General features: G+C 69.1%; 210 protein-coding genes, 3 tRNA genes and 2 pseudogenes (1 of these 215 only partly in view). 115 read left to right on the forward strand and 100 right to left on the reverse strand.

Annotated features, from left to right (window positions below; genetic code table 11):
• The 4 genes from FHS44_RS01350 to FHS44_RS01365 form a co-directional block, all read left to right on the forward strand.
• Window positions 1-619: the 3' portion of a polyprenyl synthetase family protein gene (locus FHS44_RS01350; RefSeq protein WP_184712009.1), read on the forward strand. The gene continues 377 nt to the left of window position 1, outside the view; only the last 619 of its 996 coding nucleotides appear in the window; the start codon falls outside the window, past its left edge; the stop codon is at window positions 617-619.
• 231 nt (window positions 620-850) lie between these two features.
• Complete coding sequence (locus FHS44_RS01355) at window positions 851-1,519, forward strand: DUF1989 domain-containing protein (RefSeq protein ID WP_184712010.1); 669 nt, start codon at window positions 851-853, stop codon at window positions 1,517-1,519.
• Window positions 1,516-2,619 carry an oxidoreductase gene (locus FHS44_RS01360; RefSeq protein WP_184712011.1) on the forward strand — a complete coding sequence of 368 codons (1,104 nt, stop codon included), beginning with the start codon at window positions 1,516-1,518 and terminating at the stop codon, window positions 2,617-2,619. Before FHS44_RS01355 ends, FHS44_RS01360 begins: the two co-directional genes overlap by 4 nt.
• A gap of 23 nt (window positions 2,620-2,642) precedes the next feature.
• A complete protein-coding gene (locus FHS44_RS01365; protein WP_184712012.1) occupies window positions 2,643-3,512 on the forward strand; it encodes a polysaccharide deacetylase family protein in 870 nt (289 codons plus the stop codon).
• Between the two features lie 82 nt (window positions 3,513-3,594).
• Here FHS44_RS01365 and FHS44_RS01370 read toward each other — a convergent pair whose 3' ends face one another.
• Complete coding sequence (locus tag FHS44_RS01370) at window positions 3,595-5,157, reverse strand: PucR family transcriptional regulator (protein WP_184712013.1); 1,563 nt, start codon at window positions 5,155-5,157, stop codon at window positions 3,595-3,597.
• A gap of 124 nt (window positions 5,158-5,281) precedes the next feature.
• Between FHS44_RS01370 and FHS44_RS01375 the strand changes: the two genes are divergently transcribed.
• Window positions 5,282-6,709 carry a cytosine permease gene (locus tag FHS44_RS01375; protein WP_184712014.1) on the forward strand — a complete coding sequence of 476 codons (1,428 nt, stop codon included), beginning with the start codon at window positions 5,282-5,284 and terminating at the stop codon, window positions 6,707-6,709.
• On the forward strand, window positions 6,706-7,626 hold the full coding sequence (locus FHS44_RS01380; RefSeq protein ID WP_184712015.1) for an asparaginase: 921 nt from the start codon (window positions 6,706-6,708) through the stop codon (window positions 7,624-7,626). The genes FHS44_RS01375 and FHS44_RS01380 overlap by 4 nt, the downstream gene beginning before the upstream one ends.
• On the opposite strand, the gene rarD is transcribed toward FHS44_RS01380, so the two are convergent.
• Window positions 7,623-8,537: an EamA family transporter RarD gene (gene rarD / locus FHS44_RS01385; protein WP_184712016.1), complete on the reverse strand. Its 915-nt coding sequence runs from the start codon at window positions 8,535-8,537 to the stop codon at window positions 7,623-7,625. The genes FHS44_RS01380 and rarD overlap by 4 nt on opposite strands.
• Window positions 8,538-8,675: 138 nt before the next feature.
• On the opposite strand from rarD, the gene msrA reads away from it, so the two are divergent.
• Window positions 8,676-9,338, forward strand: a complete 663-nt coding sequence (gene msrA / locus FHS44_RS01390; RefSeq protein ID WP_184712017.1) for a peptide-methionine (S)-S-oxide reductase MsrA — start codon at window positions 8,676-8,678, stop codon at window positions 9,336-9,338.
• 156 nt (window positions 9,339-9,494) lie between these two features.
• Here the strand turns inward: msrA and FHS44_RS01395 are convergent, their stop codons facing one another.
• Window positions 9,495-10,241, reverse strand: coding sequence for a hypothetical protein (locus tag FHS44_RS01395; RefSeq protein ID WP_312863497.1), 747 nt, complete (start codon window positions 10,239-10,241; stop codon window positions 9,495-9,497).
• A 73-nt stretch (window positions 10,242-10,314) separates the two neighbouring features.
• On the reverse strand, window positions 10,315-11,394 hold the full coding sequence (locus tag FHS44_RS01400; RefSeq protein WP_184712019.1) for a hypothetical protein: 1,080 nt from the start codon (window positions 11,392-11,394) through the stop codon (window positions 10,315-10,317).
• A gap of 81 nt (window positions 11,395-11,475) precedes the next feature.
• On the opposite strand from FHS44_RS01400, the gene FHS44_RS42815 reads away from it, so the two are divergent.
• Together FHS44_RS42815 and FHS44_RS42855 are read left to right on the forward strand one after the other, a co-directional pair.
• Window positions 11,476-11,799 (forward strand): excisionase family DNA-binding protein, encoded by a 324-nt coding sequence (locus FHS44_RS42815; protein ID WP_184712020.1) that lies wholly within the window; start codon window positions 11,476-11,478, stop codon window positions 11,797-11,799.
• A gap of 190 nt (window positions 11,800-11,989) precedes the next feature.
• A complete protein-coding gene (locus FHS44_RS42855) occupies window positions 11,990-12,184 on the forward strand; it encodes a VapC50 family PIN domain-containing toxin (protein WP_513762732.1) in 195 nt (64 codons plus the stop codon).
• Here the strand turns inward: FHS44_RS42855 and FHS44_RS01410 are convergent.
• Complete coding sequence (locus FHS44_RS01410; RefSeq protein WP_184712021.1) at window positions 12,113-12,970, reverse strand: alpha/beta fold hydrolase; 858 nt, start codon at window positions 12,968-12,970, stop codon at window positions 12,113-12,115. The genes FHS44_RS42855 and FHS44_RS01410 overlap by 72 nt on opposite strands.
• A gap of 91 nt (window positions 12,971-13,061) precedes the next feature.
• Here FHS44_RS01410 and FHS44_RS01415 point away from each other — a divergent pair, with 91 nt between their 5' ends.
• The 4 genes from FHS44_RS01415 to FHS44_RS01430 all read left to right on the forward strand — a co-directional run bounded on the left by FHS44_RS01415 (window position 13,062) and on the right by FHS44_RS01430 (window position 15,550).
• The gene (locus FHS44_RS01415; protein ID WP_221460276.1) at window positions 13,062-13,508 is read left to right on the forward strand and encodes a MarR family winged helix-turn-helix transcriptional regulator; all 447 of its coding nucleotides are present in this window, start codon (window positions 13,062-13,064) and stop codon (window positions 13,506-13,508) included.
• 219 nt (window positions 13,509-13,727) lie between these two features.
• Window positions 13,728-14,132: a DUF3592 domain-containing protein gene (locus FHS44_RS01420; RefSeq protein WP_184712022.1), complete on the forward strand. Its 405-nt coding sequence runs from the start codon at window positions 13,728-13,730 to the stop codon at window positions 14,130-14,132.
• 444 nt (window positions 14,133-14,576) lie between these two features.
• Window positions 14,577-14,993: a helix-turn-helix domain-containing protein gene (locus FHS44_RS01425; RefSeq protein ID WP_246435045.1), complete on the forward strand. Its 417-nt coding sequence runs from the start codon at window positions 14,577-14,579 to the stop codon at window positions 14,991-14,993.
• A gap of 2 nt (window positions 14,994-14,995) precedes the next feature.
• Window positions 14,996-15,550 (forward strand): PIN domain-containing protein, encoded by a 555-nt coding sequence (locus FHS44_RS01430; protein ID WP_184712024.1) that lies wholly within the window; start codon window positions 14,996-14,998, stop codon window positions 15,548-15,550.
• Window positions 15,551-15,593: 43 nt separating this feature from the next.
• Here the strand turns inward: FHS44_RS01430 and FHS44_RS01435 are convergent, their stop codons facing one another.
• Together FHS44_RS01435 and FHS44_RS01440 are read right to left on the reverse strand one after the other, a co-directional pair.
• A complete protein-coding gene (locus tag FHS44_RS01435; protein ID WP_184712025.1) occupies window positions 15,594-16,727 on the reverse strand; it encodes a cellulose binding domain-containing protein in 1,134 nt (377 codons plus the stop codon).
• 113 nt (window positions 16,728-16,840) lie between these two features.
• A complete protein-coding gene (locus FHS44_RS01440; RefSeq protein WP_184712026.1) occupies window positions 16,841-17,221 on the reverse strand; it encodes a TraR/DksA family transcriptional regulator in 381 nt (126 codons plus the stop codon).
• Between the two features lie 95 nt (window positions 17,222-17,316).
• Between FHS44_RS01440 and FHS44_RS01445 the strand changes: the two genes are divergently transcribed.
• The 3 genes from FHS44_RS01445 to FHS44_RS01455 all read left to right on the forward strand — a co-directional run bounded on the left by FHS44_RS01445 (window position 17,317) and on the right by FHS44_RS01455 (window position 19,784).
• On the forward strand, window positions 17,317-18,435 hold the full coding sequence (locus FHS44_RS01445) for an NAD(P)/FAD-dependent oxidoreductase (RefSeq protein WP_184712027.1): 1,119 nt from the start codon (window positions 17,317-17,319) through the stop codon (window positions 18,433-18,435).
• A 170-nt stretch (window positions 18,436-18,605) separates the two neighbouring features.
• Window positions 18,606-19,175, forward strand: coding sequence for a hypothetical protein (locus FHS44_RS01450; RefSeq protein ID WP_184712028.1), 570 nt, complete (start codon window positions 18,606-18,608; stop codon window positions 19,173-19,175).
• Between the two features lie 36 nt (window positions 19,176-19,211).
• On the forward strand, window positions 19,212-19,784 hold the full coding sequence (locus tag FHS44_RS01455) for a hypothetical protein (RefSeq protein WP_184712029.1): 573 nt from the start codon (window positions 19,212-19,214) through the stop codon (window positions 19,782-19,784).
• 104 nt (window positions 19,785-19,888) lie between these two features.
• Here FHS44_RS01455 and FHS44_RS01460 read toward each other — a convergent pair whose 3' ends face one another.
• The 3 genes from FHS44_RS01460 to FHS44_RS01470 form a co-directional block, all read right to left on the reverse strand.
• Window positions 19,889-20,431 carry a PIN domain-containing protein gene (locus tag FHS44_RS01460; protein WP_184712030.1) on the reverse strand — a complete coding sequence of 181 codons (543 nt, stop codon included), beginning with the start codon at window positions 20,429-20,431 and terminating at the stop codon, window positions 19,889-19,891.
• Window positions 20,432-20,433: 2 nt separating this feature from the next.
• Window positions 20,434-21,528 carry a helix-turn-helix domain-containing protein gene (locus tag FHS44_RS01465; protein WP_184712031.1) on the reverse strand — a complete coding sequence of 365 codons (1,095 nt, stop codon included), beginning with the start codon at window positions 21,526-21,528 and terminating at the stop codon, window positions 20,434-20,436.
• A gap of 119 nt (window positions 21,529-21,647) precedes the next feature.
• Complete coding sequence (locus FHS44_RS01470; RefSeq protein ID WP_184712032.1) at window positions 21,648-22,019, reverse strand: nuclear transport factor 2 family protein; 372 nt, start codon at window positions 22,017-22,019, stop codon at window positions 21,648-21,650.
• A gap of 105 nt (window positions 22,020-22,124) precedes the next feature.
• On the opposite strand from FHS44_RS01470, the gene FHS44_RS01475 reads away from it, so the two are divergent.
• Both FHS44_RS01475 and FHS44_RS01480 read left to right on the forward strand, forming a co-directional pair.
• Window positions 22,125-22,700: an HD domain-containing protein gene (locus FHS44_RS01475; RefSeq protein ID WP_184712033.1), complete on the forward strand. Its 576-nt coding sequence runs from the start codon at window positions 22,125-22,127 to the stop codon at window positions 22,698-22,700.
• A gap of 457 nt (window positions 22,701-23,157) precedes the next feature.
• Window positions 23,158-23,298, forward strand: a complete 141-nt coding sequence (locus FHS44_RS01480; RefSeq protein ID WP_184712034.1) for a hypothetical protein — start codon at window positions 23,158-23,160, stop codon at window positions 23,296-23,298.
• Window positions 23,299-23,326: 28 nt separating this feature from the next.
• On the opposite strand, the gene FHS44_RS01485 is transcribed toward FHS44_RS01480, so the two are convergent.
• A complete protein-coding gene (locus FHS44_RS01485; protein WP_184712035.1) occupies window positions 23,327-24,088 on the reverse strand; it encodes a class I SAM-dependent methyltransferase in 762 nt (253 codons plus the stop codon).
• A gap of 72 nt (window positions 24,089-24,160) precedes the next feature.
• On the opposite strand from FHS44_RS01485, the gene FHS44_RS01490 reads away from it, so the two are divergent.
• Entirely contained in the window at window positions 24,161-24,745 is a 585-nt protein-coding gene (locus FHS44_RS01490) for a CGNR zinc finger domain-containing protein (RefSeq protein ID WP_184712036.1), read from the forward strand.
• Here the strand turns inward: FHS44_RS01490 and FHS44_RS01495 are convergent.
• From FHS44_RS01495 to FHS44_RS01505, 3 genes are read right to left on the reverse strand one after another with little or no spacing between them, the layout of a single operon-like run.
• Window positions 24,735-25,388: a response regulator gene (locus FHS44_RS01495; RefSeq protein ID WP_184713383.1), complete on the reverse strand. Its 654-nt coding sequence runs from the start codon at window positions 25,386-25,388 to the stop codon at window positions 24,735-24,737. The genes FHS44_RS01490 and FHS44_RS01495 overlap by 11 nt on opposite strands.
• A gap of 32 nt (window positions 25,389-25,420) precedes the next feature.
• Window positions 25,421-26,491 (reverse strand): sensor histidine kinase, encoded by a 1,071-nt coding sequence (locus tag FHS44_RS01500; protein ID WP_221460278.1) that lies wholly within the window; start codon window positions 26,489-26,491, stop codon window positions 25,421-25,423.
• On the reverse strand, window positions 26,488-27,933 hold the full coding sequence (locus FHS44_RS01505; RefSeq protein WP_221460279.1) for a serine hydrolase domain-containing protein: 1,446 nt from the start codon (window positions 27,931-27,933) through the stop codon (window positions 26,488-26,490). Before FHS44_RS01505 ends, FHS44_RS01500 begins: the two co-directional genes overlap by 4 nt.
• A gap of 203 nt (window positions 27,934-28,136) precedes the next feature.
• On the opposite strand from FHS44_RS01505, the gene FHS44_RS01510 reads away from it, so the two are divergent.
• A complete protein-coding gene (locus FHS44_RS01510) occupies window positions 28,137-30,356 on the forward strand; it encodes a transglycosylase domain-containing protein (protein ID WP_184712038.1) in 2,220 nt (739 codons plus the stop codon).
• 504 nt (window positions 30,357-30,860) lie between these two features.
• Here the strand turns inward: FHS44_RS01510 and FHS44_RS01515 are convergent.
• A complete protein-coding gene (locus FHS44_RS01515; RefSeq protein WP_221460280.1) occupies window positions 30,861-31,757 on the reverse strand; it encodes an NAD(P)-dependent oxidoreductase in 897 nt (298 codons plus the stop codon).
• A gap of 223 nt (window positions 31,758-31,980) precedes the next feature.
• Here FHS44_RS01515 and FHS44_RS40055 point away from each other — a divergent pair, with 223 nt between their 5' ends.
• The 4 genes from FHS44_RS40055 to FHS44_RS01530 all read left to right on the forward strand — a co-directional run bounded on the left by FHS44_RS40055 (window position 31,981) and on the right by FHS44_RS01530 (window position 34,847).
• Window positions 31,981-32,247, forward strand: a complete 267-nt coding sequence (locus FHS44_RS40055; RefSeq protein ID WP_221460281.1) for a hypothetical protein — start codon at window positions 31,981-31,983, stop codon at window positions 32,245-32,247.
• 49 nt (window positions 32,248-32,296) lie between these two features.
• The gene (locus FHS44_RS01520) at window positions 32,297-33,121 is read left to right on the forward strand and encodes an alpha/beta hydrolase family protein (protein ID WP_221460282.1); all 825 of its coding nucleotides are present in this window, start codon (window positions 32,297-32,299) and stop codon (window positions 33,119-33,121) included.
• Window positions 33,122-33,212: 91 nt separating this feature from the next.
• Complete coding sequence (locus tag FHS44_RS01525) at window positions 33,213-33,587, forward strand: YciI family protein (RefSeq protein WP_184712039.1); 375 nt, start codon at window positions 33,213-33,215, stop codon at window positions 33,585-33,587.
• Between the two features lie 3 nt (window positions 33,588-33,590).
• A complete protein-coding gene (locus tag FHS44_RS01530; protein ID WP_184712040.1) occupies window positions 33,591-34,847 on the forward strand; it encodes an RNA polymerase sigma factor in 1,257 nt (418 codons plus the stop codon).
• On the opposite strand, the gene FHS44_RS01535 is transcribed toward FHS44_RS01530, so the two are convergent.
• Window positions 34,818-35,387: a dihydrofolate reductase family protein gene (locus FHS44_RS01535; protein WP_184712041.1), complete on the reverse strand. Its 570-nt coding sequence runs from the start codon at window positions 35,385-35,387 to the stop codon at window positions 34,818-34,820. The genes FHS44_RS01530 and FHS44_RS01535 overlap by 30 nt on opposite strands.
• Window positions 35,388-35,462: 75 nt before the next feature.
• Here FHS44_RS01535 and FHS44_RS01540 point away from each other — a divergent pair, with 75 nt between their 5' ends.
• On the forward strand, window positions 35,463-36,038 hold the full coding sequence (locus tag FHS44_RS01540; RefSeq protein WP_184712042.1) for a TetR/AcrR family transcriptional regulator: 576 nt from the start codon (window positions 35,463-35,465) through the stop codon (window positions 36,036-36,038).
• 124 nt (window positions 36,039-36,162) lie between these two features.
• Window positions 36,163-36,915 carry a hypothetical protein gene (locus FHS44_RS01545; RefSeq protein WP_184712043.1) on the forward strand — a complete coding sequence of 251 codons (753 nt, stop codon included), beginning with the start codon at window positions 36,163-36,165 and terminating at the stop codon, window positions 36,913-36,915.
• A gap of 11 nt (window positions 36,916-36,926) precedes the next feature.
• On the opposite strand, the gene FHS44_RS01550 is transcribed toward FHS44_RS01545, so the two are convergent.
• Entirely contained in the window at window positions 36,927-37,235 is a 309-nt protein-coding gene (locus FHS44_RS01550) for a protein kinase family protein (RefSeq protein WP_184712044.1), read from the reverse strand.
• A gap of 100 nt (window positions 37,236-37,335) precedes the next feature.
• Between FHS44_RS01550 and FHS44_RS01555 the strand changes: the two genes are divergently transcribed.
• From FHS44_RS01555 to FHS44_RS01570, 4 genes are all read left to right on the forward strand, one after another.
• Window positions 37,336-37,827 (forward strand): GNAT family N-acetyltransferase, encoded by a 492-nt coding sequence (locus tag FHS44_RS01555; protein ID WP_184712045.1) that lies wholly within the window; start codon window positions 37,336-37,338, stop codon window positions 37,825-37,827.
• 310 nt (window positions 37,828-38,137) lie between these two features.
• Window positions 38,138-38,446, forward strand: coding sequence for a hypothetical protein (locus FHS44_RS01560; protein ID WP_184712046.1), 309 nt, complete (start codon window positions 38,138-38,140; stop codon window positions 38,444-38,446).
• 592 nt (window positions 38,447-39,038) lie between these two features.
• Window positions 39,039-39,407 carry a DUF6879 family protein gene (locus FHS44_RS01565; protein ID WP_184712047.1) on the forward strand — a complete coding sequence of 123 codons (369 nt, stop codon included), beginning with the start codon at window positions 39,039-39,041 and terminating at the stop codon, window positions 39,405-39,407.
• A 12-nt stretch (window positions 39,408-39,419) separates the two neighbouring features.
• Window positions 39,420-40,268: a helix-turn-helix domain-containing protein gene (locus FHS44_RS01570; RefSeq protein WP_184712048.1), complete on the forward strand. Its 849-nt coding sequence runs from the start codon at window positions 39,420-39,422 to the stop codon at window positions 40,266-40,268.
• Between the two features lie 104 nt (window positions 40,269-40,372).
• Here FHS44_RS01570 and FHS44_RS01575 read toward each other — a convergent pair whose 3' ends face one another.
• Window positions 40,373-40,846 (reverse strand): GNAT family N-acetyltransferase, encoded by a 474-nt coding sequence (locus tag FHS44_RS01575; protein ID WP_184712049.1) that lies wholly within the window; start codon window positions 40,844-40,846, stop codon window positions 40,373-40,375.
• Window positions 40,847-41,162: 316 nt separating this feature from the next.
• Here FHS44_RS01575 and FHS44_RS42860 point away from each other — a divergent pair, with 316 nt between their 5' ends.
• From FHS44_RS42860 to FHS44_RS01610, 7 genes are all read left to right on the forward strand, one after another.
• The gene (locus FHS44_RS42860; protein WP_184712050.1) at window positions 41,163-42,374 is read left to right on the forward strand and encodes a helix-turn-helix domain-containing protein; all 1,212 of its coding nucleotides are present in this window, start codon (window positions 41,163-41,165) and stop codon (window positions 42,372-42,374) included.
• A 74-nt stretch (window positions 42,375-42,448) separates the two neighbouring features.
• The gene (locus tag FHS44_RS01585) at window positions 42,449-42,706 is read left to right on the forward strand and encodes a hypothetical protein (RefSeq protein ID WP_184712051.1); all 258 of its coding nucleotides are present in this window, start codon (window positions 42,449-42,451) and stop codon (window positions 42,704-42,706) included.
• A gap of 65 nt (window positions 42,707-42,771) precedes the next feature.
• A complete protein-coding gene (locus FHS44_RS01590; protein WP_184712052.1) occupies window positions 42,772-42,996 on the forward strand; it encodes a hypothetical protein in 225 nt (74 codons plus the stop codon).
• A 98-nt stretch (window positions 42,997-43,094) separates the two neighbouring features.
• Window positions 43,095-43,301, forward strand: coding sequence for a hypothetical protein (locus tag FHS44_RS01595; protein WP_221460283.1), 207 nt, complete (start codon window positions 43,095-43,097; stop codon window positions 43,299-43,301).
• A gap of 59 nt (window positions 43,302-43,360) precedes the next feature.
• A complete protein-coding gene (locus tag FHS44_RS01600; protein WP_184712054.1) occupies window positions 43,361-43,660 on the forward strand; it encodes a hypothetical protein in 300 nt (99 codons plus the stop codon).
• A 315-nt stretch (window positions 43,661-43,975) separates the two neighbouring features.
• On the forward strand, window positions 43,976-44,215 hold the full coding sequence (locus FHS44_RS01605) for a hypothetical protein (RefSeq protein ID WP_184712055.1): 240 nt from the start codon (window positions 43,976-43,978) through the stop codon (window positions 44,213-44,215).
• A 9-nt stretch (window positions 44,216-44,224) separates the two neighbouring features.
• Window positions 44,225-44,476 (forward strand): BldC family transcriptional regulator, encoded by a 252-nt coding sequence (locus FHS44_RS01610; RefSeq protein ID WP_184712056.1) that lies wholly within the window; start codon window positions 44,225-44,227, stop codon window positions 44,474-44,476.
• On the opposite strand, the gene FHS44_RS40060 is transcribed toward FHS44_RS01610, so the two are convergent.
• Entirely contained in the window at window positions 44,446-44,949 is a 504-nt protein-coding gene (locus FHS44_RS40060; RefSeq protein ID WP_221460284.1) for a barstar family protein, read from the reverse strand. The genes FHS44_RS01610 and FHS44_RS40060 overlap by 31 nt on opposite strands.
• Window positions 44,950-44,955: 6 nt before the next feature.
• On the reverse strand, window positions 44,956-45,399 hold the full coding sequence (locus tag FHS44_RS01620) for a guanyl-specific ribonuclease (RefSeq protein ID WP_312863498.1): 444 nt from the start codon (window positions 45,397-45,399) through the stop codon (window positions 44,956-44,958).
• 101 nt (window positions 45,400-45,500) lie between these two features.
• Between FHS44_RS01620 and FHS44_RS01625 the strand changes: the two genes are divergently transcribed.
• The 7 genes from FHS44_RS01625 (at window position 45,501) to rfbD (ending at window position 51,996) form a co-directional block, all read left to right on the forward strand.
• Window positions 45,501-46,352, forward strand: coding sequence for a DMT family transporter (locus FHS44_RS01625; RefSeq protein WP_184712057.1), 852 nt, complete (start codon window positions 45,501-45,503; stop codon window positions 46,350-46,352).
• Entirely contained in the window at window positions 46,349-46,969 is a 621-nt protein-coding gene (locus tag FHS44_RS01630; RefSeq protein ID WP_184712058.1) for a GntR family transcriptional regulator, read from the forward strand. The genes FHS44_RS01625 and FHS44_RS01630 overlap by 4 nt, the downstream gene beginning before the upstream one ends.
• Before the next feature lie 40 nt (window positions 46,970-47,009).
• The gene (locus tag FHS44_RS01635; RefSeq protein ID WP_184712059.1) at window positions 47,010-47,366 is read left to right on the forward strand and encodes a hypothetical protein; all 357 of its coding nucleotides are present in this window, start codon (window positions 47,010-47,012) and stop codon (window positions 47,364-47,366) included.
• Between the two features lie 253 nt (window positions 47,367-47,619).
• Window positions 47,620-49,074: a sugar transferase gene (locus tag FHS44_RS01640; protein WP_184712060.1), complete on the forward strand. Its 1,455-nt coding sequence runs from the start codon at window positions 47,620-47,622 to the stop codon at window positions 49,072-49,074.
• A gap of 2 nt (window positions 49,075-49,076) precedes the next feature.
• Window positions 49,077-50,144 carry a glucose-1-phosphate thymidylyltransferase gene (locus FHS44_RS01645; RefSeq protein WP_184712061.1) on the forward strand — a complete coding sequence of 356 codons (1,068 nt, stop codon included), beginning with the start codon at window positions 49,077-49,079 and terminating at the stop codon, window positions 50,142-50,144.
• Window positions 50,141-51,142, forward strand: a complete 1,002-nt coding sequence (rfbB, locus tag FHS44_RS01650; protein ID WP_184712062.1) for a dTDP-glucose 4,6-dehydratase — start codon at window positions 50,141-50,143, stop codon at window positions 51,140-51,142. The genes FHS44_RS01645 and rfbB overlap by 4 nt, the downstream gene beginning before the upstream one ends.
• A complete protein-coding gene (gene rfbD / locus FHS44_RS01655) occupies window positions 51,139-51,996 on the forward strand; it encodes a dTDP-4-dehydrorhamnose reductase (RefSeq protein ID WP_184712063.1) in 858 nt (285 codons plus the stop codon). The genes rfbB and rfbD overlap by 4 nt, the downstream gene beginning before the upstream one ends.
• 184 nt (window positions 51,997-52,180) lie before the next feature.
• Here the strand turns inward: rfbD and rfbC are convergent, their stop codons facing one another.
• On the reverse strand, window positions 52,181-52,780 hold the full coding sequence (gene rfbC, locus FHS44_RS01660; protein ID WP_184712064.1) for a dTDP-4-dehydrorhamnose 3,5-epimerase: 600 nt from the start codon (window positions 52,778-52,780) through the stop codon (window positions 52,181-52,183).
• A gap of 131 nt (window positions 52,781-52,911) precedes the next feature.
• Between rfbC and FHS44_RS01665 the strand changes: the two genes are divergently transcribed.
• The 8 genes from FHS44_RS01665 to FHS44_RS01700 are packed head-to-tail and all read left to right on the forward strand — an operon-like array spanning window position 52,912 to window position 61,492.
• Complete coding sequence (locus FHS44_RS01665) at window positions 52,912-54,147, forward strand: class I SAM-dependent methyltransferase (RefSeq protein WP_184712065.1); 1,236 nt, start codon at window positions 52,912-52,914, stop codon at window positions 54,145-54,147.
• Window positions 54,144-54,938, forward strand: coding sequence for a sugar phosphate nucleotidyltransferase (locus FHS44_RS01670; protein ID WP_184712066.1), 795 nt, complete (start codon window positions 54,144-54,146; stop codon window positions 54,936-54,938). Before FHS44_RS01665 ends, FHS44_RS01670 begins: the two co-directional genes overlap by 4 nt.
• Entirely contained in the window at window positions 54,935-55,585 is a 651-nt protein-coding gene (locus FHS44_RS01675) for a PIG-L deacetylase family protein (protein WP_184712067.1), read from the forward strand. Before FHS44_RS01670 ends, FHS44_RS01675 begins: the two co-directional genes overlap by 4 nt.
• Before the next feature lie 5 nt (window positions 55,586-55,590).
• Window positions 55,591-56,634 carry an NAD-dependent epimerase/dehydratase family protein gene (locus tag FHS44_RS01680; RefSeq protein WP_184712068.1) on the forward strand — a complete coding sequence of 348 codons (1,044 nt, stop codon included), beginning with the start codon at window positions 55,591-55,593 and terminating at the stop codon, window positions 56,632-56,634.
• Complete coding sequence (locus FHS44_RS01685; protein WP_312863499.1) at window positions 56,624-57,937, forward strand: DUF4910 domain-containing protein; 1,314 nt, start codon at window positions 56,624-56,626, stop codon at window positions 57,935-57,937. Before FHS44_RS01680 ends, FHS44_RS01685 begins: the two co-directional genes overlap by 11 nt.
• A gap of 5 nt (window positions 57,938-57,942) precedes the next feature.
• Window positions 57,943-58,974 (forward strand): hypothetical protein, encoded by a 1,032-nt coding sequence (locus FHS44_RS01690; protein WP_184712069.1) that lies wholly within the window; start codon window positions 57,943-57,945, stop codon window positions 58,972-58,974.
• Between the two features lie 57 nt (window positions 58,975-59,031).
• A complete protein-coding gene (locus FHS44_RS01695) occupies window positions 59,032-60,558 on the forward strand; it encodes an oligosaccharide flippase family protein (protein WP_184712070.1) in 1,527 nt (508 codons plus the stop codon).
• Window positions 60,559-60,595: 37 nt separating this feature from the next.
• Entirely contained in the window at window positions 60,596-61,492 is an 897-nt protein-coding gene (locus tag FHS44_RS01700; RefSeq protein ID WP_184712071.1) for a glycosyltransferase family 2 protein, read from the forward strand.
• 12 nt (window positions 61,493-61,504) lie between these two features.
• Here the strand turns inward: FHS44_RS01700 and FHS44_RS01705 are convergent, their stop codons facing one another.
• Window positions 61,505-62,719: an acyltransferase family protein gene (locus FHS44_RS01705; protein WP_184712072.1), complete on the reverse strand. Its 1,215-nt coding sequence runs from the start codon at window positions 62,717-62,719 to the stop codon at window positions 61,505-61,507.
• Between the two features lie 223 nt (window positions 62,720-62,942).
• Between FHS44_RS01705 and FHS44_RS01710 the strand changes: the two genes are divergently transcribed.
• The 3 genes from FHS44_RS01710 to FHS44_RS01720 all read left to right on the forward strand — a co-directional run bounded on the left by FHS44_RS01710 (window position 62,943) and on the right by FHS44_RS01720 (window position 66,174).
• Window positions 62,943-63,881: a hypothetical protein gene (locus FHS44_RS01710; RefSeq protein ID WP_184712073.1), complete on the forward strand. Its 939-nt coding sequence runs from the start codon at window positions 62,943-62,945 to the stop codon at window positions 63,879-63,881.
• Between the two features lie 118 nt (window positions 63,882-63,999).
• Entirely contained in the window at window positions 64,000-64,758 is a 759-nt protein-coding gene (locus FHS44_RS01715; protein WP_184712074.1) for a hypothetical protein, read from the forward strand.
• Window positions 64,759-64,761: 3 nt separating this feature from the next.
• Complete coding sequence (locus FHS44_RS01720) at window positions 64,762-66,174, forward strand: O-antigen ligase family protein (RefSeq protein ID WP_184712075.1); 1,413 nt, start codon at window positions 64,762-64,764, stop codon at window positions 66,172-66,174.
• A 9-nt stretch (window positions 66,175-66,183) separates the two neighbouring features.
• On the opposite strand, the gene FHS44_RS01725 is transcribed toward FHS44_RS01720, so the two are convergent.
• Window positions 66,184-67,074, reverse strand: coding sequence for a LysR family transcriptional regulator (locus FHS44_RS01725; RefSeq protein ID WP_184712076.1), 891 nt, complete (start codon window positions 67,072-67,074; stop codon window positions 66,184-66,186).
• Window positions 67,075-67,189: 115 nt separating this feature from the next.
• Between FHS44_RS01725 and FHS44_RS01730 the strand changes: the two genes are divergently transcribed.
• The gene (locus tag FHS44_RS01730) at window positions 67,190-68,242 is read left to right on the forward strand and encodes an FAD-dependent monooxygenase (protein ID WP_221460285.1); all 1,053 of its coding nucleotides are present in this window, start codon (window positions 67,190-67,192) and stop codon (window positions 68,240-68,242) included.
• A gap of 115 nt (window positions 68,243-68,357) precedes the next feature.
• Here FHS44_RS01730 and FHS44_RS41585 read toward each other — a convergent pair whose 3' ends face one another.
• The 3 genes from FHS44_RS41585 to FHS44_RS01745 form a co-directional block, all read right to left on the reverse strand.
• A complete protein-coding gene (locus tag FHS44_RS41585; RefSeq protein WP_184712078.1) occupies window positions 68,358-70,313 on the reverse strand; it encodes a DUF4082 domain-containing protein in 1,956 nt (651 codons plus the stop codon).
• Between the two features lie 223 nt (window positions 70,314-70,536).
• Entirely contained in the window at window positions 70,537-71,412 is an 876-nt protein-coding gene (locus FHS44_RS01740; protein WP_184712079.1) for a hypothetical protein, read from the reverse strand.
• A 2-nt stretch (window positions 71,413-71,414) separates the two neighbouring features.
• The gene (locus FHS44_RS01745; protein WP_184712080.1) at window positions 71,415-71,978 is read right to left on the reverse strand and encodes a dTDP-4-dehydrorhamnose 3,5-epimerase family protein; all 564 of its coding nucleotides are present in this window, start codon (window positions 71,976-71,978) and stop codon (window positions 71,415-71,417) included.
• 35 nt (window positions 71,979-72,013) lie between these two features.
• Here FHS44_RS01745 and FHS44_RS01750 point away from each other — a divergent pair, with 35 nt between their 5' ends.
• Window positions 72,014-72,874 (forward strand): glycosyltransferase family 2 protein, encoded by an 861-nt coding sequence (locus FHS44_RS01750; protein ID WP_184712081.1) that lies wholly within the window; start codon window positions 72,014-72,016, stop codon window positions 72,872-72,874.
• A 34-nt stretch (window positions 72,875-72,908) separates the two neighbouring features.
• On the opposite strand, the gene FHS44_RS01755 is transcribed toward FHS44_RS01750, so the two are convergent.
• From FHS44_RS01755 to FHS44_RS42200, 11 genes are all read right to left on the reverse strand, one after another.
• Window positions 72,909-73,676: a methyltransferase domain-containing protein gene (locus FHS44_RS01755; protein WP_184712082.1), complete on the reverse strand. Its 768-nt coding sequence runs from the start codon at window positions 73,674-73,676 to the stop codon at window positions 72,909-72,911.
• 27 nt (window positions 73,677-73,703) lie between these two features.
• Window positions 73,704-74,882 (reverse strand): glycosyltransferase family 4 protein, encoded by a 1,179-nt coding sequence (locus FHS44_RS01760; protein WP_184712083.1) that lies wholly within the window; start codon window positions 74,880-74,882, stop codon window positions 73,704-73,706.
• Window positions 74,872-76,188 carry a nucleotide sugar dehydrogenase gene (locus FHS44_RS01765; RefSeq protein ID WP_184712084.1) on the reverse strand — a complete coding sequence of 439 codons (1,317 nt, stop codon included), beginning with the start codon at window positions 76,186-76,188 and terminating at the stop codon, window positions 74,872-74,874. The genes FHS44_RS01760 and FHS44_RS01765 overlap by 11 nt, the downstream gene beginning before the upstream one ends.
• A gap of 150 nt (window positions 76,189-76,338) precedes the next feature.
• Window positions 76,339-77,454, reverse strand: a complete 1,116-nt coding sequence (locus tag FHS44_RS01770; protein ID WP_246435049.1) for a GNAT family N-acetyltransferase — start codon at window positions 77,452-77,454, stop codon at window positions 76,339-76,341.
• A gap of 28 nt (window positions 77,455-77,482) precedes the next feature.
• On the reverse strand, window positions 77,483-78,406 hold the full coding sequence (locus tag FHS44_RS01775; RefSeq protein ID WP_184712085.1) for a glycosyltransferase family 2 protein: 924 nt from the start codon (window positions 78,404-78,406) through the stop codon (window positions 77,483-77,485).
• A 123-nt stretch (window positions 78,407-78,529) separates the two neighbouring features.
• Window positions 78,530-79,195 carry a polysaccharide deacetylase family protein gene (locus FHS44_RS01780; RefSeq protein WP_184712086.1) on the reverse strand — a complete coding sequence of 222 codons (666 nt, stop codon included), beginning with the start codon at window positions 79,193-79,195 and terminating at the stop codon, window positions 78,530-78,532.
• Window positions 79,196-79,289: 94 nt separating this feature from the next.
• Window positions 79,290-80,168 carry an NAD-dependent epimerase/dehydratase family protein gene (locus FHS44_RS01785; protein ID WP_184712087.1) on the reverse strand — a complete coding sequence of 293 codons (879 nt, stop codon included), beginning with the start codon at window positions 80,166-80,168 and terminating at the stop codon, window positions 79,290-79,292.
• A gap of 325 nt (window positions 80,169-80,493) precedes the next feature.
• Complete coding sequence (locus tag FHS44_RS01790; RefSeq protein ID WP_184712088.1) at window positions 80,494-81,540, reverse strand: 2-oxoacid:ferredoxin oxidoreductase subunit beta; 1,047 nt, start codon at window positions 81,538-81,540, stop codon at window positions 80,494-80,496.
• On the reverse strand, window positions 81,533-83,386 hold the full coding sequence (locus FHS44_RS01795) for a 2-oxoacid:acceptor oxidoreductase subunit alpha (protein WP_184712089.1): 1,854 nt from the start codon (window positions 83,384-83,386) through the stop codon (window positions 81,533-81,535). The genes FHS44_RS01790 and FHS44_RS01795 overlap by 8 nt, the downstream gene beginning before the upstream one ends.
• Before the next feature lie 207 nt (window positions 83,387-83,593).
• Complete coding sequence (locus FHS44_RS42655) at window positions 83,594-83,683, reverse strand: putative leader peptide (RefSeq protein WP_352001834.1); 90 nt, start codon at window positions 83,681-83,683, stop codon at window positions 83,594-83,596.
• Window positions 83,684-83,833: 150 nt separating this feature from the next.
• Window positions 83,834-85,198, reverse strand: coding sequence for a polysaccharide deacetylase family protein (locus FHS44_RS42200; protein WP_184712090.1), 1,365 nt, complete (start codon window positions 85,196-85,198; stop codon window positions 83,834-83,836).
• Window positions 85,199-85,495: 297 nt separating this feature from the next.
• On the opposite strand from FHS44_RS42200, the gene FHS44_RS01805 reads away from it, so the two are divergent.
• From FHS44_RS01805 to nuoH, 4 genes are read left to right on the forward strand one after another with little or no spacing between them, the layout of a single operon-like run.
• Entirely contained in the window at window positions 85,496-85,867 is a 372-nt protein-coding gene (locus tag FHS44_RS01805; RefSeq protein WP_184712091.1) for an NADH-quinone oxidoreductase subunit A, read from the forward strand.
• 17 nt (window positions 85,868-85,884) lie between these two features.
• Entirely contained in the window at window positions 85,885-86,394 is a 510-nt protein-coding gene (locus FHS44_RS01810; RefSeq protein WP_184712092.1) for an NADH-quinone oxidoreductase subunit B, read from the forward strand.
• On the forward strand, window positions 86,387-86,923 hold the full coding sequence (locus FHS44_RS01815) for an NADH-quinone oxidoreductase subunit C (protein WP_184712093.1): 537 nt from the start codon (window positions 86,387-86,389) through the stop codon (window positions 86,921-86,923). The genes FHS44_RS01810 and FHS44_RS01815 overlap by 8 nt, the downstream gene beginning before the upstream one ends.
• Window positions 86,916-87,872, forward strand: coding sequence for an NADH-quinone oxidoreductase subunit NuoH (gene nuoH, locus FHS44_RS01820; RefSeq protein WP_184712094.1), 957 nt, complete (start codon window positions 86,916-86,918; stop codon window positions 87,870-87,872). The genes FHS44_RS01815 and nuoH overlap by 8 nt, the downstream gene beginning before the upstream one ends.
• Before the next feature lie 30 nt (window positions 87,873-87,902).
• Here the strand turns inward: nuoH and FHS44_RS01825 are convergent, their stop codons facing one another.
• Complete coding sequence (locus FHS44_RS01825; protein WP_312863500.1) at window positions 87,903-89,876, reverse strand: ABC1 kinase family protein; 1,974 nt, start codon at window positions 89,874-89,876, stop codon at window positions 87,903-87,905.
• 81 nt (window positions 89,877-89,957) lie between these two features.
• Window positions 89,958-91,247 carry a serine/threonine-protein kinase gene (locus FHS44_RS01830; protein WP_184712095.1) on the reverse strand — a complete coding sequence of 430 codons (1,290 nt, stop codon included), beginning with the start codon at window positions 91,245-91,247 and terminating at the stop codon, window positions 89,958-89,960.
• Window positions 91,248-91,631: 384 nt separating this feature from the next.
• On the opposite strand from FHS44_RS01830, the gene FHS44_RS40570 reads away from it, so the two are divergent.
• The 7 genes and pseudogenes from FHS44_RS40570 to htpX all read left to right on the forward strand — a co-directional run bounded on the left by FHS44_RS40570 (window position 91,632) and on the right by htpX (window position 100,657).
• Complete coding sequence (locus FHS44_RS40570; protein WP_246435181.1) at window positions 91,632-92,729, forward strand: 4Fe-4S binding protein; 1,098 nt, start codon at window positions 91,632-91,634, stop codon at window positions 92,727-92,729.
• An 8-nt stretch (window positions 92,730-92,737) separates the two neighbouring features.
• Complete coding sequence (locus FHS44_RS01840; RefSeq protein WP_184712096.1) at window positions 92,738-93,274, forward strand: NADH-quinone oxidoreductase subunit J family protein; 537 nt, start codon at window positions 92,738-92,740, stop codon at window positions 93,272-93,274.
• Between the two features lies 1 nt (window position 93,275).
• Window positions 93,276-93,557: pseudogene (nuoK, locus tag FHS44_RS42205) on the forward strand (NADH-quinone oxidoreductase subunit NuoK); the annotation flags it as partial.
• 164 nt (window positions 93,558-93,721) lie between these two features.
• Window positions 93,722-95,809, forward strand: coding sequence for an NADH-quinone oxidoreductase subunit L (locus FHS44_RS01850; RefSeq protein ID WP_184712097.1), 2,088 nt, complete (start codon window positions 93,722-93,724; stop codon window positions 95,807-95,809).
• Between the two features lie 100 nt (window positions 95,810-95,909).
• A complete protein-coding gene (locus tag FHS44_RS01855; RefSeq protein ID WP_184712098.1) occupies window positions 95,910-97,682 on the forward strand; it encodes a complex I subunit 4 family protein in 1,773 nt (590 codons plus the stop codon).
• Window positions 97,679-99,730, forward strand: coding sequence for an NADH-quinone oxidoreductase subunit N (locus FHS44_RS01860; protein WP_184712099.1), 2,052 nt, complete (start codon window positions 97,679-97,681; stop codon window positions 99,728-99,730). Before FHS44_RS01855 ends, FHS44_RS01860 begins: the two co-directional genes overlap by 4 nt.
• 75 nt (window positions 99,731-99,805) lie before the next feature.
• Window positions 99,806-100,657, forward strand: coding sequence for a zinc metalloprotease HtpX (gene htpX / locus FHS44_RS01865; protein ID WP_184712100.1), 852 nt, complete (start codon window positions 99,806-99,808; stop codon window positions 100,655-100,657).
• A 22-nt stretch (window positions 100,658-100,679) separates the two neighbouring features.
• On the opposite strand, the gene FHS44_RS01870 is transcribed toward htpX, so the two are convergent.
• Both FHS44_RS01870 and FHS44_RS01875 read right to left on the reverse strand, forming a co-directional pair.
• Window positions 100,680-101,909, reverse strand: coding sequence for an MFS transporter (locus FHS44_RS01870; protein WP_184712101.1), 1,230 nt, complete (start codon window positions 101,907-101,909; stop codon window positions 100,680-100,682).
• A gap of 73 nt (window positions 101,910-101,982) precedes the next feature.
• Window positions 101,983-102,792, reverse strand: a complete 810-nt coding sequence (locus FHS44_RS01875; protein WP_184712102.1) for a tyrosine-protein phosphatase — start codon at window positions 102,790-102,792, stop codon at window positions 101,983-101,985.
• Between the two features lie 123 nt (window positions 102,793-102,915).
• On the opposite strand from FHS44_RS01875, the gene FHS44_RS01880 reads away from it, so the two are divergent.
• Window positions 102,916-103,635: a GntR family transcriptional regulator gene (locus FHS44_RS01880; protein ID WP_184712103.1), complete on the forward strand. Its 720-nt coding sequence runs from the start codon at window positions 102,916-102,918 to the stop codon at window positions 103,633-103,635.
• Here the strand turns inward: FHS44_RS01880 and FHS44_RS01885 are convergent.
• The 4 genes from FHS44_RS01885 to FHS44_RS01900 all read right to left on the reverse strand — a co-directional run bounded on the left by FHS44_RS01885 (window position 103,607) and on the right by FHS44_RS01900 (window position 107,559).
• Complete coding sequence (locus FHS44_RS01885; RefSeq protein WP_184712104.1) at window positions 103,607-104,443, reverse strand: metallophosphoesterase; 837 nt, start codon at window positions 104,441-104,443, stop codon at window positions 103,607-103,609. The two genes, FHS44_RS01880 and FHS44_RS01885, sit on opposite strands and share 29 nt — an antisense overlap.
• Window positions 104,444-104,522: 79 nt before the next feature.
• The gene (locus FHS44_RS01890; protein ID WP_184712105.1) at window positions 104,523-105,098 is read right to left on the reverse strand and encodes a pyridoxamine 5'-phosphate oxidase family protein; all 576 of its coding nucleotides are present in this window, start codon (window positions 105,096-105,098) and stop codon (window positions 104,523-104,525) included.
• Between the two features lie 423 nt (window positions 105,099-105,521).
• The gene (locus FHS44_RS01895) at window positions 105,522-106,517 is read right to left on the reverse strand and encodes a hypothetical protein (RefSeq protein ID WP_184712106.1); all 996 of its coding nucleotides are present in this window, start codon (window positions 106,515-106,517) and stop codon (window positions 105,522-105,524) included.
• A 49-nt stretch (window positions 106,518-106,566) separates the two neighbouring features.
• A complete protein-coding gene (locus FHS44_RS01900; RefSeq protein WP_184712107.1) occupies window positions 106,567-107,559 on the reverse strand; it encodes a GlxA family transcriptional regulator in 993 nt (330 codons plus the stop codon).
• Between the two features lie 270 nt (window positions 107,560-107,829).
• Between FHS44_RS01900 and FHS44_RS01905 the strand changes: the two genes are divergently transcribed.
• Window positions 107,830-108,225 carry a cupin domain-containing protein gene (locus tag FHS44_RS01905; protein ID WP_184712108.1) on the forward strand — a complete coding sequence of 132 codons (396 nt, stop codon included), beginning with the start codon at window positions 107,830-107,832 and terminating at the stop codon, window positions 108,223-108,225.
• A 381-nt stretch (window positions 108,226-108,606) separates the two neighbouring features.
• Here FHS44_RS01905 and FHS44_RS01910 read toward each other — a convergent pair whose 3' ends face one another.
• Window positions 108,607-109,101, reverse strand: a complete 495-nt coding sequence (locus tag FHS44_RS01910) for a YajQ family cyclic di-GMP-binding protein (protein WP_184712109.1) — start codon at window positions 109,099-109,101, stop codon at window positions 108,607-108,609.
• A 290-nt stretch (window positions 109,102-109,391) separates the two neighbouring features.
• Here FHS44_RS01910 and FHS44_RS01915 point away from each other — a divergent pair.
• Window positions 109,392-109,476: transfer RNA gene (locus FHS44_RS01915), tRNA-Tyr, on the forward strand.
• Window positions 109,477-109,597: 121 nt separating this feature from the next.
• Here the strand turns inward: FHS44_RS01915 and FHS44_RS01920 are convergent.
• The 18 genes from FHS44_RS01920 to FHS44_RS02005 form a co-directional block, all read right to left on the reverse strand.
• Window positions 109,598-110,731, reverse strand: a complete 1,134-nt coding sequence (locus FHS44_RS01920; RefSeq protein ID WP_312863503.1) for a tyrosine-type recombinase/integrase — start codon at window positions 110,729-110,731, stop codon at window positions 109,598-109,600.
• Window positions 110,732-111,009: 278 nt separating this feature from the next.
• Entirely contained in the window at window positions 111,010-111,207 is a 198-nt protein-coding gene (locus tag FHS44_RS01925) for a helix-turn-helix transcriptional regulator (RefSeq protein WP_184712111.1), read from the reverse strand.
• Window positions 111,208-111,217: 10 nt separating this feature from the next.
• A complete protein-coding gene (locus FHS44_RS01930; RefSeq protein ID WP_184712112.1) occupies window positions 111,218-112,747 on the reverse strand; it encodes a YfjI family protein in 1,530 nt (509 codons plus the stop codon).
• 94 nt (window positions 112,748-112,841) lie between these two features.
• A complete protein-coding gene (locus FHS44_RS01935) occupies window positions 112,842-113,168 on the reverse strand; it encodes a hypothetical protein (RefSeq protein ID WP_184712113.1) in 327 nt (108 codons plus the stop codon).
• Window positions 113,165-113,572, reverse strand: coding sequence for a hypothetical protein (locus tag FHS44_RS01940; protein WP_184712114.1), 408 nt, complete (start codon window positions 113,570-113,572; stop codon window positions 113,165-113,167). Before FHS44_RS01940 ends, FHS44_RS01935 begins: the two co-directional genes overlap by 4 nt.
• The gene (locus FHS44_RS01945; RefSeq protein WP_184712115.1) at window positions 113,559-113,804 is read right to left on the reverse strand and encodes a hypothetical protein; all 246 of its coding nucleotides are present in this window, start codon (window positions 113,802-113,804) and stop codon (window positions 113,559-113,561) included. Before FHS44_RS01945 ends, FHS44_RS01940 begins: the two co-directional genes overlap by 14 nt.
• A gap of 157 nt (window positions 113,805-113,961) precedes the next feature.
• Window positions 113,962-114,906: a phosphoadenosine phosphosulfate reductase family protein gene (locus tag FHS44_RS01950; RefSeq protein WP_184712116.1), complete on the reverse strand. Its 945-nt coding sequence runs from the start codon at window positions 114,904-114,906 to the stop codon at window positions 113,962-113,964.
• 100 nt (window positions 114,907-115,006) lie between these two features.
• On the reverse strand, window positions 115,007-115,411 hold the full coding sequence (locus FHS44_RS01955) for a DUF7736 domain-containing protein (RefSeq protein WP_184712117.1): 405 nt from the start codon (window positions 115,409-115,411) through the stop codon (window positions 115,007-115,009).
• A 43-nt stretch (window positions 115,412-115,454) separates the two neighbouring features.
• Window positions 115,455-115,607: a DUF3970 family protein gene (locus tag FHS44_RS01960; protein WP_184712118.1), complete on the reverse strand. Its 153-nt coding sequence runs from the start codon at window positions 115,605-115,607 to the stop codon at window positions 115,455-115,457.
• Window positions 115,608-115,618: 11 nt separating this feature from the next.
• Window positions 115,619-116,179, reverse strand: coding sequence for a hypothetical protein (locus FHS44_RS01965; RefSeq protein WP_184712119.1), 561 nt, complete (start codon window positions 116,177-116,179; stop codon window positions 115,619-115,621).
• Window positions 116,180-116,275: 96 nt separating this feature from the next.
• The gene (locus FHS44_RS01970; RefSeq protein ID WP_184712120.1) at window positions 116,276-116,644 is read right to left on the reverse strand and encodes an HU family DNA-binding protein; all 369 of its coding nucleotides are present in this window, start codon (window positions 116,642-116,644) and stop codon (window positions 116,276-116,278) included.
• Between the two features lie 287 nt (window positions 116,645-116,931).
• Window positions 116,932-119,259, reverse strand: coding sequence for a hypothetical protein (locus tag FHS44_RS01975; RefSeq protein ID WP_184712121.1), 2,328 nt, complete (start codon window positions 119,257-119,259; stop codon window positions 116,932-116,934).
• Window positions 119,259-119,639, reverse strand: coding sequence for a hypothetical protein (locus tag FHS44_RS01980; protein WP_184712122.1), 381 nt, complete (start codon window positions 119,637-119,639; stop codon window positions 119,259-119,261). Before FHS44_RS01980 ends, FHS44_RS01975 begins: the two co-directional genes overlap by 1 nt.
• Window positions 119,640-119,657: 18 nt before the next feature.
• Window positions 119,658-120,005 carry a hypothetical protein gene (locus FHS44_RS01985; protein WP_184712123.1) on the reverse strand — a complete coding sequence of 116 codons (348 nt, stop codon included), beginning with the start codon at window positions 120,003-120,005 and terminating at the stop codon, window positions 119,658-119,660.
• On the reverse strand, window positions 120,002-120,307 hold the full coding sequence (locus FHS44_RS01990) for a hypothetical protein (RefSeq protein ID WP_184712124.1): 306 nt from the start codon (window positions 120,305-120,307) through the stop codon (window positions 120,002-120,004). The genes FHS44_RS01985 and FHS44_RS01990 overlap by 4 nt, the downstream gene beginning before the upstream one ends.
• Complete coding sequence (locus FHS44_RS01995) at window positions 120,307-121,236, reverse strand: hypothetical protein (RefSeq protein WP_184712125.1); 930 nt, start codon at window positions 121,234-121,236, stop codon at window positions 120,307-120,309. Before FHS44_RS01995 ends, FHS44_RS01990 begins: the two co-directional genes overlap by 1 nt.
• On the reverse strand, window positions 121,233-121,943 hold the full coding sequence (locus tag FHS44_RS02000) for a M48 family metalloprotease (protein ID WP_184712126.1): 711 nt from the start codon (window positions 121,941-121,943) through the stop codon (window positions 121,233-121,235). The genes FHS44_RS01995 and FHS44_RS02000 overlap by 4 nt, the downstream gene beginning before the upstream one ends.
• A gap of 15 nt (window positions 121,944-121,958) precedes the next feature.
• On the reverse strand, window positions 121,959-122,462 hold the full coding sequence (locus FHS44_RS02005) for a Pycsar system effector family protein (protein ID WP_184712127.1): 504 nt from the start codon (window positions 122,460-122,462) through the stop codon (window positions 121,959-121,961).
• Between FHS44_RS02005 and FHS44_RS02010 the strand changes: the two genes are divergently transcribed.
• Complete coding sequence (locus FHS44_RS02010; RefSeq protein ID WP_184712128.1) at window positions 122,454-122,600, forward strand: hypothetical protein; 147 nt, start codon at window positions 122,454-122,456, stop codon at window positions 122,598-122,600. The two genes, FHS44_RS02005 and FHS44_RS02010, sit on opposite strands and share 9 nt — an antisense overlap.
• Before the next feature lie 36 nt (window positions 122,601-122,636).
• On the opposite strand, the gene FHS44_RS02015 is transcribed toward FHS44_RS02010, so the two are convergent.
• The 6 genes from FHS44_RS02015 to FHS44_RS02040 all read right to left on the reverse strand — a co-directional run bounded on the left by FHS44_RS02015 (window position 122,637) and on the right by FHS44_RS02040 (window position 124,951).
• Window positions 122,637-123,206: a WhiB family transcriptional regulator gene (locus FHS44_RS02015; protein WP_184712129.1), complete on the reverse strand. Its 570-nt coding sequence runs from the start codon at window positions 123,204-123,206 to the stop codon at window positions 122,637-122,639.
• 105 nt (window positions 123,207-123,311) lie between these two features.
• The gene (locus FHS44_RS02020; RefSeq protein ID WP_184712130.1) at window positions 123,312-123,482 is read right to left on the reverse strand and encodes a hypothetical protein; all 171 of its coding nucleotides are present in this window, start codon (window positions 123,480-123,482) and stop codon (window positions 123,312-123,314) included.
• Window positions 123,483-123,500: 18 nt separating this feature from the next.
• A complete protein-coding gene (locus FHS44_RS02025; protein WP_184712131.1) occupies window positions 123,501-124,088 on the reverse strand; it encodes a hypothetical protein in 588 nt (195 codons plus the stop codon).
• Window positions 124,085-124,225 carry a hypothetical protein gene (locus FHS44_RS02030; protein WP_184712132.1) on the reverse strand — a complete coding sequence of 47 codons (141 nt, stop codon included), beginning with the start codon at window positions 124,223-124,225 and terminating at the stop codon, window positions 124,085-124,087. The genes FHS44_RS02025 and FHS44_RS02030 overlap by 4 nt, the downstream gene beginning before the upstream one ends.
• Before the next feature lie 147 nt (window positions 124,226-124,372).
• Window positions 124,373-124,768 (reverse strand): RapZ C-terminal domain-containing protein, encoded by a 396-nt coding sequence (locus tag FHS44_RS02035; protein ID WP_184712133.1) that lies wholly within the window; start codon window positions 124,766-124,768, stop codon window positions 124,373-124,375.
• A 12-nt stretch (window positions 124,769-124,780) separates the two neighbouring features.
• Complete coding sequence (locus tag FHS44_RS02040; RefSeq protein ID WP_184712134.1) at window positions 124,781-124,951, reverse strand: hypothetical protein; 171 nt, start codon at window positions 124,949-124,951, stop codon at window positions 124,781-124,783.
• A 146-nt stretch (window positions 124,952-125,097) separates the two neighbouring features.
• Here FHS44_RS02040 and FHS44_RS02045 point away from each other — a divergent pair, with 146 nt between their 5' ends.
• Together FHS44_RS02045 and FHS44_RS02050 are read left to right on the forward strand one after the other, a co-directional pair.
• The gene (locus FHS44_RS02045; protein WP_184712135.1) at window positions 125,098-125,445 is read left to right on the forward strand and encodes a GntR family transcriptional regulator; all 348 of its coding nucleotides are present in this window, start codon (window positions 125,098-125,100) and stop codon (window positions 125,443-125,445) included.
• Window positions 125,446-125,599: 154 nt separating this feature from the next.
• Window positions 125,600-126,985, forward strand: coding sequence for an NsdA family TPR-like regulatory protein (locus FHS44_RS02050; RefSeq protein WP_184712136.1), 1,386 nt, complete (start codon window positions 125,600-125,602; stop codon window positions 126,983-126,985).
• Here FHS44_RS02050 and FHS44_RS02055 read toward each other — a convergent pair.
• Complete coding sequence (locus FHS44_RS02055; protein ID WP_184712137.1) at window positions 126,979-127,908, reverse strand: phosphotransferase enzyme family protein; 930 nt, start codon at window positions 127,906-127,908, stop codon at window positions 126,979-126,981. The two genes, FHS44_RS02050 and FHS44_RS02055, sit on opposite strands and share 7 nt — an antisense overlap.
• 44 nt (window positions 127,909-127,952) lie before the next feature.
• Between FHS44_RS02055 and FHS44_RS42820 the strand changes: the two are divergent.
• Window positions 127,953-128,242, forward strand: a pseudogene (locus tag FHS44_RS42820) (IS630 family transposase); the annotation flags it as partial.
• A gap of 679 nt (window positions 128,243-128,921) precedes the next feature.
• Here FHS44_RS42820 and FHS44_RS02060 read toward each other — a convergent pair.
• Together FHS44_RS02060 and FHS44_RS02065 are read right to left on the reverse strand one after the other, a co-directional pair.
• A complete protein-coding gene (locus tag FHS44_RS02060) occupies window positions 128,922-129,764 on the reverse strand; it encodes a hypothetical protein (RefSeq protein ID WP_221460288.1) in 843 nt (280 codons plus the stop codon).
• A gap of 1,684 nt (window positions 129,765-131,448) precedes the next feature.
• A complete protein-coding gene (locus FHS44_RS02065; protein ID WP_184712138.1) occupies window positions 131,449-131,946 on the reverse strand; it encodes a DUF6188 family protein in 498 nt (165 codons plus the stop codon).
• Between the two features lie 189 nt (window positions 131,947-132,135).
• On the opposite strand from FHS44_RS02065, the gene FHS44_RS02070 reads away from it, so the two are divergent.
• Window positions 132,136-133,179, forward strand: coding sequence for a hypothetical protein (locus FHS44_RS02070; RefSeq protein WP_184712139.1), 1,044 nt, complete (start codon window positions 132,136-132,138; stop codon window positions 133,177-133,179).
• Between the two features lie 289 nt (window positions 133,180-133,468).
• Here the strand turns inward: FHS44_RS02070 and FHS44_RS02075 are convergent, their stop codons facing one another.
• Together FHS44_RS02075 and FHS44_RS02080 are read right to left on the reverse strand one after the other, a co-directional pair.
• On the reverse strand, window positions 133,469-134,107 hold the full coding sequence (locus FHS44_RS02075) for a hypothetical protein (protein ID WP_184712140.1): 639 nt from the start codon (window positions 134,105-134,107) through the stop codon (window positions 133,469-133,471).
• 158 nt (window positions 134,108-134,265) lie between these two features.
• Complete coding sequence (locus tag FHS44_RS02080) at window positions 134,266-135,171, reverse strand: hypothetical protein (RefSeq protein WP_184712141.1); 906 nt, start codon at window positions 135,169-135,171, stop codon at window positions 134,266-134,268.
• 259 nt (window positions 135,172-135,430) lie between these two features.
• Between FHS44_RS02080 and FHS44_RS02085 the strand changes: the two genes are divergently transcribed.
• The 4 genes from FHS44_RS02085 (at window position 135,431) to FHS44_RS02100 (ending at window position 138,862) form a co-directional block, all read left to right on the forward strand.
• Window positions 135,431-135,913: a hypothetical protein gene (locus FHS44_RS02085; RefSeq protein ID WP_184712142.1), complete on the forward strand. Its 483-nt coding sequence runs from the start codon at window positions 135,431-135,433 to the stop codon at window positions 135,911-135,913.
• Window positions 135,914-136,034: 121 nt separating this feature from the next.
• Window positions 136,035-136,346, forward strand: a complete 312-nt coding sequence (locus FHS44_RS41590; RefSeq protein ID WP_184712143.1) for a heavy-metal-associated domain-containing protein — start codon at window positions 136,035-136,037, stop codon at window positions 136,344-136,346.
• A 313-nt stretch (window positions 136,347-136,659) separates the two neighbouring features.
• A complete protein-coding gene (locus FHS44_RS02095) occupies window positions 136,660-138,084 on the forward strand; it encodes an MFS transporter (protein WP_184712144.1) in 1,425 nt (474 codons plus the stop codon).
• Window positions 138,085-138,256: 172 nt separating this feature from the next.
• On the forward strand, window positions 138,257-138,862 hold the full coding sequence (locus FHS44_RS02100; protein WP_184712145.1) for a hypothetical protein: 606 nt from the start codon (window positions 138,257-138,259) through the stop codon (window positions 138,860-138,862).
• An 18-nt stretch (window positions 138,863-138,880) separates the two neighbouring features.
• Here FHS44_RS02100 and FHS44_RS02105 read toward each other — a convergent pair whose 3' ends face one another.
• Window positions 138,881-139,666, reverse strand: coding sequence for an alpha/beta fold hydrolase (locus FHS44_RS02105; protein ID WP_184712146.1), 786 nt, complete (start codon window positions 139,664-139,666; stop codon window positions 138,881-138,883).
• A gap of 183 nt (window positions 139,667-139,849) precedes the next feature.
• Here FHS44_RS02105 and FHS44_RS02110 point away from each other — a divergent pair, with 183 nt between their 5' ends.
• Entirely contained in the window at window positions 139,850-140,794 is a 945-nt protein-coding gene (locus FHS44_RS02110; RefSeq protein ID WP_184712147.1) for a ribose-phosphate diphosphokinase, read from the forward strand.
• A gap of 180 nt (window positions 140,795-140,974) precedes the next feature.
• The gene (locus FHS44_RS02115; protein WP_184712148.1) at window positions 140,975-141,589 is read left to right on the forward strand and encodes a YceI family protein; all 615 of its coding nucleotides are present in this window, start codon (window positions 140,975-140,977) and stop codon (window positions 141,587-141,589) included.
• 7 nt (window positions 141,590-141,596) lie between these two features.
• On the opposite strand, the gene FHS44_RS02120 is transcribed toward FHS44_RS02115, so the two are convergent.
• Complete coding sequence (locus tag FHS44_RS02120) at window positions 141,597-141,914, reverse strand: hypothetical protein (protein WP_184712149.1); 318 nt, start codon at window positions 141,912-141,914, stop codon at window positions 141,597-141,599.
• 40 nt (window positions 141,915-141,954) lie between these two features.
• On the opposite strand from FHS44_RS02120, the gene FHS44_RS02125 reads away from it, so the two are divergent.
• On the forward strand, window positions 141,955-145,239 hold the full coding sequence (locus FHS44_RS02125; RefSeq protein WP_184712150.1) for an ATP-binding protein: 3,285 nt from the start codon (window positions 141,955-141,957) through the stop codon (window positions 145,237-145,239).
• On the opposite strand, the gene FHS44_RS02130 is transcribed toward FHS44_RS02125, so the two are convergent.
• A complete protein-coding gene (locus FHS44_RS02130) occupies window positions 145,215-145,859 on the reverse strand; it encodes a hemerythrin domain-containing protein (RefSeq protein ID WP_312863504.1) in 645 nt (214 codons plus the stop codon). The genes FHS44_RS02125 and FHS44_RS02130 overlap by 25 nt on opposite strands.
• Window positions 145,860-146,031: 172 nt before the next feature.
• Between FHS44_RS02130 and FHS44_RS02135 the strand changes: the two genes are divergently transcribed.
• From FHS44_RS02135 to FHS44_RS02155, 5 genes are all read left to right on the forward strand, one after another.
• A tRNA-Thr gene (locus tag FHS44_RS02135) sits at window positions 146,032-146,104 on the forward strand.
• 200 nt (window positions 146,105-146,304) lie between these two features.
• Window positions 146,305-146,378, forward strand: a tRNA-Met gene (locus FHS44_RS02140).
• A gap of 73 nt (window positions 146,379-146,451) precedes the next feature.
• Window positions 146,452-146,616: a 50S ribosomal protein L33 gene (rpmG, locus tag FHS44_RS02145; RefSeq protein ID WP_036325591.1), complete on the forward strand. Its 165-nt coding sequence runs from the start codon at window positions 146,452-146,454 to the stop codon at window positions 146,614-146,616.
• A 225-nt stretch (window positions 146,617-146,841) separates the two neighbouring features.
• Entirely contained in the window at window positions 146,842-147,288 is a 447-nt protein-coding gene (locus tag FHS44_RS02150; protein ID WP_184712151.1) for a MaoC family dehydratase N-terminal domain-containing protein, read from the forward strand.
• On the forward strand, window positions 147,288-147,716 hold the full coding sequence (locus FHS44_RS02155) for a MaoC family dehydratase (RefSeq protein WP_184712152.1): 429 nt from the start codon (window positions 147,288-147,290) through the stop codon (window positions 147,714-147,716). Before FHS44_RS02150 ends, FHS44_RS02155 begins: the two co-directional genes overlap by 1 nt.
• Before the next feature lie 27 nt (window positions 147,717-147,743).
• Here the strand turns inward: FHS44_RS02155 and FHS44_RS02160 are convergent, their stop codons facing one another.
• Window positions 147,744-148,373, reverse strand: coding sequence for a TetR/AcrR family transcriptional regulator (locus FHS44_RS02160; RefSeq protein WP_184712153.1), 630 nt, complete (start codon window positions 148,371-148,373; stop codon window positions 147,744-147,746).
• Window positions 148,374-148,444: 71 nt separating this feature from the next.
• On the opposite strand from FHS44_RS02160, the gene FHS44_RS02165 reads away from it, so the two are divergent.
• The 3 genes from FHS44_RS02165 (at window position 148,445) to FHS44_RS02175 (ending at window position 151,550) form a co-directional block, all read left to right on the forward strand.
• Complete coding sequence (locus FHS44_RS02165) at window positions 148,445-149,653, forward strand: glycosyltransferase family 2 protein (RefSeq protein ID WP_184712154.1); 1,209 nt, start codon at window positions 148,445-148,447, stop codon at window positions 149,651-149,653.
• A gap of 53 nt (window positions 149,654-149,706) precedes the next feature.
• The gene (locus FHS44_RS02170; protein WP_184712155.1) at window positions 149,707-150,756 is read left to right on the forward strand and encodes a UDP-N-acetylmuramate dehydrogenase; all 1,050 of its coding nucleotides are present in this window, start codon (window positions 149,707-149,709) and stop codon (window positions 150,754-150,756) included.
• Between the two features lie 224 nt (window positions 150,757-150,980).
• The gene (locus FHS44_RS02175) at window positions 150,981-151,550 is read left to right on the forward strand and encodes a TMEM165/GDT1 family protein (RefSeq protein ID WP_184712156.1); all 570 of its coding nucleotides are present in this window, start codon (window positions 150,981-150,983) and stop codon (window positions 151,548-151,550) included.
• Here the strand turns inward: FHS44_RS02175 and FHS44_RS02180 are convergent.
• Window positions 151,539-151,784: a glutaredoxin domain-containing protein gene (locus FHS44_RS02180; RefSeq protein WP_184712157.1), complete on the reverse strand. Its 246-nt coding sequence runs from the start codon at window positions 151,782-151,784 to the stop codon at window positions 151,539-151,541. The genes FHS44_RS02175 and FHS44_RS02180 overlap by 12 nt on opposite strands.
• Before the next feature lie 128 nt (window positions 151,785-151,912).
• Here FHS44_RS02180 and FHS44_RS02185 point away from each other — a divergent pair, with 128 nt between their 5' ends.
• From FHS44_RS02185 to FHS44_RS02210, 6 genes are all read left to right on the forward strand, one after another.
• Complete coding sequence (locus FHS44_RS02185; protein WP_184712158.1) at window positions 151,913-153,535, forward strand: ABC transporter substrate-binding protein; 1,623 nt, start codon at window positions 151,913-151,915, stop codon at window positions 153,533-153,535.
• Window positions 153,536-153,582: 47 nt separating this feature from the next.
• Window positions 153,583-155,508, forward strand: coding sequence for an alpha/beta hydrolase family protein (locus FHS44_RS02190; RefSeq protein ID WP_184712159.1), 1,926 nt, complete (start codon window positions 153,583-153,585; stop codon window positions 155,506-155,508).
• 224 nt (window positions 155,509-155,732) lie between these two features.
• Complete coding sequence (locus FHS44_RS02195) at window positions 155,733-156,668, forward strand: ABC transporter permease (protein WP_184713393.1); 936 nt, start codon at window positions 155,733-155,735, stop codon at window positions 156,666-156,668.
• Window positions 156,665-157,489: an ABC transporter permease gene (locus FHS44_RS02200; protein WP_184712160.1), complete on the forward strand. Its 825-nt coding sequence runs from the start codon at window positions 156,665-156,667 to the stop codon at window positions 157,487-157,489. The genes FHS44_RS02195 and FHS44_RS02200 overlap by 4 nt, the downstream gene beginning before the upstream one ends.
• Window position 157,490: 1 nt before the next feature.
• Window positions 157,491-159,257 carry an ABC transporter ATP-binding protein gene (locus FHS44_RS40585; protein WP_184712161.1) on the forward strand — a complete coding sequence of 589 codons (1,767 nt, stop codon included), beginning with the start codon at window positions 157,491-157,493 and terminating at the stop codon, window positions 159,255-159,257.
• A gap of 62 nt (window positions 159,258-159,319) precedes the next feature.
• Window positions 159,320-159,814, forward strand: a complete 495-nt coding sequence (locus tag FHS44_RS02210; protein ID WP_184712162.1) for an SRPBCC family protein — start codon at window positions 159,320-159,322, stop codon at window positions 159,812-159,814.
• 7 nt (window positions 159,815-159,821) lie between these two features.
• On the opposite strand, the gene FHS44_RS02215 is transcribed toward FHS44_RS02210, so the two are convergent.
• The 3 genes from FHS44_RS02215 to FHS44_RS02225 all read right to left on the reverse strand — a co-directional run bounded on the left by FHS44_RS02215 (window position 159,822) and on the right by FHS44_RS02225 (window position 161,919).
• Window positions 159,822-160,385, reverse strand: a complete 564-nt coding sequence (locus tag FHS44_RS02215; protein WP_184712163.1) for a YwqG family protein — start codon at window positions 160,383-160,385, stop codon at window positions 159,822-159,824.
• Window positions 160,386-160,519: 134 nt separating this feature from the next.
• A complete protein-coding gene (locus tag FHS44_RS02220) occupies window positions 160,520-161,152 on the reverse strand; it encodes a hypothetical protein (RefSeq protein ID WP_184712164.1) in 633 nt (210 codons plus the stop codon).
• Between the two features lie 152 nt (window positions 161,153-161,304).
• Window positions 161,305-161,919: a hypothetical protein gene (locus tag FHS44_RS02225; RefSeq protein ID WP_184712165.1), complete on the reverse strand. Its 615-nt coding sequence runs from the start codon at window positions 161,917-161,919 to the stop codon at window positions 161,305-161,307.
• Window positions 161,920-162,100: 181 nt separating this feature from the next.
• Here FHS44_RS02225 and FHS44_RS02230 point away from each other — a divergent pair, with 181 nt between their 5' ends.
• Complete coding sequence (locus FHS44_RS02230; RefSeq protein ID WP_184712166.1) at window positions 162,101-162,496, forward strand: RidA family protein; 396 nt, start codon at window positions 162,101-162,103, stop codon at window positions 162,494-162,496.
• A 7-nt stretch (window positions 162,497-162,503) separates the two neighbouring features.
• On the opposite strand, the gene relB is transcribed toward FHS44_RS02230, so the two are convergent.
• The 3 genes from relB to FHS44_RS02245 form a co-directional block, all read right to left on the reverse strand.
• Window positions 162,504-163,112: a type II toxin-antitoxin system RelB family anti-toxin gene (gene relB, locus FHS44_RS02235; RefSeq protein WP_184712167.1), complete on the reverse strand. Its 609-nt coding sequence runs from the start codon at window positions 163,110-163,112 to the stop codon at window positions 162,504-162,506.
• Window positions 163,113-163,160: 48 nt separating this feature from the next.
• Entirely contained in the window at window positions 163,161-166,046 is a 2,886-nt protein-coding gene (locus tag FHS44_RS41595) for a helix-turn-helix transcriptional regulator (RefSeq protein WP_184712168.1), read from the reverse strand.
• A gap of 109 nt (window positions 166,047-166,155) precedes the next feature.
• A complete protein-coding gene (locus FHS44_RS02245) occupies window positions 166,156-166,329 on the reverse strand; it encodes a hypothetical protein (RefSeq protein ID WP_184712169.1) in 174 nt (57 codons plus the stop codon).
• A 384-nt stretch (window positions 166,330-166,713) separates the two neighbouring features.
• Here FHS44_RS02245 and FHS44_RS02250 point away from each other — a divergent pair, with 384 nt between their 5' ends.
• The 5 genes from FHS44_RS02250 (at window position 166,714) to FHS44_RS02270 (ending at window position 171,291) form a co-directional block, all read left to right on the forward strand.
• Window positions 166,714-167,721 carry a M4 family metallopeptidase gene (locus FHS44_RS02250; RefSeq protein ID WP_246435052.1) on the forward strand — a complete coding sequence of 336 codons (1,008 nt, stop codon included), beginning with the start codon at window positions 166,714-166,716 and terminating at the stop codon, window positions 167,719-167,721.
• A gap of 144 nt (window positions 167,722-167,865) precedes the next feature.
• Window positions 167,866-168,804 (forward strand): deoxyribose-phosphate aldolase, encoded by a 939-nt coding sequence (gene deoC, locus FHS44_RS02255; protein WP_184712171.1) that lies wholly within the window; start codon window positions 167,866-167,868, stop codon window positions 168,802-168,804.
• Window positions 168,805-168,808: 4 nt separating this feature from the next.
• Window positions 168,809-170,236, forward strand: a complete 1,428-nt coding sequence (locus FHS44_RS02260) for an aldehyde dehydrogenase family protein (protein WP_184712172.1) — start codon at window positions 168,809-168,811, stop codon at window positions 170,234-170,236.
• Window positions 170,229-170,426, forward strand: coding sequence for a hypothetical protein (locus tag FHS44_RS02265; protein WP_184712173.1), 198 nt, complete (start codon window positions 170,229-170,231; stop codon window positions 170,424-170,426). The genes FHS44_RS02260 and FHS44_RS02265 overlap by 8 nt, the downstream gene beginning before the upstream one ends.
• Complete coding sequence (locus FHS44_RS02270; RefSeq protein ID WP_184712174.1) at window positions 170,419-171,291, forward strand: aldehyde dehydrogenase family protein; 873 nt, start codon at window positions 170,419-170,421, stop codon at window positions 171,289-171,291. Before FHS44_RS02265 ends, FHS44_RS02270 begins: the two co-directional genes overlap by 8 nt.
• Before the next feature lie 269 nt (window positions 171,292-171,560).
• On the opposite strand, the gene FHS44_RS02275 is transcribed toward FHS44_RS02270, so the two are convergent.
• The 7 genes from FHS44_RS02275 to FHS44_RS02305 all read right to left on the reverse strand — a co-directional run bounded on the left by FHS44_RS02275 (window position 171,561) and on the right by FHS44_RS02305 (window position 178,935).
• On the reverse strand, window positions 171,561-171,998 hold the full coding sequence (locus FHS44_RS02275) for a DUF6941 family protein (protein ID WP_184712175.1): 438 nt from the start codon (window positions 171,996-171,998) through the stop codon (window positions 171,561-171,563).
• A 20-nt stretch (window positions 171,999-172,018) separates the two neighbouring features.
• Window positions 172,019-172,333, reverse strand: a complete 315-nt coding sequence (locus tag FHS44_RS02280; protein ID WP_184712176.1) for a type II toxin-antitoxin system HicB family antitoxin — start codon at window positions 172,331-172,333, stop codon at window positions 172,019-172,021.
• Window positions 172,334-172,867: 534 nt separating this feature from the next.
• Window positions 172,868-174,283 carry an amidase gene (locus tag FHS44_RS02285; RefSeq protein WP_184712177.1) on the reverse strand — a complete coding sequence of 472 codons (1,416 nt, stop codon included), beginning with the start codon at window positions 174,281-174,283 and terminating at the stop codon, window positions 172,868-172,870.
• A 47-nt stretch (window positions 174,284-174,330) separates the two neighbouring features.
• Window positions 174,331-174,534, reverse strand: a complete 204-nt coding sequence (locus FHS44_RS02290) for a type II toxin-antitoxin system antitoxin (protein ID WP_184712178.1) — start codon at window positions 174,532-174,534, stop codon at window positions 174,331-174,333.
• The gene (locus FHS44_RS02295) at window positions 174,527-175,378 is read right to left on the reverse strand and encodes an SPFH domain-containing protein (RefSeq protein ID WP_184712179.1); all 852 of its coding nucleotides are present in this window, start codon (window positions 175,376-175,378) and stop codon (window positions 174,527-174,529) included. The genes FHS44_RS02290 and FHS44_RS02295 overlap by 8 nt, the downstream gene beginning before the upstream one ends.
• A 168-nt stretch (window positions 175,379-175,546) precedes the next feature.
• Window positions 175,547-178,081 carry an ATP-dependent helicase HrpB gene (gene hrpB, locus FHS44_RS02300; RefSeq protein ID WP_184712180.1) on the reverse strand — a complete coding sequence of 845 codons (2,535 nt, stop codon included), beginning with the start codon at window positions 178,079-178,081 and terminating at the stop codon, window positions 175,547-175,549.
• Between the two features lie 14 nt (window positions 178,082-178,095).
• Window positions 178,096-178,935: an undecaprenyl-diphosphate phosphatase gene (locus FHS44_RS02305; protein ID WP_312863505.1), complete on the reverse strand. Its 840-nt coding sequence runs from the start codon at window positions 178,933-178,935 to the stop codon at window positions 178,096-178,098.
• Between the two features lie 149 nt (window positions 178,936-179,084).
• On the opposite strand from FHS44_RS02305, the gene FHS44_RS02310 reads away from it, so the two are divergent.
• The 7 genes from FHS44_RS02310 to FHS44_RS02340 all read left to right on the forward strand — a co-directional run bounded on the left by FHS44_RS02310 (window position 179,085) and on the right by FHS44_RS02340 (window position 184,609).
• Complete coding sequence (locus FHS44_RS02310; RefSeq protein WP_184712181.1) at window positions 179,085-179,576, forward strand: SigE family RNA polymerase sigma factor; 492 nt, start codon at window positions 179,085-179,087, stop codon at window positions 179,574-179,576.
• On the forward strand, window positions 179,573-180,664 hold the full coding sequence (locus FHS44_RS02315) for a hypothetical protein (RefSeq protein WP_184712182.1): 1,092 nt from the start codon (window positions 179,573-179,575) through the stop codon (window positions 180,662-180,664). Before FHS44_RS02310 ends, FHS44_RS02315 begins: the two co-directional genes overlap by 4 nt.
• A 116-nt stretch (window positions 180,665-180,780) precedes the next feature.
• Complete coding sequence (locus FHS44_RS02320; protein WP_184712183.1) at window positions 180,781-181,755, forward strand: alpha/beta hydrolase; 975 nt, start codon at window positions 180,781-180,783, stop codon at window positions 181,753-181,755.
• A 139-nt stretch (window positions 181,756-181,894) separates the two neighbouring features.
• Window positions 181,895-182,080 (forward strand): PspC domain-containing protein, encoded by a 186-nt coding sequence (locus tag FHS44_RS02325; RefSeq protein WP_184712184.1) that lies wholly within the window; start codon window positions 181,895-181,897, stop codon window positions 182,078-182,080.
• Between the two features lie 17 nt (window positions 182,081-182,097).
• Window positions 182,098-182,739, forward strand: a complete 642-nt coding sequence (gene lipB, locus FHS44_RS02330; protein ID WP_184712185.1) for a lipoyl(octanoyl) transferase LipB — start codon at window positions 182,098-182,100, stop codon at window positions 182,737-182,739.
• A 113-nt stretch (window positions 182,740-182,852) separates the two neighbouring features.
• Window positions 182,853-183,659 (forward strand): MEDS domain-containing protein, encoded by an 807-nt coding sequence (locus FHS44_RS02335; RefSeq protein ID WP_184712186.1) that lies wholly within the window; start codon window positions 182,853-182,855, stop codon window positions 183,657-183,659.
• Complete coding sequence (locus tag FHS44_RS02340; RefSeq protein ID WP_184712187.1) at window positions 183,656-184,609, forward strand: anti-sigma factor RsbA family regulatory protein; 954 nt, start codon at window positions 183,656-183,658, stop codon at window positions 184,607-184,609. The genes FHS44_RS02335 and FHS44_RS02340 overlap by 4 nt, the downstream gene beginning before the upstream one ends.
• Before the next feature lie 19 nt (window positions 184,610-184,628).
• Here the strand turns inward: FHS44_RS02340 and FHS44_RS02345 are convergent, their stop codons facing one another.
• The 5 genes from FHS44_RS02345 to FHS44_RS02365 form a co-directional block, all read right to left on the reverse strand.
• Window positions 184,629-185,330: an STAS domain-containing protein gene (locus FHS44_RS02345; protein WP_184712188.1), complete on the reverse strand. Its 702-nt coding sequence runs from the start codon at window positions 185,328-185,330 to the stop codon at window positions 184,629-184,631.
• A gap of 843 nt (window positions 185,331-186,173) precedes the next feature.
• Window positions 186,174-187,163 (reverse strand): hypothetical protein, encoded by a 990-nt coding sequence (locus tag FHS44_RS02350; protein WP_184712189.1) that lies wholly within the window; start codon window positions 187,161-187,163, stop codon window positions 186,174-186,176.
• 393 nt (window positions 187,164-187,556) lie between these two features.
• A complete protein-coding gene (locus tag FHS44_RS02355; RefSeq protein ID WP_184712190.1) occupies window positions 187,557-187,760 on the reverse strand; it encodes a DUF397 domain-containing protein in 204 nt (67 codons plus the stop codon).
• Window positions 187,753-188,589: a helix-turn-helix domain-containing protein gene (locus FHS44_RS02360; RefSeq protein ID WP_184712191.1), complete on the reverse strand. Its 837-nt coding sequence runs from the start codon at window positions 188,587-188,589 to the stop codon at window positions 187,753-187,755. Before FHS44_RS02360 ends, FHS44_RS02355 begins: the two co-directional genes overlap by 8 nt.
• Window positions 188,590-188,756: 167 nt before the next feature.
• Window positions 188,757-189,158, reverse strand: coding sequence for a GntR family transcriptional regulator (locus FHS44_RS02365; RefSeq protein WP_184712192.1), 402 nt, complete (start codon window positions 189,156-189,158; stop codon window positions 188,757-188,759).
• Between the two features lie 142 nt (window positions 189,159-189,300).
• On the opposite strand from FHS44_RS02365, the gene FHS44_RS02370 reads away from it, so the two are divergent.
• The 5 genes from FHS44_RS02370 to FHS44_RS02390 all read left to right on the forward strand — a co-directional run bounded on the left by FHS44_RS02370 (window position 189,301) and on the right by FHS44_RS02390 (window position 190,993).
• Window positions 189,301-189,528 (forward strand): hypothetical protein, encoded by a 228-nt coding sequence (locus FHS44_RS02370; protein ID WP_184712193.1) that lies wholly within the window; start codon window positions 189,301-189,303, stop codon window positions 189,526-189,528.
• Window positions 189,525-189,794 carry a hypothetical protein gene (locus FHS44_RS02375; protein WP_184712194.1) on the forward strand — a complete coding sequence of 90 codons (270 nt, stop codon included), beginning with the start codon at window positions 189,525-189,527 and terminating at the stop codon, window positions 189,792-189,794. The genes FHS44_RS02370 and FHS44_RS02375 overlap by 4 nt, the downstream gene beginning before the upstream one ends.
• 59 nt (window positions 189,795-189,853) lie before the next feature.
• Entirely contained in the window at window positions 189,854-190,102 is a 249-nt protein-coding gene (locus FHS44_RS02380) for a hypothetical protein (RefSeq protein WP_184712195.1), read from the forward strand.
• A 401-nt stretch (window positions 190,103-190,503) separates the two neighbouring features.
• Window positions 190,504-190,749, forward strand: a complete 246-nt coding sequence (locus tag FHS44_RS02385) for a hypothetical protein (protein ID WP_184712196.1) — start codon at window positions 190,504-190,506, stop codon at window positions 190,747-190,749.
• Between the two features lie 16 nt (window positions 190,750-190,765).
• Window positions 190,766-190,993 (forward strand): helix-turn-helix domain-containing protein, encoded by a 228-nt coding sequence (locus FHS44_RS02390; RefSeq protein ID WP_184712197.1) that lies wholly within the window; start codon window positions 190,766-190,768, stop codon window positions 190,991-190,993.
• A gap of 143 nt (window positions 190,994-191,136) precedes the next feature.
• Here the strand turns inward: FHS44_RS02390 and FHS44_RS02395 are convergent, their stop codons facing one another.
• Together FHS44_RS02395 and FHS44_RS02400 are read right to left on the reverse strand one after the other, a co-directional pair.
• The gene (locus tag FHS44_RS02395; RefSeq protein WP_184712198.1) at window positions 191,137-192,294 is read right to left on the reverse strand and encodes a sensor histidine kinase; all 1,158 of its coding nucleotides are present in this window, start codon (window positions 192,292-192,294) and stop codon (window positions 191,137-191,139) included.
• Window positions 192,291-192,947 (reverse strand): response regulator transcription factor, encoded by a 657-nt coding sequence (locus FHS44_RS02400; RefSeq protein WP_184712199.1) that lies wholly within the window; start codon window positions 192,945-192,947, stop codon window positions 192,291-192,293. The genes FHS44_RS02395 and FHS44_RS02400 overlap by 4 nt, the downstream gene beginning before the upstream one ends.
• Between the last annotated feature and the right edge of the window lie 779 nt (window positions 192,948-193,726).

Here is a 193,726-nt window from a genome sequence, read left to right on the forward strand (position 1 = left end):
CGCCCAGGCCTCGGAGATCCTCGCCGATCTCGGCCCCGACGTCATCCGCATCCAGGCGCAGACGTTCTCCCGCCTGGTGCGCGGGCAGATCCGCGAGACCATCGGTCCCCGCGACGACGAGGACCCGATCGCCCACTACATCGAGGTGCTGGCCGACAAGACCGGCTCCCTGATCGCGACCTCTGGGCGGTTCGGCGCCATGCTGAGCGGTGCCTCTCCGGAGATCGTCGATCGGCTGACCAGGGCCTGCGAGGCGATCGGGGTCGGCTGGCAGCTCGGTGACGACCTGCTGGACGTGGCCTCGGAGTCGGTCGAGTCGGGCAAGACGCCGGGAACCGACCTGCGCGAGGGCATCCGCACGCTGCCCGTGCTGTACGTCCTGGCCTCGGGGGCGCCGGAGGACGCCCGGCTGCGCGAGCTGCTGGCCGGGCCGGTGGCCGAGGAGGACGTCGAGGAGACGCTGCGCCTGCTGCGCGCGCACCCGGCGATGGACCGGGCCCGTGCGGAACTGGTCTCCTGGGTCGACCGGGCCCGCAAGGACCTTTCCGGTCTTCCCGACATACCCGCCAGGGCGGCCTATCTTGCCCTGTGCGACTACGTCATCGAGCGCTCGGGCTGATCCTCTTCCCGGGAGCCTCGGGGCTTCTGCGGCCTTTCCAGGGGCCTTTCTGGGGTATGGCGATTTTTCAGGATTTTTCGTCTTTTCGGGCTGAGTGGGGTCGGCGTCTGTTCTGTACGGCGTCGGCGTGAGCCGTAAGCCCCGATGGGGTGGATGATCCTCCATTGTGGGCGCCGAGCGGTGGGTTTTCCTCCATCGCCTTGCCGTACGCCCCGGTGCTTTGATCGAGGCATGTCAGCCAGTCCAACTCTTCAGCCTTCTCAGCGAACCGTCGTCCCCGCCCGCGAGGGCCGCGCCGTACACGTGGCGGCCGGGCAGGGGATCCGGGTGGTGGACCTGGAAGGCGGCCAGGTGGGAGACGTGTTCGCCTTCGCCGTGGACGACCTGTCCGAGCACCACAGCGCCTCGCACACCCGGACCCAGATCGACCGCCTGTTCCCCAGGGTGGGCGAGCAGTTCTTCACCAACCGGCGCAGGCCCATCCTGACCCTGGTCGAGGACACCTCCGTCGGACGGCACGACATGCTCATCGCCGCGTGCGACCCGGAGCGTTACGCCACACTCGGCGTCACCGGCTGGCACGCCTCGTGCGCCGACAACCTCCGCACGGCGCTGGCCCCCTTCGCCGGGGCCCCGACGTTCGTGCCCCAGCCGATCAACGTCTTCATGCGCGTCCCCGTCGACGAGCACGACGACCTGAGCTGGCTGCCCGCAGCCTCCCGCGCGGGCGACAGCATCACCTTCCGCGCGGAGCTGGACTGCCTCGTGGTCGTCTCCTCCTGTCCACAGGACGTCTCCGTGGTCAACGGCGGGGTGCCCACCTCGCTGGCGATCGAAGTCCTGGACCCCCAGGAAACAGCCGTCCTCGTCCCGTCGTCAGGAAAGCAGGCCCACTCATGAACCATCCGGCACTCACCTCCGTCGAACTGGGGGGCCTGCGGCTTCCCAACCGCCTGGCCGTGGCACCCATGACCAGGGTCTCGGCCACACCAGAAGGCGTCCCGACGTCCGAGATGGCCGACTACTACGCCGGGTTCGCCCGTGGCGGGTTCGGCCTGGTCATCACCGAGGGCACCTACACCGACACCGTCTTCAGCCAGGGCTACTTCAACCAGCCGGGCCTCGCCCTCCCCGAGCACGTGGCCGGGTGGCGGCCCGTCACCGCCGCGGTGCACGCCGAGGGCGCCACGATGATCGCCCAGCTCATGCACGCGGGGGCGCTCTCCCAGGGCAGCCACTACCGCTCGAACACGGCCGGCCCCTCCGCACTGCGCCCTGGTGGAGTCCAGATGCCCGAGTACGGCGGAGGCGGCACCTGGCCCGTCCCCAAGGAGATGACCGAGGAGGACATCGCCGAGGCCGTCCAGGGCTTCGTCACCTCGGCGAAGAACGCGCGGGCCGCCGGATTCGACGGGGTGGAGATCCACGGCGCCAACGGCTACCTGCTGGACCAGTTCCTCACCGACTACACCAACCAGCGCGCCGACGGGTACGGGGGTCCCATCGACAACCGGGTCCGCCTGGCCGCCGAGGTGGTCGCCGCGGTGCGGGCCGAGGTCGGACCGGAGTTCGGCGTCGGAATCCGCCTGTCGCAGACCAAGGTCAACGACTTCACCTACCGCTGGCCCGGTGGCGCGAAGGACGCCGAGATCATCTTCACCCGGCTGGCCGAGGCGGGAGCCACCTACCTGCACGTGGCCAGCGAGGGACGCGACTGGATCGAGACCGCGCGCCTCGACGGCGGACGGACCCTCACCGCGCTGGCCCGCGAGGTCACCGGCCTGCCGGTGATCGCCAACGGCAACATGCACAACCTCGACCAGGCCGCCCGCGTCATCGCCGAGGGACACGCCGACCTGCTCTCGATCGGCCGTGGCGCGCTGGCCAACCCCGACCTGCCCAGGCGTCTGGCCGCGGGTGCCGAGCTGGACGCCTTCGATCCGGCGATACTTCACCCCATGGCCAACCTCGCCAACGCCCGGCAGTGGGCTCGGGGTTAGTCGGCCAGGAGAGGAGACCGCCCGTGACCGGGACCTGGCGCGGCCGAGCCGCCGCCGTCGCGACGCTGACGTTCGACGTCGACGCCGAGACGCCCGTCCTCGCCCATGGCAGACGCTACGCGCGGCACGCCATGACGATGTCCCACCAGGCCTACGGCCCCGAGGTCGGTGTGCCGAGGCTGCTGGACATGCTGGACGAACTCGGGGTGCCCGCGACGTTCTTCGTGCCCGGCTGGGTCGCCGAGCAGCGGCCGGGCCTGGCGGCGCGCATCGCGGAACGCGGTCACGAGGTGGCCCACCACTCCTACAGCCACCGCGCGCCGACCTCGATGGGCGAGGGGGAGGAGCGGGCCGACTTCGAACGCGGCCTGGAGGTCTTCGCCCGGCAGGGGGTGGAGATCTCCGGGCACCGGGCGGCGATGTGGGAGGCGACCTGGCTCACCTCCGAACTCGTCGCCGAACACGGCCTGCTGTACGACTCCTCCCTCATGGCCGACGACCGGCCCTACCGGATCTCCACCGGGGCCGGGGAGATCGTCGAGCTTCCCGTGCACTGGTCACTCGACGACTGGGAGCAGTACGCCTTCCTGCCCCAGCCGCACGTCGGCTCGGTGATCGAGGAGCCGGAGAAGGCCGAGCGCATGTGGCGTGCCGAACTCGACGCGATGCGCCACTACGGCTGCCTGTTCAACCTCACCAGCCACCCGTTCCTGACGGGACGCCCGGCCCGCTCCCTGGCCCTGCGGCGCCTGGTGGAGTACGCCCTGAACTGCGGCGACGTCGAGTTCCTCCGCTGTCGCGACGTCGCGACCAGGGCGGCGGGGGATGCCACGCTCGTCCCCCGTGAGCTGGAACCGCCCTCCGTCGATCCTGGGACCTACCCCCGGGAGTGACACGCCTGCCCTGCCGGATCATGGCTCCCGGTTGGCTTTGCCGTACGGCAAGGCGAGCGGCCTCGCCGTACAGGAAGACAGGTCATGCGCCGCGGTCGGCCTGGAGGGCGAGGAACAGGTCCACCCTGCCCGGGGTCGTGCCCACGTCGCGGCCGGTCAGTTCGGTCACCCGGGTCAGCCGGTTGCGCAGGGTGTTGACGTGGACGTACAGCGCGGCGGCCGTCTTCGCCCAGTGGCCGTCGTGGTCGAGGAAGGCCCGCAGCGTCGTCTCCAACTGCCCGCCCTGGGCGCGGTCGTGGGCCCTGAGCGGGTCGAGGACGGCGGCGGACAGCCGTCGCAGCGCCTCCTCGTCCTGCGTCCCCAGCAGCAGCCGGTGGGTGCCCAGCTCGCCGAAGAGCGCGACGTCCCGGCCCGGGGAGCGGCGCAGCACCCGGCACGCCTCCCGCGACTCCGTCAGCGGGGCGCGCAGCGCGGCCCAGCCGTTCGCGACGCCGCCGAGACCCGCGACGACCCGCCGCCCGTCGAACCCGCGCGACAGCCAGGCCGTCAGTCGTTCGACCGTCGCGGGAAGCTCCTCAAGCGGGTGCCGCCACGGGTGGACGGCGACCACGTCCTGACTGCCCCCGGCCACGACGACCTGCACGGCCTCGGCGGTGAAGAACTCAACGACGGCCTCGGCCATCCCGGGCAGCGTCGCGACCCCCTCTCCCGAGTCGGCGAAGGCCAGGGCCGTCACCGCGAGCGGCCCCGACGGATCGACGCCGAAGGCCTCAAGCCGCGCCGGGACCTCGGCCGCCCGTGAGGAACCGGACAAGACCATGTCCAGCAGCTCCGTGGCGAAGCGCATCTCGATCGCCTGCACCGCCTGCCGCCGCGCCACCTCCAGGCTGAGGAAGTGGGCCGCCTGCACGAGCGCGTCCTGCTCGGTCCTGCTCAGCGACCTGGCCGGGCGCAGGCACACCAGGCCCGCGTCGGCCTCACCGAGCGCCCCGACGAGGAACAGCGTCGCCGTACCTGACTCTCCGACGGCGAGTTCCAACGGCGGCGGGCGGCGGGCGAGCCCCTCGGCGACGGTCCGCAGCTCGTCCTCGGGCAGGGAGCCTCCCGCGGTCGCCAGCAGCCGTCCCATGCGGTCGACGACGACGAGGGGCAGGTCGTGGTCACGCCGCAGCACCCGGAGCACGCCGGAGGCGCCCGCCCCCTGGGAGATCGCGTCCGCCAGCGCGTTGCCCCGCCGTACCATCGACACCAGCGTCCGCTGCCGCTGCTCGGCCAGTGTCGTGGCGGCGGCTCGCGAGACGGCGGTGAAGGGCACCTCGGACACCAGCTCGACCAGGGGAAGGTCGGCCTGACGGCACGCCTCGACGAGTTCGGCAGGGGTCGCGGGCATCTCCTCGCGGAGCCCGAACACGATGCCCGCCGCGCCGGAGCGGACGACATTCGCGACGAACTTCCCGGGCGTGGTGGTCCGCAGCCACAGGCCGTTGGTCAGCACCAGCTCCCTGTCCCGCAGATACGGGGAGGGATCGGGCAACTCGGTGTTGTGGACCCAGAGGGCCTCGGCGTCGAGCGCCCCCTCGGGACCCGCGACGAGCACCTTCAGCCCCAGCGAGTCGTCGTCAACCAGGGATCGCAGACTAAGCACGGTGTCAGAATATCCATCGACTTCCTGGGTTAACTAGAGATTCACCCATGGGCCATTCGCCGCCCTCGGTGGTTGAGTGAGTCAGATCACAAGCACAACGCCTCGACCACACCGGAGGCCAGCGATGCAGGACACCCGACCCCATGCCGAGGGAACGGCGGAGGCGGCGTTCGACGCCCACGGGATCGCCCCCATTCCCGAGAGAGCCCGCGACTCCACCCCCTGGGAGCAGTTCTGGATCTGGGCGGGCGCCAACATCGCGCCCATCAACTGGGTGCTCGGCGCCCTCGGCGTCACCCTCGGCCTGAGCTTCCTTGAAACCCTGGTCGTCGTGGTCCTCGGCAACCTCGTCGGATGCGCGGCCTTCGGCCTGTTCAACCTGATGGGGCACCGTACCGGCGTCAACCAGATGCTCCTGGCCCGCTCGCCCTTCGGCCGCAGGGGCGCCGTGGTGCCCGGCGTGATCCAGGGCCTGCTCGCCATGGGCTGGGTCGGCGTCAACACCTGGGTCGTGCTGGACCTGGTGCTCGCGGTCCTCGCCCGGATGGGGGTCGAGGGAGGCCCGGTCCTCAGGTATCTCGTCGCGGGCCTCATCATGGCCGTCCAACTCGGCCTTGCCGTCTACGGGTTCTACGCGATCCGGACCTTCGAGAAGTACACGGTCCCGCTGACCGTGGTCGTCATGGTGATCATGACCGTGGTCGCGCTCACCCAGACGAAGATCAACTGGACGCACGCGACCGCGCCCGACACGGGAAGCAGGATCACCGCGATCACCCAGTTGCTCACCGCGATCGGGGTCGGCTGGGGCGTGTCCTGGCTGCCGTACTCGGCGGACTACAGCAGGTTCGTCCGTCCCGGCTCCTCCGGCAGGTCGGTCTTCTGGGCCACGGCCCTCGGGATCTACGTCCCCACGGTGTGGCTCGCCGCGCTGGGGGCGGCGCTGGCCAGCGCGGGCAGCGGCGGAGACCCGTCCGACCTGGTCATCCAGGCGTTCGGCGGCCTGGCGCTGCCGGTGCTCCTGCTGCTCATGCACGGGCCGGTCGCGACCAACATCCTCAACCTCTACTCGTGTTCGCTGGCCGCGCTGACCGTGGGCATCCGCCTCGCCCGCTGGAAGGTCACCCTGGTCGCCGGGGCCGTGGCCTCCGTCGTCCTTGTCGTCTTCATCCAGGCGGGCAGCTTCGCCCATGCCTTCGACAACTGGATGACCTCCATCCTGGTGTGGATCAGCCCCTGGGCAGGGATCATGCTCGTCGCCTTCTTCGTCAAGCACCGGGGTTCCCCCGACGTCGCCGCGCTGTACGCCCCCGGCCGTGGCGTCAACGTCCGGGCGCTCACCGCCCTCGGCCTGGGCGTGCTCGCCGGGTGGTCCTGGCAGTACGGCCTCGTCCCCGCCATGCAGGGACCGGTCGCCCGCGCGCTCGGCGGCACCGACTTCTCCTGGCTGTCCGGCGCCCTGGTCGCCGCGCTCCTGTACTACTTCCTGTGCGACCGCTCCCCGGCCCCCGTCGCCGCCGCGCCGCGGCCCAGGGTCACGGAGGCGTCATGAGCCGCGTGATCGTCCTCACCACCGGCGGAACGATCGCCTCCCGGCACGGCAAGGACGCCGTGACGGCCGGGACCACCCCCGCCGACCTGCTGGAGGGCCTCGACGTCGAGCACCGCGAGATCTTCGACCGGGGAAGCTACGGCTTCGGGGAGGCCGAGCTGCGGCTGATCGCCCGCACCGCCCTCGCCGCCGCGGACGAGGCCGACGGCGTCGTCGTCACCCACGGCACCGACACCATGGAGGAGACCGCCTTCCTGACGGCGCTGACCCACACCGGCGACCGGCCGATCGTCTTCTGCGGCGCGCAGCGTCCCGCCGACGACCCCGACCGCGACGGCCCCCGCAACCTCCGCGACGCCGTACGGCTGGCCGCCCACCCCGAGGCGGCCGGGCTGGGTGTGATGATCGCCATGGGCGGGCGGGCGTGGTCGGCCAGGCACGCGACCAAGACCCACACCCTCGACCTTGAGGCCTTCTCCGCCCCCGATATGGGCCCGCTCGCGACCCTCATGGCCGACGACGTCCAGGTGGTCGCCCGTCCGGTACGGCACGGCGGCCTTCCCCTTGCCGTGCTTGACGAGCCCCTGCCGCGGGTCGATCTCGTCACCGCCCACGCCGGGGCTGATGGGGCGCTGATCAGAGCCGCGGCGGCCAGTGGGGCGCGCGGCGTGGTCGTGGCGGCCCTCGGGACAGGGAACGTGCCCCCCGACATGGCGACGGCGATCGGCGAGGTCATGGCGTCCGGCGTGACCGTGGTCGTCGTCTCCCGCTGCGCCGGTGGCCCCGTCGTCCCCCGCTACGGAGGACCCGGCGGCGGCGCGAGCCTGGCCGCCTCCGGCGTCACCTTCGGCGGCTCCCTGCGGCCCTCGCACGCCCGTCTCCTGCTGGCGGTGTCCCTGGCTGCCCCGGGTTTTTAGGCCGTCACGCTCTCCGGCTCCGGTACGGCGCGGCGGGACTGCCGGGCCGTACGGAGACCGTCCCAGGTGAAGACCGAGAGGGCAAGCCAGACGATCGCGAACCCGAGCCAGCGGCTGGCGGGCATGACCTCGTGGACGATGAAGACGCCGACGAGGAACTGCAGGACCGGGGCGATGTACTGCAGCAGCCCGAGCGTGGTGAGCGGCACCCGCAGGGCCGCGGCGGTGAAGCACAGCAGCGGGATGGCGGTGATGACGCCCGCCCCGACGAGCAGCAGGGCGTGCCCGGCGCCCTCGGTCCCGAAGGTGCCCTGGCCCTGCCCCTGCAGGAAGGCCAGGTAGCCGAGGGCGGGAAGCAGCAGCACCAGGGTCTCGACGGCCATGCTCTCCGCTGCGCCCACCTGCGCGATCTTCTTGACCAGGCCGTAGGTGCCGAAGCTGACGGCGAGCGTGAGCGCGACCCACGGCGGCCTGCCGTAGTCGAAGGCGAGCAGCAGGACCGCCAGGGCGCCGAGCCCCACGGCGGCCCACTGCCACGGCCGCAGGCGCTCCTTGAGCAGCACGACGCCGAACAGCACGCTCACCAGCGGGTTGATGAAGTAGCCGAGCGCGCTCTCGACCACGTGCCCGGCGTTCACCGCGTAGATGTAGACGCCCCAGTTGACCGTGATGATCGCGGCGGCGAGGGCGAGGAGGGCGAGCTTCTTCGGGGTGCGCAGCAGGTCGCGGAACCATGACCAGTGGCGTCGCACGGCCAGGATCACGACGACGGCCGCGAGGGACCACACCATCCGGTGGGCGAGGATCTCCAGGGCTCCCGAGGGCTTCAGGAGCGGCCAGTACAGGGGGAACAGGCCCCACATGCCGTAGGCGGCGATGCCGTAGAGGACCCCACGTCGTGATTCAGGCATGACCCCCATTTTCACTGCTTACGCGATTTAACACAAATTAGTAATACTTGTCCGATAGTTAAGGCCTGCTTAGGGGAACAGGAGGGTGGCGCCGGTGGTTGCTAGCTGGTGAGAACGTGTCAGAAGGAGGTTCGCAGCATGGGCTGGCTGTTCGGCAAGGACAAGACGACCATGGTCGCCCCGGAGAACGCGCTGCCGGGCCGTACCACCCCGATCCCGGTGCCCGAGCGCCACGCGGTCCTCGACGCTCCGCTGGCTCCGCCGTACCCCGAGGGGACGGAGATCGCGGACTTCGGCCTCGGCTGTTTCTGGGGCGCCGAGCGCAAGTTCTGGCAGACCCCGGGGGTGGTCTCCACCTCGGTCGGCTACGAGGGCGGCTACACGCCCAACCCGACCTACGAGGAGGTGTGCACCGGCCAGACCGGCCACACCGAGGCCGTCCGCGTGGTCTTCGACCCGTCCCGCGTCTCCTACGAGGAACTGCTCCGCGTCTTCTGGGAGGCCCACGACCCGACCCAGGGCATGCGCCAGGGCAACGACGTCGGCACGCAGTACCGCTCGGCGATCTACTACCACTCACCCCAACAGGAGAAGTCAGCCTTCGCCTCCCGCGACGCCTACCAGAAGGTCCTGGACGAGGCGGGCTACGGCAAAATCACCACCGAAATAGCCCCGGCCGGCGACTACTTCTACGCCGAGGACTACCACCAGCAGTACCTGTACAAGGTCCCCAACGGCTACTGCGGGATCGGGGGGACGGGCGTCTCCTGCCCGGTGGGCATCGCGCCCGCTGGTGAGTGAATCAGGACTTCAAGGTACGAGGGGTTCCTCTCCTGCGGGATCCGGTGATGGCCGCCGGTTGTGAGCGGCACCGGTTCTGCAGGAGGGAGGACTTTGACGCACGGAGCCCGATCCCTGCGACAGGTCGGGTTCTCTGCGGAGGACGCCTCGAAAGGCCTAGTTCTGCTCCAGAGCCCGTACGAGATCGGCCGCGAGGAACGATGTCGCCAGGGCGACCGTTTCGGGCTCGCCGATTCCCTCTTCCGCACGTCCGGCCATCTTTGCGCCGGGCGCGTCCGGTCCTAGGGCGAACAGGGCGGCCAGATGCTCGACGGCCTCGTTCGTGACCTCGTCGCTAATGGGTTCATGACGTAGGACGTCGAAGGTCGTGGCCAGTTCGGTTGTGTCGGTGTCAATCAGTATCCGATATATGTCGTGTGCGTCCTTGTCGTTCAGCCGATGTGGAGCGGAAACACGTTCAGCGATCTTGTGAAGCTTGGCCACCAGCAAAGCAGCAGCTCCAGCGACCCTGACTTGGTACGTGCGAGTGTCGTCCGGGTCGAGAGCGACGACATCCATGATGTCGTTGTCGATGACAGCGGCTTCGAGGCCTCGGGCGCGCCGGGTGGCGCGGCGGTCATGAGGCGGAATGCGGGCTCCCCGCGTGTTCTTCGAACCCGACCCCGCGAGAGCTTCGGGCACCATCAGATCGACAGGAATGCCTTCCGGACTCAACCATGCACCCGGCTGTCCTCCGATGGGGTCGCGGTAGAACCCTGCGCGACTCATGGAAGCCTCCAGAAGTGGTTCGTCCTCCAACACCCTTGGGTCGAGGGCGAGATCACTGTCTTTGGTTGTTTCGGCGAGTGCGACAGGGCTGCGTGCGGTACGTAGATATATGGCCTGTGCGCCGATCACGATCACCGCGTCCCGATGGGCGTCCAGTGCGGCCAGAGCATCAAGAAGCGCGGATCGGGATCGGACGAGAAGGTCGTCCCTATCTACGCCAGGAGGCTTCATTTCGGGTCATCCATTCGATGAGTTCTTCGGCTTCGGCAGGACCGCGCCCAGGGCCTGTCAGCAAGTCGACGGCGACCTGGGACGGTGCGGCGATTGAGAGACCGGCAGCGTTAGTGATGGTGCGAGTGAAAACGATATCGATTTCGGGTTCGGCCAACATCACATTTGCTCCGGCATCAGCAGGACGAAGGCCCCAAACCTGGGCGGATTGCTCAGCATCCGCTGTGTAAACCATTGCGGAACGGGCCGGAGCATAGGGGGCCCACACGGCAGCCGCCAAGGTTCCGGTCACGGCGTACTGAACGGAACTCTCCGCCGCTCGCTGTTCGAGGCTTGACAGCCCTCTGGGAGCTATCCAACGTGTAACGCGGCTGTTCCGCACAAATCCGTAGTCCTCGCTCCATCGTCTCAAGAGTGGGACCCAATCGGGTACGACGACTGCACCCGAACTGCCCCGTGCCACCAGGTTCTCGTTCTCAAGGAAATCGATCACCCGATAGGCCGACCCGGTGGAAACGCCGGAGGTATCGACCAGTTCGCGGATCGTCCATATTCTGTCGTGGTCCAATAATGTGCGCACGACCTTTGCCGCAGGAGCACCCTTCAGCGTTCCACGTGGTCTTCCGGGGCCGCGCCACGGATCACGGTCGGCTCCATGAACCAATACGTACAAGCCTGGGCGGGGAACGTTCAGGTATATGTTCCCTGTCGCGTCTGCGTAGGAGAGTCCAGCGTCGGAGAGTATTTTTCGTACAGGAGGCGACAGGTATCTGGAAACGACAACCCCATGACTTCCTGGATTCTCTTTCGTGTATGCGCCTAGTTGCTGGATCAGCATAGCGATGTCGCGTCTTTCCACTGTGCGCTTGGCCTCCACCACCAGTACGGCCGTTGTTCCGTCCGGTGCGGTCACCTCCCAGAGCGCGTCGAGACGAGCATCGGGGACACCGTGACTCAGTGATCGAGTCTTCCAACCCGTGGGCAGTTGGCTGCTCAAGGCAGCTGCTCCGGCTTTCAGAATCTCGGCTTCGTTCTGAGGTCGTGCCTTTGTTCCCATGAGCTCCCAGCCCCTCGTGTTCGGGAAAAACCCTACCTCCGCTGGAGGCGGAAAGCTGGTATTTCCCGAACGTCGTGCCGTATGGGTCCGTTCCGACGCCGGCCACGTTCATGGTCAGGCGGTCCACGTTGCCGTCGTGTTCGCCAGCATCGATGTCATGGTCTCGGTGGCGTGCGGTGGGACGTCCATCGCGGGCGAGGGGTGACGGTTGTTCCCTCTCATGCCGAGCTGACGACCCAGCAGGCGGCGGACATGCTGAATGTTTCGCGCCCCTATCTGATCAAGCTTCTTGAGGAGGGGGAGATTCCCTTCCGCCTGGTCGGCAAGCACGGGCGTCGCGATGATGTCAGGCGCCGTACGGCTGCCGATCAACTCGCCGCGCTGGGCCAGGAGTTGGGCGTCTGAGCATGGGCTTTGTGGGGTCTATGACGCGAACGTGCTCTACGGCAACGCACTTCGCGATCTGCTCATCCGCGGCCATGACGGGGCGGATCCAGGCCATGTGGACCGGCAGGATCCTTGACGAGATGTCGCCGCCAATCGTCCGGAACACCTGGCGCCCTGGGAGATCGAGGCCAAGTCTCCCGATGCCTTCGTGCTGGACCAGACTGACCTCGACGGACGAGTGGTCTGGGCGTGCGTCCAGCAGATCGCGGACTCGCGGGTCAGCCCGCCGGAGACCGTGGACGACGTGCTCGGCGTTCGTAGCGGCGGCAACTCACGACGCTGTCCTGTTGAGGAAGTCGATAACGTGGGCGTTGAGGGAGGCGGCATCGTGCCATGGCATTGAGTGGTGGGACTGGCCGGGCAGTACCGTGACCTCCGCGTGGGGCAGAAGGTGTGTGGCGGCGGACGCGACGCGGTGCGGGGAGTGGGCCTTGCCGCGTCCTGCGAGGAGTACCAGGGTCGGCGTTGTGAGCGCGCGCAGCGATTCGGGCCTGGGGCGCCTCCCGGTTATGACCTTCGTGTCGGGGAACTCCGCGGCCAGGCCGTAGAGCCGTGACCAGGCGGGGTCGGCGTGCGCGCCGCCGGTCTCCCATGCCAGGAAGGCCCGTGCGCGCGAGGCCGTCGGCCGGATGAGGGACGGCAGCGCGCGTGCCAGGTATCCCGCCCGGAACCCTCCGAAGCACTGCGTCGGATCGAGCAGGACGAGGCGCCGGACCCGCCGGGGCGCGTGCAGGCCGTAGGTCAGGGCGATCCAGGCCCCGTAGGAGTGCCCGCACACCGCGGCGTTCTCGACCCCGAGCCCGTCGAGCACCCCGTCCAGCCAGCCGAGCAGATCGTGGACATCGCGAGGGGGGCGTCCGCCCCGGACGCTCCGTCCCGGCTCGCCGATGCGATCCACGGCGTACACCCGATGGCGATGCGCGAACTCGGCGACGTTGGCGAACCACATCGCCGCCGTGGTCCCACCGCCGTGCAGCAGCACCAACGGCGGGCCGTCCACGGGGCCGCACGCGTTCACCCGTGTCGTGCCGTACATCGACGGCAGATCGATCGGCTCGACCCGAACAGGCCAGCGCGCGAGGACCGCGTCGTAGGCGGACAGGAAGACCGTACTCGCGTCGCCGGACATGCCTCACCCCGATAAGTAGCTCGCTCAGCAATAATCTCGCTGAGCGAGATAATGCCATACTGTGGCGAGGGCACGAGAAAGTGGTGGAAAAGTGGACGAACAGGACGCCGGGATGCGGGTGGTGCATCTGCTGCGTGCCATCACCGTGGAACTCGACCGCATGGGGGAGAGGTTCGCCGCCGGGCACGCTCTTCATCCGACCGATGTGCGCGCGCTCATCTGCCTGCTGGACGCCGACCGCACGGGCACACCCGCCACCCCGGGGACGCTGGGGGCGCAGCTCGGCCTGAACTCCGCGGGCACCACGGCGGTGGTCGACCGTCTGGAGAGACTCGGTCACGTGCGCCGGGAGCGCGACACCCGGGATCGTCGGCGGGTGCTGCTGAAGGTGGAGGAGAACGCCATCGCGCTCGGATGGGGCTTCTTCGGCCCGCTCATCCGCGAGATCGTCACCGTCATGGACCGGTTCGACGCCGCGGAGCAGGCGACCATCGAGCGCTTCCTCGGCGATGTGCACGAGGCGGTCACCAGGTCATAACGGGCCGGAGATCTGCCGGGGTGAAACCGTCGTGCTCCTGCAGCAAGGTCCAAGCCGTTTGCAAACGCGGCCCGGAATCCTGACGCCGTGAATCACACCGGCCTGTCACGGAGAAGTGCGACGCGCGGAGACCGGCCGGTGTGGTTCGTGCAGGGAGACCACAAGGGCTTTAGGCCGGCGGTGCCGACCCTCGAACGGGACAAGAAGGAGACGGTGGACATGAGCACTGTGCCGTTGTTCGGAATCGTTTTCGGAGCGGTGTTCACCGGGATCGGCATCCGTGTCCTCACCGTCGGGCAGCGGCTGCGGCGGCACGGGACGCGAGTGCCGGGCATCGTCGCAGGACTGCGCTGGTCCGGCGGCGACGACGGCGTGTACTACCCCACACTGCGGTTCCAGACGGTGCAGGGCTCCATGGTGGAGACCGAGTCGGATCTGGGCTCCAACCCGTCACCGGTCCGTCCGGGCCAGCAGGTCACGGTGGTCTACGACCCCGAGCGACCCCAGCGCGCCCGGTTGGACGGTGCGAACGGCGGAGGCGTGCTCCACGGCGTACTGTTCCTGATCTTCGGAGCGGTCGTCCTGGTGGTCTCCCTGATCTTCGCGGTCGGCTCCTGGCTGTGAGGCCGGGGATGGACACCGCTGGCGGTGACTCATCCTTCGGCCGCGCCATCCGCGACCCGGTCATCGCCCCCCGGTGTTTCCGTGGAGGTCCCTCGCTCGTGGATTTCGTCCGTTCCCGATGGGGACCACTCAACCGCTCGCAAGGCGGTACGGCCTGAGGGCTGTCCTGAGGGGAGGAGCGGGCGACGAAGCAGGTTGTGCCGCGACTCAGAGCGGCACCCGGGACCGGAGCGTCGTCGTTTCCCAACCGCTTCTGCAGTGGTTGATACGGGTGCCAAGCAGATCGTCCGGTCCGGGCTCGGACTGGTTCCGATCAGAGGCTGGCTCCACTGTGCTTCACCGTACAGGACCTGGTGCTTGCGTTTATTTCGTCTGTTGCGGATACTGCGGTAAGGAGGTGTGAAGATGACAGATGTACAGGCCAGGCGGGTGCAGCCTGGAAGCATGGACGCCGAGATGGCCGGTCGTGCCGTGCGTCGCATCAAGGATTACCTCATGCGGTCTCCTGGGCAGGAGACCATCCGCGTTGTCGGGGAGCATGGTGCGGAGGATCCGTTGGTCCTGCCTCGGGAGGCCGTGAGCCTGTTGGCTTTCATCCTCGCCCAGGCGGCCGGGGGGCGAGGGGTGACGGTTGTTCCCTCCCATGCCGAGCTGACGACCCAGCAGGCGGCGGACATGCTGAACGTCTCGCGCCCATACCTGATCAAGCTTCTTGAGGAGGGGGAGATTCCCTTCCGCCTGGTCGGCAAGCACAGGCGTGTCACGTACGAGGACCTTCAGGAGTACAAGCGTCGCGATGACGCCAAGCGCCGTACGGCTGCCGATGAACTAGCCGCATTGGGCCAGGGGCTGGGCATCTGAGAATGGGCTTTGTGGTGGTCTATGACGCGAACGTGCTCTACGGCAAAACGCTTCGCGATCTGCTCATCCGCCTGGCCATGACGGGACGGCTCCAGGCCAAGTGGACCGGCAAGATCCTTGACGAGATGCAGCGCAACCTCGCCGCCAATCGTCCGGACATTCCAGAGGAGAAACTGGACAAGCTTCGCCTGCTTATGAACTCCGCGGTCCGAGATTGCCTGGTTGAGGGGTACGAAACTCTTGTCGAGGGGCTGAAACTGCCTGATCCAGATGACCGACATGTGCTTGCTGCGGCGATCAAAGCAGGAGCGCAGGTCATCGTCACGTCGAACCTCGGAGATTTTCCTCCGGAGTACCTGGCGCCCTGGGAGATCGAGGCCAAGTCTCCCGATGACTTCGTGCTGGACCAGATCGACCTCGACGGACGAGTGGTCTGGGCCTGCGTCCAGCAGATCGCGGACTCGCGGGTCAACCCACCGGAGGCCGTGGACGACGTACTCGACGCCCTGGAGAAAGCGGGTCTGGTCGAGTCGGTCGCCGCCCTTCGCGCCGGCTAGCGGCTCACGCCCGTCACCCAGGCGTGAGCCGTACGGCCAAGCGTCAGGCGGCGGTGCAGAGTCTCCCGTTGAGGGCGAAGTTCACGGGAGCGGGCTGGGAGCCGGTGTAGGAGGCGGTGAAGCCTATTTGGGTGGTTGAGCCGACGGGGATGACCTTGTTCCACTGTCTGTTTTTGCCGGTGAGGCGGGTGCCGGTCTGGGTCCAGTCCGCGGACCAGCCCGAGGTGAGCTGTACGGACGACGCCGGGTAGTCGACCGTCAGGGTCCAGCCGTCGATGGGGGTCGTGCCGATGTTGCGGACGGTGATCTCCGCGTTCAGCAGGGAGCTCCACGTCGCCGCGCGGTACGACACCGAGCACGTCGGGGTCGGAGTGGGGAAGCCCTCCCTGGCCAGGGCGGACAGGGGGGCGGAGGGCACGCTGACGTTGCCGGCCGCGTCCCTGGCGACCACGAAGTAGGTGTAGCGCTGCCCGACGACCACGTCGGCGGACTCGGCGAAGTTCAGGAATCCGGAGGGCAGGACCGTGCCGACCTTGGCGTAGGTCGTGGCGGTCTCGCGGTAGACGTCGTACGCGGTCACGGCCACGTTGTCGGTCGAGGGCTGCCAGCAGAACGTGACGCCCCGGTAGTCCTGCAGGCAGGCGTCACGCAGGTCGGTCGGCTGGCTCGGCGGCGTGTGGTCGCCCGGCTCGGGGGTCGGCGAGGCGGTCGGGGTCATGCCGAGCGTGGCGGTCACCGTGATCAGGGCGGAGGGCGGGCTGACGTGCCCTTCTGCGTCCCTGGCCACGACGTACATCGTGTACCGGCGGTTCAGGACGCCGGAGAAGCCGCCGATCGTGGCGGTCGTGGTGTTGGCGAGGACGAAGCCGTCGGCGTCCAGGCGGTACAGGTCGTAGCCGGCGACCCCGGTGGCGTCCGAGGAGGGGTCCCAGCAGATGGAGGCGTAGCCGTACTCGGTGAGGGGAGCCAGCGGGACCGGGCAGGGCCGCAGGTTGCTGGGGCGCGTCGGGGAACCGGGGTTGGTCGCCGTCTCCGTGGGAGAGGGAGCGGCCGCGTATGCGACGTCGCTCAGCGGGGCTGCGGCCATGCTGATCGCCAGCATGGCGGTCAGTAACGCGACCGTGAGGAATCCGAGGGTGAGGAGGACCGTCCCGGAGGATCGTCTGCCAAGTTGCATGATGTCCCTGTCGAATCGTTTCTGGCGTGTGTCCCCCCGCGGTGATTGTGGAGTGTTTCTGACATTTCGTAAAGTCGCGGTTTTGCAAACAAGCAAAAGCGCTACGACATCGGTCAGCGCTTGGCGCAGCCGACGCAGGTCGTCGCGACCGGGCGCGCCCGCAGGCGTTCGACGGGGATGGGGTTTCCACAGCGTTCGCAGACGCCGTAGCGGTCGTGCCTCAGCCGTTCCACGGCCTCCTCCAGATTGTCGAGGTGGCCTTTCGCCTGGTCGATCAGGGCCTGGATGTGGGCGCGTTCGAACGCGATGGTGGCGCCCTCGGGGTCGTGCTCGTCGTCGACGGCCACGAGTGCGGAGGATCCGACGATGTCGTCCCAGGCGCGCGTCAGCGTCGCGATCCGCGTCACCGTGCTCGCGCGTTCGGCGGTGAGCAGATCTCGCAGGGCCGCCTTCTCCGCGGCGGAGAGGGCGCGAGGCGACCGTTCGGTCATCATTCGTCCAGGTTACGCGCAGCTCAGGCGGTGTGACGCAGCTCACGTCACGTTTCGAGTCCCTGGCCGGTTCTCAGCGGCGAGGAAGGGAGAGACGGATGACGCATCACATCGTGGTTCTCGGGGCGGGGTACGCGGGACTGGTCGCCGCCAAGCTCGCGGCGCGACAGGCGGGAACCAAGGTCACCCTGGTCAACCAGCGGGACCACTTCGTGGAACGGGTACGGCTGCACCAACTCGCCACCGGCCAGCGCCTCCGCGACCTGCCGCTGACCGAGCTGCTCGCGGGCACCGGGATCGAACTGGTCGTCGACACGGTGACCGGGATCGACGCGGATGCCCGGACTGTACGGCTGGCGCACGCGGAGCGGATCGGCTACGACACGCTGGTCTACGCGCTGGGGAGCCAGGCCGACCTGGGCCTGGTGCCCGGGGCCGCCGAGCACGCCCACACCGTCGCCTCCCTCGACCAGGCCGAGCGGCTCAGGGCGCGGCTGCGCGACGGCGGCACCGCGGTCGTCGTCGGGGGCGGCCTCACCGGCATCGAGGCGGCGGCCGAACTGGCGGAGTGCCTGCCGGAGGTGAAGGTACGGCTGGTCACCGAGGGCGCGCTGGGCGGAGCGTTGTCACGGAAGGCCCAACGGCACCTGAACGCCGTCTTCGCCCGGCTCGGTGTCGAGGTGCACGAGCACGCGCGGGTGGCCGAGGTGCGCGACGACCACGTCACGTTGGAGGGCGGCGACCGCCTCAGCGCCGACGTCACGATCTGGACGACCGGCTTCCGGGTCCCCGAACTGGCGCGCGAGGCCGGGTTCTCCGTCGATGACAGCGGGCGCCTGCTGGTCGACCCGACGCTCCGCTCGGTCTCGCATCCGGAGGTGTACGGCATCGGCGACGCGGCGGCCGTGCGAACGGCCGACGGCATGGAGCTGCGGATGGCCTGCGCGACGGGACTTCCCGTGGCCCAGCAGGCCGTACGGGCGATCACCGCGCGGAGGGCGGGCCGTACGCCGAAACCGGTGCGTTTCCGGTACGCCAACCAGTGCGTCAGCCTCGGCCGCCACGACGGTCTGATCCAGTTCGTCCGCGGGAACGACAGCCCGGTCGAGATGGTGCTCACCGGGCGGGTGGCCGCCGCCTACAAGGAGGCGATCGTGCGGGGCACCGTCATCGCGCTGCGTCACCCGGGGATGCCGACCCAGATGCCGGGACGCTGACGGCCTCCGGCGCCGTCGTCAACAGCCAGGGGGATCCTCGGTAGGCCGCGAGCGGGACCACCGGATCACCTCCCAGGGGGACGATCTTCGCCATGCCCCACGACCACACTTTGATCTTCAGCGCGCCGCCTCTCTGAATGTGATCCACACGCGGAAGGGAACCGATGGAGATGAAGATGAGGACGTACGGCAAGGCCATGTCCGTGGCGGTGGCGGCCGCCGCGGTTGCGGCGATGACCGTGGCCTCTCCCGCCTCGGCGGCGGTGACGATCAGGGTCGAGCGGGCCTACTCCGAGATCGTGCCGGAGTGGAACACGCAGTTCACCTGCCCGACGAACCAGGTGCTCACCGGCCGCACGCACAACGGCGACGAGAACGCCTGGACCACGTACCACTGCAGCTGGATCTTCATCAACGGCGAGCAGGTCCGGGTGTCCATCGGCGACTGGAGCCCCGGTCAGAAGGAGAGCAGGTCCAGCTACAGCGCCCCGGCGGACCAGGCGCTCGTCGGCCGTTCGCACACCGGCGACGAGAACGGTACGACGAGATACCGCGCCGCCACGCTGTCCTGGCAGGGCCGCCCGGTACGGCTGACCGCCACCACCTGGAGCGGTGACCACAAGGAGAGCAAGCACACCTTCCAGGCGGACTACAACCGGGTCCTCGTCGGCCGTTCGCACAGTGGTGACGAGAACGGCAAGACCCGCTACCAGCACGCCCTCGTGACCTTCGAGGGCTGACCACCTTTGGACGTACGCGGAAGGGAACCGAAGAAGATGAAGACGAGGACGTACGGCAAGGCCGTACCCCTGGTGGCGGCCGTTGCCGCGGTGGCGGCGATGACCGTGGCCTCTCCCGCCTCGGCCGCGGCGGTGACGATCAAGGTCGAGCGCATCTACCAGGAGACGGTGCTGGAGCGGGCGGACGCCTTCACCTGTCCGGCGAACCAGGTGCTCACCGGCCGGTCGCACAACGGTGACGAGAACGCCTGGACCACGTACTACTGCAGCTGGATCTTCATCAACGGCGAGCAGGTCGAGGTGCACTCAGGCGACTGGACCTCCACCCAGCGGGAGAGCAAGTCCAACTACAGCGCTCCGACGGACCAGGCGCTCGTCGGCAGGTGGCACACCGGCGACGAGAACGGTATGACGCGCTACCGCACCGGCGCCCTGTACTGGCAGGGCCGTCAGGTACGGCTGACCAACCTGTCCTGGAGCGGTGAGTACAAGGAGAGCAACCACAACGCGCAGGCGGGCTACAACCGGGTCCTCGTCGGCCGCTCCCACAACGGCGACGAGAACGGCAAGACCCGCTACCAGTACGGCACGGTGACCTTCACCGGCTGACGCTTCCCAATCCCCTGATCGCCGCCGCCACCCCCACGGCGGCGATCAGCGGTTTCGCCCACCGACCTGGGGCGGGGGCCGATCGCCGGATGCTCGGCAACGCCCTACAGGAGTCCGCGCCTTGACGCCCAGTCCGGGAGCTCGTTTCCGGTGCAGGGGAGGCGCATTCCTGTGGATCTGAGGGTGTCCACATGGCCGCAGATCTCCACGAGCGTCATTTTGCCGAGCCGGTGCAGCCGGGTCAGGAACCACACCGTTCCGTGTATCTCCAGCCCCTGCGCTCGGCCCACTCTGGTCGCGTCACGATCATCCGTGATGGCGACAAGACCATGAATCTCGGCGGCGGTGAAGACGCTGGCCTCTCCCACGTTGTGCTCGTCGGCACCCAGCAGGTTGGCCCACTGCCCGAAGGCGATCAGTTCCTCGTCGGTGTCCTGCGGGAGAACCCGTAGCCATTCCAGGTCGGCGGTCGATCTCAGTGACGGGTACTGGTCGCTGTACTTGTCGACCTCCTTCGCCACGATGTGTGTGGTGGTCAGCGTGGAGACGCAGGCGCCGAGAACGTCGAGGCGGTCGGCTTTGGCGAAGTGGTGAATGACCATGGCGTCCGCGACGAGCGGGGGTAGTGGCCCGTCCGCTCCGGTCACGCTCATGGAGCATCATCCTCTTCGGGCCTGGGTGGCAGATCCGCCGCGCTTTCAAGCTGCCCGTGCATCAGTTCCAGAGCCCGTTCACCGGTGATCCGGCCCTTCCGGTACGCCGTCATCACGGCGTGCGCGAAACTCGGGGGGACGCGAATGGTGTTGAGGTCCGGCTGAGGTGACCAACCCAGGGAGTCTCTGAACTCCGCGAGGGTCGGTAGGCAGGATCGAAGGCCTTTTTCCTCGGTTGGAGTGATCAGTTTGGCGGTCCGGGCCTGCCGTAGCGCGAGACTCCAGGAGGTTCGATATTCCGCCGCGAGCCCTACCAGGGCTGATCGGGTTGATTCCTTCACCCTGAAGGCTTGGCGGACAGCCTCGACAGGCAGGAGGAGTTCTGCCGCGAAGGCGTCTATCACCGCTTCGCGTTCCATCCTGGAGGCGCTGATCCCTATGTCCGTTGAGTACTCGTCGCCAAGTATCAGATGACCGAGTTCGTGAGCCGCGGTGCTGCGCCGTCGACCGGGATCACCGTTGAGGCTCACCACCGCCGCCGCCACGTCGCCGTCCACCGCCGATGCTCCGTCTCCTGGCAGATCCGTCACCAGGATGTACTGACCACATCGCTCGCACAGATCAGCCAGGGACTCGATGGCGGCGGTTCCCAGGTGGAGATCGTTTCTGAGCCACCTGGCGGCCTCCACCGCGGCGGCAGGCCTGTCAACTCTGCCGGTATACCGCTTGATCGGCTTCGGACTGAGCACGCCTAACGACATGAGCATGCGGATCTCACGGATCCACGCGGCCAGCGCGCTGTCGATGCGATAGGAGGCCTTGGTGGCGTCCGACACCGTGTCCTCGGCCAGAGGCGTGCGGTGGGACATAACCGTCGGCGGCGCGTTCAGGAAGTGCCCGATGGGCATGTCGAGCGCACGGGCCAGCCGGGCGAGTTCCAGTGCGTCGAGCCGCCTTGAACCGGCTTCGATCTTGCTGACCATGGTTCTGTCAAGATCAATTTCCAGGGCAAGCTGTTCCTGTGACAGTCGCATGGCCAGTCGCGCCTCGCGGACTCGCTCTCCGATCTCGCTCCAGTCAAGGGTGCTCATGGTGCGATAATCGCACACCGCATGGTAGGTGGAGCAGACGTCGTGGATATCAGGGAAACAACTTTGCTGAAGCGATGAGATGGGATGTCGGACCCGGTGCTCTCTTCTTGGAGGCCGAATCAGGTCAGGGTGCCGGCGAAGATGATTATTTGGTCTATGTCGCCGTTGGGCGTCAGGTGGACGACGTCTGTGCCGGACAGGATGGGTTCGCCGGTGGGTGACTCGTAGCGCCAGCCGAATCTCGCCCATTCTCCTGGGGCGTCCACGTCGGTTGTTCTGATGAGGCGGCCCGGGCCTTCGGGGTGGCCGTGGACGACCTCGGTGATGAAGTCGTTGACGGCTTCGCGGCCGACGCCGCGGCCCAGGGGGTTCCAGAAGACGACGTCGGCGGAGAGCGCGCGGCTCAGGAGGGTGGTGCGACGCTCGGGGTCAACGGTGTTGGCCGCCTCGACGAAGTCGTCGACGACCCGCGCGTAGAGGTCTTCTTCCATCGCTCCACGGTCCTTTCGACGGGCGCCATCTGTTCCTACCCTTCGTCGTGGTTTCCGAGGGTTGGGGAGGAGGGCGTCTACGATCCTGAGAAGGGGGTGGGGTCCATGGCGGAGGAAATGACGGGGCTGGCGGGGCTGCTGTACGAGATGGGGTTGCTCAAGCGGTACCGGCGCACAGGATGGCTGGTCGCCGGGGTGCGTGATCCCGAGAGTATCGCGGACCACTCGTTCAGGGCGGCGGTCATCGCGAGCGTGATCGCGGCGCTGGAGGGCGCGAATCCCGAGCGGGCCGCGTTCATGAGCCTGTTCCACGACACCCAGGAGACGCGGATCACCGACATCCCCTACCTCGGCAAGCGCTACCTGAAGCCGGCGTCGAACGAGGAGGTCACGGCCGACCAGGTGAGCGGGGTGCCCGAGGTCGTGGCGGAGGTGGTGAGCGGTGCCGTCGCCGAGTACGAGGAGAAGACGAGCCTTGAGGCCGTCTGCGCCCGCGACGCCGACAAGCTCGAATGCCTGGTCCAGGCGGTCGAGTACCGCGAGCAGGGATACCAGAACGTCCAACCGTGGATCGACAGCTCGCTCGCCGCGCTGCGGACGCCCTCGGCCAAGCGACTGGCGGACGAGGTGCTCGACACGGGATCGCTGGAGTGGGTGACCCAGGTCCTCAACGGGGACTGAGCCCATGTCCCCGGCGGGGAAACGGGGCCTGAGCAGGAAGGACAAGTCCGGTCGTGTGGGGCTGGACCCACGGCCCATGCAGGACTGGGTCGCGCTGCCGATGGGGGACAAGCTCGGTCGTGTGGGGCTAGGTCGCGCTGCCGGATAGGGGGCAAGCCTGGTCGTGCGGGGCTGAGTTCACGCCCTTGACAGGGGAAACGGAGAGACTGGATCGCGCCGCCGATGGGGGCAAGCTCGGTCGTGTGGGGCTGAATCCGAAAGCGGCCACGGTCCAGGTGGGGTTGGACAGGGCGATTTCGGTTGTACGGCTCTCGCGGGGGTGGGAGAGCGAATCGGCAGGTCAGGGGACTGTCAAGGGTGGGTATTGTGGGGATATTCGTGTTGTTTATCCCCTTTGTCCTTGTTTGGGAATCTGCTTGAGGATCTCTGGGGGACCTGAAGACCCGAGGTGAGTCCCATGAGCATTCACGTTCACGTCCGTGTCAGCGGCGGCCTGGCCGTCACCGAGAGTGGGGAACTGGTCGAGGACTACCGCTGCGGGTGCGGTGCCACCTGGACGGATGTCCACCGGGTCGACGAGGGGCAGCCCGAGATCTGAGCCCCTCGCCGCCTGGCGGAGGGGAAGGTCAGCCGCGGATGCCGCACAGCAGGCGGTTGTTGCCGCGCTGCCACAGGCAGCCGACCTCGACGAAGCCCGCGTCCAGGAGCGCGTTGACGTGCGTGGACAGCAGCGGGGACTCCGAGCCGTGGTGGTCGGCGCCCGCGGTGGCGCGGGTGGCGTTGAGTTCGGTGAAGGCGGGGGCGGCGGCGACCGCGTCCCACCACTGACGCCAGTCCTCGGGGTGGTTCCCGGCGAACCTGCGCGCGGCCTCCCGGTCGTGCACGGCGAGTTCGAGACGCGACAGGGCCGGGGTGGTGTCCTCGGTCTCCATGTGGTCGCCGTTGAGCAGGAGCCCACCGGGGCAGAGGACGGTCGCCACCTCGGCATACACCTTCGCGATGTCCTGCGGGGAGATCCAGTGCAGCGCCGTGGTGCTCACCGCGGCGTCGGCGGGGCCGTCCAGGCCGAGTTGGTCGCTCCAGCCGGGGACGCGCAGGTCGAGAGAGACGAACCTGAGGCGCGGGTCGGGGTAGGCGGCCCTGCCGAGGCCGAGCAGCAGCGGGTCGGCGTCGATTGCGACCACCCTCGCCTCGGGAAGGCGTTCCAGGAGCCGGGCGGCCAGTGAACCCGGTCCGCAGCCGAGGTCGATGACGAGCGGATCCGGGCGGCCCGCCGCCTCCACGGCGTCGATCAGCGCGGTGAAACGCTCCTCACGGTCGGGTAGGTAGCCCTCCTGCTGACGGTCCCAGCGCGTGATCCACTCATGTGCGACATCGTGGGTGAGCACACCGGCCTCCTTGTGACTGTCGTCTATGCTTTCAACAGTTACAAGCTAGAACGCGAGGATGTAACTGGTCAAGTGGATTTCAACAGTCACACCGATGGGGTCGTCCGCGTCGCGGTCGCACTGGTCAACGCGCTGTCCCCGGGGGAGCGGCGGGGCCGTCCCTTCCCGCGCCCCCGTGACCTCGCCGTCGCGGGGACCGAGGCGCTGCGGGGTGCCGGATACCCGGACCAGGCGAAACTCACCGAGAACGAGGCCGCCGAACTGGCCGGGATCGCGGCCAGGCTGCGCGAGGTGTTCGAGGCCGTCGCGGCCGAGGACATCGACGCCGCCGCCCTGAAGGTCAACGACCTGCTCACCGAGACGCGCGCCCGGCCCTCACTCCAGCGGCACGACGGCGAACCCTGGCACCTGCACTTCCACGGCCCCGACGGGACTATGGCTGCCGACTGGGGGGCTAGCTGTGCCACCGGTCTGGCGATCGTGCTGGGCGGCGACTTCCGCGACCGCCTCGGGGTCTGTACGGCACCGCACTGCGACCGCGTCTACGTGGACGTCTCCCGCAACGGCACCCGCCGCTTCTGCGGCACCGCGTGCCAGAACCGCGTCAAGACCGCGGCCTTCCGCGCCAGGGAGGCGAAGGGGAAGGTCACTCCGTGACCAGGCCCGCCTCGTGGGCGAGGACGGCCGCCTGGACCCGGTTGCGCAGGTCGAGACGGGTGAGGATCGCGCTGACGTGCCCCTTGACCGTGCCCTCGACGAGGCCGAGCCGCCTGGCGATCTGGGCGTTCGACAGCCCGGCGCCGAGCAGGGCGAGCACGTCGCGCTCCCGCTCGGTGAGCGCCTCGACCCTGCCACGGGCCGTCACCGCGCGGCCGAGCCGGGGCGAGCGGAGCTCCCCGATCACCCGCGCGGCCATCCTCGGCGACAGGTAGGCGCCGCCCCCGGCGACCGCGTGGACCCCGGCGATCAGCTCGCGGGGGTTGCCCGACTTGAGCAGGAAGCCGCGTACACCGTCGTCGAGCGCCCTGGTCAGGTAGGCGTCCTCGCCGAAGGTCGTGAGGATGGCCACGGCGACCGCGGGAGCCGTACGGATGATCTCGATGGCGGCGGCGAGACCGTCGAGGCGGGGCATGCGGATGTCGAGCAGGGCGACGTCGGGCCGGTGCGTGAGGGCCAGCTCGACGGCCTCCCGCCCGTCTCCGGCCTCGGCCACCACCTTGATGCCCGGGTCCGTGGCGAGGATGGCGCCGACCCCGGCCCTGACCATCTCGTCATCGTCGGCCAGCAGCACTCTGATCATGGTTCTCCCGCGTAGGGCCGCGACGGCTTCGGTCACGATTGCTCCGCGTGTGGCAGTGTGGCCACGACCTCGAACTCCCGGCCCCGGGGTCCGGCCTGGAAGGTGCCGCCGTGCTGGGGGACGTGTTCCCGGAGCGTGGGCAGGCCCGAACCCGCCCCGGTGCCTCGCCGTACGCGATGGGGGAGGGGGTTGACGACGGTGACCACCGTCGTGTCGTCGGAGGTGGCCAGGCGGACCCGCACGGGTTCGCCCGGGGCGTGTTTGGCGGCGTTGGTGAGGGCCTCCTGGACGACGCGGTGGGCGAGCTCGCTCGTCGGGGGCGGCAGGTGCCGTACGCCGTGCCATTCGAGGGAGACCGGCAGGCCCGCGCCCGCGGCCCGCTCGACGAGGGCCTCCACGCTGCCTGCGGGGAGGAGCGGCGCGGGGCCGCCGTCGCGCAGCAGGGTGAGGACCTCGGCCAGGCGCTCGGTCGCGAGCCCGGCGCTCTCGCGCAGCTTCGCGGCGGCCTCACGGTGGCGTTCGTCCAGGTCGGGAGCCATCTCCAGGGCTCCGGCGCGTAACGCGAGCAGGCTCAGTTCGTGGCCGAGCGTGTCGTGCATGTCGTGGGCGATCCGGGCGCGCTCCTGGAGCCTGGCCCGTTCCGCGGTGACCGTGACCAGCTCGGCCTGCTGGTACGTGGAGCGGCCGAGCATCCACGGCAGCGCGACCGTCAGGCCGAGCAGCAGCACCCCCACCCCCCACACCTCACCCAGGGCCACGCCGAACACGACGTCGAGCGCCACCCCGGCCGCGCACGCGCCCAGCGCGGGAGCCACCTTCGGCGCCCTCCGCCCCGCCAGCAGGCTGATCACGAAGAGGGACGCGCAGAGCGCGCTGCTCCACACCGGGACGCTGTCGGTCATGCTCAGCGCCACGGTGACGCTCGCCACCGCGCATATCCAGAGCGCGACCGTCGGGTACGGCCCCAGCGACACGGCACCGGCGACGGGGACGAGCAGGGCGGCGGCCAGCGTCCACCCGGACAGTTCACCGGACAGGGCGATGACGGCCAGCAACCCCACGAGCAGCACCGACGCCCACGGAGGGACGGGCAGGCGGGTCATGGCACCGACACTATCCGGGCCGGGGAAGTACGGCGGAGCCGGACAAGGGTGACGATCCTGGAGGTCAGCACGGCGAGGTTCACCAGGGCCGCGACCGCCGTCCAGACGACCAGCGGGGCCGAGTAGTAGAGAAGCTGCAGATAGGTGATGTCCCGCCCACCCCCCGCGAGCGTGCCCAGCAGCCGGGGCAGGAAGACCAGCAGGACCAGGGGAAACACCCTGGGCAGCAGCCTCGGGACGAGCCGCCACCGGGGCCGGGAGGCGAACCGCTCCGCCCAGCGCCGGACGTGCCGCAGGTTGCGTACGCCGAGGACCAGGCTCAACAGGGTGAGGCAGGCCAGCGCCAGGTCGATGATCAGCCGCAGCGGGGGATCCGTTTCCGCCGTGCCACCGGTCACCAGGGCGGCCAGTTCGTCCGCCAGCGCGCCGATGCCCTCGTTGCCGAGTCCGATGCCGCTGTTGCCCATGACCGCGATGCCGTACCCGCCGGGAAGCAGCAGTTGGTGGGCGGTGTAGGTGAACCAGACGCCGCTGTGGCCGATCCGTCCCTTCGTGTCAGTGTCCCAGCCGAGGCCGTACGTCCAGCGCCGGTCTGAGGAGGTGTGCGTGGCCCGCACGCCCGCCGCGGACAGCAGCCGGGTGCCGTTGGGGGCCATGCCCCCGTTGTTCTGTGTGATGAGCCAGGTGGCCATGTCCTCGGCGGTGGTGATCACGCCGTCGGAGCCGCCGACGAACCGCTTGGGCTCGGCGGCCGGAAGCGAGAGCCCGTAGGCGTAGAGGTGTCCCTCGCGCACGCCGGAGGGCAGGTCACGCGGGGTCTGGGCGATCGTGGTCGTCGAACGCATGCCGATGGGACCGAACACGTGCCGCCGCAGGTGCTCGGAGAACGGCTCACCCGTGACGACCTCGACCAGCCGGGCGGCGAGGTGGTAGTTGGTGTTCGTGTAGCGGTGCCGGGTGCCCGGTTCGGTGGCCAGCGTCGCCGTCCCGGCCCGGACCACGGCCTCCTCGGGGGAGCCGGGCTGCGGCAGGCTCTTCTCGGGGAAGGTGGCGTCGCTGAGCCCGGAGGTCTGGTTCAGCAGTTGCCGTACGGTGATCCGCGTCCCCCGGAGGTCGGCGAGGTGGAAGCCGGGCAGATAGTCCCGAACCGGGGCGTCCAGCACCACCTTGCCCTCCTCGGCCAGCCGTACCACGGCGAGCGCGGTGAAGGACTTGCTGACCGAGGCGACCGGCATCGGCGTCGTCGCGGTCACCGGGGCGCCCGAGGAGTCGTGGCCGTAGCCTCCCGTGTAGAGCACCCGGTCACCCCGCGTGATCGCCACGGCGACGCCCGGATAGCCGGACCTGGCGGCGAAGCCGGACACGACCCGCTGGACCGCCGTGCCGTACGGCTCCGCCTGGGCGGGCAGCGGGGCGGCGACCGTCATGGTCAGGAGGACCATGGCCGTGAGAAGTGCCGTTTTCCAGGTTGGGGTTCTGTTACACGACATGGCGTGCTCCGATCGTCTCGTTGGCGAAGGTCACGTTAGGCACCGCGAAATCCCAGGTCAGGAGCCCGAAGTCAGGGGACGTCCCTGTCTTTCGTCAGGGGTGGGTTTTCTTTTGGTGGCCGAGGAGGTTCGTGAGGCGCCATAGGCTTGGGGGCATGCAGGAACCGGGTGAGAAGCAGTCGAGCGTCCTGTCGAAGATCGCCATGCTGGCCGGGGTCGGGGTGGCGGCGGGCGCGGTGGTCGCGGGACTCGCGTTACCGGCGGTAGGCGGCGCGGGCTTCGGACTCATCTCGGCGACCAACGAGATCAACCTCGCGCCCGAGGAGCTCGTCGAGCCGCCCCCGGCCGAGGTCACGGTCGTCGAGGACGCCAAGGGCAAGCCGATCGCCCGGTTCTACGAGCAGTACCGCGAGGTCGTCGAGCTCGACCAGATCGCTCCGATCATGAAGACTGCCATCATCTCGATCGAGGACTACCGCTTCTACGAGCACGGTCCGATCGACATCGAGGGCACGATCCGGGCGCTCGCCAGGAACCTGCAGGCGGGCGGGGTCGCCCAGGGTGGTTCCAGCATCACCCAGCAGTACGTCAAGCAGGTGCTGCTCAACGCGGCCGACACCGAGGCCGACAAGAACAAGGCGCTTGAGGCCAGCTACGCGCGCAAGCTCAAGGAGCTGCGCTACGCCATGGCGGTCGAGAAGAAGTACACCAAGGACCAGATCCTGGCGAAGTATCTGAACATCGCCTACTTCGGCGCGGGCGCCTACGGCGTCGAGGCGGCGGCCAAGCGGTTCTTCGGCGTCAGGGCGGACGCGCTCTCCCTGGCTCAGGCGGCGACGCTGGCCGGTGCCGTACAGGACCCCAACGCCACCGACCCCAACCTGGGCAAGAAGCAGCGCGAGCGGCTGCTGAAGCGGCGCAACGTCGTGCTCGACCGGATGGCCGAGCTCGGCAAGGTCTCCAAGGAGGACGCCGACAAGGCGAAGGCCACCGGGCTCGGTTACAAGGGCACGAAGCTCCCCGGCGGCTGTGAGTCCAGCAAGTATCCGTACTTCTGCATCTACGTCCGCAACGAAATCCTGAAAAATCCGGACTTCGGGAAGAAGGCCGCAGACCGGGTGAAGTTCCTCAACCGGGGCGGCCTGACGATCAAGACCACGCTCGACGCCGGGATGCAGGCCGCCGCGGACAAGGCGATCAAGAAGTGGGTCTACGCCTCGGACAACCCGGTCGCCGCGGAGGCGCTGGTCCAGCCGGGCACCGGAGCCATCAAGGCCATGGCCGCCAGCAGACCGTACGGCGGGGACGCCGACAAGCACGAGATGGCCTACAACGTCGTCGCCGACGCCGCGCACGGCGGCGGCATCGGCTTCCAGGCCGGATCGACCTTCAAGACCTTCACCCTGATCACCGCGCTGAGCAAGGGCATGAAGGTCAACGACGGCTTCAACGTCGGCGCGGGCTACACGGCCCCCGGCTACGCGTCGTTCAAGAACTGCGCGGGCGAGAGCATCGGGGACCCGAACCACACCGTCACCAACGACGAGGGCGCCCCCGGCTGGCGGACCCTGCAGACGGGCACCTGGGGCTCGGTCAACACCTTCTTCATGACGCTCGAACAGCGCGTCGGTCTCTGCGACGTGGTCAAGACCGCCAAGTCGCTCGGCATCCACCGCTCCGACGGGAACAAGCTCCAGGAGTACGAGACCTTCACCCTCGGCATCAACGAGATGGACCCGGTGACCGTGGCCAACGCCTACGCCGCGATCGGCGCCAGGGGGAAGTACTGCGCGCCGATGGCGATCTCCCAGATCACCGACCGCGACGGCAAGGTCACCACCTACAAGCCCAAGTGCCGTCAGGTTCTCGACCCCGAGGTCGCCGACGCGGCAGCCGACGTGCTTTCCGGCGTGTTCACCAAGGGCACCATGCGGGGGGTCGGCGGCATCGGCCGTGACGCGGCGGGCAAGACCGGCACCACCGACAGCTACGCCACGGCCTGGTTCGCCGGGTTCACCCCCGACCTGGCGGGCGCCGTCAGCATCGGTGACCCGCGCGGCTCGCAGAGCCACAAGCTGAACGGTGTCACCATCGGCGGCCAGTACTACGGCTCGGTCGTCGGTGCCAGCATCTCCGGGCCGATCTGGAAGGACACGATGCTGGCGGCGCTGAAGGGCATCCCGCCGACCAAGTTCACCCCGATCAACACCTCGCGGTTCGGCGGTTGTGGCCAGAGCTGCCAGCCCGCGCCGCCGCCGGACGAGGACGACGACGGTCCCGGCGACGTCTGGCAGGACGACAACGGCCGAGGCGGTTGGGGCAACCACGGCCGCGAGAACGACACGGGCCGCAACGGCCGAGGACCTTTCGGCTGACGGGTACGGCACGCGCGACCGGGCCGGTCAGGCGGGAGCAGGTCGTCCCCGCGTGACCGGCCTCGCCCGTTCTGGCTGGTATGGCGCGCTCAGGGTAGAGATCGGCTTTGGCCGTACGGCAACCGGCTGGATCCGTCAGGTGGGAGAGCTGTCCGCGTGACCGGCCTCGCCAGTTCTGGCTGGTACGGCGCGCTCAGGGTAGAGGTCGGCTTTGGCCGTTCGGTGACCGGCTGGATCCGTCAGGTGGGAGAGCTGTCCGCGTGACTGGCCTTGACCGTCCTGGTCGGTACGGCTCGCTCAGGGCAGGGACCGGCTTCGACTGCTCTGGCCGTACGGCGTGCTCAGCCGGGCCGGTTGGGCGGCAGATCCCCGCGACCGGCTTTGCCCGTTCTGGTCGGTACGGCTCGCCCAGGTAGGGCTGGTTGGGGGCTTGTTCCCATGACCAGCCCTGGCCGTACGGCGTGCTGGTTGGATCGGGTGGGATCCGCGGGCCGTACGGGCTGCTCAGGCGGGGGAGGTGGGGGCGGCGATGGTTTCGGTGAGGCGGGAGAAGGAGTCGGCGCCGTGACCGGCTTCGACGGCCCTTCGGGCTACCGCCCTGGCCGCGTCGATCACCCCCGTGTCCAGTCCCCTGGCGCGGGAGGCGTGGGCGATGTGGTCCATTCCCGCCAGGGCCGACACCAGCGCCGAGGTGTCGGCGGCGTGGTCGCCCTTGTCGACGTTGCGGGCGAAGTCGTCGATGACGATGGGCAGCAGTGAGCCGATCCCCCTGGCGAACGGGGCCAGGTCCCTCGCCGGGACGCCCTCGGCCGAGGCCAGCGCGAAGGCGTGGACCAGACCGCTCATCGACGTCCAGAACAGGTCGAGCAGGGCGACGTCGTAGGAGGCCGCCCGTCCCGGTTCCTCGCCCAGGTAGACACCGCCCGCGCCCAGCGCCTCCAGCGTCGCGCGATGCTCCAGATAGGCGTCCTCGCGCCCGCTGTACAGGACGACGGCCTCGGGGCCCCCGATGGTCTCCGTGGGGGTCATGATGGCGCCGTCGAGGTAGCGCACGCCGTTCTCCTCGGCCCAGGCGGCGGTCCCGCGGGCGCGCTCCGGCGTGTCCGCGGTGAGGTTGACCAGGGTCCTGCCCCTGAGCGCCCCCGCGGCGGGTTCGACGATCGCGTGCACGGCGTCGTAGTCGATCACGCAGACGACCGTCAGCGGGGCGGCCTCGACCGCCAGCGCGGGGGTGTCCGCCCTGGTCGCGCCCCTGGCGACCAGGTCATCCGCCTTGCCTGCCGTACGGTTCCACACGGTTGTGGGGTGGCCGTTGTCGAGGAAGGCGCCCGCCAGCGCCTGGCCCATCGGCCCCAGGCCGAGAACCGTCACCGGGACGCGGTGGTCGTGAGTCATCGTCATCCGTTCCAGGAGATCGAGAAGTGAGAGGCGTCCTGCCGGCGGGGACGTGTTCGATGCTGGTCCCGGGCGGGGGATTCCTCAAGTACCCACTCTCATGTCAGTTGCTCACCTCCCGGTAAGCACGCGTGCGACTCCCGCCGTACCGCCAGCTCTGGAAGTCGCACGTGACGAGCCGACTTTCGGGCGATGTGGGGTACGGCGGGGCGTCACGAGGATGCCTCGTATGAGCGAACCGATCAGCGGACCAGTCATCCGCGGCGCCCTGACCGCCGCAGTCCTGCTCGCCCTCGCCACCCCGGCCACGGCCATGGCGACCCCGGCGGAGACACCCGCGCTCGCCCTGCCCGCGCCGACCGGGCCGTACGGCGTCGGCACGACCGCCCTGCACCTGGAGGACGCCACCCGCCCCGATCCCTGGGTGGCCGAGCAGAGGACCCGGCACTCTGGTATCCCACCCGGACGCACCGGGGGAGCACGGCACCGTACATGACGACCTCCAGGAGGCGGCGCTGCTGCTTGAGGAGCAGGGCGCCAAGGGGGTGCCCCCCGAGGCGCTGAGCGGGACGCGGACCAACGCGGTCCTCAACGCCCCCGTGGCGGGGCACGGCCTTCCCCTCGTGGTGCTCTCGCCCGGTTTCAGCCTGCCCCGCAGTTCGCTGACAGCCCTGGCCGAGGACCTGGCCAGCAGGGGATACGTGGTCGCGGGCATCGACCACACGCACGAGACGGCGACGACCTTCCCCGACGGCCACACCGAGACCTGCACCGTCTACAAGGCCAAGCCCGATGCCGCGTTCGGCGAGAAGTCGACCAGGACCAGGGCGGCGGACGTCTCGTTCGTGCTCGACCGGCTGACCGGCCCGCGTCCCGCGTGGAAGGACGCCCGGGTGATCGACAGTTCCCGGATCGGGATGGCGGGTCACTCCGTCGGCGGCGCCGCCACCACCTGGACGATGCTCGAAGACCGCAGGATCGACGCCGGGGTCAACATGGACGGCACCTTCTGGGCGCCGATCCCCGCCCGTGGGCTCTCCCGGCCGTTCCTCCTGGTTGGCGAGGACAAGAACGGTCCCGACGGCGGCGACCCCACGTGGGCGCGGGAGTGGCGGCGGATGACCGGGGGGAAGCGCTGGATCACCGTCGACAGGGCGACCCACGGCACCTACACCGACCACACCCTCCTCATGGAGCAGCTCGGCGGCGACATCGACAGGGGGATCACCGGAGCCCGCGCGCTGGAGATCACCCGTAGGTACGTGGGAGCCTTCTTCGACCTCCACCTCCGTGGGCGGGCGCGGCCGCTGCTCGACGGCCCCTCGAAGCGCCACCCGGAGGTCAGGTTCTGGGACACGAAAAAATCCTGAAAAATCATAAAAAGGGTGTCGAAAGCGGTTCGGCTCGTTCGAAGCATGGTCAGAAGGCCGGATGAGCGGCCCGGATCGAAGGAGACACACCATGCGGTACCTGATCGTCCTCAGGCTGAACGAGCAGCCGCAGACCCCGCCGCCCGCCGAGCTGATGGAGGCCATCGCCAAACTGGGCGAGGAGGCCACCGGCGCGGGCGTCCTGCTCGACACTGCGGGGCTGGCGCCGAGCGCGCAGGGGACGCGGGTCGAGCTGGCCGGTGGGCGGCTGAGCGTCACCGACGGCCCGTTCGCCGAGACGAAGGAGTTGATCAGCTATGCCCTCTACCAGGTCGGCTCGAAGGAGGAGGCCGTCGAGTGGGCCGCCCGCTTCCTGCGGCTCCACCGGGACCTGTGGGCCGGTTGGGAGGGGGAGGCGGACGTCCTGCGTGTCCTCGGCCCCGAGGACTTCGCCGCCCTGGCCTGAGTCATGACGGGCGGTGATGTTCGCCGGGTGGTCGAGGCGGTCTGGCGGATGGAGTCCGCCAGGGTCGTCGCAGGGCTCGCCCGGATGGTCGGCGACGTCGGCCTCGCCGAGGAGCTGGCGCAGGACGCCCTGGTCATCGCGCTCGAACGGTGGCCGGAGACCGGCGTTCCCGACAATCCCGGCGCCTGGATCACGCTCACCGCCAAGCACCGGGCGATCGACCTGCTGCGCCGCAGGACCCGCTACGACCGCAAGCTCGAAGAGGTCGCCCGGGACCTGGAGGCCCGCCAGGAGCGGGACGTCGTCCTCGACGACCCCATCGGGGACGACGTCCTGCGGCTGCTCTTCACCGCCTGCCACCCCGTGCTGCCCACCGAGGGACGGCTCGCGCTCACCCTGCGCCTGCTCGGCGGGCTGACGACGCGGGAGATCGCGCGGGCCTTCCTGGTGCCCGAGCCGACCGTCGGGCAGCGCGTCTCCCGGGCCAAGCGGACCCTCACCGAACGGCGGGTGCGGATCGAGATGCCCGAGCCCGCCGAGATGGCCGAGCGGCTCTCGTCGGTCCTTGAGGTGATCTATCTGATCTTCAACGAGGGCTACGCGGCGACCGGAGGCGGCGACTGGACGCGTCCGGCGCTGTGTGAGGAGGCGCTGCGCCTGGGCAGGCTCGCGGCCGGTCTCATGCCGGGGGAGCCGGAGGCGCACGGCCTGGTCGCGCTCATGGAGATCCAGGCGTCCCGTCTCGGCGCGCGGACGGGGCCCGACGGTGAGCCGGTGCTCCTGCTGGACCAGGACAGACGGCTGTGGGACCGGCTGCTCATCCGTCGTGGCCTGGAGGCGCTCGGCCGGGCCGAGGCGCTCGGCACCCTCGGTCCGTACGGCCTGCAGGCGGCCATCGCCGCCTGTCACGCCCGTGCCCTCCGTGCCGAGGACACCGACTGGGAGCGGATCGCCGCGCTCTACCGGGTGCTGGCCCACGTGGCGCCCTCCCCGGTCGTCGAGCTGAACCGCGCGGTCGCGGTCTCCATGGCGTACGGCCCGGCCAGGGGCCTGGAGATCGTGGACGGGCTGGCCGGGGAACGCGCGCTCAGGGACTATCCGCAGCTGCCCGCCGTACGGGGAGATCTGCTTGGGCGGCTCGGCCGCGCCGAGGAGGCGCGGGCGGAGTTCGGGCGGGCCGCCGCGCTGACCCGCAACGAGCGGGAGCGGGCTCTCTTCCTGGCCCGCGCGTCAGGCCCTGCCGTACCACGTGACGGTTGAGCCGTTGCTGAAGGAGCGGCTGGTGGTCCGGGTGAAGAGGGTGGGGGAGAACGCGCCGGTGAAGGCGGAGATGCCCACGCCCGCGACCACGGGGTAGCTCTTGACGACCAGTTCGTCGATCTCCGGGAGCAGGGTGCCCGCCAGCTTTCCGCCCCCGCACAGCCAGATGTCCAGGCCGTCCTCCTTCTTCAGCGCGCGCACCAGCGACAGGGGGTCGCCGGGGACGAGATTGACCTCGGGGTCGGCGATCTCCGGGATGGTGGTCGAGACGACGTACTGCTCCAGATGCGGGTAGGGGCTGGCGACACCGGCGTCGAGACCGGGCTGATAGGCGCCGCGTCCCATCAGGACCGTGCCGAAATGCCTGTTCGGCGTGTCGAGGCCGAGCTGCGTGCGGCTGTGGACGAAGAAGGTCTCCGGATAGTCGGTGGCCATCCACGTCACCATGTCGTCGGGCACGGGGTAGAAGTCGAACTCGCCGCCGGGGCCCGCGATGTAGCCGTCGATGCTGACGCCGACGTAGTAGACGAGCTTTCGCATATGTTCACTCCGATTGAAGTACTATGACTGAAGTGGTTTGAACGTAGTACTACATCTGGAGTGGTGTCAACCGAGATGCGACAGAACCAGGCAAGACGGGCCGCGTTGCTCGACGCCGCCATCGACGTGCTGGCCCGCGAGGGCGCGCGTGGGCTGACCTTCCGCGCCGTGGACGCCCAGGCGGGGGTGCCCGGGGGGACGGCCTCCAACTACTTCGCCAACCGCGACGACCTGCTCACCCAGGCGGGCACACACGTCTACGAGCGCCTCACGCCGGACCCCGAGACCATGGCCAGGAGCCTTGAGGGGCCTCGTGACCGTGAGAAGGTGCTCCAGCTCATGCACGAGGTGGTCGGGCGGGTCAGCGCCTACCGCGCCGGTTATCTGGCCCTGCTCGAACTGCGCCTTGAGGCGACCCGCAGGCCCGGGTTGCGCGCCGTACTCACCCCGAGGATCAGGAAGGACGTCGACGACAACGTCGACTATCACCTGAGCTCGGGGCTGCCGGGTGACGCGACGGCGGTGACCCTGCTCTATCTGGCCATGAACTGGCTGATCGTGGAACGGCTCACGCTGCCCGACGTCTTCGGCGAGGAACAGGCGCGTGAGCTGGTCGAACGCGCCGTCGAACGCCTCATTCCTGAGGTCTAACCGGTTTGGCAAAAAAGCGCTACAAAGCGTGATATAAGTGGCGGGAATTGTCGTTTTGTGAAACCTCGATGAACAGAACATTCGTGGTGATATGAGAATTTTCGCGCTGATTGCCGGTGGCGCCGTGGCAGTTCTGGCGGCCTTCGGGATGCTCGCCGAGTCAAGCGGATCGGCGAGTCCGGACACGGGCGTGCGGGTGGCGAGCGTGCGGACGGCCGCCGCGGCTCCGGGCAAGGTGACGGTGAAGACCTCGCTGCTGAAGGTGGGCGGGAAGTCCTACCTGTCGGCCCGGGTGACCAGCGCGTACGGCACCGCCAGGCGGTTCACCGTGAAGCAGCGCGTCTGCGCGGCGAGCACATGCCGTACGGTCCCCGTCGCCCTGACCGTGGGCGCGGGGATGACTGGGTGGCAGGAGCGGTATCTCGGCACCGGCTCCTACCGCAAAAGCGGCGCCCCCGGCGTCTCGGCGACCACCCCGCCCGCCGTACCCGCCGCTCCCGTGCCCGCGCCTGTCCCGGTTCCGACGGTGACCGTGACGGTCAGGGAGACGGTTCGGGAAACGGTCACCGTCACGGCGACCGTCACAGCCACGGTCACGGCTCCCGCGCCCGTGGCGGGTCCCGCGCCGGGGACCGAGGACACGCTGTGCGGGGCGCCCGCCAACGCCTACGGCTTCACCTTCTGCGCCACGGGCGCCAGGGTGTACGCCCCCGCCACGGAGGCCTGCCTGGTGTTCGACTGCATCGACAACTTCCCCAAAGGTGAGGGTTACCTGGTGATGTGCAATGACGGGAAGGTCAGCATGTCCGGCGGCCTGCCGGGGGTCTGCTCCTACCACAACGGCTGGTCCAGGGACATCTACCGCTTCGCCACCTGATGCCCCCCGGGTCAGTGGTCGGTCCGTCTGCCGGGAGTACGGCGGTCGGCCTCGTCGGCCAACTGATCCTCGACGACCGCGCACCATCGGTGCCACTGGGCCAGGTCGAGGTGTTCGGCCACGTCGCCGACCCCCTCCCTGGCCATCAGTTCGTGGTTGGAGGCCGCGGTCTCGTGCGCGTTGACCAGGGCATGGTGACCGTGGCTGGCGAGCGCCTCGCTCACCGCCAGGTTCACCGCTATCTCCCCCATGGTCCTGGGCCGGCCGAGAACCTCGTCCTCGGAGCCATCGGACGCGTAGCTCTCAGACTCGTCGCTCATAGGAGCCTGAGTGCCCAGCCTTCGGTAGATCTACCTCCTGACACGCGAGCTTCGAAAGGCACCCTTTCGGGGGAGGCCGGGGAGAAATACCCTGCACGGCATGATTGAGGTGGAGTTGCGCGGCTGGGGCCCGGGTGACGTGGGGGTCGTGATCGACGCGTTCGGGGCGCCGGACATGGCCGACCAGGCGGCGCGGCCGATCGACACGCACAGGGCGGCGCTCGAATGGATGGGGACGTGGGGCTTCCGTGACGACGCCCACGCGTTCGCGGTCGTGTCCGGCGGCCAGGTGGTCGGCAACGTCGCGGTGAGCAACATCGACGCGCACGACACCGGCTGGGTGTCCTACTGGACGGTTCCACGGGCCAGGGGCAGGGGCGTCGCGGTCGCGGCCCTCACCAAACTGGCGCGCTGGGCGTTCGCCGAGCGGGGGCTGTTCCGCCTCGAACTCGGGCATCGGATGAACAACCCGGCCTCGTGCGCGGTGGCGACGCGGGCGGGCTTCCCGTCCGAGGGGGTCGAGCGGGCCAAGCTGAACTACGGGGGCGTACGGCACGACGTGGAACGGCACGCCCGGCTGGCCACGGACTGATCGGGTGGGTCGTGCGACTGGCCGTGCGACTGATCGGGTGGGTCGGGTGAAGTGCGGTGGCGGGTGGGGGTAGCCTGTGCGGCAGGAAATTTCGCGCTTTAGCGGGTTTTGTCGATAGCTGTAATATCCGTCCTTGACAACCTGGGCGGGGCGGAGGCGCGGGTGCCGGGGTGGGCGCCATACCAACACTTGATGAACAGCGCCGAAGGCGAAAGTTAACCGTATTTCGGGAAATATAGAGTTTTCTCCGAAACGGGAACCTCTGGCTTCTCGGGCACGTCCACATTGGCAAAGGGGGAGGCGATCCACGGTGGATGACATCGCGAGACTGATCGGCTTCGAAGCGAAGATCGCGTCACAGGAGGCGCTGGCTCGCGGCGGTGACCTGGAGAGGGCCGACGCGGTCCAGCTCGTCAGGTTCTGCCCGACGCTGATCACCGCGGAGGTCGACGACGACGCCGCGTGCGTACGGTTCCAGATCGTCGACGAGGACCTACGCTGGCACTGCACCTGCGAACCAGGCAGAAACGGCGACTTCTGCGCCCACTGCGTGGCGACCGCCAAATCGGTCGCCAGAGCCGTCCGCCGAACAGAAGCCGCCCTGATCCCCAACGCCTGACGCCCCCACGGGCGCCCCTCTGACACCCGGCCCCTCACACGAACTTCCCAGGCGCCGGATCTCACCCACCTGCCGCGTGATCACCGTCGGCAGGACGAATACCAGCGCCCAGGCCGGGAGCGTCCATCTCGCCTTCGGCGTCTTCCGCACACGGCGGCTATTGGGGCTGTGTCCAGGTGCTTGATCGTGATCTTCCAAGTGCGATGAGCGCCTCCGACCTCATCGACCTGACCGACGCGCCGGAGGTCACGTTGCGAACCCTTCAGGGTGATGAGCGACCTACGGTCAAAGGGGCTTGACCTGATGGGCAGGGCGGGTGGCGCTGGGAAACCCCAGGCAATCCACGTTCTGGAGGCCGCAATCTCATGCAATCTCCTGACGACACCTTGCCTCTCACTCCTACCTTCATCCTCAAGGATCCTGATTCCGTCCAGGAAGACCAGTGCCCGAAGCTTGTACCCGCACGAGTAGGCGCACGTGGATCATTCAGGCCTGAGGTCACAGGCCCGAGCGCTGGCCCCGCACGAAGGACTCGGCGAGACAACCGATGACTTCATGGACGTGATCGCCCGAACCTACGTGAGGGAGAGGTATGGACTTGGTATCCCTGGCTGAACGCCGAGCGTTGATTCCCGGCGTCAGCCGTGAGGCGCTCCACCTTGAGGCCAGGGACAACTACGGCGTTGACGCCGAGCTGTTCGCACGGTGGCGTGCCGGTGATCGCGAAGAGGTGTCCAGGTTTCTCAAGCCGTGGTGCGACGAGGTGAGGGTGGGAGTCGCGGCAGGCAAGGTCTACCGCCGTGCGTGCGTCGTCTCCGAGCCGCTCTCCGAGCATCAGTGCTTCATGCGCGAGGTGACGATTCAGGCTTCGTCGGAGCCGAATGTGGTGAAGTTCTGCGCCGACATCTTCGCCGGGCTCTGGCCTTTGGCGATCCCGCACGGCGAGTACCGGTCGACCTGATCGCTGCCACACATGTCAGGACAAGCAGCGCGCAAGGCATTCGCCCTTCGCTTGAGGGATCTACGCCTGGACGCTCGACTCAGCGGGCGTCAGCTTGCCGCAGCGACGGGTATGCACCCGTCCAAGGTCTCTCGTATCGAGCACGCCCGGCAGAACCCCACAGAGGGTGACATACGCGCATGGTGCCGGGCGTGCTCGGCGGAGGCACAGATACCCGAGCTGATCGCGGCTCATCGTGAAGTTGGGCAGACGTGGCTGGAGCACCGCCGAGTACTGCGCGCGGGCTTCAGGCACCAGTCCGAGCGCAACCGACCGCTGTACGAGCAGAGCACGTTGATCCAGGTATATGAGCCGATGGCCATCCCTGGCTTCCTCCAGGCTCATCACTACATCCGAGCCTTACTCGATCCCATCGCGCGGTTCCACGGAATGCGGGACGACCTGGACACAGCCGTTGAAGGTCGGCTGAATCGGCTTAGGGTCCTGACGTCAGGAATCACGCGGTTCTCGTTCGTCGTCGAAGCGACAGCGCTGTACACGGTGTTTGGCGACCAGGAGACCATGAAGGCCCAGTACGACTTCCTCGTGACGGCCACGCGCCTGCCCAATGTCTCGTTTGGCGTCATCCCGCTGGGCCAGACCAGGAAGGACATGTGGCCAGGCGGTGGCTTCTACATCTATGACGACCGCCTGGTCCGGTGCGAGCAGTGGACCGGGCTGTACCAGACCGAGCGCCCGGAAGAGATCGCCACCTTCCTGAAGATCTTCAGGTTGCTGCGTGAGCAGGCCGTTCACGGAGATGCGGCACGAACCGAAATCGACGCCGCACGCACACATCTGCAATCTCGGGAAACTTCTTAGCCGTGGTCAGTTCCAGGAGTCCGGGCCGCCTGTCAGGTAGCGATGTAGGGCGCTGGCTGTGGGGGCCGAGCGCACCTGGGTGTGCCGATCCCTTCGTCAAGGTGTCAGAGGGAAGCCGCTCCTCCTGGCTGTTGTACGCGGTAGAAGATCTTCCCGTTGTGCGGTTGGGCACCCAACGCGGCGTAGAACGCCAGAGCGGCAGGGTTGTCATGATCGGCGGTCCACTCCACGCGCGAACACCCCGTCTCTGCGGCGGCCTGCCCGAGTGCATCCATCAGCGCACGTCCCACACCCCGCTTGCGGGCATCGGGCCGGACGAACAGTTCTTTCAGATACAGCGACGCCTCGGCTCCGGCCGCAGGCCACAGAAACGAGTAGGAGGCCATTCCGAGCACCTGGCGGTCCTCTGCCCGTGCCAACAGGACATGAGCGACCGGATGCGTCCCGAAGAGCAGTGCGGTGATCTGGTCGGCGTACTCATCATTCGAAGGGGTGCCGCCGTAATACGCCTCGATCTCACCGATCAGCTCAGCAAGGATCGGCACATCAGCACGTACGGCTCGCTCTACGCTAATCATCTGACCGTTTTTCTCCTCAGTAACCAGCACAAGCTAACAACGAGGAACAACCTTCAGAGATATATGTTGGCCTGGGCGTTGACGATGTGCGGGGCGTCGTCCACGTCGACGACCACGGCTCCGATCTCACGGGGGCGATGAGGACTTTGGACCACGCAGGTGGCACCATCCACGATGAGGACGTTTCTCTCTGGCCGGATTGTCCAGAGTGTGGTCTCTCCTGAGCGGTTTCCTTGGTCGAGAAGGCATTGTCGCCCCGTGGTGAAGGGTGTGGGCCGTAGCCTGAGGGAGGTGTTGACACTCCCGGAGGTGCTGGGTGTATGACGATCAAGCCACCATCGGAGCCCGGCTGAGGGCGCTGCGCCGCTGGCGGAGGATGAGCCTGGAGCAGCTCGCCGGACAGGCCGGGCTGAGTAAGAGTTTTCTGTCGATGGCTGAGCGCGGACAGCGCATTCTCGACCGCCGTTCTCATATCGCCGCGCTGGCCTCGGCCCTGCGGGTCTCGGAAACCGAACTCGTGGGCGCCCCCCACCTTGGCAGGGATCCTGAGCAGTCCGGTCCGCACAGGGTTGTGCCCGTCCTGCGCGCGGCCCTGACCGGTAACACTCTTGACGACCCGGCCACGGATCAGGCGCGCCCTCTCGATGCCCTGCATAACGTCCTTTTTGGCGAAATAGCCGATATGCGGGACTCCGCAGATTACGTGAGCCGCGCGCAACTCGTGGCTCCTGTCATCGACGAGTTGCACTGGCACGTGGCCACAGGAGGCGAGGCGGATCGTCGTCGCGCGCTGAGGTTGTTGGTTGAGGCGTGCCACGAAACCGGGGTGACGACCCTGAAGGCGCTCGGACATCCGGACCTGGCCTATCTCGCGGCGGCAAGGGCGAACGAGGCGGCCACGCTGCTGGATGAGCCCCTGACGACCGCCTACGCGGCCTACCTGCGGGCGAGGGCCATGCCGAAGGGCGACTGGGATCGGCCTCTGCGGATCGCCTCGGCCGCCGCCGACCGCCTTGAGCCGCACAGCAGGTCGAGGGACGCGGGCGAGCTGTACGGCATGCTGCACCTGACGGCGGCGCTGTCGGCGGCGGCCATCAGCAGGCCCACTCTCGCCGCAGACCACCTGGCCGAGGCGCGGAGTGTGGCGGTACGGCTGGGCGAGCGTCAGAACGCGTTCGGCACCTTCGGCCCCACCAACGTGGCCCTGTGGGGCATCGCCATCGCCATGGAGCACGGTGACTACGGTCAGGCCGTCCAGGTCTCGTCCGGGGTGGTGCTCGGGTCGATGCCGAACAAGGAGCGGCGCGCGGTCTTCCACGCCGACCGTGGGCGGGCGTTCGCCCATCTGAAGGGTGAGCTTCCAGGCGCGGTCACCGAGTTGAGGAAGGCTGAGCACATCGCTCCTCAGATCATCCGCAACAACCCTGTCGTGCAGGAGACGGTGCTTCATCTTCTTGGCCGTCCGCTGTCCGCCGCTCTGGGGCGGGAGGTTCGGGGCATGGCCGCCCGTATGGGCATCCCGCACTGACCGCATCCGGCCAATCCAGCCGGAGTTCACACCTGTGAACTCCGGCTGTTCTCGTCTGGCTACGTTCCGTGTCCATGGGGACCGACGCCACCTTCCACCTTGAGCGGCTACGCGCCGAACTCATCGGCCGCTCATGGGCCGCCGACGTTCTCGGCACCGCGCAACAGCCGGTTCTGCGCGTGCGCAACCCCGCCGAGGCGGAGATGCACGACGAGGTCGTGTGCCAGGACAGTGCCTTCCTGTGGGCGTGGGGCGGACTCATCGGGCCAGTCACCAATCTCATCGACGTGACCGACCGAATCATGTTCGTGCTGCGAGAGGTCGCTCCCTGATGCGCGTTGACCACCCGGCACCCGTGGCGCCTGGACGGGTCCCTGATCACAAAGGAGTGAGCCCCATGGAGAACGCCAGATCTGCGAACCAGGCGATCCCGGGATGGCGCCTGATCGTCAGTGACACCGGGCGGTACTGGGCCATCCGCAACCGGGCCTTTCCGCGTACGGCACTGCGGGCCGGGGTGGAACCGGCGGTGGACGCCGACACCTTCGAGGAGGTTCAGGCCGCCGTCGCCACGCAGGAGGAGAAGGCCCGTGACGCGGTGGCCAAGGAGGTGACGACGTGATCGGGCGCTCCCGGCCCGGTGGGCGCCACCGTGATGGGCAGGCTCACATCCCGGTGTATCGGCGGGTGTGGGATGGCCCTGCTCGGGCTGAGGCTGAGGTGCTCGACCAGGCGTGCTCTGGGTGGGCGGTGCTCTACAGCCTGAGTGAGCGGCGGTTCTTCGGTCTGTGTGCCTGGCCTTCCCCGCAACCGGTGATCCTCAGTGACGACACCGCCGAAGGGTTGGAGCAGCGGATGCGGGAGGCCGAGACGCTGCTGATCCTCCACATGCCGCCCGCCGAAGATCAGTTGGGGAGGGCGGCATGATGCCACGCCTCACGTCACCGGGTCCAGCGTTCGGTGTCGCACGTCGAAGTTGCGACGCCGTGCAACAGGCCCACCCCGACTGGCTCGTGTTCCACAACTCGGCGACCGGGCTGTGGAGCGCCTACCGCAGCAGGCCGGAGCCCAAGAAGGTGCTGCTGGTGCGGGCTGAGTCGGTTGAGGAGTTGGACCGCAAGCTGGCCGCCCAGACGTCCCCGGTGGTGCCGCCGAGTATCCGGGCCGTGGCCGTTGCCCGTGCTCTTCAGGCTCGGACCGCCCATGGTCTCCAGGCTGCCGCCACCGCCCGGACCGTTCGAGCTGGTCAGCGGCCTGTCGGACTGCGCAGGTTGCTGCGCTCTTGAAGCCCGTACGGCGGGCGGCGGAACTCATGCCTGCCGTACCTCATGAACGTGCGGCTCAGTCTGGAGGGGTCTGAGCCGCACACCCTCGCAAGGCGGCTCCCACACACGTCGGGACATGACAGGACGTGTTGGGGAAGGGGGAGCCGTCTCGCGCACCGGCCCCGGGACACGGGGCCGGTCCTCCTCCAGGGTGCCCGGCCCGTGCTCCCCGGCTCGGGGCCGGGCACCCGCTCTTGACTCCCACCCCTGGAACACGCCCGGAACACGCCCGGACGTGCTGGAACACCCCCGAACACGCCCGGAACAGGGACGACCATGACCGAGGACGAATACGAGCAACGCGTGATCAACGTGCTTATCAGCACCCACCCCGGCTGGCGCTACGAACAGCACGACCTGCCCGGCCTTCCCCGATGGTGGGCCATCCGCTACTACCCACTCCGCCCCGACCAGCGAAAGGCCGGAGCCCGGGACGTGCTGGGCCGTACCAGCCTGCGCCGGTTGGTCAGCGCCCTGGCACACCACGACAAGATCCTCCACAACCTCCGCTACTGAAGGCCACGCATGCCGTACAAGACAAAGAAGGCCGTCAGCCCCGACGGGACCTTCGCCACAGGAGAGACCACCGACCGGCTGCTCACCCCCGGTGAAGTCGCCCATATCTTCGGTGTGGACCCCAAGACCGTCAACAGGTGGTCCCTCACCGGGAAGATTCCCTCGATCAGGACGCCGAGCGGGCAGCGCCGCTACCGACAGACCGACATCGACGCCCTCATAGCTCCCGGTCAGGAGTCCGGGAGCAGGACCGAGAGGTAGGCGGGAGAGGGGGTGTCGTCGGCGACGGCGTCGACGAGGACGGACCGGATGCCCTCGAAGGCGGCGGGGTCGGCTTCGCGGAGGACCGAGGAGCGGGTCCAGACCAGCAGGTGTTCACCCGCGGGCAGCCACTCCAGGTCGGTGAGGGAGTCGTAGAGCGCGTCGAGATTGTGGCCGAAGTAGTCGGGGAACGACAGGGCGTCGGCGATGGCCGACATGGCCTCGGCGGAGGTGGTGATCCCCGAGCCGTCGACCCGGTGCGCGAAGGCGTCGCCGTGTTCGGTCTCCACCTCTTCGGCGACGCCGGGCACCTCGGGGACCTCGGTGATCCTGGAGACCTTCGGCGCTCCCGAGGGTGTCTCGACGATCTCCGTCGCCCGCGCGACCCCCGGGTCCTGCTCGCCACGGATGGCCCGCAGGGTGCGCAGGGTCTCCTGGGCGGCCGGTCCCTCCTCGAACGTTCCCCTGGGCAACGTCGGTCACCTCCGTACGTCGACGATGACGAAAGTCCGGTAATGGTCGCCGGTGTAGTAGAGCTCCCGGGTTCCGTCGCCGCTGATCAGGCGTCGGGCTCCCCGGTCGCGGCTGCCCGGGGTCGGGACGGTGTACTCGTGGTAGTAGCCGCGCTCCCTGATGGGCAGGCGGCGTTCCCGGTTCTGGAAGACCACGCCGTCACGGGGGTAGGGGAAGGGGCCGCCCCGCTGGATGAGCCGCCAGGTGGCGGCGGCCTCTGGGGGCAGCGCCGCGAGTGCCCTGGTGGGCAGCGTGCCCTGGGCCTGCGGGCTTGGGCGCTTGGTCGGGGTCGTGGCGGCGGGGGCGCTGCGGGCACCGGCGGTCTGCTCGACGGCGGTGCATCCGGACAGCGACATCACCAAGGACAGCGCTGCGGACGCGATGAGTGCGGCGGTTCCCCGAGGTGTCACCTGCCCAAGCTACCCGTGAGCACGTCAGGAAAAACGGTCGGGGGCGTGTGGTGGGCGGCAAGGATTCGACAGACATTGTCTAGTTGTCAGACAATGTCCGAATGAAGTTCGCCGTCGTCGCCGCAGCCATGCTCTGGGGGACCGCGGGCACCGTGGGGATGCTCGCCGCCGGGGTCGATCCCGTGTCCCTGGCCGCCGCCCGCCTGGTCATCGGGGGGCTGGTGCTGGTGGTCGCCGCCCGCAGGCTCCTGCCCCGGCTGCCCCGGGGAGGTCAGCTTCCGCTCGCCGCCCTGGCCGTGGCCGCCTACCAGCTCTGTTTCTTCGCCGCGGTCGACAGGACCGGGGTTGCCGTGGGAACCGTGGTCGCCATCGGCAGCGGACCCGTCTTCACCGGCCTGCTGACCTGGCTGCTCGACGGGCGTGCGCCGTCGGGGCGCTGGGCGGCGGCGACCGCGGCGGCGGTGGCGGGCTGTGCCGTACTGACCGGTGGGGGTGGGCAGGTGCGGCTCGACGGGGTGCTGATCGCGCTGCTCGGCGGGTTCCTGTACGCGTTCTACGCGGTGAGCGCGGCCAGGGTGATCGCCACCGGGGTCCCGTCTGACGTGGTGATGGCCGCGATGTTCGGCGGGGCGGCCCTGGTGATGCTGCCCGTGCTGCTGTGGACGGGGACGGCCTGGCTGGCGGAGCCGCGCGGGCTGGTCACCGCCGTCTACCTCGGCTGCGTCTCCACCGCGTTCGCCTACGTCCTGTACGGCAGGGGCCTGCGGGTGACGCCGGTGGCCACCGCGGCGACCCTCTCCCTGGCCGAGCCCGCGGTGGCCGCGCTGCTCGGCGTCGTGGTGCTCGGGGAGCGGCTCACGTTCCTGTCGGCCTGCGGCCTGGCCCTGCTGGGCGTGAGCCTGGTGGTGGTCGCCCTTCCCGAGCGCGGGGCGGCGTTAGGGTCGTCGGCGTGACCGTTCCCCTGCGCCCCGTCTCCGCCGTGAACGCCCTCGCCGACGCCCTGCGCGGGCGGGTGCTCTCCGGGGAGATCTCCCCGGGCACCTCGCTGCCCGAGCAGGAACTCTCCGCGCTGTACGGCGTCGCCCGGCCAACGGTCAGGGAGGCGCTCGCCGTACTCGTGCACGAGGGGTTGCTCAGGCGGGAGCGGCACCGCAGCGCGCAGGTCGTCGAGGTGACCGTGGCCGACCTGGACGACCTGATGTTCGTGAGGCGTCCGCTTGAGGACCTGATGGCGAGCACGCTCGCCGGACGCAGGGTCGCGGAGGCGGACGCGGCGCTGGGCAGGATGGCCGCGCTGCCCGCCGAGGCTCCCTGGTCGGAGATGGTCGCCGAGCACATGGCGCTGCACCAGGCGCTGGTCGTGGCGGTCGGCAGTCCGCGTCTCGAACGCCTGTACGGCTCGCTCGCCGCGGAGACGCGCCTTGGTCTGGTACGGCTGCGCGCGGTCTATCCCGACCGGGAGGTGCTGGTGGCCGAGCACCGGGAGCTGCTCGACGCGATTGGTAAAGGTTCTCCGGAGGAGGCGAGGCGGGCGGTGGCCGCGCACCTCGATCACGGCTGGGGCGAATGAGGCTTGCACCGGGCGCCCGGTAGTCGTCACAATCGCGGCCATGCACGGCAATTCAGTGCCGGACTCCTACGTGTACGTCACCGAGGAGGGCGTGGCCCGTCACTACGCTGACGGCAGCGTTGACGCCCTCGCCTGGGAAGACGTCGTCGAAGTTCGTGTGGAGGGGGACTCGGAAACCGAGTCGGACATACTGTACATTTTGCTTGACCGAGGTGGTCAGGGGTGTGTGGTGCCCAAGTCGGCGACTGACACCACCTTCCTTGCGCGCCTGCGGTACCTGCCTGACTTCGACGTGGAGCGGCTCGGTGAGGCTGTCGAAGGCCTCGGTGAGGGTCACGTGGTGGTTTGGCGTAGTCCCGATCCTCCCAGCCCGTTGCCCGACTTCGAGTACGACTGACCGTCGTACGGGTCCGGCACGCCCCAAGCCAACCAGGTGGTAATCGTGCACGTATGGACCGTTCCGTCAAGGTGCTCTCTCTGTCCCTCTTCGGCCAGTAGTGGACAGTAAGGCTGTATTCCCCTGCCCAGGGATGATCACTAGGATTTCAGTGGGTTTCCACGCTCCTGGTGCATTCGGGAAAGCTGTCAACCAATGAAATGAGATGCGCGTCCCGTTACCTGGTAACGATGGGGCATCTGGGTGGGGTGGTATGAGAGTGGGGACAGAGGAGCCCGCTGCTACGCTCCTCGAAAATTCGGTGCGGACCGCTCCAAGCATCTGGACGCGATCCTACGCACGGATCTTGCTGGCCGGTGATCTCGCGTGCGCGGTTGTCGCATGTGAGGCGGTCCTCGGGGTCCGACTGTGGTTCGGCGCTTTCATCCCCAGGACGGAGGCGCTGTTCGGGCTCGGTCTGGCCTTGGTATGGCCCCTGTTCCTGGCGATCGGCGGCGCCTACCGTAAGCGTGCGCACGGCGAGGGGACAGAGGAGTTCCGGGCGGTTTTCGACGGCGGGGTCGGACTGACGGCCGCCGTCGCGATCGGTGCGTACGCCACGCAGACCACGATCGCCAGAAGTTTCGTGATGGCCATGCTCCCCCTGGCGCTGGTGCTCACGATCGCCTTCCGCTACTGGATGCGCAAGCGGCTCCACCGCAGGCGCGCCCACGGCGAATACATGCGCCAGGTGGTGGCCGTCGGCCACCGCGAGTCGGTGCTCGACCTGGTGATGCAACTGCGCAGGCAGCCCCACCACGGCATGACCGTGGCGGCCGCGTGCCTGCCTTCAGGACCCGAGGACATGGACGTGGACGGGATTCCCGTGCTCGGCGGCTTCAGCGACGTCCCCGCGGTCGTCGCCAAGGTGGACGCCGACGCCGTGGCCATCCTGGCCTGTCCCGAGTTGGACGGCGTCGCGCTGCGCCGGATCGCCTGGGGCCTTGAGGACGCGCGGACCGACCTGTTCGTCGCGCCCGCCCTCATGGAGGTCGCGGGACCACGCATCAGCATCCGTCCCGTCGCCGGGATGCCGCTGCTGCACGTGGAGCATCCCGAGTTCGACGGCGCCAAGCAGCTCGCCAAGAGCCTGTTCGACAAGGCCGCGGCGGGCTTCGCACTGCTGCTGCTCGCCGTACCGATGCTGACCATCGCGCTGCTGATCAGGGTGACCAGCCCTGGGCCGGCACTGTTCCGGCAGGTCAGGGTGGGTCGGGGCGGCAGGGAGTTCGACGTCGTGAAGTTCCGCACGATGGTCAACGACGCCGAACGCCGCAAGGTCGAACTCCAGCAGAGCAACGAGTTCGACGGGGTGCTCTTCAAGATGAGGAACGATCCAAGGATCACCCGCGTGGGGGCGTTCCTGCGGCGTTACTCCCTTGACGAGCTGCCCCAACTGCTCAACGTGGTCCGCGGGGAGATGTCCCTCGTCGGCCCGCGCCCGCCGCTGCCGAGCGAGGTCGCCCAGTACGGTGCCGACGTGCGCCGCCGCCTGGTCGTCAAGCCCGGCATGACCGGCCTGTGGCAGGTCAGCGGCCGCTCCGACCTGAGCTGGGAGGAGTCGGTCCGGCTGGACCTTCGCTACGTCGAGAACTGGTCGCTCTTCCTTGACCTGCAGATCCTGTGGAAGACCTGGAGCGCCGTCATCGGCGGAGAAGGGGCCTACTAGCAGTGAAAGCTCTCGTGCTCGCCGGGGGGTCGGGCACCCGGCTCCGGCCCATCACCCACACCTCGGCCAAACAGCTCGTCCCGGTGGCCAACAAGCCCGTGCTCTTCTACGGGCTCGAAGCCATCGCGGCGGCCGGGATCACGGAGATCGGCATCGTCGTCGGTGACACGCAGGCGGAGATCGAGGCGGCAGTCGGTGACGGCTCAGATCTCGGCCTGCAGGTCACCTACCTGCGGCAACAGGCGCCACTCGGACTCGCGCACGCGGTGTTGATCGCCCGTGACTATCTCGGCGAGGACGACTTCGTCATGTATCTCGGCGACAACTTCATCGTCGGCGGCATCGGCGACGTCGTCGGCAGGTTCACCAGCGACAGGCCGGACGCGCAGATCATGCTCACCCAGGTCGGCGACCCCAGGCAGTTCGGCGTCGCCGAGCTCGACGCGGACGGCAGGGTCGTCGGACTTGAGGAGAAGCCCGCCGAACCGAAGAGCGACCTCGCGCTCGTCGGCGTCTACCTGTTCACCCCGCTGGTCCACCGGGCCGTGGCCGAGCTGAAGCCGTCGTGGCGTGGCGAACTGGAGATCACCGACGCGATCCAGTGGCTCATCGAACGGGGTCACCGGGTCGAGTCGTCCGTGATCTCCGGCTACTGGAAGGACACCGGCAACGTCACCGACATGCTGGAGGTCAACCGGCTGGTGCTCGAATCCCTCGAAACCCGCCTCGAAGGCCGCGTTGACGACGTCAGCGAACTGATCGGCCGGGTGGTCGTCGAACCGGGGGCCGTGGTCGAACGCTCCCGCATCGTCGGCCCCGCGATCATCGGCGCCGGAGCGCGGATCGTGGACAGCTACGTCGGCCCCTTCACCTCCATCGCCGCCGACTGCGTGGTGGACGGCAGCGAGATCGAGTACTCGATCGTGCTGCCCAGGTCGTCGATCTCCGGGGTCTCCCGGATCGAGGCCTCGCTCATCGGTCACGACGTCGAGGTGACCCCCGCCCCCAACACCCCCAGAGCCCACCGCCTCGTGCTGGGCGATCACAGCAAGGTGCAGATCAGCTCATGAAGGTTCTGGTCGTCGGGGGGGCCGGATTCATCGGCTCCCACTACGTTCGCACGCTCGTGGCGGACGGTGTCTCGGTGACGGTGCTCGACAAGCTCACCTACGCGGGCAACCCCGCGAACCTGCGGGGCGTCCCGCACACGTTCGTGCTCGGCGACATCTGTGACGCCGAACTGCTCGCCGAGGTGGTCCCCGGGCACGACGTCGTCGTCAACTTCGCCGCGGAATCACATGTGGACCGGTCCATATCGGGGGCCGGGGAGTTCGTCAGGACGAACGTGCTGGGCACGCAGACCCTGATGCAGGCGTGTCTGGAAGCCTCGACCCCCAGGGTCGTGCAGGTCTCGACAGACGAGGTCTACGGCTCGATCGACGTCGGCTCCTGGGCCGAGGACGCGCCGCTACGGCCCCGCTCGCCGTACTCGGCGGCGAAGGCGGGGGGCGACATGATCGCCCAGGCCTACGCGATCACCCACGGGCTGCCGGTCTCGATCACGCGCTGCGGCAACAACTACGGGCCCAACCAGTATCCGGAGAAGGTCATCCCGCTGTTCGTCACCAACCTCCTGCAGGGGCGCAAGGTGCCGCTGTACGGCGACGGCGGCAACGTCAGGGACTGGATCCACGTCGCCGACCACTGCGCGGGCATCAGGCTGGTCGCCGAGCGCGGCGAACCCGGGCAGGTCTACCACATCGCCGGTACGGCGGAGCTGACCAACGTCCAGCTCACCACCCTGCTGCTTGAGGCGTGCGACGCCGACTGGGACATGGTCGAGCGCGTCGAGGACCGCAAGGGCCACGACCGCCGCTACTCGCTGGACGACTCCCGGCTGCGGGCCCTCGGCTACCGGCCCTCGGTGCCGTTCGAGCGGGGTCTGGCCGCGACCGTCCGGTGGTACGCCGACAACCCCGACTGGTGGAAGGCCGCCGCCGAGGCCCAGGACCTGACCGCCGAGGAGAAGATCGCCCAGGAACGGGCAGTCGCCGGGGAAACCAGATGAGCCGATGGCTGGTCACCGGCGCCTCCGGCATGCTCGCGGCCGAACTGCTCGGCCTGCTGCGCGCGCGGGGGGAGTCGGTCATCGCCCTCACCAGGGACGATCTCGACCTGCGTGACGGGCGGGCCGTACGGGACGTGGTCGCCGGGCACGGACCGGACGTCGTGGTCAACTGCGCGGCCTGGACGGCGGTTGACGACGCCGAGACGCACGAGCGGGAGGCGCTGGCCGTCAACGGGCACGGCGTGCGGGCGCTGGCCGAGGCGTGCAAGCACGTGGGCGCGCTCATGATCCAGCCCTCGACCGACTACGTCTTCGACGGCACCGCGGTCGAGCCGTATCCCGAGGACGCGCCGACCTGCCCGGTCAACGCCTACGGCAGGACCAAGCTCGCCGGGGAGCGCGCCGTACTCGAAACGCTGCCGGAGACCGGCTACGTCCTGCGAACCGCCTGGCTGTACGGCGCGGCGGGCGGCAACTTCGTCAGCACGATCGCGGGCCTGGAGAGGACCAGACCGGCCTTGGACGTCGTGGACGACCAGCTCGGCCAGCCGACCTGGGCGGGCGACCTGGCCACCAGGATCGTCGAGCTTGTCGGGATCACCCCGGAACCCGGCGTCTACCACGCCACCTGCTCGGGCCAGGCGAGCTGGTACGAACTGGCCAGGGAGATCTTCACGCTCCTCGGCGCCGACCCCGAGCGGATCAGGCCGGTCTCCTCGACGGAGTTCCCCCGCCCGGCGCCGCGTCCCGCCTACAGCGTCCTGGGCCACGACCGCTGGACCACCGCGGGCCTGCCACCGATGCGCGACTGGCGAGAGGCCCTGAGAAGCTCAAAGGTCCTGATCAGTGGTTGAGTTGTTTTTGCGTCGCCTTCGGCGCCGCGAGGGCTTGGGCGCTGCGGGCCTGTGCTTTCCCTCGTCGCTCATCCGCTGGCGCTCCTTCGCTCCTCAGTCCAAGCACAGGCGCGCCCAAGCCAAACTCCTCACGCACGGCACCGGTAAAGCCAAACACTTCACGCTCGGCGTCGCGAGTACCGGGTCAGGCGCGGGCGGCGAGCTTTTGGTAGTACGCCACACACGCCTCGTAGGTCGGGAGCAGGCCGGTCTCCAGGGCCTCCTTGAGGGTGGGGGCGGCGGCGTCCTTTTCGGACAGGAGCGGGGTCAGGTCCGTGGGCCAGTCGATGCCCAGGTCCGGGTCCAGGGGGTTGATCCCGTGCTCGTGCCCCGGGGCGTACGGCTCGGAGCACAGGTAGGAGACCGTGGCCTGCTCGCTGAGCGCCATGAAACCGTGTCCCAGCCCCTCGGCGACGTAGAGGCCGCGCCGGGACTCCTCGTCGAGCCGGACGGTCTCCCACTGGCCAAAGGTGGGCGAACCAACGCGGATGTCCACGACGACGTCGAGGATGGCCCCCGACAGGCACGTGACATACTTCGCCTGTCCGGGCGGAACGTCCGCGAAGTGGATGCCGCGAAGGACGCCGCGCCGGGAGACCGAGCAGTTGACCTGGGCCAGGTCGATCGCGTGGCCGACGGCCTCCCGCAGGTCATGGGCGCGGTAGGTCTCCAGGAAGGCGCCACGCGGGTCGGTGTGGACACGCGGGGTGTGGCACCAGGCTCCGTCGATGCTCAGGGGTTCCATGGGCGGAAGCATGACACAGCGCGTCGCTGTAACACCCCAGGACCGTTGGGCGAAATCCTAGGGTTCGCCCTCATTGGAACGATCTTGCAAGTCACCGGTCGAGCCGCGTCGCGCGGCGAGGGAGCGTATTGATGACAACGTGCCGCCTGTGCGGGTCAGCGAGTCTTGCCAGCGTGGTCGACCTCGGGGCGACGCCGCCCTGCGAGTTGTTCCTGACCGCGGAGCAGGTCGACGAGCCGGAGACGACCTACCCGCTGCACCTGAGGGTGTGCACCGGGTGCTGGCTGGCGCAGATCCCGCCGCTGATCACGCCCGAGGACACCTTCACCGAGTACGCCTACTTCTCCTCCTACTCCACCTCGTGGGTGGAGCACGCCAGGCGGTTCGTGGACGGCGCGGCCGGGCGGCTCGGGCTCGACGAGAACTCCTTCGTGGTCGAGGTGGCCAGCAACGACGGCTACCTCCTCAGGCACGTCGTCGACCGCGGTGTCCGCTGCCTGGGCATCGAGCCGTCCAAGAACGTCGGCCAGGCCGCCAGGGACAAGGGTGTGCCGACGGTGACGGCCTTCCTCGGCCCGGAGACGGCAGCCGAGGTGCGCGCCGAGCACGGTCCCGCCGACCTGGTGGTCGCCAACAACGTCTACGCGCACATCCCCGACGTCATCGGGTTCACCCAGGGGCTGCGCGCGCTCGTGGCCGACGACGGCTGGGTCTCCATCGAGGTGCAGCACCTGCTGACGCTGATGGAGCTCAACCAGTACGACACGATCTACCACGAGCACTTCCAGTACTACACGGTCGCCTCCGCGCAGCGCGCCCTCGCCTCCGGCGGGCTGGCGCTGGTGGACGTGGAGCTGCTGCCCACGCACGGCGGCTCGATCCGGCTGTGGGCGCGTCCCCAGGAGGTCGCGGGCGAGCCCACCTCCCGGGTGGTCGAGGTGCTCGCGGCCGAGAAGGCGGCCGGGCTGCACGAGCTGTCCGGCTACGCCGAGTTCGCCGCCCGGGTCGCGAAGGTGCGGCGGGACCTGCTCAAGTTCCTCGTCGAGGCCGCCGAGCAGGGCAAGACCGTGGTGGGCTACGGCGCCCCCGGCAAGGGCAACACGCTGCTCAACCACTGCGGGATCCGCCCCGACCTGCTGCGTTACACCGTGGACCGCAACCCGTACAAGCACGGCAGGTTCACCCCCGGCACGCGCGTTCCGATCGCGGCGCCAGAGCGGATCGCCGAGGACCGGCCCGACTACGTGCTGGTGCTGCCGTGGAACCTGCGCGAGGAACTGACCGCCCAGCTCTCCTACGTCGGCGAGTGGGGCGGGCGCCTGGTCTTCCCCATCCCGAACCTGGAGATCGTCGAGGTGAACCCGTGAAGGTCGTCCTCTTCTGCGGCGGATACGGCACGCGGATGCGCAGCGGCACCCCGGGCGACGTGCCCAAGCCGATGCAGCTCGTCGGCCCCCGGCCGCTGATCTGGCATGTGATGCGCTACTACGCCCACTTCGGCCACACCGAGTTCATCCTCTGCCTCGGGTACGGCGCGCACCACATCAAGGACTTCTTCCTCAACTACCAGGAGACGATCTCCAACGACTTCGTCCTGCGCGGGGGCGAGGTGAAGCTGCTGTCCACCGACATCTCCGACTGGTCGATCTCGTTCGTGCAGACCGGGATCGACTCGCCGATCGGTGAGCGGCTGCGCCGGGTCCGCGACCACCTCGACGGCGACGAGATCTTCCTGGCGAACTACGCCGACGTGCTCACCGACGCGCCGCTGCCGGAGATCGTGGACCGCTTCACCGCCTCGGGCGCCGGAGCCTCGATGATGGTCGTCCCGCCCGCGGAGACCTTCCACTGCATCGAGGTCGGCGAGGACGGCATGGTCGGCGGGATCACCCCGGTCAGCGACATGCCGCTGTGGATCAACGGCGGCTACTTCGTGCTCCGCCAGGAGGTCTTCGACCACATCCCGCCCGGCGGTGACCTCGTCGCCGACGGCTGCGGGGAGCTGGCCAAGCGGGGACGGCTGCTCGCCTACCCGCACCGGGGCTACTGGAAGCCGACCGACACGGTCAAGGAGCGCATCGCCCTGGACGAGGCCTACTCCCGGGGCGACCGGCCGTGGGCGCTGTGGGAACGTGAACAGGCGGTGCGGGCACGATGATCGGTTTCCGTCCTCCCACGGTCGGCGGCGTCGTCCTGCTGGCCGCCCACTGCGATGATCTCGCCATCGGCGCGGGCGGTAGCCTGCTGACCCTCTGCTCGGCGCGGCCCGGTCTCAGGGTCGACGCCCTGGTGCTCTCCGGCGGCGGCACCGAGCGTGAGGAGGAGGAGCACGCGGCGCTGACGGCCTTCTGCCCCGGGGCGGACCTTCGGCTGACCGTGCTCAAGATGCCCGACGGGCGGCTGCCCGCCAACTGGGAGGAGGCCAAGGCCGCGGTGGAGGACCTGCGCTCCAGGACCGACCCCGACCTGGTCTTCGCCCCGAACGCGGCCGACGCCCACCAGGACCACCGGGGCCTCGCCAAGCTGGTGCCGACCGCCTTCCGCGGTCACCAGGCGCTCGGCTACGAGATCGTCAAGTGGGACGGCGACCTCGGGCGGCCCTCGGTCTACCAGCCGCTGACGCCCGAGGTGGCCGAGGCCAAGGTGACCCTGCTCCAACAGCACTACCCCTCACAACGGCAACGCCCCTGGTACGACCGCGAGGCGTTCCTGGGACTGGCCCGCATCCGCGGCATCGAGTGCCAAGCGCGCTACGCGGAGGCGTTCTACACAAGCAAGCTGACTCTCGACCTGGCTGGAGGATGAACCGGATGCGTGTGCTGCTGACCGGGCACCAGGGCTACCTGGGAAGTGTGATGGCCCCGGCACTCGCCGAGGCGGGCCACGAGGTGATCGGCCTGGACTCCGGTCTGTTCGCCGACTGCCTGCTCGGACCCGCGCCGGCCGACCCCGCCGGACACCGGGTCGACCTGCGTGACGTCACCGCCGAGCACCTGGCCGGGATCGACGCGGTCATCCACCTGGCCGCCCTGTCCAACGACCCGCTCGGGTCGCTGGCGCCCGAGCTGACCTACGACATCAACCACCACGCCTCGGTGCACCTGGCCAGGCTGGCCCGCGACGCCGGGGCACGAAGGTTCCTGTACGCCTCGACCTGCTCCGTCTACGGCGCCTCGGGCGGCGACGAGCTGGTCGGGGAAGAGGCGCCGCTGCGTCCGGTCACGCCGTACGCCGAGTCCAAGGTCAGGGTCGAGGACGACCTGACCGCGCTGGCCGACGACGACTTCACCCCGGTCTTCATGCGCAACGCGACAGCGTTCGGGTTCTCGCCCCGGCTGCGCGCCGACATCGTGCTGAACAACCTGGTCGGCCACGCCCTGCTGACCGGGGAGGTGCGGGTGCTGTCCGACGGCACCCCGTGGCGTCCGCTGGTCCACGCCAAGGACATCGCCGAGGCGTTCGTGCTGGCGCTGACCGCCCCCAGGGAGGCCGTGCACTCCCGGGCGTTCAACGTGGGCACCGAGCAGAACAACGTGACCGTCGCGGACATCGCCGCCGAGGTCGCCGAGGCGGTTCCCGGCTCCACGCTGGTGATCACCGGTGAGGCGGGCGCCGACCCGCGTTCCTACCGGGTGGACTTCTCCCGCATCCGTGCCGCGCTGCCCGGCTACGAGGCGAGTTGGAGCGTCAAGGCGGGCGCGGCCGAGCTGGTGGACGCCTACCGGAGGTTCGGGATGACCGAGGACCTGTTCAGGAACAGCTTCACCCGGCTCGCCAGGCTGGCCGCCAGGAGCGCCGACGGCACGGTTGACGAGACACTGAGACCGCGTGAGGCGGGCGTCGGTGACAACTGACGTCCCCCAGACGGCAGCAGGGGAGAGCCGCGAGACCGAGGGCCGTGAGATGCACGCCCTGGTCGAGCGGCTCTACCCGCTCTGCAGGAGCATCACCGGCGACGGGCTGCGCCGTACGCTGGAGATCGTCTCCGGGGAGATCCCGCTGGAGATCAGCGAGGTGCCGACCGGCACCGAGGTCCTCGACTGGACCGTGCCCAGAGAGTGGAACATCCGCGACGCCTACGTCAAGGACGCCTCGGGCGACAGGGTGATCGACTTCGCCGAGTCGAACCTGCACGTGGTCGGCTACAGCGTGCCGGTCTCGGCGACCATGACCCTCGACGAGCTGCGCGGGCACCTGCACACCCTGCCCGACCAGCCGGACCTGATTCCGTACCGCACCAGCTACTACGCCGAGACCTGGGGTTTCTGCCTTCGGGAGAACACCCTGGCGGCGATGGGGCCGGGGCCGTACGAGGTGAAGATCGACTCGACGCTCGCCGACGGCCACCTCACCTACGGCGAGCACGTCGTGCCGGGGCGCAGCACGGACGAGGTAATCATCTCCTGCCACGTCTGTCATCCCTCACTGGCCAACGACAATCTCGCGGGCGTGGCGGTCGCCACCCGTCTCGCCCGGCGGCTCGCGGAGAGCGACCCGCACTACACCTACCGGTTCGTCTTCGCGCCGGGAACCATCGGCGCGATCACCTGGCTGGCGCGCAACAGGGAGCGTGTGGACCGGGTCAAACACGGTCTCGTGCTGGCCTGCGCGGGCGACAGCGGGTCGCTGACCTACAAGCGCAGCAGGCGTGCCGACGCCGAGATCGACAGGGCGGTCCGCCACGTCCTGCGGTCCTCGGGGCGCGAGCACACGGTCGTGGACTTCTCCCCGTACGGCTACGACGAGCGGCAGTACTGCTCGCCCGGGTTCAACCTGCCCGTGGGATCCCTCACCAGGACGCCGTACGCCGGATACCCGGAGTACCACACCTCGGGCGACAACCCGGACTTCGTCTCGCCCGAGGCGATGGCCGACACGCTGGAGACCTGCTGGGAGGTGACGCGGGTGCTCGAAGGCAACCGCCGCTACCTCAATCTCAGCCCGTACGGCGAGCCGCAGCTCGGCCGGCGGGGCCTGTACGGCTCGCTGGGGGGGCGCAGCGACACCAAGCAGACCCAGATGGCGATGTTGTGGGTGCTGAACCTCTCCGACGGGGAGCACACCCTGCTTGACATCGCGGAACAGTCAAACCTGCCCTTCGCCACCGTGGCGGAAGCGGCACAAGCCCTGCGTGGTGCAGGACTCCTCAAGGAGTAGTGGAGATGACGCGGTTGCAGGCCGTCACGGAACCCGGGGTGCTCAACCTCCGGGTTGGGGAGACGGTTGAGGTCCTGAGCGAGGCCGAGATCATGGCCACGCTGGACGAGAGGGGAGAGCTGGACCAGCTTCCGTTCATGCCGGAGATGCTGGCCTTCTGCGGGAAGCGGCTCACGGTGCACAAGGTCGCATACAAGCTGTGCGACACCATCAGCCGCAGTGGCATGCGCAAGATGGAGCGCGCCGTACACCTCGCGGGGGCGCGGTGTGACGGGTCGGCGCACGGCGGGTGCCAGACGGCCTGCCTGATGTACTGGAAGGAGGCCTGGCTCAAGCGGGTCGATCCCAACGACCCTCCGGCGCCGGAGCCTCCCAAGGAGTCGGGTGGTCTGGCGCAGGGCCGCAAGCTGCTGCCCATCCTGGAGGTGGCGTCCAGGAAGGAGCCGGGGCCCGACGGCGGGGAGCGGTTCTCCTGCCAGGCGACCGAGCTGCTGCGCGCGGCGCCGACCTGCCTGCCGCTGAAGGACATGCGGCAGTACGTCATGGACGTCAGGACCGGCAACGTGGGGGTCTTCTTCTCGTTGCGCGGGCTCTTCGTCGGGGTTTTCAACAGGTTCCAGGAGCGCAGCAAGCGCACACTGCCCAAATGGTTGCTGATCAGGGGCGGTCTGCGCTGGGGCTTCGTCAAGGGCGCGCTGGTCGGCGCGACCCCGAACGCGACGCTGGACCTGAAACCGGGTGAGCTGGTCAGGATCAAGTCCAAGCAGGAGATCCTCAAGACCCTCAACCAGGACCTGCTCAACCGTGGTCTTGGCTTCGAGGAGGAGATGGCCCGGTACTGCGGGCAGACCGCGAGGGTTCTTTCGCGGGTCGACCGGTGTCTGGACGAGCGGACCGGCGAGATGCTGGAGATGAAGAGCTCCTGCATCGTGCTTGAGGGCGTGGTCTGCGCCGGTGCGTACAACGTCAGTTGCCCCCGGGAGTTCGTTCCCTTCTGGCGGGAGATCTGGCTTGAGCGGGTCGAGGAGCCCGTCTGATCCGTCGGACCTGTGAGGGTGGCGGCGGTTCGGCGGGCGGACGGTGAAAGGTAAGAAATGGAAGACACACAGGGCGCGCGGCCCGCGGTGGTCGACGAGGACCACGACGCGGCGGACAGGACCGCCTCCCAGGTGGGGGAGATCGGCCGCCAGGCCGGTCGCGGCCTGCGCTGGAGCGTGCTGGGCAACCTGGTGATGAAGGCGGGCTCGTTCGCCATGAGCCTCGTCCTCGCCCGTCTGCTCGTGCCCGAGGACTTCGGCGTCTACGCCATCGCCCTGGCCGCGAGCCAGTTCGTCATCTACATCAACGACGCCGGAATCATCGCGGCGACGGTGCAGTGGCGGGGCAAGCTTGAGGAGATGGCGCCGACGGCGACGGTCGTTGCGATCACCTCAAGCACCGCCCTGTACGTGATCTTCTGGATCTTCGCCCCCTACTTCGCCGAGTTGTCGGGCAGCGAGAGCGCGACCGGGGTGATCCGGGTCCTCACCGCGGTCAACCTGGTCTACGGCCTGACCGCGGTGCGCAGCGCGGCGCTGCTGCGCAGGTTCGAGCAGGACAAGCTCACCAAGGCCAACCTGGTCGGTTTCCTGGTGACCGCGCCGGTCGCCATCACCCTGGCCGCCAACGGCGCCGGGGCCTACAGCTTCGCGTGGGGCCAGCTCCTCGGCGCCGTCGTCACCGGGGTGCTGGTCGTCCTGTACGCCAGGGTCAAGATCGGCTTCGGCCTCGATCGCGCCATGGCCAAGAAGCTGCTGGTCTTCGGCCTGCCGCTGTGCGTCACCCTCGGCATCGAGGGCGTGCTGCTCAACATCGACTCCGTCATCGTCGGTGACGCCCTCGGCGCCAAGGAGCTTGGCTACTACCTGCTGGCCTTCAACATCTCAAGCTGGGTCCCCGGGCTCGTGGGTACCGCGGTGCGCTACGTCGCGCTGCCCAGCTTCTCCAGGCTCGCCGAGCAGGACGGCGACTCGGTCTCCGAGGGCGTGCAGCGGGCCGTGCCGCTGCTGCTGTCCATCGTGCTGCCGGTCGGCGTCCTGCTGGGCACGCTCGCGCCCGCGGTGATCGCCTTCCTGTACGGCGCGCGCTGGGAACCGGCCGCCGCCGTGTTGAGCTTCCTGTCGATCCTCATGGTCGTGCGGATGCTGACGGCGCTGGTCGTGGACATCCTGGCCGCCATGGGCTCGACGAAGGCCACCATGTGGCTCAACCTCGGCTGGGCGGTCGCGCTGATCCCCAGCCTGATCGTGGGCGCCAACATCGGCGGCATCCGCGGCGCGGCGATCGGGCACGCGGCGGTCGCGCTCGTGGTGGCTCTGCCGCTCGCGGTGCTGACGATGCACCGCGCGGGTGTCGTCCTGGCGCCGATCCTGTCCGCCCTGGTGCGCCCGATCATCGGCGGGGTGCTCTGCGCCGCCGTCACGCTGGCGCTCACCTACTTCGTGGACGGCATCCCGTTCGTGCACCTGGCCGTCGCGGGTGGGGCCGGGCTGCTCGTCTACGTCCTGGTCGTCGTGCCGCAGGCCGTACTGCGGCAGCTCGGTGGCCGGGTGACCGCTCTGATCCCCGCGCGCTCACGCTGACGTCGATGACGTCCGCGCCGACCCGAGAAGGAAACGGATGCATTCCTCCGACACGCTGGTGTCCATCGGACTTCCCGTGCGCAACGGCGCCTCCAGGCTGGAGGCCGTGGTCAGGTCGGTGCTGGCGCAGGACCACGAGAACCTCGAACTGCTGATCTGCGACAACGCCTCGACCGACGGCACCGAGGAGCTGTGCAGGGAGCTGGCGAGCGCGGACAAGCGGATCGTCTACCACCGCCAGCCGGAGAACGTCGGCCTGCTCAACAACTTCATCCACGCGGGCAGGGCGGCGCGCGGCACGTTCCTGCGCTGGATCGGCGACGACGACGCGCTTGAGCCGTCCTGCCTGTCCCGCGCGGTTCAGGCGTTCGCCGAGGACGAGCGGCTCATCCTCGTCACGACGCAGGTCTCATACACCGATCCGGACGGGACGGTCCAGACCGAGCGCTACGAGCGCCCCGGCCTCGGCTCCGACGACCCGGTCGAGCGGCTCGGCGAGATGCTGCGCCTGCTCACCGAGAGCCACCTGCTGATCGACCCCCTGTACGGCCTCATGCGCCGCGAGGCCGTGGTCGGCATCCCCCGGCGCAACATGCTGCGCGAGGACGAGGTCTTCGCCTGCAAGCTCGCGCTGGCCGGGCCGTGGGGGCACGTCAACGAGGTGCTCGCGCACCGCAACTGGAAGCACGAGAGCCTGGGCACGATCAGCCGCCGCCTCGGCGTGCCCGGCTGGCAGGCGCACTTCTCCACGACGCTGCAGTGCAGGGAGATCCTGCGCTGGCTCGACGAGATCGACCTCACCCCCGAGCAGCGGCGCCGGGCGCGCGGGGCCGTACACCAGATGTACGCGCGCCGTCAGCGGAGCGTGGTGTCCCGGCGCAGCCGCAAGCTCGTACGGCTCGCCACGGGGGCGCTGCGGGGCCGTACGGGCTGACCTGGGGTTCTCTCAGTGAGAGCTCTCCGCGGGCGCCTCGGCGGGCACCGGGGCGCTGGAGCGCTCCACCGGGGAGCGGGAGAGCCTGGCCCGGATCGCCCCGCGCAGCTTGGGCCAGCTCCGGTGGCGCTGGAACGGCAGCTCGAAGACCGCCGCGAACAGCCAGGCCACGACCAGCGCCAGCGGCACCGACAGCGCCGTGCCCAGCAGGAAGGCGGGCAGCCCCGTGGACACCCGCGGGGCGACCACCAGCAGGAAGACCGTCACGACGATGGGCGCGTGGATCAGGTAGAGCGTGTAGGAGAAGGAACCGAGGCTGCGGATCGGCCGCAGGTCGAGCAGCCTGATCAGGACCTTCGCCCTGCCGGTCGCGATGGCGGCCAGCGTCAGGCCGACGGCCGGGCCGAGCGCGATGTCCATCCAGAAGAAGTTGCCGACCGTCCACTCGGAGCCACGCACGAGGATCACCGCGAGCACCGGAAGCACGGCCGCCAGGGCGAACCACTGCCAGGGCAGCCGCCGTACCCGATCACCCGCGGACAGCACACCGGCGGCCACGACCCCGATCGCGAACAGCACCGCGAACTGGGGGGTCAGGCGCAGCAGCATGCTCACCACGTGCACGCTCGGCGCCAGCAGGCCGATCACCGCGACGACGGCGGTGACGGCGGCGAGCATCACGACCGCGCCCGCCCTGCGCAGCATGATCAGCATCAGCGGGAAGACCAGGTAGAGCTGGGCCTCGACGGCGATGGACCAGAAGGCCCCGTTGGGGCTCGGCGCGCCGAAGAGGTCCTGGACCAGGAGACCGTAGACGAGCACGGACTTGGCGGTCGGCACGCCCTCTCCCGGCTGTGCCGCCAGGGTCCAGGCGATGACCAGGCTGAAGACCAGGGCCGCCCAGTAGGGCGGCAGGATGCGCCAGGCGCGCCGACGGGCGAATCTCCGCAGACCGCCCAATTGCCATCCCGACCTGGCGGGGGAGACCGCGAGGGAGAAACCGGACAGTACAATGAACACCACTACGGCAAAGTGTCCGTAAAGCAGAAATCCCAGCCAGGCCGGTCCGGTACTGGCCGGAAACCCGGGAAAGGCCATCAGCCAGCAGTGGTGAAGCATGACGAACAGGGCCGCCACGCCCCGGATACCGTCCAGACCCGCGAGCCTGCCGCGTCCCGTGGGAGTCTCCGGCCGGCTTCGCTGGGGGTCCTGGTGGGACGACCCCATCCGATCAACTCCCGTCTTGGGCCCTCACGGGCTCCTGGTATCTACCATATCTTGGCCTATCAACGGGTCTATCGCTGTATGGTCGCCAGACGTAACATCCCCAGAGGACGCCGAAGGCTCGGCCTCCTTCCCGATCATGTAACAGGAAGTGCGCACTCGGCGATGGGTAACTGTGTTGTCTCGGGGGTTCGCTGTGCCCCGGTGTGAATGAGGGGCGGAGGATATGGACTTCTGGAAGACCATTTTCGGTCTCGCCAGACGTAAGGCCATCGGTCCGCCCCTGGCGGTCCTGTCCGTCATCTCCGCAACCCTGGTCTTCCTCCTGCTGCCGACGTACTACGTCTCCACGGCGTCGATGGTCCTGACGACCCCGGCCACCGGTGGAACGCTCTCAGCCGATCCGACCAAGCCGCTGGGCCTGACCAACCCACTCCTTCAGTTCAGTGACGGCCTGCGTGTCACCGCGGGCATCCTGATCCTGTCCATGAACACCCCCGAGGTCGCGGCCGAGCTCGGCGTCGTCCCCGACGGCCCCACCCAGATCGTGATCAACGACGGGCGGACCAACCCCGACCTCCTGGGCATCAGCACCAACGGCCCGTTCGTCTACGTCGAGGTGCAGAGCAGGTCGGCCCCCGCCGCGCAGGACGTCGTGCTGCGCGCCAAGCAGCGCATCCGCAGGGAACTGGCCAACCGCCAGCAGGCTCTCAAGGCCCCACGCTCGACGTTCATCACGGTCGTCGACGTCGTGCCCTCCTCCGTCCCGACGGCGAAGATCTCCGGCAAGCTCACCGCCGCGGGCGCGACGATGTTCCTCGTGCTCTTCGGCGGCCTGAGCATCGTGTACGGCGTGACACAGCTCAGGGGCGGGCGCAGGCGGCCCCCGCAGGGCGGTCCCGCCGAGGCGGCGCGCGACGAGCGGGAGGCGCAGGAGGAGCAGGCGTGGGAGGCCGCGGGAGCGGGCAGGGAGAGCGGTTCCACGACCCCGGTCGCCGACCAGCCCCTGGTCACGCGGCACGCGTCCACTGTTTCCGACTCCGGTGAAGGACCGTTCCAAGACGACTCCGCCGGACTGGTCGTCGTGGTCGACGATGACGAACCGCAGGACCCCTCGGACACTGTGGTGTTCACCCGGGTCGGCTGGCGGGACGAGCGGAAATGACACCCCTGGCAGCCGGGAGCCGGTGTGCCCCGCCGTACGGCAGGCCAGGACGGTAACGGCCCGCCGACGCGGGCGATGACATCGACGGATCACGGTCACGAAGGCCGGGGAGGCGCGCGTGGACTTCTGGGGAACGGTCCTTGTCCTGTTCCGGCGCTGGTACGTGGTCCTGCCGACCTTCGTTCTCTCGCTGGTCGCGGCGGCGGCGATCTACTCGACGGTCCCCACGACCTACACCTCCTCCGCCGTTCTCATCCTGACCACCCCGACCACCGGTGGCAGCCTGCCGACCAACCCCCGCATGCCCAACGGCCTGACCAACCCGATGCTGAACTTCGACCGGGGACTGAGCATCTCGGCCTCCATCCTCATCGCGGCGATGGGCACCCCGGACATGGCGGTCGAGATGGGCGCGGTCGAGGGCGGCGACACGGCCTTCAAGGTCAACAACGGCAGCAGCAACATCGAGTCGCTGGCCACCGGCCCGTACGTGTTCATCGAGGGCGAGAGCTCGACGCCGGAGGCCGCCAAGGACATCGTGGTCCGGGTCATCGCCAGGACGAAGCTCGAACTGGTCAACCGCCAGGAGGCCGTGAAGGCGCCGAAGGCGACCTACATCAGCGCCTACGAGGCCGTACCGCCGACCGAGCCGCTGGCCCAGCGCGGACGCAAGCTGCGGGCCGTGGCCGCGGCGGCGGGCGTCGGGGTGATCGCGAGCCTGTTCATGGCGTTCACGGTCGAGAGCTTCGTCACCACCCGCAGACGACGCCGCGAGGAGGCGGCCAAGGGCACCCCGGGGCCGGTGAGCACGCCCCCCGCGGAGCTGGGACAGCTCAACGGCCGGCTGCCCGCGGGCACCCCGGTCACGAGGACCTGATCCATGGCCACCTCCTCGGTGAAGGTCGCCGCGCCCGCTCCCCGCGTCTCCTCCCGCGACCTCGCCCAGCCGCTGCCCAGGCGCGCCGACGGCGCCACCCTGGTCGCCTTCTTCGTCATCAGCCTGACGATCGTCCCGGCCCGCCTGGTGTTCCGCGGCATCCCGCTCTCGCTGACCCCGGCCAACTTCATGGCCCTGCTCGCGGTCTTCTGCTGGATGTTCGCGCACTTCACGACCACGCTGGGGATGGCCAAGGGGCGCACTCCCGTGCGCACGGCGCTGTTCGTCTTCCTGACCGCGATGATCGCCACCTTCGGCTACTCGACGTACGGCTACCTGCCCTCCGACGAGCTCAACCTCGCCGACCACGCGCTGATCCTGCTGGTGGCCAACGCCGGGATCGCGCTGATGATGTGCGACGGGGTCCGTGGGCAGGAGCGTCTGGACTTCGTGCTGAAGACCGTCGTGGTGACCGGCGCCGCCGTCGCGGTGATCGGTGCCCTGCAGTTCCTGATCGAGTTCGACCTCACCCGCTATCTCGCGCTTCCCGGCCTGCGCTACACCTCCGAGGACGCCTCGATCATCGCCAGGTCCGAGTTCCGCAGGGTCGCCGCGACCACGGGCCACCCCATCGAGTTCGGCGTCATCTGCGCGATGATCCTGCCGCTGGCCGCCCACTACGGTTTCAAGGCCCGCGAACTCGCCCAGCCCGCCCTGCGCTGGTGGGCGTGCGTCGGCATGATCGCGCTCGGCCTGATGTTCTCGGTCTCGCGCTCGGCGGTGCTGAGCCTGGCGGGCGTCGCCTTCGTGCTGTTCCTCGGCTGGCCCGCCCGGCGGCGCGTCCAGGCCGTGCTGGTCGCGGTGGTGTTCCTGATCGGCATGCGGATCGCGGTCCCCGGCCTGATCAACACCTTCTACAACCTGTTCGCCAACGCCGGCAGCGACGACAGCATCCAGTACCGCACGCACGACTACGACGTCGCCGCCTACGAGCTGGCCAAGCACCTGTGGCTCGGCCGGGGGATGGGCACGTGGTACGCCCCCAAGCACCAGGTCTTCGACAACCAGTACTTACTTTCGGCGGTCGAGACGGGGCTGCTCGGCATCGGGGCTGTCGTGGCGATGTTCGTGTGCGGCATCTACTCGGCCCTGCGGGCCCGCCATCTCAGCACCGACCCCATGACCCGCGACCTGGCGCTGACGCTGGCCGCCTGCCTGGTGGTCCCGCTGATCGGGGCCGCGACCTTCGACCTGATGTCCTTCGCGACCGTGACGGGGCTGTCCTTCGTGCTGATCGGCGCGACGGGCGCGCTGCTACGGACCACGGCGAGCACCGCCGTACCGCGACCCCGCACCCACCGCCTCACCTGGCGCGAGGCCGCCCGCCTGGGCGTGCGACGCCTGTTCGGCCGCTGACCTTCCCGGTCACGGGTTTTCCGGGGTACGGCTCGCGACCACGGTCTGGACGAAGGCGCGGATCAGCGCGCTCTCCTTGGCGCCACGCCAGACCAGTCCCCACCGGCAGGGCGGGGCGTCGCTGATCGGCACGAAGGCCAGGGACGGCCACGGGTAGAAGCGGGCGGCGTCCCCGGCGACCCCCGCCGCGGCCTGGCCGGAGGAGACGACGCTGAGCACCTCCTGCCAGGTGGAGACCAGCGGCCCCCGGTTGACGGGACGGCCAGAGGGCGTGTGGAAGGGCGCGAGGGTCTCCTCCATGTAGGCCGGGGTCGAGCGGACGGAGACCACGGTGCACTCCCCGAGATCCTCAAGGCTGATCGATCCGCGCCGGGCGTAGGGGTGGTCGGCGGACACCATGAGCATCACCGGCGAGGTGTGCACGACCGGGCTGACGGCCAGGTCCGGCTCACGGACGGGAAGCCACAGCAGCGCCACGTCGACCTCCCCCGAGCGGAGCAGGTCGAACGGGGCGGGCGGCTGGATCTCCCGGTGCCGCAGCCGCGCCCCCGGGTGACGCGCCTCGAACAGCTCGATCACGTCGCCGAACTCCATGGCGATCGGGCCGATCGTGCCCAGGGTCAGCGTGCCCGACGGGCCCCGGGCCACCTGCGTCGCGGCGTCGATCCCCGCCATGATCTGCCGGTAGCCGACCTCCAGATCGCGCCTGAGCCGCTCGCCGAGCGGCGTGAGCCGTACCGTGCGGGTGGTGCGGTCGAACAGGGGCGCGCCGATGCGCCGCTCCTGCTTCCTGATCGCCTGACTGACCCTGGCCGTGGTGACCCGCAGCCGGTCCGCGGTACGGCCGAAGTGCAGTTCCTCGGCCAGCGTCAAGAAGATCTCGATGTCTCGAAGCTCCATCTTCCCCCCAGATTGTCAATCTATTGGTTAACGGTGCGTTGTCGAGACCGTCGTTGTTCGGCGGGAGGGGTTCGACGAGGCTTGGGCCACACGCAGTTTCGTGAGGAGTTTGAACGTGAACATCCTGATCTCCGGGGCCAGTGTGGCCGGCCCCGCGCTGGCCTACTGGCTGCACCGTCAGGGGCACCGGGTGACCGTGGTCGAACGGGCTCCGGCGCCGCGCGACAGCGGTTACGCGGTCGACTTCCGTGGCCGGGCCTTCGAGGTGCTGGAGGGGATGGGCATCCTTGAGGAGGTCCGCGGCCACGACACCCGGATGCGCGGCACCGACCTGGTGGACGCCGAGGGCCGCGTCACCGGGGAACTGCCCGCCGAGGCCTTCGCGGGCGAGCTTGAGGTGCCCAAGCGGGACCTGACCCGCATCCTGCACCGCGTCACCGAGGGCGACGTGCGCTACGTCTTCGGCGACTCCATCAGCGCCCTCACCCAGGACGGGACGGGGGTGCGCGTGGAGTTCGAGAACCACGAGCCCGCCGAATACGACCTGGTCGTCGGTGCCGACGGGGTCTACTCGACGGTACGGCGACTGGCCTTCGGCCCGCACACCGACCACGTCCGGCACCTGGGCATGTCCGGGGTCGGCTTCACCACGGCCAACCACCTGGGCCTGGACCGCAGGGGAGTGCTGCACAGCGCGCCGGGCCGGGCGATCTACCTGTTCAGCGCCGCCGAGCCCGACAGGATGACCGTCAGCCTGTCGTTCGCGACCGACTCCCCCCAGCTCGACCTGCTCGACCGCGCCACGCAGGAGGAGCTGGTCAGGACCGCCTTCGCGGACTTCGGCTGGGAGGTCCCCCGGCTGCTGAAGGAGATGGGGGAGGCCGAGGACCTGCTGTTCTCCTCGGCCTGCCAGGTGGAGATGGACCGCTGGTCGACGGGCCGGGTCGTGCTGGTCGGCGACGCGGGCTACTGCGCGGCCCCCTCGTCGGGCATGGGGACCTCCCAGGCCCTCATCGGGGCCCACGACCTCGCCCGGCGCCTCGCGGAGCACGACGGGGACCTCGCGGGCCTCACGGCGGCCTTCGCCGCCCACGAGCGGGAGCTGCGCCCCTACGTCGCCGACAACCAGCGCCACGGCCGCGAGGCCGTCAAGATGCTCGGCGGCTGACACGGCGACGGTTCTGGTACGGCGAGCGGTTCCTTCGACGCGTCGGTGGTTCTGGTACGGCGACGGGGCGGACGCTCGCGCGCCCGCCCCGCCCTCTCCTACGAATACGAACGTGTCACTTCGCGCAGGGCAGCGCCTTGACGACGGAGGTGACGTTGTAGTCCTTGTCGATCGTCACGATCGAGTTGTTCTTCCAGGAGATCTTGTCGCAGTCGGCCTCGACCGGGCCGTACGCCCAGCTCTTGTCGACGATCTGGTTGCCCTGGACGATCAGCGTGCCACGGGCGTTCTTGAGCTGGATGCTGTAGGTGCCGCCCATGACGAGGTTGTTGGTGACCACGGCGTCCACGATCTGCGGGTCGGTCAGGAAGATCGGCGCCGTGATGTCCTTGACGCCCCGCTGGTCGATGGTGTTGTGGTCGAGGACCAGGCCCTTGCCGGTCTTGTAGGTCTGGATGCCGTCGGAGTGGTCCCCGGGGTTGGAGCACAGCCGGACGAAGGAGTCACGGATGACGATGTTGTCGCCCGAGGCCCGGAAGCCGTCGCCGTGGTTCCTGACGAGCACCCGTTCGGCGGTGAACTTGCTCTCCCCGACGCCGGGCAGCGTGTTGCAGCCGCTCGCCGGGCCGACGGTCGAGTCGTAGATCTTGAAGCTGTAGGTGTTCGGGCCGAACTCGTTGATGACCATCCCGTCGATCTGGCTGTTCCTGACCACCACGTTGTTGGCGGTGATCAGCAGGTCACCGGCGATGTGCACGCCGTTGAGCTCGGTTCCGGCCGTGGTGACCCGGTAGCTGCGGCCCTCGTTCAGCGCCTTGGTCGTCAGCTTCGTGCCGGGCGGGACACCGGTGCAGTCGGGGGTCGGGAAGCCGTCGCAGGAACGGCCGCCCGGCTCCTGGGGCTTGGTCGGCTCGGGGGTCGGCTCCGGGGACTTGGTCGGAGTCTTGGTGGGGGTCGGCTCAGCCGTACCGGTCGGAGACTTGGTCGGCGTGGGCAGGGGGGTCTGGCTGCGGGTGGGCTCGACAGTGGGGGTCGGCTCCGAGGTGGGCCAGTGGGTGGGGGTGGGCCTCGGGGTCGGCTTCCACGTGGGCCAGTTGGTCGGCCTGTGCGTGGGCGTCGGGCGCGTGGTGGGCGTCCTGGTGACGGTCACGGTGGGCGACGGCTCGTACGTGGGCAGATCCGTCGGCAGGTCCGTCGGCAGATCTGTCGGGACGTTCGTGGGCACGCTCGTCGGCCAGTGGGTCGGCCTGTGGGTGGGCCTGCGGGTCGGCCAGTTCGTGGGGCCGCTCGTGGGCTCCTCGGTCGGCCACCTGGTCCACGTGGGGGTGGGGGTGGCGGTCGGCCAGCGGGTGTAGGTGGGCCTCGGGGTGGTCGGCCTGCGGTGCTCGTGCCAGCGGAAGATCACGTCGACCCAGTAGTTGTAGCCCTTGGGGTTGGACTTCCTGGGGAAGGCGCTGCCGCCGTACCCGAACACCCCGGCGTTGCGCGACGTCGTGCTGAGCGGGCCGGAAGTTGCCGATCCCGCTCCCTGGGAGCCGACGTAGGTGCCGTGGGCGCTGTGGTACGAGACGGTGTAGACCTGACCGGCCTCAAGCTGCACGGGCGAGGAGAAGCGGGCCTCCTGCCAGCCCGAGGCGGTCTCGTCGGGGAAGGTGACCTTGGCGAGGCGGCGGCCCCGGGCGTCCCAGAGGCTGCCGGTGTGCTGGCCCTTCTCGCCGGGGGCCTTGTAGAAGCGGACCCCGGTGGCCGCGCCGTCCTTGGCGGCGGTGAAGCGCGTGCCGAGTTCGACGGGGGCGCGGTCGGCGTGCGTGGGCGCCTTCACCCGCTCCTCGGACGACCAGAGGCTGGTCTCCTGCGGCTGTTCCGGCTCCTCCTCGGCGGCGGCGGGCTTGGCGGCGGCCGCCGGGGTGATGGTGACCTCATCGCCGCGGGTGACGACCCAGGCGACCGGGACGGTCACCCCCACCAGGGCGACGACCAGGGCCGCTACCAGACCGGGCCGCGTCCGTCTGCGATGGGATGAGCCGTCCTGGGGTTCCCCACCCCGGCGTGGGGGGTGTGTACTTGCCATCTCTCTGACCTCCGCACCGACCTGGGGTCGGCTCGACGACATGTCTGGTTGGTCCTCGTGCAGAGGACATTGTTACGACAGAGGCCACAGTTACGCATCATTTTCTGCCGATTATCCGTAAGTGTTATGACATACCGGTCAGATGAACTATGTGAAGATCAAGTTTTTCGTGTATACATCGCGGGCGCCGGAAAGGCCGGAAACGAAGATCGAAAAATGATCGTCAGGTGCACTTCAGCGGGCCGACGGTCGAGGTGACGCGATAGTCGGCATCGATCGTGACCAGCGTGTTGTCCGCCCAGTCGATCTTTTTGCAGTCGGAATCGACAGGCCCGTAAACCCATGATCCGTCAACGAGTTTGTTGCCCCGCATCACGAGCCTGCCCCGCCCGTTCCTCAGCTGGATGCTGTAGGTGCCGCCCATCACGAGGTTGTCGGTGACCTCCGCGTCCACGATCTTCGGGTCGGTCAGGAAGATCGGCGCCGTGATGTCCTTGACGCCCCGCTGGTCCACGGTGTTGTGGCTGAAGACCAGTCCCCGGCCCGTGCCGTAGGTCTGGATGCCGTCGGAGTGGTCGTCGGGGTTGGAGCACAGCCGGACGAAGGAGTCGCGGATGACGATGTTGTCCCCCGCGGCGCGGAAGCCGTCACCGTGGTTGCGCACGTGCAACCGCAGGGCGGTGTACTTGCTCTCCCCGACGGCGGGCAGCGACTGGCAGCCGGTCGCCGGGCCGACCGTCGAGTCCATGATGGTGTACCTGAAGGTCCTCGGGCCGATCGCGTTGATGACCAGCCCGTCGATCTGACTGTTCTTGATCGTCACATCGTTGGCGGCGACCAGCAGGTCACCGGCGATGTGCACGCCGTCGAGCACGTCCCCCGGCTCGGTCACGCGGTAGGCGCCGGGCTCGGTCAGCTCCATCGGCTCCAGCCGGGTGCCCGGCGGCACACCGGTGCAGGCGGGGGTGGGGTAGCCGGGGCAGCGGACCGCGGCGGGGGAGCGCGCGGGGGTCGGCGCGACGGCGCCGGACGGGCTGCATCCCGTCACCAGGGCCAGCGCCGCGGCCGACAGGACACCGAGCGGGATGAGCCGTCGCATCTTCACTCCGTCGCGGTAGGACCGATGAGCCGCTTCTGCAATTGTGCCCACGAACCCGCGGAAAGATCCCGTCCGCTGATCGAGGAGACCGGAAGAGGCCAGTGAATACCCAGGTCAGGGTCGTCGTAGCGGACCGACAGGTCCTCGGCGAGGTCGTGCTCCCTGTCGATGCGGTAACAGACGTCCGTCTGCTCGGTCAGCGCCTGGAAGCCGTGCAGCATGCCCGGCGGCACGTACAGGGTGGTGAACGTCTCGTCGTCGAGCAGCACCGAGACCTGCTCGCCGAAGGTCGGCGAACCGGCGCGGGCGTCCACCAGCACGTCCTGTACGGCACCGCGGGCGCAGCGCACCAGTTTCGCCTCGCCCCGCCCGGAACGGCCGTGCATCCCGCGGATCGTCCCCCGCCGCGAACGGGACTGGCTGTCCTGCACGAAACGGCCGGGGTCGAGACCCGCCCGCTCGGCCACGACGTTGTCGAAAGTCCTGGTGAACAGGCCACGGTCGTCACGGTGTGGCGTCGGAATGAACAACAACACCCCGTCGATGGCGGTTCGTTCTACTCTCATCCTGTGATTCCCTTCGAGAGGTGGAAGGCGGGCCGGTGAACAGCGTCACCAGTCCTGTCGTGAGCATCGTGGTCCCGGCCCACAACGAGGAGACCGTCCTCGCGGGCAACCTCGACCGGCTGCTCGCGGACACCGAGCCCGGCGAGTTCGACGTGATCGTGGTGGCCAACGCCTGCTCCGACCGCACCGCGGAGGTCGCCGTACGGCCCGGCGTGCGTGTCGTCGAGACCCCGGTCTCCGGCAAGGCCAACGCGCTGCGCCTCGGCGACGAGCTCTGCGCGACCTTCCCCAGGATCTACCTGGACGCCGACGTCGAGCTGGACTCCGGCTCCGTGCGCGCGCTCGTCGCCGCCCTCGACCAGCCGGGCGTCCTGGCCTGCGCCCCCGTCCCGGTGTGGGACATGACGGGGGTGAGCTGGGTGGCGAGGCGCATGCACAAGGTCCACAACGAGCTGGTGGCCCCCTTCAGGGCGCTGGCCGGGGTCGGCGTCTACGCGCTCACCGAGGAGGGACACGCCAGGGTCTTCCCCATCCCGGACGTGCTGTCCGACGACGGCTGGACGCACGGCAGCTTCGCCGTCCACGAACGGGTGGTCGTACGGCAGGCCACCTCGCTGGTGCGCCCGGCCAGGACCGTCTCCGCGCACCTCAGGCGGCGGGTGCGGGTACGGCTCGGCAACCGTCAGCTCGCGACCCTGGGCCGCTCCGCCCCCGAGGGCCGCCTGCGCCTGGGATCCCTGGGGGCGTTGCTGACCGGCGGGAAGGTGAGCCCGCTCGACGCGGGCTGCTACCTCGCCGTCCTGGTGATGGACCGTGCCATGACCAGGTTGCGTAGCTCCCGGGGCGGCCAGGTGCAGTGGGGCACCGACGTCGGCAGTCGTTCCGAGGCGGGGTAGCCGACAGGGCCGCCCCGCCGTACGGCGCGGATCGTCAGGCACCGGCCCGCTCGGTGATGGTGTATATCCGGATCGTGCCGAAAGGCCCGTCCTGCTTGTCCCTGCGGCTCCGGTTGACGGTCCTGACGTGGCGGAAGCGCCCGGTGCTCGTCAGGAACTCGTCCTCGGTGGGGTTGAAGTAGATCACCGTGACCTCGCGCGGGTTGTCGTCGACGCTGGCGACCAGTTTGCGCATCACGGTCGCGAAGGTCTCGCCCCTGAAGGGGTTGTTGAGGAAGACGACAGTCACGTCACGGGGGATCTCGTAGTCGAGCACGTCGGAGCTGACCAGCTCGACGTCCTTGCAGCGCAGGCGCAGCCGGGTACCCGCGACGTTCTGCCGGGCGATCTCGCTCAGCTCGGCGGACAGCTCGACCCCGATCACCTTCTTGAAGGGGTAGCGCCAGGCCGCCTCAAGCACCATGCGCCCCATGCCGGAGCCGAGATCGACGAACACGTCGTTCTCGTTCACGGCGTCGCGGGGGAGCGTGCGGCGCAGGGTCTGCCAGTTCGCGGCCGAGTAGTAGACCCGCTCCTCGTGCGCGAGCCCGAACTTCTCCAGGCTCACGACGTCGGAGGTCCGCACGCCGTACCGGCGCTCGAACAGCAGGCGGACGGCGCCGCTGCGCAGTGACTTGTAGTGGCGCTTGAACCCACCGGCGATCCCGCCGAGGAGGGCGGTCGTGCCCTCGACGAGATCGACGCCGACCTCCACGACGGAGGCCAGCTCACCGGTGGTGACGCTCAGCAGAAGCCCGCTCATCGGGGGTGCTCCTCTCGTTCGGACTGCTCAGGAGACGGCTGCCTCGTAGGCGGCCAGAAGAGCCTTGGACGACTGCTCCCAGGACAGCGGGCCCGCGACGCGCGCCCTGCCGATCTCGCCCATCCGCCCGCGCTCGGCGGGGTCGTCGAGCAGGTGGGCGACGAGCTTGGCGAACTCCGACTCGTCGTTGGCGGGCGCGTAGAGCGCCGCGTCCCCGGCCGAGACCCTGGCCTCCTTCAGGTCGAAGGAGACGATCGGGCGGGACATCGCCATGTACTCCATGATCTTGTTCATGGTGGACACGTCGTTGAGCGGGTTGAGCGGGTCGGGGGCCAGGCACACGTCCGCCGCCGACAGGTAGCGCAGCAGGTCCTCGTCGGAGATCCGCCCGGTGAACTCGACCTGGTCGGACAGGCCGAGCTTCCTGGAGAGCGCGACCATCTCGTCGAAGGTGTCGCCGCCGCCGAGGAAGACCGCGTGCCAGTCCTTGCGGCCGACCTCGTCGCGGAGCTTGGCCAGCGCCCGCAGCGCGTAGTCCACGCCGTCCTGGGGACCCATGACCCCCAGATAGCACAGCATGTACGGCTTGCCCTTCTTGAGCGCCTCCTCGACGGGGACCTGCCGGAAGCGCTCGACCGCGGGCGCGCTGCGCACCACGAACACCTTCTCCGGCCGCTTGCCGCCCCTGCTGACCGCGACGTCGCGGTAGCTCTCGTTGGTGGCGATCACCACGTCGGCCGCCCGGTAGGTGAGCCGTTCGAGCCTGCACACGGCCCGGTAGAGGAAGTCCTGGCCCCGGTCGAAGCGGGAGAGGTACAGCTCGGGCACCAGGTCGTGCTGGTCGAACACGAACCGCGCGCCCTGCCGCTTGAGCCGCTTGGCGACGAGGTAGAGCAGGTCCGGCGGGTTGCAGGCGTGCACCACGTCCACCCTGCCGACCTTCCTGGCCAGCCTGAAGGTGTGCCACAGCGCCGAGCCGTACTCCTGGACGTAGCCGAGGGGACCGCCGGTGGCCGCCTTCAGCGGGTAGCGGTGGATCTTCACCCCGTCGATCTCGGCGTAGGGCTCGGTGTCGCGTTTGGTGCCCTGCGGGCAGATGACGTGCACGTCCCACCCGGCGTCACGCAGCGTGGTGCTCTCCTGCCACACCCGCCTGTCGAACGGGACGGAGAGGTTCTCGACGAGGATGAGTGCTTTACCAGCCAAGGCCAACGTATCCAGGGTGCGCCCGGCGCGTCTCCGCGTCGGGAAGGCGGACGAGGTCGATGATCGTGCGGTCTCCCGCGTTGTCGAGCGCGCTCAGCACCGCGGGGTCCTTGCAGCCGACGACGCAGACGTCGGCGTGCGCGAGCACCTCCTCGACGGAGTTGGTCAGCAGGTCGCCCAGGTGCGGGAGCCTGCCGTCGATGTACTCCCTGTTGGCGCCCATGAGCCGCGACAGGGTGACGTTGGCGTCGTAGATGCGCAGGTCGTAGCCCTTGCCCAGGAGCCGCTCGGCCAGCTCGACCAGCGGGCTCTCCCGCAGGTCGTCCGTACCGGGCTTGAAGGACAGGCCGAGCAGCCCGACCTTGCGGCTGCCCGCGGCGGTCACCAGGTCGAAGGCGCGCCTGAGGTGGTCCTCGTTGGAGGGCAGCACGTGCGACAGCAGCGGCACCGAGACGTCGGCCCGCCTGGCGGCGTAGACCAGGCCGCGCAGGTCCTTGGGCAGGCACGAGCCGCCGAAGGCGAAGCCGGGGCGCAGGTAGGCCTTGCTGATGTTGAGCTTGCTGTCGGCGAGGAAGACGTCCATGACCCGGTGGGAGTCGAGGCCGAGCGCCTGGCAGATCGCCCCGATCTCATTGGCGAAGCTGATCTTCAGCCCATGAAAAGCGTTGTCCGCATATTTCGTCATTTCGGCGACGGCGATCGGCACCCGGAAGACCTCGCCGGGAAGCCCCTCGTACAGCGCCGCGACCGCGTCACCGCTGGCGGCGTCGAACTCGCCGATGACGGTCTTCGGCGGGTCGAAGAAGTCGCGGACGCTGGTGCCCTCGCGCAGGAACTCCGGGTTGACCGCGACGCCGAAGTCGGCGCCCGCCCGGTAGCCGGAGGCCTTCTCCAGGATCGGGACGAGCAGGTCGAGGCAGGTGCCCGGCAGCATGGTGCTGCGGAAGACGATCGTGTGCCGCCCGTTCTTCGCGGTCAGCGCCTGGCCGATCTCCTCGGCGACCCGCTCCAGGTAGACGGTCGACAGGCTGCCGTTCTGGGCGGAGGGGGTGCCGACGCAGATCAGGGAGATGTCGGTCGCGCCGATGGCCTCCGCCACGTCGGTGGTCGCCCGCAGCGCACCACTGGCCACGACCTCCGCGGTCAGCTCGCCGATCCGCTCCTCGACCACCGGCGCCTTGCCCCGGGAGATGAGGTCCACCTTCACGGGGTTGACGTCCACGCCGACCACCTCGTGCCCGCTGGCCGCGAGGCAGGCCGCGGACACGCAGCCCACGTAGCCGAGCCCGAACACGCTGATTCTCATTTGTGCGCTGCCTCCATCGCGTCATGTGCGGCCGGGCGCGAGGCAGGAGGCGTCTTGCCAGGCCTCGCCCGACTCACCCGACGGCCGGATGATTCCTTGTGGTCGTTGCGTTCTGTGCGGTGGTTCTTCATCGGGGTTCCGGGGGCGTGGCTAACGGTTCAGGTTCCGGAGCCCGCGGACGATCTTTCGCAGCCCGGGGCCGAGCGCGGACGACTTCGCCGTCTCGACCACGGAATCACGCGCCCGCCGCAGTGTCTGCCGGGCCGAGCTACGCGTCACTATGCCTTGGCATACCAGCGTTTCGCCGGTTTTGGCACGTCTTTTGTACTCATCGTCGCCCCGTCCAAGGTCGATGCGCGTGATTCCCAGCGCGGGGGCGGCGATCGTGAGCTCGCGCAGCAGCATCCAGCCGGGCGCGAGGTTGGAGAACTCGGGGTCGTAGACCGGGAACCACCAGTGCAGCACCGAGCCGGAGCGGATCCCGAAGTGCGCCGCCAGCAGCTTCTCGCCCGCGTGTAGCGTGGACAGCACGCCCGCGAAGGAGGTGCCCCGGGTGCGCAGCAGCCCGCTCATCAGCTCGTGGCGGTCGGGCGCCGAGAAGTAGTCCTTGGCGCCGGTCGCGGCGTACTGCGCGCGCTTGAGCTCGATCACCCGCTCCAGGACCTCGTGGTCGGTGCTGTCGGCGACGAAGCGCACGGTCCCGTGGGTCCGCTCGGCCTTGGCGGCGCGGCGGCGGGCCTGGCCCATGTTGTCCTTGCCGCTGCGCGAGGCGCGCCCCAGATAGCCGTCGAGGCCGCCGGAGACGTCAAGGAACGGTGAGGGCCTGCGGGACTCGATCCACGGCTCGAAGTCCGTACAGTCCTCGACGAGGTGGTCGAAGGCGAAGCCGCGCACCCCGTCGGCGAGCAGTCCGAGCGGCGGGAAGTGGGTGCCGGGGGCGAGGACGGGCCCCTGGAAGTCGGCGGCGGGCCAGCCAGCGGGCCTGATCAGCGACCGGTCGCGGTGGTGGGGCAGCAGCGCCCTGATCTCACCGGCCCTGTCCCTGCCGACGGCGACGCTCACCTGCCGCCCACTGGCCTGTACGGCCTGCGCGAAGCCGGGGTGGAAGTAGGGGCTGTCCAGGGCGGGGTTGGCCTCCCGCAGCCGGTGCCAGGTCTCCAGCTCCCGCGCGGTGAGCGCGTCGAGGGGGACCGTCCGTACGGCGTGCACCCGCGCGGGCTCGGCAAGGCCCGTCTCGCCGGGAGCCTCGCTCGCGGACATGCTCATCGTCGTCTCTCTCCTCGAAGGCGGCGGGTCAGTCCGCGAGCTTGTGGACGCGGCGTGAGGGGCGCAGCAGCGCCACCACCGAGGCCTTGGAGATACGGCGTCCCATGAGCGCGCGAAGCGCCTCGCCCAGGACGACCGCCAGGTAGTAGGCGACGAAGGCGGGGGTGCTCCTGCGTCTGCGGAAGAGCTTCACCTTGTTCACGATCAGCAGGGAGGCGAGCATCGGGTTGATCGCGGAGTCGCCGCCGATGTGCTCGACCACGGAGGCGGGCTCGTACCAGGTGATCCAGCCGCGGTCGCGGGCGCGCAGCGAGAACTCGGTCTCCTCGCTGTAGAGCAGGAACGACTCGTCCCAGGCGCCGATCTCCCTGATGAGGCCGGTCGAGATGAGCATGGCGGCGCCGGTCGCCCAGGCCACCTCGCCCGCTTTGGCGTACTCGCGCGGGTGGGTGACCATCTCGCCCAGCGTGCCGATCCTGCCTGCGAGGTTGCCCCCGATGACCGCCTCGACCACGGCCCTGCCGACGGCGGGCATCCTGCGCAGCGAGGGCTGCAGGCTGCCGTCCGGGTTGACCAGGAGCGGGGCGGCGATACCGCGCCCGGGGCGTCCCAGCGACTCGGCGAGCGGCAGCAGGGAGCCAGGACGCAGCCGGCAGTCGGGGTTGAGCACGAGGACGGCGTCGAGCGCGTCGAGGTCGAGCACCTCGACACCCGCGTTGATCGCCGCGGCGTACCCGGCGTTCCGCCCGACCTGGACGATCTGCACGGGCAGGTCGGTGACCTCACCGACGATCTTGAGGCAGTCGTCCTTGGAGTTGTTGTCGGCCACGACCACGTGCGTGAGCCGTACGCCCCGAGCCCCCTCGTTGAGCGACCGCAGACAGCCTTCGAGCACCGGGGCGCTGTTGTAGGTGACGATCACTATGGCGATCCGGGGGGGACCAGGCGTCATACACGGGTCATCGTGGACCGGCGTGACGCCGTTACTACGTTCCAAATCACGCTCCCGCCTGCTCAACACCCGCATTTTTGCACTCGCATATAGATCGTCGGCAGATGACCTTTACGGCGAAGTTCATCCGCGAACGCGCTTGTATGTCCGAGAGGCTATGCGGCGCGCGCGAATAGGCAAAGGCGGGGTCCCATCCAGGACACGAGGAGCCCACGTCGCGTCGATGTCGTGACGCAGGCTGTTGCGGGCCTGGAGCCAGGATCCGGGCCTGGCGCGGCCTCCGTCGCTGGTGTAGGCGCGTGTCACGTCCGCCCGCCTGAGCCTGCTGAGCACGCGCCTGTCGTAGGAGCCGAAGGGGATGGCGACCCTTGACACCGGCCCCCCGATCAGCGAACCGAGGAAGCGGTTGGCCTCGGAGATCTCCTGGACGGCCTGCTCGGCGTCGAGTTTGCGCCAGTCGCGGTGCGCCCAGCCGTGGGAGCCGATCCGCATGCCCGCGGCCTGGAGCTCCAGCACCCCGCTCTCGTCCAGCCTCCCCGGTTCGCCGAGCAGCCCCGCCAGCACGAAGAACTCCGCGGTGAGACCGCGTTCGAGCAGGCGGGGCAGGCCGACCTCCAGGTCGGAGGCGTTGCCGTCGTCGAAGGTGATGCGGACGTCCTCCCGGCCGACCACGGCGTCGAGCACCTGTTCGAACTGCTCGACGCTGACCCAGGTCTGGTCCTCGCCGGGGTCGAGCTCACGGTCGGTCGGACCGATGCCGTGGACCGTGAGATTGACGACCGAATGCACCGACTTCCTCGTTTCTGGTTTCCGCACCCTGATCGTGGAGGGGTGCTGTCCTATGTCCGGTGTCTTGATGGATATCGGATTTTTTGTTGGACCGTTACAGGTGCTTCGCGTACCAGTCCACGGTCAGCCCCAGGCCCTCCCCAAGCTCGACGGTAGGACGCCAGCCCAGTGCCTCCGTCGTCGGGGCCACCTCGGCGATTCTGGCGCTGTCCAGCGGGCGGTCGGGGCGCGCGCCGTACCGGGGGCGAAGAGGGCTGCCGGTGACGCGCACCAGCGCCTCCACGGTGTCGCGGATGGAGGTCGCGGTCCCGGTGCCCACGTCCAGACTCAGGCCCGCCGAGCCCGGACTCCTGCCCGCCGCGAGGAAGGCGTCCACCACGTCGTCGATGTAGATCCAGTCGATCAGGCGCGTCCCGCTGCCGATGCTCGGCTCCTCGCCCCGCAGCAGCGCGAGCGTGACGTACGGCACCAGCCTGTGGTGGTTCATGTCCCCGGGGCCGTAGACCATCCCGACGCGCAGGGTTGTCGCGTGCACGTCCCAGAGCTGGTGGAACATCCGCGCGTAGCCGTTGGCCGCCCACTTGGCGACCGCGTAGGGGGAGGAGGGCGCCCTGCCTCCCTCCTCGGGCTTCAGCTCCTCAAGAGAGCCTGCCAGCACCACCCGGGTCTCCGGGCTGCGCTCGGCGACCGAGGTCAGCAGGTTGACCACGCTGCCCAGGTTGCTGTCCAGCATCGTGCGAACGACGCCGGGCTCCCTGGTGCCCGCGACCTCGCTGGCCAGGTGGAAGACGACAGAGGGGCGCAGGGAGGACACGAGCCCGTCGATCGCCCCGGCGTCCGCGACGTCGGCGACGTGCCAGGTCTCGCCCTCTTCACCCTGTCTCGGGGTACGGCTGACCGCGTGCACGAGGGCGCCGAGGGCGCCGAGCCGCCGCACCAGATGGATCCCGATGAAGCCTGTGGCGCCCGTCACCAGGACGCGTGAACCGCTGTACCGGCCGAGGTCCTCCTGTCCGGAGGGGAGACGATCTCCGGATAACGGAGCCGTGAGCATTGGCGTTCTCCTCGCGTGGGACGAGTTCGTCGGATGCTTTCCGTCAGACCCTGCCAGATAAGACGTGTCCCTCGGAACACGGCGACACACTGCGTGCAGGTCTTTGTCCGCATATTTCGCCTGACGGGCGAATGTGGACGATATCAACTTCCTCTGAAAGCTAACCCGGTTTCCCGGAAAAGCAAACGGGGCCGCTCAGATGAGCGACCCCGTCTCCATGCTTTCCGGTACGGTCCCGCGACCGTCAGCCGATGCGCCAGGTGTCCCCGGCCAGCAGCAGGTCGTCCAGGTCCCCGGGACCACCCTTGCCGATCGCCTCGTCGAGCTGCTCGGTCATCAGCTCCTCGTAGGAGGGACGGTCCACACTGCGGAAGATGCCGATCGGGACGTGCTCGAAGGCGGGCTCGTCGAGCCGGGACAGCGCGAAGGCCAGCGAGGGGTCCGGCCGCCTCACGTCGTGGACGAGGATCTCCTCCTCGCTCACCTCGGAACGCGGAACGACCTCGATGCCGCCGTCGGCGCCACGCCGTACGGCCTTGGTCGCCGAGGCGATCGGCTGGCCGTGCTCAAGGCGCAGCGTGATGGCGTCACGCTGGCCCGGGTCCTTGAGCTGGTCGAAGGCCCCGTCGTTGAAGATGTTGCAGTTCTGGTAGATCTCGACCAGCGAGGTGCCCTTGTGCTCGGCGGCCTCGCGCAACACCGAGTGCAGGTGCTTCCTGTCGGAGTCGATGGTCCTGGCCACGAAGGAGGCCTCGGCGCCGATCGCCAGCGAGATCGGGTTGAACGGCTTGTCCAGCGAGCCCATCGGGGTGGACTTGGTGATCTTTCCGACCTCGGAGGTCGGGGAGTACTGGCCCTTGGTCAGACCGTAGATCCTGTTGTTGAACAGCAGGATGTTCAGGTTGATGTTGCGGCGCAGCGCGTGGATCAGGTGGTTGCCGCCGATGGACAGCGAGTCGCCGTCACCGGTGATCACCCAGACCGACAGGTCGGGCCGCGAGGCGGCGAGACCGGTCGCGATGGCCGGGGCCCGGCCGTGGATCGAGTGGAACCCGTAGGTGTCCATGTAGTACGGGAACCGGGACGAGCAGCCGATGCCCGAGACGAACACCATGTTCTCGCGCCTGAGACCGAGCTCGGGAACGAAGGACTGGACCGCGGCCAGGATGGCGTAGTCACCGCAACCCGGGCACCAGCGGACCTCCTGGTCGGACTTGAAGTCCTTCATGCCCAGCTTGACGTCGGACTTCGGCACCAGGGACAGGCCCCTGCCGTTCTGGATCTCACTCACTGTCGATCACGTCCTGGATCACGCCGGCCAGCTCCTCGGCCTTGAACGGAAGCCCGCGCACGCGGTTGTAGCTGATGATGTCGACCAGGAACCGGGCGCGCAGCAGGAGCGCGAGCTGGCCGAGGTTGATCTCGGGAAGCAGCACCTTGTCGTAGGCGCGCAGCACCTCGCCGGTGTTGGCGGGCAGCGGGTTGAGGTGGCGCAGGTGGGCCTGGGCGACCTTGCCGCCCGCCCGCCTGATGCGCCGTACGGCCGCCGCGATCGGCCCGTAGGTCGAGCCCCAGCCGAGGACGAGCACGCGGGCGTCGCCGTCGGGGTCGTCCACGTCGAGCGCCGGGATGTCGTGGGCGATTCCCTCGATCTTGGCCTGGCGGAGCCGGACCATCTTGTCGTGGTTGTTGGGGTCGTAGGAGATGTTGCCGGTGCCGTCGGCCTTCTCGATGCCGCCGATGCGGTGTTCGAGACCCGCGGTGCCCGGGATGGCCCAGGGGCGGGCCAGGGTCTCCGGGTCGCGCTTGAACGGCAGGAAGGTCGTGCCGTCCTCACCGTTGGGCGCGGTGGCGAACTCGGTGGAGATGTCCGGCAGCTCGGCGCTGCTCGGCACCCGCCACGGCTCGGAGCCGTTGGCCAGGTAACCGTCGGACAGCAGCATGACCGGCGTGCGGTACTTCACCGCCAGGCGGGCCGCCTCGACCGCCGCGTCGAAGCAGTCGGAGGGGGTCGCGGGGGCGACGACGGGCAGCGGCGACTCGCCGTTGCGGCCGTAGAGCGCCATCAGCAGGTCGGTCTGCTCGGTCTTGGTCGGCATGCCGGTGCTCGGCCCGGCCCGCTGCACGTCGACCACGATCAGCGGCAGCTCGGTGGTCACCGCGAGACCGACGGTCTCGGCCTTGAGCGCGACACCCGGCCCCGAGGTCGTGGTGACGCCGAGGGCGCCGCCGAAGGAGGCCCCGAGCGCCGCGCCGACACCGGCGATCTCGTCCTCCGCCTGGAAGGTGCGGATGCCGAAGCGCTTGTGCTTGGACAGCTCGTGCAGGATGTCGCTGGCCGGGGTGATCGGGTAGGAGCCCAGGAACAGCGGCAGCTTCGACTTGACCGAGGCGGCGACCAGACCGTAGGCGAGCGCCTGGTTGCCGGAGATGTTGCGGTAGACGCCGGGCGGAAGCTGGGCCGGCTTGACCTCGTAGGAGACCGAGAAGGACTCGGTGGTCTCGCCGTAGTTCCAGCCCGCCTGGAAGGCCGCGATGTTGGCCTTGGCGATGTCGGGCCGCTTGGCGAACTTGGTCTCCAGGAACTTGATCGTGGTCTCGGTCGGCCGGTGGTAGAGCCAGCTCAGCAGACCGAGGGCGAACATGTTCTTGGAGCGCTCTGCGTCCTTCTTTGACAGGTCGAAGCCCTCAAGGGCCTTGACCGTCAGCGAGGTCAGCGGCACCGGGTGGACCCGCCACTCCGACAGCGAGTCGTCCTCAAGGGGGCTGCCGTCGTAGCCGACCTTCTGCAGGTTGCGCTTGGTGAACTCGTCGGTGTTGGCGATGATGTCGGCCCCGCGCGGCAGGTCGCCGAGGTTGGCCTTCAGCGCGGCGGGGTTCATCGCGACCAGGACGTTCGGCGCGTCACCGGGGGTGAGGATGTCGTGGTCGGCGAAGTGGAGCTGGAAGCTCGAAACGCCCGGCAGGGTGCCTGCGGGGGCGCGGATCTCAGCGGGGAAGTTGGGAAGGGTCGACAGGTCGTTCCCGAACTCGGCCGTGCCCGATGTGAATCGGTCACCGGTCAGCTGCATACCGTCGCCGGAGTCACCGGCGAAGCGGATGATGACGCGATCGAGTTGCTGAACCTGCTTGGTCACAGCTCAGTCCTCCTCGACGCGAAAGGGCGCCGTTGATGGTGGCATGTTCTCATTCCCATGCTAGATCCCTCGGGATAACCCGTAGTGGCTTCGCGTTCCACTCGGCGGAGGAGTGTGACGCATGTCGCAGATCCTCGGCGGACGCCGAGTCGAAGTCCGGGCGCGGCGAAAGCGCGCGTGGCGGCCTGGCGGCGGCCTTGAAGGAGGTCATGATCGCGAACGGCAGGCCCGACACAGCCCGGCGGCAAGCCGACACAGATCCACGTGCAGGCGGCCGAACAGGACGGTAAGGGTCACGATGCCTAACTATATGTCCCACCAGGAAGGGGGCCTCATTGCCGCAGGCTATGTGCTCATAGCCGACGGCTATGGGTCGTCATGGCGACGCCCTCCCGCCTGTGCCGTTCCCGGCACCCACGGGAGGGCGTCTTCGCCCAGCTCTCCGACCTACGAGCCGCTGGCGGAGACCACGGAGCGCGGTCCCGCTCCGGAGTCGTAGACCTGACCCGGCTGCATGCCCGCCTCGCCGTACAGCTCGGGGACGGTGACGAAGGTATAGCCCTTGTCGCGCAGTCGTCGCAGGATCTCGGGGGTCGCCTTCTCGGCGGTGCCGCCGACGTCGTGCATGAGGACGATCGATCCGGGCCTCGTCTGCGAGACGACCCGGTCGGCGACGGCCTTGGGGTCACGGGTCTCAAGGTCCTTGGCGTCGACGTTCCAGCGGACCAGGGCCAGGCGGTACTGCTTGGCCACCGGCGGCACCCGGTCGTTGACCGCCCCGTACGGCGGGCGCACCAGGCCGGGGTGGCGGCCGATGGCCCGTCCCAGCGTGCACTGCGCGCGGCCGAACTGGTCGCCCATCCTGCTGTCGTCCAGCGTGGTCAGGTCGCGGTGTGACCAGGTGTGGTCACCGACGAGGTGTCCCTCCCGCATGATCCGCCGCAGCAGCGCGGTGTGGGCGATGGAGTTGGTGCCGACGGCGAAGAACGTCGCCCTGGCGCGCTGCGCGTTGAGCGTGTCCAGCAGCCGTCCCGTGCCGGGGCCGGGGCCGTCGTCGTAGGTGAGGGCGACGCACTTGACCTTCGTGCAGTCCACGCTGCCGTAGGCGGCGCTCTGCGCGGGCGGAAGGGCGGCGTACTCCTTGTACTTGGCCATCCGCTCGGCCCGGTGGTCGATCCCGGCGCCCAGCTCGACCGCCGAGCGCTGCGCCCGCTCACCGGTCGGGGACAGCAGGCCCCTGAGCTTCGCGGCGGGCACGGCGACCGCGACCCTGCCGAGGGGGGCGGTTCTCACCTGCCGGTCGTCGAACTCGGCGACGAGGTCGCCGCGGCGGTTGAAGGCCAGCGAGTCGAACAGTTTCGCGTCCGCGGTGATCGCCTCCGGGGTGATCCCGGAGTTCGTCCGGCTCAGCCGCTCCCGGGCGAGCCTGGCGAACTCGCCGAGCGCCGCCTTGTCCTTCAGCAGGCCGACGGAGTCGATGACACGCTTGTCCACCCGGTCGTACCAGACGGTGGTGCGCTCCTCCGACCAGTGGGAGTCGACGGTCCTGCCGATGTTGAGGTTCACACCCAGCACCTGGGTGGAAACGGTCGGCAACTGCCAGTCCACGTTGAATTCGGGGTGGGGCCCCACGGTCTGGCCCTTGTTGGCCTGGTTGAACGACCGGAGTTCCTCGTTGATCGTGCGGTGGAGTTTCTCCGTCAGGAGCGGAGCGTCGCTGACGGACGGGTAGACGGCGTGGGCGTGCAGGCCCGCCGTCTCCCCCTCGGTGACGGTGTGCATGGTGAGTCCGGGGACATCGGCCGGATCCACGGAATCAATCAGAGTGGGTTCCGAGGGGATCGGCTCCTGCGCCTTGGGAGTCGCCGTAGCGGTACCGCACCCGGCGACCAGTGCGGCGATAAGTGCGATCCCTCCGGAAGACCGGATTCTAGGCATAAAAGGCACGTTACTTGAAAAAGTGGGGTATTTACGGACGCTTGGTATTAAAGGGTGCAGAGTTTGGGGGTGCCGGAGAGGCCGGATGACGGGGAAAGACAGGGCTGCTATAGCTGTGTGAAGGCCCCGCCGTACGCCGGGAGCCCCTGAGAAAGCGGGAGAGGAGAAGCCATGCACGGCTACTTCGGCCCCTACGCGGTGGTCGGCGCGCTGCTCGCGCTCGGCGTGGTGATCGTGTGCGGGGCGCTGCTGGTCAACCGCCTCCTGCGCCCCAACCGTCCCACCCCGGAGAAACTGGCCACCTACGAGTGCGGTGTCGATCCCGTGGGCGAGGGCTGGGCGCAGTCCCAGGTGCGCTACTACGTCTTCACCTATCTCTACGTGGTGTTCGCGGTGGACGCCGTCTTCGTCTTCCCGTGGGCGACGGTCTTCGCCGATCCCGGGTTCGGTACGGCGACGCTGGCCGAGATGTTCGTCTTCCTGGGCTTCGTGGCGCTCGGTGTGCTCTACGCCTGGCGCAAACGCGTGCTCGCCTGGGCCTGAGGGGGACAATGAGTGGCATGGCGGACCTTCCGATGCCCACCAGGGCGCCAACTATGGGACCGGCCGCACGGCTGGCCCCGAAACCCATGCGCTTCATCCTCAACTGGGGACGGCGCTACTCGCTGTGGGCGTTCAACTTCGGACTCGCCTGCTGCGCGATCGAGTTCATCGCGACCTCGATGAGCCGCCACGACTTCATCAGGTTCGGGGTCATCCCGTTCGCGAACGGCCCCAGACAGGCCGACCTGATGATCGTCTCCGGCACCGTGACCGACAAGATGGCCCCCGCCGTCAAGCGGCTCTACGAGCAGATGCCCGAACCCAAGTACGTCATCTCCTTCGGCGCCTGCTCCAACTCGGGCGGCCCCTACTGGGACTCCTACTGCGTGACCAAGGGCGTCGACCAGATCATCCCGGTCGACGTCTACGTGCCGGGCTGCCCGCCCCGCCCCGAGGCGCTGCTCAACGGCATCATGCTGCTCCAGGAGAAGATCGCCGCCGAGGGCATGGAGGACCGCCGTGCGTGACGCCCTCGTGGAGAGGTACGGCCAGCGGGTGCGCCTCTCCGAGTCCTTCGGCGAGACCACCGCCGACGTCGATCCCGGCGACTGGCTCGACCTGCTCGCCTTCGCCCGCGCCGGGGGCTACGCGTTCTTCGACTGGCTCACCGCGGTCGACGACCCCCCGGAGGCCTTCCAGGTCGTCGCCCACCTCCTCGACCCCGTCTCCCACCGGCGGCTGCTGACGCGCACCCGCGTGCCGTACACCGACCCCCGGCTGCCCAGCGCCGTCGGCGTCTTCAGGGGCGCGGACTGGCACGAGCGGGAGACCTTCGAGATGTTCGGCGTCGTCTTCGACGGCCACCCGAACCTCGTCCCGCTGCTGCTGCCCGAGGGCTTCGAGGGACACCCGCTGCGCAAGGACTTCGTGCTGGCCTCCAGGGTCGCCAAGGCGTGGCCGGGGGCCAAGGAGCCCGGCGAGTCCGACCACGGCTCGCCGAGCCGCCGCAAGACGCTCCCACCCGGCGTGCCCACCGACTGGGGACGCGATGGCTGAGGTGCTTGAGGCCGCCCTCAGGCTCGTCCTGGTCGTCGCCGCCTTCCTGGTGCTGCCGCTGATCGCCGGTCAGGCCGAGCACAAGGTCATGGCGCACATGCAGTCCCGCCTCGGCCCGATGTACGCGGGGGGCTTCCACGGCTGGGCCCAGCTCATCGCCGACGGCGTCAAGTTCGCCCAGAAGGAGGACGTGATCCCCGCCGCGGCCGACCGCAGGGTCTTCGCCCTGGCGCCCGCGGTCGCGCTGGTCCCGTACCTGCTGGTGATGGTCGTCATCCCGGTCGCTCCCGGCCTGGTCGGGGTCGATCTCGACGCGGGCCTGTTCTTCGCGCTGGCCGTGATGGGGGTCGGCGTGCTCGGCTCGATCATGGCCGGATGGTCCTCGGGCAACAAGTACTCCCTGATGGGCGGGATGCGCTCGGCCGCCCAGCTCATGGCCTACGAACTGCCGCTGGTCCTGGCCGCCTCCAGCGTCGCGATGGCGGCGGGCACCCTCTCCCTTCCCGACATCGTCGGGGCCTGGCAGTGGTGGTGGCTGCCCTGGCAGGCGATCGGCGCGGTGGTCTTCTTCGTCGCCGGACTCGCCGAACTGCGCCGCCCGCCGTTCGACATGCCGATCGCGGACTCCGAGATCATCATGGGACCGATGACCGAGTACACCGGCATGCGGTTCGCGCTGTTCATGCTGGCCGAGTACGCCGGGATCATCGTGCTCTGCGCGCTCACCACCGTGCTGTTCCTCGGCGGCTGGCACGGCCCCCTGCTGCCGGGGGTGGTGTGGACGCTGCTGAAGACGGCCCTGCTGGTGTTCGTGGTGATCTGGGTGCGGGTGAGCTATCCCAGGCTCCGCGAGGACCAGCTCCAGCGGCTCGCCTGGATAGCCCTCGTCCCGCTGGCCCTGTTCCAGCTCGCGCTGACCGGCGTCGTCAGGGTCCTCCTGGCCCCCTGAACCGCTATTCGCGGCGGAAGACCCTGGGCTTCACTCGCGGCGGAAGACCAGCACGAGCGAGCGCAGCGCGAGCACGAAGCCGACCAGCAGCAACGCGAAGCCGACCAGCGCGAACAGCCGCAGGTCGGGCGTCACCATCGGCCCCGAGTCCGCCGCGATGAGCAGGATCGCCCCCAGCGTCGCCGCCGCGGCCAGGACGGCCACGACCACCTGCTGGACGAGACCGGTCAGGAAACGCCGGTCCCGCTCGTCCGCGAACGGCCTGATGTTGACCGAGATCCTGCCGTGTTCGAGATCCTCGGTGAGCTTGTTGAGCCGCCGGGGCATCCGCTGCAGGATCGGCAGGAAACCGGCCAGGCGGCTCTCCAGGTCGGTGCGTACGGCCTCCGGCGAGACGGCCTCGCGCATCATCTCCCTGCCCTGCCGCCTGACCGCTCCCACCACGTCGAGATCCGGGCTGATCAGGGTGAGCGTGCCGTCGAGCGCGGCCAGTGCCCTGAAGGCCCCAGCGATCTGCGGCGGTACGGCGAAGCCGTACGCGTGGATCAGCTTGAACAGGGCGGCGAACAGGCCCGCGCTGCCGCTCCTGCCGAAGCCCGAGCGGTAGCGGACCATGAGCTGACCCAGGTCGCGTTCGAGCTCCCGCTCGGCCAGGTCCTCCGGCCGGTCGAGCATCTCGATGAGGGAGTCGGTCGCGCCGATCGCGTCGTTGTTGTCGATGGCCAGCAGCAGCATGCCGAGCGCGTTGCGGGTCGGCTGGTCGAGACGGCCGACCGAGCCGAAGTCGAGCAGCCCGAGACGGCCGTCCTCGGTGAGGAGGATGTTGCCCGGGTGCAGGTCGGCGTGGAAGACGCCGGTGCGGACGAGCTGCCTGAGGATCTCGCTGAGCAGCCGCCCGGCGATGGCCTCCCGCTCGGCGGCGGGCAGCGCGGCCAGCAGCGCCCCCGCCTCGCCGACCGGCGTGCCGTCGAGGCGGTCCATCACCAGGAGCCTGCCGGTCGAGTGCTCCTCGTGGGCGACGGGCACCCTGATCTCGCCGTGCAGGGTGGCCGCGACGCCCCGCAGGTTGTCCAGCTCGACGGTGTAGTCCAGCTCCTCGTCGAGGGAGGCCGCGAAGCCCTCCGCCAGCCTGGACACCCGCAGCGATCTGCCCCACGGGGTGGTCCTTTCGAGCCACGCGGCGAGTCTGAGGATGATCTCGACATCGGAGGTGACCTGTTTGCGTGCCCCGGGACGCTGCACCTTGAGCACGACGGGCGTGCCGTCGAGCAGCCGCGCCGAGTGGACCTGCGCGACCGAGGCCGAGGCCAGCGGACTGGGGTCGACCATCTGGAAGACCTCGGTGAGCGGTTTGCCCAGCTCCTCCTCGATGGCCCGCTCGATCTGCGCCCACGGCTCCGGCTCCGCCCTGGTCTGGAGCGTGGCGAGCTGGTCGGCGAAGACCTCGGGAAGCAGGTCACGCCGGGTTGAGAGCATCTGCCCGAGCTTGACGAAGGTGACGCCGCCCTCGTTGAGCGCGTCACGCAGCGAACGGGCGATGGCGGCCGGTCTTCCGTCGGTTCTGCGGCCCCGGCCGAGATAGCCGCCGAGCCCGTGCCTGGTGGCGATCCGCACGACCTGGGTGTAGCGCCTGGCCCTGCTCCTGCGGGCGTTCCAGCCGCGCAGGAACGCCGAGGGCGGGGGCAGCGTGCCCGTCGGCAGGAAGAGTTCGAGCAGGACCAGGCCGATCAGGCCGATCACGAAGGCCCACGCGGTGACCAGCGCCATGACGAGGAAGACCACGCCGGTCGGGGCCTTGATCTGGCCGTCGACGAAGACGCCGGTCATCCGGCCGACCTCCGTCGCCGCCCACGAGATGGTCACGACCATGATCAGACCCATGACGAGGGCACGCGGCCAGCCGACCGGCACGCCGAGCGTCCTCCTGGCGAAGAGCGCGACGAGGTAGGCGACGAGCAGCGTGGCGAGGAAGGCGGCCAGGTCGGGCATGTCGGTCTCCGTCACCGTTCTCGGTTACTGTCGCCGCCCGGCGGGGGGCCACGGCGCACACCCTAATGCGTTTTCCGGACGATTCTTACTGGACTCTTACTGGACGATCCGCAGCATGATGTCGGCGGCGGTCGGCCGGTTGCCCGGCTGCTTGTCCAGGCACTCCGAGGCCAGCGGACGCAGCGACTGGGGCAGGGCCGACAGGTCGGGATGCTGGTTGATCACCCGGTTGAGGATCGCCGGGATGGTGTCCTCCCCGAAGGCCGCCCGCCCGGACGCGGCGAAGATCATGGTCGCCGCCCAGCTGAACACGTCGGTCTCCGGCCCGATGTTCCCCCCGGCGAGCTGCTCGGGGGACATGTAGGCCGGGGTGCCCATGATGCTGCCCGAGGTCGCGGTGACCTGGTTGAGGGCGCGGGCGATGCCGAAGTCGATCACCCGGGGGCCGTCCGCGCCGATCAGCACGTTCGCGGGCTTGAAGTCCCGGTGCACGACCCCCGCCCGGTGGATCGCGGCGAGCGCGCCCGCCGTGGCCAGCGCGAGCCGGGTCAGACCGTCCTCGTTGCGCGGCCCCTGTTCGCGGACGAGCTGCTCCAGCGAGATGCCGTCCACGAACTCGCTGACGATGTAGGCCTGGTCGTCGTTGATGTTCACGTCGAGCACCCTGGCCGTCGAGAAGGTCGCGACCTTGCGCGTCGCCTCGACCTCCCGCAGGAACCGGTCCCTGACCATCTGGTCGCCGGTGAGGTGCTGGTGCAGAACCTTGATCGCGACCTTCTGCCCCTGCGGGGTCAGGGCCAGGTGCACGGTGCCCTGGCCGCCCTTGCCCAGCTCCCCGATCAGCCGGTACGGCCCCAGCCAGCCCTTGGTCGGGTGCTGCCGCTGGGTGGGAGTCGACGGCGCGTGGTGCATCTGGGGCTGGAGCATCTGGGGCTGAGGCTGGGGCCGTACGACGGGCTGGTGCGCGTTCGAGGCGATGGTCGGCGCGGTGGGGTACGGCACGGCCTGCATCGGGGGCGCGCCGTACACCATGGGGTGCGGGTTCTGCTGGAAGACCGATCCCCTGATGATCAGCGCGTGTCCCAGGCCGCCGAACATGCTGCCGAAGAGGCCGACCATCATGATGCCGTTCAGCCAGCCCGGGATCAGGTCGGTGTTGTCGTAGGCCGCGATGGCGACGATGAACACCCCGATGCCCAGGCCGTACAGGACGGCGGCGAGGGCGTGGAGCGGGCTGCGCAGCTTGCGGGCGGCGTGCGTCATGATCAGGAACGTCCCCATGCCACAGGTGAACAGGGGGACCAGTGCCCACACCACACTCAGCCCCGTGTTCGATCGAGGAGGCGGCGGCTGGTTGTGCCATGGGGCACCGTACTGGTGGGACATGTGGCGAAGAATACGTATTTCTGGGGTGTCTTGCAGTCCTCTTCAAGAGTGATTCTTCGACAGAGAGCGACACTCGAACACACAGTCTGTGGATAACGGTTGTGGATAACTTGGGGCTTCCGGGAGATGATCCCGCCAGGAACGGGTCTTGAGCCGGTCTGTCCGTACCGTTTTGTTCGTGGGGCTCTCGTTCGTGGCGGACGTGGATGCCAAGATGTTGAAGTGGCACGGATACCAGGAGTGGGCTTGGCGAAGGGGCTCTCCGTCACCCTTCGCCACATGCTGAGCAAATCGGTGACCCAGCAGTACCCCGAGGTGCGACCGGACCTGCCCGCCCGCAGCAGGGGCGTGATCGGCCTGGTCGAGGAGAACTGCACGGTCTGCATGCTCTGCGCCAGGGAATGCCCCGACTGGTGCATCTACATCGACTCCCACAAGGAGACGCTCCCCGCCCCCGAGGGAGGCCGCCCCCGCGCCCGCAACATGCTCGACCGCTTCGCGATCGACTTCTCGCTGTGCATGTACTGCGGCATCTGCATCGAGGTCTGCCCCTTCGACGCGCTGTTCTGGTCGCCCGAATTCGAGTACGCCGAGGGTGACATCCGTAACCTCCTTCATGAGAAGGACAAACTGGCGGGGTGGGCCAGGACGGTTCCTCCGCCGCCCGCGCACGATCCCAACGCCGACCCCCCGAAGGAACTGGCCGCGGGGACTCGTCCTGCCCGAACGCCCTCCGGACCGGGTGCTTCGCGGGGTGGTCCTTCAAGGGGCGCCGCTTCCGAGAAACCGGGTTCACCGACGGGGCCGTCACAAGAGGCTCCGGACTCTGCGATGCGTTCCCGGTCGATCAGGCCGCCGGGGGCGCCTCCCACAGATGTCGAGGGGCCTTCGTCCGGGAGCGAATCGGAGAGACCGGCACGGCGTGCTTCCGCGGGACATATGAACGTCCGCGCCATCAGACCCCCGGGCACACTCCCCAAAAAGGACGTCCCACCCCCGGACGCCGTTTCGGCCGAGGGCGGGGGGCCTGCGGATGCAGGAGGGACCAGGCCACCGACTCCGCCCTCGGGAGAGGCTGGGGCGGACAGGCCGGTGCGGCGTGCTTCGACGAGGCCTGCGGATGTCCGTGCGATCAGGCCACCGGGCGCGCTTCCCAAGGAGGACGGCCCTTCTCCAGGAGAGGCCGAGACCGGCACTTCGGATGCTCCAGGGTCTTCGGCTGAGGGCGGGGACAGTCGTGCTTCTACGGGGCATGCGGATGTCCGTGCGGTCAAGCCACCGGGCGCGCTTCCCAAGGAGGACGGTCCGTCCTCGGAGGAGCCGGGACGAAAGTTATCCACAGGCGAGTCCGCTGACGAGAAGTTGTCCACAGGTGGGGGTGGCGCGTCACCGGCGGAGGGCGCGACGGAGCAGACTTTTGCCACGGAGCCGAACGGTGGGCTTCAGAAACCCCGGGAGCCTCAGGATCCCGAGGAGTCTTAGGAGGAGATGTGACCGACGTGCCGTCCTACCTGTCACCGACGGGGCAGGAGATCGTCTTCCTGCTGCTCGGCGTCGTGGCGGTCGGGGCGGCGCTGCTCGTGGTGACCACCAGGCAGCTCGTCCACGCCGCCCTGTGGCTGGTCGTCTGTCTCGGCGCCCTCGCCGGGTGCTATCTCGTCCTGACCGCCGAGTTCGTCGCGTGGGTCCAGGTGCTGATCTACGTCGGCGCGGTCGTGGTCCTGCTGTTGTTCGGCATCATGCTCACCCGCGCCCCGATCGGCAGAGCCGCCGATCTCGACAGCCGCAACCGGCCCGTCGCCGCCGTCGTGGCGACGGCCACCGCGATCGTGCTGGTCACCGTGGTCATCGACGGCTTCCGCACTGCCTACGCCCCTCTCGAACCGGGCGGCGGGTCCGCCAGAGAGATCGGCTCCAGCGTCTTCCGCACCTGGGTGCTCCCCTTCGAGGTGCTCTCGGTCCTGCTGCTGGCCGCCCTCGTCGGCGCCATCGTCCTGTCCCGCACCGACATCCGCGGGAGGAGATGACGTGCACGTCGTCTATCCGGCGGTCGTCTCCGCGCTGCTGTTCTCCATCGGTGTGTACGGCGTGCTCGCCCGCCGCAACACGATCCTCGTCCTGATGTCGGTCGAGCTGATGCTCAACGCGGTCAACCTCAACCTCGTCGTGTTCGACGTGTGGCTGCGTGACCGGTTGCACAGCGGCCAGGTGCTCACGCTGTTCGTCATCGTGATCGCCGCGGCGGAGGTTGGTCTGGGCCTGGCGATCATCCTCGCCCTCTACCGCAATCGCGCGACCGTCGACCTCGACCGTCTCCGCGCCCTGGCCGAGTTCCCCGTCCCATCTCCTGAGGACGCGGACGACCACCTCCCCGAGAACGCGACCGAGGAGACAGCCGGGCAGGCCAGCCGGGCGTCCGCCGCCACGGGCCCCACCCGTCCACCGGGCCGGGACGACACCCCGGAGGCCACGCCGTGATCGCCGTAACCGCCGCCGTCATCCTGCTGCCCTTCCTCGCCGCCGTCGCCGGCCTGCTGGGCTCCAGGTTCCCCCGGGGCGCCCGGGGTGGTGCCGCCGACCTGGCCGCCAACCGCAGGGCCGCCCTGATCGCGATCGTCCCCGCCGTCCTCTCCATGCTGCTCGCCCTCTGGACGGCCTACGTCAGCCTGACCGGCACCGGCGTGTCCACGGGCACGCTCGACGTCATCCCCACGGGCTCGCTGCCGATCTCGGTCGGCCTGCTCGTGGACCCCCTCGCCGCCTCGGTCGCGGTGCTGGTGACCGTGGTCGCGCTGGCCGTGCAGGTCTACTCGGTGGGTTACCTCGCGGGAGACCGGCGTTACCCGTCCTACAGCGCCTTCATCAGCCTGTTCACCAGCGCCATGCTCCTGGTCGTCCACGCCGCCGACCTCCTCGTCCTCTACGTCGGCTGGGAGGTCATGGGCCTGTGCTCCTACCTGCTGATCGGCCACTGGTGGGAAGACCGCGCCAACTCCCGGGCCGCGGTCAAGGCGTTCCTGGTCACCAGGATCGGTGACGTCGGTTTCCTGTTCGGGATCTTCGTCCTCGGCATGGCGGCCGGGAGCTTCCGGATCGCCGACGTCATCTCGCAGGTCCCGCAGATGTCCTCGGGCACGGTCGTCACCGCGACCCTGCTGCTGCTCGCCGGGGTCGCGGGAAAGAGCGCCCAGGTGCCGCTGCACACCTGGCTCCCCGACGCCATGGCGGGTCCGACCCCCATCAGCGCCCTCATCCACGCCGCCACCATGGTCGCGGCGGGCATCTTCCTCGTCGCCCGCCTCCACCCGGTCTTCGCCGGGGCGGGTCCCACCCTGGACGTGCTCGCCGTGGCCGCCGCACTCGGCATGCTCGGCGCCGCCCTGGCCGCCCTGGCGCAGGACGACCTGAAACGGGTCCTGGCCTACTCCACGATCAGCCAGCTCGCCTACATGGCGGGTGCCCTGGCCGCAGGGGCGGACGGCGCCGCGATCCTCCACCTGATCACGCACGGCGCCTTCAAGGCCCTGCTCTTCCTGTGCGCGGGAATCGTCATCCACACGGTCGGCTCCAACCTGATGAGCGCGATGGGCGGCCTGCGCGGGAGGCTCCCCATCACCTTCGTCACGATGACCGTCGGCTTCGCCGCCCTGATGGGCCTGCCCCCGGTCAGCGGCTTCTTCAGCAAGGACGAGGTGCTGGTCTCCATGGAGCGCGCCCTGGCCGCGGGACCGCTCACCGACGCCGCCGCCCTCCTGCTGTACGGCTGCGCCCTGGCCACGGTCGCGGTGACCGGCGCCTACGCGACCCGGGCATGGCTACGAACCTTCTTCGGCGAACGCCGAGCCGTCCCCCTCCCCGAGTCCGCCACCCCCCACACCGGCCTTGCGAAGTCCGCGACCACGCCCGGCTTCCCCGAGTCCACGACCCCGCACACCGACGCGCCCGAACCCGCCAGCCCACGCGCCGGCCTTTCCGAACTGGCCACCCCGCATACCGGCCCTTCCGTGACCGCGCACACCGACTCGCCCGAACCCACCACCCCGCACACCGACCTGTTCGGGTCCGCCCCCTCGCGTACCGGTGGCCTCCGGGAGGCTCCGGCGACCATGCTCTGGCCGGTCATCGTGCTCGCGGTGCCCACCCTGCTCCTCGGTTTCACGGGCGTCGGTTTCGCGGGCGCCGCCGACGTCCACTGGGGCACCGCCGCCCTCAGCGTCCTGCTGGCGCTGCTCGGGGCCGCGGTGGTCTACGTCGTCTGGCGCGGCGCCCCCCTGGCTGACCCCGCCCGGGTGCTCGGCCCTTTCCGCGTGCCGCTCGAACGGGCCTTCTACGTCGACTCCCTCTACCGCGCACTGTTCGTCCTGCCCGTGCTCCACCTGGCCCGCCTGGTCGCCCGCACCGACGACCGGGTGATCGACGGCGCCGTGCGCGGCTCGGGCAGGGCGACCCTGAGCCTGTCCGGCCTGGTCAGGCTGACCCAGAACGGCAATGCCCAGCTCTACGTCACCGCCGTCCTGGCAGGCGTCCTCCTCCTCGCAGTGGGGGCGGTGGTCCTCGGATGACCCACGACTCCCGAGACCGGCCCGGCGTCTCCCCCCGCCCCGGTGACGGCCCGGACGGTGTGCGGGGCACGACTCCGGCGCGAGACGGGGTGATCGGATCATGAGCTGGGTGCTGGTGGCGTTGCTCGTGGTTCCGTTGGCCGGAGCCCTGATGCTGCTCGTGCCGTACGGGAAGGGGCGACTGCTCAGGGCGCACGCCCTGACCGTCTCCGGGGTCACGTTCGCGCTCTCGCTGGTGGCCGCCGTCGCGTACGGCTCCGACGGTGCGGTCGGCATGCGCCTGGTGACCGATCTGGCCTGGGTGCCCTGGCTGAACCTGAGATTCCACCTCGGTGTCGACGGCGTCTCCCTGCCGCTGGTCGTGCTGACCACGCTGCTGACGTTCCTGTGCTTCGTCTACATGTGCCGGGAGGGCGGCAACGGGCCGGACCGGCTGCCGCGAGGCGAGTTGGGGCCAGGACGGCCCAGGGCCCTGGTGTTCACGCTCCTGCTCCTCGAAGTCGGCGTGGTCGGCACCTTCCTCGCGCTCGACCTGCTGCTGTTCTTCGTGTTCTTCGAGGTCGTCCTGATCCCGATGTACTTCGTGATCGCCATCTGGGGCGGTCACGCCCGTCGGGCGGCGGCGAACAAGTTCATCCTCTACACGCTGCTCGGTTCGGTCGTCCTCCTGATCGGCCTGCTGTTCGTCTGGGCGCGGACCGGCACGCTGGACATGGTCGCCCTCGCCTCGGCGCACGGGGCGGGCATGCCCCGCTCCGCGCAGACCCTCGCCTTCGTCGCCATCGGCGTCGGACTCGCCGTCAAGACCCCGATGTGGCCGCTGCACACCTGGCTGCCCGCCGCCCACACCGAGGCGCCGACCGTCGGCTCGGTGCTCCTGGCGGGTGTGCTGCTGAAGATGGGCACCTACGGCTTCGCCCGTATCGCCATCCCGATCCTGCCCGAGGGGGCCGCGGCCGTCGCCCCCTGGCTCGGCGCGTTCGCCGTGATCGGCATCGTCTACGGCTGCCTGGCCTGTCTGGCCCAGCGCGATCTCAAACGGATGATCGCCTACTCCTCGATAGGCCACATGGGCTTCGTGCTCCTGGGCTTCGCCACGCTCACCCCGGTCGGGCTCAACGCCGCTCTCTTCGGCAACATCGCCCACGGCCTGATCACCGCACTGCTCTTCTTCGTCGTCGGAGGGATCAAGGAGCGCTACGGCACCGCCGACATCCCGGCGCTCGGCGGTGGCATGCTGGCGCGCCTGCCGCACCTGGCGTCCCTGCTCACCTTCGCCTGCGTCGCCTCCCTCGGCCTGCCCGGCCTGGCGGGCTTCTGGGGGGAGATGCTCGCGCTTCTCGGTGCCTTCGACCCGGCGCCGGGGCTGTCCCGGCCGCTCTTCCTGACCTTCATGGTCCTCGGAGGGATCGGCACCGTCCTGACCGCGGCCTACTTCCTGGTCATGCTGTCCCGGGTCACCCACGGCCGTCCGACCGAGACCGTCCACGCCCCGCTGCTCGCCGCGGTGGGACCGGCAGAGACTCGGGAAGCCGTGGCGGCTGCGGAGCGGGTGACGGAGAAGGTCACGGCGGACGCCGAACAGGTGGTCGAGGAGACCATGGCAGGCGGCGAAGACAGCGGCCCGGTGGACACGGCGGTCGTGGACGACACCGGAGGCGCCATGGCCAGGCGGGATACCGAAGGCGCCAGAGGTTCAGACAGCTCCGGGGGCGGCGGGCGTGCCAGGGGCGGGCGTGTGCGGGACGTGACCCCCCACGAGTTGGCCGCCTGGGTGCCGTTGGTCGTGCTGATCCTGCTGTTCGGTCTGTGGCCGAAGGCACTGCTGTCCCTCACCGATCCGGTGGTCCACGGCCTGCTGGGGGCGCCATGATCCAGTCGGTGGTCCAGTCGATCGACTACTTCGCGGTGGCGCCACCGCTGGTCCTGGCGCTGGCCGCCGGGCTGGTGCTGCTCCTGGATGCCTTCCTGCCGCGCAGGCCGTACGTCAGGCCGGCGCTCGGCGCGGTCACGCTGGCCGGGGTGCTCGTGGCCCTCGGCTTCGTGATCGCGCAGGCGTCGCGCTCAGGGGAGGCCATCCGGACCTTCTGCGTGCCCGAGAGCCTGACCGCCCCCACCAGGGGCATCCCGGCCGTGTCACCGGCCGCCCCACCGGGCGTCGAGCAGGTGACCCAGACCCTCACCGGAACGGCCGCGGTCGCCCCTGGGCCAGGGGCGGTGAGCGCGCCGTCGTGCTCGTTCGTGGTCGACGACTTCACCCTGATCTTCGCGGGACTCGTCCTGGTCGCCGGGGTCGTCGTGGTGCTGCTGTCCATGACCCTGCTCGCCTCCGGCGAGATCCCCGTCGGCGAGTGGCACTTCCTGCTGCTGTGCACGCTCACCGGTGCCGTCGCCCTGCCCGCCTCCCGAGACCTGATCATGCTGGTCGTCGCGCTTGAGCTGGTCTCGCTGCCGGTCTTCGCGCTCACCGGGCTCAGACGCCACGACGGCCGGGCCTCCGAGGCGGCGGTCAAGCTCTTCCTGGTCTCCGTGGTCTCGACGGCGGTGACGCTCTTCGGCATCTCCCTGCTGTACGGCGTGACGGGAACCGTCCACCTCGACCGGCTGGCCCAGGTCCTGCGCGAACGTGCTGCCGTTCCCGCCGCCCCCGGTCCAGGCCAGGCGGCCGGTACGGCGTTGCCCCAGGCGGCCGGGGCCGCCGATGTCACCGAGGGATACGTCTCCTCGCTCCACATCGTCTACGACTCGCCGCCCCCGGACCTGTCGTCCGTGGTGACCGTGGCCATCGTCCTGGTGCTGGCCGGGTTCGCCTTCAAGGTGGCCGCGGTGCCGTTCCACGCCTGGGCGGGCGACGTCTACCAGGGAGCCCCGGTGCCGGTCGCCGCGCTGCTCTCGGTGATCTCCAAGGCGGCCGGGTTCGCCGGGCTGATCCTCATCCTCGTGACGGCCCTGGGGAGCGAGTCGGGCACCTGGGTCCCACTGGTGGCGATCATCGCGGCGCTGACCATGACGGTCGGCAACCTCCTGGCCCTGCGACAACGCCATGCCGTACGGCTGCTCGCCTGGTCCTCGGTGGCGCAGTCGGGATACATCCTGGCCCCGCTCGGTGTCCGCGACGAAGAGGCGACGAGCGCGTCGATCGCCTACCTGGTGTTCTACGCGGCGATGAACCTCGGGGCGTTCGCGGTGGTCATGCTGGTCTCGCGGCGTGCCGCGCGCAACGAGCTGGACGACTATCGGGGACTCGCCTTCCGCAACCCGGCCGCGGGGCTGGCGTTGGTGTTCTTCCTGCTCTGCCTGGCGGGCCTGCCGCCGGGGCTGGTGGGCCTGTTCGCCAAGATCGTGGTGTTCCGGGAGCTGGTCGTCGGCGGCGTTGGATGGCTGGCCGTGGTGATGGCGGTCAACACGGTCATCGGCCTCTACTACTACGTGGCCTGGGCGGTGCGGATCCTCACCCCGGCCCCGGGCCGGGCGGCCGGAAAGGCCGCTCCAGGGCCGGACCGCAGAGAAGTTCGAGAAGACGACGCGGCCCGGGCCGTACCGGCGGTCTCGTCAGAGCGGGGGATCACGGGCCATGCCGTTCCCGGAGCCTCTTCGGGGCACGAGGACGTGGGACGCGCTGCCCCCGAGACGTCCTCTGGCCGTGAGGGCGTCCCTGATCAGGGAAGCCCCGCTCCCGGCCAGGTTCCAGGCACACCTGACATCACGGCCCCAGCGGCCCCAGCAGCTCCGACGGCCCCGGCTGCTCCGGCGGCTTTGGTGGAAGACGCGGACGGGGGCGGGAGCCGTACCGGATGGAGAGCGGGGTGGATGCCGGTCGCGGTCGCGATCGGGGTGACCGCGTTCGTGGCCCTGTTGTTCTCGGTCGCGCCGCAGGTGGTGCTCGACTTCCTCCCCGGTGTCGTCGGCATCGGGAGGTGAGCGTTTCCGGGAACGTTCGGCCAGGCCGGGGACGTTGGAGAGGGTGAATCGACATCAACCGACAAGGGGGGTGTAGTGCACCACAACGGTCTGCGTACCGCCGTCCTCCTTGGCGCACTGTCCGCGACGATCATCGCCGTCGGGGCGTGGCTGGGCGGTGGCGCCGGCCTGCAGATCGCGGTTCTGGCCGCCCTGCTGACCAACGGTGTCGCCTATTTCTTCTCCGACAGGATCGCGCTGTCCGCCATGCGGGCCCGCCCGGTGAGCGAGGTCGAGCAGCCCACTCTGTACCGGATCGTGCGTGAGCTGTCCACCGAGGCCCGGCAGCCGATGCCCAGGCTGTACGTCTCGCCGACCATGCAGCCCAACGCCTTCGCCACCGGCCGCAACCCCCGGAACGCCGCGGTCTGCGTGACCTACGGCATCACCCAGTTGCTCGACGAGTCCGAGCTTCGCGGGGTCATCGGGCACGAGCTGTCTCACGTCTACAACCGCGACATCCTGATCTCCTCCGTGGCCGGGGCGCTCGCCACGATGATCACCTACCTCGGATACGTCGGGCTGCTCTTCGGTGGGGGAGACGACGACGAGGGCCCCGGCTTCCTTGGCGCGCTGCTCATGATCGTGCTCGGTCCGGTCGCCGCGGGGATGGTCCAGATGGCCGTTTCCCGCTCCCGGGAGTACCAGGCGGACGAGTCGGGGGCCCGGCTGACCGGCGACCCACTGGCCCTGGCCTCGGCGCTGCGGAAGATCGAGATGGGCGCCCGGCAGCTTCCCCTTCCGGAGAACGCCCGCCTCGCCTCGGCCTCCCACCTCATGATCGCCAACCCCTTCCGGGGCGCGGGCATCGGCAGGCTGTTCTCCACCCACCCGCCGACCGCCGAGCGCGTCGCCCGCCTGGAGCGGATGGCGGGCTACCGCCGCTGAGAGATCGGCGGCAGCCCGCTGGTCACCGTACGTTCCGTAGCAGGCTGACCAGCGGGGCGGCGGCCAGGGTCAGCAGGCCGCAGGCGGAGAAGAGCACGAAGTAGTTCGGTCCCTCGGCGAAGGGGTCGGATCCCAGGCCGAGCAGGACCGGCGCCAGTGCGGGGGCCACCGCGCTGGGCAGGTGCTTGGCCATCGCGAAGGCCCCGAGATAACGGCCCGCGTCCCGTTCGTCGGGAAGCACCTGGGTGACCAGGCCGAGATCGACGGCGTAGTAGACGCCGGTGGCGGCGCCGCTGATGACCGCTACGGCGATCACCACGCCGACGCTGGCGGTCGTGGCCTTCAGCAGCAGCGTCACGCCCAGGATCGCCGTCGCCCACAGGACGAACGGACGGCCCCTGCCGATCCTGGCCGACCAGCGGCCACCGAGATAGGCGAAAAGTCCGGACAACAGGGTGCTGGCGATGGTGGTCAGCCCGACCAGCGCGACGGCTTCCGCGGTCGGCATGCCGATACGGCTCTGCAGGTAGTAGAGCGAGTAGGACGAGATCAGCGCGAAACCGATGCTGACGAGCAGCCGCTGCACCCACAGCAGCCGGTAGTCACGGGCGTGCCGGGGCAGCACGAGCAGCGCCGAGGCGAGGCTTCTGACGTTCACCGGCCGCCGCTCGGCCGGGTCGAGACGACGGTCGGGCAGCAACGCGCAGAGCACACCCGCCGCCGTCACGGCGAGCCCGCCGCAGATCGTGAACTGCAGCAGCAACTCTCCCTTGAACACCTGGGACAGCACCATCGCCGGGACGACCCCGAGCATGTTGCACATCGAGAACACCCCAGCCACCCGGACGCGGCGTTCGGCGGGAAACTGGTCGACGACCGTCGCGGTCAGCCCGGCGACCATGGCCTGATAGCCGGTGACCGCGACCATCCAGCCAACCGCCACGAGCGCGATCGACCCGGCGAGCGCCAGGAGGAGCAATCCGGCCAGGCCGAGCAGGGAACCGCCCAGGATCCACGGCCTGCGCATGCCGTACCGGCTGGTGGTGCGATCGGACAGATGGCCGCTGAGCGGGTTGGAGATCACGGTGGCCACGCCACCGAGCGCGGCGACGAACCCGAGCATGGCCTCCTTGTTGGCGGGCGCGATCTCCTGGACCTTGAGGCCGAGACCGAGGATCAGCGGCAGCGCTCCGGCCGCCGCGTAGAAGAGTTCGGCCATGCCGATGGCCGCGACCAGCCCGCGCCTCGGCACACGCCGAGAGGTGCCGGTTCCATGGGGCGTGCCGGTTTCGTGGGGAAAGGTGAGGGACACGGTTGTCTCCGGATCAGCCGACGAGGGCGGCACGCAGCCGCTGGACGTGGCCCACGGTCAGACCGTGGGCGGTGAGCAGCCGTTCGGCACCCCCACGGGCGTCGAGGGCAGCGAGAAAGGTACGGATGGCGGCTTCGGGAGCATCGAGCAACCCGGAGATGGCCCCGACCATCGCGGGAACGGCCTCCGCCGTCGAAGGAGCGGTTGTCATGAGGACGGCTTCAGCAGGAACGGCACCCAAGGGGACGGCTCCCGTAGGAACGGCTTCCGCCGAGGGGACGGCTTCCGCTGGCGAAGAGGCGGTCAGGCCGAGCATCGTGATGATCTGGGGGAGGTGTGTGGCGGTCGCGGCGTAGTCGCGGACGATCACTTCATGTTCCACCCCGACCAGGTCGAGAACCAGGGCCACGACCAGGCCGGTACGGTCCTTGCCCGCCGCGCAGTGCACCAGCGCCGGCAGCCCGTCGGCGATCTCCGCCACGACGGAGGCGAACCAGGCGGTCCGGTGGTCGAGCATCAGCACGTAGAGGTCACCGAGGTCGATCCCCGGCGGCAGCGCGGACAGGTCGGCGGGGGAGCCCGAGGTGCCGAGGCGGGTGACCCTGACGCCGTGGTCGGTCAGGAGGGTCCAGTCGTCTCCGGCGCGTTCGGCCTCGCTCCGCAGGTCCGCGACGAGCCGTAGCCCTTCGAGTGACCCGCCGAGCAGGTCAGCGAGCCGGTCGGTGTCGGCGGCGGTCAGCCGGTGGGGCTGCGCCGAGCGCAGCAGCATTCCGGTGCGAAGGGGAGTTCCCTCTGCGACGTCACGGAGGTTCAAGAGCGGCATGAGTCATATATATGACTGTCTGACCTGCGTGAACGCGACGGAAAGATGGACCTGGGATGAACGGCCGGGCAATCCCCGGATCATCGGCGGGGCCGAGGTCGCGGGAGCCGTACAGTTGTCCAGATGTCCAGAGAAGCCCGCTACCGCGCGATCGCCCGCGAGCTCGGACGGCGCATCGAGTCCGGTGAGCTGCCCCCCGGTGAGCGCCTGCCGACCGAGGACGCGCTCGCCGAACGGTTCGGTGTGCACCGCCTCACCGCGCGGCAGGCCATGGTCGAGTTGCGCAGAGCGGGACTTGTCGAGACACGGCATGGTCTGGGGAGCTTCGTCAGGCGTGTCCAGCGTCGGATTGAGGTGTCCATCGACCCGGTGACCCGCAGGCACCGGCGGGTCGATCTTGAGGGGCTGGCGACCGTCTTCGCCGGGGGAGAGGAGATCCTCGGCCGGGCGCTCGTCGAGCATCCGGCGGGGGCGCGGCACCTGAGGGTGGCGGGCGAGGAGGTCTACGAGATCACCACCCTGCTCAGGTCGGAGGGGTCGCCGTGCGTGCTGAGCCGCTACCGGCTCCCCCCTGAATACGCTGACCTGGTCTGCGACCCCGATCTCGGCGTGCTCGGCTCGCTGGAGGCGGGCGGGATCTCCTACCGCTACACCTGGCACGCGATCTCTGCCGACCTCGCCGATCTCGCCGACCAGTCCGCCCTCGCGCTCGACGCGGGCGCCGCCGTACTGGTGCGTGAGGGGCTTGTCATGCACGGTGACGAGCCCCTGTGCCACGTCGAACGGCGCTGCAGGGCGGACCTGATCTCCTTCGTCACCCGCTATGACCGGCCAGGTGACTGAGCAGCACCTCGGTGTCCAGCTCGTAGACCGGGGGAGCCGACGACATCGGGACGACCGTGGTGATCACGCCGTCCCCGGTGAGGTCCACCCGGCTGAACGCCTGTGACGGTATGCCCCTGGTCCTGCCCGCGGGCGCCATGGTGTCGGCGGCGTAGGCACCACCGGGACCAACCCAGACGGGGATGCCCGCCAGCGTGCCCGCGGTCGCGCTGTGGGTGTGCCCGGCGAGGATGATCCGCACGTCGGAACCGGCCAGCGTCCGCGCCAGCCTCTCCGGCTCGCGCAGCCCGATCCCGTCCATCAGCGGCAGCACGCTGGGGATGGGCGGATGGTGCAGCACCAGCACGCTCCCGTCAGGCGCGGGCTCGGCCAGCACCGAGGCCAGCCACTCCAACTGGTCATCGGACAGCTCACCGTGGTGCTCGCCCGGCACGGTGCTGTCCAACGTCACGATCCGCAGCCCACCGACCCAACTCACCACGTCGTACGGCTCACCGCCTTTTCGATCACCAACGAGTGCGGACCGGAACGCGCCCCGTTCATCGTGGTTGCCCATCGCGACCACGACGGCCGCGCCGAGGTCACCGGCTGCCTTCTCCAGCGCCCGCGCGACCAGCCGGTAGGAGGGTTCGTCCCCCTGGTCCGCGATGTCGCCGGACAGGACGATCGCGTCAACGGTCTGCCCCGCCGCGACCACGGTGTCCAGCGCGTTCCCGAACTCGGCGGTCGAGTCGACGCAGCCGTGGAGCAGGCCGTCGGCGACGGCGTGGACGTCGGTGAGATGGATGAGGGTGTAACGGTTCGCCATGACCACAACCGTCGTCCACGCCACTGAACGTGACCGGTCATCTATATGAATTGCGGCCGTACGGCTCGCGGCGCGCCGGTCAGGAACGCTGGGTGACCGGGTCCGTCTCCTCGGCGGCCAGGCCCGCGATGCCGTCGATGCTCTCCCGGTTGTTCTTCGCCCGGTAGGTACGGCGCTGTTGGACGTCCTTGCGCTCGGCCCACTCGTCGAGCAGCGTCCGGTCCTTGTCGAACGACATGAACGGCACCGAGAAGCCACAGGAGTCGGCGATCCGCTCGCACTCGACGACGATGATGGACCGGACACCGGGATGCGGCCCGAACCTCGCGAGCAACTCGGGAAACTCGTCCTCACCGGGGGTGACGACCCGGCCCGTGCCGTACAGCCGCAGGATGTTGGGGGGACCGGAGAACGCGCAGAACATGATCGTGATGCGCCCGTTCTGGCGGAGATGGGCGATGGTCTCCACGCCGCTGCCGTCCAGGTCGAGATAGGCCACGCTCATGTCGTCGATCACGCGGAAGGTGTCGGCGTATCCCTTGGGGGAGACGTTGACGTGACCACCCTGCTCAGGGGCGGTGGCGACGAAGAAGACCGGCTGCGCCTCGATGAACTTGCGCAACCGGTCGTTGATCCTTTCATGGACTTTCCCCATAAAAAGAAGATATGTCCTCGTCGTTCGTCAGGCTCGTTCGCGGGGGTGCCGGAATCGTTCGCACTGGTCAGCCGGGGCACTCGTGGGGGCATTCGTGCTGGTCATCGGGATGTTCGCATGTGCCGAGCGTTCGTGCAGGTCAGTCGGGGGCACTCATGGGGCGCCGAAGGTATCCGTGTGGATCAGCCGGGATGCTCGTACGCGTTGGGGCGTTGGCGTCAGTCAGGCGGGGACACTCGTGGGGCGCCGGGTTATCCACGTGGATCGGCTGGGGATGCTCGTCGGGACCGTTCGTGTCGGTCGGGGCCACTCGTGGGATCGGCTGGCGCCGCGACCGTTTCTGGTCAGTCGGGCCTTTCGCGTCGGTCGGACAGGGACATTCGCGGAGACACCGGGAACACCCCATGAATCGCCTGGGGTGGGTCACTCCCCGGGTAGCCACCAGCTCCACGGGGCGTTCCTGATCGGGAAGGAGTCCACCACGCGGACGGCGCCGGTCCTCGCGTTCACCGTGCGCTTCGCCGCCGAGGTGACCTGACCTCCGTGTCCCTCGGTGAAGCCGGTCCAGAGCGTGAGCGTGCCCGCCGAGTCCCAGGAGAGCCGCTGCGCGCCGTCGTTGACCGATATGCCGAGCGGCACCGCCGCCGAGACCCTGTCCGACGCCAGGCTGTAGGTGTGCAACCGGGCCTTCTTCGTCAGCGCCCCGGTGACGACGAACGCCGTCGTGGTCCCGTCGTTCGCCAGTGCGACCGGCGAGTTGTTGGCCACGATCTGCGGCACGACCCGGCTCGCGGTCACCCGGCCGCCACCGTCGAAGACCGCGAACTCGGTGGTGCTGTCGTCGGTGTAACGGCTGACGAGCAGGTGCCGTCCGTCCGGGCTGAATCCCAGCATGTTGATCTTCGATGGAAGCGTGGCGATCTTGCCGCTCCGGAGATCGACGAGCAGGGACGGCAGGTGCTCGGAGTCGTCGAGATAGTCGACCACGACGGCCGAGCCGTCCTCGGAGAGCACGGTGTCCAGACTGGCCTGGTCGAGCCCCCTGGGGAGCGTCGCCGCCCGCCCCGGCAGCGGGGTGACCTTCCCACTGGCGACGTCACGGACGACGAGGATGTCCCCCTTGAGGTAGTTCACGACCCGGCCGTCCCCGCTGACCGCGAAGGTCGTGCCCGCCTCCCTGTCCACGGTGCCGTTGGGCCTTCGGGGGTTGACCCGCGCGTCGTCGAGCTTGACGGTCCTACCGCTACGCAACGTCAGCGTCCACTTCCCACAGGGAACCGTACGGTCTCCCTTGGCGCAGCTCTTGATCCACGCGTATCTCACCGGATCGGCCGTCCTGGCCTCCGCCGGTGAAACGGTCACGGTGGTGGCCACCAGGGTGGCGAGTGCGAGTACGGCCAAGCCGCGGAGCGAGGACATCACATCTTCCTTTCGTCACCCGGGTAGATGCCTCGCCCGGACGAAAGGTTCAGCCACACCACCGGTTGCGGTACTCCAACGGGGTGAGTCCGATCCTGCGGCGCATCAGCGCGCGAAGGTTGGCGGCGGTGCCCAGCCCGCTGCGCCGCGCGACCACCTCGAACCGCGCCTCACCACGCTCGATCAACCGGCACGCCAGCGCGAGCCGCTCTCCGGTGAGCCAGGCCAGTGGTGTAGTACCCAACTGTGCCCGGAACCGGCGATGTAGTGTCGCCTGGCTGACCGAGGCCCGTGCCGCGAGGTCCGACACCGCGAGCGTGCTATCCAACCGTTCCTGCGCCCAGGCCAGAACGGGAGCGAGGGATTCGTCCGGCACATCGGGCACCGGCCGTTCCACGAACTGCCGCTGCCCGCCGTCGCGATGCGCGGCGAAGACGAGCCGCCTGCTCACGGAGTTGGCGACCTCCGCGCCATGGTCGAGGCGGACGATGTACAGACCGAGATCGAGCGCCGCGGCGCTCCCCGCGGCCGTCAGAATGTCGCCGTCATCCACGAACAACACATCTGTCTCCAGCCGTACGGCCGGGAACCGGGCCCGGAAGGAGTCCGCCCACTGCCAGTGCGCCGTGGCCCGCCGCCCGTCGAGCACCCCGGCCTCGGCCAGGGTGAAGGCACCGCTGCAGAACCCCACCAACCGGGCACCCCGCGCGTGCGCCCGCCGAATAGCCGCGAGTACGGCGGGCCGCCGGGGCACCTCGACGTCAGGACGGTTGGGAACGATCAACGTGTCCGCCGTCTCGGCCGCGTCGAGACCCGCGACGCCCGTGAGCGTGAAGAATCCGTCCCGCATCGCCGTACGAGGCGCGGGAGAACACAGCCGGAAGTCGTAGAGATCACGCCCGAGCTCGGGCCTGCGCAGCCCGAAGACCTCGGTCGCACACCCCAGCTCGAAGGGATTGGAGTTCTCGTCCACGATCACAACCACCCGGTGAAGCGCGTGAGGTCCATGCACGGTGTGCGTCGCGTGCGTTGCTTGCTCCATTTGTGATGATTCCTGCGCCGCGTACATCGTGTGTGTTGCTTGCTTTGTCTGCGAGGATCCTTGCGCCGTGTCCATCGCGCGCACCGCTAGTCCAGCCTGTGAGGATCCGTACGCCGTGCGCCTCGCCTGCCTCGTGCGCGTCGCTTGCTCCTGTGAGGAATCTTGCGCTGCGCGCATCATGTGCGTGGTCTGCCTCGCCTGCGAGGATCCTTGCGTCATGTGCTATTCCTAGCACTCGCGCCAGCCGTACCGGTGGACCAGGATTTCCCTGTGAGCAACGAACCCATCGCCCTGGACGAGGCCCTGACCTCGTTCGACGCCCTGTGGAGCCCCCGCGTCGTCACGCGCGTCAACGACTACGACGTTCGGATCGCCAAGGTCGAAGGCGAGCACATCTGGCACGTCCACAACGGGACCGACGAGTTCTTCCTGGTGCTCGACGGCGAACTGCACATCGGCCTGCGCGAACCCACAGGAGAGCGCACGGTACGGCTCCCGCGCGGCGCGGTGTTCACCGTTCCCCGTGGCACGGAGCACCGGCCGTCGGCCCCCACCGGAGCCGCGATTCTCATGTTCGAACCGACCGGAACCTCGTCGGTCGGCGACCACCCCAGCGAGATCCCCGCCCACATCGACGCCACGACGGGCCACCCCCTCGGCACCTGACCGTGAGACCGTGATGCCGCACAGAACCGTCAAACTTCGGGGGTCGGCATCGCACGGCGGGGGATCCACTTCGGGCCTCGCGCTGCCATAGACGCACGCCAGCTGTGTTGTGGGAGACCGTCCGCACGGGGAACCGGGGTTCGACGGCACGAAGGCAGTTTTTCGGGTATGCCGGGCTTCTCTTCAAAAGGAGATGCGCGGCGGTTGCCACTATCTCCCCGGGCCGGGGCCGTACACCGGGCCAGTTGGGCACGTCCCGGTTCGCCAGACCGGAGACCTGCCAGGGCGAGACTCCGTCAGGCCGGGGCTTTACCAGATTGGAGACTTCGCCGGGTCAGGGCACAGGCCTTCGGCCGTGTGCCCCTGGCATACCCGTTGGCACTACCGATAGTTCGTGAACTGCAGCGCGATCTCCAGGTCCTTGCCCTTGAGGAGGGCGATGACCTCCTGGAGCTCGTCCCGCTTCTTGGAACTCACCCGCAGCTCGTCACCCTGGATCTGGGCCTTGACCCCCTTGGGGCCCTCATCCCGGATGATCTTCGAGATCTTCTTGGCGTGCTCCTGGTCGATGCCCTCCTTGAGGGTGACCACGAGCCGGTACTCCTTGCCGGACAGCTTCGGCTCACCGGCGTCCAGAATCTTGAGGGAGAGCCCCCGCTTGATCAACTTGTCCTTGAACACATCAAGGACGGCGTTGGCCCGCTCCTCGCTGTTCGCCTTGATCTCGACGGCTTTCTGCCCGCCCGACCAGGCGATGGTCGCGCCGGTACCCTTGAAGTCAAACCGGTGCCCGACCTCCTTGACCGTCTGGTTCAGCGCGTTGTCGGCCTCCTGGTGGTCGATCTTGCTGACGATGTCAAAACTGCTGTCGGCCATGCGTCGACTATCCTCTCTAACTCTCCTGCCGACCCTAGCGCCTCACCTGTCGGCCCATGATGAACGTGACCACCAACACCAAGTCGACGGTGTCGAAAACCCCCGATGCACTGCCGGACCCGGCTCCCCGCACGGACGGTTCATCCCCCTCGCTCCCAGCCGGTACCCCCACGGCACAGACGGCAAAAGTCCTAGTACGACGGGCTTTCGGTGGGCAGTCTCCGCCGATGTCACGTCACACCCGGAAGTCCGCTATTCTTCTTCCTGTCGCCGCCGCAGGCGGAGGACATGGCAGGTTGCCCGAGTGGTCAAAGGGAGCGGTCTGTAAAACCGTCGGCTCAGCCTACGCAGGTTCAAGTCCTGCACCTGCCACCAAAAGCAAAAAGAGCCCCTGACCAGCAGAGATGCCGGTCAGGGGCTCTTTTGTTCATGTCCGGCCATGTCCGGCCGTCACTGACTGTCTACGGCTGGCCGTTCCCAATGCGTTCCCAAGCAATCAGGGCTGGGTCGCGGTCCAGATTCGACGCATCGCCTCGTTCTGCTGGCCGTGGATGCATTTGGCGTAGACCTTCAGCAGGACATCCACGCTGTGCCCGGCCCACTCGGCGACCTGGGGCGCCGGAACGGCAGCATTGAGCCAGGTGGACACGGCAGCGTGCCGTAGGGCGTAGGGCACATCCATGAGCGGGGAGGCAGCTTCCTCTGGGGTGAAGGCGGCGGCCCTCGCTTCGTGGAAGACCTTGAGATAGGACCGGTCGGTCATCTCACCGCCCCGGGGACCGATGAACACCCGCCCTTCAGGGCCGGTGCCGAACGTCTCCAGGTGCCAGCGCAGCAGCGCCACCAGCTCGGGATGGATCGGGACCGTGCGGGTGTCCCCCTTGGCACGGTGCTTGAGTTCGCGGCGCTCACGGGGTCGGCCGTTGTCGGTCCAGCGGCTCCCGGGGCGGGGGGAAGCTCCGGTCAACCGCATCTCTCCCCATGTGCCCGGTTCGGCGGGCAGCCTGGTCAGGTGGGCGCGGTGCAGGTCGATGACCTCTTCGGGGCGCAGGGCGGCGAAGTACATGCAGCCGAAGAACGCCTTCATCCGCTCCCCGCGCTGGCTGTGCTTGTGGACAGCGGACAGGAACCGGCGGGCCTGCTCGACGCTGATGACCACACGGGGATCCACGGTGGTCAGCAGCCGCGGCTTGGTCCACTTCACGGCCTTGAGCGGGTTGCCGATCAAGGGGGTGATCTCCTGGGCGTAGCCCATGGCGTTGTTGAGCGTCATTCGCTTGCGGTTGGCGGTGTTGGCGGCGGCGATCTTGCCGTTCTTCTTCCGGCTGATCCGGTCGAGTACGGCGCGGGCCAGCCGCGCAGCCTCCTTGGGATCTTCGAACGCGCGCATCGGGACCGTGTGCTGATCGAGCCACGTCACCATCTCGACCAGCCCGGCCGGGGGCGGTGCATCTGGGTCACGGGCGCGGTCGCTGTAGGCCCATCGCAACGCGGCCCGGATCTCCTCTCGTGACGGAGCGGCCTTGTCCACGTCGATCAGGAGTACCTCGGTGGCGTCGGTAAGCGCTTCGGCGATGCCACGGCGGTGGTTGGCGCTGACGTAGGACCACTTCGAGTCCACGTAACTCACGGCGAAGGCATACCAGCTTGGCGACGGTGGCGTGTCCTCCTCTTCGGCCTTCCGTTGCCAGGAGATCGGCAAGCCCGTTTCCAGGCTGAATGCTTCACCCCGCTTGCTCGCGGTCATCAGCTCGGACCGGAAGGCGTCTGCCAGAGGGTGGGTGCTGAACGTTCGCTTCTGCACCTCGCCAGCGACCTTCCATGACAGGCGGTGGGAGGTGATCACTCCCGCAGTGTTCTTGCGCGGCTCGATCCCGTGAATCCGCACGTCATACGTGATGTTCTCCATCAGGCGGCGTCCTCCAGCTTGGTCAGCCACGCCTCGTAAACGGTCCGCCTGACGCGCAGCTCTCCGTTGGGCAGCTTCTTGCACTTGGGGGCTCGACCTTTGGCCTTCCATTCGTAGAAGGTCGATCGGGCGATGCCCAGGTCTGCGCAGATGTCAGCGACGGTGAGCATTCCGCGTGGCGCCTTGGCCTCAGCCATACGCGACTCCTCAGCGATCGTGCGGGCGGGGACAGTAGAGATCGGGATGCACGGCAAATGCCGGTGACGGGCGACGCCCAGGGCCGGTACGAGGCGGTTCGGGCTCGCGCTGGATCCAGCCGAGTTGCTCCAGCAGGTCGAGGGCAGGTTCCAGGTCACCGACCTTGCGGAAGCGACTCCGTGGAAGCGCGCTGAACGCCTCACGAACGGTGAAGCGCTCGGGCCGGGTGCGGGAGAGCCATTCGTGGACGGTGCGGGCGGCGTCTTGGTCGGGGTCGGCGCCCATGGCATCGAAGGCGGCCAGGGCGTGAGTGGTGAAGTACTCACCGAGTTCCATGGCGGCGGCCATGGTGGGGCCGTCGATGGGTCGGCGCCATCCGTCGTCGATGTGGGTAGCCAGGTGCAGGAGTCCGGCCAGGCGGGCGACGGCGCCGTCGAATTTGGCGGCCCAGTCGGCGATGTGGCCCAGGTCGCCGGTTTCGGGGCGTAGGCGGGGTTCGGTGTGGCGGCGCTGCTCGGCGAACAGTTCTGCGGCCTCGGGCGACAGGATGAGGCGGGCAGGGTCGGTCCAGCCATGCATGGTCAGGACGAGGCGTTCCAGGTTCGCGGTGTAGGTGGCGGTGACTAGGTCGGGGATGGGATCGGGGTCGATCGCGCGATAGCCGACATTGCTCGCGGGCAGGCTGTAGAGGATGCGGCCCAGCAGTCCCTTGCCACGGAAACCCGGGGACTTGGCGATCTCGGTGATGATCTCCGGCTGGACGGCCAACCCCAGCGTCAAGGCGGGGTTGTCCACGCGTTCGCGGCGGTCACGCCGGTCCACGATGAGCAGGTCCCCGGCGTGGCCTTTGAGGAACAAATCCAGGTTGGGGGTTCCGGAGTAGCGGCCCGCGAGGGTCGCGAAGATGCCACCCTCAGCCGACAGGACGGCCAGGCGACCGCCCTGCTCGGCGAGCAGGGTAGTCGCGGTCTCTGGAGTGGCGTCGTCGGACACCAGGCGCGGTTCTACCGGGATGGTGATGGTGTCTACGGCCAGGGCGGCGCTTTGGGCTTCGGCCAGCAGGGAGGGGTCTCCCCTCCCGGTGGTGGCTTTGTGGGTGGCCTTCTCGGCGGCTTCCTGGGCGACCTTCTGGGCGATTTTGGCTTCGGTGATCTGCGGTTTGATCTGCTCTTGCAGGATCTTCTCCGCGCTCAGCAGCGGGGAGACGATGGCCCGGAACACCGGGGACTTGCGGGAGCCGGGCGGCATGGCCACGACGGTGTAGATGTTGACCGGTTCGCTCCAGGTGCCGCGCACGCACACGATGGCGCGGCCCCCCGCGGCGGTGGAGATGGCGGACAGCGCGATGCAACCGGCCAGGTCGTGCGGAGTCTGGGTCTCCTCGGCCAGCGCGGCTACGAAGTCGGCCAGCCAGCCGGGGAAGGCGTGGGAGGGGAAGGCCGGGAGCGCGGGCCGCGCACCGATCGGAAGCGGGGCTTCCCAGGTGCGCGGCGCGGCGGCCTGCTCATGAGGCCAGGGCACGTCGGCCGTGGCGCTCATCGCGTTTCCGCTCCCGGGACCCGGCCAGGCTTGGTTACGAGCGGTGATACGAGCACAGATCCTCCTGCGGCTGGACGCGGGGGCCGGTCAGTAGTTACGCGCTTCGCCGGGCTTGGGCGGCGAGCCGAAGACGTTGACGATCGGTGGGGCGGGGGCGAGCGAAGTCGGCGCGGTTGCCGTCCCAGCGGCGCTGGTTCAGCTCCGCGTAGGGGTGGGTGCGGGCCAGCTCGCGCACGTGCTTGGCCAGGTGAGCCCAGCGGTCGGCCATCTCGTGGTGGGCGTGGCCGTAGCCGGTCTCCCAGCCGGAACGGTGGCCGTCGCGGTAGCCCCGCTCGTAGGCGGCCCGTTCGCGGCGATGCTGTCCGTCGAGGTCGGCCACAAGCGCTGCCATGGTGCGGTAGAGACCGGTCGGGGCGGTCATGACGGCGCCTTCTCGGTGTGCAGGTCACTGCCGTACTCCGCGACCACCGGAACGGGCGTTTCGTCGGCCTGGTGGTCGTGGGCGTGCTCTCGGGCTGCGGACCGGGCGGCACGCATGCTCTCGTAGTTGCTGCCGGTCCATGGACAGTTGCCGCACCGCCAGGCGTAGCCGCTCCGGTGGGGGTTGGCCCAGATGTCGATTCCGAAGCCGACCACGACCAGCCCGGCGGGGATGGCGACGGTGGCGGCCAGGCGCTTGAGGAGGTCGGTCACGGCCGATGGGTTGGCGTGGACGGCCCGGCGGAAGTGTTCGCGGGCGGTGGTCAGGTCTCGGTCGTCGAGGGCGTCGAGGATGGCCTCGACCGCCTCGCTGTACGTGGCGGCGGATGGCTCAGAAGAGAGCATCAGTGACCTCCTGGGGTGCGGGGCGGCGGAGCCCTCGGAAGGGGCGGACGACGCGGGAGCCGTCCGGGCGGCGGATCAGGACGTTGCGGGGGCCGGTGCCGCGGGTGGGCAGGCCCCGCCCGGACGGGGCGGGGTGCACGGTCACCGGGGTCGTCCCGGCCGGGCGGCTGCTCTGCCACCGGGCCAGGATGACAACGGGCTCCCCGCGTTCGTGGTAGGTGCGGCCGATCACGACGCGGCCTGGTGCACCGCGCGCAAGACGACGGTCTTGCCGCTGGTTGAGGCGGACAGCTGGACCACGGCGGAGGCGGCCGGGGACGCGCAAGCGGACGCAGCTGGGGCAAGTGGCGTTGTTGGGGTGAGGAGTCCCTGCTGGATCCAGGTGTCCATCAGGTCGGTCTGTCCGGCCAGGGGGGCCGGGCAGGAAGAGCACAGCCGTCCGGCGATGCTGCCGGGCTTGGGCTGGTTGCCGCCGGGTGGGGCCAGGCCCCACTTGCAGGCCGCGATCCCGGCCTGCTCGACCTGCTTTTCCAGGCTGCGGATGGTGTAGGCGGTCTGGGGTAGAAGAAGGCGATCTCGTCCAGCTCGCCGGGTTTGGCGTAGGCGCCGCACAGGCATTCGCCGGACATGTGCAGGTGCTCAGCGACCGGGTTGCGCGGGATGAGGTGCCGGTCGCGGTATTCGCGCATCTGGGCGTTGGTCCAGTGCGCCAACGGCGAGCACCAGATGATCCCGCCGTCGGGGTCGATCTCCGCAGCGGTGCGGAAGCGGCGGTCGGATTCGTCCCAGCGCATCCCGGCCAGGTAGAGCACTTTTTGGGAGCGGCCGTGGGTGCCGATGATGGCGGCGCGGTTGCGCTGCAGGGGCTCGTTCTTCAGCCGCCGGTACATCACGCTGTGCCCGGCCGGGCCAGGAAAGCCTTTCCACACCGCCCGGATTCCGGCGTTGGGTCCGGTGCGGGCGATGACCTGGCCGAGTACGAGGTCTTCGTAGGAGTCGCGCGGGTGCAGCTCGCGTAGTGGCAGGTTCCAGGCGGCGGCGGTGTCGCGCACGTGCTGGCGGGTGTCGTCGATGCCGATGCCGGTGTTGACGTGCACCACCGCGTCATGGTGTGAGGAATCGAGGTAGGGGCGGACCAGGTGCAGCAACACCATGGAGTCGTTGCCGCCGGACACCAGCGCTTGGCGGGCCACGATCGGGTACCGGTCGAGAGCTTGAGCGATGATGTCGTGGCTACGGGCGATGGCCTGGTCCAGGGTGCGCAGCGGCGGCCGGGCAGAGGCCTTGGCCGGGCGGCCCGCGACCGCGTCCGGCATGCCGGGCAACATTGGCATCACCATTTTTTGATGACGGCCCATGAGGGCTCCTCAGTCCTGGGGTGGTCGAGGAAGGAGCCCTGACACCGGGGAGAGGCCCGGTGCCAGGGCAGCGGGGTTACTGGTCGTCTGGCTTCCGCTGGGCCTGCTTCTTGATCATGCGGACCTCGTCCACCGGGTCGATCGAGGTGTGGTCCGCTTTGGCCAGCGGAGTGAGCGGGAGCGTGTCGCCGTAGCGGCGGGCCAGTCCGGCGACCCAGGTGTCGATCTCCTCCTGAGTGGCCTGCTCGATCCAGGAGGGGATCTTCACCTCGCGAAGCTGCGGGTGCTGCTCCAGGATCGGCCCGGCGGACTCGGCCGCGACGCGGCCCAGCTGGTGGGACCACAGCGTCTCCCCCGCCATGAAGCACAGCATCGTGCCCATGTCCCCCACGGTGCGCACCAGCCTGCACCCGGTGGTGACGGACAAGATCTCCGCCAAGGTGAAAGCGCGAACCTGCGGGGCGGAGTCGGACTCGGACATGGTTCCTCCTTGAGATGGAATGGATGTGCGGGACAGGAGCCGGTCAGGGCAGCCGGACCTCCAGGTAGACGCGGACCTGACGGCCGGTGCCCCGCGTCGGGTACGGCGCGGACACGTCGATCACGTCGAAGGTCTGCTCGATGCGTTCCACGGCCTGGGCGACCTCGTCGGGCAGGCCAAGAAGGCGGATTTTCATGCGGTGTCCTTTCAGAACTCGAACTCGAACTCGGCGACGGTGGAGGGGGCAGGCAGGGCGTAGGGGTCGATGGCGGCGGCCAACCGAACCCGAGCGGTCGTGATGCCGATGCGCAGGTGGTCCCGGAGAGTGAGGTAGGCGGCCTGCCATCGGGGGGTGCGGGTCTCGGTGGGGCGGGTGAGCAGCCAGCCGCACCGGCCGCACGTGCGGTAGAGGCCGTAGCGGAAGACAGCGCCCGTCTTGGCGGGCATGGTGACGGGTAGGTGGCCGGTGGCGGCGCACGTGTGCTGTTCGGTGCAGGTCGGGCAGCGCCACTGCTGTGCCGCGACCTCGGGCGGCAGGAGAGGCGAGGCCGAAACGGTGTCGAGGGGGGCCGGTTCGGCGTCGAGGGCGCGTGTCCAGCCGGAGTAGGCCAGGGCGTACAGCATCCAGTCCGGGTCGATGTAGTAGGGCATGCCGTGCAGGCCGGACCCGTCGAGACCGCATTCGTAGCAGGTGACGGAGATGAAGTTGGCGAGGTGGAAGCTGCGAGGCTGGTCGGCGGGCGGGTTCGGGACGGGGGCGGTGGTCATGGCAGGGGCTCTCCCGGTCGTGAGGAGGCGGAGGAGGGTGCCCCGCCTTTTGGCGGGGCGGGATGACGGCGGTTGCGTTGTTTTGGTGGTGGGCTGTCAGATGAGCCGGGGCGGGCGCTCGGTGGATTGCCCGGCCGCGCGCCGGGCGGCCACGATGAGTTCGGTGTCGGCGGCGAACCACGGCACCGCGCCCCATTCGGGATCGTTCACCGGCTGTCCGTTCTCATCGCGGGTCGGGTGGCCTGCCTGGTTCTGGAGACCGAACGCGCCGAACCCCTCCAGCCAGCAGACGACTCGCCCCATGTGGTGGTCGGCAGCGGCTTCTGTAAGGGTGCGCCGGATGGCCGTGAGAACGGCCGTGAGGGCAGCGTCGGCCTCGGCAGTACTCATGCCGGTGTCGACAGTGATCGCGTCGATGATCGCGGTGTTGGACTTGATCTCGTCGGTCTTGGTCGCGCTGTTCATGTCTTCCCTTTCGCGGGTTTGGGGTGGTGTGACAGGCCGGGGGTGTCACGGCCGGGGGTTGGGGGAGGGAGTTACAGGTCAGCGGGGGTGTGACACCGTGACAGGAGCCCCGTGACACGGGCGTGACAGGGGTGTGACAGCGCCCGTGACAGGTGGCGTGACACCCGTGACAAGATCATTTCGGGGTGGGTGCTCTCCCCCACGCGCAGCCGCACACGAGGCGCCTCCGGAGGGTGGGGCGGCCCCGGCCGGTGGTCGCACCGGCGCCGCCCCCAGGGGCCGCTTGGTCAGGCAGCGCGGTCGTAGCCGTCGTCGCTGTCGCCTTCCAGCGGGGACAGGTCAGCGATGGTGAAGGTCCGGGTGGTCCCGGCCTTGCTCGCGGACAGGACACCGCGTTCGGTCAGGTCGGTCAGAACCTTGTAGATCCAGGGGCGGCTCAGGCCGCCCGTGCGGCGGATCGCGGTGAGTTCGTCATCGGTGGCGGTGAAGGTGCGCCGCCCGGTCTGGTGGCGGCGGCGCAGCCAGGCGTGGACGAGGTCGCGCGCCTGGACGGGGTCCATCTGGACGGTGGGGCCGTCGGCCTGCAGCGCGTCGGCCTCCGCCGGGGTCGGGGCCTGGACGGTGTCATCAGGCGTGGCGGTCAGGGACGGGTCGGGGTCGTCGAGCTGGGCCAGGGTGGCGGTGACGACGTCGCCGGTGGTGCGCAGCTGCTCGACAATCCCGGCCGCGGCGACGTCGTCGGCGCCGATCAAGACGGGCCGCTCGTCGGTGCCGGGGTGCGGGGCGCCGATGACGCCCTTGCGGTGCAACGCTTCCAGCAGGCGCAGGCAGTCATGCCGGTTGGCGCGTAGTCTGCGCTCCAGCAGGGCCGGGGAAGCCTGCTGGGTCGCGATGACGAGTGCGGCGGCCTCGGCCAGCAGGTCGGCAAACGCGGCGGCGAACTCCTCGGCCTCGTCCGGCTCCCCCTCGGCGGGAGGCGCGGGCGGCGTGGGCATGACGCTCTCTCCTGCGGTCGTGGCGGGTGCGGAGGTCGCAGGGACCGGGGTGGAGGGGCGGGCCAGCGCCGCGGTAAAGGCGTCCACCTTCTTGGCGGCGGCGGGGAAGGCGGCGGCGTGCGCGGCCATCGCGGCCCGCGCCTCGGCGCTACTACTGCCCCAGGTGAAGGTCCGCATCGGCATGGCGTAGTGGGTCGGGCGGACGCTCTTGCCATCCAGGTAGGCCATGCCGGGGTGGTGGTCCTCCCACTCGTGCGGGGCGACGTCGGCCTTCTTCTGGCGGCTGCTGACCCCGTACCTGACGTCATCGGGATCCGACAGGCCGAAGCACATCTTGGCCATCTGGGAGCGGAAGATCGTGGGGATCTGCGTGTAGTCGGCGCGCTGCAGCGACAGGATCACACTCCCGCCCGCGGAGCGGATCTCCTTGAGGATCTCCCCCAGCAGCTCTTCGTCCTGGGCGCCCAGCTCGTTGACGAGCTTGGCGATCTCCTCGACGTGCAGGTACCAGTAGGTCAGGCCGCAGCCGGGCTCCCAGTTGCTGTAGCCGCGGCTGGCCAGCCACTTGGTGCGCTTGGGGATCTCGGCGTGCAGGGCGCGGATCAGCCCCACCGCCCCGGTCTTGGTGCTCTCGAACCGGTGCAGCCCCTCGCGCAGCGGCCCCATGGTCTGGTCGTCCTTGCTGATGTCGATGGAGAACACCGCGGCGTCGTGGCGGGTGATGATCTCCCCGATGATGTTCCACGCCCCGCCAATACTCTTGCCGGACCCGGTCATGCCCATGATCTGCAGGTGGTGGCCGACGAACCGGTACTGCACGTCGTCGCCGTCCTGGTAGAGCCCGATCCGCAAGGGTTTGTCGATGGAGGCGGCGGGGTGGGACGGGCCGGGCCAGGGGATCGGCTGGCGGATCGCGCGGGGGTTGGAGACGGTGAAGTGTGCTCGGTCGGCGCGGTCGTCGTCGCGGGAGACGGTGACGCTGCCGGGCGGCAGCTGCATGCCTGATTCGATCCGGTCCACGCTCTTGATGACGTCGTCGGCGGTCTTCTCGCCGGGCGGCAGCTGCATCTGCCCCTTGACCTTGTGCGAGGTGACCTCGGTGGCCCGCACCTTCGCGCCTTTGAGTCCGGCCTGCTCGCGGGCTCGGGCGAACAACGTCCCCAGCGCGTCCCCTGTGCCCTCGCCGTCACTATCGCCGCTGGTGTTGCGGATGACGGTGCGGATGTTCCAGGACAGGGCCAGGGTGGCGCCGCCGAAGAACAGGGCGCCGTTGACGACCGGCGTGCCGAGGCCGGTGATGGTGGCGGCGGTGAACCAGGCCGAGGCGGCGGCGGTGGTGGCGGTGGCGTGCAACCGGCCGATCAGGCGCCGCTGGTGCGTCACCGCCCATGTCAGGCCGGTCAGCACGGTGGAGCCGAGGGTGCAGCCGACTGCGGCCCACGTCACTGCGGGGGCTTGCCCCCACAGGGCGTGGGAGACGGCCCCGGCGGCGGCTTCGGCGCCGAGCACGGCCCACGGCGGCACCAGGACGCCGACCTTGGAGACGGCGGAGGCGGCCAGCCGGTCCATGGTGGCTTCCTGCACCACCTGCAGAGACGGGGCGGAACTCTTGCGGGCCATCACAGTTCGACCTTTCCCTTGTAGTCCTTGCCCTTGGCGGAGCGCTGCTCCAGCGCCTGCAGCGCCTCCAGGAACTCCTGGCGGAACTGCAGGTTGAACTTGACCGCCTCGGCTGAGATCCCCTCGGCCAGCTCCTTCGCTTCGCGCAGGTGGCGTGCGACGCGCCAGGCGCGGGCGCGGATGTCGATGCCCAGCAGCAGCGGGTGCCCCTTGAGCTGCGTCATCGCCGATTCGGCGGCCGCTTCGGCGTGGTTCAGCTCGCGGGCGACGTCGTGGGCGAAGAGCTGGGTGGCGACGGTGTAGGCGGTGATCTGGGCCGGAACCTTGCCGTGGAACTCGATCGCGGCGATCTCGTCCAGCCGCTGCTGTCCAGTCCCCATGCGGGTCTCCTTCCGGGGTTAGGCGTTGGGGGTGAAGTGGCGGCGGTAGCTGCGGTGGAACTTCTCGCCGCGCTCCCCCAGCGCGGCCACCAGGGTCTGGGCGCGCTTGAGGCGCCGGGCCACCCGGCGGGCGCGGACTTTGGAGTCCAGGCCGAACAGCAGCGCGTGACCCTTCATGCTGCCCATGGCGGCTTCGGCGTCGGCGGCGGCGATCTCCAGCTCGACGTTCCACCGCTCGGCCAGGGCGGTCAGTGCCCGCCCGTAGGCGTGGAAGGCGACTCCCAGGGAGCCGGTGAACTCGACGCTGGACAGCTCGGTGATGCCGCGTCGGCTGATCGGGCGGTTGGTGTGGTTGGGGCGGCTCATCGCCAGACCTCCTTATCGGTGTCGATCACATCGGCCTCGACCACGTCACCGCTGGTGAAGCGGTCGGCGGCGGCCCGGCACTCACCGGCGACGACGACGGCGAGGTGGCGCAGGGTCGGCAGCAGCGGCGGCCAACCGAGCAGTGCGCTGATTCCTTCGTCGGCGGCGGTGATCAGCAGCACCAGCAGCGCCCCCGCGATCCGAGCGAGGACCCGCACCCGCTGCCAGAAGCTCATCCACGGCCGGAAACGGGACGCGCCGGGCAGTGGCGCCACGCTGCGCTCCTCCTGGGGCAGGGGCATCAGGCACCTCCGGCGAGGGCGTCACGGACGGCGCGGGCGTCGTCCATCCCGCAGCGCAGGGTGCGCTGAATCCGGGTCGCGCTCGGACTGTCGGGCAGTTCCCCGATCTGGATCAGGGCGCGGACGCGGTTCACGAGTTCGGTGTTTGTCCTGTACGTAGGGCCAGTAGGGGCGCCGGTAGGGGTGGGCTGGTCGAGGTGGGAGAAGGCGGCCAGGATGATCGGCAGGGCGGTGGTGATGGCGACCGCGACCACGGGGCCAAGGATGTGCAGCACCAGCCGGGCCAGGTTGAACGTCTCGGTGACGAGGGGTAGGTACGGCCAGGCGTTCATGCCGACGGTCAGGGTCAGAAACAGCCGTTCGACTTTGATCAGCGACCGGTCGTGCAGGATGTGGCCTCGGGTGCCGAGGTAGGCGCGGGCGCCGACCACGACGAGCAGGGCCAGCGACAGGAACGGCTCGACCAGCCAGGCGAACCACCACACCGGCGACCCCACCGGGGCACCGTCGGCGGCGAAAGCCTGCACCCCGGCGGTGGACCAGGCCAGCGCGAGCGTCAGCGCCGTCAGCGCCACGCCGACCAGTAGCCGCCGGACCCGCATGCTCTGGTAGATCCGCATGGCGGGGTCCTGGGCCAGCTCGGCCAGCCGTCCGGCCTCGTGCGCGGCCTGCCGCAACCGCCGCACCCGCGCGCTCTCCACCAGGAGAGGGGTGTCGTCATCCTGCAGTTCGGCCAGGCGGCGAGCCTCGGCGACCTCGGCCCGCAGCCGCCGCACTCGGGCGGTCTCCCCACTGACCTCCTCCCGATCAGTCTGGTCGGGGACATCGGCGGCAGGGAGGGGCGGGGGGTGCTGGGCGAGGTGGTGTTCCAGTGCGGCCAGTCCTCGGGAGACCTCGTCCGGGTCCGGGGTAGGGGTGATCAGGCTCACTGGCTCGTCTCCCTTGTGTGGGTGGCGGCCAGGCCGTACCGGGCGGCGGCCGGGGTGGTGGTGTGCTGCCAGAGCAGCGCCCACCGCAGCCGCCGGGCCGGGCGGCCCGTGGCCAGGGTGCGGCGCCGGGCGCGGGCGGTCGGGTGCCCGCCGAACATCCACCCGCCGAGGCGGTAGCCGATCGGGTCGGCGGGCAGGTCGGCCAGCGCGGCGGCCACGATGCGCCGCCCCGGCGCCCCGGCCGCATCCAGCAGCCGCACCGCGTAGGCGTCGGCGTCGTACTCCTCCAGCCGAGAGCGGCGCGCATCGGCCAGGTGAACACCGAACATCAGCCCGACCAGGCCCAGAAGGGCCAGCGAGGGCAGGTTCAGGGCCAGCCCGGCCAGCAGCGCGGCCTGCACTACGCGTGCCCGGTAGCGGCGGATGATGCCGTCGCCGTGGTTAAGGGCGTGGTGGGCGATCTCGTGGGCGAGCACCCCATACAGCGGCTGCGGGCCGGAGGTCAGCAGGTCGGGGCTGATGTCGATGCGGTCGGTGCCGTCGCATAGGTTCACCGACGCCCTGGCGTTGTGGTCGAGGTCGGGGTCCAGGGTGATCAGCAGGCCGGGCCGGGTGGTGTGGACGCGCAGCGCGGCGGCCAGGTCGGCCAGCCCGGCCAGCTCATCCGGGATCCGCTCAGCGGCGGCGGGGGGAATGGTGGTGGTCATGGTGCGGGCCTCCTTTCAGCTCAGCGGCAGCGCGAGGGCCACGGCGGCGGTCGCGGCGATCAGCAGCCACACCGCGGCGGCGATGGTCTGGTACTTGGCGAGGGTCAGGCGCGACAGCCGCCACACCTCAGCCGACAGCCGGTCGGCTTCCTCCTTGGCGCCGTCGGCGCCCGGGGTGAGGGAGGTGAGCAGGTCAGCCGGGCAGGCGCGCCGGGCGTGGGCGACGAACCCGGTACCGCCGCGGCGGGGGATGCGCGGCAGGACAGCGACCAGCAGCGCACCCATCGCGGCGGCGAACAGGAACCCGGCGACCTCCCGCAGGAAAGACGCGGCCCCGGCCGACGCCGGGAGGGCGGGGGCGGCGAAGGTCAGGGCGAGCCCCCCGGCGGCCAGGCTCACCAGGAGGGCGCATTTGGCGTCCACCCGGGCCAGCTCGCCCCGCGCCGCGGCCACTTCCTGCTGCAGGGCCGGGACGGCGCGGCCGGACATCGGCGCGGCGGGGGTCGTGGAGTGGGTCATGCCGATCACCTCCCGGAGCGGGTCAGGGCGCGGCAGGTGCCGCACTGGGCCAAAGGGCGGGCGCCGTGGATCGGGCAACGCGGAACCTGGGCGTCGGGGCCGGTCGAGCAGCGCGTGCACCCGGTCAGGGCGGTGTGACGGCGCGAGCATCCGGAGCATTGGAAGCGGGCCATGTCAGGCCACCCGCTGCCCGAACCCGGCCGCCTGGTCGAGCTGGGCGGCGTGCTCGGCAACCTGCTCGGGCGTGCGGCCCGCCCAGATGCCGGAGGCGGGGCGCACCTCGGCGGCGTACAGACCGCAGAACCGCAGGGCGGGGCAGGTGACGCACACCTCGCGGGCGACCTCCTCGCGGGCGGCCCGCTCGCCAGGCGACTCGACGTCGGCGCCGTGCTCGGGGCTGTGCAAGGCGGGGTCGTAGGCGCACTCGGGGACCGGCAGCTCGCCCTCGGCGAACCATGCCGCGTTGAGCTGCTCATCGGTCATCCGGGACGGGTGCAGGGACGGCAGGGCCTGGGCGCCGTAGGTGTGGGCGTAGGCGCGGGCGACGGCCTCCAGACCGATCCCGGGACGGCGCCGGTCGTTGGTGGTGCACACCGTGGCGAAGCGGCCACCCATGCGCTCGACCACGGCCACGGTCGCCGCGGCGGGCAGCGACCAGTCCCGCAAACGCAGGCCGTCGGTGATGGGCTCGACCTCCACCGTGTGCATCGGCTTGGAGGTGTGCAGACGAACGGGATTTGCCATGATGGCGAGAACTCCTGACTACTGAGGTGGGAAGGGGAACCGGGGCGGTGCGGGTCTTGGCGGATGTGCGCCGCCCCGGGCTGATGCTGAGAAGGGCCGGGTGGGTCAGCTGGCCATCACGGTGGAAGAGTGGCCGTTGCCGCACTCGCCGGTGAACAGGCCCTTGAGGTCGTCGCTGTAGCCGATAGTCGGCTGACCGCACGTGCAGTTGTAAGCCATCGTGAACTGGGCGTTGGGGTTGGTCCGGTACACCGCGAAGTCGACTTTCTTGCCCATGACGTGCTCCTTCGAGGTCTACGGGCGGGCGGTCTGAGCGGCGATGGTGGCGGCGATCCAGCGGGCCGCGGCGCCCCGGGAGGGCAGGCCGTGCCGGGTCGCGGTAGGCGGGTCGTAGCTGACGCCCGCGCTCCACACCACCCCGCCCCGCGCGCCCCGACTACGGGAGATGACTCCCGCGATGTCGGCGGCGGTGCGGGGGATGTCGGGGGTGGTGGTGACGAAGTAGCCGACCGGGTCCGGGGTCGTGGCGGGACGGCGCAGGACGGCGGGGCCGGGGTGCAGCCACAGCCCGGCCGCCTTGATGGCGGGCTGGCCGTAGCCGGTGACCCAGGTCGCGGTCAGCCGCTGGTGCGCCTCCGACCGCATCCCCTCAACGCCGGTGTCGATACCGGGGGCGTTGGCGTCGAGGTCGGTGTCGGGGGTGATGCGGGTGGTGAGGTCGTGGACGGTGCCGCATCCCCAGCACACCGCGCGCATCCCCAGCTCGCTCACCCCACTGGAGTGCTCCAGGCTGAAGGTCTGCACGTCCCAGGCGGGGCGGCGGCAGCCGGACAGGTGGCCGACCGGCTGCCAGTAGAGGTAGGCGTGACGCAGGTTGTTCATCGGCCGACCTTCTGCGCGGAGTTGTTGCCCTGGCACAGGGGGCAGAGGTAGGGGCCGGCGCCGGGGTTCCAGATCTGGCCGTTGCGGCAGTCCGACGTGCACACCTCGGACTTGGTCAAGGTCGCTCGGTGGAGCATGATGAGTACGCTCCTTACGGAGTCGAAGGGGGCGGCCTCGGTCTTGGCGGATGGGGGCCGTCCCCAGATGAGTTACCGGCCTGTTGGTCGGAGCGCCCCGGCAGGGAGTCGAACCCTGCCTTCGACCATCGGGGCTGGTAGAGCGGGTCAGCGCTGGACGACGGGCTTGTCCAGATCGCGGTGAGACAACGCGACGGTGAATCCCGCCGCGCGTAGCCGGTCGGCGAGCGCGGCGGCGAAGGTCGGGGCGCGGTGACGGCCCCCGGCGCACCCGTCGGCCACGAGCACCGGCCCGGCGCTCGGGCCGCAGGCGAACGCGCGCACGGCGGCGGCACTCGCCTCGATGAGGTCCGTGATGCCCGGGGTGGACAGCACCGCGGCCCGTACCGGCTCGTTGCGGGCGGTCAGGTAGCGCAGCTGCGGGGAGACGTGCGGGTCCCGGAAGTGCTGACGCAGGTCAATGGTCAGATGCGCGGCCGGGGGCTCACCGTGCAGGTAGCCGAACGACTCGATACGAACCTGCGTGCTGGTCGCGATGGTCATGACGGGTCTCCTTCAGAAACTGCCGAGGAAGGTCACGAGGCTCTCGGCAACGACGCCGAGACCGGCAGCGGCCCGCGTGGTGAGATCAGCCGCTCGGGCCGGGTCACGAACCACGAAGAACAGCAGGAGAGCCGCGACGACCACGGCTGCTGCGCGCCGCCAGGGGCGATGAGAGGAGTACATGAAGGTTCCCTTCGTGCGAACTGAGATGGGTCTCGTGGTCCGCGCCAGCCAAATCGTGCTGGCACGCACCAACATAGATGGCACTGTGCTGGTACGCAATAGCTCGTGACATGGAAGTTGGTCGTGGCGAGATCTAGGCTTGAGGGGTGGCTATCGACGACAACGACCCGCGCCCGCCGTTCTTGCAGCTAGCCGACGCTCTGCGTCAGGACATCAAGTCCGGCCAGTACCCCCCGGGCACCCGCTTGCCCTCCATCAGAGAACTGGCCAAGACGCATGGAATCTCCGCGCAGACAGTTCAGAACGCGCTCCGCGAGCTTCGACACGAGGGGCTTGTGATCTCCCAGCAGGGCCGAGCCCTCTTCGTGCGCGACCCCGAACGCGGGGTCAGCGCCGAACCTTCGCTCTCCGAGCGAGTCGCCGAGCTTGAATCGACGCTTAAAACCCTTGCGAACCGCGTTGAAGCCCTGGAGGCCGCTCACCAGAACCAATGAGGGATTGCACATCTTTGTGTCACCGCCTTTCTCTTGCGTTTCCGTAGACCGGGGCCGCAATCCCCGCTTGACTGGACACCACAAGAGTGCGTCTCTCTGAGAGTTCGCAGCAGTGAGCACAGGGGGGCGCAGATGTGCACTCGGAAGGGCGGCGATGGCTACACGGACCCCGAATGACCGATTGGCCCGACTTCTGGAAGAAGGCGGGTTTTCTCAAAAGTCGTTCGCCCGTGCCGTCCGTAACCTCTCAGAGAGTGTCGGAACACCTATCGGGTGTGATCACACATCGGTGAGCCGATGGCTTCAGGGCATGCAGCCCCGATCGGATGCGGCGGGTCTGGTCGTTGCGGCTTTGAGCACTGCCCTGGGGCGTACGGTCACCCTCGCAGACGCTGGAATGGCATCCTCAGCCAAGCTTCCCCTAAGCCTCGGACTGACCTACCCGGAGACGCTCGCCGAAGGAATGGAGACGGTCGTCCAGCTGTGGCAGGCAGACCTGGACGAGGCATCTGTCCTCCTCAAAGGACAGGTCAGTGGCCCAGCATGGAACGATGCCTCACTTGCCTGGCTCCTTACGACGCACTCGACCGGCGATGAAAGCGCTTATGGCTCCCGTGTCGGAGAGGCGGACGTCACTCGTTTTCGGGCGACGATCGACCTGTTTGCCCAGATGGACAATCGTTTCGGGGGGCAGCATGCCAGGAAGGCCCTGATTCAATATCTGGCCACTGATGGTGTTCGTCTTCTGCGCGGCCAGGTAACAGATAAGACCAAACGATGCCTCTTTTCCGCTGTGTCGGAAGCGACACTTCTCTCCGCCTGGATGTCTTATGACAGCGGGTTACATAGCCTGGCCCAACGTTATTTCATCCAAGCTCTGGGCCTTGCCCAAGCAGCGAATGATCGGCTCTTAGCTGGCAGCATCCTGGATGCCATGAGCCATCAGGCTACTTTCGTGGGGCGATATCGAGAGGCAGCCAACCTGGCGAAAGTCGCACGTCAGGGTACAGCAGGAGTTGCACCCCCAACGCTGACAGCTCACTTCCACGTCATGGAAGCGCGGGCGCTGGCACGCCTGAACGATAGCGCCGCATGTGACCGCGCGCTGGCCGAGGCCGTACGGGAATTCGAAAGAAGAAATCCGGACGATGATCCGGAGTGGATTCGCTACTTTGACGATGCTGAACTGGCAGCAGAGTTCGGGCACTGCTTCCGAGACTTGGGGCGCCCTGCAGGAGCAAGCCAGTATGCGGCTCAGTGCCTCGGCACGGGAAATGACGGCACGTACCTCCGAAGCGACTTTTTCGCCACGATGGTGCTCGCGGATGCGCACCTCGGAGCAGGTGAAGCCGAACAGGCATGCCGAGTCGTCCTCGACGCCTTGAGACTCGGTGAGCAGCTCAGCTCGGCCCGCTGCGCGAGTTACCTTCGAGAGTTCGCGGTACGGCTCGCGCCCGCAGGCACCTCGGCAGCTCTGAAGGATTTCCACGAGGAGGCGGCTCAGTTCGCTCTCTGGCAGCAAGTGGCAGCTGCTCAGTAAGGCTCCCAATCCCGGCGACTTGCACCGGTCCGCAGAGCGCTGATCCGTTTCCGTACTTCAGCGGCAACTCGTTCGTCGTGATCGGCCTTCTGGCTGAGCCATGTCACCATCAGGAACTCACGGATGTCCCTTAGCGCCGGGTAACCAGCCCAGCGCATCACGTCGAAGCCGTATGCCTCAACGTAGGCGTTGTACTCCTCGGTTGTATGCCAGCCGAAGCGCTCGAAGTAGATCGCTGTGAGGACGAGGTCCCACTCGCGCGGCCCGGTGGCGAAGCCGTCCAGGTCGATCAGGACAGGGCGGCCAGCCACATCCCGGATGACGTTGCCCACGTTCGCGTCCCCGTGAATCGGCCCTTGGGGAAGCTCAAAGGTCAGGGCCGCGTAGTCCTCACGAAGCCGCGCGAGCTGGCCGTCAAGAAAGGCCGCGTCCTCAGGAGCCAGCCAGTCATTACCCGCGATCCGGCGTTCAGCACGAGCGAAGGGATCGAGAGGGGGAAGCTGCAATGACGTCGGCGGTTTCAGCGCATGAAGCCGGGCCAGTAAGGTGCCGACCTCCACGGGTGACCCGTAGTCTTCTGCGTCCGAGACGGACTCCCAGAAGGTGACGACCCGTTCATCGACGATGACCGGCTGTTCTATGGGCAGCGCGCGGGCAGCGGGGAAGTCCTCGGTGGCCAGCCAGCGGGCTACGGCCACTTCCTTCCGGGCGTCCTCGGCGTACGCCACCGTACGACCGATGCGTGCGATGACCGGCGAAGCGAGCCGGTAGACCGCGTTCTCGCCGAGTCGGATCAGCTCCGCGTTCACCGGATCGAGTCCGGCCGTGGCGCACGCTTTTAACAGGGTGTTCTTGGTGCTCTCAGGAGTGAAGGGGGACCCAGCATGCTCAGTCGGCGACGTAGCCGCTTGGCTCTTGGTCATGGATCGACGGTACCTCGGCGCTTGAGCCATGAAGGCCTACTGAGTGGAAGGCGCAGGTGTGGCCGCTCGTGGGACCATCGCGGCGGACCTGGGGGCGTGGGTCTGTTTCGAAGACGAGTGCGGCCGGACGATGAGGCCGCCGACTGCCCGCATGTGGGGACGGCGCGGGGCGACGCCGGTGGTGTGGGCGCCGGGCCGCCGAGAAGGCTGGGCTTCGGTTGCAGCTCTGGCCTGCTACCGGCCCGGGCGCCGGTCCCGGCTGATCTACCGGGTCCACACCTACCGGCGGCGCAAGGGCGAGGCGGCGGAGGCGCGTGATCAGAGGCGGTTACTTGAACAGAGCGTCAGACAGATAGTCCAAAAGCTTTCCAGCTACGGCGCCCAACGCAACCTGCGTCTTCCAGCTCGGTGGATCAGTCGGACACCTGTGTTGCCCTTTTTGAAAAAAGCCGAGAGCGTCGGTTACCGCAAATGAAAAAATTGGGATCAACCAAATTGCTAGAGCGACAACCAGGTCATTGCTCAACAAGGATAAGCAACTCACAACCGTTGATCCAACGGCCATAACAATGTTTGTTATGCGCCCAATTCTTTGGAGTCCCTTGCGAAATTCAAGGGACCCCTCTTGTGCGGCCTTTAAAGCTTCTACACCCAAGGTCATATCGCTGTAGCAGATGGGCATGCTCCCATCATAACCCTCTTCGGGCTGAGGGGTCGCCGAAGCATACAATCCGGCACCCTCTCACTGTGAGCTGCGGCTTTACGTTAGGGCCCTCATCCCTACAAGGGTTCGCAACGCACGAAGCTGCTGGTTGTGTACTGGGTCACCCATGTCTTCGTCGTCCTCCGAGGGTTCGCAAGGCGGGTGACCAGCCCGTCATAGTCGGCGGCCGGTGCCCTTGAGAGACCCGAAGAACCTTCTTCGAGTCTTTTAGTAAACCGTGCCATCCGAACGGCTACGTCGTTTACTCGACGACCTTGGCCGCCCGCCGGTGTGCGTGAGGGCCATGCCACTACCCACCGTAGCGGGCGTCGCTTAATGCGTTTGCGGCACTTTGTACTTCTATAGCCGCTTGCTTCAGCATGAGGGCACTGTCCCCCAAGTGCTCCAGGCTGTTCGCGGCATCCGCAAGCATGCTGGCGCTGTCCTGGAGATGGGCCAGTGCGTGTGCCGAGTCGTTCAGCGCCCACAGTGCGTCTTCCGAGATACCAAAACCGTGTACGCGGGGGTCGGTGAGCTCGTTGATAACAGTCCTAAGCAAGGAAGCAAGCTCCGGTGCAGTCTTGGCGAATTCGTCCAGAGCAGGGCCGAGGCGGTCTAAGAACTCGTTCTGGGCATCCGCGATCATTACGCCGAGGTCTGCCTTGCTGAGGTCTCCAAGCCCTTCCAGGGCATCCAGGCCATCGGCCTCCCGGGCGATTTTCCAGGCCAGCAGCACCCTCGTCGGATAGAGGTTGCTGCGGGGGCCGTCGATTACCTTGTGGTGCGGCGTGCAGAGGAGGATCAGGTTGGCGAAGCCGTTGCGCTCCTTCACCGACCAGGTGGGGTCGAAGCGCTTGCCGCCTTCCTCAAAAGCGCGGACATGGGCGATGTCCAGGTTGAGGACCGGTTCGCCATCGATCATCCGGATGATCGGGACGTTGCAATCAGGCCAGTAGCATCCGCCACGAGCCAAGGTCATGAGCGCAGCGAGGGTGGCATTGGTGTAGCTGCGGTGAGGCTTCGACGACACTGAGTTCTCCCAGATCTGACAGAAAGTCAGCTGACAGTAGCGGTTGCCCTCGACACTGGGGACACGGATGGGATACGTCTGAAAGACAAGATCGGCAGCGGTGTACCGTCGCAGCGAGAGCACCAGTGGACCGATGACCTCATAACCGTGTCGCTGAAGTCAAGACGTTTCGGCTCTACATGGGGTCCCCGTCCTCATCACCCCTATGAGGGTTCGCAACGCGCCATCCCGGTCAGGGCGGGGCATGCAGGCGGCAGTGTCCTCATCTCCCCTATGAGGGGCTACACCCGCCGCAGAATCCGCAGAATCCGCAGAACTCCCTGAGGGAAGACATCTGCCCAGTTCAGAAGGCATAGGGTGAGTCGTGATCCACCCGCCGCAGAACGCCGCAATATTCCGCAGAATCCAAGCGCCCTGACCTCCCCGGGGAGCGGGATGAATACTGCGGAATATTGCGGCATTCTGCGGAAGGCTGCCCTATAGATGGCACAGGGCTCTGACCAGCGGAAACGAGGCGCTTGCGAGGTTCTGCGGATTCTGCGGATTGTGCGGCGGCTTCCGCGCCACCCGCGAGGCATCAGGGGCCAGATAGGTGCCCGGTCGAGGCGGATGCAGGGTTGCCCGGGGCTGTTCGGCTAGTCGTATTCTCGTCATCGGCCCCCGGTGACGACATGAAATGTCCGTTTCGGGGAGTGGTCGTGAGGCGCCCGTTCCCAATGTGTTCCCTGCGTCGGGGCATCGAGGCGAAGTTGCAGCTCAGGGGTGGTTTGCGTCGGGTCTGTAAAACCGTCGGCTCAGCCTACGCAGGTTCAAGTCCTGCACCTGCCACCAGCCAAACTGGCAGCTCAGAGCCCCGCAAGGGGCTCTTTTGCTTTTCCGGGACATGCGGTTGTACGCGGCCAAGAGCAGCCGTATGCCATCGCTCCACCAGTATGCGTGCAATGATCTTGAAGGCGTTTCTCCAGGTGGAGCTAGGGTTTCCAGGCGGTACGAGGGCGGGAATCGGCCTCCGGAGGGCCAAAGGCCCCCGGGCTTCCCAGGGTCCTGGTCGTACGGCAGGCAGTTCGCGCGGTCAGCGCGCCGTCTCTTCGTCGGTTGGCCACGCCCTTCTGCCCGTCGAGGCACTTGGCGTAGACCCGCAGCAGGACGTCCACACTGTGCCCGGCCCACTCGGCCACCTCGGGAGCGGGGATACCTCGGGGAAGCCGCAGACTCTGCCCGGGACTCAGAAGCCGTCCTCATCGAGGCCGCCGCCGGAATGATCCAGACCGACACGACCGCGCGCCGTACTCGACCATCGGTTACCGCACGTGGGCCACACCGCCGTCAAAGCTATCGATTTCTGTGGCTACACCACCAGTAGTCGTACAGAGCCGCCACGGCCTACCGGACTCGAACCGGCTCATCCCCGCAAAGGGAGTTAGCAACGCTAATACGAACTTTCCCATTCGCCTTTGCCCGTGACGGCGCAGAAAGCTTATAGCAGCGTAGAACGGACGTCGAAGGATTTGCTTCCAGCCGGTTTCCTGCCGTTGTCGCTGAGTTCTGGGCGGGCCATTACACCGATGCGGGTCGACGATCGCGCTGTGGCTAGTCACCGTACGGAGTGGCGGGCGATCGACGGTCTGGGACTTCGTGCCTCAGCCTCAGTCCACCGGGCAACGGTGTTGAGGACTGTCTCCGGCGTGCCCGTCAGGAGAGAACGAGGGGGAGCCGCGGGACTTATGGGAAAGCTCAAACTGCCTCTGAGTCGCGATTGAGCATGCCATGGGCCGTGTGCCGAGATCTTCTGAACTGGTGTGTCGGGTCATCGCCAAACCGCGAGATCACCGTCTGGTTGGCAAACGAGAAACAGAGTGTCTGGACCGTGTGCGCTCCACGCCTCGTACTGGTGATTACGTTGCACGTTCAGATGTGCTCCGGTGCTGAAGACCAATCTCAGCGCGCCGGATTTGAAGGCAACCGATGAGAGAACCATCGCGCCAAAGAGCGTCAGAACTGGCGCTATCTCTCGGCGCTCGGGGACGAGCCGAACCGTCGTCGCGTCTGGAGCGCTCAGCGGGCCGTGGCTGAGCATCGCCTCACCCCCAATATCCACGTAAGCACCGCTGTTCAGAAGCAATGTCAATTGACGATCCAACCGGACTTGAATCACGTGCATCCCCCGATAGGGCAGCAGCCAACGATCCTTCAGCTCGGTCAACTCTGTCGGTGCACCCACATGCAAATCCTGCCAGGTGTCTACTGCAACCCGCTTCATCATTTCCGCGCTCGGGTTCGGCGTGCTCGTCAGCAGGGTGATCAAGGGGACTCACGAGGAACCACGGTCACTGCCCCCACTCCCCACAGGTCAGCATCTTCCCAGCTCAGCAGCCAGGCGTGATAGAGAATTCCCAAGCTGATAGCCCGGGTTTGACAGGGAGTAGCACTATCAGGAGGGCGAGTTTTCCACTTTGCATCACTGGTGCGTGGTCAGTCCATCACACTTCGCAGTGTGGAAGATACCTCTGTCCCCTCGCGCCGGTTCGGCCCTGAGTTTGTCGAAGAGTACCGTCGCCGCCACGGCAACAAGCCTCCGCAGGGGCGAACTCTCACCTACGAGAACGCTGTGAACGAGGAGTTTGCGCCACGTCGGGACTGGCTTGATGAGCAACTACGTCAGCTGTCTGTCAGGCAGGCCGACCGGCTCGCACGCTGTGTGTGGAAAGACGAGCACTACTGGTCCGTTCACTTCGAGATGGCAGTCGGTGCTGCATTACGCCAGGCCGGGCTGCATATCGTCTATGACTACTTCTGGGGTAGGCAGACACCCGACTGGACCGTGATGTCGGACACCGGTGAGCCGCTGTGCCTGGTTGAGGTGTACACCGCCTCCCCTCCGCAGAAGACCTACGACTCAATGCGCGCCTGGCACCAGTTGACCCAGCAGATCAAGACCATCCCGGTCGGAGTGGTGCTCAGGCTGGAGCCCACTGGCCGACCCGTCCAGGCGCCTGACTCACGCACGGCCAAGAGAATCGCAGGAGAGATTCGGGGGGCACTGTGCGGTGCGCTGTGTCCGTCCCGTATTTCCACCAGCTTCGGCTACACCTTTCTCGTTCAAGGTGACCGCTACGGGGGTGTGATTCCCTCTCCCTTCGGGTTGTTCGCCTGTTTCGATCCACCCAGTTCGACCGCCGGACAAGTCAGTGCGGCGCAGATCATCCAGCCTGTCAAGGACAAGATCAGCAAGTATCGGCGGATAGTCGACGAACATGATCTGCCGCTGGTAGTGGCAGTAGGCGCGCACCGCTTCACAGGCCTAGGATTACGTGAACTCGACGACTTGCTCACTGGCGAGCCGGTCCTGACCTTCCAGTTCAATCTGGGCGACACGCATGTCGATGATGCGATCTTTCCGCCGCCTCGCTGGGATATGCCCAGGGAGTTATCCGGACTGTTGTGGGTCGACAACAAGTTTCCGTTCGCCGTGACAAGCCGACCTAACCCCGCCGCGCACCGTCCAATGCCTGCCACGCTGGCCAGCTTGGGAGCCTGACTCAGGGGAGTGACCTTCTTGGCCAGTTGGTGAGAAGGGAATGTGCTGCGCACCGGGGCAGCGGCCATGTCGCCGTAGGAACGGTAACGAGCTGTAAAATCGTTGGCTTAGCCTACTCAGGTTTGAACCCTGGATCCGCTACCGGTAGCAGGAAGCCTCCGATCGTAGAGATGCGGCCGGGAGCTTCTTCTGTTGGGGTACTGATCTCCGCTGTTGTTTCTTGTTTCCGGGTGGTTCGGTACGTGTGGGGCACGGGTGCCTGCTGCCAGTCCGATCAGCTTGGCTGTTGTCATCCTGCCCAGAAGCTTTGGTTTGCTGAATGCTTTCTCCACCTCAGTGAGGCCGCGCCAAGGGTGTTCAGGCCTGCGCCCCAGATGAGGACGACGACGGTCCACTGTGACCATGCCAGGGGGCTCATCTGGCCGGAGAGGAGGTTTTGGGCGGTGGTGTAGGGGGTGAGCCAAGGTTGGGCGGGGTGGAGGGGGGTGATGCTGCCGAGGGTCAGCCATAGGCCCATTGGCAGGACGATGGTGCTGAGGCAGGCGATGACGGGGGAGCGTAGGAGCAGGCCCAGGCCGGTGCCGGTGAGTTGGGCGACTGTCTGTACCAGCACGCTGCCTGCGGCGAGGTTCCCCGCGTTGAGCCATGGGTCCGGGCCTGAGGCGGCCGGAGCGATCGTGAGTGCCAGGGCGCAGACCAGGATTCCGAACACGCCGACGGCGGCGGCCAGCAGGGTCGCTGCCAGCAGGGTTGGGGTGAGCCGGGCCGTACGAGGTGATCTCCACAGGTCATGGGCCAGCAGTGCGCCGAGGAAGGGCAGTGGGATCGACATCAGGCTCTGGGTTGCTTCGGTGAGGGCGGCGAACGTCCGGCCTGCGGGCAGGGTTACGGCGGGTGCCAGGCCCACCAGCAGGGTGATCGCGACCATCAGCAGTCGGGGACGCGTCCCGACAGAGCGCCGGAGTGCGGCGCTTGTCGCTTTTACCAAGCTGGTGTACGCCTCGCCGGTGTTCACGGGATGCTCTCTCCGATCCTTATGTCATGTTTTGTGTGGTTGATGAAGTCGCCCACGAGTCGAGGGAGGGGCTACTTCGGGGTGCCGAGGTTGAAGGTGGTGTCGGTCAGGGTGATTGTTCTTGTTTCTGGGGTGTTGAGGAGGGGTTTGAGAGCGGAGAGTTTCCAGTGGTCGAGGAGGAGGGCGTGTACGGTGCCTTCTTTGGCTGTTTCGGTCAGGCGGTGGGGGGTCAGGCCGAACTGGCTGAGGTCGTCTGTTTCGTGGAGTTTTCTGGTCCACCGGCGGAACTCCGCCAGGGCCGCCTCCGGTTCGGTCTCGCACTGGTAGGTGGGGTCGCCCTCGGCGGTCATGCCGCGGTTCCAGACGATCGCGTTCGTCAGGGGAATGGGGTCGGAGTCGTCGTAGTAGGACGGGGCGTAGACGTAGGAGACGCCCGTCCCTCCGCAGAGGCGGTGCCTCCGGTTGAAGGCGACGAGCTGTTCGGTGGTCATCGGGTGGGTGAACTCCACGACCGCGACGGCCTCCAGCGTCTGCGGGAGGGCGTCGATGGTCTTTCGGCTCGCCTCCGTCAGCGTTTTATCCTCGCCGGGGTTCGCGTCCACCGCGGTGATCGCGTCTCCCAGTCTGCCGGAGGGGCCGGAGAGGGAGGGGGCTCGGATGACGCCGAACAGGTCCTTCGTGATCTCGTACTCCCGCCAGGGTTGATCATGGTCGGCCCGGCGTGGTTCCCCGGTCAGCGTGTAGGTCGTGCCCAGTAGTCCTCCGCCGTCGCTGTAGCCGGTCGAGAGGCGTTTGTCGGGGTTCGTGATGCGGGCGGCTGTGCCGTACACCTGGGCCAGGCGTTTGTCGTCGAGGTCGACGAACGTCGCCAGTGCGCCTTCGGCCGCGTAGAGCGCCACGAACAGGGTCATGCTGACGATCAGGACCCTGAGGAGGGACCTGGCCACATACGCCCAGTCAGGTTCTCTCACGTTCATCGCCACGCTCCCGTGATCTAGGTCAAGGAGCACGATAGCCACAAAAGGGGTTGTTTGTACGGCATTGGCCACCTGAAGGCTTCCTAGGAAAGGTGTTATATGCCGGAAAATGTTTTATTTGTGGATCGGGCGACCTGGGTGTGGCCATGATTGGGGAATGAATTTTTTCAGGACCGTTGTCGCGGTCGTTCTGGCCGGAGCCTTTCTCACCTCCTGTGATTCGGCACAGGTTTCCCCGGTCTCCACGGGGAGTGGCGCGGTGGTCACGCCGACGGGGTCTACCGCGGAAGAGGGACTGTATCCTCCGGGTTTCGATCCGACCGCATACTCGCCACCTGACCACTGGCAGGAGGCCTGCAAAAAGACCTACACCAGATTCGCTGTTCCATTGCTCGCCGGATGGAACTCGATTCGGGGTCTTCTCGAAAACTCAGAGTATTCCTCCTATCACTCCAGGATGCTCATGGTGGTCCATGAGATGCTCGCCGAGTCTCCACAGCAGAAAAGGCTGAAAGCCTGCCAGGGGGTCGATCCGGTGATCGGAGATCGGTTCGAGCGCAGCCTGGCCCGCCTCCGGGTGGCCGCGTACATCGTCTGCCCGGGGGAGAGGGCGCGGTCGTGCGGGGCAAGGAAGCTGACGGCGGACGAGCGAACCACTCTGGACGGGATCATCCCTGAGGTGCTCGCCGCGCTCCCGCCGAAACGTTGGCAGGGAAGCGCGAACGCCTCTGGCCACGGCTGAGGTGGTCGAAGCTCACGGCTGTCCGGACGGATCGGGACCCGCTCTTGGAAATAGAACCCCTGGGGGGTATGTTGATGCCGCATGACGACATACCCCCCGTGGGTAATGAGAGGAGAGGTCCATGTGTACGGCATGTGCGTGCGGCACCCAGGGCGGCACCCAGGACGGCGCCCAGAACGGCGACTCCGCGCGGGCGGTTGCCGGTGGCGCTGAGGCGAGCGTCTACACGGTCAGCGGGATGACCTGTGGGCACTGCGTCTCGTCGGTCTCCAATGAGATCGGCGAGGTCGGTGGCGTGACCGATGTCCGGGTCGATCTGGCCAGCGGCGCGGTCACCGTCAGCGGGGCGGGCTTCTCCGACGAGGAGATCCGTGCGGCGGTGGAGCGGGCGGGCTACACGTTGGCCGCCACCCTGCCCGTCAGCGCCGCCTAGGAGATGCCCCCTGGGGGGTAGCGCCCTCCGGAGCGGACACGGCCCGCGGGCTGTGCCGTACAGGAAGCCCCAAAAACGGGAAGCCCCAGAAACAGGAAGCTCCAGAAACAGGGAGTCCCGAGAACAGGAGGCTCCCAGAAGCAGGAAGTTTCCGGAAACGGGGAGCCCCTGGGAACAAGGCGCTGCCCGAGGAACGAGTGGTGGGCGTGCATTGGCGTGCACGCCCACCGCGGGGCCGGTCGAGTCGAATCACCCTCAATCCCCACCCCCATCCTGCCTCGTCGGCAGGAATGCGAGAAATCAGGAGTGCGGCATGAATGCCGTCAATCCACGCAGGTGGCAGGCGCTCATCGTGCTCGCCGCCGCGCAGTTCATGGTCATCATGGATACCTCGATCATCGGCGTCGCCCTGCCCGACATGCAGCGCGACCTCGGCTTCTCCGCAGGCGGTCTGCAGTGGGTCTTCAACGCCTACGTCATCGCCTTCGGTGGTCTGCTGCTCCTCGGCGGAAGGCTGTCCGACCTGTTCGGCGCCCGTAAGGTCTTCACCACCGGCTGGATCATCCTGGTCGCCGGTTCGGTCGTCGCCGCGGTGGCGGACACCGCCTGGGTCGAGATCCTCGGCCGTGGCGTCCAGGGAGTGGGCGGGGCGCTCATCGCCCCCGCCTCGATGACCCTGCTCATGATGCTCTTCGGACACAACCCGCGCGAACTGGGCAAGGCCATGGCCCTGTACGGCGCGGCCGCCCCGGCCGGAGGCACCGCAGGGGTGTTCCTCGGCGGCGTCATCACCGAGTATCTGAGCTGGCCGTGGGTCTTCATCGTCTACGTGCCCATCGGCCTGGCCACCCTGGCGGCTGTGCCCGCGCTGCTTCCCTCGGTCCAGGGCAGACGCGGTTCGGTCGACGTGCTGGGCGCCGTCTCCGTGACCGGGGGAATCGCCCTGGCCGTCTACGCCATCGTGCGGGCGCCCGAGCAGGGGTGGACCTCGGTGGCGACGGTGCTTGAGTTCGCCGGGGCGCTCGCGCTGCTGGCGCTGTTCCTGGTGGTCCAGCGGACCGTGCGTGAGCCGCTCATGCCGCTCGCCGTCTGGCGCACGCCCGGCCTGGCCACCGCGAACCTCGCGATGGCCCTGCTCGGGGCGGCCTGGATCCCGATGTGGTACTTCCTCAACCTCTATCTGCAGCAGGTCCTCGGCTACGGCGCCTTCCCCAGCGGGGCCGCGCTGCTGCCGATGACCGTGGCGATCATGATCTTCATGATCGGGATCACCGCCCGGCTGCTCGGCCGGTTCGGCGCCAAGCCGCTCATCGTCGTCGGCCTGGCGGTCATGGCGGTGGGCGTCGGGGGACTTGCCTTCGCCAGGCCGGACGGCGTCTTCGCCGTGGACGTCCTGCCCGCCTCCCTCATCGCCGCCGTGGGCATGTCCCTGGCGTACATCCCGGCGATGATGTCGGCCATGTCGGGGGCGGGGCCGCAGGAGAGTGGGCTGGCCTCGGGCATCGTCAACACCACCTACCAGATCGGCTCGGCGATCGGCCTGGCCGCGATGACCGCGATCGCCACCTCCCGGCCGGTCGAGCCGGGAGACCTCGCCGGGCTCACCGACGGCTTCCAGGGCGCCTTCGTCGGCGCCGGGACAGTGGCCGTCGTGGGGGCCGTCCTCACCCTGCTGCTCATGCGCGGGCCGAGGCGCTCCGACGAGGAGAGCCAGGAAAGGGAGACCGCCCGCGTGTGAGACGGCTTCGGGGACCTGCCCGGCGGGTCCCCGAACCGTGTGAGCTGGATCTCGCGGTTCGGGCCTCGTGCAAGTGCGGGCCTGCCTACGACGGACATACGACAGAAGCCTGCCCACGGCAGATACGCGGTAGAAGCGGTAAAAGAGGAGCGTGGCTATTGAGCGTCCGTTTGTGGATTTTGCGAAGGTCGTCGTGGGCGCCCTGGTGTTCGGGGTGGGGTTCGGGGCGGTGACCTCCCTGGTCAATGCGGTCTCCCACCACTACGCGGACCTCGAAAGTGAGGCCGCCACGATCAGCGGCGCGTCGCCCATCGAGATCGTGAGCGTGATGATCGACTCTGGCTGGGCGTGGGCGGGAGCGGCGGTCGCCGTGGGATGGCTGGTCACCCGTACAAACCGGTCCTCGGCGCTCGCCAGGGGAGCCGTCGCCGGTGTCGTGGCGCTGCTCGCGGCCACGGCGGCCTACGGTTTCGTGGACACCTTCCAAAGCGGTGGACCGTACATGCCCGAACACCCCGTCTGGTGGGTGGCCAGCGTTGTCTTCGGCGCGCCCCTGGGAGCCGCGGGCGCCTGCGCCGTACGCCCCGGGGTGGTCGGCCTCCTCGCGAGACTGGTCGTGCCGGTCGGCGCCGCCGTACAGATGGTCGTGCTTCCCCCGGGCAGGAACGAGCGGATCGTCGTCATCGGCCAGACGGTCGTGTGGGCGCTGGCCGCGATCTGTGTCGGCTTTGTCGTCATCCGCTTCCTTGGCGGGCGCCGTTCCGCACAGGCCGGTTGAGAAAGCTAGCGGATCGGCTCAGCGCAGGAACTCCAGGAGCACCGGGGTGATGGCCTCGGGGGCGGGGCCGTGGCCCTGACCGGGGAGGACACGGCGGGCCGCGTTGGGCAGGGCCATGGCCACCGCGTCGGCGGCCTCGGGGAGACCGGGGAAGGTCTGGTCGCCCGAGTAGACCACCGTCGGCACGGTGACCGAGGACCAGCGCCCTGCCCAGTCGGGATCGACGTTGATGTCGTGGACGGCGGCGATGTCGTAGACGAGCGTCGGGGCGACGGAGACCATCCCCGCCCAGCCGGGCGACTGGGCCATCCCCTCGACGACCTCGGCCGGGATCCCGATCACCGACGTCATGTTGTAGCGCATCGCCTCGTCGTTCCTGCCCTCCGCGAGCAGGGAGCGCAGCACGGTCAGGTGCTCGGAGTTGTCGACCTCGGCCATCAGCGGCGGCTCGTAGAGCGCGAGCGCGGTCACGCCGACGTCCGCGTCCGCCGCGCCCAGGGCGACGGTGGCTCCGGACGAGCTGCTGTAGACGGTGGCGGTTCCTCCGACGGCCTTGATCAGCGCCGCGAGGTCCTCGACCTCCCGCTCAAGCGCCCACGGCTGGGTGTCGCCGGAGCGCCCGCGTCCGCGGCGGTCGTAGTCGACGGCCGTGAAGCCCTCGGCGGCGAGCCGCCGCCCGATCTGGCGGGTCTCCTGGTCGATGGCGCGGTGCTGGGTGGCGCCGCCGACGAAGACGACGGCGGGTCCGTCACCGTACCGGTCGTAGTCGATGACCGTGCCGTCCCGCGAGATGACTGTGCTCAAGGTCCTGTCCCCGATCGGTGAGATGGAAGCGCACGGCCAATCCTAGGGACGGCCACCGACACTTTCCGAGCACCTGCCCAGGGGTCCGAATCTCCAACGGAGTGGGGGTAAGTCCGATTTGGGGGCACATGTAGCATGCGTCTCGCTTGACCGATTCAGCACCAGTCCGAGCGAGGAGCGGCTGTGCGAGACATCACCGTGTTCAGTGGAAGCGCGCACCCTGAACTGGCGACCGAGATCTGCTCCCACCTGGGGACTCCGTTGCATCCGGTCCGGGTGAAGCGGTTCGCCAACGACTGTCTTGAGGTGCAGTTGCAGGCCAACTGCCGGGAACGGGACGTGTTCCTGATCCAGCCGCTCGTACCGCCCGTTCAGGAGAACCTCGTCGAACTGCTGCTGATGCTCGACGCCGCGCGAGGGGCGTCCGCGGCCAGGACGACCGTGGTGATGCCGCACTTCTCCTACGCGCGTTCCGACAAGAAGGACGCCCCGCGCATCTCGATCGGGGCTCGTCTGGTGGCCGACATCCTGGCGACCGCCGGGGCCGACCGGGTGCTCACCATGACCCTGCACTCCCCGCAGGTGCACGGCTTCTTCAGCGTCCCGGTCGATCACCTGCACGCCCTGCGCGAGCTGGCCGCCCACTTCCGGCAGTACGACCTGTCCAACACCGTCGTGGTCTCTCCCGACCTGGGCAACGCCAAGGAGGCCGCGGCCTTCGCCCGGCTGCTGGGGACCGAGGTCGCGATGGGGGCCAAGCAGCGTTTCAGCGACGACCGCGTCACGATCAGCTCGGTGATCGGCGACGTCACCGGCAAGGACGTCATCGTCCTGGACGACGAGATCGCCAGGGGCACGACCGTGATCGAGCTTCTCGAACGGCTCCGCGAGCGTGACGTCAGGTCCGTGCGGATCGCCTGCACCCACGGGGTGTTCGCGGCCGGGGCCCTCGACAGGCTGGGGGAGGAGCCGGAGGTCGAGGAGATCGTCTGCACCAACACCGTCCCGCTTCCCGAGGTCAAGCCGGACTCCAAGCTCCGCGTCCTGTCGATCGCCCCCGTGCTGGCCGAGGCCATGCGCCGCATCCACGACGGCGAATCGGTCAGCGCCCTGTTCGACGCCTCCTGACCAGAAAACCGTGGAAAACCACTCCGAGAATGCGGAATTTCCACGTTCCGGCCTTTCTCAAAAAGGCGCTTCGCGGAGGCCGTTAATCACGCAAACAGCATTTTGGTGTTCCACGGTTATCTCCAGGTCACTGAGTGACGTTGAAGTGCGTTCTTGTGCCCTTCGCCGGGCCGTCCCAGGATGAGGTCCTGTAGTTCTTCCGAGATCTCAGAAGAGGCGACAGTGACACGGACTGTGGAAATTCCAGGGTATGTGGCGGGGACGTGGACCATTGATCCGGTCCATTCCGAGGTCGGTTTCGTGGTACGGCACCTGCTGATCAGCAAGGTGCGTGGACGGTTCCTCGCGTTCGAGGGGCAGATCGTCACCGGGGCCGATCCGCTTGAGTCCAGCGTCACCGCGAAGGTGGACCTGACCTCGATCGACACCGGGCACCCGCAGCGGGACGACCACCTGCGCTCCGCGGACTTCCTGGAGATCGAGAAGTACCCGACCCTGACCTACCGCTCCAGCGCGCTGCGGCGTGAGGGGGACGAGTTCGTGCTGGACGGCGAACTCACGCTCAAGGGGGTCACCCGCCCGGTCCCCCTGAAGGTCGAGATCAACGGCTTCGGCCCCGACTCCTATCTCCCGGACCCCACGTCCGGCGCCCGGGTCGGCATCTCGGCGCGCGGGGAGATCGACCGCACCGACTTCGGGGTCAGCTTCAACAACCCCATCCCCGGGGGCGAGGGGCTGGCGCTCGGGGAGAAGGTGCAGATCTTCCTGGAGATCCAGGCGGCGCTCGTCGTGTGAGCGGAGATCATCCGTCGAGCGCGTCCCACAGGGTGGCGAACTCCTCGGCGGTCAGCGGGTTCAGGCCGAAGTCGTCAGGATAGAGCGGGCCCTCGGCCAGGAAGCCGTGCTCGTCGGCGATGTGCCGCCACGAGTACCGGCGGGGGACGCCGTCTGCGCCGAGTTCGGCGTGCCTGACGGGCCAGTACTCGCCGCCGTCGTCGATGACGGCCTCGAACAGCCACACGTGGCCGTCGCCGCCCCTGCCGTACCAGTACCAGTGCTGCCGGTCACTCTCGGCGAGCGCCTGGATCGCCGCCCTGCGGGGTTCCTGTGACGAGGACATCGTGCTCCTTCGCATGATGTGAAATACGCTGCCTTCTGTTATGTTGCGCGTTCTTGGTCCGCTGCAGGCGGAGATCGACGGTCGTCCGGCAGACCTGGGCGCGTTCCGGCAGCGCGCCGTACTGGCCCGGCTGGTCGCCGCGGGCGGCCACGTGGTCTCGACAGATCGTTTCATCGACGACCTCTGGCGTGGACAACCCCCGCCCAAGGCGCTGGCCGCGCTCCAGGTGTACGTGTCCAACCTGCGCCGGACCCTCGAACCCGACCGGCCGCCCCGCACCCCCGCGACCGTACTGGTCAGCGCCGCGCCCGGCTACCGGCTGCGGCTCGAACCCGAGCAGGTTGACGCCTGGGCGTTCGCCGCGACGGTCGAGGAGGCCGCCGCGGCGCTCGCCGGGGGCGAGGCGGCACGGGCGCTCGGCCTGCTGGACGGGGCGCTGGCACTGTGGCAGGGACAGGCCTACGCCGAGTTCGCCGACCAGGAGTGGGCCGCCGCCGAGGCCGCGCGCCTCGACGACCTGCGGCTGGCCGCCGTCGAACACCGCGCGGAGGCGCTGCTCGCCCTCGGCCGCAACGCCGAGGTCCGGCTCGAACAGCACGTCCGCGCCCACCCGCTCAGGGAGAACGCCGTACGGCTGCTCGCCCTGGCGCACTACCGGGCGGGACGGCAGGCGGACGCGCTGGCCGCGATCAGGAGGGCCCGCGAGACCCTCGCCGAGGAACTCGGCGTCGATCCAGGGCCCGAGCTGCGCGCCCTCGAAGCCGACATCCTCACCCACGCCGCCCGGTTGCGGACAGCCGTACCGGAACCTCCCCTGCCGTCGCCGCGCCCGCGGCCGCCCGCCGAGGCGCCGGTCGTCGAGATGATCGGCCGTACGGCGGAGCTGGCCGCGCTCGACGCCGTCGCCGAGGGCCGGGGGCTGCGCACGGTCTGGCTCGGCGGGGAGGCGGGCGCGGGCAAGAGCACGCTCGCCCACGCCTTCGCCCGGCGCCTGGCGGCCGAGGGGTGGCTGACCGCCACGGGCCGGTGCCCGGAGACCGACGGCGGGGCGCCGCCCGCCTGGGCGTGGAGCGAGGTCCTGCGCACCCTGGCCGCCGCCCGCCCCCCTCAGGACGCCCTGGCCGTACGGCTCGCGCCCCTGCTGGCGGACGAGGCGGACGAGGCCCCGGCGACCGGCCGCTTCCAGCTCGCCATGGCGGTCGAGGACTACCTGGCGCGCACCGTGACCGGGGGGACCCGGCTGCTGGTCGTCCTTGAGGACATCCACCGCGCCGACGCCGAGACACTGCGCCTTCTCCGCCACCTGGCCGTACGGCTCGCGACCGTGGAGATCATGGTCCTGGCCACCTACCGGCAGGCCGAGACGTCCGACGACCTTGAGGCGACCTGGGCGGCCCTGGCCGGGCACGACACCCACCGGCTCGACCTGGGCGGCCTCGACGTGGCGGAGGTGACCACGCTGCTGCGGGAGCGCTCAGGCCGCGACGTCGATCCCGAGACCGCCCGCGCGGTCGCGGGAAGGACCGGGGGCAACCCGCTCTTCGTCTCCGAGACGGCCCGGCTGATCAGCACGGACGGCACCGGCGCCGCCCTGGCCCTGCCGCCGGGGGTGCGCGACCTGATCAGGCGCAGGATCGCCAGGCTGCCCGCGACCGCGCGGACCACGCTGCGGGACGCGGCGGTCGTCGGCAGGGACGTGGACGTGGACGTGCTGCTCGCGCTCGGCGGCTCCGACGAGGACACCGTGCTCGAAGGGCTCGAAGCGGGCGTCATGACGGGGCTGCTGACCGAACCCGCCCCGGGGAGGGTGCGCTTCGCCCACGTCCTGGTCCGCGAGACCCTCTACGAGGACACGCCGGGGCTGCGCCGTACGCGCCTGCACGGCAGGGTTCTTGGGGCGCTCGAACAGGTCAGGCCGGGGGACGTCTCGGCCCTCGGACACCACGCGTTGGCGGCGGCGACCCCGGCCACGGCTCGGCGGGCGGTGCCGTACGTGGTGGCGGCGGCGAAACGGGCCGCGGACCTGCACGTTCACCGGGAGGCCGGGGCCCTCTACCGGGGCGCGCTCGGCCTCGTCGAGGACGACCAGGAGCGGTTCGACCTGCTGTGCCGCCTGGTGGGCGCCGAGGCGCACGAGGGCAACGTGCTCGCCGCCAGGGCCGACCGGCGGCGGGCCATCGAAGTGGCGCGGCGGCTCGGGACCGGGCTCACCCGGGCGCTGACCGCCTACGACGCCCCGGTGACCTGGTCGATCCAGCCGGAACGGCGGGTGGACGAGGAGTTCGTCGCGGCCGTCGAGGAGGCCCTGACCGGCGAGAACGACGACGAGACCCGCTGCCGGCTGCTGGCCACACTCACCTTCGAGCTCGAAGGCCACCGGGAGGAGGAGTGCGAGGCCCACAGCGCCGAGGCGCTGCGCCTGGCCAGGGACCTGGGCCGCGCCGAACTGGTCTGCCTGGCGCTCAACGCGCGCTACTTCGTCCTGCTGACCCCGGACCGGCGCGCCGAGCTGGAGGCCGTCGGGCGGGAACTGGTCGAGCTCGGCGGGCGGGCCGGGCTGCCCGGCTACCGGATGCAGGGGCACCACGCGCTCTTCATGGTGAGCCTGGGCCGCAACGACCTGGCCGCCGCCCGCCACCACGCCGACCGGGCGCTCGAACACTCCACCAGCGGCCAGCTCGGCCTGGCGCTGAGCGTGCTGGCGATGCTGGACGCCCTGGTCCTGCTGGTCCAGGGCGACTTCGCCGCCGCCGAACGGTCCTACACGCGTACGGCGGAGCGGATGGCGGCGGCCGGGGGGCCGAACGCCCTGGGCGTCGGCGTCTTCGGCCGGTTCGTGACGCGGCTCGCGGGCGGGCTGCCTCAGGACGTCGGGGAGATCAGGGCCGTCTACGAGCTGATCCCGCACGACACCTCGGAGCTGCTGGTCGCGGCGCTGGTGGCCGAGGGGCGGCACGAGGAGGCCAGGCCGCTCTGGGAACCGTACTGGCGGGCCAGGCAGGACTACTACTGGCTGATCCGGCTGGCGCTGCGGGCGGGCAACGCCGTCGCCCTCGGCGACCGGGAGGTCGCCAGGCGGTGCTACGAGGCCCTGCTGCCCTGGGACGGCGAACTGGCCGGGCTGTCGTCGGGCTCGGTCACCATGGGGCCGGTCGCGCACGTCCTGGGGGACCTCGCCGAGTTCCTCGGCGGGGACGGGGCCGACCACTACGCCAGGGCCGTACAGGTCGCGGAGCTGGTCGGCTCCCCGCACTGGGCACGCGCTGCGGCACGGGCCCTCGCCTCCGCTTCGGGAGGGGCTCACAACCCCGCGAGAGAGCCGTAGACGAGGCGCTTGCGGCGGCGGTGGCCACCGCGGAACAGGGACAGCATCACCGTCAGCGCGGGACCCGCCATCTTGCGCAGCCGGACCAACTCCTCCGGCCTGGCGTACTCCTCGATCCTGGGCAGCTCGGTCCTGACGTCACCGCCCTTGCGGACGGCCTTCTCGACCTTCTCCCAGTCGGCGACGGAGACGTACTTCCTGATGATCGGGAAGAGCAGCCGTTCCTCCTCCTCGATGTGCTCGTCGAGCATGTCGGCGAGCCTGGTGAGCAGGGCCGCCAGGCGGGCGGCGTCCCCGGTCGAGACGAAGATCTTAGCCTGGCCACTGATCTCGGCCAGCAGCGGGTCGAGCTCGGAGTGGTCGTCGCTCAGGTCCCGAAGATCGACCTCGGCCCCGGCCGACCGTTCGAGGACGGGCCAGAGCACCTCGTCCTCGGAGACGTGGTGATGGTGGATGTACGCGCACAGCTTGGTGACGTAGGTGCCGATGGCCGCCGCACGGGCCGCGTCGGCGCGCTGCCCGCCCTCGGTCAGCTCCGCGGCGAGTACGGCGAGGCGGCGGGTCTCCCCCCGCATGACGCGATGGGTGATCTGGAAACCCAGCAGTTCCGGGGTCGTCACGGCTCTCTCCTTCGTGGTGTTTCTCGTGGTGGGACCACGATGCGAGAGGCCGCTTATGGGGCACTTGGTGGCCACTTGGCATGGCCGTCGTTTGATTTCGCATCACGCCGCCGAGCCGTGTATGGTTACACCTGTCCGCAGCGCCAAGGCGAAGACCACGGCAAGCAGACAGGCCCCTTTAGCTCAGTCGGCAGAGCGTCTCCATGGTAAGGAGAAGGTCTACGGTTCGATTCCGTAAAGGGGCTCGACAGCCTCAAGGCCCTGACCAATCGGTTGGGGCTTTCGGCTTGGGTGGACGCCGAGGCCACCCGCAACGCGCTCAAGGACCCGCCGTGTGGACGGGCATAACCGGGGAAACCCGGAAGATGGCCCTGACCTGCGCAAGTACGCAGTCAGTCCGCAGGTCGGGTATCCTTGCGGAGGCCGTCAGTTCAGACGGCCCCAAGGCGGAGTAGCTCAGTCAGGCAGAGCAAACGGCTCATAATCGTTGTGTCGCCGGTTCAAGTCCGGCCTCCGCTACTACCCTCCCGGTCTCCCTCGCGGGGCACCGGTGCGGGTTGTCCCAGTCCCGAACGTAGAAAGGCACTCCCAAGTGGCTGCCACCGACGTTAGGCCGAAGATCACGCTGGCCTGCCAGGAGTGCAAGCACCGCAACTACATCACGCGGAAGAACCGGCGCAATGACCCGGATCGGCTTGAGCTGAAGAAGTACTGCCCCAACTGCAAGACGCACCGGGCGCACCGCGAGACCCGCTAGTTCTCGCGAGGGCTCCCCTTCGGGAGACGGCTGCCTCGGTAGCACCCGCAAACTCAACGCGAACCGGCGTCCTTCCATGAGAGGGCGCCGGTTTGTCGCGTTCGCACAGCTTTCCTGCCCGGCCGTTGACCACGCTCGACAGCCGTGCCGAGGCCACGGAGGGCTACGGTTTCCTGGTGGCCGTACCGGCGGCCCCAACCAGCTCGATATCCGTAAAGGAGCACGATGGCTCTGAACCGCGATTTCGTCGGGCGGGCGTCCACGCCCTCTCCGCCCTACGAGGTCAGCCGTGTGAAGATCAAGGAGTTCGCGGCGGCGATCGGGGACGACAACCCGGTCTACCGGGACGCCGAGGCCGCGCGGGCCGTCGGGCACCCCGACGTGATCGCGCCCCCGACCTTCCCCATCGTGTTCAGCCTGGTGGGCGGCTCGATCCTGGCCGACCCCGACCTGGGCCTCAACTTCGCCATGGTCGTCCACGGCGAGCAGCGCTTCGAGTACCAGCGGCCGATCCACGCCGGTGACGAGCTGGTCACCGTCTCGACGGTGACCGACATCCGCAGCGTGGGCCGCAACGAGCTCATCACCGTCAGGAGCGACGTCTCCACGGTCGAGGGCGAGCCGGTCTGCACGACCTACAACACCATCGTCGAGCGTGGAGGGGCGGGCTGATGGCCGCGACGGTCAAGTACGACGACGTCGAGACGGGCCAGGAGATCCCCGCGGTCGACTATCCGGTCCGCCGCGTCAACCTGGTGATGTACGCCGGGGCCTCCGGCGACTTCAACCCCATCCACTGGAACGAGCGCTTCGCCAAGACCGTCGGCCTGCCCGACGTCATCGCGCACGGCATGTTCACGATGGCCCAGGGTGGCCGGTTCGTCACGGACTGGGCGGGCGACCCCGGTGCCGTCGTGGACTACGGCGTCCGTTTCTCCTCCATGGTGGTCGTCCCCGACGACGAGGAGGGGGCGGTCATCACGGTGAGCGGCATCGTCGAGCAGAAGCTTGAGGACAGGCGCGTGGTGGTCGCGCTGACCGCCCGCTCCAACGACTCCCGGGTGCTCTCCAAGGCCCGCGCGGTCGTCCAACTGATCTGACGCGCCGTACGGCCTGGGCCCGGAGGCTCAGCGCGTCATGCCGCGCAGGAGCGCTCCACGGGCGGGCGGTTCGGGCAGCGGCGCCGTCTCGGGCGTGGTTCCCGGTACGGCGAAGGCCTGGAGGAGATAGGCGAGCAGCCGCCTCCAGGCCGGTGGGGCCGAGGCGACGCCCGCGGCCGCCGCGAGCAGCACGGTGACGTCCTCGGGGACGAAGTCCCTGCGCAGCCTGCCCGCGACCTTGGCGCGGCTGACGAGCTCGACCAGGCCGTGGTAGGCGCGGTCACGCTGGGCCTCCAGGGCGCGGGCGCCGGGAAAGGCCGTGGTCAGCGCCTCGGCCAGGCCACGGTCCGCGGCCTGCATGGCGCACAGGCGCTCAAGGAGGTCGCAGAAGCCGCGCCAGGAGTCGGGGTCGTCCAGGGCGGCGGCGACGGCGTCGGCGTAGGCGGTCATCCCGTCCTCGTAGGCCGCGGCGACGAGGTCCTCGCGGGTGGGGAAGCGGCGGTAGAGGGTGGCGACGCCGACCCCGGCCTGGCGGGCGACGTCTTCGAGCGGCACGCCAAGGCCGTGCTCGGCGAACATCAGCCGGGCGGCGGCCGTGACACGCTCACGGTTGCGTTCGGCGTCGGCGCGCAGCGCGGGCCTGGCGGGTGTGCTCATCCGATCATGATACCTAAGTGGAGAGTGTCCTCCACATGTATCGCCTCCCCATCCGTGGGTAGCGTCCGGGAATGAGCGAAGTACCACCTCACGTGACCGCTCTCGCCGAGCGGTGGACCAGGGCAAGGACAGGCGGCGACCACGCCGGGGAGCGGACGCTGCGCGAGGAGATCGAGGCCGAGGGCTGGCTCGTCCGTGCGCTGGACGAGGGGTTCGACCTCGTTCCCCGGCCACATTTCGACGTGTGGCCGACGGTCAGCTCCGTTCCGGTCTCCGAGGCGCCAAGGACGGAGGGGCGCGCGACCGGCACCGTACCGCTCGGGGAGGACTCCCGGGAGGCCGGGCGGATCGACGAGGCCGCGGCGCCCGGCGCCCGTCCCGAGCACCTCGACAACCTGGAGGCGGAGCGGGTCGCCGAGACCCAGGCCGCCCCCGCCCAGGAGCCCGAGGGCGCCGAACTCACCGGCAGGGCGGGCAAGGACCTGGGGGATCCCGAGCGGATGCTCGAATCCCAGTTGCTGTGGGACGCGAGCCTGGCCGTCTCCCGGCTCGACGAGGAGGTGACGCCGGTCGAGCCGGAGGAGCCGGTCGTGCCGCCGACCGTGACCGTCGCGCTCGTGGTGGACGGCTGGCCCGAGGACCTGCTCGAATGCGTCAGGGCCGTGGTCGCCCGCACCGAGGCCAGGATCGTCGCCCTTGACCTGGGCAACGTGGACGGGGCCGGTGAGGTCCTTGAGGAACTGGTCAAGGAGTATCCCCACCGGGTCGAGGCCTGGCACGTGGCCGAGATCGCGCACTGGCGGGGCGGCTCCGCGGGGTGGGGCGAGAGCCGTACGAAACTGTTGGAGCTTGACGGGTCCGACGTGCACGTGGTGATGGAGACCTCCACGATCCTGGACGGTGACGCGATCACCCCGCTGGTCAGGGCGCTCGATGACGACGTGGCCGCGGCGGGCTGGAAGGGCGTCAACCCGGGGGAGGACGGCCACGACTGGCACGAGGCCGGGCCGGGGGAGGTCAAGGGGGTGCTCGGCCACCTGTTCGCCGTACGGCGCGACACCGCCCTCGGCGCGGGCGGCTTCTCCCGCGACGCGCGCTACTACCGCAACGCCGACCTGGAGTTCTCCCTGTCGCTGCCCGGCACGATCGTCGCGCTCGACCGGGACCTGCCCGTCCACCAGGAACGGCACCGCGGCTATCACGACGTCGATCCGGCCTATCGCGACAGGGAGTCGAGCAGGACCTACGACCGGGTGCTCGGCCTGCTCCGCTCCACATAGCCGGGCTCCCCGTAGGCTGGTCGCCGGATTGTCGCACCGGTGTGGGGAAGCGCATGACTGAGCGGGTCGCAGGGGTACGGCTGGCGCCGTACACGACGTTGGGGCTCGGCGGGCCCGCGAGGGCGTTCGCCGAGGCCGGGTCGGCGGAGGAGATCGTCGAGCTGGTCGCGGCGGCGGACGCGGCGGGCGAGCCCGTGCTCGTGCTCGGCGGCGGCAGCAACCTGGTGGTGGCCGACGAGGGGTTCGACGGCCTGGTGGTGCGGGTCGCCTCGAAGGGTGTGCGGACCGAGGCGCACGACGGGCGGGTCCGGGTCACCGCGCAGGCGGGTGAGGACTGGGACGCCCTGGTCGCGCTGGCCGTCGCCGAGGGGTGGTCAGGCGTCGAGTGCCTGTCGGGCATCCCCGGTCTCGTCGGCTCCACGCCGATCCAGAACGTCGGCGCCTACGGGCAGGACGTGTCGCAGACGATCACCGGGGTGCGGGTCCACGACCGCAGGACGGGCGAGGTCAGGGACCTGGACGCGGCGGAGTGCGGCTTCGCCTACCGCGACAGCGCGTTCAAGGGGGAGCCGGGCAGGCACGTGGTGCTCGCGGTGACCTACGAGCTGGCCGCCGACGACCTGTCGGGGCCGGTCGCCTACAAGGAGCTGGCGGGCAGACTGGGCGTCGAGCTGGGGGAGCGGGTGCCGCTCGGCCAGGCCCGTGAGGGCGTGCTCGCCCTGCGCGCGGGCAAGGGCATGGTGCTCGACCCCGACGACCCGGACACCCACAGCGCGGGCTCGTTCTTCACCAACCCGGTCCTCAGCGCCGAGCAGGCGGCCCAGCTCGACCTGCGGGTGCCCGGTTTCCCCCGCTGGGACACGCCTGACGGCTCCGTGAAGGTCCCCGCGGCCTGGCTGATCGAGAACGCGGGCTTCCCCAAGGGCTACCGGCGTGGCCCGGCGCGCATCTCGACCAAGCACACCCTGGCCATGACCAACCCCGAGCTGACGGCGACCACCGAGGAGCTGCTCGACCTGGCCCGCGAGGTGCGGGACGGCGTGTGGGAGAAGTTCGGCGTCACCCTTGTCAATGAGCCCGTGATGGTAGGCACCGCTTTGTGAGGGCCTGTTATGGTTGAGCGGTAACACCCGAAGGGGAGTAGTCCCAATCGCGTGATCGACACACTGGCGCCCCGGCGCCCGGTCACGCGGGCCTCATGGTCATCGAGGCGGACGAGACCTTCGGCCTGGCAGGCACACATTCGATGCCGCCGGGCCGAAGTCGTGCCCGAAACTCCCCGGGTGCCCCCCTTCCGGCCCGGCCGCGCGCGCGGAAGGGCAGCTCGTTGGACGCTTTCTGGATCAGTCTCGTCGTGATCTTCGTCGCCGAACTCGGCGACAAGAGCCAGCTCATGGCGATGACCTTCGCGACCAGGTTCAAGCCGTGGCCGGTCCTGGCCGGGATCACCGTGGCCACCGCGGTCGTCCACCTCGTCAGCGTCGGCCTGGGCAGGCTGGCCGGTGATCTCATCCCCACCACGGCGATCACGGTCATCGCGGGCCTGGCGTTCCTGGGATTCGCCGTGTGGACGCTGCGCGGGGACGAGTTGACCGACGAGGAACAGCAGAAGGCCAGCCGTACGACCAGGTCGGCGATCGTGGCGGTGACCGTCGCGTTCTTCCTCGCCGAGCTCGGCGACAAGACCATGCTGGCGACCATCACGCTGGCCACGCAGTACGGCTGGTTCGGCACCTGGCTCGGCTCGACGGTCGGCATGGTCGCCGCGGACGCGCTGGCCATCGTGGTGGGCCGCATGCTCGGCAAGCACCTGCCGGAGAAGGTGATCAGGTACGGCGCCGCCGCCGCGTTCGCCGTCTTCGGAATCCTGCTGCTGGTCGAGCCGCTATTCGCCTGAGCCCAGCCGCTCGCGGATCTCCCTGAGGCTCGGGTTGACCAGGCCGGTGCCGTCGGGCATGACCACGGTCGGGATGAGCCAGGAGCCACCGCCGATCTCGGTGACGCGCTCGATCGCCCCCGGGGTGTCGTCGATGTCCACCTCGGTGAAGGGGATGCCCGCGCGGGTGAGGTCGGCCTTCAGGCGGTGGCAGTGGCCACACCAGGGGGCGCCGTAGACGGTGAGGGAGTCCATGTATTCCCCATTCGGAAGGTGGGTTTGACCGGGATGCCATCGGGCGAATACTCTCCTGAGCCAAGTGGATAGTAATGGTAGACGCAGCAGCTAGACAGGCTGACTGGTCGCACGAAAGTAGGTCCCCCGTGGCCGGTCTCCCCGACGTCGCCCTCACCCGGCGCTCCCTCCTGAGGTCCCTCGCCGTCGTGGGCGGACTGGCCGCGGTCCCCGGTCTCGCCGCCTGCGGCACTTCCGCTTCTCCGGCTCCCGCTTCCGGGAAGGCCGAGGTGCTCAGGGTCGCGCTGCCCTCCTCGATCGGCTCGCTCGACGCGAGCAAGGAGGCGGGCATCATGAACTACGTCGTCGCGCTGCTCTGCCAGGAGGCGCTCGTCGGCGTCGGCCAGGACGGCAGTCTCACCCCGGCCCTCGCCGAGTCGTGGGAGCGGAAGGACCCGAAGACCTACGTCTACAAGGTCCGCTCCGGGGTGACCTTCGCCGATGGCACGCCGCTGACCGCCGACGACGTCGTGGCCAGCCTCGACCTGCACGCGAAGAAGGGCTCCACCTCGGCGTACGCCTACGCCTACGCCAACGTGGACACGATCAAGGCCGACGGCTCCACGGTCACGATCACCCTGAAGGAGCCGGACGCCTCCTTCGCCTGGACGCCCTCCCCGGGCACCCTGCAGATCACCAGCAGGAAGTTCGTCGAGACGACCGGCGAGAACATCGGCACCCCGGCCGGGAAGATCCTCGGCACGGGACCGTACAGGGTGACCGAGTTCGCGCCCGACTCGCACGTGACGCTTGAGCGCAACGACACCTGGTGGGGCGGCAAGGCGCCCTACCGGCAGATCAGGCTGGACTTCGTCCCCGAGGAGTCGACCCGGCTGCTCGCCATGCGCGGCGGCTCGGTTGACGTCGCGCTGAACGTCCCCGCCGAGCAGATCGACCAGTGGAAGGCGATCACCGGCGTCGAGGTCCGTACGGCCAGCGACCGGTCCCTGGTCACCCTGGCCTTCAACACCGCCAAGAAGCCCTGGAACGACCTCCACGTCCGTAAGGCCGTCGCCCACGCCGTGGACCGGGAGGGCATCGTCCGCAGCGTGCTGCGCGGCCACGGCCAGGTCGCGCTGACCGTTCCCGACCCGGCCCAGTGGGGTGGTGTGCTCGACGAGGCACAGGTCAAGGACCTCTACGGGCGCATTCCGCAGTACGGCTTCGACCTCGCCAAGGCCAAGGAGGAGCTGTCCTTCTCCTCGGTGCCGAACGGCTTCTCCGACGTGCTGACCTACCCGAGCAGCGGTCCCCAGCTCGGCAGGGCCGCCCTCACCCTCGCCGAGAACCTCAGGACCATCGGCATCACCCTTGAGGTCAAGGAGATCCCCCTCGAACAGTGGATCGCCGAACTGGGCAAGCATGACTCCGGCGTCTATCTCGGGTGGTACTTCGCCACGACCGGCGACCCCTCCGAGTACGTCCAGCAACTGCTCAACGGCGCCTACGCCGGGGAGAACGGCTCCAACATCGCCGAGTACGCCAACGCCGAGGTGACCGGGCTGCTCGACGACGCCAAGAAGAGCACCGACGACGCGGCCAGGGGCAAACTGCTGGGGGACGCGCTGGTCAGGGCGGCCGCCGATGTGCCTTATCAGCCACTGTGGTGGGGGGAGGCGGCCACGGCGTTCGGCCCGAAGGTGGGCACCACGGAGTTCGGCCCCTACTTCTTCGTCGCCCCCTGGGCCACCAAACTCACCCCCCGCTCATGACCTCCCCTGACGCTTCCCCCGGCGTTTCCTCGGGTGGTTCCCCGGTCTTGCCAGGTGGTTCTTCGGTCTCGACGGGTTCTGGGTCGGCCGCCGCGGGGTTGCGGGCGCACGCGGCCCTGGCGGCTCTGCGGGTGCCCGAGGCCGTGGCCCTGCACCCGGACGGCACCCGTGCCGCCTGCGTCCTGCCTTCCTCCGGCGCCGGACCCCTCGCCCACGTGCTCGATCTCGCGCGCGGAGACGCCGTACCCGTCCCCGAGGTCCCGGGGCGTTGGCACGCGCTGACGCGCTGGCTGCCCGACGGGCGGCTGTTGCTCGCCTCCGGCGACGGGGACCTCCTCGACCACGTCGAGGTCCGGGCGGGGGACGGTCTCGCTCCTGTCTGGCGGGTCAGGGTGGCCGGGGAGATCGAGGACCTGGTCGCCGACGCCGACGACACCGTTCTCGTACGGCTGGCGGACCCCGGCAGCGAGCGCGACGGCAGCCATCTGGGGCTCCGGGTGGCTGACGCCGCCGATCCCTTCGTCAGGACCCCGGGTGGGCGGCTGCGGCGGCTCGCCCTGGCCAGGATCGGGGACCCGGCCCCGAGGACCGTCCCCACTCCCGGTCTGACGGTCTGGGAGGCCGACTGGCGTGACGGTCTCGCCCTGGCCGTGACCTCGGTGGACGAGACCCCCGCCGGGTACTACCGGCCCAGACTTGACCTGCTCGACCCGGCCACCGGGGAGAGCAGGACCCTGATGACCACCTCCTGGCAGCTCAGCCGTCCCCGGCTGGCCCCCGGAGGCCGTACCGCCGTCGTGGTCGAGGGACTGTCCATCGTCTCCGGCCGGGTCGTCCACCTCGACCTGGAGAGCGGTGCGGTGACCTGGCTGACCGCCGTTGACGACGTCACCGACCTGGGCTGGCTGGACGAGCACACCCTGTGGTTCACCGGCTGGTCGGGAACCGGCACGCACGGCGGCACCATGACCGCCGAGGGCCGGGTGCTGAGCCGCTGGACGGCCTGGGGCACCCTCGGTGGCCGTGACGGGCAGCCCTCGCTGTCGCCGGACCGTACCGGCACGCTCGCCGCCGCCGTCTGGGAGACGGCCGGGCAGCCCCCGGAGATCGCGCTCGCCACGCTCACCGAGGGGGACTGGCGGCAGGTCACGGCCCTCAACGGGGATCTCGCGCGGCTGGCCGTACGGCAGGAGGAGGTGACCTGGACCGGGCCGGGCGGGCTCGCCGTACAGGGGCTGCTGCTGACCTCGGGGGAGGCGCGGGGGCCGAGGCCGCTGGTGGTGGTCGCGCACGGCGGGCCGACCTGGCTGTGGTCGAGCGCCTTCGCGCCCGCCGAGTCCAACCAGCTCGCGCTGCCGCTGGCGCACGCGGGCGCCGCCGTACTGCTGCCCAATCCGCGAGGGAGCAGTGGTCGCGGACAGGACTACGCGCGGGGGGTCGTCGGGCACGTCGGCGAGGAGGACCTCGGGGACGTGCTCGCCGGGACCGACCACCTCGTGGCGGCCGGGATCGCCGACCCCGGTCGGATGGCGGTGCTCGGGCTGAGCTACGGCGGCTATCTCAGCGCGTGGGCGGTGACGCGAACCAGGAGGTTCAGGGCGGCGGTGGTGATGTCCGGCGTCGCCGACTGGCTCAGCTTCGCCACCGCGAGCAACCTCGCGGGCGGCTACGACCCGCTGTACCACCGGGGCGCCGACGTGACCACCCCCGAGGGCAGGGAGTTCCTCGCGGCCCGCTCCCCGGTCTGCCACGCCGCCGCCGTGACCACCCCGACGCTGATCCTGCACGGCGCGGAGGACAGAACCACCCCCGCCGGGCAGGCGGACCAGCTCTATCGTGCCTGGTCAGCGGCCGGAGTACGGACCCAGCTCGTCGTCTACCCTCGGGAGGGCCACGAGCTGACCGAGCCGGGACACCGTCACGACGCGGCCGGACGCGTGCTCGCCTGGCTGACGGAGAACGGGGTGCTGTGATGGCCGGGCGGAACCGGGACACCTCCCCACCGGACGGGGAATCCCAGGAAGCACACGACCGCGTCCAGGGAGACGGCTCACCCGGGGACGTCCTGGGAGGCGGCCCGGGCGGGGTCTTTCAGGGAGACGCCTCGGGCGAACGCGCTCAGGATGACGGCCCGGGTGAGGACCCCCAGGGAGGCGGCTCGGGTGGGGGTGCCCGGGGAAGCGGGTGGGGTGGGTTTCTGGGGCGGAGGCTGCTGGGGACCGCCGTTGTTGTCGTGTTGGTCTCCGTCGGCGTGTTCTGCCTGCTCTACCTCGCCCCCGGCTCGGTTCAGCAGACCCTGCTCGGCACCCGGCCCGCCACCCCCGAGACCGTCGCCGCCATCCAGGCCCGCTACCACCTCGACGAGCCGTTGCCGGTGCAGTACCTCACCTGGCTCGGCGGCGTCCTGCGCGGCGATCTCGGCGTCTCGATCAGGACGGGTTCCCCGGTCGCGGACATGATCGGTGAACGGCTGCCGCTCACCCTCGCGCTCACGGGGTACGGCACGCTGCTCGCGGTGCTCGTCGGCGTTCCCCTCGGGATCGCGGGAGCCGTACGGCGTGGCAGGGCGACCGACAGGTTCGTGGTCACCGCCGGAGTGGTCGGGCTGAGCGCCCCGCCGTTCGCCGTTGGGCTGCTGTTGCTCGTGGTCTTCGCCGCCTGGCTCGGCTGGTTCCCCGTGTACGGCACCGGTGAGGGCTTGGTGGACCGCATCTGGCACCTGACGCTGCCCGCCGCCGCGCTGGCCGTGGGTGCCATCGGCATGCTGGTCCGCTTCAGCAGGGCCGCGCTGATCCGCGAACTCGACCAGGACTACGTGGTCTTCGCCAGGGCACGCGGCCTGGGCGGCGCCGGGGCGCTGGCCTACGCGCTGCGCAACTCGCTCGTGCCGATCCTCACCGCCGCCGGGCTGGTCGTGACCGGCATGCTGGCCGGGACCGTGCTCGTCGAGGTGACCTTCGCGCTGCCCGGTCTCGGCTCGCTGCTGGTCGACTCGGTCACCTTCAAGGACGTGCCCGTCGTCCAGGCGCTCGCGCTGCTGCTCACCCTGCTCATCGCCGCCGTCAACCTCCTGGTGGACGTCGGCTACTCCCTGGCCGACCCCCGGGTCAGACTCGGCGGGAGAACCTCATGAGGCCCGGGTGGCTGCGGGCGCCGGTGAGCGTGGCGGTCGCGCTCCTGGTGCTGGTCCTGGCGGCCGTCGCCGCCGCGTTCGCCCCCTGGATCGTGCCCGGCGCGACCGCGCAGGACCTGATACTGGGCATCAGCGGCCCCGGCCCCGGGCATCCGCTCGGCACCGACGACCTGGGCCGCGACGTGCTGAGCCTGCTGGTCGCCGGGGCCCGTACGGCGGTGCCGGGGGCGCTGTGCGTCGCGGTGGGCTCGATGGTCGTCGGCAACCTGGCCGGGCTGCCCGCCGGATACCTCGGCGGCTGGGTGGACGCGCTGGTCATGCGCTGGGCCGACCTGGTGTTCTCGCTGCCCGCCCTGCTGGTCGCCATCGTCGTGGCGGGCGTGCTCGGCGGCGGGTACGGCCTGGCCATCGTGGTGCTGGTCGTACTGTTCGCGCCGACCGACACGCGGGTCGTGCGCGGAGCCGTACTCGAACAGCGGCACCGTCCCTACGTCGAGGCCGCGCGGATGAAGAACCTGTCCGCCTGGCGGATCATGACGCGGCACGTGTGGCCGAACATCGCGCCCGTCGCGCTGGCGAACGTGTTCCTCAACTTCGCCTACGCCCTGGTCTCGCTGGCCTCGCTGTCGTTCCTCGGCCTCGGCGTCGCGGCCGGATCACCCGACTGGGGGCGGACACTTTCCGACAACCGCACCCAGTTCCTGGCCAATCCCTGGACGGTGATCGCCCCCGGTCTGGCGATCATCGCCGTCGCCGCCGCGCTCAACATCGTGGGCGACTGGCTCTACGAACGCGTCGATGCGCGGGGAAGGGCACGCTGAGATGGCACACGAGGGCGGGATCACGGTCGAGGGACTGACCGTGCGGCAGCCGGAGACCGGCAGGACCCTGCTGTCCGAGGTCTCCTTCGACGTCGCGCCGGGGGAGTCCCTCGCGATCGTCGGTGAGTCGGGCTCGGGCAAGTCGCTCACGGTCAGGGCGACGCTCGGCCTGCTGCCCCGGGGGCTCGACGCCACCGGACGGGTGGTCATCGACGGGGTGCGGGTCGATGACGATCCCCGCGCCCGGGCCCGGCAGCGCGGCGGCGTGGTCTCCCTCCTCATGCAGGACCCGTTCACGCTGCTCAACCCGCTGCGCCGGGTGGGAAGGCAGATCGCCGACGGGCTGCCGAAGGGAGCCGACGCCAGGACCGAGGTGCCCCGGCTGCTGGCCGAGGTCGGGCTGCCCGCCGACGTGGCCGGACGGTACCCGTTCCAGCTCTCTGGCGGCATGCGGCAGCGCGTCGGGCTGGCCGCCGCGCTCGCGGGCGGGCCGCGTGTGCTGGTCGCCGACGAGCCGACGACCGCGCTCGACGCGACAACCCAGCGCGAGGTGCTCGCCCTGGTCAGGCGCGTCCAGCGGGACCGGGGCATGGCGTTCGTGCTCATCACCCACGACCTGCGGCTGGCCTTCTCCACCTGCGACCGGGTCATGGTCATGTACGCCGGGCGGATCATGGAGACCGGTGGGGCGGGAGCCGTACGGGACGAGCAGCTTCACCCCTACACGCGGGCCCTGCTGGCGGCGGAACCGCCCGCCGACCGGCGCCTGGCCGTCATCCCCGCCGTCCCCGGCTCGGTGCCCGCCCATGACGCGGTCGCAGAGCGGTGCGCCTTCGCCGCGCGCTGCTCCCTGGCCGTGCCCGACTGCCTCGCCACACGGCCAGAGCCGCTCGCCGTACGGCCAGGCCGCCTGTCGGCATGCCTCCGCGCCGCCGAGCTGCCCGCCAGGCCCGCGCCCGCGCCGGGGGTCGCGCCGGGGCCACCGGTCACGGCCGCCCCGCTGCTCGACCTTCGTGACCTGCGCAGATCCTTCGCCGGGGCCGTCCGTCCCGCCCTCGACGGGGTGAGCCTCACCGTCGCGCCCGGCGAGGTGGTCGGCGTGGTCGGGGAGTCGGGATCGGGCAAGACCACGCTCGCCCGCTGCGTCGCCGGGCTTGAACGCCCCGACGCGGGCACGGTCACGCTGGACGGGATGGACTGCTCCGACTACGGCAGGCTGGGCCGTACGGCGGTGCGCCAGGCCAGACGCACGGCGCAGATGATCTTCCAGGACCCGTACTCGACGCTCAACCCGGCCCGCACGATCGGGGCGACCCTGGCCGAGGCCCTGCGCGCCGACGGCCGCCCGGCCTCCCCCGGAGACGTCGCCCGGCTGCTCGGATCGGTCGGGCTGAGCCGTGACATGGCCGGGGTGCGGCCCGCGGGGCTGTCCGGCGGCGAACGTCAGCGGGTCGCGATCGCCCGCGCCGTGGCGGGGGAGCCCCGGCTGCTGATCTGCGACGAGCCGGTCTCCGCGCTCGACGTCTCGGTGCAGGCGCAGATCCTCGCCCTCCTGTCCGACCTGCGGGAACGGCTGTCCATGGCGATGCTGTTCATCACCCACGACCTGGCGGTCGTCCGTCAGGTCGCCGACCGGCTGTACGTGCTTGAGGCGGGCCGGTGCGTGGAGACGGGCCCCGCCGACCGGGTCCTCGACGCACCGTCCCACCCCTACACCCGGACTCTCCTGTCGAGCGTCCCCACCGGCTCCCCGAACTGGCTCTCCTGAGTCAGGACCCTGTCCCTCGTCGCGGTACGGTTCCACCAAACGCGGGCCGATGGGGAAATCGCATGCGAAACGTTCAGCAACGGTCGATCGACGCGTCGGCGGACGAGATCGGCGCACTCCTGGAGCGGGTGGCCACCTCCGACGGCCATCTCTGGCCCGCCCCGGCCTGGCCGCCGCTGGTTCTCGACGCGGGACTGACCCCGGGGTCGAAGGGCGGTCACGGCCCGATCCGCTACAGCGTCTCCGAGCGTGAGCCAGGGCGCCGTCTCCGCTTCGTCTTCGATCCGGCGCTGGGACTCGACGGGCACCACGAGTTCCTCGTCGTCGCGGAGGGGCCGGACCGCTGCCGTCTCACCCACACGATCCTCGGCACCGCCCGGGGCCGGATGCGGGTCCTGTGGCCGCTGGTGATCCGCTGGCTGCACGAGGCCCTGGTACACGATCTCTTCGACAACATCGAACGCGCCGCGACCAACCGGGTGACCCACCCTAACCGCTGGTCACCCTGGGTCCGCCTCCTACGACGCCTCAGAAAAACCTCCCGCCGCCGAGGCTGACCGTGGTTCAGGTGCACTGCCACAGAAAACGGCCTTCAAGACCGTCCCCGCTGATGAACCCGTAGCCCACCCCGGCGTCGCCGAAGGTCACGTGGTTGCTTGAGGCGAGCTGGAAGAGGAACGACCAGGGACCGCCAGGAGGGTACTCCTCGTCCTGTATCCAGTCTGGTTCGCCGTACATCCTGGACTCGGCGTGCTCCAGGTCTCCGGGGCATTCGGGCTCCAGATCGACCAGCACTCCACCCCGGGACGACGACTCCCACGAGGGGACGATCGTCGTGAGGAATGACGGGACCCGGCCCGGCTGGACGATCAGTGCGTTCTTGCCCGCCTCGGGCTCCCACGTCTCCTCGCAGTCGCCGCACATGAACAGGTAGGCCATCCGAAGCTCCTCGTCCGGCAGCCGGAACTGTCCGACGAACCCCATCGGGTTGTCCCACCTGGCGCAGAGCGGCCACTGCGGTTCCCCGACCCAGTCGGGGGCGCCGCCGATCCTGGTCGCGAACCTGTCCACGGGGCCGTCGGCGTCCCTGAAGAACATGACGTACGCGAGATCGTCATTCGTGATCACGCGCACACCGTAGTGGGGGACGGTGACGTTTTCCTGAGTCGTGTTGGGGCCGCCGGTCCGTGGGACCGGCGGCGGTTCTGGTGGGATCGGGGTCACGGGGGCGCCGGAGGCGGCCGGGGCCGGGTGACGGAGGGTCAGGACCAGTAGGGGCGGGCGCGTTCGGCGGCGGTGGCGAGGGCCTCGCCGTCGATCTTGGTGAAAGTCAACGGTACGTCGAACGCGGGCCACTGGACCACGAACTCGAACGGCTCGGGGGGCGGCAGCGGCCACAGCCACAGGTTCCAGTGGCCGGTGGCCATGCGGTCGCTGCCGCCGTCACCTCCGCCGCCCCCGCTGCCCAGGCGCAGGACCGGTCCCTCGGGGCGCGGCGGTGGCCACTCGTCGGAGTGCGTCCTGCCCTCCACGGTCGTCGCCTTGGTGCCGTCGGGCAGGCGAACGCCGAAGCGCAGGACCTCGTCCTTGAGGAGACGGCTGGGACGGGTCCGGTGGCGGCGGCCCTCGAACATCAGGCCACGCCGTTCCCACCAGGTGTCCTCGTCCTCGTCGAGGAGCCGTCGTGCGGCGAGCCGGACGTGGAACTTCACGTTCTCGGGGAACGCGACGGCGCTGGCGAGCACGATCGCGAGCGCGTCGTTCTGGAACAGCGTCTTCTCAACGGCCACGGTGCCGCCGAGCAGATCCTTCGGGGGGCCTGTCCACGGCGGCTGATCTCTCTCCTCCGCGGCCACGTCCCGGCCGCGTCGTGGAGGGGGGGTGAAGAAATCCATGCGGTTCAAAGTACGCAACCCCGTGGTCCGTCCGGGCGTTTTTACGTGACATGGCACCCCATAAGTGCGGTGTCCTGATCAGCACGCCACGCCCATATAGACTGATTTATCCAGAAAAATCCCCTTTCCGTACGGCTTGCGCCCCGGGCAGGTCAGGGCCAGTAGGGGTGGGCCCGCTCCGCGGCGGCGGCGATCGGGGCACCGTCGATCTCGGTGAAGGTCAGCGGCACCTCGAACAGGGGCCACTCGACCGCGAGCTCGAACGTCTCGGGCGGCGGCAGCGGCCACAGCCACAGCGGCCAGTGCGCGGAGAGGAAGTCATCGCTCCCCGAGCTGTTGCCCGAGCGTCGGCAGTGCAGGACCGGGGCGTCCGGGCGCGGGGGAGGCCAGTCGCCGGTGTGGTCCAGGGCGCCGTCCACGGTCGTCGCCTTCGACCCGTCGGAGAAGCGGATTCCGAATCGGATGGTCTCGTCCAACGAGGAGCGGTGACGGCTGTGGACGTTGAACATCCGCTCGTAGCGGTCCCACCAGGTGTCGTCGTCGATCTCCTCCGACCTGCGGGCCGCCATCCGCACGTTGAACCTCACTCCCTCGGGGAAGACGAGGGCGTCGGTGAGCACGATGGCCAGTGTTTCGGAGTGGAAAAGCGCCAGGTCGAGAGGGGCGGCGGCGCCGACGAAATCCTCGGGAGGGCCGAGCCAGGGCGGTCTCCTTTCCCGCTTCTCCGGTTTCCTCTCACGGGGCGGTGGTGCGGTGAAGAATTCCATGGGGAAATGCTATGTGAATTCCGTTGCCTTTTAAAAAGTGGAAGGAAATCCATTTATCTGATTTAGGGTCACGGTTTTCCCGGTGCCCGCCGTACGGCATGGGCAGCCCGGCGGGGGCGCAGGCAGAAGGACCTGGCAGAGTCTCAGGTGTCAAAGATGACACAGCATTAGGAACGGGATCATGACATCCATCGAGTTCGGAACGCCCTCGACCCTGCCGCCGACCAACGGCTACAGCCATGTGGCGAGCATTCCCCCCGGCAGCAGGATCGTGTGGACCTCGGGGCAGGTCCCGATCGCCGCGGACGGGACGGTCGCGGACGGCTGGGAGGCGCAGACCCGCCAGGTCATGCGGAACGTGGAGGCCGCCCTCGAAGCCGGGGGAGCGGGCTGGGACGACGTGTTCAAGCTGACGATCTTCGTGGTGGACACCTCGGCGCTGGCGACCGTGCGGGTCGTACGGGATGAGTTCATCAACCTTGAGCGGCCCCCGACGAGCTCCCTCGTCCAGGTCGCGGGCCTGTTCCGCCCGGACCTCCTCATCGAGATCGAGGCGGTGGCCGCCGTCGCCCCGTAGGGCGGCGTCAGTCCTCGGAGAAGGAGATCAGCGTCAGGACGCGGCAGGGGACGGCGCCGGTGACGTAGACGTGGTCGGACTCGGAGGCGAAACGCAGCGCGTCCCCCGCCGTCAGCGTCACCGACCACTGCGCCGTCTCGACCGTCACCTCCCCCGAGACCACGTAGGCGTGTTCGACCGACCCCCGGCCGTGTGAGCTCTTGGCGCTTCGGGTCCCGGCCGGGATGTCGCCCTCGGCCAGCTCGAAACGGCGGCGGTCGGGGGCGGCGAACAGGGTGCGGATCGCGCTGTCGCCGACCAGCAGGGGGACGTTCTCGACGCGCCGGATGACCTCGGGACCCATCAGGTTGACGCGGGTCAGCTCGCCGAAGGTCAGCCCGAGGGCGGTGGCCAGCCGCGAGAGCACCTCGACCGTGGGGTTGGCGACCCCCCGCTCGACCTGGGAGATCAGCGCCTTGCTCACCCCGGTCAGCTCGGCCAGCTCACGGACGCTGAGGCCGCGCGCCAGGCGGACCCGGCGCAGGTTGGCGGCGATAGCGTCACGCACCCCGGCCGCCTCGGTGGGAGCCCCGAGGGAGCCGGACACGTCGAAGGCGACGCCGTTCTCGCTCCGCATGGGCTTCCCCTCTTCCCGCTCCGCGTACGCCTCACATGATGCAGGACGTCAGCCGATGAGGGCGAGGCGATGGGCCGCGGCGGCGGCCTCACCCCGGGTGGAGACGCCCAGCTTGCCCAGGATGTTGGAGACGTGCACGCTGACCGTCTTGGCCGAGATGAACAGTTCGGCCGCGATGTCGCGGTTGGACAGGCCCCGGGCGACGAGCTTGAGCACCTCCTGCTCCCTGGGCGTGAGCGGCGTCACCGGGGTGGGAGCCTCGCCACCCCTGGCGCCCTCCTCGGTGAGGGACACCCCGATCCTGCGGGCCAGCGCCTCGATCTCCAGCGTCAGCGGCTGGGCCGTCAGCGCGACGGCGATGGGATGGGCCGTGCGCAGCCGTACGGCGGCGCCGTCGCGATCACCCGCGCCCGCCGCGGCTCGCCCCGCGTGGAGCAGCGACTTGGTGCGGGGGACGGGCCGTTCGAGCCGCTCCCAGGCGATGGCGGCGGCGTCGTGGTCGCCGTTGACGCTGAGCCGGTAGGCCTCGGCGACCGGGCTGTGCACGCCCATCGTGGCCCCGACCTCCTGGATGCGGGCGCGCAGCGCCGTCGTGCGCTCCGGCGCGAGCGGCCTGACGGTCTCGGTGACCGTGGCCAGCATGGCGAGCACCCGCCAGCCCAGCATGGGCTTGCTGGTGAGCTGAGCCTCCTCGGCGACCCGCTCGGCCAGGTCGAGCGCGACGAGCGGCTCACCGTCGAGCAGGTGCAGGCCGATCCTGAGCCGGGTGTTGGCCGAGCGCTCCTGGGTGAACTCCTCCATGACGGTGAACGTCTCGACCTCGTTCAGCACCGACCTGACCACCTCGGTCTCGCCCCGGGTGATCGCCACGTCGGCCCTGATGCGGCGCAGGTGGTGACGGGTGCGCAGCGGCGGGTCCATGGTGAGCGCCTGCTCGGCGAGCTGGGCGGCCTCGTCGAGACGGCCGAGCGCCTCAAGGGCCTCGGCCCGGTTGTTGGCCAGGAACGTCCCCGAGACGCGGTAGCGGCCGTACTTCCTGGCCAGCCGTTCGCCTTCGAGGGCAAGCTCGACCGCCTCGGTGGAGCGGCCCATGTTGTTGAGGGCGTCCACGGTGTTGCTGAGTGCCCGCAGCACGATGCGGCCCGAGCGTTTGCGCTCGCCGATGGCCTGGGCTGTCGCGTTGAGGGCCACCGTCTCCTCAAGGCGCCCCTCGATGGAGGGTCCGAGGGCGAGGTTGAGCAGCAGGTCGGCTTCCAGGCACTCGTCGTCGTGCTCGCGGGCGATGCGCAGCGCCTCCTCGGTGAGCGCCGTCCCTTCGGCCAGCTCACCGCTGAAGATCAGGAAGGACCCCAGCCTGGACAGCACCGCGGCGCGCTCCGGGCTCGGTTCGGGGACCAGGCGCGCGGCGTAGCGGAGGTTGTCGAGCGCCCCCGGCTTGCGCTTGGACATCTTGAACTGGGCCAGCCGTACGACCAGCTCGGCGACCCGGCCCGGCTCGGCCTCCTCGTCGAGCTCGTCGAGCGCCGCCTTGACGAACTTCATGCCGCGGTCGAGCTCCCCGCAGGCGTGGGCGGCCTCGGAGGCCTGTTCGAGGACCGTGGTGTGGTCGACGCCGATGCGCGAGGAGGCGTCGGGGACCTTGTTCCACAGCGTGAGCACCCGTTCGAGCAGCTGCATCTTCTCGTTGTAGGCGAAGGTCTTGGCCGCCTTGTCCGCGGCCTCCCAGGCCGAGATGAGGGCCCACAGGTCGTCACGGGCGGAGTACCAGTGGTGGGCGATCTCGATGGCGGCCCGGCCCATGGGGACCAGGGTGCGGTCCCTGCCGATCTCCTCGGCGAAGCGGGCGTGCAGCCGTACATGCTCACCGGGCAGGAGCTCGTCGTGTACGGCTTCGCGGATCAGGGCGTGCCGGAAGGCGTAGGCGCGGCCGTCGGCGACCTGGAGCACGTTGGCCGCGATGGCGGGCCGCAGGGTGTCCTCAAGATCGACGTCGGACAGGCCGCTGACGGCGGCCAGCAGGTCGTGGCCGACCCGGATGCCACCCGCGGCGGCGATGCGCAGCAGCCGCTGGGTCTCGTCGGGAAGCTGCTCGACGGAGCCGAGGATCAGGTCGTGCAGGGAGTCGGGATAGGTGCAGTCGCTGTCGCATTCGAGCAGCGCCTCGACGAACAGCGGGATGCCCTCGCTGCGCTCGAAGACCTTCCCGACCCGGGGGAAGTCGGGGGTCGTGCCGAGGATGCCCGCCATCTGGGCGGCGACCTCGTCACGGGTGAGCCTGGGCAGCTCCATCCTGACGACCCCCTCGACCCGGCCGAGCTCGGCCAGCACGGGACGGAGCGGGTGCTGACGGTGCAGGTCGTCGGAGCGGTAGGTCAGGATCATCAGGACCGGCGCGGTGCGCAGGTTGCGGCTGAGGAAGGCGAGCAGGTCACGGCTCGACCGGTCGGCCCAGTGGATGTCCTCGATGACCAGGATCACCGGGCGGCGCTCTGCCAGCCGTTCCAGAAGGGTGAGGATCTGCTCGAAGAGCCGCCCCCTGGCGATGTCGGTCTCGACCTCGCCGCTCGGCTCGCCGAACTCGGGCAGCAGCCGGGCGAGGTCACGCGCGCCGCCGACCGGCAGCAGCGCCGCGACCTCCTCGGCGCTCGTCTCACGCACGAGCTGACGGATCGCCGCGGTGAACGGCGCGTACGCCAGGCCCTCCGTGGAGAGCTCGACGCAGCCGCCGATGAGCACGTGCGCGCCCCCGTCGGCGGCGTGCTCAGCGAAACACCCGATCAACCGTGACTTGCCGACCCCGGCCTCGCCCCCGAGCAACAGCGTCACGGCCGCGGCACTCCGGGCCTGCTCGAACGACTCAGACAGGGCGGCGAGTTCAATCTCCCGTCCTACGAAGACGGGGCTTGCCGCCCGACCCACCATGTCTTCCAGCATGTCATGCCTTTTAGAACTCCTCTTCCCATTTATCTCTCGGCGAAGGGGGTCTACGGGGGGCGAGGCGCCCGGCCGGGCGGGTGGGGGCGGCCGGGCTCTCGTGGCGTGGTCATGCGGAGGCGGGCTTGCGGAACAGACCCCTGCGGCGCTCGCCGGAGGACTGCTTCTTGTCCTGTGCGTCCTGCCGGCGGGTGGCCTCACGGGCGCGGCGGTACTCGACCGCCTCCCGGCGAAGCTCGGCGGTCCGCTGCTCGATCAACTGGTGGTGAAACTCGGGAACCATGGTGGCTTCCTTCCTGGCCGGGGTCGCTGCCCCGGATGGTGCGACTTCCTTACACCTTCGAGACTCCTCCTAAGGCCCCCGCCGTCACATCGGACGGATGCCCTATCTCTGGGCCGCCGACGGCCGGGGGGATACCTAGGCGGGGGGCCGCCCGCCTTAGGTGCCCTCCTGGGCGGGGGTACGGGACCGAATACGGCCTCCTGGCTTTCCGATATCCACTTTCTCGACAAACTTCCATACTGCGGAAATATGGCTATTTAAGGGGTTCTTTCCGGTTGTTTTCGGTGTCATGTTTGGAGCAGCCCGGCCGGCTGTGGCTCCTGACCGACAAGGAGCATCAGGATGAATCCCAGAACGACGTTGGCCGTGGCTATGGCTATGGCTATGACTGGAAGCGCGCAGGCCGTCTCCCCGGCGCGGTTCCTCCAGGGAAGCGGCAACAGCCACTTCAACGGCAACCCGGTGACCATCCAGACCACGAGGTCAGGATCCACTTACTCCCTGACCGACCCCACCCGCCCCGGCCTGAAGTGCGCGAACGCGGCGGGAGTCGTCTTCACCAAGCCGGTCGACACCTGGGGGAACGGGCAGGGCACCAACCTGGAGACCGCCTGCGTCGACGTGATGTTCGGGGTGCAGAAATTCTCGGACATGCTCGCCCAGTGGCTGGGACGAAACGGTATCGACGGCGCGGGAAACAGTTATCCCGCCCGGGTCGGGCTGAACCAGCTCGAGAACCAGTGGAACGTCAGCTCGGTCCACTTCGGCCACAACCAGGCGAACACCAAACAGCTCGTCTCCCTCGACATGGTCACCAACGAGTACGGCCAGATCGTCTTCAACACCACGGGAAACGGCGGAGGCCCGGCCGCGACCCCGGAGGGGACCGCGCTCGCCGAGTCCACCGGGGACATCTTCGGCGCCATGAACGAGCACTACGTCAACCACCCGGTCGCCCTGGACGAGCCGGACTACACGGTCGGCGAGGAGGTGAACGTGTACGGCGCCGGCCCCATCCGCTACATGTACAACCCGTCCCTCGCGGGCCATCCCAACTGCTACACCTCGGCGCCCATCACCGATCCGAGCAGCGCGGCGGGGCCGCAGAACCACTGGTTCTACCTGCTGGCCGAGGGCACCAACCCGCCCGGCAAGCCCGCCAGCCCGGTCTGCTGGGGCCCCTCGACGCTGACCGGCCTCGGCATCGTCAAGGCCGGGCGGATCTTCTACGCCGGGCTCCAGCTCAAGACCTATCCCTGGACGCACGGCAAGGCCAGGGCCGCCACCGTCCACGCGGCCAAGACGCTCTTCGGCTGCGCGGAGGTGAACGCGACCAAGGCGGCGTGGACCGCCGTCAACGTCTCCCCGCAGGCCGGTGAGGTGACCTGCTGACCGGTTCTTTCTCCGACGCCGTCCGCCTCCTCGGGGAGGTTTCTCCGAGGAATCGGCGAAAGTTGACGAAAACCGGTGCTGGGACTGGGCAGCGCCCAGTTTGGAACTAATCACACCAGTCGGCATGCTGGAGTGGTGTCGACTATGACTCCTTCGCTCGCCGACGTGGCCTCGTCCAACGTGGCGCTGCGAAACCTCCTCCACGGCCTACCCGGTGTCGACCGTGTGGGCGCCGACCAGCGAGCCGCGATGCTCGGCACCCGATCAATCAAGACCACGTCCAAGGCACTGGCCATCGACCTGGCCATCCGCATGGTGGACCTGACCACCCTCGAAGGGGCCGACACGCCGGGCAAGGTGCGCGCGCTGTGCGCCAAGGCGGTCCGCCCCGACCCCGGTGACCCCTCGGTGCCGAAGGTGGCCGCGGTGTGCGTCTACCCCGACATGGTCTCCCGCGCGGTCGAGGCCCTCGCCGGTTCCGGGGTGCGGGTCGCCAGCGTCGCCACCGCCTTCCCCAGCGGCCGTTCCTCCCTGGAGGTCAAGGTCGCAGAGACCGCCTTCGCGGTCGGGGCCGGGGCCGACGAGATCGACATGGTGATCGACAGAGGGGCCTTCCTGTCCGGCGACTACCTCAAGGTCTTCGAGGAGATCGCCGCGGTCAAGGCGGCCTGCGGTACGGCGCACCTGAAGGTGATCCTGGAGACCGGCGAGCTGGCGACCTACGACAACGTACGGCGCGCGGCATGGCTGGCCATGTTGGCGGGGGGCGACTTCGTCAAGACCTCGACGGGCAAGGTCCAGCCCGCCGCGACCCTGCCGGTGACGCTGGTGATGCTTGAGGCGGTCCGCGACTTCCTGAGCATCACGGGCCGCAAGGTCGGGGTGAAGCCCGCGGGCGGCATCAAGACCACCAAGGACGCGATCAAGATGCTGGTGCTCGTCAACGAGACCGTCGGCGACGGCTGGCTCGACCCCGACTGGTTCAGACTCGGCGCCTCCAGCGTCCTCAACGACCTGCTGATGCAGCGCCAGAAGCTGGCCACGGGCCGCTACGCCGGTCCCGACTACTTCACCCTGGACTGATCCGATGTTCGAATACGCACCGGCCCCCGAGTCCCGCGCCGTCGTCGACATCAGGCCCTCCTACCGGCTGTTCGTCGGCGGGGAGTGGACCGACTCCCAGGGCGGCACCGCCCACAAGACCGTCAACCCCGCCTCCGAGGAGGCGCTGTCCGAGGTCGTCTGGGCCACCGAGGCCGACGTGGACAGGGCGGTCGGCGCCGCCAGGAAGGCCTTCGGCGTCTGGTCGGCGCTGCCCGGCTCCGAGCGGGCCAAGTATCTGTTCAGGATCGCCCGCATCATCCAGGAACGCTCGCGCGAGCTGGCCGTACTGGAGACGCTGGACAACGGCAAGCCGATCCGCGAGTCCCGGGACGTGGACCTGCCGCTGGTGGCGGCGCACTTCTTCTACTACGCGGGCTGGGCGGACAAGCTCGGCCACGCGGGCTACGGCCCCGACCCCAGGCCGCTGGGCGTCGCGGGCCAGATCATCCCGTGGAACTTCCCGCTGCTCATGCTGGCCTGGAAGATCGCACCCGCGCTGGCCTGCGGGAACACGGTCGTCCTGAAGCCCGCGGAGACGACGCCGCTGACCGCGCTGCTGTTCGCCGAGATCTGCCAGCAGGCCGACCTGCCGCCGGGTGTGGTCAACATCGTGACCGGCGCGGGCGAGACCGGCGCGGCCCTGGTGAACCACCCGGACGTGAACAAGATCGCGTTCACCGGCTCGACCGAGGTGGGACGCCAGATCGCCAGATCCGTGGCGGGCTCCGGCAAGCGGCTCACCCTGGAGCTGGGCGGCAAGGCGGCCAACATCGTCTTCGACGACGCCGCGCTCGACCAGGCCGTGGAAGGCGTCGTCAACGGCATCTTCTTCAACCAGGGGCACGTGTGCTGCGCGGGCTCCCGCCTGCTGGTCCAGGAGTCGGTCGCCGAGGAGCTGCTTGAGGCGCTGAAGCGGCGCCTGACCACGCTGCGTCTCGGCGACCCGCTGGACAAGAACACCGACATCGGCGCGATCAACTCCGCCGCCCAGCTCGCCAAGATCCGCGAGCTGTCCGAGGCGGGGGAGGCCGAGGGAGCCGAACGCTGGTCCCCGGCGTGCCCGCTGCCCGAGCGGGGCTACTGGTTCCCGCCGACGATCTTCACCGGGGTGGCGCAGTCACACCGGATCGCACGAGAGGAGGTCTTCGGACCCGTGCTGTCCGTGCTGACCTTCCGCACCCCCGCCGAGGCCGTGGAGAAGGCGAACAACACCCCCTACGGCCTGTCCGCGGGGGTGTGGACCGAGAAGGGCTCCCGCATCCTGTGGATGGCGGACCGGCTGCGTGCCGGCGTCGTGTGGGCCAACACCTTCAACCGGTTCGACCCGACCTCGCCGTTCGGCGGCTACAAGGAGTCGGGATACGGCAGAGAGGGCGGACGACACGGGCTGGAGGCCTATCTCGATGTGTGACCACCGTCAGTCCAAACGCCGTAGCCGCCGCTCCCAGGCGACCAGGGGACACGGCTTCGCCAGGGCGGGACGTCCCGCGCTGCGCGGCTGGTTCGCCCACCGGTGCGGGGTGAGCCGCTGCGGCCAGATCTTCGTGCCCGCCCGCCTCTCCCAGCAGGAGAGCAGTTGGAGGGGACGCGGCGATGAGTAAGACGGATCCGGTACGGCTGGCCGTACGGAAGACCTACAAGCTGTACATCGGCGGGGCGTTCCCGCGCTCGGAGAGCGGAAGGTCCTACCCGGTGACCTCCTCCAAGGGCGACTTCCTGGCCAACGCCGCCAAGGCCTCCCGCAAGGACGCCCGTGACGCGGTCTCCGCCGCGCGCAGGGCGTTTCCCGGCTGGTCGGGCGCGACGCCGTACAACAGGGGACAGATCCTGTACCGCGTCGCCGAGATGCTCGAAGGGCGTCGGGCGCAGTTCGTCGCCGAGCTGGTCGACGCGGGCACGGGCAGGGCCGAGGCGGGCAGGAACGTGGACGCGGCCGTCGACCGGCTGGTCTGGTACGCCGGATGGTCCGACAAGATCACGTCGATCGTGGGAGCGGCCAATCCGGTCGCCGGGCCGTACTTCAACCTCTCGACACCGGAGCCGACCGGGGTCGTCGCGGTCGTCGCGCCCGAGGACCCGCTGCTTGGGCTCGTCTCCGTCGTCGCCCCGGTGATCGTCACCGGCAACACCTGCGTCGTGGTGGCCGGGGAACGGGCGCCGCTGCCCGCCGTCACGCTGGCCGAGGTGCTGGCGACCTCCGACCTGCCGGGCGGGGTGGTCAACATCCTGACCGGCTCGACGGCGGAGATCGCGCCCTGGCTGGCCTCGCACATGGACGTCAACGCCATCGACCTTACCGGCGTCACGGACGCGGAGCTGGCGGTCGCGTGCGAGGAGGCCGCCGCCGAGAACCTCAAGCGGGTCCTGCGCCCGACGGGCGGAACCGACTGGTCAGCCGACCCCGGCACCCGCCGGATGACCACCTTCCTGGAGACCAAGACGGTCTGGCACCCGACGGGAGTGTGAACCGCTCTACCCACCGGGCCACTGTTGGTGAATTAGGTCAAGGGCTGTGAGCTACAGCGGTCCCGCTATCGCGGGACCGCTGTAGACGCGCTTTCAGCAGGTGGACATCATTCGGCTTGATGCGTGGCTTGTCGATGCCCCACCGGCCCCGATCTGAACCTCTAGCCTCGCGACGCTGTGTCTGTCCGCGCGACCTGCCAACTAATGTGCCAATGGTGGCGTCATGTCTGAATCTCAACGGAGGGATTGGAGGGGATGGGAACAAACGTTCAGTTGTCGGTGCCCGAGGGGGTTGCTTCACACACACGGAACGAAGATCGCCACGCCTCGTCGGTGTGGCCATCGACCTCAACTTGCCATGTGTACACGCCAGGCTTCAGTTGCAGTTGCGTGTTGAACGCCACGGGCATGTACAAGTCATCGCCAGGCTGGGCATACGCCGGCCGTCCGATCTCAAACTCCCCGGCCACCTCGATGGGAGAGTCTTCGTTGGGGGGGTCCTCTCGCCTGACGACCTCCCCGGCCTCTGTCACAAGGCGAACCCTGAAGTTGATCCGCTTGCCACTCTCATCCCACGGGACATGAAAGATCACTCCAACTCCGCAGGCAAGTCTCCCAGGGCCAACGAAACTCCAGCCGCCACCTGAGACGAACAACTTACCTTCAGCGACCTGCACATGATCGGCGAGTAACAGCGTGACCTTCATGTCGGCTAAGAGTAGACCGCTCAGCAGGTGAGGAGGCGTGGATGGGGTGAGACAACGTCGTTGCTTCGGCCAAGCCCGGCCGAGACGGTGAGAGCATCCGCGATGCCTGTGGCTGACCTCATCAGGAAGTGCACCACCACCGGTCGGTCCTGGTCATAGCGCTCGTCAAGCTCTATCTCGGCGTTGTCCAGGTAGAAGGCGATGCCCTCCTTGGCGAGCTCTCTCACCTCATCGAGGGTGCCGCCTGTGGCCGCGAAGGTTTGAAGATCCGGTTCGGTTGACTCGGCCCACCAGATGTTGTCCTCGTGGTGGTAGACGACGGTCACTTTGCGCATCGGATCACCTACCCCAAAAGGTCCAAGGCCTCCGCCTCGGACAAGCCAATCTCGACTACAAGGTACTTGCGAATGATGCCGGGTGGAACAGTGGCCCCGTCGTGGAATGAGAAAAGGAGGGGAGGAAGACCGACCGCCTTGAGGGTCCGATGAGATCCATTTTGGCGTGCGACTTCGTATCCCAGGGGTTCCCGCATCAGGACGGCAAGAAACCGGCTTGCCTTCATCGAGGGGAACTTCACCATGACACTCGATGATTCCACATGTCGGACTGCTCTCCGTCGCTTCAAGGCAGACAGACTGCTTCGACCTCGACAGTACGTGGTGCAGGTGTAGGCCAAGGTCCGCCCAACGAGGAATAGGAGTAGTCAGACGGCACGAAAGCGCCCCGTCCTTCTTTAAAGGGACAATTGATCAGTAGGTCATGCGGCCAGGCACAAAGCTGCGTCGCGTAGCCCGAAGCCTTGAGCTTGATACTGGGCGCTAGTGCCGTTGCCACTCATCGCCCTTCGGCGCCTTCGTCGACGGTGACTCTCAGGTGAGCGGGGCGTGGCGCAGCCACGGGTGGGCGGCTTCCAGTTGCTGGGCCAGGCCGAGTAGGCGGGACTCGCCCCCCGGGGGTGCGACGAGCTGCACGCCGATGGGCATGCCCGTCGAGTGCCAGCCGTACGGCACGCTCATGGCGGGCCAGCCCGCCATGTTCCACGCGCCGGTGGCCGGGGCGTAGGTCAGGTTGACGCGGGTGTTGTCCAGCAACCCACGGCGGCCCCAGCGCTCCGCGGGGGGCGGGGAGGCGGCGAGCGTCGGGGTGAGGAGCACGTCGAAGCGGCCGAACCACTGGTCGGCGCCACGGCCGCGCCAGCGGTCCCTGCCCCGCGCGCCGTCCTTGCCGATCCTGGCCAGCAGCTTTCCCGCCCTGGCCAGTGAGCGGGTACGGCGCTCAAGTCGGCGGGAGTCGAGTCCCCGGGCCTCGCGCAGGGCGCAGGCGAACCAGGCGGCGATCGTGGCGCTGCCCAGCCAGCTCGGCAGCCGGGTCTCGTGCTCGGTCACCGTGTGGCCTGCGGTAGCCAGGGTGTGGCCCGCGTCGGCGACCGCCCGCTGGAGCTCGGGGTCGATCGCGAAGCCGGGCGGCACCGGCAGGCGGGCGACCCCGATCCGCAGTCCTGAGGGGCGCAACGGAACCGGGACGCCACGGCCTCCGTCGCTCCACAGGGCCCCGCCCTCGCCGTACGGGCCGGGGGTGGCGGTCGGCAGGGCCAGGGACATGTCCCCGGCCATCACCGCGAGCGCGAGGGCCAGGTCGGTCACGGTCGTGGCCAGCGGGCCGTTCTCGGCCATGCCGTACCAGTCGTGCTCGGGAGGCGGGACGACCTTCTGGCCGGGTTTGATGGCGACGATCCCGCAGCAGGCGGCGGGGATGCGCAGGGAGCCGAGGCCGTCGGTGCCGTGGGCCAGCGGGACCATCCCCGAGGCCACCGCCGCCGCGCTGCCGCCGGAGGAGCCGCCGGGGGTCCGCTTCGGGTCCCACGGGTTGCGGGTGACGGCGTAGACGCTGTCGCAGAACCCGGCAAGGGACAGCTCCGGCACGTTGGTGATCCCGACGACGACCGCCCCCGCCGCCCTGAGCCTGGCCACCACGGGGTGGTCCTCGGCCGCCGCGACGGACGAGGTCGCCGCGGAGCCGTTCCGCATGGCCTCGCCCCTGACCGCGACGACGTCCTTGATCGCGACGGGCACGCCAGCGAGCGGCAGCGTGGCCAGGTCGTCGCGTTCCTGTAAGGCCCGCGCCTCGGCGAGTGCCCGTTCCGTGCGGACCCTGCGGAAGGCCCCGATGTGCCCGTCGCGTTCGGCGATCACCCGGAGGTGGTCCTCGACGACCGAGGGGGCGGTGACCTCCCCCCGGCGCACGGCCTCCGCTATCTCGGCTGCGGACCTTCCCACCCAGGACATGAACCGAGTGTGATCCGGTGAGTGCGCGAGGGGAAGCACCTCACGTCTCAATCAGATGACTTGTCCGGCTCAGCGGCGTTATCCCCGTCCCGCTCGGCGCGTCGCAGGTCGCGACCGGCCCCCCTGAGCGCCAGGCGAAGCGCGTACTCAAGCTGGGCGTTGACGCTCCGCAGATCGTCGGCCGCCCACTTGGCGATCGCCTCGTAGACGGCCGGATCCAGTCTGAGCAGGACCTTTTTCCGCTCAGGCATACAGGCTGCCGGCGTTGACCACCGGCTGGGTCGCCCGGTCGCCGCACAGGACAACCAGGAGGTTGGACACCATCTGAGCCTTCCGCTCCTCGTCGAGCTCCACGACGCCCTCCTCGGCCAGCCGGTTGAGTGCAAGCTGGACCATACCAACGGCGCCGGAGACGATGTGGGTGCGCGCGGCGACCACCTGGGCGGCCTGCTGGCGGACCAGCATCGCCTGGGCGATCTCGGGGGCGTAGGCCAGGTGGGTGATGCGGGCCTCAAGCACCTCGACCCCGGCCAGCTCGGTGCGGTCGACCAGTTCGGTGGTGAGCTCGGCGGCCACCTCGGCGCCGTCGCGCAGGCTGGTGTTGCTGTCCTCGTGGGAGTCGTAGGGGTGGCTGGTGGCCAGGTGCCGCACGGCAGCCTCCGACTGGATCGCGATGTACTCCTCGTAGTCGTCCACGGAGAAGGCGGCCTTCGCGGTGTCGGTCACCCGGTAGACGACGACGGCCGCGATCTCGACGGGGCTGCCGTCGGCGTCGTTCACCTTGAGCTTGGCCGTCTCGAAGTTACGCACCCGCAGGGTGATGCGCCGCTTGCTGGTGAAGGGAAGCACCCACTGCAGGCCCGCGTCGTTGACCGAGCCGACGTAGCGGCCGAGGAACTGCACGACCTGTGCCTCGTTGGGGTTGACCACCACAAAGCCGCTGCCCACGACGACCAGGAGCAGTGCCGCGACGACGGCGGCGGCGATCATGGTGACCTGACCGCCGGTGAGCGCGATCCACGCCAGGACGGCGAGGAGGACCAGAAGTCCGAGGAGAACGGCGAAACCGTTGATCCGGAAGGCACGTCGTTCCATGTGCTCCACCTTTGCTATCGAAGTGATATCACCACGATAGCGCTTAGTCAGCGATGTGTGAACCGGGAATTCTCCGGGGGGTGTACGGCGGGCGCCGCTTCGCTCAGGACCATGGGCCGGTACGGCGGGCAGGCCGGGGCGTGTTGCTCAGCCGTGAGGGCTGGGAGTTCAGCGGCGGGGGTTGGTGCGGCGGGTGGCCGTCGCGGACAGGGGGTCCTCGGGCCACGGGTGCCGGGGATAGCGCCCGCGCAGTTCCGCCCTGACCGAGCGGTAGCCGTCACCACGCCAGAACGACGCCAGATCGTCGGTGACCGCCGCGGGCCGCCCGGCGGGGGAGAGCAGGTGGACGACCAGCGGGGTCCCCGCGATCCTCGGCGCCTCGTCCCAGCCGAACAGCTCCTGGAGCTTGACGGCCAGCACCGGCCGTTCGCCCGAGTAGTCGATCCTGATCCGCGACCCGCTGGGCACCTCGATCCGCTCCGGGGCGGTCTCCTCAAGGCGCGCGCTCCACGGGACCAGACGGCCGAGGGAGCCCGCCACGTCCAGCCGTTCGAGGTCGGCCCTGCGGCGGGCCCGGGACAGTTCGGGTTCGAGCCACAGGTCGGCCGCGTCGAGCAGGGCGTCGTCGTCCGTCGCGGGCCACGGCTCGCCGAGCGCCCGGTGACAGAAGGCCAGCCGTTCCCGCAGGGTCACGGCCTCGGGGGTCCAGCGCAGGATCGACAGGCCCTCGGTGCGCAGGCCGTACAGGAGGGCGGGTCTGACGTCGGCGCCGGGCAGCGGGACCGAGGACAGCTCGACGGCGCCCAGGCGTTCCACACGCCGGGCGGAGACGTCGCCGCGCCGCTCGCCGGGCGGGACCCGCCACGTCACCTCCTCTACCTGCTCGTACAGCGGGGCGGCGGCGAGCCTGGCGGTCTCCTCGTCGATCACCACGGCCTGCCTGACCCGGGCGGCGGCCGATCCGGTCGGCCGGTCGGCCACCGCGACCGCCAGCCACGGCGCGCTGCCCAGCCGCGACCCGGACGGCAACTCGGCGGCCGCCCCCGAGGCCATCAGGTAGGAGCCGCCCCGGCGCCTGGCCACCCGCTCCGGATAGGCAAGCGCCACGACCAGCCCAGCCACGGCGTCATCCCCCAGCCGCCGCCCGGAACCGGAACCCGCGTCGCCGTGCCGCGTGGGCCCGGGACCGGCATCGCCGTGCCGCCCGGTGCCACGGCCCGCGTCGCGGGTCAGCCGCCGCGCCTCCTGGCGCCAGCGGGCGGCGAAGGCGTCCTTGCCATGCCGTACGGCGCGCCAGAACGCGACAAGGTCGTCGCCCGCGTCCCCAGGCAGCCGCTCGGACAGCAGCGCGACCACCTCGGCCGCCTCGGGACCCACGTCGAGCAGGGCCCTGGCCAGCCGGGGATGGACCCCGACCGCCGCCATCTCCCGCCCTCTCTGCGTGACACGGCCGCCGAAAGAGTCGAGGGCACCGAGCGCGTGCAGCGTACGGCGGGCGGCTTCCATCGCGGCGGGCGGCGGCGGGTCCAGCAGCGCCAGGCCGCTGACGGCCGGGTCTCCCCAGCAGGCCGCCTGGAGGGCGAAACCCGTCAGGTCGGCAAGGGCGATCTCGGGCGCGGAGTGCTCGGGCAGCCGTTCGTGCTCCACCGGCGACCAGCACCGGTAGACCACCCCGGGAGCCTCGCGCCCCGCCCGGCCCGCGCGCTGGGTCGCCGAGGCCCGGGAGACGCGGACGGTGGTCAGCGAACCGAGCCCCCTGGCGTGGTCGGTCCTCGGCTGCCTGGCCAGCCCCGAGTCCACGACGATCCGCACGCCGGGGACGGTCAGGCTCGACTCGGCGACCGAGGTGGCCAGCACCACCCGCCTGCGCGTGCCCGGCGAGAGTACGGCCTCCTGGACGCGGGCCGGGGCCTGGCCGTGCACCTGGAGCACCTCCACGTCCCCAAAGGGATGCGCGGCCACCCTGGCGATCTCCCCGACCCCCGGCAGGAAGCACAGCACGTCCCCCTCGTGCTCGGCCAGCGCACGCCGTACGACGGCGGCCACATGAGCCAGGAAGGCCGGATCGACCCGCGAGCCGTGCGGGGGAGCGACCGTGGCGGGGGCAGGCGCCCAGAGCGGGGTGACCGGATGGGCGGTGCCCTCGGCGTGCACGACCGGCGCGGGCGGCCCGTCCTGGCCGAGCAGCGCCGCCAGGGGAGCGGCGTCCGCCGTCGCCGAGGCCGCCACGATCCGCAGGTCGGGCCTGAGGGTGGAACGGACGTCCAGCAGGAAGGCCAGGGCGGTGTCGGCGTCCAGGTGGCGTTCGTGACACTCGTCGAGCAGCACCACGTCCACGCCGCCGAGTTCGGGATCGCGCTGGAGCCGCCGCAGCAGCACGCCCGTGGTGACGACCTCGACGACAGTCTCCGGTCCCGCCCGCCGCTCTCCCCGTACGGCGAAGCCGACCTGTCCGCCGACCTCGGACTCCAGCAACCACGCCATCCGCCTGGCCGCGGCCCGCACGGCCATCCTGCGCGGTTCGGCCACCACGACCCGTCGGGCGGGCAGGTCACCGACAAGCCCGGCGAGCGCGAGCGGGACGAGCGTGGTCTTGCCGGTGCCAGGAGGCGCGGTCAGCACGGCCGTGCCGTACTCCTCAAGGGCGGCGGACAGCTCGGGCAGGACGTGCCGGACGGGGAGGGTGGACCAGTCAGGACGCACCGGGCGTTACCGGGTCAGGACAGGGGGTTGAGGACGCCCGTGCTCACCAGGGCGATGATGATCACGCCGAGGACGATCCGGTAGATCACGAAGCCGGTGAACCGGTGGGTGCTGATGTACTTCAGGAACCACGCGACCGCCGCGTAGCCGACGACGAACGAGATCACGGTGGCCAGGATCGTCGGCCCCCAGTCGGGGCTGTCGGCCTCGCCGATCTTGAACAGCTCCAGCACGCCCGCGCCGAGCACCGCGGGGATGGCCAGCAGGAAGGAGTACTTCGCGGCCTCCTCCCTGCGGTAGTCGAGCAGCAGACCCGCGCTGACCGTGCCACCCGAGCGGGAGACGCCGGGGATGAGGGCGAGGGCCTGGGCGAAGCCGTAGATCAGGGCGTGCGGGAAGCTGAGGTGGCGCTCCAGGGTCAGCTTGTTGCGGGCCGTACGGTCGGCGAACCAGAGGATCAGCGCGAAGACGATCAGCGTCGTGCCGATCAGGCGCAGGTCGCGGAAGACGGTCTCGATGCTGTCCTTGAACAGCAGGCCGAGCACGACGATCGGCAGGGTGCCGACGATGATGTACCAGCCCATCCTGGCGGCGTGGTGGGTGCGCAGGGCGGGGGTCCACAGGGACCTGACCCAGGTGGAGATGATCTCCCAGATCTCCTTGCGGAAGTAGATGACGACCGCGGCCTCGGTACCGATCTGGATCACGGCGGTGAACGCGGCCCCCGGGTCGGACCAGCCGAAGAGGGCGGAGACCACCCTGATGTGGGCACTTGAGGAGATCGGCAGAAACTCCGTCAACCCCTGAACGAGGCCGAGGACCACCGCTTCGAACCAGCCGATCAACTTGGGCACCTTCCGTCCCGGAGCACGTGCGTGACGTAGGCGAGGCTAGCGGAGCCGGACCCCTGACGTGACCCGGTCATTCGGGCGAGATGTCACTGTCATCCGAATGCGGGGGCCAACCGGTAGTCCTCCACGAGGACGTCACTCTGGAGGGATGAATGACTGAGTTCGCGGAGTACGTCGCGCAACGTCATGAACGGTTGCGAAGAACGGCGTATCTCCTCACCCGGGACTGGGCGACAGCCGAGGACCTGGTGCAGACGGCACTGGCCAGGGCATGGCTCGCCTGGCGCCGGATCGACGGCGATCCCGACCCCTACGTCTACCGGATCATCGCCAACACCCACGCCTCCTGGTGGCGGCGGCGCTGGCGCGGTGAGGTCCCGACGGAGGAGATGCCCGACTCGGGCGACGGACGGGACTTCACCCGGGAGATCGGCGACCGGGACGCGCTGTGGACGGCGATCGGCACGCTGTCGGGGCGTCAGCGCGCGGTGGTCGTCCTGCACTACTTCGAGGAGATGACCCTGACCCAGGTCGCCGGAGTGCTCGGCTGCTCGGTCGGGGCGGTCAAGAGCCAGCTCGGCAGGGCGCTCGCCCGGCTGCGGGTCGACCAGGGAATCCGGACGATGACGGGAGCGGAACGATGAACCAGACCGAGCACGACCTGAGGGAACTGCTCGCCGAACGCAGCACGGGCGCCAGCGGGGGCGGCGCCCGGCTTGAGGAGATCCTCGCCAGGGGCAGGGGGATGAGGCGGCGCAGATGGGCGGCAGGGGGAACGCTGGCCGCCGTGGTCGCCGCCTTGGTCCTGACGCCGCCCTTGCTGTCCGGTGGCCCGGCCAGGGACGGCGTCATCGCGGCCCGCGTCGGGGAACCGGACTCCCAGACGAGAGGTGAGGGGGTACGGCTGGCGGGCCTGCGCTCGGAGAGCACGGGGAAGGTGGAGCGGCTCACGTTCACACCGAAGAGCGAGAGGGCCTCCTACCGCGTCAACTGCGCCGCCGGGAGCCGGGCGTTCGTGCGCTACGGCGACCAGGTGGACGCGGGCGTCTGCGGGGAGGACAGGCAGGGGCAGGAGTGGACCGCGTTCGGCCACTTCGACGGACTCACCGTCGGCGTCCCCGTCACGGTCGAGGTGTTCACCGTCCCCACCACGATCAAGGACCCCCCGGACGAGTCCTCCGAGGGGTTCGACGAGGCGCTCGCGGACGCGGTGCGTAGGCCCGCCCTGTGGGAGATCGCGGTCCACGACGGGGGAATCTCCGACGCAGCCTGCTCGCCGGACATCTGCCTGGACAGTGGGAGCCGTCCGGCGGCCAAGGGTGAGCGCAACCTCGCAGGCCTGCCCGACGGCCACCAGGTCGCGGGCGGCCACGTCACCCGGATCAACGAGAAGCACACCTTCCGGGGCACGGTGGAGGGCGAGGCCCGGGTGTACGTCCGCTGCGAGGGGGAGGACCTGCACGCCTTCATCTGGGCGGGGAGAGCCGTCCTCGCCAAGTCAGTGCCCTGCGGCGCCAAGCCCGCCCTGTGGGAGTTCGTGGCCAACGGTCCGACGGAGGTCACGGTCGCCGTCGTACGGCGCGACCGGCTGCCGCGCGGGAGCGACTTCACCTCCGACCTGCAGGCCGCCTCGAAGGAGGCCAACCGCCTGCTGTCCGGGCTCAGGCCCGAGGCGGGGTACTGGCACGTCGCCCTGCAGCAACTGGATGAGCCGAAGCCTTCCGCTGGCTGAGCGCTCAGGGGGAATCGTATATAAAAATCGTATATCTATGCGGGGCCAGGTGAGCAGGGGAAAACCGGCGACCTAGGCTGTCCCTGCCCGCCGTTCCACGACGACAGAGGTCCCCCATGACGACTGTCTCCCCCGTCCCCTTCGACCCCGAGCTCGGGGCGCTGCTCGCCGCGATGAGCGGTGACACCCCGCCCATGCCGCTGAGCACCGAGACGCTGGCCGCCTCCCGCGCCGGACTCGAAGCCATGGCCCAGCCTCCCGCGGTGGTCATCGGCGACCGGCCCGTCGAGGCCGAGGAACGCATGATCCCCGGCAGGCCCGGAGCCCCCGACCTGGCCGTCACCATCCTGCGGCCCAAGGAGCGGGTGCCGGGCGCACCGGGCCTGTACAACATGCACGGCGGCGGCCTGGTCATGGGCGACCGGCACATGGACACCCCCCGCCTGGTGGACATGGTGGTCGAGTTCGGCTTCGTCGTGGTCAACGTCGAGTACCGTCTCGCCCCGGAGAACCCGGGAACCGGCCCCGCCGAAGACTGCTACACCGGCCTGCTGTGGATGGCCGACCACGCCGAGGAGCTCGGCTACGACCCGGACCGCCTGATCGTCATGGGCGGCAGCGCGGGAGGCAACCTGGCAGCCGCGATGTCGCTGCTGGCCCGCGACCGCAGGGGACCCAAGCTGGCCGGGCAGTTGCTCCTGGTCCCCATGCTCGACGACCGCAACGAGTCCGTCTCCTCCCGCCAGTACGACGGGCTCGGCACCTGGGACAGGGCCGCCAACCTCTTCGCCTGGAAGGCGGTCCTCGGCGACGGGGTCGGCGGTCCCGACGTCTCGCCGTACGCCGCACCGGCCAGGGCCACGGACCTGTCCGGTCTGCCCCCGGCGTACATCGAGCTGGGCTCGGCCGAGCTGTTCCGCGACGAGTCGGTCGAGTACGCCAGCCGCATCTGGGCGGCCGGTGGCGAGGCCGAACTGCACGTGTGGAACGGCGGTTTCCACGGCTTCGAGATGTACTTCCCGGACAGCAGGCTCGGCCGGGACGCCCTGCGGACCCGCGACACCTGGGTCCGCAGGATCCTCGGCCTCTGAGGGCTTTCGCGCGGGGCCGTGACCGGTCCCGCCGAACCCTGTCAGGGTTTTCTCAGGGTCGCGCGGGGAACGGGAGTCTTCCCGTTCCTCGTTGAACCGGGTGAACAGACCATGACTCGGCCCTACCCGGGGAGAAGAAGTGCACCGTTCGAGAGACCACAAGATCATCGCCGGCGTCTGCGGTGGCATCGCGGAGAGCCTCGGCTGGTCACCCACCGTCGTACGCGTCCTCTGGCTGCTGCTCTCCCTGCTGCCCGGACCCCTGTGGATCGCCTACGTCCTGATGTGGATCTTCCTGCCCCAGCGGGCGGCGACCCGTTACTGACAACTACCCTTGGGGGTATGAGGGAACGGCCGCTGACACTGCTGCAGGACGACCTGGTCGACTACGAGAAGGCGATGGAGCGGATGACCGACCTGGTCGGTCAGCGTCAGCGTGACGAACGCCCCGACACGCTCTGGCTTCTCAGCCACCCACAGGTCTACACCGCGGGCAGACGCACCCTGCAGCAGCATCTGCCCGACCCCTCCCACGGCATCCCCGTCGTCAACACGGGCAGGGGAGGCCAGCTCACCTACCACGGTCCCGGCCAACTGGTCGGATACCTGATCGTCAAGCTCGGTGACGACGAGGGGATCGTCGACTACGTCCGCGAGGTCGAGCTGAGGCTGGCACGCGCGCTCGGCGCACTCGGCGTCCCCGCCGAGCGCCGTGACACCCCGCCCGGCTCACCCCTGCTCACCGGCGTCTGGACGACCGGGACCGGCCGGAAGATCGTCTCCATCGGCATGCGGCAGAGCCGTGGCGTCACCAGCCACGGCTTCGCCCTCAACGTCGAGGGCGACCTGACCCCGTGGAGCTGGGCGGTGGCCTGCGGCATGCCCGAGGTGGACATGACCTCCCTCAACAGGGAGATCCCCTCGGACGCAGGCACCATGGACCGGGTCAGGGCCGCCGTCGCGGAGGCCTTCGAGGCGAGCTGACCTCACGCGTCACACCGGGACGGCTGCCCGGCCGTACGGCATGGCGGGGCGCAGTAGGCTACGGCCGGGGTGTCGCGGCGAGAGCGGGGTGGTTCGCGGTGCGGAAGTCAGGCATGACGCCGACACTCGACCTGATCGACGTCGGCGAGCACGTGTGCTGGGTCGTCGAGCCCCACCAGGGATACGCGGCCGCGACCTCGGCCTTCCTGGCCGACGGCGAGCTGTTCGGCGACAAGGTCGTCATCGTCGGTCCGCCCCTCGACCCCGCCGCGTCCGCCGAGGTCCCCAGGGACGCCACCCTCGTCGATCCCCGCTCGATCCTCGGTGACGGCCCGACCCCCGACCTCGGCCCGATGCTCGGTCTCGTACGGCGGGAGGCCGACATGGCGGGGCGACAGGGATACCGGGCCCTGCGCGTGCTGGCCGTGATGGACCAGCTCATCCCACCCGAGACGGGCATCGAGGCGCTGATCGACCACGAGCTGCGCCTCGACCGGCTGGTCGCCGACCACGAGGCCATCATGGTCTGCGCCTACGGCCGTGACAGCTTCGGCGCCGCCACCCTCGATCATGTGGCGTGTGTGCATCCCCGCGAACTGGGTAACGGACGCTCAGGACCGTCGTTTCGGATGTTCAGCTCGGGGCCGGGAAGCTGGGCCGTGTGCGGAGTGGTCGACTCCGACGGGGCCCCGGCGTTCGGCGCCGCCCTGGCCGCCGCGACGGCGCTCTCACCGACGTTACGGCTCCACCTCGACGATCTGGAGCTGATGGACGCCGCCGGAATGCGCGCGCTCGTCGAAGCGGCCGCCGACACCTCGGTCCACCGGATCACGATCGAGGGCGCGAACCCGACAGTGAGGTCGTGCTGGGAGATGCTCGGCTACAGCAACTGCGAGATACGCGTGGAGCTGACGCCATGACAACCGAGACCACCGGTGTGACGGACCCGGCGGGCCTGCGCCACGAGCTCTACACCTATTCCGGTGAGGAGCAGTTCCTCGCCGGGGTCCGTTCCTTCATCGACGATGCCCTGGCCTCGGGGGAGATCGTGCTGATCTCCGTGCCCGAAGACCGCGAACGCATGCTGCGCGAGGAGCTTCCCGGAACCGACCCCGGCGTGGTGTTCATGGACACCTCGGCGCTCGGCCGCAACCCCGCCAGGCTCATCCCCGCCTGGCAGCGCTGGATCAGCGAACGGGCCGGGGAGGGCAGGCCGGTGCGCGGCATCGGCGAGACCGACTGGAACGGCAGGGGTAGCGCGGAGATCGAGGAACTCCGCTACCACGAATGGCTGCTGAACCTCGCCTTCACCGGTTCCCCGGCCTGGTGGCTGCTGTGTCCCTACGACACCGGGACGATCGACCCCGAGACAATGCGGGCGATCAGCCGCTGTCACCCGTACACGATGGCCGACGACGGTCCCCGACTCTCTCCCGACTACGTCAAGGAACCCTTCTCCTGGGCGGACCTGGAACCGGCCTGCGATCCCTACGAGGAGTTCGCCTACGCCAGGGGAGACCTCGCGGCCGTCAGGGAGAAGGTGATCGGCTGCGCCGCGCCGTACGGGCTGACGGGAGACCGCCTGAGAGAGACCCTCGTCGCCGTCACCGAGGTCGCGGGCAACAGCATCGCGCACGGCGGCGGCCACGGGACGCTGCGCACGTGGGTTCAGCAGGGCACGCTGGTCTGCGAGTTCCGTGACGCGGGGGTGATGAGTGACCCCATGATCGGCCGGATGGCGCCCTCCCCGCGTTCACTGCGCGGCAGAGGCATGTGGCTGGTGCACCAGATCTGCGACCTCGTGCAGGTCCGCTCGACCCCGGAGACAGGCACGATCATCCGCCTCCACATCACCCTGCCCCAGCCCTGACCTCCTGTGGTTGTACGGCTCAGCGCCTCTCCAGGGCCTCCTCGACCGAGTCGGCCAGCTCGAAGAACGACAGCAGCCCCGTGGTGGTCAGCATGTGGCGAAGGGTGCGGTTCGTCCCCGCCAACATGAGCCGGGTCCCCGCCTCCCTACTCCGCTGAAGCACCCACAACAACTCCGCCAACCCGGTCGAGTCACAGAAGGTAAGCCCACTGAGATCGATGACGAGCCGGGAGATCCCGGGGGCGTTCACGTCTGCGGTGTGGGTCGTGTCCGTGGTGTGGGGTGTTTCCGTGGGGCGGGTTGCTTCTGGGAGATGTGTTGTTTCTGGGAGGTGGACCGCGCCCGCCGCGTGGATCGTCTCGGTGGGATGGGTCGTGCTCGCGGCGTGGGCCGTGTTCACGACATGGGGCGTGGCCGCACCGTGGGGTTGGGCTGTGATGTGGGACGCGCCTGCGCCGGGGGCCGGGGGCGTGGTGTGGGTTGTGCGCGTGTCAGGGGTCGGGGACGTGGCGACGTGGGCCGTGTTCGCGTCGGGGGCCGGGGCCGTGGTGACATGGGCCGTGTTCGCGTCGGGGATCGGGGCCGTGGCCCAGAGCTCGGTGAGCTGCCGTCGGAACACCGGTGCGTAGTCGTAGTCGAGATCGCCGACCGCACGGATCACCGTGGCGCCCCCGTGCAAGCCCGACGATACGGACAGTGCGCTCGTGCTCTCCGGTGACATCGGAAACTCCTTAGGCCCGCTGTTCACAGGGCGGACGTTCCCACTGTCCTACCAGGTATTCAGCCCCACCGCCTCCACACCCCATCTCCCACCCCCCACCCCCTCCCCCAAACCCCCAGCTCAACCCCCTCCAAACCCCGTCCTTCTCCCGGCCCAAAACCATCCCCGCGTGCGAGGGGAGTACGTCATCGAGGTGGCGCAGGTCATCCAGGCGCTGGGACCATCCCCGCGTGCGCGGGGAGTACCCTCGCCGACCTGCGGGTTTATCGACGGGAAGGGCCGGAATTCATCACTTCCGTTGAGTTGGACATTTCGGGCACTTGGCCTGCTAGTCGAAAGACGAGGGGATTGGTGGCCGTTGGCTTTGGTGAGGATGTCCTGGTCGCAACTTTCGAGGTCTATGTCTGGTTTTCCTGTTCCGGGGTGGAGGTGTACTGGGGGCATTCTCTATCGCGTCGCACGCTAGCCTGTGGCTGACGTTCTCCCGACGAACTTTTCGATGCGCCCGAAATGTCCGAGTCGATGAAAGTAATAAATTTCCGCCTCCTCCGCCGATAAACCCGCAGGTCGCCGAGGGTGCTCCCCGCGCACGTGGGGATGGTCCCCCGAACAGACCGACACCGATCCTTCGGTTTCTGTGCTCCCCGCGCACGTGGGGATGGTCCCATGCGGCAGGGAGCCGGGGCGACCGTGCTCGGGTGCTCCCCGCGCAGGCAGGGATGACGGTGGGGCTGATCGCTGGAGCGAGCAGAAGGCTTGGCTTTGAGGCCATACGGTGGTTCGGCGCGATCCGTCGTTCGGTGCGGGTTCAGCCCCAGTCGTTCTGTACGGCCTCGCCCTCGGTCACTCGCCGGGCAGGTGCCAGGTGCTCAGGGAACTCTTGACCGTGAAGGAGTCCAGTTTTCTTGTGGTGGCGGTTCCGGGATCAACCGTGCGTTTCACGAACGAGACGAATGCGCCGTCTCTCTTGTTGCCCCGGCCCGTCCAGAGCGTCAGTGTACTGTCCGTGTCCCAGTAGAGGCGCTGCGGTTCTTCCCCTTTGGGAACGCTGAACAGAACCGCTTTCGAGAGGGTGTCCGTCGCCATGTCGTAGGTGCGCAGTCGGGGCTTGGCCGGAATCATCTTGTCGAGTAACGCGACGGTGGTCGCGTTGTCCGCCAATGCGACCTGTGCGGTGTCGAACACGGCCAGCGGCACACTTCGGCTCGTGCCCCTTCCCCCGTTCGCGTCGAGAACCGTGAACTCGGCGGTGTTGCCCTCGGTGTCCCGCCTCGTGAGCAGGCTCCGTCCGTCGGGACTCAGGGTCAGTACGGAGGTCTTCGCGGCCAGCCGGGTGGTTCTGCCGTTCCTGAGATTGACGATCAGGGGTGGCAACTTACTCTCATAGGCGATCACGGCGAGCGATCCACCGGCGGAGAGCGTGACGTCCACGTCGTCCTGGCCGACTCCCGGAGGCAGGACGTCGGCCCCACCGGGCAGCGGGCGGGCCGTCCCCTGGTTCACATCGCGTATGACGAGCCGGTCGCCCCTGAAATAGCTCACGTATCGGCCGTCGCCGCTGACCGTCAGGGGCGCGGTGTCCTTCTTGTCGATCTTCCCGTTGGCGCGGCGAGGGGTGACCCGCGCATCGGCCAGCGTGATCGTCCTGCCGCTGCGCAGCGTCAGCGTCACCGCGCCACAGGGCACAATCAGATCCTTCTTGGTGCAGCCCTTGACCCACGCGTATCGAACCGAGTCGTCGGATGCCGTTCCTGCCGCCGCGTTGGCAGGGGCGATGGTCGCCACCGTCGTGGCAGCGAGAACGAACAGAGCGAGCCCACGTAAAGGTGCCATCGCTTTTCCTTTCGTCACCCGAAATAGACGAACACCGACAACGAAAAGTTGCGTCACAAACAAACGGCCTACCCGGAGGTCCGAAGCGATGAATTTGTGCCCGATACCCCGCGAAGAAGACTGATTTTCCTCCGCCCGTATAGCTCGGCTTCTCTCACGGCACGGGAACACCTGCGCGTTCCCCGGAGCCGTGAACCAGTAAGCGGATCATCCCCGCGCGCGTGGGGAGCACGCTGGTAGATACTTTCCTGTCTATTTGGAATGGGGACCATCCCCGCGCGCGTGGGGAGCACACTCGGCGACCTGCGGGTTTGTCGTCGAGGGAGGCGGAAATTCATTACTTTCGTTGAGGCGGACATTTCGGACGCAGGGCTTGTTGGTTGAAGTCGGGGGTCAGGCGTCGTAGGTGCCGGTTCGTACGTGGCCGATGAATGAACGCCATTGGGTGGGGGTGAAGGTCAGGGCCGGGCCGGTGAGGTTTTTGCTGTCGCGGACGGCGACGAGGCCGGGGAGATTGGTGGCGACTTCGACGCAGTCGTTGTTGGGGCCGCTGAGGCTGGACTTGTGGAACTCGGCGCCGGACAGTACGTCAGTCATATTCACTCCTCACCGCGGCGACGAACGCCGCGGAATCCTCGGGGGACAGCGCCGTTGCGGCGAGGCGCTTAAAGTTCAGCTTAAGCTGCTGAATCTGCCCGAGGTCCTCGACGTACACCTCCCCCGCGGGGCATTCGGCGTATCCGAGATCCGGATCCTCGTCCCCGAAAGTCAGCACCGAGAAGGCACCTTCCGTTCCGCCGTGCACTCCGGCTGCCATTGGAAGAACCTGGATCGTGATGTTCGGCTGCTTGATGGCCTGGAGAATCTCGTCGAGCTGGCGGGCCATGACGTCGGGGGTGCCCACGGGGTAGCGCAGGACGTACTCGGCGATGACGATGTGCAGCACCACCGGATGGGCGCCGAGCAAACTGGTCTTGCGCTGCATCCGGGCGTCGATGCGACGCGACAGTTCGACGTCTGACCGGTCGGGATGGCCCGCCTGGATGATCTCTCGGGCGTACTCCTCGGTCTGGAGCAGACCCGGCACCAGCAGCGGCGCCCAGTGGAGGATCTCCTTGGCCGCCGCCTCGAACTCGACGTAGGAGCCGGTGAACACGTCCGAGTAGGCCGTCCACCAGCCGCGTCGGGCGACCTCGCGGGTGAGCTGGACCAGGGCCTCGGTGGTCGACTCGGCCACGCAGTACAGGTGGCAGATCGCCGCGACGTCGGCGGTCGTGGGCGCGCCCTTGCCGGTCTCGAACCTGTTGAGCTTGCTGCGTGACCAGCCGAGCTGTTCGGCGGCGGCCTCGGTCGTCATCTCAGTGGCGGCGCGCAGTGTGCGCAGCTCACGCGACAGGCGGCGCAGCCGCACCGTGGAGTGCTTCATGCGGCCAGTGTGGAGCACAACTCCTCCCAGCATCTGGACTTATTGGATATTCGCCGAATGCGATTGTCAGCATGAGATTCTCACGCCATCATATGAGCACCAGAGGCCGTTGCCCTGAGAGGGGGTGCCATGGTTTGTCCGAAAATTTCTGGATCTGCGTTGCTTTGTCAGGGAATCTCAATTTCCGTGTCGTACGCTGACAGGAGACGCGTTTCTCCGTTCTCCACGACGAGCACGGGCATCCCTTCCGCCAGTTTCAGGCGCTTGCGTTCCTGCAGGGTCGGCAGTCGCACACGGATACGTGCCGGTCCTTCGATACGGACCACGGCCGGATCCGCCTCTTCGCGGACATATGACCCTTCGCGGCTCACGGTCCGCACAAGGCCTTCGCTGCGGAGTACGGCCAGCGCGTCGCGCAACGCGTCGACTCCTACTCCATATTCGTGTGCCAGATCGGGTTCCGCCGGGAGCCTCTGGCCAGGGGACAGGGCCCCGCTGGTGATTCGCTGGCGCAGATCACCGGCGACCTGCCGATACAGGGGTTCATAAGAGTCAGGATCTATGGGCATCGCATCATGCCACTAGGCCTGTATGCCAGTCCCCCTGCTGGCTAGTAGGGAAGTAGGCCATGAAAGCCATCGAGACAGATCGACCCCGTCACCGGTGTGCGAGACCGGTGACGGGGCCCTGATCGGACACTGGAGGTCCGGCGTGCACGATGGTAAGACTCCGACGACCGCACCGACGATTCCGGGCTGGCGGTTGATCATCAGCAACACCGGCCGGTACTGGGCCATCCGCAACCGTGCCTTTCCCCGCGCCGCCCTGCGCGCCGGAGCGGAACCGACAGTGGACGCCGACACCTTCGAGGAGGTCCAGGCGGCCGTCGCCGAGCAGGAGGAGAAGGCCCGCGCCGCCGTCGAGGGGGTGACCTCGTGACGGGACGGCATCGGGAGGGCCAGCCGTACAGCCTGGTGTATCGGCGGGTCTGGGACGGCCCGGCCCGCGCCGAGGCCGAGCGGCTCAACCAGGTGTGGCCTGAGTGGGCGGTGTTCTACAGCCTGAGCAAGCGCAGCTTCTACGCCGTCGCCAGGTGGGACAGCCCGCGGTTGGTGGCTGTCGAGGACGTCACCTCCGAGGGGTTGGAGGAGCGGATGCGGGAGGCGGAGATGACCCGGTTCGTCCCGCGTGGGCGGGCGGCATGATGCCGTTTCCCGGGTCGTCCCGTTCAGGACTCGGTATCGCGGAGCAGAGCTGCGACAGCATGCAACAGGCTCACCCCGGCTGGCTGGTCTTCCACAACTCGGCGACCGGCCTGTGGAGCGCCTACCGCAGCAGGCCGCACTCCGGGGACGTGTCGCTGGTGCGGGCCGACTCCGCCGAGGACCTGGACCGCAAACTGACCGCTCAGAAGTCCCCGCTGGTGCCGCCGAGCATCCAGGCCATCGCCGCCGCCCGCGCCCTCCGCGCGGGTCGGCGTCCTACGGGGTTGCGCAGGTTGCTGCGCTCCTGATCCGGTACGGCGGGCAGTGGGCCCCGCCGTACCCCATGAACGTGCGGCTCAGTCTGGAGGGGTCTGAGCCGCACACCTTCGCAAGGCGGCTCCCACACATGTCATGGCATTGGGCGTGTTGGGGAAGGGGGAGCCGCCTCGCGTACCGGTCCCGTCTTGTGGCGGGGCCGGTCCCTCTACCGGGTGCCCGGCTCATGCTCCCCGGCTCGGGCCGGGCACCCCCACTTATCACCGCCGAGGGCAGCGGCTTCCCCTTCTGTTCCCGCCTTCTGCCTTCCCGTTCCCCGTCCCTGGTTTCCCGTCTCCGGTTCCCGGTTCCTGTCTTCTGCCTTCCGGTTCCTCGTTCCGGTCCGGTTCCGGGCGAGGAGCGTTTCCTGTCCACCCTCCGAAGCGAGACGACCATGACCGAGCACGACCCCGACTACGAGCAGCGCATGATCGCCGTGCTCATCAGCACGCATCCTGGCTGGCGCTACGAGGCCTGCGACCTGCCCGGCCTGCCTCGCTGGTGGGCCACCCGGTACTACCCGCTACGGCCTGGCCAGCGCAGGGCCGGGGCCCGGGACGTGCTGGGCCGTACCACGCTGCGGCGGTTGGCCGGGGCGTTGGCCCGCCACGACGAGATCCTCCACCAGCTCCGCTACTGAGACCTATGGAGCCCCCATGTCCGCAAGCAAGATCGTCACCCCCGACGGCACCTTCACCACCGGCCCAGAAACCACCGACCGCCTTCTCACTCCCGGCGAAGTGGCCCACATCTTCGGCGTGGACCCCAAAACGGTCAACAGGTGGTCCCTCACCGGAAAGATCCCCTCCCTCAAGACCCCCAGCGGCCAACGCCGCTACCGCCAAAGCGACATCAACGCGATCCTCACCCCTTCGACTTCCTGATTGCCCTTCGCTTCAGTGCCAACCGGACCCACAGAGACGTGACTCCCAACCCACCCTGCACTGCCTGACGGAGGCTCATCCCCGCGCGCGGGGATGGTCTCCAGAGCGTAGGACGTAGACGAACAGCATTGGTGGGTGCCGAGTCAGGGCGGGGTGGGGTGGGGGAGTTCGGTGGTTATGGTTAGGCCGCCTTCTTCTCGGGGGCGGGCGGTTATGGTGCCGTCGTGGGCGTCGGCTATGGCGCGGACGATGGACAGGCCCAGGCCGCTGCCCCGTTCCGAGCGCAACCGGTCGCCGTGCAGCCTCCGGAACGGCTCGAAGATCGTCTCGATCTCGTACGGCGGGACCGGGAGCCCAGTGTTCGCCACCACCAGTTCCGCCACGTCAGCCCGCTGACGGGTCGTCACCCACACCTCGCCGCCCTCGTGGTTGTGCCGGATGGCGTTCTCGACGAGGTTCTGTACGAGCCGCTCCAGCAGCACCGGGTCTCCCGCGGTCGTCACGGAGTCCAGCAGCCGGTGCACGGTCACGGAACGTTCCGCCGCCTCGGCGCCCGCCTGGTCGAGGACGTGTTCGACCACGTCGGACAGGTCGAAGGCGCGCCGGTCGAGTACGGCCTGCTCACCTTCGGCGAGGGCGAGAAGGCCGTCGATCAGCCGTTCGTGCCGGGTGTTGACCAGCAGCAGGGACTCCCCGAGCCGTTTGAGGTCGTCGGTCGCGTCGGGGCGCCTGACCGCCACGTCGACCAGCGTCCTGTTGATCGTCAGCGGGGTCCGCAGCTCGTGTGAGGCGTTGGCGACGAAGCGGCGCTGGCCGTCGAAGGCGCGGGCGAGGCGGGTGAGCATGGTGTCGAAGACGTCGGCAAGTTCGGCGACCTCGTCGCGCGGACCGGTGTAGGCGATGCGTTCGGTCAGGTTGTGGCTCTGGGCGACCCGCCTGGCGGTCTCGGTCACCTGCTGGACAGGGCGCAGCGCCCAGCCGCCGACCCACCAGCCGTACCAGAGGGCTATCGCGGTGCCACCGGCGAGCCCGGCGCCTCCCGCGGTGAGCAGCGTGCTCAGCGTGTCGCGCTGGTAGGTGCGCCGTACCTGCTCGACCCGTCTGACGGCCACGTAGTACTCGGGGGAGTTGGCCTCGTAGACGCCGTTGGGCATTCCGATGTACGCGGGTCTGCCCAGGCCGTCACGGGGTTCGAGGCTGTTGCGGACCAGGAGGTAGACCCCCATGAGCAGCAGGCTCCCGATGACGAGGAACACCGCGCCGCAGGCCAGCGCGAGCCGCGTCCTGGCGGTTGGCTTCATGGGATGCGGTACCCGACGCCAGGGACCGTCTCGATGACGGGAGGGTCGCCGAGTTTGCGGCGGAGTTTCATCATCGTCGTCCGTACGGTGTTGGTGAAGGGGTCGATGTGCTCGTCCCACACCTTCTCCAGCAAGTCCTCGGACGAGACGACGGCCCCGTCGGCGCGCAGCAGCTCGGCGAGCACGCCGAACTCCTTGCGGGCCAGCGGCACGTAACGGCTCCCACGGAAGACCTGCCGGTGGGCGCGGTCGAGCCGTACTCCCGCGCGTTCGAGCATCGGCGGGTCGGCGGGCCTGGCACGGCGGCCGAGCGCGTGCACCCTGGCGAGCAGTTCCTCGAAGGCGAACGGCTTGGGCAGGTAGTCGTCGGCGCCCAAGGAGAGCCCGGCCACCCGGGAGCGGACATCGGCCGACGCGGTCAGCATCAGGATCCTGACCAGGGCGCCCGAGCCAACCACGGACCTGCAGACGTCGTCGCCGTGCACCCCGGGCAGGTCACGGTCCAGGATCAGCACGTCGTAGTCGTGGACGCCGAGCCGTTCGAGTGCGGAGTCGCCGTCGTAGGCGATGTCGACGGCCAGCGCCTCCGCACGCAGGCCCTCGGCGATCGAGTCCGCGAGCATGCGCTCGTCCTCGGCGATCAGAACGCGCAACGATCCTCCCCTGAGCCCCCCGGCGCGCACGGAACGCGTGCCCCATCCGGCTTGATCCCCTCGGCGCGTACGGCATGCGCGTCCGGACAGCATCCCGGGAAGCGCATAACGCCGACATAACCAGATTTGGTGACGTTCAGGTTATCGATCACCGGGTCTACTCCACCACCGACGCGGGAAGCCGTCCCGGGCGGGAACAGGAGAGTGATCGATGCCGAGCCCACGCCCCGCATCCCCGGAATCCCCGTCCGGATATTCCCCACCTTCATATGCCGAATCACCAGATCCACCAGACCAACAGGATTCCCGGTCGGCGGACGTTCCGCGGGACAGAGGGCACAGCCCGTCCACCACGCCGGAATCACCCTCGGAGTCCCCGGGGGTCGGGACATCCGGGTTGCTCGCCGTACCGGAAAGGCAGCCTTCCGGTGGGTCGTACGGCGCGGCGCTTCGGTGGTCCGGGGTCGCTGAGCCGGAAGCACCCACGGAACCGCCGGAGTCCTCGGGGTCACCGTCTGAGGCGGTCGGGGCGTCCGGGTTGCTCGCTGTACCGGAAAGGCAGCCTTCTGGTGGGTCGTATGGCGCGGCGCTTCGGCGGTCCGGGGTCGCTGAGCCGGAAGCATCCACGGAACCGCCGGAGTCCTCGGGGTCGCCGTTCGAGGCAGTTGGGACGTCCGGGGCGCTCGCTGTACCGGAAAGGCAGCCTTCTGGTGGGTCGTATGGCGCGGCGCTTCGGCGGTCCGGGGTCGCTGAGCCGGAAGCATCCACGGAACCGCCGG

This window comes from Streptosporangium saharense (genome assembly GCF_014203715.1).
GTDB classification, from domain to species: domain Bacteria; phylum Actinomycetota; class Actinomycetes; order Streptosporangiales; family Streptosporangiaceae; genus Streptosporangium; species Streptosporangium saharense.

What these genes read in the sequence shown, in the direction of transcription:
- FHS44_RS02290 (WP_184712178.1), bottom strand. Translation starts at nt 174,534, where the DNA reads ATGCCTGAGCGGAAAAAGGTCCTGCTCAGACTGGATCCGGCCGTCTAC.
- FHS44_RS01755 (WP_184712082.1), bottom strand. Translation starts at nt 73,676, where the DNA reads ATGAGCGGGCTTCTGCTGAGCGTCACCACCGGTGAGCTGGCCTCCGTC.
- FHS44_RS40585 (WP_184712161.1), top strand. Translation starts at nt 157,491, where the DNA reads ATGGCACACGAGGGCGGGATCACGGTCGAGGGACTGACCGTGCGGCAG.
- FHS44_RS01465 (WP_184712031.1), bottom strand. Translation starts at nt 21,528, where the DNA reads ATGAGCACCCTTGACTGGAGCGAGATCGGAGAGCGAGTCCGCGAGGCG.
- FHS44_RS02320 (WP_184712183.1), top strand. Translation starts at nt 180,781, where the DNA reads ATGACGACTGTCTCCCCCGTCCCCTTCGACCCCGAGCTCGGGGCGCTG.
- FHS44_RS01855 (WP_184712098.1), top strand. Translation starts at nt 95,910, where the DNA reads ATGAGCTGGGTGCTGGTGGCGTTGCTCGTGGTTCCGTTGGCCGGAGCC.
- FHS44_RS02025 (WP_184712131.1), bottom strand. Translation starts at nt 124,088, where the DNA reads ATGAACAACCTGCGTCACGCCTACCTCTACTGGCAGCCGGTCGGCCAC.
- FHS44_RS02005 (WP_184712127.1), bottom strand. Translation starts at nt 122,462, where the DNA reads ATGACCCACTCCACGACCCCCGCCGCGCCGATGTCCGGCCGCGCCGTC.
- FHS44_RS02385 (WP_184712196.1), top strand. Translation starts at nt 190,504, where the DNA reads ATGACCGAGCACGACCCCGACTACGAGCAGCGCATGATCGCCGTGCTC.
- FHS44_RS02120 (WP_184712149.1), bottom strand. Translation starts at nt 141,914, where the DNA reads ATGTCCTCGTCACAGGAACCCCGCAGGGCGGCGATCCAGGCGCTCGCC.
- FHS44_RS01880 (WP_184712103.1), top strand. Translation starts at nt 102,916, where the DNA reads ATGTCCAGAGAAGCCCGCTACCGCGCGATCGCCCGCGAGCTCGGACGG.
- FHS44_RS01420 (WP_184712022.1), top strand. Translation starts at nt 13,728, where the DNA reads ATGAGCACTGTGCCGTTGTTCGGAATCGTTTTCGGAGCGGTGTTCACC.
- FHS44_RS01550 (WP_184712044.1), bottom strand. Translation starts at nt 37,235, where the DNA reads ATGAGCGACGAGTCTGAGAGCTACGCGTCCGATGGCTCCGAGGACGAG.
- FHS44_RS01805 (WP_184712091.1), top strand. Translation starts at nt 85,496, where the DNA reads ATGCACGGCTACTTCGGCCCCTACGCGGTGGTCGGCGCGCTGCTCGCG.
- FHS44_RS02355 (WP_184712190.1), bottom strand. Translation starts at nt 187,760, where the DNA reads ATGACTGACGTACTGTCCGGCGCCGAGTTCCACAAGTCCAGCCTCAGC.
- FHS44_RS40570 (WP_246435181.1), top strand. Translation starts at nt 91,632, where the DNA reads ATGCTCTGCGCCAGGGAATGCCCCGACTGGTGCATCTACATCGACTCC.
- rfbD (WP_184712063.1), top strand. Translation starts at nt 51,139, where the DNA reads ATGAGCCGATGGCTGGTCACCGGCGCCTCCGGCATGCTCGCGGCCGAA.
- FHS44_RS02225 (WP_184712165.1), bottom strand. Translation starts at nt 161,919, where the DNA reads ATGGAATTCTTCACCGCACCACCGCCCCGTGAGAGGAAACCGGAGAAG.
- FHS44_RS02315 (WP_184712182.1), top strand. Translation starts at nt 179,573, where the DNA reads ATGAACCAGACCGAGCACGACCTGAGGGAACTGCTCGCCGAACGCAGC.
- rarD (WP_184712016.1), bottom strand. Translation starts at nt 8,537, where the DNA reads ATGCCTGAATCACGACGTGGGGTCCTCTACGGCATCGCCGCCTACGGC.
- FHS44_RS01935 (WP_184712113.1), bottom strand. Translation starts at nt 113,168, where the DNA reads ATGACCGCCCCGACCGGTCTCTACCGCACCATGGCAGCGCTTGTGGCC.
- FHS44_RS41585 (WP_184712078.1), bottom strand. Translation starts at nt 70,313, where the DNA reads ATGGCAAGTACACACCCCCCACGCCGGGGTGGGGAACCCCAGGACGGC.
- FHS44_RS01375 (WP_184712014.1), top strand. Translation starts at nt 5,282, where the DNA reads ATGCAGGACACCCGACCCCATGCCGAGGGAACGGCGGAGGCGGCGTTC.
- FHS44_RS01725 (WP_184712076.1), bottom strand. Translation starts at nt 67,074, where the DNA reads ATGGAGCTTCGAGACATCGAGATCTTCTTGACGCTGGCCGAGGAACTG.
- FHS44_RS02345 (WP_184712188.1), bottom strand. Translation starts at nt 185,330, where the DNA reads ATGTCACCGGAGAGCACGAGCGCACTGTCCGTATCGTCGGGCTTGCAC.
- FHS44_RS02015 (WP_184712129.1), bottom strand. Translation starts at nt 123,206, where the DNA reads ATGGCAAATCCCGTTCGTCTGCACACCTCCAAGCCGATGCACACGGTG.
- FHS44_RS01440 (WP_184712026.1), bottom strand. Translation starts at nt 17,221, where the DNA reads ATGATGACCGAACGGTCGCCTCGCGCCCTCTCCGCCGCGGAGAAGGCG.
- FHS44_RS02155 (WP_184712152.1), top strand. Translation starts at nt 147,288, where the DNA reads ATGGCCGCGACGGTCAAGTACGACGACGTCGAGACGGGCCAGGAGATC.
- FHS44_RS02150 (WP_184712151.1), top strand. Translation starts at nt 146,842, where the DNA reads ATGGCTCTGAACCGCGATTTCGTCGGGCGGGCGTCCACGCCCTCTCCG.
- FHS44_RS01890 (WP_184712105.1), bottom strand. Translation starts at nt 105,098, where the DNA reads ATGGGGAAAGTCCATGAAAGGATCAACGACCGGTTGCGCAAGTTCATC.
- FHS44_RS02280 (WP_184712176.1), bottom strand. Translation starts at nt 172,333, where the DNA reads ATGCGCAAAGTGACCGTCGTCTACCACCACGAGGACAACATCTGGTGG.
- FHS44_RS01510 (WP_184712038.1), top strand. Translation starts at nt 28,137, where the DNA reads ATGCAGGAACCGGGTGAGAAGCAGTCGAGCGTCCTGTCGAAGATCGCC.
- FHS44_RS01985 (WP_184712123.1), bottom strand. Translation starts at nt 120,005, where the DNA reads ATGAGCCGCCCCAACCACACCAACCGCCCGATCAGCCGACGCGGCATC.
- FHS44_RS02245 (WP_184712169.1), bottom strand. Translation starts at nt 166,329, where the DNA reads ATGGTTCCCGAGTTTCACCACCAGTTGATCGAGCAGCGGACCGCCGAG.
- rfbB (WP_184712062.1), top strand. Translation starts at nt 50,141, where the DNA reads ATGAAGGTTCTGGTCGTCGGGGGGGCCGGATTCATCGGCTCCCACTAC.
- FHS44_RS01695 (WP_184712070.1), top strand. Translation starts at nt 59,032, where the DNA reads ATGGAAGACACACAGGGCGCGCGGCCCGCGGTGGTCGACGAGGACCAC.
- FHS44_RS02295 (WP_184712179.1), bottom strand. Translation starts at nt 175,378, where the DNA reads ATGGAACGACGTGCCTTCCGGATCAACGGTTTCGCCGTTCTCCTCGGA.
- FHS44_RS02265 (WP_184712173.1), top strand. Translation starts at nt 170,229, where the DNA reads ATGTGTGACCACCGTCAGTCCAAACGCCGTAGCCGCCGCTCCCAGGCG.
- FHS44_RS01455 (WP_184712029.1), top strand. Translation starts at nt 19,212, where the DNA reads ATGAAGACGAGGACGTACGGCAAGGCCGTACCCCTGGTGGCGGCCGTT.
- FHS44_RS01960 (WP_184712118.1), bottom strand. Translation starts at nt 115,607, where the DNA reads ATGAAAATCCGCCTTCTTGGCCTGCCCGACGAGGTCGCCCAGGCCGTG.
- FHS44_RS01765 (WP_184712084.1), bottom strand. Translation starts at nt 76,188, where the DNA reads ATGAGAATCAGCGTGTTCGGGCTCGGCTACGTGGGCTGCGTGTCCGCG.
- FHS44_RS02020 (WP_184712130.1), bottom strand. Translation starts at nt 123,482, where the DNA reads ATGGGCAAGAAAGTCGACTTCGCGGTGTACCGGACCAACCCCAACGCC.
- msrA (WP_184712017.1), top strand. Translation starts at nt 8,676, where the DNA reads ATGGGCTGGCTGTTCGGCAAGGACAAGACGACCATGGTCGCCCCGGAG.
- FHS44_RS01860 (WP_184712099.1), top strand. Translation starts at nt 97,679, where the DNA reads ATGATCCAGTCGGTGGTCCAGTCGATCGACTACTTCGCGGTGGCGCCA.
- FHS44_RS01950 (WP_184712116.1), bottom strand. Translation starts at nt 114,906, where the DNA reads ATGCCAATGTTGCCCGGCATGCCGGACGCGGTCGCGGGCCGCCCGGCC.
- FHS44_RS01710 (WP_184712073.1), top strand. Translation starts at nt 62,943, where the DNA reads ATGGACTTCTGGAAGACCATTTTCGGTCTCGCCAGACGTAAGGCCATC.
- FHS44_RS01400 (WP_184712019.1), bottom strand. Translation starts at nt 11,394, where the DNA reads ATGGGAACAAAGGCACGACCTCAGAACGAAGCCGAGATTCTGAAAGCC.
- FHS44_RS01435 (WP_184712025.1), bottom strand. Translation starts at nt 16,727, where the DNA reads ATGCAACTTGGCAGACGATCCTCCGGGACGGTCCTCCTCACCCTCGGA.
- FHS44_RS01570 (WP_184712048.1), top strand. Translation starts at nt 39,420, where the DNA reads ATGTCAGGACAAGCAGCGCGCAAGGCATTCGCCCTTCGCTTGAGGGAT.
- FHS44_RS02210 (WP_184712162.1), top strand. Translation starts at nt 159,320, where the DNA reads ATGCGAAACGTTCAGCAACGGTCGATCGACGCGTCGGCGGACGAGATC.
- FHS44_RS01640 (WP_184712060.1), top strand. Translation starts at nt 47,620, where the DNA reads ATGAGAGTGGGGACAGAGGAGCCCGCTGCTACGCTCCTCGAAAATTCG.
- FHS44_RS01445 (WP_184712027.1), top strand. Translation starts at nt 17,317, where the DNA reads ATGACGCATCACATCGTGGTTCTCGGGGCGGGGTACGCGGGACTGGTC.
- FHS44_RS01975 (WP_184712121.1), bottom strand. Translation starts at nt 119,259, where the DNA reads ATGGCCCGCAAGAGTTCCGCCCCGTCTCTGCAGGTGGTGCAGGAAGCC.
- FHS44_RS42815 (WP_184712020.1), top strand. Translation starts at nt 11,476, where the DNA reads ATGGGTCCGTTCCGACGCCGGCCACGTTCATGGTCAGGCGGTCCACGT.
- FHS44_RS01745 (WP_184712080.1), bottom strand. Translation starts at nt 71,978, where the DNA reads ATGAGAGTAGAACGAACCGCCATCGACGGGGTGTTGTTGTTCATTCCG.
- FHS44_RS01700 (WP_184712071.1), top strand. Translation starts at nt 60,596, where the DNA reads ATGCATTCCTCCGACACGCTGGTGTCCATCGGACTTCCCGTGCGCAAC.
- FHS44_RS02275 (WP_184712175.1), bottom strand. Translation starts at nt 171,998, where the DNA reads ATGAAGGTCACGCTGTTACTCGCCGATCATGTGCAGGTCGCTGAAGGT.
- FHS44_RS01530 (WP_184712040.1), top strand. Translation starts at nt 33,591, where the DNA reads ATGACGGGCGGTGATGTTCGCCGGGTGGTCGAGGCGGTCTGGCGGATG.
- FHS44_RS02390 (WP_184712197.1), top strand. Translation starts at nt 190,766, where the DNA reads ATGTCCGCAAGCAAGATCGTCACCCCCGACGGCACCTTCACCACCGGC.
- FHS44_RS01590 (WP_184712052.1), top strand. Translation starts at nt 42,772, where the DNA reads ATGGAGAACGCCAGATCTGCGAACCAGGCGATCCCGGGATGGCGCCTG.
- FHS44_RS02260 (WP_184712172.1), top strand. Translation starts at nt 168,809, where the DNA reads ATGTTCGAATACGCACCGGCCCCCGAGTCCCGCGCCGTCGTCGACATC.
- FHS44_RS02220 (WP_184712164.1), bottom strand. Translation starts at nt 161,152, where the DNA reads ATGGATTTCTTCACCCCCCCTCCACGACGCGGCCGGGACGTGGCCGCG.
- FHS44_RS02050 (WP_184712136.1), top strand. Translation starts at nt 125,600, where the DNA reads ATGGCTACACGGACCCCGAATGACCGATTGGCCCGACTTCTGGAAGAA.
- rfbC (WP_184712064.1), bottom strand. Translation starts at nt 52,780, where the DNA reads ATGGAACCCCTGAGCATCGACGGAGCCTGGTGCCACACCCCGCGTGTC.
- FHS44_RS02075 (WP_184712140.1), bottom strand. Translation starts at nt 134,107, where the DNA reads ATGGTCGCGATCACCCTGCTGGTGGGCCTGGCACCCGCCGTAACCCTG.
- FHS44_RS02270 (WP_184712174.1), top strand. Translation starts at nt 170,419, where the DNA reads ATGAGTAAGACGGATCCGGTACGGCTGGCCGTACGGAAGACCTACAAG.
- FHS44_RS01610 (WP_184712056.1), top strand. Translation starts at nt 44,225, where the DNA reads ATGCCGTACAAGACAAAGAAGGCCGTCAGCCCCGACGGGACCTTCGCC.
- FHS44_RS02000 (WP_184712126.1), bottom strand. Translation starts at nt 121,943, where the DNA reads ATGACCACCACCATTCCCCCCGCCGCCGCTGAGCGGATCCCGGATGAG.
- FHS44_RS01925 (WP_184712111.1), bottom strand. Translation starts at nt 111,207, where the DNA reads ATGGCTGAGGCCAAGGCGCCACGCGGAATGCTCACCGTCGCTGACATC.
- FHS44_RS40055 (WP_221460281.1), top strand. Translation starts at nt 31,981, where the DNA reads ATGAGCGAACCGATCAGCGGACCAGTCATCCGCGGCGCCCTGACCGCC.
- FHS44_RS41590 (WP_184712143.1), top strand. Translation starts at nt 136,035, where the DNA reads ATGTGTACGGCATGTGCGTGCGGCACCCAGGGCGGCACCCAGGACGGC.
- FHS44_RS01930 (WP_184712112.1), bottom strand. Translation starts at nt 112,747, where the DNA reads ATGAGCGCCACGGCCGACGTGCCCTGGCCTCATGAGCAGGCCGCCGCG.
- FHS44_RS02055 (WP_184712137.1), bottom strand. Translation starts at nt 127,908, where the DNA reads ATGACCAAGAGCCAAGCGGCTACGTCGCCGACTGAGCATGCTGGGTCC.
- FHS44_RS01475 (WP_184712033.1), top strand. Translation starts at nt 22,125, where the DNA reads ATGGCGGAGGAAATGACGGGGCTGGCGGGGCTGCTGTACGAGATGGGG.
- FHS44_RS01540 (WP_184712042.1), top strand. Translation starts at nt 35,463, where the DNA reads ATGCGACAGAACCAGGCAAGACGGGCCGCGTTGCTCGACGCCGCCATC.
- deoC (WP_184712171.1), top strand. Translation starts at nt 167,866, where the DNA reads ATGACTCCTTCGCTCGCCGACGTGGCCTCGTCCAACGTGGCGCTGCGA.
- FHS44_RS01830 (WP_184712095.1), bottom strand. Translation starts at nt 91,247, where the DNA reads ATGTCCCACCAGTACGGTGCCCCATGGCACAACCAGCCGCCGCCTCCT.
- FHS44_RS01565 (WP_184712047.1), top strand. Translation starts at nt 39,039, where the DNA reads ATGGACTTGGTATCCCTGGCTGAACGCCGAGCGTTGATTCCCGGCGTC.
- FHS44_RS01495 (WP_184713383.1), bottom strand. Translation starts at nt 25,388, where the DNA reads ATGATCAGAGTGCTGCTGGCCGACGATGACGAGATGGTCAGGGCCGGG.
- FHS44_RS41595 (WP_184712168.1), bottom strand. Translation starts at nt 166,046, where the DNA reads ATGCTGGAAGACATGGTGGGTCGGGCGGCAAGCCCCGTCTTCGTAGGA.
- FHS44_RS02200 (WP_184712160.1), top strand. Translation starts at nt 156,665, where the DNA reads ATGAGGCCCGGGTGGCTGCGGGCGCCGGTGAGCGTGGCGGTCGCGCTC.
- FHS44_RS02115 (WP_184712148.1), top strand. Translation starts at nt 140,975, where the DNA reads ATGAGGTCCTGTAGTTCTTCCGAGATCTCAGAAGAGGCGACAGTGACA.
- FHS44_RS02080 (WP_184712141.1), bottom strand. Translation starts at nt 135,171, where the DNA reads ATGAACGTGAGAGAACCTGACTGGGCGTATGTGGCCAGGTCCCTCCTC.
- FHS44_RS01955 (WP_184712117.1), bottom strand. Translation starts at nt 115,411, where the DNA reads ATGTCCGAGTCCGACTCCGCCCCGCAGGTTCGCGCTTTCACCTTGGCG.
- FHS44_RS02030 (WP_184712132.1), bottom strand. Translation starts at nt 124,225, where the DNA reads ATGCTCCACCGAGCGACCTTGACCAAGTCCGAGGTGTGCACGTCGGAC.
- FHS44_RS01355 (WP_184712010.1), top strand. Translation starts at nt 851, where the DNA reads ATGTCAGCCAGTCCAACTCTTCAGCCTTCTCAGCGAACCGTCGTCCCC.
- FHS44_RS01515 (WP_221460280.1), bottom strand. Translation starts at nt 31,757, where the DNA reads ATGACGATGACTCACGACCACCGCGTCCCGGTGACGGTTCTCGGCCTG.
- FHS44_RS02340 (WP_184712187.1), top strand. Translation starts at nt 183,656, where the DNA reads ATGACAACCGAGACCACCGGTGTGACGGACCCGGCGGGCCTGCGCCAC.
- nuoH (WP_184712094.1), top strand. Translation starts at nt 86,916, where the DNA reads ATGGCTGAGGTGCTTGAGGCCGCCCTCAGGCTCGTCCTGGTCGTCGCC.
- FHS44_RS01690 (WP_184712069.1), top strand. Translation starts at nt 57,943, where the DNA reads ATGACGCGGTTGCAGGCCGTCACGGAACCCGGGGTGCTCAACCTCCGG.
- FHS44_RS01770 (WP_246435049.1), bottom strand. Translation starts at nt 77,454, where the DNA reads ATGAGCATGTCCGCGAGCGAGGCTCCCGGCGAGACGGGCCTTGCCGAG.
- FHS44_RS02095 (WP_184712144.1), top strand. Translation starts at nt 136,660, where the DNA reads ATGAATGCCGTCAATCCACGCAGGTGGCAGGCGCTCATCGTGCTCGCC.
- FHS44_RS02365 (WP_184712192.1), bottom strand. Translation starts at nt 189,158, where the DNA reads ATGCCCATAGATCCTGACTCTTATGAACCCCTGTATCGGCAGGTCGCC.
- FHS44_RS01505 (WP_221460279.1), bottom strand. Translation starts at nt 27,933, where the DNA reads ATGGTCCTCCTGACCATGACGGTCGCCGCCCCGCTGCCCGCCCAGGCG.
- FHS44_RS01680 (WP_184712068.1), top strand. Translation starts at nt 55,591, where the DNA reads ATGCGTGTGCTGCTGACCGGGCACCAGGGCTACCTGGGAAGTGTGATG.
- FHS44_RS02380 (WP_184712195.1), top strand. Translation starts at nt 189,854, where the DNA reads ATGCAACAGGCTCACCCCGGCTGGCTGGTCTTCCACAACTCGGCGACC.
- FHS44_RS01895 (WP_184712106.1), bottom strand. Translation starts at nt 106,517, where the DNA reads ATGTCCTCGCTCCGCGGCTTGGCCGTACTCGCACTCGCCACCCTGGTG.
- FHS44_RS01910 (WP_184712109.1), bottom strand. Translation starts at nt 109,101, where the DNA reads ATGGCCGACAGCAGTTTTGACATCGTCAGCAAGATCGACCACCAGGAG.
- FHS44_RS01360 (WP_184712011.1), top strand. Translation starts at nt 1,516, where the DNA reads ATGAACCATCCGGCACTCACCTCCGTCGAACTGGGGGGCCTGCGGCTT.
- FHS44_RS02170 (WP_184712155.1), top strand. Translation starts at nt 149,707, where the DNA reads ATGACTGAGCGGGTCGCAGGGGTACGGCTGGCGCCGTACACGACGTTG.
- FHS44_RS01900 (WP_184712107.1), bottom strand. Translation starts at nt 107,559, where the DNA reads ATGGAGCAAGCAACGCACGCGACGCACACCGTGCATGGACCTCACGCG.
- FHS44_RS02360 (WP_184712191.1), bottom strand. Translation starts at nt 188,589, where the DNA reads ATGAAGCACTCCACGGTGCGGCTGCGCCGCCTGTCGCGTGAGCTGCGC.
- FHS44_RS01585 (WP_184712051.1), top strand. Translation starts at nt 42,449, where the DNA reads ATGGGGACCGACGCCACCTTCCACCTTGAGCGGCTACGCGCCGAACTC.
- FHS44_RS02165 (WP_184712154.1), top strand. Translation starts at nt 148,445, where the DNA reads ATGAGCGAAGTACCACCTCACGTGACCGCTCTCGCCGAGCGGTGGACC.
- FHS44_RS01740 (WP_184712079.1), bottom strand. Translation starts at nt 71,412, where the DNA reads ATGCGACGGCTCATCCCGCTCGGTGTCCTGTCGGCCGCGGCGCTGGCC.
- FHS44_RS01970 (WP_184712120.1), bottom strand. Translation starts at nt 116,644, where the DNA reads ATGAACAGCGCGACCAAGACCGACGAGATCAAGTCCAACACCGCGATC.
- lipB (WP_184712185.1), top strand. Translation starts at nt 182,098, where the DNA reads ATGAGGGAACGGCCGCTGACACTGCTGCAGGACGACCTGGTCGACTAC.
- FHS44_RS02285 (WP_184712177.1), bottom strand. Translation starts at nt 174,283, where the DNA reads ATGTCCTGGGTGGGAAGGTCCGCAGCCGAGATAGCGGAGGCCGTGCGC.
- FHS44_RS01875 (WP_184712102.1), bottom strand. Translation starts at nt 102,792, where the DNA reads ATGCCGCTCTTGAACCTCCGTGACGTCGCAGAGGGAACTCCCCTTCGC.
- FHS44_RS01980 (WP_184712122.1), bottom strand. Translation starts at nt 119,639, where the DNA reads ATGGGGACTGGACAGCAGCGGCTGGACGAGATCGCCGCGATCGAGTTC.
- FHS44_RS01665 (WP_184712065.1), top strand. Translation starts at nt 52,912, where the DNA reads ATGACAACGTGCCGCCTGTGCGGGTCAGCGAGTCTTGCCAGCGTGGTC.
- FHS44_RS01885 (WP_184712104.1), bottom strand. Translation starts at nt 104,443, where the DNA reads ATGGCGAACCGTTACACCCTCATCCATCTCACCGACGTCCACGCCGTC.
- FHS44_RS01775 (WP_184712085.1), bottom strand. Translation starts at nt 78,406, where the DNA reads ATGACGCCTGGTCCCCCCCGGATCGCCATAGTGATCGTCACCTACAAC.
- FHS44_RS01380 (WP_184712015.1), top strand. Translation starts at nt 6,706, where the DNA reads ATGAGCCGCGTGATCGTCCTCACCACCGGCGGAACGATCGCCTCCCGG.
- FHS44_RS02395 (WP_184712198.1), bottom strand. Translation starts at nt 192,294, where the DNA reads ATGAAGCCAACCGCCAGGACGCGGCTCGCGCTGGCCTGCGGCGCGGTG.
- FHS44_RS02250 (WP_246435052.1), top strand. Translation starts at nt 166,714, where the DNA reads ATGACTGGAAGCGCGCAGGCCGTCTCCCCGGCGCGGTTCCTCCAGGGA.
- FHS44_RS01635 (WP_184712059.1), top strand. Translation starts at nt 47,010, where the DNA reads ATGCACGGCAATTCAGTGCCGGACTCCTACGTGTACGTCACCGAGGAG.
- FHS44_RS01965 (WP_184712119.1), bottom strand. Translation starts at nt 116,179, where the DNA reads ATGACCACCGCCCCCGTCCCGAACCCGCCCGCCGACCAGCCTCGCAGC.
- FHS44_RS01605 (WP_184712055.1), top strand. Translation starts at nt 43,976, where the DNA reads ATGACCGAGGACGAATACGAGCAACGCGTGATCAACGTGCTTATCAGC.
- FHS44_RS02035 (WP_184712133.1), bottom strand. Translation starts at nt 124,768, where the DNA reads ATGACCATCGCGACCAGCACGCAGGTTCGTATCGAGTCGTTCGGCTAC.
- FHS44_RS01810 (WP_184712092.1), top strand. Translation starts at nt 85,885, where the DNA reads ATGGCGGACCTTCCGATGCCCACCAGGGCGCCAACTATGGGACCGGCC.
- FHS44_RS01450 (WP_184712028.1), top strand. Translation starts at nt 18,606, where the DNA reads ATGAAGATGAGGACGTACGGCAAGGCCATGTCCGTGGCGGTGGCGGCC.
- FHS44_RS01410 (WP_184712021.1), bottom strand. Translation starts at nt 12,970, where the DNA reads ATGTCCGGCGACGCGAGTACGGTCTTCCTGTCCGCCTACGACGCGGTC.
- FHS44_RS02350 (WP_184712189.1), bottom strand. Translation starts at nt 187,163, where the DNA reads ATGGCACCTTTACGTGGGCTCGCTCTGTTCGTTCTCGCTGCCACGACG.
- FHS44_RS02160 (WP_184712153.1), bottom strand. Translation starts at nt 148,373, where the DNA reads ATGAGCACACCCGCCAGGCCCGCGCTGCGCGCCGACGCCGAACGCAAC.
- FHS44_RS02125 (WP_184712150.1), top strand. Translation starts at nt 141,955, where the DNA reads ATGTTGCGCGTTCTTGGTCCGCTGCAGGCGGAGATCGACGGTCGTCCG.
- FHS44_RS01705 (WP_184712072.1), bottom strand. Translation starts at nt 62,719, where the DNA reads ATGGGGTCGTCCCACCAGGACCCCCAGCGAAGCCGGCCGGAGACTCCC.
- FHS44_RS02310 (WP_184712181.1), top strand. Translation starts at nt 179,085, where the DNA reads ATGACTGAGTTCGCGGAGTACGTCGCGCAACGTCATGAACGGTTGCGA.
- FHS44_RS01675 (WP_184712067.1), top strand. Translation starts at nt 54,935, where the DNA reads ATGATCGGTTTCCGTCCTCCCACGGTCGGCGGCGTCGTCCTGCTGGCC.
- FHS44_RS01535 (WP_184712041.1), bottom strand. Translation starts at nt 35,387, where the DNA reads ATGCGAAAGCTCGTCTACTACGTCGGCGTCAGCATCGACGGCTACATC.
- FHS44_RS02230 (WP_184712166.1), top strand. Translation starts at nt 162,101, where the DNA reads ATGACATCCATCGAGTTCGGAACGCCCTCGACCCTGCCGCCGACCAAC.
- FHS44_RS01555 (WP_184712045.1), top strand. Translation starts at nt 37,336, where the DNA reads ATGATTGAGGTGGAGTTGCGCGGCTGGGGCCCGGGTGACGTGGGGGTC.
- FHS44_RS01720 (WP_184712075.1), top strand. Translation starts at nt 64,762, where the DNA reads ATGGCCACCTCCTCGGTGAAGGTCGCCGCGCCCGCTCCCCGCGTCTCC.
- FHS44_RS01480 (WP_184712034.1), top strand. Translation starts at nt 23,158, where the DNA reads ATGAGCATTCACGTTCACGTCCGTGTCAGCGGCGGCCTGGCCGTCACC.
- FHS44_RS01500 (WP_221460278.1), bottom strand. Translation starts at nt 26,491, where the DNA reads ATGACCCGCCTGCCCGTCCCTCCGTGGGCGTCGGTGCTGCTCGTGGGG.
- FHS44_RS01430 (WP_184712024.1), top strand. Translation starts at nt 14,996, where the DNA reads ATGGGCTTTGTGGTGGTCTATGACGCGAACGTGCTCTACGGCAAAACG.
- FHS44_RS01470 (WP_184712032.1), bottom strand. Translation starts at nt 22,019, where the DNA reads ATGGAAGAAGACCTCTACGCGCGGGTCGTCGACGACTTCGTCGAGGCG.
- FHS44_RS01425 (WP_246435045.1), top strand. Translation starts at nt 14,577, where the DNA reads ATGGACGCCGAGATGGCCGGTCGTGCCGTGCGTCGCATCAAGGATTAC.
- FHS44_RS02335 (WP_184712186.1), top strand. Translation starts at nt 182,853, where the DNA reads ATGACGCCGACACTCGACCTGATCGACGTCGGCGAGCACGTGTGCTGG.
- FHS44_RS01525 (WP_184712039.1), top strand. Translation starts at nt 33,213, where the DNA reads ATGCGGTACCTGATCGTCCTCAGGCTGAACGAGCAGCCGCAGACCCCG.
- FHS44_RS01575 (WP_184712049.1), bottom strand. Translation starts at nt 40,846, where the DNA reads ATGATTAGCGTAGAGCGAGCCGTACGTGCTGATGTGCCGATCCTTGCT.
- FHS44_RS01990 (WP_184712124.1), bottom strand. Translation starts at nt 120,307, where the DNA reads ATGCCCCTGCCCCAGGAGGAGCGCAGCGTGGCGCCACTGCCCGGCGCG.
- relB (WP_184712167.1), bottom strand. Translation starts at nt 163,112, where the DNA reads ATGCGGAGCGAGAACGGCGTCGCCTTCGACGTGTCCGGCTCCCTCGGG.
- FHS44_RS01940 (WP_184712114.1), bottom strand. Translation starts at nt 113,572, where the DNA reads ATGCTCTCTTCTGAGCCATCCGCCGCCACGTACAGCGAGGCGGTCGAG.
- FHS44_RS02040 (WP_184712134.1), bottom strand. Translation starts at nt 124,951, where the DNA reads ATGTACTCCTCTCATCGCCCCTGGCGGCGCGCAGCAGCCGTGGTCGTC.
- FHS44_RS01625 (WP_184712057.1), top strand. Translation starts at nt 45,501, where the DNA reads ATGAAGTTCGCCGTCGTCGCCGCAGCCATGCTCTGGGGGACCGCGGGC.
- FHS44_RS02180 (WP_184712157.1), bottom strand. Translation starts at nt 151,784, where the DNA reads ATGGACTCCCTCACCGTCTACGGCGCCCCCTGGTGTGGCCACTGCCAC.